The sequence below is a fragment of the Marinimicrobium sp. ARAG 43.8 genome (assembly GCF_050113635.1).
GTDB lineage: Bacteria > Pseudomonadota > Gammaproteobacteria > Pseudomonadales > Cellvibrionaceae > Marinimicrobium.
The window spans coordinates 1-230,686 of sequence record NZ_JBNJLT010000004.1; the positions used below are offsets into that span (position 1 = coordinate 1).

190 protein-coding genes (1 of these 190 cut by a window edge) are annotated in these 230,686 nt (G+C 55.9%); 123 read left to right on the top strand and 67 right to left on the bottom strand.

Annotated features, from left to right (window positions below):
• Window positions 1-31: 31 nt before the first annotated feature.
• The 3 genes from ACQCLF_RS09145 to leuA form a co-directional block, all read right to left on the bottom strand.
• Window positions 32-3,280: a TonB-dependent receptor gene (locus tag ACQCLF_RS09145; RefSeq protein WP_426986492.1), complete on the bottom strand. Its 3,249-nt coding sequence runs from the start codon at window positions 3,278-3,280 to the stop codon at window positions 32-34.
• 390 nt (window positions 3,281-3,670) lie between these two features.
• Window positions 3,671-3,925: a YidH family protein gene (locus ACQCLF_RS09150; RefSeq protein WP_426986494.1), complete on the bottom strand. Its 255-nt coding sequence runs from the start codon at window positions 3,923-3,925 to the stop codon at window positions 3,671-3,673.
• A 75-nt stretch (window positions 3,926-4,000) separates the two neighbouring features.
• Entirely contained in the window at window positions 4,001-5,665 is a 1,665-nt protein-coding gene (gene leuA, locus ACQCLF_RS09155; RefSeq protein WP_426986496.1) for a 2-isopropylmalate synthase, read from the bottom strand.
• A 281-nt stretch (window positions 5,666-5,946) separates the two neighbouring features.
• Here leuA and ACQCLF_RS09160 point away from each other — a divergent pair, with 281 nt between their 5' ends.
• Entirely contained in the window at window positions 5,947-6,417 is a 471-nt protein-coding gene (locus tag ACQCLF_RS09160; protein ID WP_426986498.1) for an Lrp/AsnC family transcriptional regulator, read from the top strand.
• Between the two features lie 3 nt (window positions 6,418-6,420).
• On the opposite strand, the gene ACQCLF_RS09165 is transcribed toward ACQCLF_RS09160, so the two are convergent.
• Window positions 6,421-8,430 carry a sialate O-acetylesterase gene (locus ACQCLF_RS09165; RefSeq protein ID WP_426986500.1) on the bottom strand — a complete coding sequence of 670 codons (2,010 nt, stop codon included), beginning with the start codon at window positions 8,428-8,430 and terminating at the stop codon, window positions 6,421-6,423.
• 223 nt (window positions 8,431-8,653) lie between these two features.
• Here ACQCLF_RS09165 and ACQCLF_RS09170 point away from each other — a divergent pair, with 223 nt between their 5' ends.
• The gene (locus ACQCLF_RS09170) at window positions 8,654-10,672 is read left to right on the top strand and encodes a hypothetical protein (protein ID WP_426986502.1); all 2,019 of its coding nucleotides are present in this window, start codon (window positions 8,654-8,656) and stop codon (window positions 10,670-10,672) included.
• Window positions 10,673-10,782: 110 nt separating this feature from the next.
• On the opposite strand, the gene gyrB is transcribed toward ACQCLF_RS09170, so the two are convergent.
• The 4 genes from gyrB to dnaA all read right to left on the bottom strand — a co-directional run bounded on the left by gyrB (window position 10,783) and on the right by dnaA (window position 17,073).
• On the bottom strand, window positions 10,783-13,203 hold the full coding sequence (gene gyrB / locus ACQCLF_RS09175; protein WP_426986504.1) for a DNA topoisomerase (ATP-hydrolyzing) subunit B: 2,421 nt from the start codon (window positions 13,201-13,203) through the stop codon (window positions 10,783-10,785).
• Between the two features lie 15 nt (window positions 13,204-13,218).
• Window positions 13,219-14,331: a DNA replication/repair protein RecF gene (gene recF / locus ACQCLF_RS09180; RefSeq protein ID WP_426986506.1), complete on the bottom strand. Its 1,113-nt coding sequence runs from the start codon at window positions 14,329-14,331 to the stop codon at window positions 13,219-13,221.
• Between the two features lie 22 nt (window positions 14,332-14,353).
• Window positions 14,354-15,457, bottom strand: a complete 1,104-nt coding sequence (dnaN, locus tag ACQCLF_RS09185; RefSeq protein WP_426986507.1) for a DNA polymerase III subunit beta — start codon at window positions 15,455-15,457, stop codon at window positions 14,354-14,356.
• Window positions 15,458-15,519: 62 nt separating this feature from the next.
• Window positions 15,520-17,073, bottom strand: coding sequence for a chromosomal replication initiator protein DnaA (dnaA, locus tag ACQCLF_RS09190; RefSeq protein ID WP_426986509.1), 1,554 nt, complete (start codon window positions 17,071-17,073; stop codon window positions 15,520-15,522).
• Between the two features lie 383 nt (window positions 17,074-17,456).
• Between dnaA and rpmH the strand changes: the two genes are divergently transcribed.
• From rpmH to ACQCLF_RS09220, 6 genes are all read left to right on the top strand, one after another.
• Window positions 17,457-17,591, top strand: coding sequence for a 50S ribosomal protein L34 (gene rpmH, locus ACQCLF_RS09195; protein WP_426986511.1), 135 nt, complete (start codon window positions 17,457-17,459; stop codon window positions 17,589-17,591).
• Window positions 17,592-17,632: 41 nt separating this feature from the next.
• On the top strand, window positions 17,633-18,010 hold the full coding sequence (gene rnpA, locus ACQCLF_RS09200; protein ID WP_426986513.1) for a ribonuclease P protein component: 378 nt from the start codon (window positions 17,633-17,635) through the stop codon (window positions 18,008-18,010).
• Between the two features lie 4 nt (window positions 18,011-18,014).
• A complete protein-coding gene (yidD, locus tag ACQCLF_RS09205; protein WP_426986515.1) occupies window positions 18,015-18,266 on the top strand; it encodes a membrane protein insertion efficiency factor YidD in 252 nt (83 codons plus the stop codon).
• Between the two features lie 2 nt (window positions 18,267-18,268).
• Window positions 18,269-19,954, top strand: a complete 1,686-nt coding sequence (gene yidC, locus ACQCLF_RS09210; protein ID WP_426986517.1) for a membrane protein insertase YidC — start codon at window positions 18,269-18,271, stop codon at window positions 19,952-19,954.
• 3 nt (window positions 19,955-19,957) lie between these two features.
• Entirely contained in the window at window positions 19,958-21,322 is a 1,365-nt protein-coding gene (gene mnmE / locus ACQCLF_RS09215; protein WP_426986519.1) for a tRNA uridine-5-carboxymethylaminomethyl(34) synthesis GTPase MnmE, read from the top strand.
• 183 nt (window positions 21,323-21,505) lie between these two features.
• Window positions 21,506-21,913: a DUF6165 family protein gene (locus ACQCLF_RS09220; RefSeq protein ID WP_426986521.1), complete on the top strand. Its 408-nt coding sequence runs from the start codon at window positions 21,506-21,508 to the stop codon at window positions 21,911-21,913.
• Window positions 21,914-21,949: 36 nt separating this feature from the next.
• Here ACQCLF_RS09220 and ACQCLF_RS09225 read toward each other — a convergent pair whose 3' ends face one another.
• Window positions 21,950-22,981 (bottom strand): glycosyltransferase family 9 protein, encoded by a 1,032-nt coding sequence (locus ACQCLF_RS09225; RefSeq protein ID WP_426986523.1) that lies wholly within the window; start codon window positions 22,979-22,981, stop codon window positions 21,950-21,952.
• Window positions 22,982-23,170: 189 nt separating this feature from the next.
• Between ACQCLF_RS09225 and ACQCLF_RS09230 the strand changes: the two genes are divergently transcribed.
• Together ACQCLF_RS09230 and ACQCLF_RS09235 are read left to right on the top strand one after the other, a co-directional pair.
• A complete protein-coding gene (locus ACQCLF_RS09230) occupies window positions 23,171-24,280 on the top strand; it encodes a glycosyltransferase family 4 protein (RefSeq protein ID WP_426986525.1) in 1,110 nt (369 codons plus the stop codon).
• A 23-nt stretch (window positions 24,281-24,303) separates the two neighbouring features.
• Window positions 24,304-25,404, top strand: a complete 1,101-nt coding sequence (locus ACQCLF_RS09235; RefSeq protein WP_426986526.1) for a UDP-N-acetylglucosamine 2-epimerase — start codon at window positions 24,304-24,306, stop codon at window positions 25,402-25,404.
• On the opposite strand, the gene ACQCLF_RS09240 is transcribed toward ACQCLF_RS09235, so the two are convergent.
• Complete coding sequence (locus ACQCLF_RS09240; RefSeq protein WP_426986528.1) at window positions 25,401-27,416, bottom strand: O-antigen ligase family protein; 2,016 nt, start codon at window positions 27,414-27,416, stop codon at window positions 25,401-25,403. The two genes, ACQCLF_RS09235 and ACQCLF_RS09240, sit on opposite strands and share 4 nt — an antisense overlap.
• 893 nt (window positions 27,417-28,309) lie before the next feature.
• On the opposite strand from ACQCLF_RS09240, the gene mnmG reads away from it, so the two are divergent.
• From mnmG to ACQCLF_RS09305, 13 genes are all read left to right on the top strand, one after another.
• Complete coding sequence (mnmG, locus tag ACQCLF_RS09245) at window positions 28,310-30,205, top strand: tRNA uridine-5-carboxymethylaminomethyl(34) synthesis enzyme MnmG (RefSeq protein WP_426986530.1); 1,896 nt, start codon at window positions 28,310-28,312, stop codon at window positions 30,203-30,205.
• Window positions 30,202-30,840: a 16S rRNA (guanine(527)-N(7))-methyltransferase RsmG gene (gene rsmG / locus ACQCLF_RS09250; RefSeq protein ID WP_426986532.1), complete on the top strand. Its 639-nt coding sequence runs from the start codon at window positions 30,202-30,204 to the stop codon at window positions 30,838-30,840. Before mnmG ends, rsmG begins: the two co-directional genes overlap by 4 nt.
• 235 nt (window positions 30,841-31,075) lie before the next feature.
• Window positions 31,076-31,876 carry a ParA family protein gene (locus ACQCLF_RS09255; protein ID WP_426986534.1) on the top strand — a complete coding sequence of 267 codons (801 nt, stop codon included), beginning with the start codon at window positions 31,076-31,078 and terminating at the stop codon, window positions 31,874-31,876.
• Window positions 31,877-31,919: 43 nt separating this feature from the next.
• Window positions 31,920-32,822 (top strand): ParB/RepB/Spo0J family partition protein, encoded by a 903-nt coding sequence (locus tag ACQCLF_RS09260; protein WP_426986536.1) that lies wholly within the window; start codon window positions 31,920-31,922, stop codon window positions 32,820-32,822.
• Window positions 32,823-33,058: 236 nt separating this feature from the next.
• Window positions 33,059-33,406: an ATP synthase subunit I gene (locus ACQCLF_RS09265; RefSeq protein WP_426986538.1), complete on the top strand. Its 348-nt coding sequence runs from the start codon at window positions 33,059-33,061 to the stop codon at window positions 33,404-33,406.
• A 27-nt stretch (window positions 33,407-33,433) separates the two neighbouring features.
• Complete coding sequence (gene atpB / locus ACQCLF_RS09270; protein ID WP_426986540.1) at window positions 33,434-34,366, top strand: F0F1 ATP synthase subunit A; 933 nt, start codon at window positions 33,434-33,436, stop codon at window positions 34,364-34,366.
• 51 nt (window positions 34,367-34,417) lie between these two features.
• On the top strand, window positions 34,418-34,654 hold the full coding sequence (atpE, locus tag ACQCLF_RS09275) for a F0F1 ATP synthase subunit C (RefSeq protein ID WP_027329770.1): 237 nt from the start codon (window positions 34,418-34,420) through the stop codon (window positions 34,652-34,654).
• Window positions 34,655-34,756: 102 nt separating this feature from the next.
• Window positions 34,757-35,227 (top strand): F0F1 ATP synthase subunit B, encoded by a 471-nt coding sequence (locus ACQCLF_RS09280; protein WP_426986543.1) that lies wholly within the window; start codon window positions 34,757-34,759, stop codon window positions 35,225-35,227.
• Between the two features lie 12 nt (window positions 35,228-35,239).
• A complete protein-coding gene (locus ACQCLF_RS09285) occupies window positions 35,240-35,776 on the top strand; it encodes a F0F1 ATP synthase subunit delta (protein ID WP_426986545.1) in 537 nt (178 codons plus the stop codon).
• Window positions 35,777-35,792: 16 nt separating this feature from the next.
• Window positions 35,793-37,337: a F0F1 ATP synthase subunit alpha gene (gene atpA / locus ACQCLF_RS09290; RefSeq protein WP_426986547.1), complete on the top strand. Its 1,545-nt coding sequence runs from the start codon at window positions 35,793-35,795 to the stop codon at window positions 37,335-37,337.
• A 52-nt stretch (window positions 37,338-37,389) separates the two neighbouring features.
• Window positions 37,390-38,256: a F0F1 ATP synthase subunit gamma gene (atpG, locus tag ACQCLF_RS09295; protein ID WP_426986549.1), complete on the top strand. Its 867-nt coding sequence runs from the start codon at window positions 37,390-37,392 to the stop codon at window positions 38,254-38,256.
• Window positions 38,257-38,359: 103 nt separating this feature from the next.
• Window positions 38,360-39,742, top strand: coding sequence for a F0F1 ATP synthase subunit beta (gene atpD, locus ACQCLF_RS09300; protein ID WP_426986551.1), 1,383 nt, complete (start codon window positions 38,360-38,362; stop codon window positions 39,740-39,742).
• 54 nt (window positions 39,743-39,796) lie between these two features.
• Entirely contained in the window at window positions 39,797-40,228 is a 432-nt protein-coding gene (locus tag ACQCLF_RS09305) for a F0F1 ATP synthase subunit epsilon (protein WP_426986553.1), read from the top strand.
• A gap of 73 nt (window positions 40,229-40,301) precedes the next feature.
• On the opposite strand, the gene ACQCLF_RS09310 is transcribed toward ACQCLF_RS09305, so the two are convergent.
• Complete coding sequence (locus ACQCLF_RS09310) at window positions 40,302-41,360, bottom strand: glycoside hydrolase family 43 protein (protein WP_426986555.1); 1,059 nt, start codon at window positions 41,358-41,360, stop codon at window positions 40,302-40,304.
• A gap of 111 nt (window positions 41,361-41,471) precedes the next feature.
• Between ACQCLF_RS09310 and glmU the strand changes: the two genes are divergently transcribed.
• Window positions 41,472-42,836 carry a bifunctional UDP-N-acetylglucosamine diphosphorylase/glucosamine-1-phosphate N-acetyltransferase GlmU gene (gene glmU / locus ACQCLF_RS09315; RefSeq protein WP_426986557.1) on the top strand — a complete coding sequence of 455 codons (1,365 nt, stop codon included), beginning with the start codon at window positions 41,472-41,474 and terminating at the stop codon, window positions 42,834-42,836.
• 26 nt (window positions 42,837-42,862) lie between these two features.
• Window positions 42,863-44,308, top strand: coding sequence for a phospholipase D-like domain-containing protein (locus ACQCLF_RS09320; protein WP_426986559.1), 1,446 nt, complete (start codon window positions 42,863-42,865; stop codon window positions 44,306-44,308).
• On the opposite strand, the gene ACQCLF_RS09325 is transcribed toward ACQCLF_RS09320, so the two are convergent.
• Window positions 44,305-45,471: a DUF418 domain-containing protein gene (locus tag ACQCLF_RS09325; RefSeq protein ID WP_426986561.1), complete on the bottom strand. Its 1,167-nt coding sequence runs from the start codon at window positions 45,469-45,471 to the stop codon at window positions 44,305-44,307. The genes ACQCLF_RS09320 and ACQCLF_RS09325 overlap by 4 nt on opposite strands.
• A gap of 149 nt (window positions 45,472-45,620) precedes the next feature.
• Here ACQCLF_RS09325 and ACQCLF_RS09330 point away from each other — a divergent pair, with 149 nt between their 5' ends.
• From ACQCLF_RS09330 to ACQCLF_RS09345, 4 genes are all read left to right on the top strand, one after another.
• A complete protein-coding gene (locus ACQCLF_RS09330) occupies window positions 45,621-46,655 on the top strand; it encodes a serine hydrolase (RefSeq protein WP_426986563.1) in 1,035 nt (344 codons plus the stop codon).
• Between the two features lie 83 nt (window positions 46,656-46,738).
• Window positions 46,739-48,769 carry a glycoside hydrolase family 9 protein gene (locus tag ACQCLF_RS09335; RefSeq protein ID WP_426986565.1) on the top strand — a complete coding sequence of 677 codons (2,031 nt, stop codon included), beginning with the start codon at window positions 46,739-46,741 and terminating at the stop codon, window positions 48,767-48,769.
• A gap of 149 nt (window positions 48,770-48,918) precedes the next feature.
• On the top strand, window positions 48,919-51,486 hold the full coding sequence (locus ACQCLF_RS09340; protein WP_426986567.1) for a family 20 glycosylhydrolase: 2,568 nt from the start codon (window positions 48,919-48,921) through the stop codon (window positions 51,484-51,486).
• A 179-nt stretch (window positions 51,487-51,665) separates the two neighbouring features.
• A complete protein-coding gene (locus tag ACQCLF_RS09345; RefSeq protein ID WP_426986569.1) occupies window positions 51,666-54,860 on the top strand; it encodes a TonB-dependent receptor in 3,195 nt (1,064 codons plus the stop codon).
• Between the two features lie 77 nt (window positions 54,861-54,937).
• Here ACQCLF_RS09345 and ACQCLF_RS09350 read toward each other — a convergent pair whose 3' ends face one another.
• Window positions 54,938-56,437, bottom strand: a complete 1,500-nt coding sequence (locus tag ACQCLF_RS09350; RefSeq protein ID WP_426986571.1) for a tryptophan halogenase family protein — start codon at window positions 56,435-56,437, stop codon at window positions 54,938-54,940.
• A gap of 203 nt (window positions 56,438-56,640) precedes the next feature.
• Between ACQCLF_RS09350 and ACQCLF_RS09355 the strand changes: the two genes are divergently transcribed.
• From ACQCLF_RS09355 to ACQCLF_RS09370, 4 genes are all read left to right on the top strand, one after another.
• The gene (locus tag ACQCLF_RS09355) at window positions 56,641-59,583 is read left to right on the top strand and encodes a TonB-dependent receptor (protein ID WP_426986573.1); all 2,943 of its coding nucleotides are present in this window, start codon (window positions 56,641-56,643) and stop codon (window positions 59,581-59,583) included.
• A 180-nt stretch (window positions 59,584-59,763) separates the two neighbouring features.
• Window positions 59,764-61,767 carry a glycoside hydrolase family 97 protein gene (locus ACQCLF_RS09360; RefSeq protein ID WP_426986575.1) on the top strand — a complete coding sequence of 668 codons (2,004 nt, stop codon included), beginning with the start codon at window positions 59,764-59,766 and terminating at the stop codon, window positions 61,765-61,767.
• 324 nt (window positions 61,768-62,091) lie between these two features.
• Complete coding sequence (locus ACQCLF_RS09365) at window positions 62,092-63,096, top strand: LacI family DNA-binding transcriptional regulator (protein WP_426986577.1); 1,005 nt, start codon at window positions 62,092-62,094, stop codon at window positions 63,094-63,096.
• A gap of 296 nt (window positions 63,097-63,392) precedes the next feature.
• Window positions 63,393-66,377, top strand: coding sequence for a discoidin domain-containing protein (locus ACQCLF_RS09370; protein ID WP_426986578.1), 2,985 nt, complete (start codon window positions 63,393-63,395; stop codon window positions 66,375-66,377).
• 42 nt (window positions 66,378-66,419) lie between these two features.
• On the opposite strand, the gene ACQCLF_RS09375 is transcribed toward ACQCLF_RS09370, so the two are convergent.
• The gene (locus ACQCLF_RS09375; RefSeq protein WP_426986580.1) at window positions 66,420-67,112 is read right to left on the bottom strand and encodes a response regulator transcription factor; all 693 of its coding nucleotides are present in this window, start codon (window positions 67,110-67,112) and stop codon (window positions 66,420-66,422) included.
• Here ACQCLF_RS09375 and ACQCLF_RS09380 point away from each other — a divergent pair.
• The 5 genes from ACQCLF_RS09380 to glmS all read left to right on the top strand — a co-directional run bounded on the left by ACQCLF_RS09380 (window position 67,111) and on the right by glmS (window position 77,717).
• Window positions 67,111-69,033: a sensor histidine kinase gene (locus tag ACQCLF_RS09380; protein WP_426986582.1), complete on the top strand. Its 1,923-nt coding sequence runs from the start codon at window positions 67,111-67,113 to the stop codon at window positions 69,031-69,033. The two genes, ACQCLF_RS09375 and ACQCLF_RS09380, sit on opposite strands and share 2 nt — an antisense overlap.
• Window positions 69,034-69,207: 174 nt before the next feature.
• Window positions 69,208-69,651, top strand: coding sequence for a hypothetical protein (locus ACQCLF_RS09385; RefSeq protein ID WP_426986584.1), 444 nt, complete (start codon window positions 69,208-69,210; stop codon window positions 69,649-69,651).
• A gap of 60 nt (window positions 69,652-69,711) precedes the next feature.
• Window positions 69,712-74,568, top strand: coding sequence for a putative Ig domain-containing protein (locus ACQCLF_RS09390; RefSeq protein ID WP_426986586.1), 4,857 nt, complete (start codon window positions 69,712-69,714; stop codon window positions 74,566-74,568).
• A 197-nt stretch (window positions 74,569-74,765) separates the two neighbouring features.
• On the top strand, window positions 74,766-75,530 hold the full coding sequence (locus ACQCLF_RS09395; protein ID WP_426986588.1) for a DeoR/GlpR family DNA-binding transcription regulator: 765 nt from the start codon (window positions 74,766-74,768) through the stop codon (window positions 75,528-75,530).
• 357 nt (window positions 75,531-75,887) lie between these two features.
• Window positions 75,888-77,717: a glutamine--fructose-6-phosphate transaminase (isomerizing) gene (glmS, locus tag ACQCLF_RS09400; RefSeq protein WP_426986590.1), complete on the top strand. Its 1,830-nt coding sequence runs from the start codon at window positions 75,888-75,890 to the stop codon at window positions 77,715-77,717.
• Window positions 77,718-77,728: 11 nt separating this feature from the next.
• On the opposite strand, the gene ACQCLF_RS09405 is transcribed toward glmS, so the two are convergent.
• Window positions 77,729-78,148, bottom strand: a complete 420-nt coding sequence (locus tag ACQCLF_RS09405) for a DUF3617 domain-containing protein (protein WP_426986592.1) — start codon at window positions 78,146-78,148, stop codon at window positions 77,729-77,731.
• Between the two features lie 227 nt (window positions 78,149-78,375).
• Between ACQCLF_RS09405 and ACQCLF_RS09410 the strand changes: the two genes are divergently transcribed.
• Complete coding sequence (locus ACQCLF_RS09410; RefSeq protein WP_426986594.1) at window positions 78,376-79,356, top strand: hypothetical protein; 981 nt, start codon at window positions 78,376-78,378, stop codon at window positions 79,354-79,356.
• A gap of 85 nt (window positions 79,357-79,441) precedes the next feature.
• Window positions 79,442-80,416, top strand: coding sequence for a hypothetical protein (locus ACQCLF_RS09415; RefSeq protein ID WP_426986596.1), 975 nt, complete (start codon window positions 79,442-79,444; stop codon window positions 80,414-80,416).
• A 69-nt stretch (window positions 80,417-80,485) separates the two neighbouring features.
• Here ACQCLF_RS09415 and ACQCLF_RS09420 read toward each other — a convergent pair whose 3' ends face one another.
• Window positions 80,486-81,655, bottom strand: a complete 1,170-nt coding sequence (locus tag ACQCLF_RS09420) for a glycoside hydrolase family 18 protein (protein ID WP_426986598.1) — start codon at window positions 81,653-81,655, stop codon at window positions 80,486-80,488.
• A 290-nt stretch (window positions 81,656-81,945) separates the two neighbouring features.
• On the opposite strand from ACQCLF_RS09420, the gene ACQCLF_RS09425 reads away from it, so the two are divergent.
• From ACQCLF_RS09425 to uvrD, 6 genes are all read left to right on the top strand, one after another.
• Window positions 81,946-82,965, top strand: a complete 1,020-nt coding sequence (locus ACQCLF_RS09425) for a metal-dependent hydrolase (protein ID WP_426986600.1) — start codon at window positions 81,946-81,948, stop codon at window positions 82,963-82,965.
• Entirely contained in the window at window positions 82,962-83,753 is a 792-nt protein-coding gene (locus ACQCLF_RS09430) for a TlyA family RNA methyltransferase (protein WP_426986602.1), read from the top strand. Before ACQCLF_RS09425 ends, ACQCLF_RS09430 begins: the two co-directional genes overlap by 4 nt.
• A 101-nt stretch (window positions 83,754-83,854) precedes the next feature.
• A complete protein-coding gene (locus tag ACQCLF_RS09435) occupies window positions 83,855-87,358 on the top strand; it encodes a HEAT repeat domain-containing protein (RefSeq protein WP_426986604.1) in 3,504 nt (1,167 codons plus the stop codon).
• An 89-nt stretch (window positions 87,359-87,447) separates the two neighbouring features.
• Window positions 87,448-88,467, top strand: coding sequence for a response regulator (locus ACQCLF_RS09440; RefSeq protein ID WP_426986606.1), 1,020 nt, complete (start codon window positions 87,448-87,450; stop codon window positions 88,465-88,467).
• Between the two features lie 2 nt (window positions 88,468-88,469).
• Window positions 88,470-89,423, top strand: coding sequence for a diguanylate cyclase (locus ACQCLF_RS09445; RefSeq protein ID WP_426987065.1), 954 nt, complete (start codon window positions 88,470-88,472; stop codon window positions 89,421-89,423).
• Between the two features lie 130 nt (window positions 89,424-89,553).
• Window positions 89,554-91,749 (top strand): DNA helicase II, encoded by a 2,196-nt coding sequence (gene uvrD, locus ACQCLF_RS09450; RefSeq protein ID WP_426986608.1) that lies wholly within the window; start codon window positions 89,554-89,556, stop codon window positions 91,747-91,749.
• Window positions 91,750-91,784: 35 nt separating this feature from the next.
• Here uvrD and ACQCLF_RS09455 read toward each other — a convergent pair whose 3' ends face one another.
• Together ACQCLF_RS09455 and ACQCLF_RS09460 are read right to left on the bottom strand one after the other, a co-directional pair.
• Window positions 91,785-93,548: a hypothetical protein gene (locus ACQCLF_RS09455; protein WP_426986610.1), complete on the bottom strand. Its 1,764-nt coding sequence runs from the start codon at window positions 93,546-93,548 to the stop codon at window positions 91,785-91,787.
• Window positions 93,545-94,828, bottom strand: a complete 1,284-nt coding sequence (locus ACQCLF_RS09460; RefSeq protein ID WP_426986612.1) for a hypothetical protein — start codon at window positions 94,826-94,828, stop codon at window positions 93,545-93,547. The genes ACQCLF_RS09455 and ACQCLF_RS09460 overlap by 4 nt, the downstream gene beginning before the upstream one ends.
• 256 nt (window positions 94,829-95,084) lie before the next feature.
• Between ACQCLF_RS09460 and ACQCLF_RS09465 the strand changes: the two genes are divergently transcribed.
• Window positions 95,085-96,260: a TRAP transporter substrate-binding protein gene (locus tag ACQCLF_RS09465; RefSeq protein WP_426986614.1), complete on the top strand. Its 1,176-nt coding sequence runs from the start codon at window positions 95,085-95,087 to the stop codon at window positions 96,258-96,260.
• Between the two features lie 30 nt (window positions 96,261-96,290).
• Window positions 96,291-97,100, top strand: coding sequence for a MipA/OmpV family protein (locus ACQCLF_RS09470; RefSeq protein WP_426986616.1), 810 nt, complete (start codon window positions 96,291-96,293; stop codon window positions 97,098-97,100).
• Here the strand turns inward: ACQCLF_RS09470 and ACQCLF_RS09475 are convergent.
• Complete coding sequence (locus ACQCLF_RS09475) at window positions 97,081-97,863, bottom strand: 4'-phosphopantetheinyl transferase family protein (RefSeq protein ID WP_426986618.1); 783 nt, start codon at window positions 97,861-97,863, stop codon at window positions 97,081-97,083. The genes ACQCLF_RS09470 and ACQCLF_RS09475 overlap by 20 nt on opposite strands.
• A gap of 1 nt (window position 97,864) precedes the next feature.
• Window positions 97,865-98,329 (bottom strand): hypothetical protein, encoded by a 465-nt coding sequence (locus ACQCLF_RS09480; protein WP_426986620.1) that lies wholly within the window; start codon window positions 98,327-98,329, stop codon window positions 97,865-97,867.
• A 37-nt stretch (window positions 98,330-98,366) separates the two neighbouring features.
• Here ACQCLF_RS09480 and ACQCLF_RS09485 point away from each other — a divergent pair, with 37 nt between their 5' ends.
• A complete protein-coding gene (locus ACQCLF_RS09485; RefSeq protein WP_426986622.1) occupies window positions 98,367-98,657 on the top strand; it encodes a hypothetical protein in 291 nt (96 codons plus the stop codon).
• Here ACQCLF_RS09485 and ACQCLF_RS09490 read toward each other — a convergent pair.
• Window positions 98,643-99,137, bottom strand: a complete 495-nt coding sequence (locus ACQCLF_RS09490; protein ID WP_426986624.1) for a DUF2141 domain-containing protein — start codon at window positions 99,135-99,137, stop codon at window positions 98,643-98,645. The two genes, ACQCLF_RS09485 and ACQCLF_RS09490, sit on opposite strands and share 15 nt — an antisense overlap.
• 141 nt (window positions 99,138-99,278) lie before the next feature.
• Between ACQCLF_RS09490 and ACQCLF_RS09495 the strand changes: the two genes are divergently transcribed.
• The 4 genes from ACQCLF_RS09495 to ACQCLF_RS09510 are packed head-to-tail and all read left to right on the top strand — an operon-like array spanning window position 99,279 to window position 102,847.
• Window positions 99,279-100,214 carry a dialkylrecorsinol condensing enzyme gene (locus ACQCLF_RS09495; RefSeq protein WP_426986625.1) on the top strand — a complete coding sequence of 312 codons (936 nt, stop codon included), beginning with the start codon at window positions 99,279-99,281 and terminating at the stop codon, window positions 100,212-100,214.
• A gap of 55 nt (window positions 100,215-100,269) precedes the next feature.
• A complete protein-coding gene (locus tag ACQCLF_RS09500; RefSeq protein ID WP_426986627.1) occupies window positions 100,270-101,421 on the top strand; it encodes a beta-ketoacyl-ACP synthase III in 1,152 nt (383 codons plus the stop codon).
• Between the two features lie 17 nt (window positions 101,422-101,438).
• Entirely contained in the window at window positions 101,439-101,837 is a 399-nt protein-coding gene (locus ACQCLF_RS09505; protein WP_426986629.1) for a hypothetical protein, read from the top strand.
• Window positions 101,838-101,839: 2 nt separating this feature from the next.
• The gene (locus ACQCLF_RS09510) at window positions 101,840-102,847 is read left to right on the top strand and encodes a BtrH N-terminal domain-containing protein (RefSeq protein ID WP_426986630.1); all 1,008 of its coding nucleotides are present in this window, start codon (window positions 101,840-101,842) and stop codon (window positions 102,845-102,847) included.
• On the opposite strand, the gene ACQCLF_RS09515 is transcribed toward ACQCLF_RS09510, so the two are convergent.
• Genes ACQCLF_RS09515 through ACQCLF_RS09535 form a run of 5 tightly spaced genes read right to left on the bottom strand, consistent with a single transcriptional unit; the run spans window position 102,837 to window position 107,304 of the window.
• The gene (locus ACQCLF_RS09515; protein WP_426986632.1) at window positions 102,837-103,766 is read right to left on the bottom strand and encodes a beta-ketoacyl synthase N-terminal-like domain-containing protein; all 930 of its coding nucleotides are present in this window, start codon (window positions 103,764-103,766) and stop codon (window positions 102,837-102,839) included. The genes ACQCLF_RS09510 and ACQCLF_RS09515 overlap by 11 nt on opposite strands.
• Window positions 103,763-104,935, bottom strand: coding sequence for a beta-ketoacyl synthase N-terminal-like domain-containing protein (locus ACQCLF_RS09520; RefSeq protein ID WP_426986634.1), 1,173 nt, complete (start codon window positions 104,933-104,935; stop codon window positions 103,763-103,765). Before ACQCLF_RS09520 ends, ACQCLF_RS09515 begins: the two co-directional genes overlap by 4 nt.
• Window positions 104,935-105,189 (bottom strand): phosphopantetheine-binding protein, encoded by a 255-nt coding sequence (locus ACQCLF_RS09525; RefSeq protein ID WP_426986636.1) that lies wholly within the window; start codon window positions 105,187-105,189, stop codon window positions 104,935-104,937. The genes ACQCLF_RS09520 and ACQCLF_RS09525 overlap by 1 nt, the downstream gene beginning before the upstream one ends.
• 4 nt (window positions 105,190-105,193) lie before the next feature.
• Window positions 105,194-106,390 (bottom strand): ABC transporter permease, encoded by a 1,197-nt coding sequence (locus ACQCLF_RS09530; protein WP_426986638.1) that lies wholly within the window; start codon window positions 106,388-106,390, stop codon window positions 105,194-105,196.
• Entirely contained in the window at window positions 106,387-107,304 is a 918-nt protein-coding gene (locus tag ACQCLF_RS09535) for an ABC transporter ATP-binding protein (protein WP_426986639.1), read from the bottom strand. The genes ACQCLF_RS09530 and ACQCLF_RS09535 overlap by 4 nt, the downstream gene beginning before the upstream one ends.
• A gap of 285 nt (window positions 107,305-107,589) precedes the next feature.
• Between ACQCLF_RS09535 and ACQCLF_RS09540 the strand changes: the two genes are divergently transcribed.
• From ACQCLF_RS09540 to ACQCLF_RS09635, 20 genes are all read left to right on the top strand, one after another.
• Window positions 107,590-108,324 (top strand): beta-ketoacyl synthase chain length factor, encoded by a 735-nt coding sequence (locus tag ACQCLF_RS09540; protein ID WP_426986641.1) that lies wholly within the window; start codon window positions 107,590-107,592, stop codon window positions 108,322-108,324.
• Window positions 108,308-109,096, top strand: coding sequence for a lysophospholipid acyltransferase family protein (locus ACQCLF_RS09545; protein WP_426986643.1), 789 nt, complete (start codon window positions 108,308-108,310; stop codon window positions 109,094-109,096). The genes ACQCLF_RS09540 and ACQCLF_RS09545 overlap by 17 nt, the downstream gene beginning before the upstream one ends.
• A complete protein-coding gene (locus ACQCLF_RS09550) occupies window positions 109,089-109,349 on the top strand; it encodes a phosphopantetheine-binding protein (RefSeq protein WP_426986645.1) in 261 nt (86 codons plus the stop codon). Before ACQCLF_RS09545 ends, ACQCLF_RS09550 begins: the two co-directional genes overlap by 8 nt.
• 12 nt (window positions 109,350-109,361) lie before the next feature.
• The gene (locus tag ACQCLF_RS09555) at window positions 109,362-109,604 is read left to right on the top strand and encodes an acyl carrier protein (protein WP_426986647.1); all 243 of its coding nucleotides are present in this window, start codon (window positions 109,362-109,364) and stop codon (window positions 109,602-109,604) included.
• An 8-nt stretch (window positions 109,605-109,612) separates the two neighbouring features.
• Entirely contained in the window at window positions 109,613-110,170 is a 558-nt protein-coding gene (locus ACQCLF_RS09560; RefSeq protein ID WP_426986649.1) for a hypothetical protein, read from the top strand.
• Window positions 110,171-110,177: 7 nt separating this feature from the next.
• Entirely contained in the window at window positions 110,178-111,536 is a 1,359-nt protein-coding gene (locus ACQCLF_RS09565; RefSeq protein ID WP_426986650.1) for an AMP-binding protein, read from the top strand.
• Window positions 111,536-111,910 (top strand): hypothetical protein, encoded by a 375-nt coding sequence (locus tag ACQCLF_RS09570; RefSeq protein WP_426986652.1) that lies wholly within the window; start codon window positions 111,536-111,538, stop codon window positions 111,908-111,910. The genes ACQCLF_RS09565 and ACQCLF_RS09570 overlap by 1 nt, the downstream gene beginning before the upstream one ends.
• Window positions 111,903-112,661, top strand: a complete 759-nt coding sequence (locus tag ACQCLF_RS09575) for a glycosyltransferase family 2 protein (RefSeq protein ID WP_426986654.1) — start codon at window positions 111,903-111,905, stop codon at window positions 112,659-112,661. The genes ACQCLF_RS09570 and ACQCLF_RS09575 overlap by 8 nt, the downstream gene beginning before the upstream one ends.
• The gene (locus ACQCLF_RS09580) at window positions 112,658-113,671 is read left to right on the top strand and encodes a hypothetical protein (protein ID WP_426986655.1); all 1,014 of its coding nucleotides are present in this window, start codon (window positions 112,658-112,660) and stop codon (window positions 113,669-113,671) included. The genes ACQCLF_RS09575 and ACQCLF_RS09580 overlap by 4 nt, the downstream gene beginning before the upstream one ends.
• Complete coding sequence (locus ACQCLF_RS09585) at window positions 113,671-115,227, top strand: HAL/PAL/TAL family ammonia-lyase (protein ID WP_426986657.1); 1,557 nt, start codon at window positions 113,671-113,673, stop codon at window positions 115,225-115,227. The genes ACQCLF_RS09580 and ACQCLF_RS09585 overlap by 1 nt, the downstream gene beginning before the upstream one ends.
• Window positions 115,220-115,669 (top strand): acyl-CoA thioesterase, encoded by a 450-nt coding sequence (locus tag ACQCLF_RS09590; protein ID WP_426986659.1) that lies wholly within the window; start codon window positions 115,220-115,222, stop codon window positions 115,667-115,669. Before ACQCLF_RS09585 ends, ACQCLF_RS09590 begins: the two co-directional genes overlap by 8 nt.
• Complete coding sequence (locus ACQCLF_RS09595) at window positions 115,666-116,340, top strand: outer membrane lipoprotein carrier protein LolA (protein ID WP_426986661.1); 675 nt, start codon at window positions 115,666-115,668, stop codon at window positions 116,338-116,340. Before ACQCLF_RS09590 ends, ACQCLF_RS09595 begins: the two co-directional genes overlap by 4 nt.
• Window positions 116,337-118,658, top strand: a complete 2,322-nt coding sequence (locus ACQCLF_RS09600; protein ID WP_426986663.1) for an MMPL family transporter — start codon at window positions 116,337-116,339, stop codon at window positions 118,656-118,658. The genes ACQCLF_RS09595 and ACQCLF_RS09600 overlap by 4 nt, the downstream gene beginning before the upstream one ends.
• A gap of 8 nt (window positions 118,659-118,666) precedes the next feature.
• Complete coding sequence (locus tag ACQCLF_RS09605) at window positions 118,667-119,917, top strand: NAD(P)/FAD-dependent oxidoreductase (RefSeq protein ID WP_426986665.1); 1,251 nt, start codon at window positions 118,667-118,669, stop codon at window positions 119,915-119,917.
• Window positions 119,917-120,426, top strand: coding sequence for a hypothetical protein (locus ACQCLF_RS09610; RefSeq protein WP_426986667.1), 510 nt, complete (start codon window positions 119,917-119,919; stop codon window positions 120,424-120,426). The genes ACQCLF_RS09605 and ACQCLF_RS09610 overlap by 1 nt, the downstream gene beginning before the upstream one ends.
• The gene (locus tag ACQCLF_RS09615; RefSeq protein WP_426986669.1) at window positions 120,423-121,610 is read left to right on the top strand and encodes a beta-ketoacyl-[acyl-carrier-protein] synthase family protein; all 1,188 of its coding nucleotides are present in this window, start codon (window positions 120,423-120,425) and stop codon (window positions 121,608-121,610) included. The genes ACQCLF_RS09610 and ACQCLF_RS09615 overlap by 4 nt, the downstream gene beginning before the upstream one ends.
• Window positions 121,607-122,086: a hypothetical protein gene (locus tag ACQCLF_RS09620; protein WP_426986671.1), complete on the top strand. Its 480-nt coding sequence runs from the start codon at window positions 121,607-121,609 to the stop codon at window positions 122,084-122,086. The genes ACQCLF_RS09615 and ACQCLF_RS09620 overlap by 4 nt, the downstream gene beginning before the upstream one ends.
• 5 nt (window positions 122,087-122,091) lie before the next feature.
• On the top strand, window positions 122,092-122,817 hold the full coding sequence (fabG, locus tag ACQCLF_RS09625) for a 3-oxoacyl-ACP reductase FabG (RefSeq protein WP_426986672.1): 726 nt from the start codon (window positions 122,092-122,094) through the stop codon (window positions 122,815-122,817).
• Complete coding sequence (locus ACQCLF_RS09630) at window positions 122,817-124,043, top strand: beta-ketoacyl-ACP synthase (protein ID WP_426986674.1); 1,227 nt, start codon at window positions 122,817-122,819, stop codon at window positions 124,041-124,043. Before fabG ends, ACQCLF_RS09630 begins: the two co-directional genes overlap by 1 nt.
• Before the next feature lie 132 nt (window positions 124,044-124,175).
• On the top strand, window positions 124,176-124,628 hold the full coding sequence (locus ACQCLF_RS09635; protein ID WP_426986676.1) for an excinuclease ATPase subunit: 453 nt from the start codon (window positions 124,176-124,178) through the stop codon (window positions 124,626-124,628).
• 95 nt (window positions 124,629-124,723) lie between these two features.
• Here the strand turns inward: ACQCLF_RS09635 and ACQCLF_RS09640 are convergent, their stop codons facing one another.
• From ACQCLF_RS09640 to ACQCLF_RS09665, 6 genes are all read right to left on the bottom strand, one after another.
• Window positions 124,724-125,299, bottom strand: coding sequence for a YceI family protein (locus ACQCLF_RS09640; protein ID WP_426986678.1), 576 nt, complete (start codon window positions 125,297-125,299; stop codon window positions 124,724-124,726).
• Between the two features lie 83 nt (window positions 125,300-125,382).
• Complete coding sequence (locus ACQCLF_RS09645) at window positions 125,383-125,952, bottom strand: cytochrome b (RefSeq protein ID WP_426986680.1); 570 nt, start codon at window positions 125,950-125,952, stop codon at window positions 125,383-125,385.
• Between the two features lie 131 nt (window positions 125,953-126,083).
• Window positions 126,084-126,485, bottom strand: a complete 402-nt coding sequence (locus ACQCLF_RS09650) for an acyl-CoA thioesterase (RefSeq protein ID WP_426987067.1) — start codon at window positions 126,483-126,485, stop codon at window positions 126,084-126,086.
• 69 nt (window positions 126,486-126,554) lie between these two features.
• Complete coding sequence (locus ACQCLF_RS09655; protein ID WP_426987069.1) at window positions 126,555-127,916, bottom strand: TRAP transporter large permease; 1,362 nt, start codon at window positions 127,914-127,916, stop codon at window positions 126,555-126,557.
• Between the two features lie 17 nt (window positions 127,917-127,933).
• Window positions 127,934-128,506 carry a TRAP transporter small permease subunit gene (locus ACQCLF_RS09660; protein ID WP_426986682.1) on the bottom strand — a complete coding sequence of 191 codons (573 nt, stop codon included), beginning with the start codon at window positions 128,504-128,506 and terminating at the stop codon, window positions 127,934-127,936.
• Between the two features lie 98 nt (window positions 128,507-128,604).
• Window positions 128,605-129,885: a M48 family metalloprotease gene (locus ACQCLF_RS09665; RefSeq protein WP_426986684.1), complete on the bottom strand. Its 1,281-nt coding sequence runs from the start codon at window positions 129,883-129,885 to the stop codon at window positions 128,605-128,607.
• 89 nt (window positions 129,886-129,974) lie between these two features.
• Between ACQCLF_RS09665 and ACQCLF_RS09670 the strand changes: the two genes are divergently transcribed.
• From ACQCLF_RS09670 to ACQCLF_RS09690, 5 genes are all read left to right on the top strand, one after another.
• Window positions 129,975-130,460 (top strand): DUF4265 domain-containing protein, encoded by a 486-nt coding sequence (locus tag ACQCLF_RS09670; protein ID WP_426986686.1) that lies wholly within the window; start codon window positions 129,975-129,977, stop codon window positions 130,458-130,460.
• Between the two features lie 177 nt (window positions 130,461-130,637).
• Entirely contained in the window at window positions 130,638-131,411 is a 774-nt protein-coding gene (gene yaaA, locus ACQCLF_RS09675; protein WP_426986688.1) for a peroxide stress protein YaaA, read from the top strand.
• Window positions 131,412-131,575: 164 nt separating this feature from the next.
• Complete coding sequence (locus ACQCLF_RS09680) at window positions 131,576-131,962, top strand: TfoX/Sxy family protein (RefSeq protein WP_426986690.1); 387 nt, start codon at window positions 131,576-131,578, stop codon at window positions 131,960-131,962.
• A 148-nt stretch (window positions 131,963-132,110) separates the two neighbouring features.
• Entirely contained in the window at window positions 132,111-132,938 is an 828-nt protein-coding gene (locus ACQCLF_RS09685) for a response regulator (protein ID WP_426986692.1), read from the top strand.
• A gap of 62 nt (window positions 132,939-133,000) precedes the next feature.
• Window positions 133,001-135,478, top strand: a complete 2,478-nt coding sequence (locus ACQCLF_RS09690; RefSeq protein WP_426986694.1) for a bifunctional diguanylate cyclase/phosphodiesterase — start codon at window positions 133,001-133,003, stop codon at window positions 135,476-135,478.
• A gap of 6 nt (window positions 135,479-135,484) precedes the next feature.
• On the opposite strand, the gene ACQCLF_RS09695 is transcribed toward ACQCLF_RS09690, so the two are convergent.
• From ACQCLF_RS09695 to ACQCLF_RS09745, 11 genes are all read right to left on the bottom strand, one after another.
• Window positions 135,485-136,327 (bottom strand): CPBP family intramembrane glutamic endopeptidase, encoded by an 843-nt coding sequence (locus tag ACQCLF_RS09695; RefSeq protein ID WP_426986696.1) that lies wholly within the window; start codon window positions 136,325-136,327, stop codon window positions 135,485-135,487.
• A gap of 110 nt (window positions 136,328-136,437) precedes the next feature.
• Window positions 136,438-137,574 carry a GNAT family N-acetyltransferase gene (locus ACQCLF_RS09700; protein ID WP_426986698.1) on the bottom strand — a complete coding sequence of 379 codons (1,137 nt, stop codon included), beginning with the start codon at window positions 137,572-137,574 and terminating at the stop codon, window positions 136,438-136,440.
• On the bottom strand, window positions 137,564-138,853 hold the full coding sequence (locus ACQCLF_RS09705) for a serine hydrolase domain-containing protein (RefSeq protein WP_426986700.1): 1,290 nt from the start codon (window positions 138,851-138,853) through the stop codon (window positions 137,564-137,566). Before ACQCLF_RS09705 ends, ACQCLF_RS09700 begins: the two co-directional genes overlap by 11 nt.
• 102 nt (window positions 138,854-138,955) lie before the next feature.
• Entirely contained in the window at window positions 138,956-140,218 is a 1,263-nt protein-coding gene (locus tag ACQCLF_RS09710; protein ID WP_426986702.1) for a heme biosynthesis HemY N-terminal domain-containing protein, read from the bottom strand.
• Complete coding sequence (locus ACQCLF_RS09715; protein WP_426986704.1) at window positions 140,215-141,480, bottom strand: uroporphyrinogen-III C-methyltransferase; 1,266 nt, start codon at window positions 141,478-141,480, stop codon at window positions 140,215-140,217. The genes ACQCLF_RS09710 and ACQCLF_RS09715 overlap by 4 nt, the downstream gene beginning before the upstream one ends.
• Window positions 141,473-142,315 (bottom strand): uroporphyrinogen-III synthase, encoded by an 843-nt coding sequence (locus ACQCLF_RS09720; protein ID WP_426986706.1) that lies wholly within the window; start codon window positions 142,313-142,315, stop codon window positions 141,473-141,475. The genes ACQCLF_RS09715 and ACQCLF_RS09720 overlap by 8 nt, the downstream gene beginning before the upstream one ends.
• Entirely contained in the window at window positions 142,312-143,250 is a 939-nt protein-coding gene (gene hemC / locus ACQCLF_RS09725; RefSeq protein ID WP_426986708.1) for a hydroxymethylbilane synthase, read from the bottom strand. The genes ACQCLF_RS09720 and hemC overlap by 4 nt, the downstream gene beginning before the upstream one ends.
• A gap of 118 nt (window positions 143,251-143,368) precedes the next feature.
• A complete protein-coding gene (locus tag ACQCLF_RS09730) occupies window positions 143,369-144,097 on the bottom strand; it encodes a LytR/AlgR family response regulator transcription factor (RefSeq protein ID WP_426986710.1) in 729 nt (242 codons plus the stop codon).
• A gap of 97 nt (window positions 144,098-144,194) precedes the next feature.
• Window positions 144,195-145,124, bottom strand: coding sequence for an NgoMIV family type II restriction endonuclease (locus ACQCLF_RS09735; RefSeq protein ID WP_426986712.1), 930 nt, complete (start codon window positions 145,122-145,124; stop codon window positions 144,195-144,197).
• The gene (locus ACQCLF_RS09740; protein WP_426986714.1) at window positions 145,121-146,296 is read right to left on the bottom strand and encodes a DNA cytosine methyltransferase; all 1,176 of its coding nucleotides are present in this window, start codon (window positions 146,294-146,296) and stop codon (window positions 145,121-145,123) included. The genes ACQCLF_RS09735 and ACQCLF_RS09740 overlap by 4 nt, the downstream gene beginning before the upstream one ends.
• A 136-nt stretch (window positions 146,297-146,432) precedes the next feature.
• Window positions 146,433-147,524 carry a sensor histidine kinase gene (locus ACQCLF_RS09745; protein WP_426986716.1) on the bottom strand — a complete coding sequence of 364 codons (1,092 nt, stop codon included), beginning with the start codon at window positions 147,522-147,524 and terminating at the stop codon, window positions 146,433-146,435.
• Window positions 147,525-147,790: 266 nt separating this feature from the next.
• On the opposite strand from ACQCLF_RS09745, the gene argH reads away from it, so the two are divergent.
• Together argH and ACQCLF_RS09755 are read left to right on the top strand one after the other, a co-directional pair.
• Window positions 147,791-149,203, top strand: coding sequence for an argininosuccinate lyase (gene argH, locus ACQCLF_RS09750; RefSeq protein WP_426986718.1), 1,413 nt, complete (start codon window positions 147,791-147,793; stop codon window positions 149,201-149,203).
• Window positions 149,204-149,494: 291 nt separating this feature from the next.
• Entirely contained in the window at window positions 149,495-149,698 is a 204-nt protein-coding gene (locus tag ACQCLF_RS09755) for a hypothetical protein (protein ID WP_426986720.1), read from the top strand.
• 78 nt (window positions 149,699-149,776) lie between these two features.
• On the opposite strand, the gene ACQCLF_RS09760 is transcribed toward ACQCLF_RS09755, so the two are convergent.
• Window positions 149,777-149,989 (bottom strand): hypothetical protein, encoded by a 213-nt coding sequence (locus tag ACQCLF_RS09760; protein WP_426987071.1) that lies wholly within the window; start codon window positions 149,987-149,989, stop codon window positions 149,777-149,779.
• Between the two features lie 143 nt (window positions 149,990-150,132).
• Here ACQCLF_RS09760 and ACQCLF_RS09765 point away from each other — a divergent pair, with 143 nt between their 5' ends.
• The 10 genes from ACQCLF_RS09765 to xerC all read left to right on the top strand — a co-directional run bounded on the left by ACQCLF_RS09765 (window position 150,133) and on the right by xerC (window position 163,593).
• Entirely contained in the window at window positions 150,133-152,601 is a 2,469-nt protein-coding gene (locus ACQCLF_RS09765; protein WP_426986722.1) for a hypothetical protein, read from the top strand.
• 242 nt (window positions 152,602-152,843) lie between these two features.
• A complete protein-coding gene (locus ACQCLF_RS09770) occupies window positions 152,844-154,607 on the top strand; it encodes a response regulator (RefSeq protein ID WP_426986724.1) in 1,764 nt (587 codons plus the stop codon).
• 4 nt (window positions 154,608-154,611) lie between these two features.
• Window positions 154,612-157,452 carry a class I adenylate cyclase gene (locus tag ACQCLF_RS09775; protein ID WP_426986726.1) on the top strand — a complete coding sequence of 947 codons (2,841 nt, stop codon included), beginning with the start codon at window positions 154,612-154,614 and terminating at the stop codon, window positions 157,450-157,452.
• A gap of 50 nt (window positions 157,453-157,502) precedes the next feature.
• Window positions 157,503-158,420 carry a hydroxypyruvate isomerase family protein gene (locus ACQCLF_RS09780; RefSeq protein WP_426986728.1) on the top strand — a complete coding sequence of 306 codons (918 nt, stop codon included), beginning with the start codon at window positions 157,503-157,505 and terminating at the stop codon, window positions 158,418-158,420.
• Between the two features lie 104 nt (window positions 158,421-158,524).
• On the top strand, window positions 158,525-159,523 hold the full coding sequence (locus ACQCLF_RS09785; RefSeq protein WP_426986730.1) for an alpha/beta fold hydrolase: 999 nt from the start codon (window positions 158,525-158,527) through the stop codon (window positions 159,521-159,523).
• 92 nt (window positions 159,524-159,615) lie between these two features.
• Window positions 159,616-159,780: an LPS translocon maturation chaperone LptM gene (lptM, locus tag ACQCLF_RS09790; protein WP_426986732.1), complete on the top strand. Its 165-nt coding sequence runs from the start codon at window positions 159,616-159,618 to the stop codon at window positions 159,778-159,780.
• 21 nt (window positions 159,781-159,801) lie between these two features.
• The gene (lysA, locus tag ACQCLF_RS09795) at window positions 159,802-161,055 is read left to right on the top strand and encodes a diaminopimelate decarboxylase (protein ID WP_426986734.1); all 1,254 of its coding nucleotides are present in this window, start codon (window positions 159,802-159,804) and stop codon (window positions 161,053-161,055) included.
• A gap of 46 nt (window positions 161,056-161,101) precedes the next feature.
• Complete coding sequence (dapF, locus tag ACQCLF_RS09800) at window positions 161,102-161,932, top strand: diaminopimelate epimerase (protein WP_426987073.1); 831 nt, start codon at window positions 161,102-161,104, stop codon at window positions 161,930-161,932.
• The gene (locus tag ACQCLF_RS09805; RefSeq protein ID WP_426986736.1) at window positions 161,933-162,634 is read left to right on the top strand and encodes a DUF484 family protein; all 702 of its coding nucleotides are present in this window, start codon (window positions 161,933-161,935) and stop codon (window positions 162,632-162,634) included.
• 56 nt (window positions 162,635-162,690) lie between these two features.
• Window positions 162,691-163,593, top strand: coding sequence for a tyrosine recombinase XerC (gene xerC / locus ACQCLF_RS09810; protein ID WP_426986738.1), 903 nt, complete (start codon window positions 162,691-162,693; stop codon window positions 163,591-163,593).
• Window positions 163,594-163,672: 79 nt separating this feature from the next.
• Here xerC and ACQCLF_RS09815 read toward each other — a convergent pair whose 3' ends face one another.
• The 10 genes from ACQCLF_RS09815 to ACQCLF_RS09860 form a co-directional block, all read right to left on the bottom strand.
• Window positions 163,673-164,944: an O-antigen ligase family protein gene (locus tag ACQCLF_RS09815; protein WP_426986740.1), complete on the bottom strand. Its 1,272-nt coding sequence runs from the start codon at window positions 164,942-164,944 to the stop codon at window positions 163,673-163,675.
• Window positions 164,937-165,947, bottom strand: coding sequence for a WavE lipopolysaccharide synthesis family protein (locus ACQCLF_RS09820; protein WP_426986742.1), 1,011 nt, complete (start codon window positions 165,945-165,947; stop codon window positions 164,937-164,939). Before ACQCLF_RS09820 ends, ACQCLF_RS09815 begins: the two co-directional genes overlap by 8 nt.
• A gap of 20 nt (window positions 165,948-165,967) precedes the next feature.
• Entirely contained in the window at window positions 165,968-167,044 is a 1,077-nt protein-coding gene (locus tag ACQCLF_RS09825; RefSeq protein WP_426986743.1) for a hypothetical protein, read from the bottom strand.
• A complete protein-coding gene (locus ACQCLF_RS09830) occupies window positions 167,045-167,908 on the bottom strand; it encodes a phosphotransferase (protein WP_426986745.1) in 864 nt (287 codons plus the stop codon).
• 334 nt (window positions 167,909-168,242) lie between these two features.
• Window positions 168,243-168,563, bottom strand: a complete 321-nt coding sequence (locus ACQCLF_RS09835) for an NADAR family protein (RefSeq protein WP_426986747.1) — start codon at window positions 168,561-168,563, stop codon at window positions 168,243-168,245.
• Between the two features lie 9 nt (window positions 168,564-168,572).
• Entirely contained in the window at window positions 168,573-168,707 is a 135-nt protein-coding gene (locus ACQCLF_RS09840) for a hypothetical protein (RefSeq protein WP_426986749.1), read from the bottom strand.
• Between the two features lie 65 nt (window positions 168,708-168,772).
• Complete coding sequence (locus ACQCLF_RS09845; RefSeq protein ID WP_426986751.1) at window positions 168,773-169,786, bottom strand: acyltransferase; 1,014 nt, start codon at window positions 169,784-169,786, stop codon at window positions 168,773-168,775.
• A 144-nt stretch (window positions 169,787-169,930) separates the two neighbouring features.
• On the bottom strand, window positions 169,931-170,530 hold the full coding sequence (locus ACQCLF_RS09850) for an exopolysaccharide biosynthesis protein (protein ID WP_426986753.1): 600 nt from the start codon (window positions 170,528-170,530) through the stop codon (window positions 169,931-169,933).
• Between the two features lie 507 nt (window positions 170,531-171,037).
• Window positions 171,038-171,946 (bottom strand): TraB/GumN family protein, encoded by a 909-nt coding sequence (locus tag ACQCLF_RS09855; RefSeq protein ID WP_426986754.1) that lies wholly within the window; start codon window positions 171,944-171,946, stop codon window positions 171,038-171,040.
• Window positions 171,947-172,179: 233 nt separating this feature from the next.
• Entirely contained in the window at window positions 172,180-174,510 is a 2,331-nt protein-coding gene (locus ACQCLF_RS09860) for a Tex family protein (protein WP_426986756.1), read from the bottom strand.
• Window positions 174,511-174,739: 229 nt separating this feature from the next.
• Between ACQCLF_RS09860 and ACQCLF_RS09865 the strand changes: the two genes are divergently transcribed.
• The 10 genes from ACQCLF_RS09865 (at window position 174,740) to ACQCLF_RS09910 (ending at window position 188,494) form a co-directional block, all read left to right on the top strand.
• Window positions 174,740-175,132 (top strand): GntR family transcriptional regulator, encoded by a 393-nt coding sequence (locus ACQCLF_RS09865; RefSeq protein ID WP_426986758.1) that lies wholly within the window; start codon window positions 174,740-174,742, stop codon window positions 175,130-175,132.
• Window positions 175,129-176,016 (top strand): ABC transporter ATP-binding protein, encoded by an 888-nt coding sequence (locus ACQCLF_RS09870; RefSeq protein ID WP_426986760.1) that lies wholly within the window; start codon window positions 175,129-175,131, stop codon window positions 176,014-176,016. Before ACQCLF_RS09865 ends, ACQCLF_RS09870 begins: the two co-directional genes overlap by 4 nt.
• A complete protein-coding gene (locus tag ACQCLF_RS09875; RefSeq protein ID WP_426986762.1) occupies window positions 176,013-176,981 on the top strand; it encodes a hypothetical protein in 969 nt (322 codons plus the stop codon). The genes ACQCLF_RS09870 and ACQCLF_RS09875 overlap by 4 nt, the downstream gene beginning before the upstream one ends.
• Before the next feature lie 57 nt (window positions 176,982-177,038).
• Window positions 177,039-178,292 (top strand): efflux RND transporter periplasmic adaptor subunit, encoded by a 1,254-nt coding sequence (locus ACQCLF_RS09880; protein ID WP_426986764.1) that lies wholly within the window; start codon window positions 177,039-177,041, stop codon window positions 178,290-178,292.
• Entirely contained in the window at window positions 178,289-181,456 is a 3,168-nt protein-coding gene (locus ACQCLF_RS09885; protein ID WP_426986766.1) for an efflux RND transporter permease subunit, read from the top strand. Before ACQCLF_RS09880 ends, ACQCLF_RS09885 begins: the two co-directional genes overlap by 4 nt.
• Complete coding sequence (locus ACQCLF_RS09890) at window positions 181,440-181,772, top strand: DUF3144 domain-containing protein (RefSeq protein ID WP_426986768.1); 333 nt, start codon at window positions 181,440-181,442, stop codon at window positions 181,770-181,772. Before ACQCLF_RS09885 ends, ACQCLF_RS09890 begins: the two co-directional genes overlap by 17 nt.
• A 190-nt stretch (window positions 181,773-181,962) precedes the next feature.
• Entirely contained in the window at window positions 181,963-182,949 is a 987-nt protein-coding gene (locus ACQCLF_RS09895; protein WP_426986770.1) for a lipid A deacylase LpxR family protein, read from the top strand.
• A gap of 111 nt (window positions 182,950-183,060) precedes the next feature.
• Window positions 183,061-184,323 (top strand): glycosyltransferase family 4 protein, encoded by a 1,263-nt coding sequence (locus ACQCLF_RS09900; protein ID WP_426986772.1) that lies wholly within the window; start codon window positions 183,061-183,063, stop codon window positions 184,321-184,323.
• A 270-nt stretch (window positions 184,324-184,593) separates the two neighbouring features.
• Window positions 184,594-186,141: a pectate lyase family protein gene (locus tag ACQCLF_RS09905; protein WP_426986774.1), complete on the top strand. Its 1,548-nt coding sequence runs from the start codon at window positions 184,594-184,596 to the stop codon at window positions 186,139-186,141.
• 295 nt (window positions 186,142-186,436) lie between these two features.
• The gene (locus ACQCLF_RS09910) at window positions 186,437-188,494 is read left to right on the top strand and encodes a pectate lyase (RefSeq protein WP_426986776.1); all 2,058 of its coding nucleotides are present in this window, start codon (window positions 186,437-186,439) and stop codon (window positions 188,492-188,494) included.
• Window positions 188,495-188,651: 157 nt separating this feature from the next.
• On the opposite strand, the gene ACQCLF_RS09915 is transcribed toward ACQCLF_RS09910, so the two are convergent.
• The 4 genes from ACQCLF_RS09915 to glyQ are packed head-to-tail and all read right to left on the bottom strand — an operon-like array spanning window position 188,652 to window position 193,104.
• On the bottom strand, window positions 188,652-189,413 hold the full coding sequence (locus ACQCLF_RS09915; RefSeq protein WP_426986778.1) for a lysophospholipid acyltransferase family protein: 762 nt from the start codon (window positions 189,411-189,413) through the stop codon (window positions 188,652-188,654).
• 6 nt (window positions 189,414-189,419) lie between these two features.
• On the bottom strand, window positions 189,420-189,995 hold the full coding sequence (gmhB, locus tag ACQCLF_RS09920; protein WP_426986780.1) for a D-glycero-beta-D-manno-heptose 1,7-bisphosphate 7-phosphatase: 576 nt from the start codon (window positions 189,993-189,995) through the stop codon (window positions 189,420-189,422).
• Between the two features lie 50 nt (window positions 189,996-190,045).
• Window positions 190,046-192,121 carry a glycine--tRNA ligase subunit beta gene (glyS, locus tag ACQCLF_RS09925; RefSeq protein ID WP_426986782.1) on the bottom strand — a complete coding sequence of 692 codons (2,076 nt, stop codon included), beginning with the start codon at window positions 192,119-192,121 and terminating at the stop codon, window positions 190,046-190,048.
• Window positions 192,118-193,104 carry a glycine--tRNA ligase subunit alpha gene (gene glyQ, locus ACQCLF_RS09930; protein ID WP_426987075.1) on the bottom strand — a complete coding sequence of 329 codons (987 nt, stop codon included), beginning with the start codon at window positions 193,102-193,104 and terminating at the stop codon, window positions 192,118-192,120. Before glyQ ends, glyS begins: the two co-directional genes overlap by 4 nt.
• 231 nt (window positions 193,105-193,335) lie before the next feature.
• On the opposite strand from glyQ, the gene ACQCLF_RS09935 reads away from it, so the two are divergent.
• From ACQCLF_RS09935 to ACQCLF_RS09955, 5 genes are all read left to right on the top strand, one after another.
• Window positions 193,336-194,217 (top strand): lysophospholipid acyltransferase family protein, encoded by an 882-nt coding sequence (locus tag ACQCLF_RS09935; protein ID WP_426986784.1) that lies wholly within the window; start codon window positions 193,336-193,338, stop codon window positions 194,215-194,217.
• 94 nt (window positions 194,218-194,311) lie between these two features.
• Entirely contained in the window at window positions 194,312-195,202 is an 891-nt protein-coding gene (locus ACQCLF_RS09940; protein ID WP_426986786.1) for an ATP-dependent zinc protease family protein, read from the top strand.
• Window positions 195,199-196,743, top strand: a complete 1,545-nt coding sequence (locus tag ACQCLF_RS09945; protein ID WP_426986788.1) for an inactive transglutaminase family protein — start codon at window positions 195,199-195,201, stop codon at window positions 196,741-196,743. The genes ACQCLF_RS09940 and ACQCLF_RS09945 overlap by 4 nt, the downstream gene beginning before the upstream one ends.
• On the top strand, window positions 196,740-197,744 hold the full coding sequence (locus ACQCLF_RS09950; RefSeq protein ID WP_426986790.1) for an alpha-L-glutamate ligase-like protein: 1,005 nt from the start codon (window positions 196,740-196,742) through the stop codon (window positions 197,742-197,744). Before ACQCLF_RS09945 ends, ACQCLF_RS09950 begins: the two co-directional genes overlap by 4 nt.
• Window positions 197,745-197,847: 103 nt before the next feature.
• Complete coding sequence (locus tag ACQCLF_RS09955) at window positions 197,848-198,744, top strand: chemotaxis protein (RefSeq protein ID WP_426986792.1); 897 nt, start codon at window positions 197,848-197,850, stop codon at window positions 198,742-198,744.
• Between the two features lie 20 nt (window positions 198,745-198,764).
• Here the strand turns inward: ACQCLF_RS09955 and ACQCLF_RS09960 are convergent, their stop codons facing one another.
• Complete coding sequence (locus ACQCLF_RS09960; protein WP_426986794.1) at window positions 198,765-199,043, bottom strand: hypothetical protein; 279 nt, start codon at window positions 199,041-199,043, stop codon at window positions 198,765-198,767.
• A gap of 164 nt (window positions 199,044-199,207) precedes the next feature.
• Between ACQCLF_RS09960 and ACQCLF_RS09965 the strand changes: the two genes are divergently transcribed.
• A complete protein-coding gene (locus tag ACQCLF_RS09965; RefSeq protein WP_426986796.1) occupies window positions 199,208-199,606 on the top strand; it encodes a helix-turn-helix domain-containing protein in 399 nt (132 codons plus the stop codon).
• Window positions 199,607-199,627: 21 nt separating this feature from the next.
• Here ACQCLF_RS09965 and ACQCLF_RS09970 read toward each other — a convergent pair whose 3' ends face one another.
• Complete coding sequence (locus ACQCLF_RS09970) at window positions 199,628-200,011, bottom strand: RidA family protein (RefSeq protein WP_426986798.1); 384 nt, start codon at window positions 200,009-200,011, stop codon at window positions 199,628-199,630.
• Between the two features lie 236 nt (window positions 200,012-200,247).
• Between ACQCLF_RS09970 and ACQCLF_RS09975 the strand changes: the two genes are divergently transcribed.
• Complete coding sequence (locus ACQCLF_RS09975; RefSeq protein ID WP_426986800.1) at window positions 200,248-201,447, top strand: MFS transporter; 1,200 nt, start codon at window positions 200,248-200,250, stop codon at window positions 201,445-201,447.
• Window positions 201,448-201,450: 3 nt separating this feature from the next.
• Here the strand turns inward: ACQCLF_RS09975 and spoT are convergent, their stop codons facing one another.
• The 3 genes from spoT to gmk form a co-directional block, all read right to left on the bottom strand.
• Entirely contained in the window at window positions 201,451-203,559 is a 2,109-nt protein-coding gene (gene spoT / locus ACQCLF_RS09980) for a bifunctional GTP diphosphokinase/guanosine-3',5'-bis pyrophosphate 3'-pyrophosphohydrolase (protein ID WP_426986802.1), read from the bottom strand.
• A 57-nt stretch (window positions 203,560-203,616) separates the two neighbouring features.
• Window positions 203,617-203,892: a DNA-directed RNA polymerase subunit omega gene (gene rpoZ / locus ACQCLF_RS09985; protein ID WP_426986804.1), complete on the bottom strand. Its 276-nt coding sequence runs from the start codon at window positions 203,890-203,892 to the stop codon at window positions 203,617-203,619.
• Between the two features lie 175 nt (window positions 203,893-204,067).
• Window positions 204,068-204,685 carry a guanylate kinase gene (gmk, locus tag ACQCLF_RS09990; protein ID WP_426986806.1) on the bottom strand — a complete coding sequence of 206 codons (618 nt, stop codon included), beginning with the start codon at window positions 204,683-204,685 and terminating at the stop codon, window positions 204,068-204,070.
• 163 nt (window positions 204,686-204,848) lie between these two features.
• On the opposite strand from gmk, the gene ACQCLF_RS09995 reads away from it, so the two are divergent.
• The 6 genes from ACQCLF_RS09995 to ACQCLF_RS10020 all read left to right on the top strand — a co-directional run bounded on the left by ACQCLF_RS09995 (window position 204,849) and on the right by ACQCLF_RS10020 (window position 213,100).
• Window positions 204,849-205,070, top strand: coding sequence for a helix-turn-helix domain-containing protein (locus ACQCLF_RS09995; protein WP_426986808.1), 222 nt, complete (start codon window positions 204,849-204,851; stop codon window positions 205,068-205,070).
• A gap of 500 nt (window positions 205,071-205,570) precedes the next feature.
• Complete coding sequence (locus ACQCLF_RS10000) at window positions 205,571-208,627, top strand: TonB-dependent receptor (RefSeq protein ID WP_426986810.1); 3,057 nt, start codon at window positions 205,571-205,573, stop codon at window positions 208,625-208,627.
• A gap of 110 nt (window positions 208,628-208,737) precedes the next feature.
• Window positions 208,738-209,505, top strand: coding sequence for a SapC family protein (locus ACQCLF_RS10005; protein WP_426986812.1), 768 nt, complete (start codon window positions 208,738-208,740; stop codon window positions 209,503-209,505).
• Window positions 209,506-209,507: 2 nt separating this feature from the next.
• Window positions 209,508-210,527, top strand: coding sequence for a cupin-like domain-containing protein (locus ACQCLF_RS10010; RefSeq protein ID WP_426987077.1), 1,020 nt, complete (start codon window positions 209,508-209,510; stop codon window positions 210,525-210,527).
• A 248-nt stretch (window positions 210,528-210,775) separates the two neighbouring features.
• Window positions 210,776-211,537, top strand: coding sequence for a DUF6445 family protein (locus ACQCLF_RS10015; RefSeq protein ID WP_426986814.1), 762 nt, complete (start codon window positions 210,776-210,778; stop codon window positions 211,535-211,537).
• An 81-nt stretch (window positions 211,538-211,618) separates the two neighbouring features.
• Complete coding sequence (locus tag ACQCLF_RS10020; RefSeq protein ID WP_426986815.1) at window positions 211,619-213,100, top strand: tryptophan halogenase family protein; 1,482 nt, start codon at window positions 211,619-211,621, stop codon at window positions 213,098-213,100.
• A gap of 692 nt (window positions 213,101-213,792) precedes the next feature.
• Here the strand turns inward: ACQCLF_RS10020 and ACQCLF_RS10025 are convergent.
• On the bottom strand, window positions 213,793-214,521 hold the full coding sequence (locus tag ACQCLF_RS10025; RefSeq protein WP_426986817.1) for a hypothetical protein: 729 nt from the start codon (window positions 214,519-214,521) through the stop codon (window positions 213,793-213,795).
• A 200-nt stretch (window positions 214,522-214,721) separates the two neighbouring features.
• Complete coding sequence (locus ACQCLF_RS10030) at window positions 214,722-214,910, bottom strand: hypothetical protein (RefSeq protein WP_426986819.1); 189 nt, start codon at window positions 214,908-214,910, stop codon at window positions 214,722-214,724.
• Window positions 214,911-215,432: 522 nt separating this feature from the next.
• On the opposite strand from ACQCLF_RS10030, the gene ACQCLF_RS10035 reads away from it, so the two are divergent.
• From ACQCLF_RS10035 to ACQCLF_RS10050, 4 genes are all read left to right on the top strand, one after another.
• Window positions 215,433-218,576, top strand: coding sequence for a TonB-dependent receptor (locus ACQCLF_RS10035; RefSeq protein ID WP_426986821.1), 3,144 nt, complete (start codon window positions 215,433-215,435; stop codon window positions 218,574-218,576).
• 280 nt (window positions 218,577-218,856) lie between these two features.
• Window positions 218,857-219,570, top strand: coding sequence for a hypothetical protein (locus ACQCLF_RS10040; protein WP_426986823.1), 714 nt, complete (start codon window positions 218,857-218,859; stop codon window positions 219,568-219,570).
• Between the two features lie 136 nt (window positions 219,571-219,706).
• On the top strand, window positions 219,707-220,237 hold the full coding sequence (locus tag ACQCLF_RS10045; RefSeq protein ID WP_426986825.1) for a hypothetical protein: 531 nt from the start codon (window positions 219,707-219,709) through the stop codon (window positions 220,235-220,237).
• 125 nt (window positions 220,238-220,362) lie between these two features.
• Window positions 220,363-220,527 carry a hypothetical protein gene (locus ACQCLF_RS10050; protein ID WP_426986827.1) on the top strand — a complete coding sequence of 55 codons (165 nt, stop codon included), beginning with the start codon at window positions 220,363-220,365 and terminating at the stop codon, window positions 220,525-220,527.
• Between the two features lie 12 nt (window positions 220,528-220,539).
• Here the strand turns inward: ACQCLF_RS10050 and ACQCLF_RS10055 are convergent, their stop codons facing one another.
• Together ACQCLF_RS10055 and ACQCLF_RS10060 are read right to left on the bottom strand one after the other, a co-directional pair.
• A complete protein-coding gene (locus ACQCLF_RS10055) occupies window positions 220,540-223,836 on the bottom strand; it encodes a family 20 glycosylhydrolase (RefSeq protein ID WP_426986829.1) in 3,297 nt (1,098 codons plus the stop codon).
• A 12-nt stretch (window positions 223,837-223,848) separates the two neighbouring features.
• Window positions 223,849-225,042 carry an amino acid deaminase gene (locus ACQCLF_RS10060; RefSeq protein ID WP_426986831.1) on the bottom strand — a complete coding sequence of 398 codons (1,194 nt, stop codon included), beginning with the start codon at window positions 225,040-225,042 and terminating at the stop codon, window positions 223,849-223,851.
• Between the two features lie 211 nt (window positions 225,043-225,253).
• On the opposite strand from ACQCLF_RS10060, the gene ACQCLF_RS10065 reads away from it, so the two are divergent.
• The 6 genes from ACQCLF_RS10065 to ACQCLF_RS10090 form a co-directional block, all read left to right on the top strand.
• Window positions 225,254-226,120: a MurR/RpiR family transcriptional regulator gene (locus tag ACQCLF_RS10065; protein WP_426986832.1), complete on the top strand. Its 867-nt coding sequence runs from the start codon at window positions 225,254-225,256 to the stop codon at window positions 226,118-226,120.
• 31 nt (window positions 226,121-226,151) lie between these two features.
• Window positions 226,152-227,588, top strand: coding sequence for an N-acyl-D-amino-acid deacylase family protein (locus ACQCLF_RS10070; protein ID WP_426986834.1), 1,437 nt, complete (start codon window positions 226,152-226,154; stop codon window positions 227,586-227,588).
• Between the two features lie 85 nt (window positions 227,589-227,673).
• A complete protein-coding gene (locus tag ACQCLF_RS10075) occupies window positions 227,674-228,066 on the top strand; it encodes a RidA family protein (protein ID WP_426986836.1) in 393 nt (130 codons plus the stop codon).
• A complete protein-coding gene (locus ACQCLF_RS10080) occupies window positions 228,063-229,508 on the top strand; it encodes a sodium:solute symporter family protein (protein WP_426986838.1) in 1,446 nt (481 codons plus the stop codon). The genes ACQCLF_RS10075 and ACQCLF_RS10080 overlap by 4 nt, the downstream gene beginning before the upstream one ends.
• 84 nt (window positions 229,509-229,592) lie before the next feature.
• Window positions 229,593-229,829: a hypothetical protein gene (locus ACQCLF_RS10085; protein WP_426986840.1), complete on the top strand. Its 237-nt coding sequence runs from the start codon at window positions 229,593-229,595 to the stop codon at window positions 229,827-229,829.
• Between the two features lie 228 nt (window positions 229,830-230,057).
• On the top strand, window positions 230,058-230,686 hold the beginning of the coding sequence (locus ACQCLF_RS10090; protein ID WP_426986842.1) for a methyl-accepting chemotaxis protein. The gene runs 967 nt beyond the window's last position; only the first 629 of its 1,596 coding nucleotides appear in the window; the start codon lies at window positions 230,058-230,060; its stop codon lies off the right edge, out of view.

The window sequence follows — 230,686 nt, forward strand, 5'->3', positions numbered from 1 at the left end:
AAATGTTAGCCAGACATAAATTGATAAGGGGCTAGGATGGAGCGATTTCCGGAAATCGTTTTTCTACAGCCTCGTTACCGTTGGAGAAAGTATCCCCGCGATAGAAGAACACATCTTCATGTTCGGTTACGTTCAGGACATCCAGATAGAATTTGACATCCGGCGTCAGGTTGTACGTCATTTTCAGGTCCAGTCCGGCCACATCGTCCTGGAAAACATCGGCCCAGCGCTGACAGTACTCATGATAGATGGTGCCGTCGCCAGAGGCGCCCGACAAGGCACCTTCGGCTCCGGCCATATTGACGCGAGCCCACTCGGTATCGCGATTAATATCCGCCTGGGAGCAGGTGCCAATCTGGGTGAGTATTTCACTGCGGAAATTACCGATCAGCCGTGCGGAGAAATATTCGTTCTCCCAGCCCAGGGTCAGGTTAGCGGTCAGGTCCGCCTGGTTGGGCATGGCGGTTTTTTCGGCGCGAACGGTGTCGCCCGCGTCGGCTTCGCTGTCCAGCAGTGTCAGGTTGGAGTTCAGGAAGAGACCATTCTCAAAGAACTTGGAATAACTCAGCTCCAGCCCGTAGACTTTCGCTTTGTCACCATTGATGGTGGTGTTGACGTTGTGGAACACAAAGTCGTCACCAATTTGAAAGAGATTTTGTGTGAAGTTGTCGTAGGTAGGCAGGCCTCCATCGGAAGAGTCAAGTTGGTTTAAGGCATTTTGTACATTCTGTGGCATTTGGTCGCTTGTCATGCTCAGGCCACGAACGTCCACCACGTAGTCGGAAATGTCCTTGTAGAACACGGCCGCTTCGAAGAAGTGACCATTTGGACCGTACCAGCTCAAGGACGCATCAAAGTTTGTCGCCTCCATGGCCACCAGATCGGTGTTGCCCAGATCAAGCGCATTGCCACCGGGTGCCAGCGATAGTTCCTCGGAAATCTGACGAACAAAACCATCATCACCCAGGACCGGTTGAATACCCAGTTCGCCTTTGATGTTGTCACTGCAGCGGTCACGCTCATTGCTGGTGCCCTCGTTCAGAGGCGTGGCCCGACACAATTTAACGCGATCACTGAACTCGGCACGCGCGGCCGCCTGACCAAAACTGGGGCGAGTGTAACTGGTCCAGATGGACGCACGCGCCAGCAGGTTATCGGTCACATCCCAGCGCAGGTGCGCACCTGGATAGATACCGTCGTATTCGTTGGTAACAAATTCACCACCGTTGGGATCGGTGAGCGGCATTACGATATCGCGAACAAAGCCCTCATCTTCCTGAAAACGATCATGCCGTAACGTCAGGTAACCGGTGGAACCGTATTCCGTGTTGACATAGCGGGCACCGGTAATCAGAGTGGCGTTATCGGTGATCTGAAATTCCGCCATCAGGTAGGCTTCCTGCGTGTCCTCGAACAACCGATAGTTCTGGCTGTTACTCGCCGCACCGGAGCGCAGCGGGTCCAGCCACTCGGGGATACGCCGTGTAGCCGCAATAACGGTTTCGGCTTGACCGACCGTGACAAAGTCGTGATCAAAACGATCATTGCGCGGCGTGTAGGTATCGAAATCCGCCAGGCCAATGCTGGTATTGGCCCAGTTCAAACAATCCCGATCGCCTTCACAGCCGTCTGGGTAGTCGGTCGGATTGACGTTGAGGGCAACACGTTCACGATTGCGGTCACGCTCTTTGAGCATGACACCACCCTTGATGTAATTGAGCCAGCCACCGAAGAACTCTTTCTCCAGATTCAACTCAACCTGTTGCAGCTCATCTTCCCTCAGGCCATCTTCAAGATACAGGTTGTCGTAGTCCATGCCCGGTTGGTAGCGATCACCGAGCACATAGGGGCGCTGGCCACTGTATCCATTGGTTCCAGGAATACCGGATTCCGGGTAAACGGTATCCTGGCTGTCGGCCAGGAAACCCAGCTGGCTGGAAGAAATAATCTGCGCAATGAGGTTTTCCTTGTCCAGCTGACCCACCATCGGAAGATAGCGTTGGCGGAACTGAATACGCCGGTCATCCGGGTTGGTACGCTCACTGTCGGAGGTGTGGAATTCGTAATCGACGTGCCAGGAGTCTGCGAAGGTGTGCTTACCGTTGAACGTAATCGTGGTATTTTTATCTTTCGCTTCCTGAATGTAGATGCGATGCTGCAAGTCGGCGTTGCCCACCGCAAACAGCCCCTCGTAAGGCAGTCCCACCGACGCATAGGGTTCGAAGTCGGGATTGACGTAGCTGATATAACGCTCATCCCCAGCACCAAAATTATAGTACTCGCGCAGGGTCAGCTCTTCATCGGTATAGTCGGTGTGGGCGACCCGCAAACTAAATTCATGGTCACTGCTGGGGCGCCAGCCCAGGTCCACCGTCGCCGCGTTGCGGGTACGGACACTTTCGTCCTGGCGAACTTCAAAATTATTGGGCGTTAGCATACGTGGCTGCTGCAAGTAAGGATCCGCACCCAGCGTATCTTCACCCTCGAAGTTGTAGAAATAATTATCCGCGTAATCTCGGGAGGAGTATTCGTTTCCGTCATAGTCGCTGCTCGGACCCACCCCAGGCCGAGCGGGACGAATGTAACGCAGACCATCTTCGTTGGTAATCTGGTTGACCTCTGTGCCCCGCTCTTCATGGGAAAGCGACACCGCAAGACCGATGGTGTCATCCGCAAACAGCTTGGTGCCAATCAGCGTGGCCTTCGGAGAGAACTCACCGCGCTGCTCGTGCATGGCGCCTTGCAACGTCAGTCGTAAACTGTCTTCTCCACGGGAAAAGGCGGTTACAGAATTCACGTTAACGCGACCGGCAATCGAGTTCAGGTCCATATCCGGTGTCAGCGACTTGAACACTTCGATGGATCCCATCAGGTCAGCAGGGATGGTGTTCAGGCCCACCGCCCGGCCGTCGCCACTGGCACTGGCCATTTCGGAGTTGTTCATACTCACCCCGACGAAGCCGGCTCCCATGCCGCGAATGTTAACGAATTCACCCTGGCCATCGTTTTTCTGGATGGTCACACCAGGCAGGCGCTGCAGAGCTTCAGCCACATTCTGGTCAGCGAAGTTGCCCGCATCATCCTGCGAAATCACCGAGCTGAAAACGTCTTTATTGCGCTCGATCTCTCTGGCGTTGAGTTCTGCGGCACGGACACCCTGAACCACAATCTCCTCTAACGGAGCATTGTCATTCGACTCATTCTGAGCCTGGGCAATAAGGGGGAAGGAACCACCAGCCACCAGCGACACCGCCAGTGACAGCATACGTTTATTAAACATTTTGTCTCCCTCGACGACTACTTTTTTATTTGGATTAAGTAATATTTATATTCTTTAGCAGTGTATAGCTACACGTTAATGCTTATGGAAAGTTAGTGTTATTGTGAAACCAAAAATGCCTGTCCGTGTTGGTTGATTAGGATAAGTATATGGCAGACTTTTCTTGGTTTGATAAGGATCTTTGCACAGCCTGTGGCACAATTCAAGACTAAGACAATGAGTTTATGGCCTAAATTTCAACGCCTGTAAAAGGCGAATTCTCACCTTTGAATCCCGTTATTATTTTCTGGCATCGGCATAAATCCTAGAAAATTAGGCTGAACTTCCTACAATATTTCATTTTCCTGGAATAGCCGTATTTTAATCGACCGGCGCTTTTTATGATTTTATTCAGCCACGCGCCCGAGGAATCTGGCTACGCACTTTGAAAAAACGGTAAGCACCGATCACCCCGATCAGGACACCGCCAAGGATGGCAAGCCATGCCAGCGCTGTCAGTACAGGGTGTTCGCGTAGAAACTGCAGGACCACGCCTGCACTGATAATCAGCGACAACGCTGTCCGAATGTAGGACAACAATGTACGCTCGTTTGAAAGGTGAGTGCGCTCAACCGCCAAATGGTCACGCAATTCGGTTTCGCTCAAGGGAAATCTCCCGCCAAAGAATAAAGCAGAGAATCCGGTCGGGATACGTCCCGGATTCTCTAGATTGAAGCTGTATCAACCTTGGGACAGGTCCCGATTCACGCCATTGATCAGCGCTTTGATGGCGGCCGCGACAATATTTTTGTCCTGGCCGACACCAAACACCGGTTTGCGCTCCCCCACTTTCACTTCCACGTAGCACACCGCTGCCACATCGGAACCGGCGCCCAAACCGTGTTCGTGGTAATCCACCACGGTAATGGTGGTGTCGGCATGCTCGCCCAACGCCTTGGCGGCCGCATCAATCGGTCCGTTGCCTTTGCCGTTCAACTCGACGTCACTACCCCGGTACTTGGCCAGGATCAACGTATCGACCGAGCCGGTTTCCGAGTCGCTGACCCGGCTGCTGGTGTAATGGTACGGGGCATCTACCTGCAGGTATTCCTGATCAAACAGTTTGTAGATGTTTTCGCTGTTGATCTCCTTGCCGGTGGAATCGCTGACCCGCTGCACCACACCGCTGAATTCAATTTGCAGACGACGCGGCAGTTCGTAGCCCGCCTGCTGCTGGAGCAGAAAGCTCACCCCGCCTTTGCCGGACTGACTGTTGACCCGTACCACCGCATCGTAGCTGCGGTTGAGGTCCGCCGGGTCCAAGGGCAGATACGGCACTTCCCAATAACCTTCCGGGTCCTGCACGGCAAAGCCTTTTTTGATGGCGTCCTGATGAGAACCCGAAAAGGCGGTGAACACCAGCTCGCCCGCGTAGGGGTGGCGCGGGTGGACCGGCAACTGGTTGCACTCTTCCACCAGCTGGCGCACCTGGTCGATGTCGGTGAAGTCCAGCCCGGGGTGAATGCCCTGGGAATAGAGGTTGAGCGCCAGGGTCACCAAATCCACGTTACCGGTGCGCTCGCCGTTGCCGAACAGACAGCCTTCCACGCGATCCGCCCCTGCCATAACGGCCAGTTCCGCCGCCGCGACTGCCGTGCCACGGTCATTGTGCGGGTGCACGCTGAGAATGATACTGTCGCGCCGGTTGAGGTTGCGGTGCATCCATTCGATCTGATCGGCGTAGGTGTTCGGTGTGGACATTTCCACGGTGGCCGGGAGGTTAAATATCATTTTGCGCTCGGGCGTAGGCTGCCAGATATCAGAAACTGCATCGCACACTTCTTTGGCGAACTCGACTTCCGCACTGGAGAACACTTCCGGCGAATACTGGTACACCCACTCGGTATCCGGCTGGGTCGCGGTCAGCTCTTTGACCCACTCGGTGCCCTGCTGGGCGATTTTCTTCACCCCGGCCTTATCGGTTTTGTACACGATGCGACGGAACGCCGGGGCAATCGGGTTGTACATGTGCAAAATGGCCCGACGGGCGCCTTTCAAAGATTCCACGGTGCGCTCGATCAATTCCCGACGTGCCTGGGTCAGCACTTCGATAGTGACATCTTCCGGGATATGGTCTTCTTCAATCAGCCGACGCACAAAGTTGAAGTCGGTGTCGGACGCCGAAGGGAAACCCACTTCGATTTCCTTGAAGCCAATCGCCACCAGCGCTTTGAAGAAACGCAGCTTGGTCTCGATATTCATCGGGTCGATCAGCGCCTGGTTGCCGTCACGCAGGTCGGTGCTCATCCAGATGGGTGGCTTTTCCAGCACGCGGTTCGGCCACTGACGGTCAGGCAACTCAAGGGGCTCGAAACGGCGATACTTGCGGGACGGATCGGTAATCATGATCAACTCCGTGAAAATGCTGTGCAGGTTGGCGATTGGGGATGGCCTGGGAAAAACGGCGGTGTTCCGGGCCTTTTGGGCCTGTGGAGGGAGGTCCGGCAGAGGCTTGTGACCTCAGGGAGCACTCCGGTGCGGGCGGGTAGCCCGCCGTTTTTCCGTTAACAGCCAATGAGTAACAGTATATGGCTTGCTGGCCGCTAATAAATTGCTAGTATATTACCTGAATAATAGTTTTTGGTGTTTAATGCCACAATATAAACATTAATTGGAATTTTGTGCTGATGAGCCACGATCTTGACCGTTTTGACCGCCTTATTCTGGAAACGCTGCAAACCCGGGGGCGCATTACCAATCAGGAGTTGGCCGAGGCCATTAACCTCTCGCCTTCCCCTTGTCTTCGCCGGGTCAAACAGTTGGAAGAAGCCGGGTTGATTGACGGTTATGTGGCGCTGCTCAACGCCCGCAAGCTGAACCTGAACCTGATGGCGTTTATCGATATCAGTATGGATAAGCACACACCGGAGCGCTTTGATGCGTTTGAGGAGACCATTGCGGGCTACCCGGAGGTGTTGGAGTGCCATCTGATTACGGGCCAGTCGGCGGACTACTTATTGAAAGTGATCGTGCGGGATATGGACGCGTTTCAGCAGTTTCTCTTGAAAAAGCTGCTGCGAATCGACGGGGTGAGCGGTGTGCACTCTTCGTTTGTGCTGAAGAGCCCGATCAAGAGTACCGCTCTCCCCGTAAGTTAGCACTTACATCGAAGGCCAGTCATCGGTGCGGAAAGGCGCGGCAGGCAAACCCTCGTGATTGCAGAGGTTCGCACTGTCGGGGTTATTGGCCCAGGCGTACCGCACCGCGACCGGGTGACGCACTGCATCGCTGCGGACCACCACGGTATCACCCTGAACACGGGCATCGGCCCACACAAAATGGCGATTGTCGCCCGCTACGGCAAATTCCGCCAATGGCTGACCGTCACAGCTGACCAAACCATCGCCGGTGTGATCAAACTGTATTGTTATCGCCTGGCCGTCACGTTTCATCGAACGGTACAACGGGCCGGAAAATACGAGTTTTTCGTCGTAGGCGACGGCGCGGGCTGACAGCGCCAGACGCTCGCCCACCGCCTCTTTGTTCAGTGGGTGAATGTCGTTCCACTCCCCCACATCAATGGCCACGGCCATACCGGTATGAGGCAGATTCAGCGCACTTTGCTGGGCTTCGCGCAACCTCGCCCATTCGCCCAGGTGTTCCCGATCACCCTGGGTGTCACCGGCAGTGTCTGGAGCAGGGGCGCTATCCACCGGGTAATCCACGGCTTCAAGGTAATTGGCCAGCTGCACAAACAGGAAAGCCTGCTCCGGTTGTTGCCACTGCTGGCGCCAATCCCGGATCATGGCGGCAAACAGTTCGCGGTATTCCGGTGCCCGCCCCACGTTTGACTCTCCTTGATACCAGATCACCCCTTTGACCGCGAACGGGGTCAGCGGCGCGATCATACCGTTGTACAACCCCAGGGGTTTCCAGCGAATAAAGGTCGGCCCGCCCAGCTCGTTCAATTGTACCCCCTGGCGAAGGCGCCACTCACCTGCCAGGCTTACACGTTGCTCATTCCAGCGCAGCTCATAAGGTTTGTCTTCCACAAACCCGGGGCGACCGCTCTGGCTGGTGAGCCGGACGACCACGGTGTTTTCCCCGGCATTGAGCAACCCTTCGGACAGGGGGTACCAGCGCGGCGGGTACTGGTAGCCGGTTTCGCCGACTTTCTCGCCGTTCACATACACCACATCCGCGTCTACCAGTCGTCCCAGCTCCATAAAGGCGGGTTTTCCGGCCCAGCTTTGTGGCACCTCGATCGTCTTGCGCAACCACCAGACGCCATTGGCATTGTCGGCGTCGCCCCAGAAGCCGGGTAACTCAATAGTGTCCCAATCACTGTCGTCCAGATCCGGGCGGGCCCATATGGCCTCGCCATCGCGGTAACCCGCGTCACGCTGGTCACGCTTGGCAAACCACTCGTTCTGACGTTTCCGGTCAGACGCTTCGGTTTCTACAATCAGCGTGTCGTCTCGCCACCGTTTGGCTTCCTGGAGGTGGCGGGGAAACGGCTTCAAGGCCTCCTCGCTCAACCAGGATTCCACAGGTGAACCACCCAAGGCGGCGTTGATAACACCGATGGGCACGTCCAGGGCCCGGTTGAGGTCACGGGCAAAAAAGTAGCTGACCGCTGAGACTGGCGGTAAAGTTTCTGGCGTAATGCTGACCCACTCGCCTGCGTCCAGATCCTCGGCGGGCGCTTTAAACGCATAGCGATCCGGTACTTCGAAGTAGCGAATGTCAGGATAATTGGCCTCGTTCATTTCCTCCTGGTAAAGCGGCGCCACTCGCCGCATGGGCAGCTCCATATTGGACTGGCCCGACGCCACCCAGACATCCCCCACGAGAATGTCGTTGATCTCCAAACGGTTATTGCCGGTAATGGTCATCGTATAGGGCCCGCCAGCGGGCATCTCCGGCAGCGTTATTTGCCAGCGCCCTTTCTCTCCAGCCTCCGTCCGAAGGGTTTTTTCTTGAAAGTGAACACTGACACTCTCGCCTTCCTCCGCCCAGCCCCAGACAGTAACCCGTGCATCGCGCTGGAGTACCATGCCGTCGTTAATCAGGCGAGGCAGGGTAATATCAGCATGCGCAGAACTTATGGCGGCGCACCATAGTGACGGAACTAATAGTAACGGCCCTAACCGGGTTTTGAACGGCTTCATAATTTACCTCTTGTTATGTCACGCCCGCTGCCTGCCGCAAAGTCGGGCTCTGGTTACCACCGGGAGTGGATCTGCCACCTTATGGTCTCACTGATTATATGGTAGACGACCACCACTCTGAACCCCCTCCAAACAAAAACTTTGAACCTTCTCATCATTGAGCACGACTTCCTCTACAAGCGCGCTGATCCAGTTCTTTGTATCGAATAACGAGGAAATCATCATGAATTCTCTAACGAAACGAGGCTCCGAAGCCTCTCTGAAATTATTAACTCTGGCCTGCCTGACGATCGGGCTGGTGGCCTGTGGTGGCAGTAACAACAACACGCCTTCGGCTTCCTCCAGCAGCCAGCACAGCAGTTCCACGCCCTCTGCGGAAACTGTGCAGGCCGACTTTATCGTCCAGTCTTTTGGCGGTGCCCTTTTGGCGGGTGCCACCGTTATGATTGACGATGTTATCGAGCAGAGCGACGACAGTGGCCGGGCCACCTTTACGCTCAATGCCGATGAAAGTTATGTGGTTCAGGCCCAGGCCGAGGGCTACGTCATGCAGGCACTGCCCTTCACAAGCGATCACGATGGCGTACAGACGTTACGCCTGACGCCCGTCAAGCACGACATCGCTGTCACGGATATCGAAGCTGCCCGTACCTTGAGTGGCCTGGATTTGAATACCCGTATCACCTTTCCCGCCAATGCCTTTGTCACGGAGGATGGTGAACCCGCCACGGGTGCCGCCAGCCTGCAAATTACCCCCTGGAATATCAACAGTGACGAATTGACCGCTATGCCCGGCAATGGTCAGGCGGTGGACGCCATGGGAGACGCGACTGAACTGATCAGTGCGGGCATGATCACCGTGGATATCTACAACACCAACGGTGACTATCTGCAACTGGCCGATGGTGTGACGGCTGAGCTGCAAATGGACTTGCCGTTCGACAGTATCAACGGCGAAGCCTTAAGTGTCGGCAGCACGATTCCCCTCTGGCATTTTGACGAGAGCCAGGGGCTTTGGGTCGAGGATGCTGAACGTGTGGGTGAAGTGATCGAATCGGCGACTTCGCCCACTGGTCTGGCGGTATACGCCGAAGTGGATCATTTCTCCACCTGGAACTGGGACTTCAAATTCGAGAGTGGCGGGAGCATCCATGTGGAGTGCCGGCTCCCGGACAACGACTCTGTCCCTTGCGCGGTCATCGCTGAGGTTACTCTGGATGACGGATCAGCGCTGACCAAAAGCACTCAATTACCGATCGGAGGCGCCACCATTATCAACATGCCCACCAGCGCCACGATCAATTGGACCGCCACCAGCGGCAGCGGCCTGATCGGCGACGTCCAGAGTGACCTGTCTGCGGACGTCGTGATTGAACTCGGCAACCCGGTTACCGAAAACTTTGTCCAGTGCCTGCTGCCGGACGACTCATCCACACCCTGCGAAGTCACTATGACAGACGGCAGCCACACATTGACCCAACATATCCCCGCACAGGGCGCTACCGTCATCACTGGCTGGAGCGATGTGGACCCACAAACGGCCACGCTCTCCTGGAGTGCGGAAACACCCACACCGGTCAGCTACAATCAGCAACAAGTGCTCGCCGAAGGCAACGCCACCTCCTCCGTCAACGGCAGTGTATCCATAGCCATGGCTGTCACTCCCATCGAGTCGGTGGATGTTCAGTGTTTCGCCCCCTCTGGTGGCAGCCTGCCCTGCATGGTCGATGTTAACTCGGCCCTTCCCTCCGGAACCGTGTTTTCCGAAAGCCATACTTTTCCTACTGAAGGCGGAACGCTTCTGATTCCTTCAGAAGCGGTGCTGATCGAGTGGACCGCTACCGCCGATGGCAATCACAGTCACAACGGCCAGTTTTTTGCGCTCTCCACCGAGGTTCAAACCGGATTGTTGCCCGCCGTGAATCTGATACTCGACACGGCGGTGCCGCAAGGACCTGCCGCGCAAAGTATCAACGTTGTGTGTGTTAACGGCTCGGCCAGTGCCAGCAGTTGTGATATCACCCTGGGCCGCGAAGGTTATGTGGTGGGATTTGCGGAGCTGGAGGATATTGAAGACAGCCCGATCGGCCAGGTTCATACACTGACATTCCCCAACGGCATGGGCGAGACGGAGTGGGTACTGATCAACGCCATGGGCGATGATAACTCCTACGCCAACGGGTCGGCGCCTTACAGTGACTTTGCCGACGGGGAGACCATAGAGCTGGAGCTTAGCCTCTAGTCTGTTGCCTGCTCTATTGAGCCGTATCCATGGCCAGCAGAAATGCTGGCCTTTTTAATCAGGCCGAAAAAAGAGCCGTTACAGTAACGAACCCCAACAGCATCACTGTATTAAATATCGAGGTTGGCCACCGCCAGTGCATTGGTTTCAATAAACTCCCGGCGCGGTTCAACATGGTCGCCCATCAAGGTGGTGAAGATCTGGTCGGCCGCGATAGCATCCTGCACACTGACCCGCAGCATCCGACGGGTTTCCGGATTCATCGTGGTTTCCCACAGCTGTTCCGGGTTCATCTCACCCAGCCCTTTGTAGCGTTGGATGTTGTAACCCTTGCGCGATTCTTTCATCAGCCAGGCCAATGCTTCGTCAAAACTCGAGACTTCCTGGGTTTTTTCGCCGCGCTTGATATAGGCACTCTCTTCGATCAGGGTCACAAGCTTTTCACCCAGTGCCAGAATAGATCTGTACTCACCCGACTCAAAAAATTCATGATTAAACGGGTATTGAGTCGAGAGCCCGTGGGCAATGATTTCCACTTGCGGCAGGAATAGATGTCGCTCGGTATCTTCCTTGGCCGTGATGCGATAACGCTGGCTGCCATCGCGGCTATCCAGACTCAGTCGCGCCAGGAGCTGATCGCACCATTGCTGCATATGCCCCTGATCCGCCAGATGCTCGGGCCGCAAGGAGGGAAGATAGATCATCTCTTCCAGGATTTCGCTCGGATAAAGACGGGACAAGCGATCGATGGTATCCATCACCCCCCGATACTCGTACACCAGCTTCTCCAGCGCTTCACCACTGATGCCGGGGGCGTCAGCGTGAACATGCAGGCTGGAGCCTTCCAGGGCAGACTGGGTCAGGAACGCCGTCAAAGCGCCCTCATCCTTCAAATACTGCTCGAATTTGCCTTTGCTGATCTTGTACAGCGGCGGCTGGGCGATGTAGACGTGACCGCGCTCGATCAGTTCGCGCATTTGACGGAAGAAGAACGTCAGTAGCAGTGTGCGAATGTGGGAGCCATCGACGTCGGCGTCCGTCATGATAATAATGCGGTGGTAACGCAATTTTTCAGGGTCGAATTCCTGCTTTCCAATACCACAACCCAGCGCGGTAATCAGGGTACCGACCTCGGCGCTGGAGAGCATTTTGTCAAAACGGGCTTTCTCAACGTTCAGAATCTTACCTTTCAGTGGCAAAATCGCCTGCGTTTTCCGGGCTCGCCCTTGCTTGGCAGAACCACCCGCCGAATCACCCTCCACCAGGTACACTTCTGACAGGGCCGGGTCTTTTTCCTGGCAATCTGCCAGTTTGCCAGGCAGACCAGCAATGTCCAAAGCGCCCTTGCGGCGGGTCATTTCCCGGGCTTTACGAGCCGCTTCACGAGCGCGAGCCGCGTCAATCATTTTGCTGACCACAGCTTTGGCTTCGTTGGGGTTTTCCAGCAGATATTCACCGAAGATCTGGCTCATTTCCTGCTCAACCGCCGTTTTCACCTCGGAAGACACCAACTTATCCTTGGTCTGAGAGGAAAACTTCGGATCTGGCACTTTCACTGAAATAATGGCAGTCAGGCCTTCCCGGGCATCATCACCGGTGGTGCTCACTTTGGCCTTGGAAGCCAGCCCTTCCCGTTCAATGTAGCTGTTCAGGGAGCGAGTCAAGGCAGCCCGGAAACCGGCCAGGTGCGTCCCACCGTCGCGCTGGGGAATGTTATTGGTGTAGCAGAAGATATTTTCCTGGAAGGAGTCGTTCCACTGCAGGGCAATTTCTACTCCAATCCCGTCTTCACGCACCTCGCTGGTGATATGCACGGTCTTGTTGATGGGCGTCTTATTAACATTCAAGTGCTCTACAAACGCTTTCAGGCCGCCTTCGTACTGGTAAACCTCTTCTTTGGCGGTCCGCTCATCCTTCAGCACAATGCGCACACCCGAATTCAGGAATGACAGTTCACGCAAGCGTTTAGCCAGCAAATCATATTGAAATTCGATGTTGTTGAAGGTCTCGGCAGACGGCTTGAAATGAACTTCTGTACCGCTGGAGCTGGTTTCGCCGACAACCGTCAAGGGTGCCTGAGGCACGCCGTGGTGATAGGTCTGTTCGTGCACTTTACCCTCACGTCGAATAGTGAGCTTCAGCTCTTCCGAAAGCGCGTTGACCACGGATACGCCCACCCCGTGAAGACCACCGGATACCTTGTAGGTGTTGTCATCAAATTTACCGCCGGCATGCAATACGGTCATGATGACCTCGGCAGCCGAAACGCCCTCTTCGTGCATTTCCGTGGGTATGCCGCGACCGTTATCGGATACAGAGACGGTTTCATCAGGATGAATGACCACGCGAATTTCAGAGCAGTGACCGGCGAGCGCCTCGTCGATGGAGTTATCAACGATTTCAAACACCATGTGGTGTAGACCGGAGCCATCGTCGGTATCACCGATATACATGCCGGGCCGTTTGCGAACCGCGTCCAGTCCTTTCAGCACTTTGATACTGGACGAGTCATAATTCTTTTGCTCTGCCATAAACTAGCTCCGATTTCACTGCGATGAGGCGGAAGTAGGCTCTTCAACTACCCGCCCCTGTTCCACGTGGAACACTTTAGTCACTGCCGCCGGTCTGTCTTTCCAGTCCGCGAGCAGCGGTTGCATCTCTACACCGGTGATAAATACCTGTGTTTCCAATGTGTCCAACCACTCCACCAGTTTGGCGCGATGGCTGATATCAAGCTCGGCGGGCAGGTCGTCCACCAAATAAATACAGCGCCCTTGGGTCTGCCGGTTGAACACCACGCCTTGAGCGATCTTAAGGGCACACACCACAAGCTTCTGCTGACCGCGAGACAGCACGTCTGCGGCGGGCTGACCCTGCACCTGAATACGCAAGTCAGCACGATGAGATCCGGATTGCGTATAACCAATCTGTCGATCTCGTTCAAAATTGTCGGCCAGCACTTGATCGTATGGCTTGTTCTTATCCCAACCGCGTTGGTAGGACAGGGTCACGTCCGGCAACTTTATAAAGTCGTCGAGCAGCGCTAGAAAAACCGGTTCAAAGAGTTCAACGCAGGTGGTTCTGTTTTCGTGAATGCGCTGGCTCAGCTGGCACAGCTCCCGGTCCCATAAACGTAACTCGTCGAAGTCTATTCTATCACGCCGCAACAGGCTATTGCGTTGTTTCAGGCAACGCTGAACACCTTTCCACGCCGGAAAGAAGGAGTGTTCCACGTGGAACACCAACCAATCCATAAACTGACGTCGAACCTTCGGGCTTCCTTCCAGCAACATAAAAGTGTGCGCATCAATAATCTGTAATGGCATCACGGAAGCCAACTCCGCCAGGGAGCTAACGGGCCGCCCATCCACCTTCAGGGCCACTTCGCCATTTCGAGCCCGTCTCAGACCGACGGGTACAGAGCGGTCGGCCATCTCTATTTCGGCAAAAACAACAAACTGATCTTTTTCCCATTGAATCAGGGGCTTATGTTTATGGCTGCGGAACGAGCGCCCCAGTGCGAGCGTATGCACGGCTTCCAGCACACTGGTTTTGCCTGACCCGTTTTCACCGTAGATCAGATTCGTTCGTGGAGAGGGTGAGAGCTTCACCCTCTCCAGATTGCGGAGGGATTGAATATCGAGGCGGGATAAGGTCATAAAGGGCGCCGAAACGCCTTAATCAAAGGCGCATCGGCATTACCACGTACAGCGAATCCCCCTCCTCGGGCTCTTCCAGCAGCGCACTACTGTTGGCATCCGAGAGCGTCATTTTGATATGGTCCGCCGAAATAACATTGGCCACATCCTGCAAATAACTGACGTTAAAGCCCATTTCCAGGGAGCTGCCTTCGTAATCTACCGCCACCTGCTCCTCGGCCTCTTCCTGCTCCGGGTTGTTAGCCACAATCGTCAACATGCCACTATCAAGCAACAGACGAACGCCACGGTATTTTTCATTGGAGAGAATGGCTGTGCGACCAAACGCCTGTTTCAGTTCGGTCCTCGGACCCAGCACGATCTTGTCGCCGCCACGGGGTAGAACGCGTTCGTAGTCGGGGAACTTGCCGTCCACCAGCTTGGAGGTGAAGGTGTAATCCCCGGTGGCTACCCGAATGTGGTTCGCACTCAGCGTGACATCCACGGTATCATCAATATCGTCCACCAGGCGAGACAGCTCCAGCACGCCTTTACGAGGCAAAATAGCCTGTACAGCGTCTCCCACAGACACCGGAACGGGACGAGTGCACATCGCCATGCGGTGGCCATCCGTCGCGACCGCCCGCAACTGCCCTTCGCGGACTTCCCATAACATACCGTTTAAGTAATACCGCACATCCTGTTGCGCCATAGCGAACGCCGTGCGCTCGATGAGGCGTTTCACTTCACGCTGCGGGCAAGCAAACTGCAAGTCGCTTGGACCATCCTCAACATTCGGAAAATCCCCGGCCGGCAAGGTAGACAATGTGAACCGGCTGCGGCCGCTTTTTACCACCATCCGCTGTTCATCCTGTGAGAACTCAATGGCGGCACCTTCGGGCAGCGAACGGCAAATGTCCACGAGTTTGCGGGCAGGCACCGTGACCTCTCCGGCCTCTGCTGGTTCTTCCAGCATCAATCTCGCCACAATCTCCACTTCCAAATCGGTCCCGGTGAGGGACAACTGATCCCCATCAATCGCCATCAGGACGTTGGACAGCACTGGCAGAGTCTGACGGCGTTCGACCACCCCCCCTACCAACTGAAGGGGTTTCAACAGGGCTTCTCGGGACACGACAAATTTCATGGGGTCTCTTCCTATTTTCCTGTAGGGGATTCCTGAAATCAGGAGGTCATCGGTAATGAATATCAGGTAGTCAGGGAGCGCAGCAGGTTCTTCATATCCTCGCGAATATCCGCGTCCTCTTCCTGCATCTGTTTAATCTTGCGACACGCATGCAATACCGTCGTATGGTCGCGTCCGCCAAAAGCCTCGCCGATCTCCGGCAGGCTGTGATTCGTCAACTCTTTTGCAAGTGCCATCGCCACCTGGCGCGGTCGAGCCACTGAGCGACTGCGACGTTTGGAGAGCAGATCATTGAGCTTGATCTTATAGTACTCCCCCACCACACGCTGGATATTATCTATGCCTACTTGCTTGTCCTGCAAGGCGAGTAAATCCTTCAATGCCTCCCTGACCAGGTCCACATCAATCAACCTGCCTGTGAACTGGGCATTGGCGACCACACGCTTGAGCGCGCCTTCCAATTCCCGAACATTGGAACGAATACGTTGGGCAATAAAAAACGCGGCCTCATGGGGTAGATCAACACCGACCTGATCCGCTTTTTTCATCAAAATGGCGACCCGGGTTTCCAGCTCTGGTGGCTCCACAGCGACGGTCAGCCCCCATCCAAAACGACTTTTCAGGCGCTCTTCCAAACCATTAATTTCTTTAGGATAACGGTCACACGTCAAAATAATCTGTTGTCCGCCTTCAAGCAGCGCATTAAAGGTATGAAAAAACTCCTCCTGAGAGCGCTCTTTCCCGGCGAAGAACTGTATATCGTCAATCAATAACGCATCCACAGACCGATAATAGCGTTTGAAATCGTTAATGGCGTTGAGCTGCAACGCCTTTACCATATCCGCCACAAAGCGTTCAGAATGCAAATAAATAACCCGGGCATTGGGGTTCTTGTCCACCAAGGCGTTGCCCACCGCCTGCATCAAGTGCGTTTTCCCCAAACCTACCCCACCGTATATAAAGAGCGGGTTGTAGGAACCGCCGGGGTTTTCCGCCACCTGGCGAGCCGCCGCCAAACCCAGCTGGTTGGATTTACCTTCGACAAAGCTCGCAAATGAAAACTGGCGATTCAGATTATTGTTGTGCTTGAGAGCACCTTCTGCTTCAACGGGGCCAGGGGAACTCGACATACTGGTGCCGACGCTGGGCTCGGGCGTCAATGGCGCGGATCGGCCAGCCCCCATTCCCTGATAGGGAGACGGGTTTATTCCAGAGGTATGTTTTACCCCTGGCTCAGAAGTCGTGCCGCGGCCATTGTGTCCGCCGGGCGCAGTCTCAACGGAGCGAGACGCTGCGCGAGGGGGAGAAGAGTGCTGGGCAGCGCCCGCACCAACGCCGACACCAACGCCGGCACCAAAGCCCGACCGCTGTCCGACGCCCACCTCTACACTCAATGGTTGCACATCACCCTGAAAGTCGGAAACGAGTTCCCGGATCCGGTGCAAGAACTTTTCATTCACCCAGTCACACACAAACCGATTGGGTGCCAACAGACGAAGCTGATCGGGGTCGGCGGCCTCATCGATCTGCAAAGGGCGAATCCAGGTATTGAACTGCTGTGACGGCAATTCATCCTGCAAGCTCGATGCGCAAAGTTTCCAGACGGCCTCCGGCAAAGCTACCTCCCCCCGGTGCGTTATTATTCACAAAAGATTCGTAGTGTACTCTCTGCCGCAGCGGTTATCCACAGTGGAAGAAACATTTTTTTGCTATAAGAATGACAACTAATGTTTGAGTTTCAATAGGTTAAGGAAATAACACCACTTTATTTACCCACAGATTCATCCCTCAAAACCGATCAAAAAACAACCTATTCCTGTGGACAACCTGTTATCAACCTTTTAGCAAGCTAAGCATAACTTCTCAATCGAACCAAAACCTCCAATAGTTGCCGTTCACGCTTCAAATCCGTTGCCTTTCAGTGGCATTTTCTATAAAATCGCGCCTCTTTTTCCCGCCCTTGCAGGGGCAACCGAATTCGAACGACAGGTTTATTCCCATGAAAAGAACATTTCAGCCCAGCGTCCTGAAACGCAAGCGCAACCACGGTTTCCGTGCCCGCATGGCCACCAAAAATGGTCGCGCCGTTCTGGCCCGTCGTCGCGCCAAAGGCCGCAAGGCGCTGGCCGTATAACACGCGCCCGCCTTTGCGCTGTGTTCAGTTGTCAGAGTTAAGTGGCTTCCCACGCTTTTCCCAAAGCACATCGGCTGCTTACCTCTGATGACTTTCAGTCGGTGTTTGCCGACGCCCCTTTCCGCGCCTCCCACAAGTACTTCCTGATTCTGGCTCGACCCAACCAGCGCGACTCTGCCCGCTTGGGGCTGGTAATTGCCAAAAAGCACATTCGCCTGGCTACCCAGCGAAACCGAATGAAACGCCTGATCCGGGAAACTTTTCGCCATCAGGCGCCGACCTTGGGCGGTATTGATGTTATTGTATTGGCGCGCCGAGGGATGGACAGCCTCGAGAACAGCGCACTGCACGATCAACTCGATCGACAGTGGCAACGAATTGCGCGCAAATCGGCCCCCAAACCCACTACGGCAGACTGATGACATGCGTTGGCTGGCACTGCGACTGATCTGGCTCTACCGCTACCTGTTAAGCCCCTGGATCGGCAATCAATGCCGCTTCTACCCCAGTTGCTCCCACTATGCCGAAGAAGCAATCGCCCGCCACGGTTTTTGCCGCGGCAGCTACCTAAGTGCTCGCCGCCTGCTGAAATGCCACCCATGGCACCCCGGAGGCGAGGACCCCGTACCGGGTCACCCGACATCCACTCACCCTACGACTGATGGCAGTAAATAAAGATGGATTGGCAAAAAACCCTGTTAATCACGGCGATGTGCGCCGTCGTCTTTACTCTGGTAATCCGCTATAACGATTTCCAGGAAGGCCAAACGGAACAAACCGAGCAATCCCGCACCGTGCAATCCAGTGCGGCTAATGCAGAGAGCGCCGTTAGTGAGTTACCCGAAGCGGGCTCCGACAATGAGCTTCCCAGCACGCCCGGTGACGGCCAGACCGCCCAGGCGAGCCCGCAAAGCGTCGGCAGCGAGCCAATCCGGGTCATCACCGACACCTTGGTGGTCGATATCGACCCCAGAGGGGGTGATCTGGTGTATTCCGCGCTGCGCAAACACTACGCCGAATTGAATACGCCTGAAGACCCGTTTGTTCTCCTGAACAGCTCCAACCTGCAAACCTATACCGCCCAAAGCGGGCTGGTCGGCCAGAATGCCACCGATACCAGCGAAGGGCGCCCGACCTTTCAGAGCGCTCAACGAGAATATCGTTTGGCAGACGGACAGGATGAGCTGCAAGTGGATCTAACCTTGCAACAGGGCGACGTCACGATCACCAAACGCTACACCTTCCACAGCAATGACTATCTGGTACAGCTCGACTACCTGATCGATAACCAGAGCAATGCCCCCTGGCAGGCCAACCTTTACGGTCAAATCAAGCGGGATAGCTCGGCGGCCGGCTCCGCGCCTGGAGGCATGTTCGCGATTCACCCGTTCCTGGGGGCTGCCCTCACCACCGACGACGAAAAATACAAAAAGCTGGATTTTGACGATCTGCGCGAACAGCCTTTCCGCACTCAGAAAGAAGGCGGTTGGGTGGCCATGGTGCAGCATTATTTTGTCAGCGCCTGGATCCCCGACGCTGAACAGACTCACAATTACACCTTGCGCCAACTCGGCAACCGCGATCTTTTCCTGATGGGTTTCACCAGTCCTTCCACTCAGGTGGCACCCGGTGAACAAGGCCAGATCAGTGCCCGCTTCTATACCGGCCCGAAAGACACTCAGAAACTGGAGGAAATTTCCCCCTATCTGGATCTGACCGTGGATTACGGCTGGCTCTGGTGGTTGGCCAAACCGCTCTTCTCGGTTCTGGACTGGCTGCACTCATTTTTGGGCAATTGGGGCCTGGCCATTATTGCTTTGACAATTATTATTAAAGCAGCATTCTTCAAGCTAAGCGCCACCAGCTACCGCTCTATGGCGAAGATGCGCAAACTCAGCCCCAAAATGCAGGAGTTGAAAGAGCGCTACGGGGATGACCGCCAGAAGATGTCCCAGGAGCTAATGAAGCTCTATAAAAAGGAAAAGGTAAACCCGCTGGGCGGTTGTCTGCCTATTCTTATCCAGATGCCGGTGTTCCTGTCACTGTACTGGGTCATTATGGAGAGTGTGGAGCTGCGCCACGCCCCCTTCTTCCTGTGGATTCAGGATCTCTCCGTGAAAGATCCTTACTTCGTGCTGCCCTTGCTAATGGGTCTGACCATGTTCGTTCAGTTTAAGCTGAACCCCACCCCGCCCGACCCGACTCAGGCGAAGATCATGCAGCTGATGCCGATCATTTTCACCTTCCTGTTCCTGTTCTTCCCGGCCGGGCTGGTACTGTACTGGGTAACCAACAATACCCTGTCCATTGCCCAGCAGTACTACATCACCCGCCAGATCGAACGGCAGGACGTCAAAAGCTAGGCCGTGAACCCGAACGTAACTGACACGATCGCCGCCATCGCTACCGCCACCGGGCGGGGCGGTGTCGGCATCGTGCGTTTATCGGGGCCGAACGCTCGAGCCATTGGCGAACAGATCACCCGCCAGGCTCTCAAGCCCCGCCACGCCCACTATTTACCGTTTCACGGCACCGAAGGCCAGGTTCTGGATCAGGGAATCGCGCTGTTTTTCCCCGGTCCCCACTCCTTTACCGGAGAGGACGTGGTTGAACTGCAGGGCCACGGTGGACCGGTCATTCTCGACTGGCTGCTACGAGCGGCCACTCAGCAAGGCGCTCGCCTCGCCAGACCAGGGGAGTTTTCCGAGCGCGCCTTTCTCAATGACAAGCTCGATCTTGTCCAGGCAGAGGCCATTGCCGATCTTATCGACGCCTCCAGCGACCAGGCCGCGCGAAGTGCCCTGCACTCTTTGCAAGGCGCGTTTTCACAGAGGGTCAACGAACTGGTTGAAGCGCTGATCGCACTGCGCATTTACGTTGAAGCCGCGATCGATTTTCCGGAAGAGGAAATCGACTTCCTCAGCGATGGAAAAGTCGCCGCCGATCTTCAAGGCATCACAGAGCGTCTGGAACAGGTATTTGCCGAGGCACGCCAGGGTGCCTTGCTGAGGGATGGCATGAATGTGGTGATTGCCGGTCGCCCCAATGCGGGCAAATCCAGCCTGCTCAATGCGCTCTCTGGTCGTGACAGTGCGATCGTCACTCCTATAGAAGGCACCACCCGCGACGTGCTGCGCGAACATATCCACATCGATGGCATGCCTTTGCATGTCATCGATACTGCCGGATTACGGGAAACTCCGGATGAGGTGGAAAAAATCGGGGTAGAGCGGGCCTGGAAGGAGATCCACACCGCCGACCGCATTTTACTGCTGGTGGACAGTCAAAGCACCGAAGCCACCAACCCTGCTGAGATATGGCCGGACTTTGTGCAACAACTGCCCGACCCGGGCAAACTGACCTTGATTCGAAACAAAATCGACCTGACCGGCGAAGTCGCTGGCGAGCGTCAAACCCTCCCCTTGTGCCTGGCGCTGAGTGCCACCACCGGAGACGGGATGGATGCTCTGAAAACACACCTGAAAAGCGTCATGGGTTACACCGACACGGGAGAGAGCCGTTTCACCGCACGACGTCGGCACCTGGACGCGCTCGAGCGCGCCAGATCGGCGCTGGCCAACGGGAGTCGGCAACTCCATGAACACGCTGCGGGCGAACTGCTGGCCGAGGACTTGCGCGATGCTCAGGAGTGCCTGAGCGAAATCACCGGGCAGTTCACCCCGGATGACCTCCTTGGGCGTATCTTTTCGTCGTTCTGTATCGGGAAATAACACCTCGCAGCGCTCCCATGTGACGCAAACATCACTTCTCAATCCCGAATAGGATACCCCTGCGCTTTCCTGCTAGAATTGCTCCCCATTCGCCAATCAATCCGAGGACGAAAACCCTCGGCACCGCTGTCAACTGACAGTGATACGGTGGGTATTGGGTTTACAACAAAATAGGACGAAACAATGGCAGACGTAATCAAAGTACCTGTGTCCTTTGGTGAGGTACTCGATAAGATCACCATCCTCGAAATCAAATCCGAGCGTATCAGTGATGAAGCGAAACTGAAGAACGTACGCTCCGAACTCACTGAGCTGAGCGCCACTTGGGACAATGCCATTAAAGGAAAAGCCAACGATATCGCCAGACTTCGCAGCGAACTTAAGGAAATTAACGAAAAACTGTGGGTAATCGAAGACGATATCAGAGACTGTGAACGCGACCGGAATTTCGGCGAGCGGTTTATCGAACTCGCCCGCTCTGTCTACATTACCAATGACAAACGTGCCGCTGTAAAAAAGGACATTAACCTGGCGCTGGGGTCAAAATTCGTCGAAGAAAAGTCCTATCAGGACTACCACGCAGCCAATTAATTCAATGCCCCCGCTTTAGCGCTTTGGGTAGCCCCGTCAACGATGAGCGGCTACCCATTCATCCATCCTGGACGTCACATCCTCCAGTGTTACCAGCTCCATGGCGCCTTCAAACTCGGCTTTCATCCCCCAGCGTGCCTCCTCTACAGTTTTTCCCACAAAGGTCTCAAGCGCCTGCGGATAGCGGTTCACACACCAGTTCAACGAGTTATAGGGACCGGACCGATAGGGATTACTGGCGGCGAACAGCCCGATTACGTCGGTTCCCACTGCACTGGCCATGTGCGCCGGACCCGTATCGGGCGCCACCACTAAATCAGCGTGGGTCATCAGTGCCGTTAATTGCTTCAATGTATCCTTGCCGCAAATATTTTGGGCCTGCTGGGTCATATTACGCTCAATACCCGCACAGAAATCAACCTCAAACACCGCGGGACTTCCGACCAACACCACATGCATTCCATATGTCTTGATGGCGTAGTCAGCCAGCTGCGCATACCTGTCAACCGGCCAGTTCCGGAGCTTATGGCTGGCACAGGGGCTGATAATCAGATTCACTCGATCACTGGACAGATAGCGACGGGCAAATGCGTGATCGGAATCCTCCAGTGGAATGTCCCAGCGCGGTGGCGCTGATTTCATCCCCAAAGGCTCCAGAAAGCTCGCCAGGCAATCGCGCACATGTTGCTCAGTTGCCGGTGCAATCCGCCGGTTGATCACTAGGCTGTGAAGGTCTTTGCTGCGCGCCTTGTCATACCCTACCCTCACCCTGGCGGGAATACAGGCCGCCACCAAGTTGGCCCGAAACGCGACCTGCATGTGCAACAGGGCATCAAACCGCCGGCCTTTCATTTGCCGGCGCAAGTCAGAGTAGGCGCCAAGCCCCCCCTTCTTGTCAAACACGATAAACTCAACACCGGGCAAATCACCGATCAATTTCGCTTCCAGCTTGCCGATCACCCAAGTGATTTTAACACCCGGCCGTTGTTCCTGGAGGCTGAGCACCACAGGAATCACGTGGGTGACATCACCGATGGCCGAGAGGCGCACAATACAGATAGACTTCAAACGATCATTTCCTACCGATGCGAGCCTGGGGAACATCACCCCGAGCCGCTAATCACTGGAGAGCATCCGGGGATCATTGATAGAATCCCCGCCTGGTTCATAGACACGTATTCTACGTCAAAACCCGGCCCGCCAACAAAATGCGGTCAGCCCCACAGTTTGGGCGTTCATTATCACGGATACCACAACATGACATCAGACAATCCCGACCGTCCACTGCGTGTGCTGTGCCTCACAGACTCCTGCGACCTCCCGGAATCGGAACTGTTTATCGGGCTGAAGCGTGCCGGCGTGGAACTGGATGTAATGTGCAACCCCAACGGCAAACACTACCCCCGCCTGGCGGAGGCCTCGGTTGTGGTGGGGGATATCGCGCTTAAAAACCGTTTCGACAAAGCCGGTACGGCGGCCATTCGCGCTCAACTTCAACAAAAGAATTATGACATTATCCATGCCTTCAACCCTCGGGCACTGGCGTGTGGATTGCGCGCCTCCCGCTCTATGTCGTTAAAAGTCGTCGCCTACCGGGGCATCATCGGCAATATCAGCTATCTCAACCCAGAGTCCTGGATGACGTTTCTTCACCCACGGGTCAGCAAGATCGTCTCCGTCGCCCATGCCATTGAAGACTATCTCGCCGGTCTGGCCTTCCTCGGCCTACGCATTGCTCCTGAAAAATTGACGACCATTTACAAGGGCCACGACCTCAACTGGTACCAAGATACACCCATCGAGCGCTCGACCCTTGAGGTCCCAAACGATGCGTTTATGGTGTGCTGTACTGGTCGCGATGTGCCGCGAAAAGGTTTTGATGTTTTGATCGAAGCCGTGGGACAATTACCGAAAGCACTCAACGTCCATTTGGTCCTTGTCGGCAAAGTCGATCAGAATGAAAAATTGAGGGCGCAAGTCGCCGCGCTGCCCCACCCGGAGCGCGTACACTTCACCGGTTTCAGAACCGATGCACCCTCCATTGCTGCCGCCAGCGATGTCTTTGTATTACCCTCCACAGAACGCGAGGGGCTGCCTCGGGCCGTCATTGAAGCCATGGCCTACGGTGTTCCCGCTATCGTCACCAATGTGGGTGGAATGCCAGAGCTGGTGCAAAACGGCATCAACGGCTATGTGGTCCCGCCGAAAGACAGCTCGGCCATCGCCAGTGCCATTGAAGCATTGGCAACTGATCGCAATCGACAACAAGCCATGGGACGCGCCGCACGCGCACGCATTGGCGAGGACTTCTCTTCGGAAAAAACCGTTTCCGAAACCCTCGCCCTTTACAAAACGTTGCAGTCTTAAAATATTGAAGGGCTCAAGAGACTATGAAGCGCTATCTATTCTTCGTTAACCAGGCCTATTCCTATTCCATACTGCGTCCACTGCAAGACGAAATATGGAAGCGCGGAGATGAGGTGGCCTGGTTTATTGCCGGATGCAGTGCCGAGCCCCTGACACCAAAAGAAACGCGGCTAATGGATTCCGAGGCGGTTTCTCGTTACCAACCCGACGCTGTTATGTCTCCCGGAGACTGGGTACCCCCCTGGTTTCCCGGACTCAAAGTCATGGTATTTCACGGTTTTGGCATTAACAAACGAGGCGAAAACACCGAAAAAATGTGTCACTACCGAATTCGCGGACTGTACGATCTGTATTGCACCATGGCTGATGAGGAAACCAAAATTTTCGAGTCACGCGCCCAGCAACATCCCCACTGTGTAGTGCGTAAAACCGGTTGGCCAAAGCTGGACCGAATCATTCATCCGCCAACCCAAAAAACCAGGGATTCCCTTTTTCCCAACCCGCAACTGCCGACGCTGTTTTACGCTTCCACCTTCAGTAAAAAGGTCACCTCAGCACCAATACTGGTGGACACGATAAAAGCGTTGAAAGCCTCCGGGCAATGGAACCTGATCGTCACACTGCACCCCAAAATGCCTTCCGAGACGGTTTCTCTTTATCGGGCACTTGCGGGTGACAACCTGGTGTTTCTGGAAAGCACGGAAGATTTTGTGCCCTATATGCACTTGGCTGACGTCATGCTGTGCGATACGTCTTCCATCATGTATGAATTTATGGCCCTGGATATTCCCGTCGTCACACTGCGCACCAACACGCCCGGGCCACAAGTTATCGATGTGCAATCGCCCGAAGACATCGAGTCGGCTCTGCAGCAAGCGTTAAAGCGCGAAGCAACACTGATGGACAGTATGCGCGCCTACTTCCGTTCGATTCATACCTTCAGCGATGGCGCCTCTTCACCCAGAGTCATTGATGCCATTGAGGAAGTTCTGGATAACCCGCCAGCACTCAAGCCTAAACCCAGAAACCTGTGGCGGAGTATTCGGTTACGCTCAAAGTTTCGGCGCGCAATGGAGAAACAGCATAAACTGGATCGAAACAATCAGGGTTACAACAACACCTAATGATCGTTGGGTGGGGAGCATCGCTGTTGTTTTTCCTGGCGGGTCAGTGTCCACAAGCCGGCGTACTTGTTAAATGACCCCTGTGCGTAGATAACCGCCATCAGAAAGCCTACCGCTCCGTCGAGAAACCCAAGTCGAATGACATAAACCTGGAGAAACGTCAGCAGCCCACGGAAGGTCGGGTAAAACAGCGTTCGGGTGCGTTTTCCCTTGCGAAACTTCTCCCGGGATCCCAACCAGGCGTAGGAAGCGCTTTTATCCAGAGAGTGTCCAAAATCACGATGCGTATAATGGGTCAGACGACCGCGCAGTGTTCTCACTGTTCGACCACTGGGAATCAGGATTTTCTCATGCACCATGGCGTCGGAAAAACGCACCCCTTCCCGACGAAACAACCGCAACGGCGCCCGACCACTGCGACCAAAATCCAAACGCTTGCCGTATAGCGTCACCGCCCACGGCAGTTTATAGGCGTCCGCATCCGGCGCGGACAGCGTATGATTGATTTCCCGGGCCAGCTCTTCGGTAATACGCTCGTCCGCATCAATCGACAACACCCAGTCTCCGGTGGCTTTTTCCAGGGCACGCTGCTTTTGCACACCAAAGCCGGGCCAATCCGTCACCTCCACCAGGTCCGCATACTGCCGTGCAATCTCGACGGTTCTGTCAGAGCTGCCACTGTCGAGCACGATAATTTCATCCGCGACTTGCCGGGCCGACCGCAGACAATCGGCAATATGATCCTCTTCATTTTTGGTAATAATCGTCGCTGAAACCTTCACCGACCGCTGCCGCTGATAGGAGGCACTCAACTCGTTAAACAGCGCCGCCGCTATGGCCGCGATACTGAACAAATAAAAGGTGATATACAAGCTCCGGTCAAAGGTCGACTCGGTCAGCCCAAACAGAAAATACGCCACGGGGATCAAAGAACCCGCCATGGCAAGCGCTGCTATGGCGGCGTCCGGGTTACGAACATAACGAATGAAGACCGCAAAGGGAACCACCAACAAGAACAACCAGCTCAATACCCCCACCCAGCCTTTGGTGGCCAAGGTATTAAAGACATCGCTGTGTGCATGATCAGAACAACACACCAGAAATACCGGGGATTCCTCCTGCGCCATAACCGCAGAATGATAACCACTCAATCCCGGACCCCAGGTGGGGCTGTCTTTGAAAACTTGCCAGGCTATATCCCAAGCCTGCAGCCGAAGCTGGATACTGCTATCCAGGGCGATAATGTCAAAGCCCTCTTCGAATAGCTCGAGAAACCGGTCGCTGCAAGCGACCGTGACGACCAGAAAAGCCACGGCGGTACCCACCGCCGGAAGCCGCCAGCGCCGGGGCACTAAAAACAAAAAGAACACCAACAAAATAGGCAGTGCCACCAGGTTACTGCGTGTCTGACTCATCATCGCCACCAGCACACCGGCGACGGCCAATACCAGAGCCACTACGGCTAATCCCGTTTGCCGGTGAGCCTGAAAATGAAAGACCGATACGCCACACAGAATTGCCGTCAGCAGCGCCAGATTGCCAAACATGATGGGGTTGATACCACCGCCAAAGCGCTGGGCCACCACATGAGCCCCCCCTTCCGGCATCGTCAGCATTGACACCAAAAACAGTAAGACCGTCACACCACTGGCAAACACCGCCGCAGCAAACACCGTCCGCCCCTTGATACCCGCTACCGTAAACGCCACCAGCAACGGCCAGAGCAAAATAAACCGAATATGGCCGCCCAGCGTTTTAAGACCGAAATAGGAAAATCCCTCGAGCGCCCAGCTAATCAGACTGGTCAGCAAAAAAAACCAGAAGGCAAAGTGAATCAGCCTGAATTCCCTGGGCGCCATCCAGCCCTGGGTTAGCAGTGTCTTCCTGGCGATGAACACGCCCCCAAAGATCACTGTCAGCAAAGCAGCACCGCCAAGAAAATTGGACGAGAACAGAGCACCGCCCATTCCTATGAGCAGAAGAGTGTGAATCAGGATGTCACGATTGGGCATATTCAGAAAACCTGAACCGGTGTTGTGGTGCGATTATCGTTATGCGAAAACGCGCCAGACTTTTTGGCCAGGAATTCTCGGTGAGCTGAAAAAAACAAAGGCTGAGGGAAAGAGCTCGATCCAACACCGTCTTCACCAAGGCAAATGTCGAAATCCAAGGCCCTGAAGGCAGGAAGGATCATGTACGTACTCCAAAGATTGATTGGTGCTTCGCGCATTCTCACAAGTAAAACGGGCGGTATGGTACCACGACTCCAGTCGGATCGGTTTACCTTTAAATGAAGTCTTCTATTTGTCCTGTGCCCTCACAACTCGTCCATCTAGATAGAACACATTATTCTTTTGGAATCCCACTCTGTGCACAATTACGCACACCTGTGGATCACACTTATCCACAGGTGTGCCTCCTAAGAATCGGCGAACTTACAGCAATTATCCACATTCGTTCACAGGTTTTTCCCATAACTTATTGATTCGCGGTTAATAAAATTTATTTTTGGGGATAACCCTGTTAATCAATGGGGGTAAAAGCTGACGATGAATTTGGGGATAAGTCGAACTTCAGAGAATCCTTGGATAAGTCACGGTTTCGTCACCAGCTTCCGGTCAGCTTGTCAGCCGGTTGCGCGCGCTTTCTCCCGCACGTTATTACCATTCCAAGCCATTGTTTTTAATACGATTTTTAGAGTTTTACACAGGAAAAGGCGTCACCATATATAACAACAGCATTAAATACTTATCTATATATACCTCTATTTATATATTCATTACTTATTCTTTGTATAACTTCAAAAATAGCGTTGTTTACAAACTGAACAACTTTTGTACAAATGCGTGGTATACCCCTATAATGCGTCCCCTTTTCACCGGCTGAGCGCTCAGAGGCCATTGATATGAACTACCCAGAGCACTTTGACGTCATCGTCATTGGCGGCGGTCATGCGGGCACTGAAGCCTGTTTGGCAGCGGCCCGCATGGGATGTAAAACCCTGCTGCTGACCCACAATGTCGACACGCTCGGCCAGATGTCCTGCAATCCGGCGATTGGCGGCATCGGCAAAAGCCATCTGGTGAAGGAAATTGACGCTCTGGGTGGTGCCATGGCTATGGCGACTGACCGGGCCGGCATCCAGTTTCGGGTATTAAACTCCCGCAAAGGCCCTGCCGTGCGAGCCACCCGGGCTCAGGCTGACCGTGCACTTTACAAGTCGGCGATTCGGGAAATTCTGGAAAACCAACCCAATCTCAGCATATTCCAGCAGGCCGCGGACGATCTGGTTGTTCGTGGGGATCGAGTTGAAGGTGTCGTGACCCAGATGGGGCTCACGTTCTTTGCGCCTACCGTGGTTCTGACGACGGGAACCTTTCTAGGCGGTAAAATCCATATCGGCTTACAGAGCCATGCGGGCGGCCGGGCCGGAGACCCGCCCGCCCAAGCCCTCGCCACCCGTCTGCGGGAGCTGAATCTAAGGGTTGATCGCCTGAAAACCGGTACGCCGCCCCGTATTGACGCCAACAGTGTCGATTTCTCTGAACTGCAGGAGCAGTGGGGCGACGAGCCGCGTCCGGTGATGTCCGCCCGCGGCTCTCGCGACTGGCACCCACAGCAACTGTGTTGCTGGATTACGCACACCAACGAGCGTACCCATGAGGTGATTCGCGGAGGGCTGGACCGCTCTCCCATGTATTCCGGCGTGATTGAGGGCATTGGACCGCGCTACTGCCCGTCCATCGAAGACAAAATTCACCGTTTTGCGGACAAGCCTTCCCACCAGGTGTTTATCGAGCCGGAAGGCCTCGGCACCCGGGAGCTCTACCCGAACGGTATCTCCACCAGCCTGCCTTTTGATGTGCAATTGGAGCTGGTGCGCTCCATCAAAGGCTTTGAAAACGCCCACATCACTCGCCCGGGCTACGCGATTGAGTACGATTTTTTCAATCCGCAGGACCTGCAATACAGCCTGGAAACAAAGGCCATTGCCGGGCTTTATTTCGCCGGCCAGATCAACGGCACTACCGGCTACGAAGAAGCCGGGGCTCAAGGTCTGCTGGCCGGGATCAACGCCGCCCGCCGCGTGAAAGCGCTTGACCCCTGGTGTCCGCGCCGCGACGAGGCGTACATCGGCGTACTGGTCGATGACCTGATTACGATGGGGACCCAGGAGCCCTACCGGATGTTCACCAGCCGGGCGGAGTATCGACTGCTGCTTCGAGAGGACAATGCCGACCTGCGTTTGACCGAGCAAGCCCGTGACATGGGGCTGATCGATGATGGCCACTGGGCACAGTTCAGCGAACAACGCGAGGTGATCGCGCGTGAGCAGCAGCGTTTGAAAGCCACCTGGGTTCAGTCGGGTTCCGCCGAGGCGACAGCGTTGGAGAACAAAATCGACGCTCCGCTCAACCGCGAATACAGTTTGTTTGAGCTGCTTAAGCGGCCACAGTTGGGTTATGCCGATGTGGCGGGCCTGAAAGGCGAGCCGGTTACCGATGAGCGCGTGGCGCAGCAGGTAGAAATCGATGCTAAATATTCCGGTTATATTGACCGGCAGCAGGAAGAAATCAATCGGCTTCGAGCGCACGAGCAGACTCTGATTCCCGACAATTTTGAGTTTGATCAGGTCGATGGTCTGTCCAACGAGGTGAAACAGAAACTGAGCGCGGCGCGCCCGGATACGCTGGCCCGTGCCTCGCGTGTGCCCGGCGTGACGCCAGCGGCGGTGTCGCTGTTGCTGATTCACCTTAAAAAACGCGGTTTGCTCAAGCGGGAGGCCAATCGAGCCTCATGACCGGTGTTTTGACCGCCCGGCTCGACGCCGGACTCGCTGCGTTGGCGCTCGAGTTGCCCGAGGCCCAAAAAGCGCAGTTGCTCAGCTACCTCACTGAATTTCATAAGTGGAATCGGGCCTACAACCTGTCAGCCATCCGCGATATCGATGCCATGCTTGATCGCCACCTGCTCGACAGCCTCAGTGTGTTGGCCGCTGTCCGTCGTCGCCGACCGCAACGCCTGATCGATGTGGGGACCGGCGGAGGGCTACCTGGCATTCCGCTGGCGATTGCCCTGCCCGATTGTGCCGTTACGTTGCTGGACAGTAATGGCAAGAAAACCCGTTTTCTGTTTCACGTTAAAACGCATCTTCGGTTAAGTAATGTGACGGTGGAAAACCGTCGGGTGGAGCAGTATCAGCCCGCGGAGCCGTTCGATATCGTCATCAGTCGTGCCTTTGCCAGTCTCTCGGATATGGTGACTGGGTGTGAGCACTTGCTTACCGGGAGTGGTCTGTTTATGGCGATGAAAGGGGTTTATCCGCAAGATGAACTGGATGAGGTGGCGGATCGGGTTGAGCTGCTCGACACCCAGCGGTTGCAGGTACCGCGGAACGAGGGCGAGCGGCATTTGCTGGAACTTGGGTTGCGGTAGGTGGCACTGAGGTGCAGAGAGTGGGTCGGCCCGCCCGGGACCGTGGAGCGGGGGACCCGCGATGCGAGCCCCCATGGATGGGTTCACGGCGTGTCCCGGGCGGGCCGACCCACTCTCTGCACCGGTCAACCTACGTTAGCTCCCTACAAGAATGCCCACTCTGCACTTGTCCCCAACCGCCGCTTGCCACACAATACCCAGCTTTGATTCTCTTTGATGGCCATAGGATAACGACTTGACTCGGATCTACGCGGTAGCCAACCAGAAAGGCGGGGTCGGCAAAACCACCACCTGCGTCAATCTGGCCGCCTCTCTGGTGGCCACCAAAAAGCGCGTTCTGCTGGTGGATCTTGACCCCCAAGGCAACGCCACCATGGGCAGCGGTGTGGACAAAAGCGATCTGGAGCTGACGGTCTACGACCTGCTAACCCGCCGAGCGGACGCCCGCGATTGCCTGCAGCCCTCAGAGGCTGGAGGCTTCCAGCTGCTTCCCGCCAATGGTGATCTCACTGCGGCCGAAGTCGAAATGCTGGCTCTCGATGGTAAGGAACGTCTGTTGTGGAATGGTTTGCAATCTCTCAAAGACGATTTTGACTACATCATCATCGATTGCCCGCCCTCGCTTAATATGCTCACCGTCAACGCCTTGACCGCGTGTGATGGCGTGATTATCCCCATGCAGTGTGAGTACTACGCACTCGAAGGGCTGTCGGCGTTGATGAACACGATTGGTCGGATTCAGGAGTTGCTCAACCCCAACCTGAAAATCGAAGGTCTCCTGCGCACCATGTACGACCCGCGCAACAGTCTGACCAACGATGTCTCCGCCCAGCTCTCCCAGCATTTTGGGGATCGGCTTTACCGAACCTGTATTCCGCGCAACGTGCGTTTGGCGGAAGCGCCCAGTTACGGTCAACCGGTGCTGAGCTATGACCGCCAATCCAAGGGCGCGATTGCGTACCTGGCGCTGGCGGGTGAAATGATTCGCCGCAATGAAAACGAACACAAGGCGTCGGCCCCCGCGGCCAGCGCCTGACAGGCACCACCACTGATATTGACGACGTTCACAGGGCACGCTAATGGCGGGAAAACGCAAAGGTTTGGGTAAGGGACTGGATGCATTGTTGGGCGCGGGAGTAACGCCCGGTACTTCGGACACCCCGACTCCCGATACCCCGGAAGCGGTCGAGCAAGCGCTGGCCGATGGCCGGCTGGCGCAGCTGCCTGTGGAAATGATCCAGCGCGGCCGCTATCAACCTCGGCGCGATATGCATCCCGAGGCCCTGGAAGAGCTGGCCGATTCCATCAAAGCCCAGGGTGTCATGCAGCCCATCGTGGTTCGTCTGGTGGGGCCGGAGAAATACGAAATTATTGCTGGCGAGCGTCGCTGGCGGGCTACCCAGCTGGCGGGGCTGGACAAGATTCCGGCGGTTATCCGGGATGTCCCGGACGAAGCCGCTATCGCCATGGCGCTGATCGAAAATATACAGCGTGAGGATCTCAACCCTATCGAAGAGGCGATGGCGCTCAAACGCTTGCAGGATGAGTTCGAACTCACCCAGAACGAGGTGGCCCAGGCTGTAGGCAAATCCCGAACTACAGTGACCAATCTGCTGCGGTTAATTGCGCTGAGCGACGAGGTTAAAACCCTTCTGGAGCGCGGCGACCTCGAAATGGGTCATGCCCGGGCGTTGCTGACCCTGGAGCCCGAGGAGCAACGCAGTGTGGCTCGCCAGGTGGTGGGCAAAGGGCTCTCGGTGCGCCAGACCGAGACGCTGGTGCGCAGTCTGCAAGAGCAACAGCATAAAAACACCGTCAGACCAGCGGCACCGTCGGCGGATATTCGCCGACTGGAGGAGCAACTGTCCGAAACGCTGGGGGCGGGTGTGGCGATTCAGCACACCGCTAAAGGCAAGGGCAAACTGGTCATTAATTACAATAATCTGGACGAGCTGGACGGCATTCTCGCCCATATCAAGTAGGTTTTGCGTCGTCTGACGTAGAGCATAATGGTCCGAATTATCGGACAATTCCGGTCAGGATTTCGTGCCGACGTCGGTTGAAGCCAGGGGGGTTTATCCCTATAATGCTGCGGCCCGAGCGGTATGTCGCTCGGACGGGACTCACTGGCCGATTTGACGAGCTTTTGATAAACGCTACGCCGCCATCACGACAGCGCCGCACTATAACGATCGCCCGGCCACCGGTTCTATCGCGCTTGTTGCTGTTCTGGTCGCTGCTGGTTCTAGTGGCGTTTTCGGTGTGGATGTTTGATACCCGGCTGGGCCTGTCCCTGCTCTGGGGTATCGCCGTGAGCGCACTACCAGGTGCCTGTTTTGCCTGGTACAGCTTTCGGCGGCATGGAGGCGCGCGTCAGTCGGGTGCTGTGGTTCGCGCCATTTATCGGGCGGAAACCCTGAAGTTTTTTCTCACGGCGGTAGTATTTGCCGCCGTGTTTAGCCGGGTGAGCGATATTCACCTGGTGGTGTTTTTCATCGCATTTATCGGGACACACATAGGGTCCAGTTTAGTGTCGGCGCGCGTAATCGCACGATTCAGGCACTGAGCAGGGTCAAACAGAGAGACTATTTGGATGGCAGCGGAAGAGTACACTCCCACAACCACAGAGTATATTCAGCACCACTTGACCAACTGGACCTACGGCAAATTGCCGGCCGGCTCCTATTGCGACGGTAATCAGGTTCAGGAAAGCACGGGCTGGACCGTGGCCTACTGCCCCGAAGCCATGAGCGCCATGGGCTTCAATGCCATCCACCTCGATTCCATGGCCTGGTCCATTGGCCTCGGCCTGCTGTTTGTGATGGTGTTCCGCTGGGCCGCCAAAAAAGCCCACGCTGGCGTTCCCACCGGATTGCTCAACTTTGTTGAAATCATCGTCGAGTTTATCGACAAAACCGTTAAAGACGGTTTTCAGCATAAAAATGCCATGATCGCCCCCCTCGCCCTGACCATTTTTGTCTGGGTATTTTTGATGAACCTCATGGACCTGGTGCCAGTAGACTGGATTCCCTCTCTGGCCATGTGGATTGCCGGTGACTCACACTTCTATTTCAAGATCGTGCCGACTACCGATCCCAACATCACCTTGTCCATGGGCTTTACCGTATTTTTGTTGATGATCGGCTTCAGCATCGCCAAAAAGGGTTTTATGGGGTTTGTCAAAGAGTTGACCCTGCACCCTTTCCACACCAATAACCTGTTTGTGAATATTCTGCTGATTCCGATCAACTTTGCGCTGGAGACGATTGCCCTGATCGCCAAGCCGATTTCTCTGGGCCTGCGACTGTTCGGGAACCTCTACGCCGGGGAAATGATTTTCATCCTGATTGCCACTATGTACTCCGCGGGGCTGCTCATCGGCATCTTCGGTGGGTTCCTGCAGTGGGGTTGGGCCGTTTTCCACATTCTGGTGATTACGCTGCAGGCGTTCGTGTTCATGGTGCTGACCATCGTGTACATGGCCATGGCGCACCACGTGGACGAAGAAGACCAGTTTATACATTGATTTTTAAACACTCACTTTGACTTTTATCTTTAAAAACTGAGGAGAACTATCATGGGTTTAGCGTTGATTGCTGTTGCACTGCTGATTGGTCTGGGCGCACTGGGTACTGCCATTGGCTTCGCCCTGTTGGGTGGCAAATTGCTGGAAGGTTCTGCCCGTCAGCCCGAACTGGCGCCGATGCTACAAGGCAAAATGTTCCTGATCGCCGGTCTGCTTGACGCCGTTCCGATGATCGGTGTTGGTATCGCCATGTACATCCTGTTCGTAACTGTACCAGGCCTGGCGTAAGACCTCGATACACCAGAAACTCCGATCTGTGCCCGCCAACGGTTATGCCGGTCGGTGGGTGCAGTTGACACCTAAAGCGTTACTGGAACAGAGGTTATCGGCGTGAACATTAATTTGACCCTCATCGGACAGTCCATCGCGTTTATTTTCTTCGTGCTGTTTTGCATGAAATACGTGTGGCCGTTCATTACCGACGCAATGGCCGAGCGCCAGAAGCGCATTGCTGACGGCCTTGCCGCCGCCGATCGCGCCGACAAGGATCTTGAGCTGGCTCGCGAAAAAGCGGCCAAGACCCTGGGCGAAGCCAAGAAAGAAGCGGCCGGTATCGTAGAGTCCGCCAACAAGCGCGCCGCCAAAATTGTCGAAGAAGCCAAAGATCAGGCTCGAGTGGAAGCTGAACGCATTCGCTCTGCCGCCGAGGCTGAAGTGGAACAGGAAGTGAATCGTGCCAAAGAGAAGCTGCGTGCCCAAGTGGCGCAACTCGCTTTGGCCGGTGCGCAGAAAGTGCTGGAAGCGGAAATTGACGCAACCAAGCACCAATCCATGGTCGACAAACTGGCTGCCAATCTTTAAGTGAGGTGAACCGTGGCTGAACTGACTACCCTCGCCCGTCCTTACGCCAAAGCTGCGTTTCAATACGCACTGGAGGCGGAAGCACTCGGCGAATGGGCCAAGCAACTGGCCACTCTAGCCGGCGCCAGCCAGTACGGTGCTATGGCAGAGCTGATCGCAACACCTTCCCTGTCGGCCTCTGAACAGGCCGACGCATTGATTGATGCTTGTGGCGATGAACTGAGTGAGCCGGTACGCAAGTACGTTCAGTTACTGGCTCAAAACAAACGTTTGGTCCTGCTGCCGCAAATCGCCGAGCTCTTTGAAGCGTTTAAACACGCGCACGAGCACGCGGTGGACGTTGAACTGACAACCGCTTTCGAGCTGACCGATGCCGACCAGGAAACACTGGCCAAGGCGCTCGAACAGAAGCTCAAGCGGAAGATCAACGTGCGCGCGCAGATTGACCAGAAGCTCATGGCGGGCGTGGTAGTAAAAGCCGGTGACTTAGTCATCGACGGCTCCATGCGCGGCCGGCTGGAAAAACTCGCCAGAGCAATCAATTCGTAGGATTGAGGAATAAAGCATGCAGCAGCTGAATCCATCCGAGATTAGCGACATTATCAAGCAGCGCATCGACCAGCTCGATGTGTCCTCCGAAGCCCGCAATCAGGGCACGGTGGTTTCCGTATCCGACGGCATCGTGCGTATTCACGGCCTTCAGGATGTTATGTACGGTGAAATGATCGAGTTTGAAGGCGGTCGTTTCGGTATGGCCTTGAATCTGGAGCGTGACTCCGTGGGTGCCGTTATCCTGGGCGATTACCTGAGTATTGCCGAAGGCCAGACCTGTAAGTGCACCGGTCGTATCCTGGAAGTACCGGTGGGCCCCGAGCTGGAAGGCCGGGTCGTCGACGCCCTGGGGATTCCCATTGACGGTAAGGGTCCGATTGACGCCAAGCAAACCGACGCCATTGAGAAAGTGGCCCCGGGCGTCATCTGGCGTCAGTCGGTGGATCAGCCGGTTCAGATCGGTTTGAAAGCGGTGGACTCCATGGTGCCGATTGGTCGCGGTCAGCGCGAGCTGATCATTGGTGACCGCCAGATTGGTAAAACCGCCATCGCGGTGGATGCCATCATCAACCAGAAAGACTCCGGTATTAAGTGTATCTACGTGGCGATTGGCCAGAAAGCTTCGTCAATTGCCGGTGTGGTACGCAAGCTCGAAGAGCACGGTGCCATGGATCACACCGTTGTGGTCGCAGCAACCGCCTCTGACCCGGCGTCCATGCAATACCTGGCGGCTTTCGCGGGTTGTACCATCGGTGAGTATTACCGCGATCGCGGTGAAGACGCCCTCATTATTTACGACGACCTGACCAAGCAGGCCTGGGCCTACCGTCAGATCTCCCTCCTGCTGCGTCGCCCACCGGGCCGTGAAGCCTACCCGGGTGACGTGTTCTATTTGCACTCCCGTTTGCTCGAGCGTGCGGCGCGCGTTAATGCCGACTACGTTGAAAAGCAGACCAATGGTGAAGTGAAAGGCAAAACCGGTTCGTTGACCGCGCTGCCGATCATTGAAACTCAGGCGGGTGACGTGTCAGCGTTCGTACCCACGAACGTGATCTCCATTACCGATGGTCAGATCTTCCTGGAAACCTCCATGTTCAACTCCGGTATTCGTCCGGCAATGAACGCGGGTATTTCCGTATCGCGTGTGGGTGGTTCAGCGCAGACCAAAGTCATCAAGAAACTGTCCGGTGGTATTCGTACCGCTCTGGCACAGTACCGTGAATTGGCGGCGTTCTCCCAGTTTGCTTCGGATCTGGATGAAGCCACCAAGGCCCAATTGCAGCACGGTGAGCGTGTTACCGAGCTGATGAAACAAAATCAGTACTCGCCCATGAGCATTGCTCAGATGGCGCTGGTTCTGTTTTGCGCTAACGAAGGCTATCTGGAAGACGTGGAAGTCAATAAGGTCCTGGACTTTGAGGATGCCCTGCTCTCTTACGCCGACAGTGAAGGTGCCGACTTGTTGAAAGAAATCAACGACACCGGCAACTGGAACGACGAGCTGCAAGGCAAGATGAAAGCCCTGGTGGAAAAGTTTAAATCCACTCAGACCTGGTAAGACTGGCGGTGTCGGAAGACACCGCGTCATTCACGCTTGAGGGCCTTTGAGTATGGCAGGCGCAAAAGAGATTCGGACGCAGATTTCGAGCATTAAAAGCACGCAGAAAATTACCAGTGCGATGGAAATGGTCGCCGCGAGTAAGATGCGTAAAGCTCAAGAGCGTATGGAGCGGGGCAAGCCCTATGCCCAGCGCATGCGTGCCGTGGTCGGTCACCTGGCCAATGCCAATCCCGAATACAAAAACCGTTTTATGGAAGAGCGCGACGTCAAGCGCGTGGGCTACATCATTGTTTCCAGTGATCGCGGTCTGTGTGGTGGCTTGAACGTCAATGTGTTCAAAGCAGCGTTGAAATCCATGAAGCCCTGGTCTGATCAGGGCGTGGCCGTGGATTTGTGCCTGCTGGGCGCAAAAGCCGCCGCGTTCTTCAACAGTCACGGTGGCAACGTGATTGCCAGCACCCGGGATTTGGGAGAAGCGCCAACCGTATCTGACCTCATTGGCAGTGTTAAGGTCATGTTGGACGCTTTTAGCGAAGGCAAGATCGACAAGCTATATCTGGTCAGCAATGAATTTGTAAACACCATGACTCAGCAGCCGGAGGTTCAGCAATTGCTGCCTTTGGTCGCGGAAGAAGACGAAAAAATGCAGCACCACTGGGATTACCTGTACGAGCCGGACGCCGAGCAACTGCTCGATGGCTTGCTGGTACGGTACATTGAATCCCAGGTGTATCAAGCGGTGGTAGAAAACAGCGCCTGTGAAATGGCCGCCCGGATGGTAGCGATGAAGAGCGCTACCGATAATGCTGGCGACCTAATTACGGACTTGCAGTTGGTTTACAACAAAGCCCGTCAGGCGGCTATCACCCAGGAGCTGTCAGAAATCGTCGGCGGTGCTGCCGCCGTGGCCTCTTAGGCCCGTAACTGAGTCACCCTTTTTTGAGTTAAAACCTTCAGTCTCAGGCTGCCCTCGTCATTCAATGACAGCCGGCCGGATCTGAAACCAAGAGGAACCGGAAATGAGTAGCGGACGTATCGTACAAATTATCGGTGCCGTGATCGACGTGGAATTTCCGCGCGACGCCGTGCCGCAAATCTATGATGCACTGACGGTCACCGAACAGAATCTGACCTTGGAAGTGCAGCAGCAATTGGGCGACGGTGTGGTTCGTACCATTGCCTTGGGCTCCTCTGAAGGTCTGCGCCGTGGTTTGGACGTAGCCAACACCAAAGAGCCGATCAAGGTGCCAGTGGGGAACAAAACCCTCGGCCGTATCATGAACGTGCTGGGCGACCCGATTGATGAAGCCGGACCGATTGGCGAAGAAGAGCGGATGCAAATTCACCGCGAAGCGCCGGCGTACGAGGAACTGGCCGCATCCAACGAATTGCTGGAAACCGGTATTAAGGTAATCGATCTGGTATGTCCATTTGCCAAAGGCGGTAAAGTCGGTCTGTTCGGTGGTGCCGGTGTGGGCAAAACCGTGAACATGATGGAGCTGATCAACAACATCGCCAAAGAACACTCCGGTCTGTCCGTGTTCGCCGGTGTAGGTGAGCGTACCCGTGAAGGTAATGACTTCTACCACGAAATGACCGACTCCAAAGTGGTCGACAAAGTGGCGATGGTCTACGGCCAGATGAACGAGCCACCGGGTAACCGCCTGCGTGTCGCGTTGACGGGCCTGACCATGGCGGAAAAATTCCGCGACGAAGGCAAAGACGTCCTGTTGTTTATCGACAACATTTACCGTTATACCCTGGCCGGTACCGAAGTATCCGCCCTGCTCGGTCGTATGCCGTCCGCGGTAGGTTACCAGCCGACGCTGGCCGAAGAGATGGGTGTACTGCAGGAGCGTATTACCTCCACCAAAACCGGTTCAATTACCTCCGTTCAGGCGGTTTACGTACCGGCGGATGACCTGACTGACCCCTCGCCAGCCACCACATTTGCGCACTTGGATTCCACGGTCGTACTGAGCCGCGATATTGCCTCTAAAGGTATTTATCCCGCGATTGACCCACTGGACTCCACCTCTCGTCAGTTGGACCCACTGGTGATTGGTCAGGAACACTACGAAACCGCTCGCGGTGTGCAGACCGTTCTGCAGCGCTACAAGGAGCTGAAAGACATTATCGCCATTCTGGGTATGGATGAGCTGTCGGAAGAAGATAAGCTGACGGTATCCCGCGCGAGGAAGATTGAGCGTTTCCTTTCTCAGCCGTTCCATGTGGCCGAAGTCTTTACCGGTTCCCCCGGTGTTTACGTGTCCCTGAAAGACACCATCCGCAGCTTCAAAGGTATCCTTGCCGGCGAGTATGATCACCTGCCAGAGCAGGCGTTCTACATGGTTGGCACCATTGAAGAAGCGGTGGAGAAGGCCAACAAGGGCAAGAAGTAACCCGCTGACCCGGCGGCGACGCCGGGTTCCTGACCCTGAATTAGAGGCAGATATATGGCTATGACAGTTCACTGTGACATTGTCAGTGCAGAGCGGGAAATCTTCTCCGGACTGGTGAAGATGATCGTGGCCACCGGGTCCCTGGGGGATCTGGGTGTCACCTACGGACATGCGCCGCTGTTGACCGGCCTCGAGCCGGGCCCTGTGCGCGTGGTCAAGGACAATGGCGACGAAGAAATCTACTACGTTTCCGGGGGATATCTGGAGGTGCAGCCCTACCATGTGACCGTACTGGCCGACACGGCATTGCGGGCGGATGATATGGATGAGGCTGCTGCTCAACAGGCCAAAGACGCCGCCCAGAAACAATTGACCAACCAGAGTGGTGAAATCGACTACTCCAAGGCGGCTATTGAGCTGGCTGAAGCGGCGGCACAGTTGCGTACGCTGCAGTCCATTCGCAAGCGTGTAGGCCGCAACAAGTAGGCGCTTTCAGCTGATGCACTGACAAAAAAGGCGGCTGTTTAAGGCCGCCTTTTTTGTTATGGCGATTGCAAAACTACGGCAACGTGACCGGGCTTATCCCTTCGTCCGTCATGATCACGGGCTTGATGGTTCCATCTTCATTAAAGATCATACGGTCAATGGCCAGGACCCGGTGATTGCCGTCATCACTGTGCAGAGGACGGCGGTGATAAACGATGTACCAATCGTCCGTATCCGGGATATTGACCACAGAGTGATGCCCTGCGCCCCTGGCGATCTTGTTGTCCTGCTGAAGAATTTTCCCTTTGTTCTCGAAAGGTCCGACTGGAGAATGGGAGGTCGCGTACGCCACGCTGTAATCCGGACCGGTCCACTCCCCTTCTGACCACATCAAATAGTAAATCCCTTTGCGCTTCACCATGAACGAACCCTCCACATAATCCTTGCTCGGGGTGATTTCCTTAAAAAATTCACCGTTATCGAACGGCTCCAGACTAAGAAGGTCATCGCTGAGTCTGGCGACGTTACTGTGCTGCCAACCGCCGTAGTACAGATAGAACTGACCGTCGTCGTCGCGGAAGACCATCTGATCAATAGGCTGGGCGCCGTTATGAATTTCCCCGATCAACGGCTTCCCGAGGGCATCGCGATACGGACCTTCAGGGTCATCACTCACGGCCACCCCAATACCGCCCAACTGCTCGTTGTCCTTAATGTCGTTGGCACCGAAAAACAGGTAATAGCGGTCGTTGGCCTGGATGGCCGAAGGTGCCCACAGCGCGTAAGCCGCCCAGGATATATTGGCAACCTCCAGCACACGCGGATGACGCGTCCAATTCACCAGGTCGGGCGAGGAGAAGGCATCCATAAAGGTCTGTTTCAGAAAGGGCGACCAGATGTCCGGGTTTTCTCTCATCTCTCGTTGCTGCTCGGAGAGCACAACCGGTTGGTCCGGTGTGGTTTCACTGGCGGAATAGGTGGGGAAAATCCAGAAGCGATGGTCGAAAATCCGTATTTCAGGATCGGCATACTGGCCCGGAACAATCGGATTATCCGCCACGGCCGCTGTCGCGCACAAGGCAGTGATCGCCGTGCCAATAACAAGAAATAACGGTTTTGACCAGTCGATCATACGGCAGCTCCAGTTTGGTTTGTTTGTGGCCAGTCTCGGCATTCAGCGGCATAAACCGGTAGAATAAAGCCCTTATTATTAGACCACTCGTTCATCGCGAAAGGAACCTACATGCTTGATATCGTCGTTCTCGCCGCAGGCAAAGGCACCCGCATGCGCTCGGATTTGCCCAAAGTGTTGCACCCGGTAGGGGGCCGATCTTTAGTTCAGCACGTGATTGATAGCGCCCGCGCTCTGGGCAGTGATCGCATCCTGTTGGTGGTGGGACACGGGGCTGATCAGGTGGAAGCGCAGGTGGCCGCCGATGACATTCGCTGCGTTGCCCAAACCGAACAGCTGGGTACGGGACACGCTGTGCTCCAGGCTCTGCCCCATTTCCGGGACGATGCCACTGTGTTGGTTCTTTACGGTGACGTACCGCTGACCCGCCCGGAAACGTTACAGCAACTGGTGGAAGCGGTCAGCGACGATACGATGGGGTTGTTGACGGTGGACCTTCCAAAACCGGATGGTTACGGCCGTATTGTGCGAGATAGCGACGGGCAGGTGGAGGCTATTGTGGAACACAAGGACGCCACCGACGAGCAGCGCCGCATCACTGAAATCAACACGGGCATTCTCGCCGCAAAAGCCGGGCATTTGCAGAAGTGGCTGCCGTCACTGAGCAATGACAATGCCCAGGGCGAGTATTACCTGACCGATATCATCGCCATGGCCCGGCGCGATGGTTTATCCATTCACGTCGCCCAGCCCGCTGCGCCTCAGGAGGTGGAGGGCATTAATAACCGCCAGCAGCAAGCCGCATTGGAGCGTTATTATCAGCGTTGCCAGGCCGATGCCCTGATGGTGGAAGGGGTGACACTGCTGGACCCGGCACGTTTCGATTGCCGGGGCCGTCTCACGGCGGGCCGCGACGTGGTGATTGATGTGAATTGCCTGTTTGAGGGTGAAGTCATGCTTGAAGACGGCGTGACGCTCGAGCCAAACTGCTATCTGAAAGATTGCGTGATTGGCGCAGGCACAGTGATCAAAGCCAACTCGGTGATTGAAGGCGCCCAAGTAGCGAGCCGTTGCGCCATTGGTCCCTTCGCTCGCCTGCGCCCCGGCACCCAGCTGGCTGATGGCGCCAGGGTGGGCAACTTTGTGGAAATCAAAAAGGCCTGTATTGGCGAAGGCAGCAAGGTGAATCATCTTAGCTATATTGGCGATAGCAAAGTTGGCAAACAAGTGAACGTTGGCGCGGGCACCATTACCTGCAATTACGATGGCGTGAACAAATTTGTTACCGAAATCGGTGACAACGTTTTTGTTGGTTCTAACACCGCTTTGGTGGCGCCGGTCAAACTCGGCCAAAATGTAACGGTGGGTGCCGGTTCGGTCATTACTCGTGATATCGCAGACGATGAACTTGCGGTTGGCCGCGGTCGTCAACGCAATATCCAGGGCTGGCAAAGGCCGGTCAAAAAAGCGCCGTGAGTCGCGCTGGGAATGGATGGCGCCTGATGCGATATCGATGCTTTGCTTTCTTTAAAATCACGCTGTTAGCGCTACTGTTGCTGCTGGTCGGCGTGGGGGTCTACCACACCTGGAAACCTCTGCCTGAAGGGATCAATTTCACCGGACCCGCGAGGTCGGTGGCCAGCCCGGTTTTTCTGGCGGACCGCACCTATGTGGAAGCCGACGGAACCCGCCATTCCGAGCAGGTGATTTTTGACGAAATCAAAAACATGATTGCCCGGGCCGAACGTTTTGTTCTGGTCGATATGTTTTTGTTCAATGAGTATCAAGGTGCGATGGACACGACGCACCGGGCTCTTGCCTCTGAACTGACCCAGGCACTGATACAGCAGAAACAGCGGCATCCGGCTATGCAGGTGCTGGTGGTCTCCGATCCGCTGAATACGGTCTATGGTGGCCTGGCTTCCCCGCACTTTGCGGCACTGGAAGAAGCCAATATTCCGGTGACACTGACTCGCTTGCCGCGTTTGCGCGACAGCAATCCGCTCTACTCCTCCCTGTGGCGGCCTTTTATTCAACCCTGGGGAAACAGCGAAGGCAAAGCCCTTCCGAACCCCTTTGGCGAGGGTCGGGTCTCGGTGCGCAGCTATCTCGCCCTGCTGAACTTCAAAGCCAACCACCGCAAGCTGGCGATCACGGATGACGGAGACCAGTTGGTGGCGCTGGTGACGTCCGCCAACCCGCACGATGGCAGCAGTGCCCACGGCAATGTGGCGCTGCGTTTTGGGGGCGCGGCCGCCTGGGATCTACTCGATAGTGAAACGGCAGTCCTGGCTTTTTCCAACGGCCCGACGCCGGTGCCGGGAATCCAACGTGCTCGCACGACGTCTGACCGGCAAAATCCTGCGACCTTGCGCATCGTGACCGAGCGCGCCGTGGAGCGTGCGGTGCTGGACATGCTCCAGCAGGCACAGCCGGGCGACCGGGTGGATATGGCCATGTTTTACGTATCGGATCGACACATCGTTCATGAGCTCAGGAAAGCGGCTGAGAGAGGTGTAGTGCTGCGCTTGTTACTCGATCCCAATAAGGACGCCTTTGGCCGCGAAAAAAACGGTGTGCCCAATCGACCGGTTGCTCATGAACTGGTGCAGGCCGGAGTGTCGGTGCGTTGGTGTGATACGCACGGCGAGCAGTGTCACGCCAAATGGTTGATGCACCGCAGCCAAAATGGCAAGGCGCAAATGCTGCTGGGCTCGACCAATTTCACCCGCCGCAACCTGCATAACCTTAATCTGGAAACCAGTGTATTGCTGAGTGGGGAGACACCCCAGGCTCCGTTTCGTGAAGCGGCAGACTGGTTTGATGACCGCTGGTCGAACCGCGATGATCGCCAGTACAGTGTCGCCTACGAGGCGTATGCCGATGAGCGTCTATGGCCTCGCCTTCTCTATCGAATAATGGAGACGACGGGGTTGAGTACCTTCTAAGCCGTGGTTTTCAACAAGGGAGATCGTTTCCCTTGCGTCTGCCAGCGCCACAGCCATTCCACAGGCCCCTGCCGAAACAGGGCCAGCCATAAAGCGCTGAACAGCACTTGGGCGATAAAAAGTATGGCACTGAACAGCATCAGATTAGCCAGCGAGTACTCAGCGAAATAACCACCGCCAAAACCATAGAACAGGCAAACGCCAATGGCGGATTGAGCCAGGTAATTGGTCAAAGCCATTCGCCCAATCGGAGCGAAAGGCGTGCGCAGGAGGCGTCCCAATATGCCGGTATTATTCCACAGCCACATCAACAATGAGCCGTAAACCATCGCCATAGCGGGTCCCGCCAGTGTTTCATTCACGATAAACAGAGCGCTGGTGGTATCGCCCTGCTCGACTAACCATTGCTCTCCAATGGCGCAGGCCAGACCGATTGGCCAGGCCACGATGGCGATCAATACCAGCGCTCGTGCTTTCTTTGGTTCGGGTTTCGCCAGCCCCCACCGCGCCGCTGCCGCGCCCAGAAGAAACAGCACCATGACCCGGGCGGGACGCAGATCGGCCAGCCGATCCAGGATATTGGCGGGCAGCAACGCTTGATTGGCCTGGCGCACTTCACCGTAAGCGCCGGCGGCGAACACGGGCACTTGTTCGGCGAGTGCGCTCAACCAGTCCTGGTGCCAGGTGATGGTTTTTGCGGCGTCCATCAGTAAAAAGCGACCCGCCCCGACCGCCATCAACAAGATGCCGGCCGCGCTGAGCAATGTCTTGGGTCCGCAACGCAGGAACGGTGTCAGCATGACGCCAATGACCGCATACATCAGTAAAATATCCCAGGGCCAAAGCAGCAGGGCGTGGGCCAGTCCGATCAGCGCGAGTCCAAACATGCGTTTGAGGTGGAAAAAGGCGCCTTTGCTGGCGGCGACCAAAACGAAACTATACCCGAACAGCAAAGAAAACAGACTGTAGAATTTATCGTGGGCAAATACTTTGAGCCAAAACAGCAGGCTATGGTCGTATTCCGAGCGGGACAGCGGCTCGCGCCCTTCCGGACCGAGAAAGCCCCAACCGGAAAATACCTGAATGTTGACCACCAGAATACCCAGCAGCGCAAACCCGCGCAGGGCGTCCAGGGCGTCAATGCGTCCGTATCCACTGGGCATGGCACTGTTCCTCAGGAGTTGGGTAGAGTTACCGTAAAGCAATCCGCGTCGCCGCGCCAGTTTGGTAATAGGGGAGGTGCGAGAACACGGAACAGCCTGAGAGGTACGCAGTCCCAATGCTTGAACGATCACTGACAGAGGAGTTGCTTATGCCACTATCGGTTCGAAGACAGCAGGGCTTGTTATTGCTGATTTTATTCATTGGCTCGGTCTTTGGCCGGGTAGAGGCAGGATCGTTATCGGAGCGCATGGCGGCCATTGAAGAGGAAGAGGATCTCAGGCTGGGTGTTTACCTTAAGCGAATGGATTCGGGAGAGACGGTGTCTCACCGGGGAGGCAGGCCGTGGTATCTCGCCTCTACCATCAAGATTCCGCTGGCCGTGGCGATACTGCAAAAAGTGGATGATGGAGCGCTCTCGCTCACCCAGGAGCTTACCCTGAAGGAAAGTGATTACGTCGATGGCTCCGGTGACTTGCAAAACGCAGCGCCTGGCAGCCAATACACGGTTGATGACCTGAATTTCCGTTCAGTGGCACACAGTGACAGTACGGCGACGGATATGCTGATTCGACTACTGGGTGAGGAGGCACTCAACCGGCAAATTACCGAGCGGATGGTTGCCGAGGGTTTTGGTCCGATTACCACGATTTTACAAGTGCGCTATGAAGCCTACGGGGAGATCCACCCTCGTGCGAGCGAGTTGAGCAACCTGGACTTTATCGACCTGAAAAACGCCGGTGCCTTACCCAATCGTTTCACCGGCTTTCTGGAAAAACTGAAGCTGGACGCTGACGATGTGCGGGCAAACAGCGTTGCCGAGGCATTTGAGCGCTATTACCAGACCGACCTGAATGCCGGTTCTCTCAGTGCCATGGGGCTTTTGTTGGAGAGAATTGCAAAGGGTGAGTTGCTGAGCGATCAGAACAATGAACGACTACTCAACTATATGCGTGCCGTTAATACCGGAGACCATCGAATTAAAGCCGGGTTGCCCGAGAATGTGGATTTCGCCCACAAAACCGGGACGCAGATTGGTCGATCCTGCAACGTCGGTATCATTAACCCCCAACCAGCGAGCGAGGCGATTGTCATTGCGGTGTGCGCTGAGGGTTACACGTCCTTGATGAACGCCGAACGCGCTTTTTCCAAAGTAGGGAAAGCGGTGAGTGAACACTGGCTTTAATCACGCAGGCCGTTTACCAATGGTTGGAAATACTTTAGGCTAAGTTATTCAATCAGACCATAACAATAAACTGAGGCAATGCGATGTTCCGTCACGTTATCCTGATCAGGAAAAGCCTTGTTGTCACGCTGTTCGTCTTTTGGGGGGCGCTCTCCCTGGTTGCCTGCGGCGGTTCCGGTGGAGGCGGCTCAGCCGATCCGGCACCCTCCCCGGGTTCCTCCAGTGAGTCCATGGTCTGTGGCCAGACCGTGCCCGACAGCGCTTCCGCCGCCACCGTACAGAGCACGGTGCCCGTGGCGGACTGCCTGGTCGTTGACCAGTTCGGCTATTTGCCCGAAAGTCGCAAGGTAGCTGTGCTGCGGGACCCGCGCGAAGGGCATGATGCGAACCTGAGTTTCACCCCTGGTTCGGATTATGCCTTGGTGAATGTCGACACGGGCGAGGTTGCCTACGAAGGCGAGCCGAGTGTGTGGAACAGCGGCCAGGTGAGTGCCACCAGCGGGGATGCCGTGTGGTGGTTTGATTTCAGCGACGTGTCCACACCCGGTCGTTATTTGGTGTGGGATCGCTCGCGCAACGTGCGCTCTCCAGAGTTTTCCATTGGTGAAGCGGTCTACCAGCCCGTATTGAAAGATGCCGTGCGCACCCTGTTCTACCAGCGGGCCGGTTATCCCAAGGAATCTCTCTATGCAGAGAGCGGCTGGACGGATGGCACCAGCCACCTGGGCTCTGGTCAGGACACAGCGGCACGCCGTTACGGTGCGACGGGTGATGCCAGCACGGAACGGGATCTGCGCGGCGGCTGGTACGACGCCGGGGACTATAACAAATACACCAACTGGCACGCTGACTATCTGGTGGTTCTTCTGCACAGCTACCGCGAGAATCCCGCTGTCTGGGGTGACGATTACAACCTGCCCGATTCCGGTGACGGTATCCCGGATCTGTTGAACGAAGTGCACTGGGGCATGGAGTGGCTGGTGCGCATGCAGGAAGACAATGGATCCGTGCTGTCGGTGATGGGGCTGGACCACGCCAGCCCGCCGTCCTCGGCCACCGGTCCCAGCATTTACGGGCCTGCTACCACCTCGGCCAGCTTGACCAGCGCCCAGGCGTTTGCGTTGGGCAGTCTGGTGTTCTCGACACTGGGAACAGATGAATGGAGCGACTATGCCGCCGAATTACGACAACGTGCCCTGGATGCCTGGACCTGGGCACAAAGCCATCCAGAGATCACCTTTGCGAATACCGGCAAGGTGGCCGCCGGCGAACAGGAAGTCGACGAGAATGGCCGTGCCGCTAAAAGGCGCGCTGCCGCTATCTATCTGTACGCGCTGACCGGCGATGAGGAATACCGGACACTGGTAGAGGACTATTATCAGTCCCATCCCATCGACTGGGTTGGCCCCTGGAATGAGCCGGAATTAATGCACCTTCTGTACTTCGCATCGTTGGACGGTGTCACCGAAGAAATAGCCGATAACATTCGGGACGATTATCGCTCCGCGATGAACAGCAACTGGGGGCAGGTTGAGAATGAGCTGGATGCCTATCGCGCCTATCTGGGTGCCAGCGATTTCACCTGGGGCAGCAATCGCACCATGGCGCGCCAAGGGCTGACCTTTCAACAACTGGATGTCTACCATCTTGACCCGGCTCGGGAACACGCCATCGCCGAAGCATCGGAAGGCTATCTTCACTACCTGCACGGCACCAACCCACAGGGGCTGGTGTATTTGTCCAATATGTATCACCTGGGCGTTTATCGCTCTGTGGACACCTTCTACCACAGCTGGTTCAGCGACGGCAGCCCCAATTGGGATTCGGCACAGGATTCCAGTTACGGTCCGGCACCGGGATTTTTGGTCGGCGGGCCCAATCCCGGTTATAACTGGGATAGCTGTTGCCCCGATAGCTGCGGCGGTGCGGAGAACAATGCGCGATGTGGCAGCGCGCCTCTATCCCCTCCGTTTGGGCAGCCACCGGCCAAATCCTACCGGCAGTTCAACGACAGCTGGCCGCTGAACTCCTGGGAAGTGACGGAAAACCATAACGACTACCAGGTGGCGTATATTCGTTTGTTGTCCAAATTTGTGCCCCCGATTGCACCGTAATGTTACGAATTGTGACCGTTGATAAGGTTTGATGCCCTATTGTCGGTCACTTTTTTCCACACCTTGTAAAATTTTGAAACTCGATTAGACAACGTTGTCCGTTATGGTCTATGCTCCCCGATATCCTGAATTCCCGTGGGAGACCAATAATGAGAACGCTTGCCGCCCTTATCGTATGTTTGTGCAGCCTGGTAAGCCACGCCGAGCCATTGAGTGAAGCGCAGTTGCAGTCGTTTGCCAGTCAGGCGGAATGGCGTTTCGGCATCGTCGATAACACCGATGCAGAAGGTCCTCTGGTTCGTCTTTCCCTGAATAATCGTTCCGATGTCGTTTTGCCTGAGGGTGAGAGCGATTGGGAAATTTATTTCCATTCGGTGCGCAAAATCGCCAATACTGACTCGGGCGGTTTGCAATTGCAGCATATTCAGGGCGACCTCCACCGGCTGACGCCCACCGAGGATTTCACCGGGCTGGCCTCTGGCGGTGAATTCACCCTTCCCTACCGGGTTTCCGCCGCCATGGTGGCCTATACGGACTTTATGCCCCGCGCCTTCATTCATTGGCCCGGCGTGGGTTCGGCGGTGTTTGCCAATACTGATACCGAGGATGTCCATGCGTTTGTTGATGTGATCGAACGGCCGGAGCAATGGCGGCGGTCCACCAACGATGAAGTCCCCCGGGCGACGGCGAGCACGCGTTACGACGCCAACCGGGTGTTTGATGGTTTGCGCCTGTCGGAGAGTGAGCTGCGGCAGCGGATCATCCCCACGCCGCTCAGTGTGAATGCGCACTGGGGCGATGTCACATTGACCACCGATTGGGCCATCCACTACGAGGGGCGTCTCTCTTCCGAGGCGACCTATCTGGCCGAACGCCTTGAAGCGGTTATGGGGAAGGCCCCTGCTCGTGTGTTATCCACGGACGCCCTGGATGGCCCCCGCATTGAGCTGAAGGTCGATCCGGGATTAAGCGATCTCCCCGAGGGACCCGAGAGTTACCGGCTGGTGGTAGAGCGTGAACTTATTGAAATCATTGGTCGTGATAACGCCGGGGCCTTCTATGGCTTGCAAAGCCTCCTGAACCTGTTGCCCGCCCGAGCCGAGCAAGGCCGCTTTACCTTGCCGCGCCTGACCGTGCTCGATGCACCGCGTGCGGGCTGGCGCGGCATGCATTACGACATGGGCCGCAACTTTCACGGCCAAGCAGTGACGCTTCGGCTCATTGAACAGATGGGGCGTTACAAGCTCAATAAACTGCACCTGCACCTGACTGAAGACGAAGGCTGGCGCCTGGAAATTCCCGGCTTGCCGGAACTGACAGACGTCGGGGCGTACCGCTGTTTTGATCCGGACGAGAACGACTGCCTGCTGACGCAGCTGGGCACCGGTCCTCATAAAGATGGCAGTGGTAATGGTTTCTACAGCCGGGAAAACTTTGTGGAAATTCTGAAATACGCCGCCGCGCGTCATATTGAAGTAATTCCGGAAGTGGATATGCCCGGTCACGCCCGTGCCGCCATTAAAGCCATGGAAGCGCGGCACTACCGCCTCACCGAAGCAGGTCAGCCGGAAGCGGCCCGTCAGTACCTGCTGTCTGACCCTGACGACACCTCGGATTACATCACCGTTCAGAACTATACCGACAACTCGATTAATGTCTGCCTGGAGTCCACCTATGCGTTTGTGGACAAGGTCATGTACGAGCTGCAGCAAATGTACCGCGAGGCGGGCCTGAAGCTGAACATTTTCCACATGGGCGGCGACGAAGTTGGCAAAGGTTCATGGAGCGGCTCTCCAGCCTGCCAGACGTTGTTCACTGAACGTCAAGGCGTAGCCGGTGTGGCGGATCTGAAACCCTACTTTGTCAGTCGCGTTGCCGCCATGGCCAAGCAGCGCGGCCTGGCGGTGGCCGGCTGGGAAGATGGCTTGATGTACGACGCCCAGAATACGTTCAACCGGGACCAGTTCGACAACACGCGCGTGATTGCCAACGCCTGGGACAATATTTGGGAATGGGGTGTGGGCGATCGTGCCCATCGCCTGGCCAATGCCGGTTTTGAAGTCGTGTTATCGCATGGCACACATCTTTATTTCGATCATCCCTACGAGGCGCACCCGGACGAGCGCGGTTACTACTGGGCAACCCGCTACACCGACACCCGCAAAGTGTTTGGCTATATGCCGAGCCATTTGTACGCGAATGCCACTACAACCCGTGAAGGCGCCGCCATCGACAATTTGGAAGCGTTGGTGGGCCGTGCCATGCCGCCACTGGAGAAGCCAGAAAATATTCTGGGTATTCAAGGCCAGGTGTGGACCGAGACTATTCGGACGGCTCAGCAGTTGGAAACCATGATTTATCCGCGCCTTCTGCCTTTGGCCGAGCGCGCGTGGCACCGGGCTTCATGGGAAAGCGACGAGCCCGATGTGAAGGCCCGGCGTAAAGACTTTGCCGAATTTGCGGCGGTGTTGGCGCAGCGTGAGCTGCCCAAGCTGGCGGCAGCCGATGTGGCGTTTCACCTCAGTCCGCCAGGCGCTCGGTGGGAAAAGGGTCGCTTACAAGTCAATACGGAATTCCCGGGGATGGTCGTCGAGGTTAAAACATCCGCCAACGGCGAATGGCAGAGCAACCTCGGCGGGATTTCCCGCGAAGAAAGCCCCGTTTGGGTACGTGGTCGCGTGGGCGATGTGAAAAGCTGTGCCACCCGTCTTGAATAACGGGTGGTACTCAGTCACAGAGTTAATAAAACCATTTGACAACGTTGTCCAGTCGGGCGTAGAAAATACCGGTGTTAAGGAAAAATAAAGCTGGCACAGTGCTGATACAAGCACACATAACAAGGGCGGTAACTACAACAATCATCACTACAACAAATAGCACTCGTTAGGAGGTAGTCATGGAAACTCGCACACAGGGTTTCAAGAAAACACTGCTCGCAACCAGCATTTCATCGGTGCTTCTGGCTCCGGCTTTTGCCCAGGCCCAGAGTGAACCCATGCTGGAAGAAATCGTCGTCACTGGTGTGTACGCGTCACAGCTGAACGCTGTCAGTACCAAGCGGGATGCCGCATCCGTGGTTGACGCTATTTCCGCTGAGGACATCGGTAAACTCCCCGACGTCACGATCGCCGATTCACTGCAACGTATTCCGGGTATTCAGGTTGAACGCACCGCTGGTGAAGGTGGTCCGGTTCAGATTCGCGGTTTGGCCAACGTTGCCACTTCAATGAATGGTGAAACCTTCCTGAGCGCCACCACCATCGACACCTCCGGGGCCGACTTTGGTGATCTGCCCTCTCAACTGTTCTCGGGTGCCGATGTGTATAAGTCGCCGCTGGCGACACTGAATACGTTGGGAATTTCCGGCACCGTGGATCTGCAAACCCGTCGCCCGTTTGATCTCGATCAGGGGTGGACCGCCTCTATTTCCGCCGAGGCTGACCGGGGTTCGATCAGCAAGGAAACCGATCCCACCCTTAGTGGTTTGATTGGCTGGAACAACGACAAGGTCGGTCTTTTGATCAGTGCCGTTACCACTGAAAAAAATCTGGCAACGGATTACAACGGCTACTTTGATACGTCTGAAAATGGCGGTATTGGTGCCGCGAACAACAACTATACCTGGGTTGCGCCCGAGTACGATGAAGAGGCTGGCGATTGGGCGCCGGAGGTTTACGACCGCGTATATCATGTGGTGCCCCAAGGCTTTGCGGCGTTTCACAAAGAGGAAGAGCGTCAGCGCGATGGCCTTAACGTCTCTTTTCAAGCCGAACTGGCCGATGGCGTCGAGTTAGTCGTTGACCACTTCTACAGCAAACAGGAGCGCTGGAACCGCCGTGCGGGTATGTCCCACAATAACCGGTGGCAGTCTTTTGCGGATTACGCCTATCCGCAGGAAGGCGCGTTAAGTGACACGCGTTTTCAGTATCCGGTGATGCAATCAGTTGAACTGGAATCTGAGGAAGTCATTCAAGTTGAAGAAATTCAAAACTGGGCGGCTGTCAATGCGTTTGATGCGTTGCCCTGGCGCCTGCAATCTTTTACCCAGGTCAACTACAACAACGAGGAGTCTAACAACTCCAACGTTGAATTGAATTTTGATCTGGATGGTCCGCTGACCGGTCAGGTTCGCCTGACGCGCGCCTCGGCTGACGCCTCCATGCGCCATTCCTATATCGAAGGCGATCTGATGAGCATTGATCAGGCGTATGGTGCTGACGGTCAGCTTCTGCCCGCAGGCCAGCAACCTACTCGAGTCACTGGTCCAGGTGGATTGTTGACAGCGGAGCAGTGTCAAAGCTTTGATGCTATCGAGGGTAGCCCAGAAGGTGAATTTGGCGGTTGCTTCGCTCAGTATTCCCCTGATTCAATCACCAGCCGTGACTTCATGATTGGTTACGACGCTTCGGGTAAACATCCGGTATTCACCGGTTTTGATCAGCCCGTGGACGGAGGGCTCGGCGCAGGAGCTACGGTAGCGGATTATATGGCTAACGCCAGTTCCTACCATGTCGGCGCCATGTCGTCGGAGAACAACTACGACAATTCCGCCACGATGAACACTTTCAGCACACGCTGGAACTATGAGTTTGAAGACACGCCCTTCATTACCAGCGTTGATTTCGGCTTGCGTCAAAGCGAACGAAAAGTGGATCGTGAGGAATTTTCTTACTTCGCGCGCAATGCGATAACCGGTTGTGAAGCGCAGTGGAAAGCGGTCGATCAGTTTGGTGGAAATGAATCCTGTGATCCAGATGCTCGTCAGGGTGAGTTGCTGTTTGACTCTAACGGCGACCCGGTTTTGAACATGGATCCGGAGTCCGACGATTTTGGTGAGCAGCTCACGGCGAACTATACATTCCTGCCGCCGATGAATTTGGGTACGGGATTCGAGACGATTACCATTGATGATTACGGTCCGGTTTCCGGTATTCCTGGCGTTATCGCGGTTGATCCGCGCTCGATGGATGACGCACTGGCGTTCCAAACCCGTTACACCGGGGAACAGGTTCGCTACTCTCAGCCGGGTTCCAGCTACAGCGTAGGGCTGGATGAGTTCAGTTATTTTGTGCAAGCCAACTTTGAACTGGCCGATGTCATCACCGGTAATCTGGGCGTTAAAGTCATTGAAACCGATCTGACTGTGGTGCAAAACGTCGTCGGTGGTCAACGTCCCAGTTCCGGTGTCAGTTATGACCAAGGTGACCAGGTTAGTCAGCGCAGCTATACCGATGTGCTGCCCAGTTTGAACGTGGCCTGGGAAGCTACTGATAACCTGATATTCCGTCTGGGGTACGGTGAGACCATGCAACCGCTGGACTTGTTGACCTGGGGCGGTGCCAAGAGTGTCGGTCGTGTGTTCAATGAAGAATGTCAGTGTATGCGGGTCGCCAACGGTACCTTGAACGGTAATCCGGATCTGGACCCGACGCGTGCCAAAAACTACGATCTGAGTGGTGAATGGTACATGGGCAACGCATCGGTGCTGAGCGCCGCGCTGTTCCGTATCGAAATTGATAGCTTCATCCAAACCGATACGCTGATGATTAACGAGCCGGATGCGGATGGCATTTTCCGCGGTCCCCATCCGTTCAGTGCGCCGGTTCAGGGCAGTGGTGGCGAGGTACAGGGTGTCGAACTGGCGGCGAAGGTGGCGTTCAGTGATTTGACCGACGGGTTCCTCTCCAACTTTGGTTTCGATGTTAACTATACCCTGTCCGACAGTTCACAGGATCGTGTGGGTATCGAGGGAAGAGAACTGCCGTTCCCCAACAACTCCGAAGACACCTACAACGTCGTGGGCTGGTTTGAGAATGAGTTCCTGTCAGCAAGGCTTGCTTACAACTGGCGCTCTGCTCGCCTGATGTCCGTGGGTGGCAGTGCCATCGGTCTGCAAAACCTTTACCAGGATGATTATGGTCAGCTGGATTTGAATGTGACATGGGATGTGACGGACGAACTGGCGTTGTACCTCAATGGCGCCAACATCACGGAAGAGTTCCAGCAAACCTACCTGGAGTTCTCGGATCAGAAAGCGTTCCAGAATATCTATGAGGCTCGCTGGTCAGTCGGTGCTCGTTACACCTTCTGATGAAATGTTTGAAGGATTTTTCACCGGCAAGGATGCCATACGAGAAAAACCGCCCTGGCATTGCCAAGGGCGGTTTTCTATGCGTCGCGCTCCATGGCGCAATGTTTATCAATAAAATCCCGGTGTGACATTGGCTGCGCGGAAGCCTGCGCAATGACACGCCGCATTTTTTCCAGCTCCTGTTGTAGCTGTTCGGCGGGTATCTTGTCCGCACGAATGTCGTAATGAGCGGGTCGCTTTCCCATTCCCCAATAAACCGACAGCCAGCTATCCGGCTCAAATGCCTCGGGTTCGTGCTGGAGAATGTGCCCACGGTGTTCAAACAGGGCCATCTTGTGTGCCAATGAATCCGGTACGGGCATGGCCTGGCAATAACGCCAGAACTCGGTGTCGTCCCGTTCGGTCGCCTTATAATGAAGAACCAGAAAATCCCGGATGCGTTCGAACTCGTGGTGGTGCAGCCGGTTAACTTCATCGCGGTCGTGTTCGTTAAAGCCCGATTCGGGAAAGAACGACAGCAGCTTACTGATGCCGGTCTGGATAAGGGAAATGCTGGTGCTTTCCAGCGGTTCCAGAAACCCAGAGGCAAGCCCCAGCGCAAAGCAGTTTTTTATCCAGATTTTTCGACGAGGCCCTGCGGTAAACCGAAAATGACGCGGTTCATTAAGCGGTGACGGTACGCGCTCCATCAAAGTTGAGCGAGCCTGTTCATCATGGCAGAAGGCCTGGCTGTAAACGTATCCGTTGCCGGTGCGCGATTGCAGCGGGATACGCCATTGCCAGCCGCAGTCCAGCGCGGTACAGCGGGTATAGGGGGTGGGTTCGTCCATGCCCGCGGCCTGAACCGCTACGGCGCTGTCGCAAGGCAACCAACGACGCCAATCGTCGTGACCGGCCTTCAATGTTTGTTCAATCAGTAACCCTCGAAACCCGGAGCAATCGATAAACAGTTGGCCTCCAACGCGTTGGCCGCTTTCCAGGCGCAACGCCTCGATATCGCCGGTATCCCGGTTCTGGACGACCTCGTCAACCTGGCCTTCTATGCGACGGACGCCGCGTTGTTCGGCGTACTGGCGCAGATAGTCGGCGTAGCGCGCCGCATCGAAGTGGTAGGCATAACCGTAGGCGGCCAGCGGCGTCGGCGGTTCGCTGTGGGGTTGGGCAAATCGGCCTTTCAACGCCAGTTGAGTGACGAAACTGAAGTCTTCCAGCGCACTATTTTGCAACCGGCTTAAATAGTGATGAAACGGTACGCCGTTGAGAGGTTGGCCGAAATCGGCAAAAGGATGAAAAAAGCGGGTGCCTTTACGGCGCCAATCAACAAAATCGATCCCGAGCTTAAAGGTCGCCCCGGTGGCGCGAATAAACGCCAATTCGTCGATACCGAGCGAGGCATTGAAGTTTCGGATGCTGGGGATGGTGGCTTCCCCCACTCCGACGGTCCCAATGCTTTCCGATTCCACCAGCGTAATGGTGGCGTCGCGTCCTTCAAAATAACGGGCCAGGCTGGCAGCGGCCATCCAGCCTGCCGTGCCACCACCGAGTATGACCACCTCATTGATTGCTGCTGTGTGCATAACGCTCGTTCCGGCTGTCGCTTTGTGTTGTCGTCATTCTACCGGATTGAGTGCTATCTGGCAGAAAACGTTTTCAGGGATTGGAAAACGTTTTCACGTGCGTGACGCCCCCTTGCCCGTAGACGTGCGGGTGAAGGAGGCATAGCATCCGTTCGAGTCGGTACAACCACAATAAGTTTATAAATCAATAATCGGAGAACCCCATGAACACCAAGCGATGCTTCAAGAAAAACTTGCTGGTAAGCGCCATCGCTTCTTGCGCGGCAGTCGGTCTGAATACCCAGGCACAGGCACAAAATGAAGTAGATGCACTGGAAGAAATTGTAGTAACGGGCGTCAGAGGCGCTCTGGTTTCGGCGATGGACACCAAACGCGATGCTTCCGGCATTGTGGATGTCATCAATGCGCAGGACATTGGTAAATTTCCGGATACCAACCTGGCGGAATCCCTACAGCGCATCCCGGGTGTGTCCATTGACCGTGAGGGTGGCGAAGGCAAGTTTGTCACCGTGCGCGGTTTTGGTCCCCGTTTTAACGTCACCACCCTGAATGGCCGTCAGCTGACCTCAGAAAACATCAATCGCGATTTCGAATTCGACACACTAAGCTCGGAAATGATCAATGCCATCGTCGTGAACAAAAGTGGCTCTGCACTGACGGATTCAGGTGGCATCGGTTCTGTGATTGATCTTCAAACGCCACGCCCTTTTGACATCGGCAATAAAGTGGCCGGGACAGTGAAAGTCAACTACGAAAGCATCGCCGAAGAGGAAAGTCCGCAGGCGTCCGTGTTGTACAGTGGCACCTTTGCCGACGAGACGTTTGGTGTGTTGTTCGCCTACAATCATTTTGAGCGTGATTCGCGAGTCAACCGCGTCAATAACGTGAGCTGGGCAAGGGTAGAGGCCAACTCGGGGTCCAATTTGTATCCGGATGAATCAGAGCTTACCGCCAACGCCAACCCGGAAGGCCGCCTATACCTGCCTCAAAACCATTTCATACAGGTTCAGCGCGACCAGCGTACGCGGGACAATGCCAACCTGGTACTGCAGTTTGCACCCTCTGACGACATTACCATAACGGCGGATGCGCTTTACTCGGATTACGAGCTTCTGCGTGACCAGAATATGCTGGTGCACTGGTTTGGCAGCCGCCCGGACTGGCGGGATGTGGTCGCCGATGAGAATGGCACCGTGACGCACTTCATCGCCGATCGGAGAGAAGGGGAAGGGGTTGTACAGGCAACCGAGTTTAATGCAATTAAGGAAAACCGAAAATCCGACACATTAATGGCCGGATTGAACGTTGAGTGGGACGTGACCGATACGCTCACGTTGACAGCCGATGCATACCGTTCGGAATCGGAGTATGACGACCCTATGGGTTACGGTAACTCCCAGGTGACGATGGGTTATCGCAACCGTCTTACCTGGGATATGGTGGATGGCTTTATACCCGCGATTTCCGGGTTTGAGTCCGGCACGGGTACGACACCGTATCAGCCGGATGAGAACGGCGATCTGACGATACCCAACAGCGATTATCTGGACCCGGATAACCTGCGTCCCGGTTTCACCATTCGTAATGGTCGAGTTGTGAACGACACCATTGACCAGTTTAAGCTTGCCGGTGCATTCAATGCCCGCGAGTCGAGCGGTCTGGTGAAAGCCGACTTTGGCCTGTCGTATAAAAGTCGCACCAAGGCGCGTGAACAGTTTACAACGGGCCGGGGTTTGACCGAAGCCGAGGCGGAGACCGTTGCGGAAAACGAACCGCGCGCCTTTGTTGGACCCGGTGCCACGTTGAACTGTATGTTCTGTGGCGGGGAGTACTTTTGGACGGAGATTGCCCCACCGCAGGTTACTGTCCTGGATGCGGGCTCCGATTTTCTTGATGGCGTGAGCGGAAGCGGCAATACGCAAACCCAGTGGCTTCGGTTTGACCACGACGAATTCCGCGAGATATACGAAGGCCACGTCGGTGTGCCGTTCACCACGCAGCCGGTACCTTCCGAGTCTTACGATATTGAGGAGGATATCCTCTCGCTCTATACCCAGTTGCAGTTTGAGGGAGAGATTGGCGGTTATCCCTATGGCCTGGTTACAGGATTGCGATACGAGCGAACGGACCTGGCGATCATGGGCAACCTGTCTTCTATTTTGCGTGTGGAAGCCGAAGGTGCGGAGGTGTTAAATGAAGTGCTGACGCCGGTGACGCCGACGAAACTGGAGTCTGACTACTCCATGTTCCTGCCCAACGTAAACTTCCGAATCAACATTACTGACGATTTGCTGGCGCGGGCCGCCTACTCCAAAACCATCACCCGGCCATCCATGGAAGAACTGCGTCCCAATCTGGAGTTCCGGGACCTCAAGCAAAATGGGCCCTACCCGGTGACAGCCGGTAACCCGGACCTTAAACCACTCGAATCCGACAATATCGATCTGTCTTTAGAGTGGTACTACGGCGAAGGCAGCTATGCATCAGTGGGCGTGTTCTACAAGCAGGTGGACAATTTTATTGTAAACGCCACCAGCAGTCAGACCTTTATCGGCGAGAACGGTCAGCCTATCACCGACCCGGCCACGGGTGATGTGACGCTGATTCCGCCCGGTGGTTCTCCCTCGGATATCGTCGACCCCAATGACGAAGTCATTGAGTTCTCGGTAACCCAGCCGTCCAACGTGGAGACCGCGGATGTCAACGGCTATGAATTGGCCGTACAGCATATGTTTGGTAACACTGGTTTTGGGGTTTTAGCGAACGCGACCTTTGTGAATACCAATGCCGAATATGACCTCAACACATTCGACAATGGATTTGCATTGGTGGGGCTGAGTGACTCCTATAACTTGGTGGGCTTCTACGAAAATGAGCGCTTTGATGTTCGTCTTGCCTACAACTACCGGGATGGATTTCTGCAGTCCCTGGATCAGGGCGGGGTCGCGGAGCCTACCTTTGTGGACGACTACGGCCAGTTTGACTTGAGCGCCAGCTACAACCTGTCGGATAACGTGTCGCTGTTCTTTGAAGGCATCAACCTGACCGGGGAAGAAACCCGCTGGCACGGCCGCTTCTCCAACCACTTCCTGTTGGCGGAGGAAAGTGGTCCGCGCTATACATTGGGTGTGCGTGCCTCTTTCTAGCTTTAGAACCAGCGCCCGGCTCGGGTGAGTGATGGCCTGCTTTGATGGGCGCGATGTTTGTCATCGCAGGCGATCACTTGCTCTCAAAGGCTGGGGCTTTGCTTGTGTTTGCCACCTATTCTTTTACTGTGAAAAACCCCTGCCATTATGAAAAAACTCTGCCTGACCGGACTATTAATATTGTTGCTACCTACCCTCGCCTGCTCCACGGGCGGGATTGAAGAGCCGCAATCCGTCACTGCTTCGTCGCCTTCGGGTGCACTGTCACTATCGCTGTTCTTCTCTGAAAATGGCGAACCTCGCTATCAGTTGAGCTACCGGGATCACGACCTGGTTGCGCCTTCCGCTTTGGGCCTGGTTTTCAAAAACCAATCGGCGTTAAGGGATAATCTTGAAATACAAAAGGTGCAGCGTCGAACAGTGGACGATACCTGGGAACAACCCTGGGGAGAGGAGCACTTTATACGGAATCATTTCAAGGAAGTATCCGTGACGCTGCGTGAACGCACGGACAAGCGCCGTACCTTCACGGTGGTTTTCCGGTTATTTGACGATGGTTTTGGGTTTCGTTACGAACTGCCGAAGTGGGCCGGCACGACATCGGTCGAGATTGTGGACGAGCTCACTGAAATAGCGCTCACCGGCAATCACCAGGCGTGGTGGACGCCGGCCCAGGCTGGCAATCAATACGAGTACCTATATCAAAAGACGTCAGTGGATCAGGCACCCTTGGTGCACACGCCGCTGACTCTGGAAACAGAAGATGGCCTCTTTCTCAGTATTCACGAAGCGGCCTTGCGTGATTACAGCACCATGAACCTGCAGCCGGTGGGCAATCACCGGCTTAAAGCGGAACTGGTTCCGCTCACACCTCATACATCGGTCAAGGCCAAAGTCGATTTGCCCTTCCATAGTCCCTGGCGAACAATGCTGGTGGAAGAGCGAGCCGGTGATTTAATGACAAATTATCTGACACTTAATTTGAACGAGCCCAATAGCCTCGGGGATGTGTCCTGGATCAAACCCGGAAAGTTCGTGGGTATTTGGTGGGAACTGCATCTGGAGCACAGCACCTGGGCTTCTGGTCCAAAACACGGTGCGACTACCGAGAACACAAAAAAATACATTGATTTTGCGGCGCAAAATGGCTTTGACGGTGTTCTTGTGGAGGGCTGGAATATCGGTTGGGACAGTGAATGGTATAACCACGGCGGCGCGGCTTTCAGTTTTACCGAGCCCCACCCGGACTATGATGTGGAAACCGTGGTGCAGTACGCGAAAGAAAAAGGCGTCTACATCATTGGTCATCATGAAACCGGTGCAGCGGTCACCAATTACGAAAGCCAGCTGGAAGAGGCTTATCAATTCCTGGAAGATCATGGCATGAAAGCGGTTAAGACTGGCTATGTGGAAACTGGTGAGCGCCTGACCAACGGTTACTATCATCAAGGCCAGTATTTTGTGAATCATGCCGAGCGTGTGATTAAAACGGCGGCCCGACACCACGTCATGGTAGTGGCGCACGAAACGGTAAAAGATACCGGGGAGCGTCGCACCTATCCCAATATCGTTTCCCGTGAAGTAGCTCGTGGCCAGGAGTACGACGCCTGGGGTGAGAATGGTGGCAATCCTCCCAATCACACCACGATTTTTCCTTTCACCCGCATGCTGTCCGGGCCAATGGATTTTACACCGGGTGCCTTCGAGTTAACGCTCCCTACCCGACCAAAAAATCAGGTGAATACCACCTTGGCTAAACAGCTGGCGCTGTATGTGGTGATCTATTCACCTGTGCAGATGGTATCAGACCTTCCCGAGAACTATGAGAAACACCCGGATGCTTTTGCCTTTATCCAGCAGGTGCCTGTGGACTGGGAAACTACCCGCGTACTGTCCGGAGAGATCGGAGAGAGTGTTGCCATTGCAAGGCAGGAGCGAGGGGGTGATGACTGGTACATCGGCGCCATTACCAATGAACAGTCCCGGGATGTCACTTTGGTGCTGGACTTTCTGGAAGCAGACACACGCTATCGAGCGACCATTTATCGGGACGCTGATAGCGCGCATTACCGCGATAACCCGGGGGCTTATACCATTGAGACTCTACCGGCGAAAAAAGGCGACAAAATCAATCTGTCCCTGGCGGCGGGTGGCGGAGCCGCTATCCGTGTAGAGCGGCTTTAGTCACAGTTTTCTCTCCCTGATAAGGGGGTTGAAAAGGCGCTGACCGGGAGGATGGCGCTTTCATTCAAGTCAGGGATGACGGCACAGGCGGCGTATTGTTCGGCTGTGTACGGAGTCTCCTTTCATACTGACCATGGAACAGGTTTGGCAGACTGGAGGCAGCTCATTGCCTCAAGGCGGGAAGGTAAGGGTGAAACACTCTCTTCCCGCCCCTTTTTACTCGGCCCCGGGCCCCTGCGTTTACCTACCTGCCACGATTCGCTATGATGAATCGTCTACCACGAACCGTAAGCCAACGACAACATCACAATAAGGAGTCAGGCTGTGACGTGCATCCGGGAAATTGCGCTTGAAGCCAATGTCTCACCCGCCACCGTATCCCGGGTACTCCGCAATCCAGAACGGGTTTCCGAGGCCAAGCGGGAGAAGGTGCTGGCAGTCATTGCCCGTACCGGCTATACCCCGAACAGCCTGGGCGTCAGCTTGCGCACAGCCAAAACCAACCGGTTGGTGGCGATTATCCCCGATGCAATCAGCGCGTTTAACTACCCGGTGATTCGCGCCATGGAAAGCATCGCGCTGGAGCATGGATATTCCCTCTTGCTGGGGGATACCCAGGAGATGGAAAGTCGCGAGCGATCCTTTGCGGCGATGGCGCGTTCAAGGCAAGCTGACGGTATCTTATTGTTTTGTCCGCGACTGCCGTTTGACGTAGACCCCTCAACCCCTTTATCCGAGCAACTGCCACCGATGGTTAATGCCTGCGAGCTGGTTCCCATCAACGGATTGGCCCAGGTGGATATCGACAATGCGGCAGCGGCCGAGGAAGGCGTGGCGTACTTGATATCTCTCGGGCACCGACGCATTGGCGCGATCATTGGTAACCGAAGCTCTCCCAGTACCCAGGGGCGGCTGGAAGGTTATCGGCGTGCGTTGGAAAAGGCGGGTTTGTCCTACGATGAGGCTCTAGTGGAAAGCGGTGATTACGGGCTCGCCAAAGCGGAACAGGCGACTTTGAAATTGGCGACAATGAAACAGCGTCCCACAGCGGTTTTCGCGTTCAGCGACGAGATGGCGATGGGTTGTTTGGCGGGTCTTTTTAAACTGGGCATGAGCGTTCCCGGTGATATGTCGGTCATGGGGTTCGATAATATTTCGTACGCCAACTATTGCTGTCCGCCCCTGACGACCGTTGCTCAGCCCATGGCTGAAATCGGTCGTGCCTGTATGGAGTTACTACTGCCCCAGCTTAATGGCGAACCGATGCCGTCGGTCAAGCGAGTGCTTGAGCACAGACTGATTGTGCGGGAAAGCACCGGACCGATTTAGATACCGCCTTGCCCACGTCAAGCGGCTGTCACGACCCCGCCTTTTTAGACGTCCTCTATTAATGGTTCTTTGGACCATTGTTATCGACACCAAACATTTTGGCTGGAATCTGATAACGATTTCATGGCCTGAGAACGATTTCAGGCGTCCAATCCCACTGAGCGTCATAGACGTGCTCGCTCACCTGTACTAGTTTTCCCAGCATCGGAAAAAAGGACAAGGATAATAAACCTTCACCGATGCTTCCGGCACACAGCCAGCACTCGCCTCACAACGATAAAACGAGGTTGAATATTATGAAAAACCTTTCTACTCAGCGGCTGACATCGTTAAGCAAAGTCGCTTTAATCGGTGGTATTCTGGCAACGACCGCGTTGGCGTGGTCACCGGCCTATGGCCAGCAAAATCTCGCCGAGGGAAAAAGTATCACGGCCAGTAGCGCCGTGAGCGGCTTTGCAGCTCACCTGGCCAACGATGGCGATCAGAGCAGTTACTGGGAGAGCCAGAACAGCGCTTTCCCGCAATCGCTCACTTTGGACCTCGGCTCGGTAGCCAGTGTCGAGGCATTGTCCCTGGCACTGCCCAGTGGCTGGGAAAGCCGTACCCAAACTTTTTCGATTCAAAGCAGCATCGACGGCAGTGACTATGCGCCACTGATGAGCAGCACTGGTTATGTATTCGAGCCGTCGTCTTCGAATATCGTCACCATTGATGTGCCCGATACCGATGCGCGCTTTGTTCGCCTGGTTTTTAGCGCTAATACCACCTGGCCGGCGGCGCAGGTATCGGAACTGGAAGTGCTGGGTGAAGCGGGAAGTTCCCCTAATCCAAACCCCAACCCCCCGGCGGGTGACAACGTGGCCGAAGGTCAACCGGTCACGGCCTCCAGCAGCCAGGGGTTCCACACGCAGGAAAATGCAGTGGATGGTGACCGCACCACATATTGGGAAAGCACGGGGACGTTACCGCAGCATTTGACTGTGGATCTCGGAGCAGATTACCTGGTGGACCAAGTGACGCTGATGCTGCCGGATGATCCTGCCTGGCAAACCCGCACGCAAACCGTTGCCGTGCTCGGCAGTGAGGACGGCAGTCAGTTCAGTACCCTGGCCAACGCTACTGAACTGACTTTCGATCCCGCCACAGGCAACTTTGCCACGGTGGGCGTTACGGAAACGGCGGCCCGGTATATACGCATTGAAGTATCGTCCAACAGTGGCTGGAGCGCTGCGCAAATTGCCGAGTTGCACATCAGTGGGGCTATTGATCCGGTGCCACCGGCAACACCGGATAATCTCCGTGTGACCGGTGAATCGGATACGACGATTTATCTTGCCTGGGATGCAGTGGCGCACGCCGATGGCTATGAATTGCTGCGCGATGGCAACGTGGTGGCGGATGTGACAGCCACCAGTTATCAGGATAGCGAGCTGGCACCGGAAACCAGTTATGGTTACCGCGTGCGTGCCTACAACGAGTTTGGGACCTCTTCCAACAGCGGTGCCATTTTTGCCACGACGCTGGAAGAAGGCGGCGGCGATCCCGGTGGCCATCCAGAGCCCAATGATGAGCATGGCGCGAACATGCCCTACGATCGCTACGATACTCAGGACGCCGATTATGGCGGTGGTGCGGTGCTGCGTTCGGCTCCAGATTTCGATCAGTCGCTGACTGCCTCGGAAGCCTCTGGACAGGCGTATGTCGCTCTGCCTGCAAACGGCGCTTATGCAGAATGGACCATTCGCAGTGATCAGGGGGGTGCGGGCGTCACCATGCGCTTTACCATGCCCGATGCCTCCGACGGCATGGGTCTGAGCGGTTCGCTGGATGTGTTTGTCAACGGCACCAAAGCACAGACCGTTCCGCTGACGTCTTACTACAACTACCAGTACTTTACCCCTGGTGGTGGTCATCCATCGGACACGCCCGCCGGAGGCGATCCGCTCTTCCGCTTTGATGAAGTTCACTGGACACTGGCCTCTCCACTGCAACCGGGCGATGTGATCCGAATTGAAAAAACCAACGGAGATAGTCTTGAATACGGCGTGGACTTCCTTGAGATTGAAACCGTGCCCGTCGCCATTGGTCGACCAGCCAACTCAGTATCCGTCACTGACTTCGGAGCGGTTGCCGACGATGGCCAGGACGATCTGACCGCGTTCAACCAGGCAGTCGATGCAGCGGTGGCCAACGGCCAGAGCCTTTACATTCCGCCGGGCACCTTCCATCTGGACAATATGTGGGTGATCGGTGAGGTGGGCGATGAAATCAATGATATCACCATCATGGGCGCCGGCATCTGGCATACCAATATCCAGTTCACCAATCCAAACGCGGCCTCGGGTGGAATCTCTTTCCGTGTTGTGGGGCAACTGGATTTCAGTCATGTGTATATGAACTCGATGTTACGGTCCCGCTATAACCAGAATGCGATCTACAAGGCGTTCATGGACAACTTCGGTGTGAACTCCCGCGTGCACAATGTATGGGTTGAGCATTTTGAATGTGGCTTTTGGGTGGGGGATTACGCGCATACCCCGGCGATTATCGCGGACAATCTGTTGATTGAGCACAGCCGGGTGCGCAATAACCTGGCGGATGGTATTAACTTTGCGCAAGGTACCAGCAATTCCACGGTGCGCAACAGCAGCATTCGCAACAATGGTGATGATGGCCTGGCGGTTTGGACCGGCAACGTCAATGGTGCCCCGGAGGGTGTCAACAACACCTTTACCCACAACACTATTGAATTCAACTGGCGCGCCGCCGGCATTGCTTTCTTTGGAGGCAGTGGACACCAGGCCACTTACAATCTGATCGTGGATGGCGTGGGCAGTTCAGGGTTCCGCATGAACACAGTCTTTCCCGGCTATCACTTCCAGAACAATACCGGTATTGAGTTTTCCGACAGCACGATCATTCGCAGCGGAACCAGTCTGGATACCTGGGGTGGTGAACGCGGTGCGATTGATCTGGAAGCCTCCACTGACCCGATCCGCAATGTCACGATTTCGAATATCGACATCTATGACACTCAGCGCAGTGCCGTTCAAATGGGCTACAACGGTGGATTTCAAAATGTCGTGTTCAACGACATTGTGATTGACGGGACGGGATTGGACGGCGTGACTACCTCGCGTTTTTCCGGACCACACCCCGGGGCAGCCATTTATACCTATACCAACAATGGGTCCGCTATATTCAATAATCTAGTAACGGACAATATTGCTCATCCGGACACGAATTTTGTGCAACCGGGATTCAATCTGACCATTCAATAAAATAGAAGATCACAGTCGCTCAGTGAAGTGGCTGTGATCTATCTACTGTGAATCAATCGCAAACGAGTAGCCTTTGTTACGAAGGGTATGGACGGGAAGGTTCACGCCGGCTTCTTTTTTGGTCTTGCTTCGCAAGCGGCTTAAAATGCTGTCCAGCCGCCGGGTGTCATCCAGTCGGCCGGGAGGCAGGCATTCGCACAGCGTATCGCGGGTAACGGGGTCACCACGTTTCTCCAACAGCTTTTTCAATAGCAGGGATTCGGTAACGGTCAGCGACACGCGTTCCGTGTTGGGGCAAATTAATTCCAGAGATTGTTCATCCACTTTCCAGGAGAGCGCGGTAGCGCTTGCGGTGGGTTCTTGCAGACGCAAGCTCAAGTGGTCAATGGTAACCTTGAGTTCTGTCAAATTGATGGGTTTGACCAGGTAAGCGTCCGCCCCGGCACTGATGCCTTGTATGCGATCCTCCACCTGACCGCGTGCGGTCACCATGATAATGCCCATTTTCAGGCCGTAGAGTTCGCGTAGCATTCGGGCGGCGGTCAGACCATCGCCATCCGCCAGCGTTAAATCCAGCAGCAGGATGTTCCAGTACCCATTGGCCAATGCCTCGTGCATTTGCTCAATACCGTCAGCGCTAGCTACCGTATAATGGCAAAAAGTCAGGTAGTCGACGATCTCAATGCGTAAATCGGGGTTATCTTCCACAACAAGAATTCGTGGTATAGCTGTCATGCGGGAAAGCCTTGATGTTCGCTGGGTACTGTTTCGAGTACTCTTTTTGGTGCCGCTTTCCTGCGCTGGTGCTCAGGCAATGTTACCGCCTCCACCACTTGGTGAAGACATTGCCAGTCTTGATTTGCGTCCGTTTACAGAATATTGGGTGGAGGATCCTGCCAATAAGGGCGTAAGTCTAGAGGAGTTACGCGCTCTAGACCAGTCCTCGGGGGGTATTTTTTCCGCATCCCCGGGGGAAGACTTTTCCTTCGGTTATACCGGCCAGACCTACTGGTTCCGTTGGCAGCTGCCAGTGGCCCCGTCCGGAGAGGCGGAGTGGTGGCTTCAGATTGCCCCAACGTTTCTGGATCACGCCGACCTATATGTTCCCTCAGAGCGGGGTCAGTATCGGCAGGTGCGGCTTGGTGACCATGTTGCTCTGGCTGAGCGTCCCGTGCGCTCGCGTCATTTTTTGGTGCCCCTGGAGCTGACCCGCGAAAATGCCGGGGTTTACTATCTTAGAGTACAAAGCACCAGCACGATCACGCTGGGACTGACCCTGTGGCAACCGGAACGCTACATCAACGCTTTAGCGGTGGAAAATTCGCTCTATGGATTATTGTTCGGTCTGATCCTGGCGGCCGTGGTGATCAGTTTGATCAGTGGCTTCTGGATTCGAAAGCCTTTTTATTTTGTCATGGCGTCTTTTCTGGTCTTCAACGGCCTGATGCATCTGACACTCAACGGCTACGACCAGATTTTGTTTAACCTGGGAGGTGACTGGCCGGATCGACTGATGGGCGTCAGCGTTAATGCCGCCGGAGCGCTTGGCGTGGCATTGTGTATGGTTTATTTGAACCCTTCAGACCTTTTCCCACGGTTATCCCGCTATATGTGGGGTGTAGCCGTTCTGAGTGGTCTGGGGGCTCTCGTCAGCTTGCTGGGCTCGCCCAGCCCGAGGGCGACCGCCGTCGGCGGAGTGATTCTGATGCTATCCATTTCGGCATTGATCATCGTCATGTTGCGGCGACGTTTTGTGCCCTCATTACTCATGTTTATTCTGTTTGTGCCCGGGGTTTTGGCGTTGTTGAGTCAGCTGGCCCGAAATTTCTCACTCTTGCCGCTGAACTTCTGGACCACGCACATCTGGTCGATGTTAACGATTCTTCAAGTGCCTTATATTGCCGTGGTGGTCATGCTGCACGTGCGCGTTCAGGAACGTGAATTCCTCAGCGCACAGCAAAAGGCTCGTTTGCACCGCGATCTCTTTAGCATGGTGGCACACGAGTTACGGACACCCCTGGCGGTGGTCGGGTCGGCCGTGGCTAATATCGAACTACAGACGCGCGAGGCTCAACCGGAGTTGGCCCCCCGTTTTCAACGGGCAAACCTTGGCCTCGCCAGGCTGAATTCATTGATTGACAATGCCCTCGCTGAAGATCGGCTTCTGGGTGAATCCATGCAATTGCAGTGTGCCGCATTGACACTGGCTCAACTGGTAGAGCGGGTTTGTGAGCTGAGGCCGGTTGAGCCTCCCCATGAGCGGGTGCTCGTCATTCAAGATGGCGATACGCCGCTCTTTATCGATGCCCACTGGCTGGGTCTGGCGATTCTTAACCTTGTGGATAACGCTATCAAATATTCTCCAGAGGGGGGCGCTATTCGCATACACACCAGTCGCCAGGAACCGTTTGCTACGGTCGAAGTGGTAGATCACGGGATCGGTATTCCCGCGGAAGCGGTGGATAAAATATTTGAGAAGTTCTTTCGGGCGGACAATGCACAAAATATGCGGGGCAGCAGCGGCCTGGGCCTCGGGCTGTTTCTGGTGCATACGGTGGTGACCCTGCATGGGGGTACTCTGGCTTACCGCGCGAATCCTGCCGGTGGATCAATCTTTACTCTGTCCCTTCCTTTATATTCCGCTGCGTCAATCTAACCCTCTCTGGGGTGCTCTGCAAGAAAACGCAACAATTCGCAACAAAACGCAATGGTGCCTCTATTTATACTGGCGCCAAATACTGTTTTTATACCAAGTGAGCTAGAGCGTCCTCTAAAGCGTTGTCTACTGCTCTACTTACAGTGTCTGAATAATCTGAGTCTGGTATCAATCATGAGTTCCCATTTTATTTATAAAACTTTTAAAAATTCTGTTGCGCTCACCCGTCGGCCACTCGCGGTCCGCTCAGGACTGATCGCCGTCGCCTTCATAGGTGGGTTTGCACTGTCGCCATCGGGCGTGGCGTCGGATGAGGAGTGGACAAAAGAAACGTTCACTATGGTGGGTGTAAAAAACTACTTCTGGGAAATCTGTCGGGAGTTTACCGCTGGAGATGTCGTTTCCTACCGATCCAATTCGGCGTATCCGATTGATTTCAATATCCATTATCACCCCGGAAAAGAAACGAAGTTCAAGCTGAAAAAAGAAGGCGTTTCAGAGGTATCCGGCTCCTTTACCCCGGCTGACAACCAGCATTATTGCTTCACTTGGACAAGCACTGAAGAGCGTGGCGAAAACTGGTTGATTACTCTGGAGTATCAGGCCGTTTCCAATTAGCCGATACACCTTGATATCACGCTTACGGTCACAGATTGACTTTATTGGGAGTTAACGATCTTGAAGACTCATTTTATTCGGAAAGCCTGCTCAGCGTTGATGGCGGGGGTGCTGCTTTTCGCGGTTCTGGCACCCGCCTCCGCCTGGGCCTCGCACTTTCGTGGCGGTTCTATTACATGGCAAAGTAAAGACATTGATGGTAATGGTGGCCGCAACGATGTGGTGATTACCGTTAACACCGCCTGGGGCGGTTTTGACAGTTCCGTTTCTTTCATGACGACGCCATCGTTGAGTACCACTCAAATAGGCAGCAGCGAATATGTCTATGTTAATGGTACCGGGTTCGGCGACGCCGACTATACCTTAAGGACTGACCGGTTTGAGGCGCTTAACCTGGATGAAAACACCGCTTACCTTGTGGTCTTCCAGGGCAGTGCGAGGATCAGCAATCTTCGGAATAATTCGAATGGTGCCTGGCGAATCCAAACCCGCATTAACCTTCGTGATGGTAACCTGGCGCCGAAGATTGATATGCCCATCATTCTCGAGGTGCCCAAACTTCAGTCGGATGAAGTCACGCCTCTGGACAGCTGGACCTACAACCTAAAATCAACCGATCCCAACGCGGACAAGCTGCGTTATCGTCTCGCCAATCTGGATGAACTCGGTGGCGGAAGTTCCACCAACCCTCCCGGATTGTCGATCAACCCGAATACGGGGGTTATTACCTGGGTTGACTCCGGTTCGGTCAACGGCAGCGGAAACCCAGTGCTGCAGCCAGGCCTGTACAGCGCCGGTATCGTCGCTGAAGATGTGGACGAAAGCGGCAATGTAAAATCCAAAACCCATGTGGACCTGATTCTAAGCCTTGAAGATAAGGCGCAAGTGGAGTTTGATCATTCAGCGGCTATTCCGGAAACCCGCAATGTTATTGTAGAGAAAGGGGACAGTTTCTCCTTTAACATAAGCGGCACCGCCATTGATACCCAGAGCTTGGGAACCGTCCAGGGTGCCTTGACGGAAGATAGTCCGGATAACTACACGTTCGATCCGGGCCCGATGGGCACGGGCCTTGATCCTGGCAGCTACCCCATTACCTTCGAAGTGCGCGACCAGTCGGATTCATTGGTCAATAACTATCTGGGTGTTACTTTTATCGTTCCTGACCCGAATGCGCCGAGAGTGCATAACCTCGAAGCGGATAAAGTGACCTACTCCGGTACCGATGCGGTTCGAGTGGACGATAACCAGGATGCAATCGTTACCGATGCCAATACAACGGAATTCCAGGGTGGCTTTCTCAAATCCAATGTCACCTTTACCGACGGACAACTCGAAGTACTGGGTATCGATAGCGAGGGGGATGGTCCTGGACAGATTCGCCGGGGCGGGGACACGCTATTTTTTGAAGGCAATGCGTTCGGTACCATCCACCCTTCCCTGAATGGTGAAGGGCGGGCGTTGAGGATTGACTTTACCGGTCCCACCAGCCTTGATGCCTTGCAAGCCCTGGTGCGTAGCCTCAGTTACCGGGATACTTTCGTCTTGCGTGCCGAGGGCGATCGTTCGCTGTCGCTTTATATTCGCGATCCAGAGGGTTTGAGCACCTCCAATGATTTCTTCGTGCATGTTGAACCTCACCCGCAGTCCGGCGATTTCTCAGGCCCCCCGCTCGAAGCGGCGAATACCATAACGTTGGTAGAAGGCGATGCGCTTGCGTTGAGTAATGAAAATATCAGTTATGCGGACCCTGAAGGCGACGCCATTACCTTTGAGGTAGTCAGTATAAGCCATGGGCATTTCGCACTGGTGAGTAATCAGTCGACCCCCATTACGACGTTTACGCAAGATGATATCAACCTGGGCCGCATTGCGTTTGTACACGATGGCGGAGAAGAGGCACCTACCTATGAGATAACGGCGACCGACGGTGTGAATACCACAGAACCCAGCGCCGGACAGGTGAACTTCACGAACGTTAGTGATAACGCCCCGGCATTTTCCAACTCGCCTGACACCTCAGCGACAGAGGGCCAAGTGTACAGCTACGTGCCCACCGTAGATGATGACGATCTTGGAGATACTCATACATTCAGTATCACCCATAAACCGGACTGGGCTACCTTCGACAGCGAAACCGGCACTCTCTCCGGAACGCCTGGACCAGCGGATATCGGGACCAATACCGATATCGGCATGCGGGTAACAGACAGCGGAGGACTTTCAGATGATCTGGAGCTTTTCGATATTACGGTCTCTGCCGCTGAAGACAGTGATGGCGATGGCGTTCCGGACTATGTAGAAGACGAAGAAGGCACCGACCCCGGCGACGACAAAGACTTCCCGGATACCGATGGCGACGGCGTACCCGACTATGTCGAAGAAAATATTGACGGCACCGACCCCGAAGATCCTGAGGATTTCAAAGACACCGATGGTGATGGGGTGCCCGATTACGTTGAAGAGAACATTGATGACACGGATCCGGAAGACCCTCAGGATTATCGCGATACGGATGGCGATGGTGTCCCTGACTATCTGGAAAATGACCATGACAATGATGGTATTTCCGATGATGAAGAAGGTCGCTCGGAAAATCGTGACAGCGACGGTGATGGCATCCCAGACTATCTGGACCTCGATAGCGATAACGATGGCATTCCGGATGTGTTGGAAGGCACGGTGGATACCGATGGTGATGGACTGCCGGACTACATCGACAACGACAGCGATAACGACGGCATTCCCGACTATATCGAAGCGCCGCTGGCTGTGGTGCTGACCGGGCAGGACAGTGATTACGATGGTATTGATGATGCACTGGATGTGGATTTCACGGGTGGTCAGGATCTGAATGGCAACGGTATTGATGATGCGTTTGAACCGCGTGATACCGATGGTGACGGTGTACCGGACTTCCGTGACCCGGACAGTGATGGCGATGGAATCCCGGATCGCATTGAGGCCGATATGATCCCGTTGAGTGGCATCGACAGCGATGGCGATGGCATTGATGACTTCCTGGATGTTGATCAGACTGGAGGACGGGATCTCAACGGTGATGGTATCGATGACGATTACATGCCGGTGGATAGCGATGGTGACGGCGTTCCGGATTACCGAGACCCGGACAGTGACAACGACGGATTATCAGATCGGGCAGAAAGTGGTGCGTCCGGCTTCGACAGCGATGGCGATGGCATTGACGATACCTATGATGTCGATCAAACCGGCGGCGTGGATGCTAACGGAGATGGCGTTGATGACGATGTTCGTCCTTTGGACAGTGACGGTGATGGCATTCCCGATTACCGCGATCTGGACAGTGACAATGATGGTATCAATGACGTTCTGGAAGCGGGTCTGAAAGACGACAACCGCGACGGTATGGTCGATGATGGCGAGATCACGGATAACCCGAGAGACTCTGACGGCGATGGTATTCCCGATTATCGTGATCTGGACAGCAATGGTGATGGCGTCAACGATGTGGTCGACGCCGGTTATGAGCACCTTGATGAAGATGGCGATGGCCGAATCGACAACGATGAAGATGTGGATGGTGACGGCATCCCGGACGTTGTAGATAACGAAATCGGCAGTTTCGGTGGCACCCTGGACAGCGACGGAGACGGTGTGCCCGATGCCATCGACCTGGACAGTGACAATGATGGCATTCCCGACGTACAGGAAGGTCGTGCCGAGGGTCGCGACACCGATGGTGACGGCATTCCCGATTACCTGGACCTGGACAGTGACAATGACGGCATTCCGGATATCCTCGAAAGTGGACTGGGCTTCCTCACGGACGATGATGGTGATGGACGAATCGATAACTTCGTCGACGCCAATGGGGACGGCCTTCACGATACGGTGGATGTCAACATGATCCCCCGGGATACCGATGGTGATGGCCAGCCGGATTACATCGATCTGGATAGCGATGGCGATGGCATCTGGGACTTGATCGAAAGCGGCACCGATCCGTCCCTGGATGCTGACAACGATGGGCGTATCGATGTATTTGTGGATCGTGATCGTGATGGTATTGCCGACAGTGTGGATGGTGTCGTGCTCGGTGGGTCCGCTGGAACTCCACCGACATTACGCGATACCGATGGTGATGGACTGCCGGACTACATCGACACTGACAGCGACAATGATGGGTTTACCGACGACCTGGAGAATGGTGACTTTGACGGTGATGGTATTCCCGACAGCCAGCAAGATTCCGGTGAGTTGCAAACCGCTGTGAAAGGCTCGGGTGCGGTCGGTTTCTGGTGGCTCGCCATGCTGGCACTGCTGGCTCCGGTTCGCCGACTTGGTCGTTGCGCACTGGCACTGGTCATGGTCACGGGCGGCGTGGTCGCCCTACCGGCCCAGGCGGATGATTGCGGCGCGAATGGCTATGAGTGGAAACGATGCTGGTATGTCGGTGTGGGTGTCGGCGCATCGCACCTGGACCCGGAAGGCCGTGTGAATGGCTGGGGCCGGGAAGACTCAAGCAGCGTCGGATACGAGGTACACCTCGGTCAGTACGTTCGCTCCAACGTTTTTTGGGAGCTGAAATACACCGATGCTGGCGAGGCCGGTCTGAGCAATCTGAATCCGGCACTGACAGCGGCTGTGCCCAATGCCGCCATTGAGTACAAAGTGCCCTCCCTGATGGTCGGCTATGTGGTGTGGAGCGAGTTTGGTGCGGAAGTATTTGCCAAAGCCGGTTTCTCCGGCATTCGCACCAGCGCCAACGATGCCCGTATCGGCCAGCGAGCCAAGACGTCTACCCAATTGGCGCTGGGTGCCGGGGTTAACTATCGGCTGCCGCAGTTGCCATGGCAGCTCACCTTGTCGCTGGACAGTTACGATCGCGATGCACGCATGATTACCCTGGGTGTATCGCGTCGATTTGACTGGTGACACGTTGTTATTAAGGGTTTCATCACCAGACAGGGCCTCTCGGGGCCCTGTTTTGCGTTAAAGGCATAACCCTGACGGCACAGACCGCCGTTTGCCGTCCCTGTGCCACCTTTATCTCGTCTTCTCACAGGGCTTTCTTTTGCCCTTTCGAAACGATAGAATAAGTTTCGTTTCAAAACTTATTCGCCATCATTCCTATGAACAAGCGCAACACCCAGCAGCGACGCCGGGCCATTATCGACATGCTCGCCGAGGCGGGAGAAGTCAGTGTCGAGCACCTGGCCCACCATTTTGGTACCTCTGAGGTCACGGTTCGCAAGGACTTGGCGGCGCTTGAAAACAATGGATTGCTATTGCGTCGATATGGCGGGGCCGTCCCCCTGCCGCAGGAAATGATCATTGACCCCGGTACGGAAAAAATTTCAGAACGAAAGCAGGCCATGGCGAAAGCGGCGGCCGAACTGATTCTGGACCACAACCGGGTCATCATCGATAGCGGTACCACCACCGCGGCCCTGCTTCCCGAACTGTCGCGCAAGCAAGGGCTCGTGGTAATGACCAATTCCCTGAACATTGCCAACGCCCTGCGCGAGCTGGAGAACGAGCCCACGCTGCTGATGACCGGCGGCACCTGGGACCCACAATCCGAGGGCTTTCAAGGCAAATTGGCCGAACAGGTATTGCGATCCTATAACTTCGATCAGTTGTTTATCGGTGCGGACGGGCTGGATTTGGCGCGGGGCACGACCACGTTTAACGAGCTGTACAGCCTCAGCCAGGTGATGGCGGATGTGGCCCGTGAGGTGGTGGTGATGGCGGAGTCGGATAAGTTGGGTCGCAAGATTCACAACCTTGAATTGCCCTGGGAGCGAATTGCGTATCTGGTGACGGATGCGGATTTTCCGGAATCAGTCCGGCGGGAACTTGTTGCAAAGGGTGTTAAGGTGATTTTAGCGGCTTAGGGTGGGTTTGGGGAAGTGAGGGGCCGGGTGTTGTCCTCAGAGACACGCCGTCAATACGTCCTTGTAGGCTCGATTGCCGCATCCCTGCGGCAAACGGTCTCTAAGGACAACACCCGGCCCCTCACTCAGCACCTCAGGTGCCAGCGAATTGTAAAACCCCAACGCGAGCCGTTCTGTGATTGTGAGATGAAACGTAAAACATGAAGGGAGTTGGGCCAGGGGCTCGTGGACCGTTTGCCGCAGGGATGCGGCAATCGAGCCTACAGGGAGGTATTCACGGCGAGTCCACGAGCCCCAGGCCCAACTCCCACCCCAAAACTTGCTGGAGCTTCATAGAGCTCCAAAAGGAGTAACAGTATGTGTGGCATTGTCGGCGCTGTAGCGCAGCGGGATGTGGTCGATATTTTGGTCGAAGGGTTGCGGCGCCTGGAATATCGGGGCTATGACTCCGCCGGTGTCGCTGTGGTGAACAACGGAGAGCTAAAACGCTTGCGCCGATTGGGAAAAGTCAAAGCGCTCTCCGACGCCGTGGCAGAAAGCCCCACACCTGGTGGCACTGGCATCGCTCACACACGCTGGGCCACCCACGGAGAACCCAGCGAACGCAACGCCCACCCTCATGTTTCCAGTGAGCAACTGGCGGTGGTGCACAACGGCATTATTGAAAACCACGTCGCACTGCGAACCGAGCTACAACGGGCCGGCTACGTTTTTGATTCGCAAACCGATACCGAAGTGATCGCGCACCTCGTGCATCAAACCCGGCAGGAAACCGGTGATCTGTTGAGCGCCGTCCAACAGGCCGTCAAACAACTGGACGGTGCTTACGGTACGGTGCTTATGGACGCCAACGATAGTGAGCGTCTTGTAGTGGCGCGTTCAGGCAGCCCGTTGGTGATCGGGCTTGGCATCGGAGAGAATTTCATTGCCTCCGATCAGTTGGCGTTGTTGCCGGTGACGCGCCGCTTTATCTTTCTGGAAGAAGGCGATGTGGCGGAAATCACTCGGACCAGCGTGCGCATTTTTGACAAGGACGGCAATGCCGTGGAGCGCGAAGCACACGAGTCCACCGTCAGTTATGACGCGGGTGATAAAGGCCAGTACCGGCACTTTATGCTCAAGGAAATTTACGAACAACCGTACGCCATCAGCAATACACTGGAAGGTCGTCTGGGCCAGGCAACGGTGCTCGATGAAACCTTTGGCAACGGCGCTGCCGAACTGCTCAAAAAAGTAAAACACGTACAGATTGTCGCGTGTGGTACCAGCTATCACTCCGCCATGGTGGCCCGATACTGGATGGAGTCGCTGGCAAACGTGTCCTGTAATGTGGAAATTGCCAGTGAATTTCGCTACCGGAAATCCGTGGTGCAGCCGGACAGCCTGGTGGTCACCATCAGTCAGTCCGGCGAAACCGCCGACACGCTGGCAGCGTTGCGCCTTGCCAAAGAGCTGGGCTATCTCGGCAGTTTGACGATTTGTAACGTGGCCGGCTCTTCTCTGGTGCGTGAATCGGACTTGGCGTTTATGACCCGGGCCGGTGCGGAAATCGGGGTCGCTTCTACCAAAGCGTTCACCACACAGTTGGTCGGCCTGGCGATGCTGGTGTTGGCACTGGGCAAGCATAACGGATTGAGCGAAGCCGAACAGGCGGACAAAGTGCAGGCGCTGAAAAGTTTACCGGCCAAGCTGGAGGAAACCCTTTCGTTGGCCGCCGATATTGAAGCGTTGGCGGAAGAGTTTGCCGATAAGCACCACTCGCTGTTCCTTGGCCGTGGCGATCAATATCCGATTGCGATGGAAGGCGCATTAAAACTCAAGGAGATTTCCTACATTCACGCCGAAGCCTATGCTGCGGGTGAACTGAAACATGGCCCGTTGGCGCTGATTGATGCGCAAATGCCCATCATCGTGGTCGCGCCCAATAATGAGTTGCTGGAAAAACTGAAATCCAACGTGGAAGAAGTACGCGCTCGCGGCGGCATTCTCTATGTATTTGCCGACGTGGAGGCGCACTTCGCGTCGGATGACACCATGCGGGTCATCAATGTCCCGCACACCCATCCCTGGGTGGCACCTATTGTGTATACCCTGCCCTTACAACTGCTCAGCTATTACGTGGCTATTATCAAGGGGACCGACGTGGATCAACCGCGCAATCTGGCTAAAAGCGTGACGGTGGAATAACCGCTTTGTGATTATTCAGTGCAAACGCCGGTCCACTCGGCCGTTGTTTGCACTATTAAATCCATGCCACCTGTATTGCTGATTATCTCAGAAGTGTAATGCTCCTGATCTACCAGCGTCATATGCCCACTACTGTTAAAGGAACCGTCGTTGCAAATGGCGCTCCAGCGGACAGTGTCGCCATCTCTGTCGACTTCAATATTAGTGCAGCCATTGTCTGTCCAGGTCTCGTACATGGCTTTTTCGACATCTGCGGTTTGGTCTACGCTGAGGCATTCTGTATGGGTTTTTTGCTGTGCCATGCCTGGCGGCAGATTCTCGCCCTCCATGGAGACCGTGGACTCCCACTCTCCCGGTTTGAGATCTGCAGCAAACAGCGGGGCGTGAATACTGCATAAAGTAATAAAGGCTACCCAGACGTATGGTTTCATAGCGTTTATCCCTAGACGTATTGTGTGAGAGGGTTGCTGCTGAAGCAGCGTTTTCTGAAGACAGCCTGAGGCAAAGGCGGCTGACTTGGGAGTTTAGCATTTCATTGTCAGTATTTTGAGGCATGGTTGGCAATTTTAGATGGCGATCTAATGACCTGGTCAGTCGTTACTGTCGTTCTGTTTGCCTGATCCGTTAAGCTGACGGTTTGGTAAGACAGGAGGTAACAGTGACTTATCGGTTGTTGATTGCAGGGTTGACTGGATTGGCATTAATGGGGTGTGACACTTCTGAACCTGCCGCATCTGATGTGGGTGCGGCTGCGGAACCTTCAGGAGTGGCGAGGTTCGAGGGCACCTTTGAACGGGTGGCGCCATGTCCGCCTTATAGTGCTTTGCAAGTGGACATTGTCCCTCGTGATCGAGCCCACAATAAAGTGGCGCTTGTGCGGGCCGAGGGAGAGAAGGCAGTGTATGGGGTGATTGACCACCTGGAACTGCCGCCGCGTCGTTCCGGCAATGAGTGGGCGCCACAAACAAACGACAAGGGTTGGCCCATGTACGATTGGCGAACCTACCTTACAAAGAACCCCGGAGTGTTACAGACATCGGAAGGTGATCATCTGCTGCCGGAAGAAGCGGTATTGTCTTACGATGTGGCCTCCGAGGGTTTTGTCCTTGAGGGGGATAAGTGGGTATGCGCCAGCGGTGTTGATAACGGACGGGCTGGCGAGAAAGTTGGTCAATTTCGCAAACGCGATGATCGTCTTGTGTTGCGCAAGCTGAATGAAGCCATGGTGCCCGGGCGTGCGGTTTTGTACCAGGCGTCGGATCGGAACTACAGAAAAGTGCGACGGGAGTATCTGGGTGGTTCGGGCGAGAACGGCGTGACGCCAGGGCATAAAGACAGGAATCGTCACTTGCAGGCTGTGGCGGTATTGATGCAGGAAGATGCCCGGGGAAAAGTGGCTGGACTGGCCCGTTTAGTGGAGGATCACAGGCCGAGTGATGCCGGGGCAAGACAGCGGTATGATCGGGAGCTTCCCATGTATCTCGATGCGCTTGCCCGTGCCCATGTGGCTTGGTACGTAGACTCCGCAGACATCAGGCTTGACTGGTTCCACGGCAACTATCCCGAAGGAGAGGCTGACATTATGGAGGGTATTCAAGCGCTGGAAGAAGCCTACTCAGCCCTGGCTTCAGAGCAATAAAGCCCACTTTACGTATCCAGTACCAGCTTGGCAGAGCGGCTGTGGGTATTCAGGCGTTAGAGGAGTATCGACAATGATCCGGAAAATGACAAAAACTCTGTTGACCCTGATGCTCGTGCTGGGCGTCATTGTGGTGGGGCTTTGGTTTTACGCTACTTGGATGCTGGACCAAAGGCTGGCCGTTGCCTCAGAAACCCTGCGAAGCATGGGGGGTGATATGCGTTACGGGAACAGCCGGCTAACGCTGGATGGCGAGATGCAGGTGGAGCAGGTGCAGTTGCGTTGGCCGGACCAGGCCGAGCCCTATCGCATCGCACAACTGAATCTGGCTTCCGACGGATGGCTCGGGCTGGCGCGTGCGGCACTGGCGGCGCGTCAGCGCCAGTTACCCGAGGCGCTGCGTTTGCGGATTCAAGGTCTCGAAGTACCCCCTGATTCGGGTTGGACGCTCCCTGGGACCGGTGAGTTTGCCTCCGCTGGCTGCGCGGAACGCTTGATGTTGAACGCAAATGATCGGCGCCAAATGGGGTATGCGCCGCCGGAGTTGGACGGAACCCTGCTGTACCGGTTTGTCGGTGCGGGTGAGCGTTTAAAACTTGCACTTGAGCTGGAGTGGCGGCAAGGCTATGAACTGCACTGGGAACTGGAAACCACACTTTCTTCCGCGGTTCGTAACCCCTATGCCCTGCCCGGTGCCCTAATGAGCGCGACGCTGGATGAAACGCGCCTGGTGTATCAGGATCGCGGTTTGACTGAACGGCGCCTGGCTTTTTGTGCCGAGGCGACGGGGCGCTCACGGGAGGACTATCGGCAACACCACGGCCAGGCATGGCAAGCGGTGTGGGAAAGTGATGGCTTTCACGTCGGTCCGAACCTGAGAGAGGCGTATCAACGGTTTTTGATGGATCCGCGAACGGTGGAGCTGACGATGCGCCCTTCCCGGCCCTTTTATATGAGTCAGCTGGTGGGGACACCGACCAGCGCCTGGTTGCAGGCGCTGGAACCAAAGCTGTGGGTCAATCGAGCGCCAGTGGAATGGCAACTGACCGTGCAGGATTGATCGCACTGCGTGGTTAAAAACGGTGGTATAACATCGCATTAGCCGAGCGATATTAACGAAGTGACTCGGTTATTCAGCAATGGCACGAATCAGCTCACCGTCGGTGGTGTCGCCACTGAGCTCCCAGAAAAAGGTGCCGCCCAACTTTTGCTGGCGTACATAATCCATTTTATGGGCGATGGTAGCGGGCGTGTCATAGCTCCACCACTGGTCGCCGCAGTGGGCGTAGGCTACGCCGCCGACGGTGCCGGTGGCTGGGCAGTTGTCTTTCAGCAGCCGGTAGTCAGACAGCGCTTCCGACGCCACGCCAGTGGCTTTCCCTCCGGGGGCACTTTGGTTCACGCCGGTCCAGCCTCGGCCGTAAAAACCCAGGCCGAGCAGTATTTTGTCATCCGGCACGCCGAGGTTTTTCAGCTGCTGGACACTGGCGTCTCCATAGCGGCCTTCCAGAGGCAGTGCGTCAAAATCAAACAGCGCCGAGTGAGGTGCCGTGGGGCCGTGTTCCGCCCAGCCGCCAAAATAGTCGTAGGTCATCAGCATATAGAAGTCCACATACTCGGCCGCACCGCCGTAGTCGGCCGCTTCCAGTGTCTGGCTCCCTGCGCCAATGGCGGCAGTCACCAGATCCTGGCCGAATTCCGCTCGCAAGGCCTGCATCATTTCCCGATACGCATCGAAGCCGCTCTCATCACAGCTCAGGCCACAGGCATTGGGGTATTCCCAGTCGATATCGATACCGTCGAACACATCCACCCAGCGCGGGTCGGTAACCAGTTCGTGGCAGGAGCGGGCAAACCGCTCCGGGTTTTCGGCCGCTTCGCCAAAACCGCCCGAGCCCGTCCAGCCGCCGAATGACCAGAGTATTTTGAGGTGGGGGTACAGGGCTTTCAGCTTTCGGAACTGGCCGAAATGACCGTGCAGCGCCTCTTCGCTCGTGTCCGCCACACCGTCCACGCTTTGGTCAGCGCTGTAGAGGCGCCGGTAATCATCGTCGGGGTTGCCGGCGATGCATTCGCCGTTTTGAACATCGCCAAAGGCATAAACAATATGGGTCAGGTGTTTGGCCGAACCACTGGTGTGAATCTGCTTGACGCGATAATCGCCCCACTGCGTAAAGTAACCAATAATCCGTGAGGCGGAGTCTTCATTGGAAGCCATTGGTGTTGGGGTGGTCGGTGAGGAGCAGGCAGCGGCTATGAAGAGCGCAGCCAGCGCCCATAGAGAGGTCCAGAGTTTCATGGTAGTGAAGGCTCCCGGTTATGTTATGGGTGTTTGGACGTCGCGGAACATAGGGGGAGTGTCCTGCGGATTGGACAACGTTGTCAAATAAAAGTGGCAGCTTTCCTGGTGGGCCTGTTCGAAAGACGGTGCAGCACTCCGGTGTGAACGGCTGGGACACTAAGCAGTGAGGACAACAAAAGGACCGCTTTGGTACCATGCGGCTCTTTTGTGCGCCCCGCTTTGCGTTTCTCGTGGTCGGAGCGGCTGAGGCATACTGTGTACCACCTACCCTGCGGGAATGAAGCTCCATGGATTCACTGACCCAAATGGCCCTTGGCTCCGCCGTCGGCGTGGCGGTGATGCGTCGCCGGGTGCCGGTGTGGCGCGCTGCCCTGGCGGGCGCGGTATTTGGCACTCTGCCCGATCTGGATTCGTTCGCGGATTATGGCGATCCAATCAGTAACGTCACCTACCATCGCGGCACCAGTCACGCGCTGTTTTACCTCTCGCTCCTGTCACCCCTGCTGGCCTGGCTGGTGACGCGTTGGGCGCCGCCCGGCGGATTTCGTCGCTGGTGGCTTGCCATCTGGTTGATTTTGATGACCCATGTGCTGATCGACACCATGACGGTGTACGGCACACAGCTTGGCCACCCGTTTACCGATTATCCATTCGGTGTGGCGAGCATGTTCATTATCGATCCACTCTATACGCTGCCTCTCTTGCTGGGACTGGTGTGGGCTTTTCGCGGTCACCGCAGAGCGAACGACGTAGCGCTGGCGCTGACGTCGGCCTACTTGCTGTGGAGCGTGCTGGCTCAGGCGTGGGTCACGCACAAGGTGGAACGGCAGATAGCGTTCCTTGAATCGTCACCGGAGCAGGTTCTAGTGACCCCAACGGCGTTCAACACCCTGCTGTGGCGAGTGTTGGTGGTTGGGCCGGAGGATTACTGGGAAGGTTTTTACGCCCTGGCCGATGGTGACCGACCGATTCATTTTGATCGGTTTGATCGGGGTATGGAGCACTTCCCGGCCGTGTCCGGGGAGTGGGGCGTGCAACGGGTGGCCTGGTTCAGTAAAGGGTTGTTCAAGCTGCAAGTGGTGGATGATCGTTTGCGGGTGACCGACCTGCGGATGGGCCAGGAACCTTTCTACAGCTTCAATTTTGTGGTGGCCGAGCGCAATGACACCGGCACCTGGCAAACCGTGCCCGCCGAGCTGGAGATAGAGCGACCGGATATTGCGGCGGGGCTGAGCTGGATTGCCGAGCGGGCGCTGGGCGGACCTCTTCCGCCACCACGGGGTGAGCTGACGGAGCCTGCGCCGTGAGTGCTGCGGAGCTGGAACGTCTGGATAAGCTGCTGGTGGCACGCGGGCTGGCGGATACTCGCACCCGCGCGCAACGGTTAATCGAGGCCGGCCGGGTACGGGTTCAACTGGCCGGGCGGTGGCAGGTGCAACACAAGCCTGGCGTAAAACTGCCAATGGATGTGGCACTGGAAGTGGAGCCAGCGGCAGAGGATGAGTTTGTATCGCGGGGCGGGATCAAGTTGCGCGGTGCGCTGGAAGGGGCCGCCCTCGATGTGGCGGGCTGGACGGCGTTGGACATCGGCCAGTCCACAGGCGGGTTTACCGACTGTTTACTCCGTCAGGGCGCCGCCCGGGTCGTGGGGGTGGATGTCGGGCGGGATCAACTGGCCCCGGCGTTGCGGAAACACCCAAAGGTGGTTTGCCATGAAGGCATCAACGCTCGCCAATTGCCGACAGACCGGCTGCTGGCAGAGGCTCCCGACGGGTTTGATCTGGCGGTGATGGACGTGTCCTTTATCTCGCAAACCTTGATTTTGCCCGGTATAGCGCCGCTGCTCCGGTCGGGAGGTTGGCTGGTCAGCCTGGTGAAGCCCCAGTTCGAAGTGGGTCGCGACGGAATCGGTAAAGGGGGAATTGTGCGCGACGCTCGTCTTTACAAGGAGGTGGAGGCGCAGATTTGTCACTGCTGTCGGGAGTCAGGTCTTGAAGTAAATGCTTACTTCGGCAGTCCAATCACCGGTGGTGATGGCAACCGGGAGTTTTTTGTGGTGGCGCGTAAAACCGGTGAACCGGCGGCAAAGGCGTAGGAATCTGCGCCCAACTCCCCTATACTCGCTCGTGGTCGATACAACCAAGAGGTTGCGGTCGAAGTACTGAGAACCCTATATATAAAAGATGTGAGAAGGCAATGAAACAACCAGAGTCCCTAATCGGTCGACCGCTATTGGCGGTCTCACTGTCCGTGTTGCTTGCAGCCTGTGCACCGGACGACAACGCCTCTGCTCCCGCTGATACCTCCGCGAAAACTAATGCGTCTTCTACCAGTGCGGGTGCAGAGTCGGTGGCGTCTTTGAGTGACGCCGACGCGGCGGTTACCACCTTGAGTGATGCGGACGTTGAGTCGGCGCACGGGAAAGTCCTGAGCCAAATGAATCTGCAAACCCCGGACGGGCTGACGGTGGACCTGTGGGCGTCCGAAAAACTGCTGGCGGACCCGGTGGCCATCAGTGTCGATTATCAAGGGCGTGTGTGGGCGGCGGTCACTCGCCGTAGTAATAACTCAGAGTTTGATATTCGTCGCTATCCCACCTGGGAAGATCCTTCCATGACGTTCGACAGCGTGGAGGACCGGCGAGCCTTCCTGCACGAGGAGCTGGCCCCGGAAAAGAGCGACCAGAACACTTGGATGCCGGACCGCAACGACGACGGTTCCCACGACTGGCGTGACCTGGCCGTTGTGAAAGAAGAAGTTGTGCTGCTGGAAGATACCACAGGTAACGGTAAGGCTAACCAGAGCCGCACCTTCCTGAAGGACTTCAACAGCGAAGTGACGGATGTGCTCGGCGGCATCTATTACCACAATGAGTTGAACGACCTGTTTCTCGCAGTGGCGCCGAATGCCTGGCGTGTGAAAGACACTGACGGGGACCTCAAGGCCGATACCAAGCAAGCGATTTCCGACGGTTTTGCCATCCACATCGGGTTCAGTGGTCACGGTATGTCCGGTGTCACACTGGGGCCAGACGGCCGAATTTACTACGGGATTGGCGACGTTAGCGCCAATATCGCCGATGTTGACGGTAATGAGCACTACTATCCCAACCAGGGCGTTATTGTGCGCAGCGAACCGGATGGCAGCAACTTTGAAATTTTCGCCCACGGTGTACGCAACACTCACGAATTCACGTTCGACCAGTACGGTAATTTGATTACCGTTGATAACGACGGGGATCATGAGGGTGAATACGAGCGCGTTCTCTACGTTATCGATGGTTCCGATACCGGTTGGCGCACCAACTGGCAATTGGGTAAATACAACGATCCGAAAAACAACACCTATAAAGTGTGGATGGACGAAGATTACTTCACACCGCGCTTCGGCGAGCAGTCCGCCCATATTTTACCGCCGATTGCGCCCTACCACGCCGGCCCTACCGGCATGGTCTTCAACCCCGGTACCGCCCTGGGCGAAGAGTGGCAAAACCACTTCCTGGTGGCGGAGTTCGTCGGCTCGGCGGCCCGCTCCGGGGTGAACGCTTTTACGTTGGAACCCAAAGGCGCTTCCTTTGAGCTGTCGAGTGACGAGAATATTTTCCGTGGTGCCCAGGTGACCGGCCTGGATTTCGGACCGGACGGTGCGCTGTATATGGCGGACTGGATTGAGGGCTGGGGCATCAACGGCAAGGGCCGCGTCTGGAAGCTCGATGTGACTGAGCCGAACCAGGACCAGCGAGCGGCCACTCAGGGATTGCTGGAAAGCGACTTCAGCGAACTTGACACCGCCGCACTGCGCGAGCACCTGAGCCATGCCGATATGCGTGTCCGCCAGCGGGCGCAGTTGACGCTGGCCGCTCGCGAGGATGAAGAGACCCTGCTGTCCGTGGCGACCGAGAGTGACCACCAACTGGCCCGGATACACGCCATTTGGGGCCTCGGCCAACTGACGCGGCAGGACGAGAGCCGCTCCGCCGTGCTGTTGCCACTGCTGAGCGACGCCGACGCCGAAATCCGCGCCCAGGTGGCCGAGGTGCTGGGTGACGTGGCCTATGCGGGCGCGCGCGAACAGTTGTTGCCGCTGCTGGGGGATGATAACGCCCGGGTGCGCTTCTTTGCCGCTCAGGCGCTGGGTCGGATTGGCAATACCGATGACCAGCCCGCTCTGGTCGACATGTTGGCCGCCAACGATGATGACGATGTTTACCTGCGCCAGGTCGGCGCGATTGCCCTCGCGCGTTTGGGTGACGAACAGGCGTTGGCCGCGCTGGAAAGCCATGACTCTGAGGCGGTTCGCGTGGCGGCTGTCGTTGCGTTAAAGCGCCTTGAGAGCCCGGAACTCGCTCGTTTTCTCGATGATGACAGCGAGTATGTGGTCACCAACGCCGCGCGCGGCATCGGTGACGACACGCAAATAACAGAAGCGCTGCCGGCTCTGGCCGAGCTGCTTGGCACCACTGAATTCACCAACGAACCGCTGTTGCGCCGCGTTATCAATGCCAACGTCTATGTGGGCGGTGACGCTTCTGTGGAACGGCTGCTGAACTTCGCGCAACGCGAGGCCGCCGATGGCGCTTTGCGGGCCGAAGCCATTGATGCCCTGGCCGTATGGGCAGACGGCTCCGTTTATGACCGGGTGACCGGCCGCTACCGTGGCCCCATCAGCCATCCGCAAGACGAAGCTGCAGAACCACTGGCCGAGCGCTCGGCAGCATTGCTAAAAGACGGTAATCCCGACGTGCGGGCCGCGGCCGCCAACGCTTTGGCCACGCTGGAGATTGAGGCCGCCACCGAGGCGCTGGTTTCCGCTTTGGAAGACGACGCCAGCCCCATCGTGCGCGCTGCAGCGCTGCAGGCGTTGTTCGATCTGGGTTATACCGACATGGGTAAAGCCGCGTTGACCGCCACCAATGATGCCGACACCGATGTGCGCATGGCCGCTTTGGCCCTGTTGCCAGAGCTGGACATTCCCACCGAACAGGTGGTGGAACTGCACCGGCTGCTATTGGAGAACGGTTCGCTGCCGGAACAGCAAGCGGCTTACCGCTCGCTGGCCAACGTGGATCACGCCAGTGCCCATGCCCTGCTGGGTGAATCTCTGGCCGCGCTGCGTGAAGACGCACTGCCTGCCGGCGTTCAGCTGGATGTGATTGAGGCGGTAGAGGCAAGCGGCAACGCTGAACTGAAAGCGGAGCTGGACGCCTACGAGGCGGCCAAAGATCAAAGCGATCCGTTGACTGTTTACCGTGAAGCGCTGGAGGGCGGCAATGCCACCAATGGCATGAACCTCTTCCGCTACAGCAACAGTGCTCAGTGCATTCGCTGCCATATGATTGGCCATCGAGGTGCCCACGTGGGTCCGGAGCTGACCCATATCGGGGATGTTCTCACTCGCGAGCAGCTGCTTGAAGCACTGGTAGATCCGGGTGCCCGGGTGCCGGCGGGTTTTGGCCGCATTTCCGTCACTCTCGACAACGGCCAGACGGTCAGCGGCTTTTTTGAAGCGGAGACCGACGATACCCTGACCATTGTGGACGGTGACACCACCTCTGAAGTGGCTAAGGCGGATGTGGTGGAAACCGAGTATTCCGGCTCTGGCATGCCACCGATGGGTTATATGCTGGATCGTGGGCAGATTCGTGACATTGTCGCTTATTTGGCGACTTTGCCGGCTGAAGAGGAAAATGAAGGCCATTAGTCGGTTTTACGGCCCCCGCCAGCGCGCGGGGGCCGTTATCTACTGATATACTCAGGCCGTAGACCGTTCCGGGACTCAGTAAGGACTCTATGGCCACACCCCTCCTGATCTGCGACGACTCGCTGGTCGCGCGTAAGCAAATGCTTCGAGCACTACCGCCAGACTGGGATGTCGTGGTGAGCTTTGCCAGTGATGGTGAAGAGTGCCTGCATCGCCTTGAGCAAGGCGATGGCGATATCCTGATTCTGGATCTTAATATGCCGAATTTGGACGGCTACGCCGTTCTGCAGGCGATTAAAGAACGGCAAGCTTCCACGATTGTGATAGTCGTCTCCGGGGACATCCAGCCAGAAGCCGAGCGGCGGGTTCTGGCACTGGGCGCCATGCGCATGATGACCAAACCGGTGGATCCTGCCGCTTTGCGTCTGATGTTGATGGAGTTCGGCCTCTACCACCCCTCCGAAACCAACCGACTCACCCTCAATGCCCGCGATATCATCCCCGGCACCACTTGGCAGGAAGTGCTGCAGGAGCAGTCCAACATCGCCATGGGGCAGGCAGGTGACTTGCTGGCACGGTTGCTGGGCGTCTTCGTGGAGTTATCCGTACCCCGGGTCGACGAACTCAGTGCCGGTGAGTTGAGCATGGCGCTGGCCGCCGGAAGTCAGGAGCATACCTGGTCCGGAGTGTGCCAGGGGTTTATCGGTGGGGGGCTGGCCGGCGAAGTGCTGTTGCTGTTTGCCGATAGCAGCATTGATGACATGAGCCGTCTGCTGGGCTACACCAACGAAGAGACCGACCACAGAGAGCTGGAAGTCCTGATGGACCTGTCCGGCATTCTGGCCGGCGCCTTCCTCAAGGGGCTGGGCGAACAGCTCAATCTGTCGCCACGCATTACCACCCCCGTTGTGTTGGGAACGCACGTCACGGCGGACAATCTGATGCAACGCAGCCATACCCGGGGGCCAACCCTCACCATTGAGGTCTCTTTTGCCATCGAGGGGTACAGCATTGTGGGCAACCTGTTGTTGCTGTTTACCGAAGACTCACTGCCCCGCCTTAAGGAAATTCTGGAATACCTTCGTCCCGAAGTAGAGGAGGCGGTTTGAGCGTGTCGAGTGGTTCCTTAAAAGATGTGCATTGGCTGATTGATCTGTTGCAAACCATCGAAGTGGGTATTGTGGTACTGGATGCGGACAATTGCGTCCGCCTGTGGAACGGCTTTATGGAGAACCACAGTGGCATCGCCGCCGAACAAGCCGTAGGGCAGGATCTGTTCGCCTTGTTTGATGACCTCCCCCGCGCCTGGCTCGAACGCAAGCTCAGTGCGGTGCGGCTGCTTCATACCCGCAGTTTCAGCGTGTGGGAGCAACGTCCCTATTTGTTTCGCTTTCGCAACCGCCGCCCGATTACCGGCTCGGAACCGCTGATGTTCCAGAACATCACCTTTTTCCCGGTCACCAATCATCACGTCGAGGTCGATTCAGTGGGTCTGTTGGTCTACGACGTCACAGAAACCGCCAGTGACCGACGCCAGCTCGAACGCACCAATGCTCAATTGCGCCGGTTAAGCCAAATCGATGGATTGACCGGACTGTACAACCGGGTGACCTGGGAGTCCTTTCTCAGCACTGAGTTCGAACGCCACCGACGCTACCGCACCGAAGCGGCGCTGGTCATGCTCGATATCGACCACTTCAAACCCATCAATGACACCTATGGCCATCCAGCGGGCGATGAAGTGATTCGCCAGATAGCCAGCCTGATCAAGTTCAATTTGCGTCAACCGGATATCGCCGGACGCTATGGCGGCGAAGAGTTTGCAGTCATCCTCCCCGAAACCGATCTTGACGGCGCGCGCATTTTTGCCGAACGCATGCGTGAGGTGGTGGAACAGCAGATCATTCAGTGGGCTGATGTGCCTCTGCAGATTACCGTGAGTCTGGGAGTCGCACCGCTGAGCGAAACCTATCATCGATCGGACCATTGGCTAAAAGCGGCCGACGAAGCGCTCTATCGGGCCAAAGGCAGCGGCCGCAACCAGGTCGTGGTAGCGGGCGAATAGGCGGGCCCGGACTTGACGGTATTGAATCCAACCTGTACGTTTATCCAGATAATGGGCGCGCCGGACTGAAACCGGGGACAAAACAGAGTACACTGTCGCGCCCGACACTCACTGACACCGCGACCCGCTGATGGATGTATCCACCCTGCTCAACGATCTGAATGACGCACAGCGTGAAGCTGTGTCGGCGCCACCCGGCAATCAGCTGATTCTGGCCGGCGCTGGCAGCGGCAAAACCCGGGTGCTGGTGCATCGTATTGCCTGGCTGATTCAGGTAGAGCACGTCTCGCCCTACTCCATCATGGCCGTGACGTTTACCAACAAAGCGGCGCGGGAAATGCGCGCCCGTCTCGAACAGGTATTATCCGAGACAGGGCAGCCGGTCAACACCCGCAGTATGTGGGTGGGTACCTTTCACGGTTTGGCCCATCGGCTGCTCAAGGCCCATTGGCAAGACGCCGGTTTACCGCAAAATTTTCAAATTCTCGACAGCGATGACCAACTGCGGTTGATCAAACGCGTCTACCAGCGCCTGGAGCTGGACGAGGCCAAATGGCCCTTTCGTCAGGCGCAATGGTTTATCAACGGCCAAAAAGACGAAGGTTTGCGGCCCCAGCATATTGTCGATAATGGCGATCCGTTTATCCGTACCATGCTAATGATTTACCGGAGGTACGAGGAAGACTGCCAGCGCAGCGGTCTGGTGGATTTTGCCGAGCTGCTCCTGCGGGCACACGAGCTGTGGCTCACCAAGCCGCATATCTTGGAGCACTATCAGAACCGTTTCCCCTTTGTGCTGGTGGACGAATTTCAGGACACCAACGCGATTCAATACGCCTGGCTGCGTGTGCTGGCCGGGCACCGTGCCAGCGTGACAGCGGTCGGTGATGACGACCAGTCTATTTACGGCTGGCGCGGTGCGCGCATTGAAAATATTCAGCGCTTCACGGATGATTTTCCCAATACCCATACCATCCGCCTGGAGCAAAACTATCGCTCTACGGCCACCATTTTGAAAGCCGCCAACTCCGTGATTTCCCACAACTTTGGCCGACTGGGCAAAGAGTTGTGGACCGACGGTGTCGAGGGCGACCCGATTGCCTTGTACGCCGGTTTCAATGAACAGGATGAAGCCCGTTTTATTGTGGAGCGCATTCAGGAATGGGTGAAAGCGGGCAACACCTACTCCAGCACCGCTATTCTCTACCGATCCAACGCCCAGTCGCGGGTGCTGGAAGAAGCCTTGTTGCGCGAGGGCATTGCCTACCGAATCTACGGTGGACAACGCTTCTACGAACGCCTGGAAATCAAGAATGCGCTGGCCTACATGCGTTTGATTGCCAACCCGGATGACGACACCGGTTTTGAACGTGTTATCAATACTCCCACGCGCGGTATCGGTGGTAAAACCGTGGACGCGATTCGCGAATGCGCCCGCGAGCAAGGGCTATCGTTGTGGCAGGCGTCGGCCCAGATCGTGGCTAATAACGCCCTGCCCGCTCGCGCTGGCAACGCTCTGCGAGCGTTTATGCAGCTCGTTGATTCATTGACCGATCACGCTGGGGAAAAACCGCTGGATGAGGTGGCGCAACGGGTTCTGGATGAAACCGGGTTGCTGGAATTTCATCGCAAAGAAAAAGGCGAAAAAGGTCAGGCCCGAGAGGAAAACCTTCAGGAACTGGTCAGCGCCTGCCGAGCCTTTGATGCGGACGAGGGCGACGAACTGTCAGCGTTACAACAGTTTCTGGATACCGCTGCGCTGGATGCGGGAGAAACCCAGGCTGACGAGTTTGAAGACGCCGTACAGTTGATGACGCTGCATTCGGCCAAGGGGCTCGAGTTTCCGCTGGTGTTTCTGGCTGGTGTGGAGGAAAACCTGTTCCCCCACAAAATGTCCATGGAAGACCCGGACCGGCTCGAAGAAGAGCGCCGGCTTTGTTATGTGGGCATCACCCGCGCCATGGAAAAGTTGTACATCACCTACGCTGAAACCCGCCGCCTATACGGCAATGAAACCTTCAATGCACTGTCTCGGTTTGTGCGAGAGATTCCGGCGGAACTGATACAGGAAGTGCGCCTGAAAACCGCCGTCAGCCGACCACTGAGTTATGGCAACGGGCGGCGCGATAACGCCTCTGTTAGCCTAACGGATTCGGGTGAAAACACCGGCTTCCATCTAGGTCAACGAGTCAACCACGGCGTGTTTGGCGAAGGTGTGATTTTGCATTTTGAAGGTCAAGGCGCGAATGCCCGGGTGCAAGTCAATTTCGACGATGACGGCTCGAAATGGCTGGTCCTGCAGTATGCCAAACTGAGCCCAATGTAAATCGTTTATCAGCCTCGTGATTAAGCACCCAGTGATTAAGACTCTGACGCTCCGAGGAACGCACGCAATAATGCGATTTTCCCCGGCGATAGCGAACGAGTTAACGGCATGTACAGCGTCGTATCGCGATAGACCGCCGAGGTTCTTTTGAGAATCTCCTTACCGACGGCGCGAATGGTGCTCTCATCATTTAATGGAATCCGCTTGGACATGGCCGGAAAGAGCACATAGTAAAAGCGCAGACACTCCTCGTACACCAGTGACCAGGGGACATCGCCGGTTTGAATCACGCTGCTGTAGTCATGGTTCGGGTAGAGACGGAACGAAATCCAGGTACCTGCCGACTGGTCGGCGTCCAGGGTCAGTTGGGTAAAGCCGTCTTTGCCAGTGGCCACTTCCACCGGCAATGGCACAGTGCGGGTGCCCTGCTTAACCGTCAGCGTCTTTGGATAGGTCAAAAAATCAGCGTCGGGCAGTGTGCCGGATGACTGGGTACCTAACTGGAGCGTCCAGTCGTGCGGTACGGGCTGGCCCAGATACTCCACGATCAGCTCAATACTCGGCGCGGACGCACCGGGATCGAGGTAGATATTGCGCTGGTCACAGGTAATGCGTAACGGCGTCTCATTGATCTGCAAATTATTCTTGCTGCTGCCTAACGTTAGAGGATGCGTTTTCAGAGTCTGAATCGCCGCTGCCGAAACGGGCACATCGTAAATGCCGCCATACAAATAATAGTCGTTGGGCAGCGAGGGGGTTTGCGCGATGGTGTTGTTTCCGGCATTGACCAACAGATTCCCATAATCCACGTTGGGCTCCGGGGCCGAGGTGTTCTGGTGTCCATCCTGACGAATGGCGCTGCCTTCCAGCGCACTCACCAAATCGAGAGTTAAGAGATTGGTCGACTCGTTGAGATACGCCAGCCCCTGCGCACCGCCTAAGTCGGCGTTGGTTAGTTGGCGCCCTGGCGGCTCGGTGGCCAGTTCGCCTTCGTACCAGGGGCCGATGCTGCCGATGATTCGCCCGAGCGATGGGTTGGCGTCGTTCTGGTTGCTCTCATAGTTCGCTTTCATGTGTTGGGCGGAGTAGCCCGGGTAAAACTGGAACATGCTAAAACGAATGATGACGCCTTGGCTGGCCGGACTCTCGATCATGGCTTTGAGCAGCGGATGCTGCTGGTCGTAGCTGACGATATCCGATTTTGCGAACGCGAACTGGAAAATGGCACTGGCGTACGCCGACCCGGGGGTGTTGTAAGGCGGTGAGGTTTTTTGCGAGTTGTAGCGCAAACCGATCATGCGTGAGTGGCCAATGGTATTGCCGCGAATCAACAGGACCGGCTCGTTCGGGTTTCCGACGATCAAACCGCCGGCGTAAATCTGTGTGGTGGTCCCACTGCTGGGGTCGAGATCGACCATGACAGGGCCGCCGTAGGGACCGTCGCCGCTTTCGGGGTCAACCCCGCCCAGCAGATAAACGGGCATCCCCACCAGATCAGAGCGAGTGCTGACTTCGCCGGGATAGCCACTGGAGGAAACGGTGGCGTTCATCAGTTTTAACTGATGATCACCGTAGTAGTTCCAGCCACCTTTGGCGTAGGTGGGATTTCCACTCGAGTCAGTGGAAGTCTGACGCAGCTCATTAATTACGGCCTCATCGCTCATGTCAGGGGTAACGGAAGCGTCTGACAAGTTGATTAAAGCGCTACCGCTCTCATCGTATTGCTCGTTATTGGCGGTATCTACATTGGTGCTGCCACCGCCCCAGAAATTGATACGAGGTCCATTCAGGTGACTCATGGTTGTGCTCCTTCACGTGAAGTGTCCCGGCTCTGGCCGGAAGACGGTTGGGCAAACAGAAAGGTAAAGCTGTAGTCGGATTTTACCCGGCCACCCGGTACGCGGGCGGTGCTGTGGCAGTCCATACAACTGCTGGTGGGCTGGATATAACTTTCCATCACGGTATTGGCCACGGTCCCGGGAGTGGGTGTGCCTTGGGGATCGCCGGGGTCTTGCGGGTCGCTCGGCCACTGGGGCGCAATCAGTCGATAGTATTGGAAAGGAGTGCCCGACAGCTTGCTCCGCCAGCGGGTGTTGACGGTGGACACTGCGGGCACCACGGGAGTGACCCGATTGATCTGGTTAGGCGATGTAAAGGGCTGGCCTGTTTTTTCGGGCGAGATATTGGGCGTGCAATACGGGCCCTGGCAATGTTCGTTGTAATAGGACGCTTTGCCGTGCGCATTCGGTTCGGTATTGTCCACTTGCTCAAAGGTGGCCCAGACCCATTGTGGAAAGCCTGGCGCTTTGTAGACAATGTGCAGTCCCACCAAGCCGACCTGCGCAGGTTTTGTTTGTCCGGTAGATTCGCCTTGATCATCGTAAACCGTAACCTGGGCCTGAATCTTGTGGAACCGGCTTGGATCATCCTGATCGGTCAGTATCCGCCAAGCGGCTTTAATTTCCATTGCGTAATCGGGAAAGCGAATAGAGCTTGCCTGAGACACCACATTGGCATTGTAAAAGTGGTGACCGACAATGTACTCGTAGGAGACTTGATTGACCGATATCGAGTAGTAAGTCGGGTTACCCTGTTGGTCGATCAGCCAGCCACCGACCGCTTGCCGGATAGACTCCTCCACCGGGAGGGAGGGGTCGGCTTTGGCGCGGTGATCCAGCGTGAACTCGGTTAAAGGTCCGCTTTGCCAAGGGCCTGGATCAGCGGCGCCGGGCAGGAACAATTGATCCGTGGTTTTGAAGGTTTCCCACACCGTCGGGCCGGAGGCGCCGATGGAGCGCTGACAATCCGGCTTGCCACGCTGGGCGCTGGCGGGCCAGTTCAAGGCGACGAACTGTTGCCAGGCGAACTGTGAGAATTCGCTGGTAGAGGCGGTGGGTGGAGGCGCTTGCAAAGGCAATTCACATCCACGGTTTTCTGGATAGGCAGCCGAGAGGTTATTGACCGGCGCTGTGGTTGAGGCGCTATCCGGCGCTGATTCGCAAGCGTGAAGCAGCAATGCGCTCATCGAGACAGCGGCGGCATAGAGGGCGTAACGCAGGGGGGGCAATGACAGTTCCATAAAGTCCTTCCATTGGGGTGGCCATGAACAGAGAGTGGGCCACGGGGTCGATAATTCCTATACACCCAATCTGGGGTGTGACATCCGGTTCAATGGTGGCATCGGCGCAGCCATAAGCTTCATCGAGCCTTTGAAGCGTAGTCAGCGCTTCGGGATAAGTCAATTTGAACGACGGGGTGAGTTTATTCGGCCGGGGTTCGATGTCATAATCGCGCCCAGCGTGCCGTTTCGTAACCACTGAGAATAACAGGTCGTCATGCCCCACCATCGTTCAATCACTGTTTATCCGCTGATCATTCTCGCGTTGGTCGCTTTGCTGGTGCTGGTGTTCAGCCTGCTGGTAAAGGAAAAGTCCACCGATCATGTGACGATGTTGAGCGGCGATGGTGTTCGCGAACAGCGTGTTTATCACTGGCGTATGGTCACTACCTGGCCTCGGGATTTTCCAGGGCTGGGCACCTCTGCCCAGAAGTTCGCCGATATGGTGGAAGAAATGAGCGCGGGGCGTTTGCAGATTCGGGTTTACGGTGCCGGGGAAATCGTGCCAGCCATGGGGGTGTTTGACGCGGTGTCCGAGGGCAGCGCCGAAATGGGGCACGGCGGTAGTTACTACTGGCGCGGCAAAGCCCCAGCGGCCCAATTTTTTACCACGATTCCTTTTGGTATGAACGCCCAGGAGATGAACGCCTGGCTGCATTACGGCGGCGGACTGGAGCTGTGGCGAGAGGTTTACAAGCCATTTAATTTGATCCCCTTCCCCGGGGGCAACACAGGTATCCAAATGGCCGGCTGGTTCAATCGGGAAATCAACAGCATTGACGATTGGCGCGGCTTGAAAATGCGCATTCCCGGCCTGGCGGGCGATGTGTTCAACCGGGCTGGGGGAAGCTCGGTCAATATTCCCGGCGGCGAGCTGTACACCTCGCTGCAAACTGGAGTGATTGACGCCGCCGAATGGGTCGGTCCCTCTAACGATCAGGCGTTTGGTTTCGACCGGATTGCTCGTTATTACTACTACCCGGGCTGGCAGGAACCGGGTTCCAATTTAGAGCTGTTGGTGAATCGACCGGCGTTTCAGTCGCTGCCCGAGGATCTTCAAGCCATTATCACCTATGCCTCGCGAGCCATCAGCCAGGATATGCTCGACCAGTACACAGCGCGCAACCCGGTGGCACTGAACGAAATGGTGGCGAAAGACGGCACCGAGCTACGCCGCATGCCCGATGATGTTTTACAGCGTCTCTACGAAATGTCGCAGGCGATTTATCGTGAACAGGCCGCACGCGATCCTATGTTTCGTAAAGTATGGCACTCTTACCGCGAGTTCCTGGGGACAGTGACTGACTACCATAAAATTACGGAACACACTTATTACGATATTCGGGAGCGTGTGCGAGAACGTGCGATAACCTTGGATGAGGAACAGGAGTAAGATGTGTCACGAGCAGAGAAAGGTAGGTGCATGAGTGGACGACATTATTATTGGATGACTGCGTTACTCTGCTTGTATACGGCAATTCCATCGGTTGCTGATGCTTCTTCCGACACTGTAGAAAGTCGGCTGGAAGCCGGGCTTGGGGTTGGCGCTTTGATAACGCCGGACTATCGCGGTTCAAAAACCTACCGCAGTTATGTGGCACCTGTACCCTACGTAATTTACCGGGGGAAAATTATCCGTTCCGACCGCGAGGGTGTGCGCAGTGATCTGTTCAGCAGCGATCAGATGGAATTCACGCTCAGTCTGGCGGCTTCGATTCTCCTGGACGGTGATAAAAACGAACGGCGCATCGGTATGCCGAAACTGGGCTCAACCCTTGAGCTGGGGCCGGCCTTGAACATCAATGTGACGGGCGACACCCTGCATGATAAATGGATGTTGTCACTGCCGGTGAGGGCTGTGTTCACCCTGGGGCGGGGGTCGCCGGAGCATATCGGCTGGTTGGCCGAGCCGCAATTGTCTTATCGCCTGCGGCGTAACTCCTGGAACTGGACTTTCCGTATGGGCCCCTCGTTCGCCAGCGAATCGTATCATGAGTACTACTATGGTGTGGGGCCAGAATATGCTCGGCCCGACCGGGCTCAGTACCGTGCCCGGGGTGGCTACAGCGGTTTTAACTCCCAGTTGGCGCTGAGTCGCCGGGCTGGCAATCTCTGGTATGCGTTTTTTGTCCGCTACTATAATCTGAACGGTGCTGACTTTATGGACAGCTCTCTGGTGGAAACCGATCAGGGAGGCAGCGGGGGCCTTGCAATCAGTTGGGTTTTGTTTTGATCTTTCGGTCAGTTTCCGCCGCTGGCAGTGTGCGCCAGAGAGTGGGGACGGAAGTCTGTGGTGTATTGATGACCAGCGACAGAAACCAGGGCCGCTTATCCTGTACCGGGCTGTTCCAATAAAAGCCCTGCCAGATGCCTGATGCCGTGCCGGAGCATTCAGGGTCGGGGAAGCTAAAAGGTGCATGGCTTTTTGCCGAGCGCAGCCATGGCGCAAAGTTCACTCTGCCCAGCTCCTGGGTGATGCCGTTTCCCCGGGCTTTTAGATAAGCTTCCTTGTGGGTCCAGAGACGATAAAACATGCTTTGCTGGACGGCATCGGGAAATGACATCAGCAGTCGGGTTTCTTCGGGGTGAAGAAATTGCTCCGCAATGGCGGCTACCGGGCGGCTCCGATGTGGGTGTTCCAGATCGACGCCAATCAGTGCCCGGTGGGCGATTGCCACCGCTACCCACTCCCCGCTGTGGCTGAGGTTAAAAGTAACCGATGCCGGGAGGGACTGGGCCGGCGGTTGGACTAGGCAGGGTTTGTCCTGGGGCGACCTTGCCAGGACCACCTTCTCCGGCGAGGTCGAGAGTCGATTTGCCAACTGCCAGCGCAGCAGGGCCCGAGCCAGCAGAAAACGTTGTCGCTGGCCGGGTGCGTGCATATGTGCGTATCGGTCGAGTTCTTCTGGCGATAGCCAGCTTAGATACTGGCGGACCAGGGAGGGACGCTGTTCCAGATCGGCTGTGCGGCTTAAATAGAGACAGGGTCGCTCCACGTCAATTGCCTGGAACAGAGGGCTCAACCACGGCGGTGAGCTGACCTTCCAGCAGGCAGTGCCCTTCTGATTCCAGCCGGAACTGGTACATGGAGCTGCCAGTATTCTGTGCCAGAGCCCGGGCGGTAATTCGCAGCGGCGCCCGATAGTGATCCAAAGTATCGACACTGGCCTTGAGCCTGGAAGCCACCGCCAGAAAACCTTTGCCGGGTGGTTCTCCAGAAGGTTGGGAAAGACGGGCGTGCGCCGCCATGGCCTGGGCTGCGTATTCCACCCCGGTAAAAACCGATAGGCGCCCCCGGTCGCGCAGCGGATTGCTCTCGTACAGGTGAGAGTGGGCGGAGCACTGTATACTGTCGCAATCCCACTGATCGATGGTATCAATGAGTACCATGGGAGGGCTGTGGGGTAAAAGGCTTGCGGGTAAGGGTGCGCAGGTATCCGGAGGCATAGGCAGGTTATCCATCGGGGCCACTGGTCATATGAGGAGCGTAGTTTAGCCGATGCAAGATGAATTTTCCGTGCCTGAAGCGGCTCCCTGTGTACAGGGACATTTCCCGGGCGCACCGGTGGTTCCCGGTGCCTGGTTGTTGGCGCGTGCGGACGCCGTTTTGCGACAGGCCTACCCGGGGTGGCGAGTGTCGAGCTTCACCAAGGTCAAATTTCTGGCGCCGCTCAGGCCCGATGAATGTGCCAGGATTGAGAGGGATGACCGGGACTGGCCGCGCGTCACCCTGCGGATTATCGGCCCGTCGGGTCCGGTGCTGGGCGCGTTGGCCTCACTGGTTCGCTGAAGTTTCGAGGCTTTTGAGAGTTTCGCGGCTTTTGAGAGTTTCGAGCGCCTTTTTCGGATAGCGCAGGGTAAGAGAGATTTGCTGGCCCGCTTCATCCAAAGTGAACACCGAGCGCTGAAAGTTGTGAGAGCCGCGCTTCCGGTTATCCCCAGCGCTGTGCGCAAAGGGCTCTATGGGACGTTCGCGCCGACTGGTATCCAGTCGTGTATTGTGATTCAGGTCGATAAAAGCGCGGATAGCGTAGCGCGCAGAGGGCAGACTCATGGGCAGCGTAAACTGTTCTGCCTCGGGCAGGATGACTTTTTTCCGGGCGACGGGTTCAGCCAGCCATTGGTCTCCGGTTTCGGCATAAACCGCCAGGTAGAGAGGAAAGCCGGGGAGCCGGTTGTCCTCAACGACAAGCAGCAGGGGTTCAGCCAGGGTGTTTACGGCCAGCAATAAAAGTGTGCCAAGTGCGACGATACTCGAGGATATTTTCATTGCAGAACCAGTAGGTTATGATAAGCCGCGTGCCAGTGTAGCACCGGTCACACGGATCGGAAATGCTTGAAGGCTTGGGGTTTTTTGAAGCTCACAAGCGAGTGCTGCCTGGGAAGAATGACAAAACACAGGACTTTATTCTTGGATAAACCAGCACCCACAGCGCGTGTTCTCGTGGTGCATTACTCGCAGACAGGGCAGTTGGATCGGGCCTTGGAATCCATGCTCCGGCCCCTTGAAGAAGACCCTGCCTGTGTGGTGGATTACCTCAGGCTCACCCCGGTTGACCCCTACCCTTTCCCCTGGCCGCTGGTTCGCTTTATCAATGCGTTTCCGGAATCCATTCACGATTGTGGCTGTCCGCTGGTTCCGGACGAAAACCCGCGGCATGATCGCTATGATCTGGTGGTGCTCGGTTATCAGGTCTGGTTTCTCTCGCCCTCCATTCCGGTGACGGCTTTTCTACAGAGCGATATGGCCAGGCAGCTGTTGGCCGATACGCCGGTAGTGACGCTGGTGGCTTGTCGCAATATGTGGCTGCAGGCTCAGGAAAAGGTCAAAGCGCATCTTCGGCGTCTGGGTGCTTCACTGGTGGGACATGCGGCGCTGGTGGATGAATCCGGCAGCGCTGCCAGTTTCCTGTCGACCCCATTGTGGGTGTTAAGCGGTCACAAAGGGCCTTTCTGGTTTGGCATTCCCCGCGCCGGTGTTTCGCAGTCGGACATTGCCCGGGCCGACCGTTTTGGCGTTGCATTGCGTGAGCGGCTGCGAGGCGATCAGCTGCTGGACACCGGAGTCTGGCAGGGGCTTGGTGCCGTGCACATTAATGACAAACTGATTGCCAGTGAGAAAATTGCCACCCGCAGCTTTTATGTATGGGGTAAGTTATTTCTGGCCTGTGGTGGACCGGATGCCTGGCTGCGCAAGCCCCTGGCACTCATTTACGCGGTGTTTCTGATTACCATGATTCTTACCGTAGTCCCTGCCAGCGCTCTGCTAAAAAAACTGTTCGCGCCGTTACTGCGACGCCGTACCGCCCGGCAGCGAGCCTATTACTCCTGGCCCTCCGGGGAATAAACCTCCAGGGAATAAAATCTAGGCGATTTCCCAATCTATCGAAGAACGGCTTTTTATGAATGATTTCTCGGCTTACATCACGGGGTCCAGCCAGTTTTTGCCCAACGACCCGGTGGACAATGACACCATGGAAGCTCGGCTCGGCTATGTGAACGGACGGCCTTCACGGGCCCGCAAACTGGTGCTGCGCAACAATGGTATTCGCACCCGCTATTATGCGATTGACCCGGTTACCGGTCGGCCTAACTATACCAATGCCCAGCTTTGCGCCAGGGCTGTCGCCGGTCTTGTCGATGATCACCATGCACTGGAAAATATCGAGTGCCTGGTGGCTGCGACCAGCCTGCCGGATCAACTGATGCCCGGACATGCTTCTATGGTACACGGCGATCTGGGCTGTCCTCCCTGCGAGGTGGCCAGTACCGCCGGTGTTTGTGTCAGTGGTATGGCGGCGCTCAAGTACGCCTACCTGAATGTGCTCTCCGGGAGCTGTAATACGGCTGTGGCCGCGGCCTCTGAAGCCGCTTCAAGGGTGATGCGCGGCGAATGTTTTGAGCCGGAAATTGCCCACAAAGTCGAACAGCTGGAACACAAGCCGGAGCTGGCCTTTGAAAAAGATTTTTTGCGCTGGATGCTCTCTGACGGAGCCGGTGCGCTGCTGGTACAGCGACAGCCGGTGCCTGGCCGCACCGCATTGAAGATTCACTGGCTCGATATCTATTCCTATGCCAATGAAATGAGTGCCTGTATGTACGCCGGGGCACGCAAAGAAGCGGATGGCCATCTTACTGGCTGGGCAGAGGTGAATGGTGATACCCGGGACAGGGAGGGCTTTTTGTCGGTTAAACAAGATGTGAAGCAGCTGAATGAACATATCACCGAGTACACGGCAACTCGCGCCCTGACCTGGTTACAGCAGCGCCGGGGATTGCGCCCAGGGGAAGTGGAACACTTTCTGCCGCACTTCTCTTCCCACTATTTCCGTGATCGCCTTCACGAGTCCATGAAACGGGCCGATTTTGATATTCCGCAGGAGCGCTGGTTTACCAACTTGTCTGAGAAGGGTAATACCGGCTCGGCCTCCATCTATATCATGCTCGACGATTTGCTGCGTTCCGGTCGCTTGCGCGCGGGTGAAAAAATACTCTGCTACGTTCCTGAAAGCGGCCGCTTTTCGGTTGCGTATATGTTATTGGAAGTGGCCTGATCAGCCGGAGGTCAGCGGTGGACATTGATGAGGTTCCGCAGGACAAGAGCAGCACCTATGCCGGCCACAAAAAAGTCCTTTATGCCCGGGATCGTGATGGACGCTACACATCGGTGTCATCATCGGGCTGGGAGGTTGAAGCCCGGGCGACCCTCGATGCGGTGGAGCAATACCGTGATCTGGCCCGGCAAGCACTGGAAGCAGTGCGGGCCGGGCGCCGCTCACCACTGTATTACCACCTGTATAGCGCCCGAATGGAACCGGCCCTGCTGGCGAGCATGGCAGGTGTTGGCCGGTTGCGCCTGTGGTGGCACTTGAAGCCGGGGCCCTTCGAGCGTTTGTCCGAGATTCAGCGCAAGCGTTATGCCGAGGTGTTGAACCTTTCCGTTGAGCAATTGAGTCAGGTGCCGGAGTAAGCATGACCGATTTTCATCACCAGCAGGCTGCGCATTGTGAAAGCGGCGTCGCTGCGGCGTTGTTTACCCGGGCGGGTTTGCCCTTGTCCGAGCCAATGGCACTGGGCCTGGCCAATGCCCTGGCCTTTGCCTATATCCCGTTGGTAAAACTGGCGGGCCAGCCACTGGTTGCCTACCGGTTGCCGCCGAAGTTTATCATCAAAGGGCTGTGCAAGCGCCTGGGGGCAAAAGTGTGCTTCCGCTCTTTTCGGGACCCTTTGGCGGGCGCTCAGGCTCTGGATGATGCTCTGGCGGCGGGTTCCCTGGTCGGTTTGCAGACCTCTGTCTACTATCTGCCTTACTTTCCTGAAGAAATGCGTTTTCATTTCAATGCCCACAATCTGCTGGTTTATGGTCGTGACGGGAATGATTATCGGGTCAGTGACCCGGTGTTCGAAGAGCCGGTCACCGTCTCGGGCCGGGCGCTGAACAAAGCGCGCTTTGTCCGTGGACCCCTGGCACCAAAGGGGCTGATGTACCATATTGAATCGATACCGAAGCAGATGGATTATCGGGTATTGGTTCCAGAGGCGATTGCGCGCAATGTTCGGGTGATGCTGAGTGCGCCCCTGCCGGTGATTGGTATTCGCGGTATCCGGTTTCTGGCGCGCCGAATTGAGCGGCTCAAAGGCTCGGTTCGGGAACAACGGTTGTTCCTGGGGCATATTGTTCGCATGCAGGAGGAAATTGGTACCGGGGGTGCCGGATTCCGCTTTATGTATGCCTCGTTTTTGCAGGAAGCAGCCGAACGGCTGGAAGAGGAAAATCTGGAGCAGGCATCGCGGGCAATGACGGCGGTGGGTGATCTCTGGAGGGAGTTTGCGCTTGCGCTGGTCAAAGAGTGTCGGAATCCAGAGACGCTGGATCGAGCCACTCTGGCCGATGCCTTGCGGTGCTGCGCCGCTGCCGAGGAACAAGTTTGGCAGGATCTACGCTACTGGTCGCGTCGGGGCAGATCCTCTAAAAACTGATGGGAATAGCGGCGTAAGGAGGTTGGTCGCTCCGCGCAATGTGCACCCTTAGTCCCATACCCGTTTGCTCTTTAGTCCCCGATCCCTTGCCGGCATTGGCGGTCGTGCCCAGTGCCGTTAAGGTGTCTCCAACGAGCGATGTGAGCGCAGCTCCAGAAAAAGTTCCATGAGGACAACCGCCTTCGGGCGCAAAGCTCTGGCAGACAAGGCCGAGGGCATTGAACAGAGCCCGTTCAATGGTATCCGGTATGAAACTGGTCTGAACCCGGGCACTGGCTGGCAAAACAGAAAGCCAGCGGTGCAGTTCCTCCAGAGTGGAAAACCATTGTGGCTGCTCCAGATCAAGACCGTCGTCAGACTGGGGTTCAAGCAGTAACCAGTGGCTGCCCTCATACAGGGCGAGACAAGGTTCCCTAACCTCCAACCGCTCAAGGTGCTGAGTGGTAGGGGGCACCACTTCATCAAACCCACCCACCAGCGCGGTGCTGATTCTCCCCAGCTTTAGATCGAGCCAAGCGTGCAGTACGGCGGCTTCAAATGATAGCTGCTCCTGGGAAACTACCAATGCTCCGCCGTTGATGCCCAGTAATTGGGTCAGATAATAACCGGCGGAGTTACCCAGAGTGTTGACAAAGTGCATGGGCTTAGGTGGAAGCCCAAGCGCTTCGGTGTGCCTCATACTCGTGGCTGTGGTGCTTACAGCACCGCTTCGGGTGGCGATGTAGACCCCGGTTTCGACCGGCAGGGTCCGGTCTTCCACACAGCCCAATGCGCCGGCGAGGCAAAGTTGGATGTAGCGGTCGATACGTCGCACACGCTGGCCGCACCAATGGGTAATCAGTGGATTGAGGTCGGGCAGTTCGGGAGCTGGCTGGTTGGCTACCCGATGCAACAGGGAGTAGTGAGCAACCAGCTTCAAGGCCCATGCCCTCCTGGTGGCTGGCGGTGGTCAACAATCAAGGCGTTATTGTTTCCCCCAAATGCGAAACAGTTGAACAGGTAGGGTCCCTCGGGGGCTGCACAGCCGGTCTCGGCGAGAGGCATGGCCAACTCCGGGTCGGGTGTGATGTCCGGGCGGGCCGGGCACCCTTGCCGTTCCAGGCAGCCCAGCGTCAGGGCCAGCTCCAAGGCACCACAGGCGCCGAGGGTATGGCCCACCCAGGGCTTGAGCGCAAAGGCCGCCGGGCAGTGCTCGCCCAGTAGGTGCCGCACAGCAGCGGCTTCGGAGGCGTCATTCTTTAGCGAGGCGGTGCCATGGAGCTTGATGCCCACCAAGGCATCGACTTCAATGTGGCTGTTTGCCAGTGCCTCGGAAATCACGCGTGCCAGTTGTCGCCCATCGGTATGGGCAGCGGTCAGACTGTGGTTGTCGGTACCGGAAGCGCCTCCAAGGAGCTGCCACTGGGGCCGGTGCGGTTCGAGGGGCTCGCGGCTAAGCACGACGGCACCGAGTCCTTCTCCGAGAATTAGTCCGTCGCGCGCTCTGGCAAACGGTCGCATGGCCTGTGAGGGTGAAATCAGCCCGAGGCTGTAAAAACCCAAAAGGCTAGTGTTATTGAAACATTCCAATCCAAGCACTAGCGCATGATCCACAAGCCCGGCCTGAATCATCCGGTGTCCATACAAAAGGGCATTGGAGGAGGAGGTGCAAGCTGTGCTGTAGGTTTGGGACAATGGTGATAAACCAAAGTGCTCCCTTAGCCGTTGGGTGAGCTTGCCGTAGCCGATAATCGGCATGGGCAACGCCTGCTCGCTCCGTTGGGCAAGGTCACTCCGGTAACGCTGCTCGGATACGCCGACATCAAAGGAGGAAGAACCGATGAGCAACGCAGTGCGTTGGCGCGCCCCGGCCTGTTTGAGTGGGCGAGATTGCAGAAGATGCTCACAGCGCTGTTCCAGATAATGATAAAGCCCATCACTGATCGGGGAGCCAGACATTGAAAAATAGGGGAGACACAGCGGTTCGCACAGCCACTCAAGTGGCACGGATGACAGGGCATTCCTGCCTGCCAGCAGGGCATCCACCCCGGTATTCAGGTCTGGGCCCAGTGCGCAGTGGGCGTCGAGGTTGTGAATGTAGGTGGGCATTAATCACGCGCCTGGACAATCGTCTGTGCCAGCGTATTGATGGACTTCAGTGCCCGCCGGGCTGCTGCGGAGCCTTCAATGCGAACGCCGTATTGTTGCTTGATGGCCATGCAGATTTGTAGCACATCAAGGGAGTCCAGATCGAACCGTTCACTGAGCAGCGGCGCATCGTCGGAAATGTCGTGGGCCTCCCAGTCTTTATCGCACTCTTCAATAATCAGAATTTTCAGAGCATGTTTCAAATTGTCAGTCATGGCTTCAGTCATTGTGGTTGCCTCGTTTCATCAGGCTGACAGCCGTCAGCCCCATTAGCCCCGAGGCGATTAGCATGAGAGCGCTGTTCGGCAGGGTGTCAGTCAGGCCACCGCCGCGAACCAATACCTCGAGAAAGCCATCGAGTGACCAAGCCAGAGGCGATAGCAGAGACAAGGTTTGCATGGGTGGAGGCATGACAAACGCAGGCACCATGATACCGCCGAGAGCGGCGGCGAGAATATTAAAGGCCCCGCTGGCCACGGTGGCCTGCTCAACGGAGCGTGCCAGAGCGGCGATCAGGCTGGCCAGGGACAGCGCCGTCAAACTGGTGCACAGCCCTATAATGGCCAGTGCCGACACGGAGACACCCTGCCAGGATAGACCTTGGGCGCCGAGAAGGGGCAGCAGCCAGGTGCCGATGGCCAGCATCGCTGTTAGCTGGAGGAGATTGACCGCCAGGTAAGGCAACAGCTTTGCGCCACAGAAATGCCAGGGGGATACCCCCAGGGCGTGCAGACGCATCAGGGTCCGGTTCTGTCGCTCCTGCACCACGGTAGTGGAAATCGGGATGGCGATAAAGAACATGGCGAAAATCAGCCAGGCGGAGACGCTCTGTTGTACGGCACTGGGTTGTGCTTGACTGGACTGTGCCTGGGTTTGCGGGCTGGCGATTCGAATAAAGTGCTCTCGCAACAACTCGTGTTTGGCGTAGTCGCGTCCGTAACCCAGGTCTTCGGCAATGATCAGTGTATTGAAGTAACCAAAGGCTTCACGTATGCCAGCGGCAATCAGCCATTGATGGCGGGGTGGCAGTTCTGGAGCAAAGCGCACTTCTACCCCGGCGCTCAGGGTGCTGTTCTCCACGACAGCATCTTCCAGAGCAGAGTCGAAGGTAGCCAGAACTTTAACCTCAAACAGATCGTCCCGGGTACTGAGTGGGGGCTGGCTCTCACTCAGCCTTGTCTTTAGCTGTGGGTGGCGCTGCAACTCTTCGATAAAGCGCTGCGCATTGGGTGACTCGGTCTCCAGAACAATTCGCCCGCCAAGCGGGCTGTCTCCCCGATGGTCAAAGTGTTCCTGCAACGCCAGAGACATGATCAGGATAAAGAGCGTGGGCATGGCGAACAGCAACAGGAGCGCGTGCCAGTCTCTGAGCAACAGGCTCAGCTCTTTGCGCAAGGACGCGAGAAAGCCGCTCATTGTTTCACTCCGGCGGTGCCGCTAGTGTCGTTGGCAACCCGGGTCGCATCGAAGAATACAGACTCAAGCGAGCGTCCGCCGTAGCGGATTTGCAGAGGTTTGCAATCGGCATTCTCCAGAGTCCTGAGCAGTTGGGACAGCGGTTTGCCGTTCTCGGGCAATGCGAAAGCCCACCAATTGTCGTTTTCGTTCCGAGCCAATTCGCGCAGTGAATCCGGAGGCGGCGATGGCAGTTGAAGGCGAATGCTGTGCCGCGCCTCTTCGCGTAACTCGTGCATCTGTTTGTGCAGCACAATGATGCCTCCGTGCATGACGGCGACTGAGTGACACAGGGATTCCACCTCAGACAGCAGATGTGATGTGTAGAGAATGGTGAGGCCCTGCTGGTTAAGAACACGGAGAGTGGTCAGTAGTTGCTGTCGGGCTGAAGGGTCCATTCCGGCGGTGGGTTCGTCCAGGATCAGCAGGCGAGGGCGTTGCAGCAAGGCGATAGCTAGGTTCAGGCGGCGTTTCATACCCCCGGAGTAGGTTTGGGCGCGCCTGGATTGGACACCATCCAGGTCGCAGGTAGATAGCACCTCTTCGATTCGCGCTTGTGCCTGACGGCCCTTGAGTCCAACGATGCCCGCGAAAAAGGCCAGGTTCTCACGGCCGCTGAGACGTGGGTAAAAAGCGTACTCCTGAGGCACCAGTGCCAGGTCCTCCCGGCCGGGGCGCGCCGGATCGCCATCGACCAGGATACTCCCGGACTGGGGATTACGCAGCCCGGCGATCAGAGAAACCAGAGTGGTTTTTCCGGCACCATTAGAACCCAGAAGGCCCACGATATCCCCTCCCCCAATGGACAGGTTGATATCGCTGAGTACCCACTGCGAGGAAGTGTAACCGAACTTGACACCGGATAAATTCAACAAAAACTGTTTGCTCATTCCGCAGATTGACAAAACCCGGCACTATACGCTTTTTGACGCGCTTTTCCGAGTTGCTCCCGGCCTGGACGCCGCTGCGGTTGCGGCGGCAGCGCCATTTTTCGCCTCTGCCCTATCCGAGCCGCAACGGTGTCTAAAGTGACACGGATGCTGTAAAATGCCGCCTTTTAAGGTGGTTTGAGCCTTGCGGGGCTTTTTGCATTGCGTAATGAGAAGGATTTGGGGATCCAGAACAAACTCGTGGAAGCTAGAACAATAAAGGAGTCACCAGTGGATCTGTTTGTATCCCGCCTGGCGGCCTGGGCACCGGGCCTTACTCGTGAGCAGGAGTGGCGTGCCTGGGCAGCGGCGCCGACCGCGGTTCTGGGGGATGACAAGCCAAAGCCTGCAGCGGTGCCCGCCATGCTGCGGAGGCGGCTGACCCGCTGGAGCCGTATGGCGCTGGAAGTTGCTACGAGTGTGGATGAGTGGATAACAGCGGACACTCCGGTCATCTTCAGCTCCCGGCATGGAGATACCCACTGCACCGAAGCGCTGCTCAGAAGCCTGGCTGATGGTGAGGCGCTGTCGCCCACCGCTTTCAGTCTGTCTGTACACAATGCGGCGGTCGGCGTGTACACTATCGTGCGGAAAATCACCGCCCCTTCTCTGGCTATCGCTGCAGGTCGTGCAACTTTGCCCCAGGCCTGGCTGGAGGCGCAAAGCTGGTTGCTCACAGGCACACCGGAAGTACTTCTTGTGCATGTGGACGAACCCCTGTCTGCTTTTTATCAGCCCTATGAGGATGAGTCGGAAATGCCGGCTGCCGTGGCGATGGTGCTTCAGGCCCGCCCCTCAGAGAATGCCATGCGCACGAGCCTTCGAGTGGTGCCCCCTCAGGGGCGGTGCACCGAGCGTTCGGTCATGATGCAGTTTCTGGCCTGGTGGTATGGCCCTCATCGCTCACTGGCGTTAGATACGGGCCAGCAGGGCTGGATTTGGGAGCGTGATGTTGAACTGGATTAAAAACAAGCTGGATCGTCTATGGCGAGTTGCAGCAACCGGGTTCTGTTTTGCGTTCTTTTTTCTGGGCGGGTTGTTTCAGAGTATAGCGATTTTCCCTCTGCTGCGGCTGGGAGCGGGAACTGCCTGGGAAAAGAGTGCGCGTGTCAGGGCCGCTCAGCGGGCGACTTTCCGTTTTTTTGTGGCCATGATGGAAGCGTTCGGCCTGATTCGGGTACGCATCCACAACCTGGATCGGCTGCGGCAAACGGGCGGGACCATTGTCATCGCGAATCACCCGACCTTGATTGATGTGGTGATCCTGCTGGCCTGGTTGCCGCGCGCTAATTGCGTGGTAAAAGGAGAGTTGTGGCGCAGCCGTTTTCTCGGGGGAGTCATGCGTGCGGCGGGCTTCATCAATAATGAAAGTGGTGATCAGCTTTTGAGAGGTTGTCGGGAAGTTCTGGATCACAATGAGGCGGTGCTGATTTTTCCGGAAGGGTCGCGAACGGTGCCGGGTGAGCCGTTGCACTTCAAGCGCGGTACGGCACAGTTGGCTGTTCGCACCAACGCGCCGATTACCACGGTGTTTATTACCTGTGAACCGGCAACCCTTATCAAGGGACAACCCTGGTATCGGATTCCCCCACGCAGAGCCGATATCAACCTGTATGTGGAAGAGGTATTGACGCCCGAGGCGTTGATAGAATGTTATGACGATAAACCGGCAGCAGCACGTCTGCTGACGCGGTACCTACAAAATTATTATGAACAAGGGCTGAGGCGGTATGGCTGACCTGACACAGCAGATCAAACAACTGATTATTGATGAACTGGAGCTTGAAGATTTGTCTTCGGACGATATCGAAACAGATGCACCGCTGTTTGGTGAGGGCTTGGGGCTGGATTCAATTGATGCTCTGGAGCTGGGTCTTGCCTTGCAGAAATATTTCAATGTAAAGATTGACGCCAATTCCGAGAATAACACGGCACACTTTCACTCCGTGGCATCGCTGCGGGATTTTGTGCAGGCTCAAATGGCGAAGTGAATGGAAACGGTTATGACAAAAGATGAAATTTACGCTGAGCTGAAGAGGGTATTGGTATCTTCATTCATGCTTGAGGAAGAGGATCTCGTTCCCGAGGCGAATTTGTACACGGATCTCGATTTCGACAGCATTGATGCCATCGATCTGGCCGCCAAGATTCACAGTGTCACCGGCCGTCAAATGAAACCGGAACAGTTTAAGGATGTGCGCACCATTGAAGATGCGGTGAATGTGATCCACAAACTGCTCAACTGACCTCCATCGTGAAGTGGCTAACCAGCGGTTTGTTGCTCCTTTACCCGGTGCTGGTATTGCTGGGGGTGAGCCAGTGGTCCCCTCGGCTGGTGGGCCTGGTAGTGATCGCTGTGTACCTCATACATGCCTGGGGGAAATGCCGCTGCTTCTGGCAACAGCTGCTGTTGCTGGCCATTGCGTCAACGGCTGCGGGCGTACTGTGGTGGGCCAATGATGCGCTGGTATTGCAACTGGTTCCCTCGGGCATCAGCCTGGCCATGGCGGGCTACTTTGCCCATGGGATCCTGGTGCCGCCGAGCCTGCCAGGTCGTATGGCGGCCATGCAGCATCGTATGCCCTACTCCGCCCTGGACCCCCGTATCCAGCGTTACACCCAAAGTGTGACGGGCGTGTGGTGCCTGTTTCTGCTGGCCAATGCCGGGGTTGCCGCCGCACTGGCCGTTTATGCCAGCCCGGTATGGTGGGCGCTCTATACAGGGTTGCTGGCGTACCTGGCGATCGCGTTGCTGTTTGCTATCGAGTACGCATATCGCCGCCTGGTTTTTTACCGGCAACATGGGTTGTGAAGTCATAATGAACTTGCGGCGGATAGTCGTGGCAGGCGGTGATCGGCGAGTTGCCGATACCATGACCGCCAATGAACTGCGCGAGCGGGTGTTTGCACTGTCAGCCGGTCTGTCCGGGCGCAGCGAGCAGCTCTGGGGGATCTGGTATGGGAATGCCGCCGATTTTCTGTGTGGCTTTCTCGCCCTGGCGCTGGCGGGCAAGCACATTGTCTTGCCGCAGAATATCCAGCCGGGAAATGAGGCAAAGCTGTCTCGCCAATTTGATGCCCTGTTGATAGACAACATGGATTCCGAGCTTCATCTGCCCCAGTTTACGCCGGATAGTCTGGTTATGCCGAACCGCTTAAGTCGCAGTTTTGATGAGTGGGCGAATTACGATACGCCGGTGTCTTTGACCCTGTACACCTCCGGCTCCACGGGTGAACCCAGTGCCGTGCACAAAACTCTGGCATCGCTGGAGAAAGAAGTGACGCTGCTGCAACAATGCTTCGGGGAAACACTCGGAGTTTCACCAGTGCTTTCCACCGTATCCCATCAGCATATCTATGGTCTGCTTCACTATGTCCTTTGGCCGTTTATGCGTGGTGCTCCCTTCGACGGGGTGCGGCACCAGTACCCTGAGTCGCTGGCCGACGCCATGGGGCAAGAGGAGGCTGTCGTGCTGGTTTCCAGCCCTACGCATCTGTCGCGCTTGCCCGGGGCTCCGGTTTTCGCCGCCCGGGCAGACCGGCTGGTGGATATAATCAGCTCCGGTGGCCCGCTGGCTAAAGAAGATGCACTGGCGTTGACCTCCCTGTGCGGACGCGCGCCTCTGGAGGTGCTGGGCAGCACCGAAACCGGCGGTGTGGCGACCCGCCGAAGACATCAAACCGATCACTGGCAAAGCCTGCCTGGTGTGCAGCTATCGCTCTCCGATAAAGGCTGCCTGATGGTCCAGGGCGAGCATATGAGTCTGGTTGAACCTTTTGAGATGGGAGATCGCGCGCATATCCTTGACCGGGGTCGGTTTGAACTGTTGGGCCGTGCTGACCGGGTGGTCAAGGTTGAGGGCAAGCGTTTGTCTCTGACGGAAATGGAAGCGTGTCTGAGTGATCACCCGGATGTTATCGAAGCACGGCTGCTGGTAATAACCGGGCGGCGCGAGGAAGTGGCCGCCGTAGTCTGCCTGAGTGCACCTGGCCAGGAGAGGCTTGAGCAGGGCGCAAAGCGACATATCAACCGCTCCCTGCGTACCCACCTCAGTGCCTGTTTCGAGGCGCCATTGCTGCCGCGCCGTTGGCGCTATGTGGCCGCTTTGCCCTACAACGCCCAGGGCAAAGTGCCGCTGGCAGCGCTGCGTAAACTGTTCGACCCGGAGCCTGACTGATGGAACTGCCTCCGTACCAGCTGCAAGAACAAACCCGGGACCAGGTGGTCCTGAGGTTGACCTTGGATGAACAACTGCCCTGTTTTCGAGGCCACTTTGACGGGTTACCGGTGCTGGCGGGTGTTACCCAGATTGGCTGGGCCCTGGCCCTGGCTCAGCGTTACTTTGGCCGGTCTTTGCACTTTCGGGCTATGCGTTCGACCAAATTCCAGCAACTGGTGCGCCCGCCCTGCTCCTTGAGCCTGACCCTGCAACTGTCCAGTGACGGTGAACGGCTGCGGTTTCGCTATACCGGTGTTCGCGGAACCTGCTCCTCTGGCAACGTGCTGGTAAAAAACGTGTTGGTAAAAACGGTGAGTGAAAGCCATGACTGACACGGAGCGCCGCTTTGTTCCCTGTGCGATTATTCCAGTGTATCGTCACGCCCATTTGCTGGAGCACTTCCTGCCGAGAATCCGGGCGTTTGGGCTGCCCTGCATTGTGGTGGATGATGGCAACGAGAAAGAGCAGGCTGATATTCTGAAGCGGCTATGTGCGGAGACCAGAAGCGAGCGGCTGCGACTGGCGGTGAATGCTGGCAAGGGAGCGGCTGTACTGCAAGGTATGCGTCATGCCCTGGCCCTGGGATATAGCCATGGCATACAGGTAGATGCCGATGGCCAGCATAACATTGACGATATTCCGCGCCTGCTGGAGTGGGCCGGGCGCGAGCCGGATGCGGTGATTACCGGGGTACCGCAGTACGATGATTCCATTCCACGCCACCGGCTGTACAGTCGCTACATTACCCATTTCTGGGTCTGGGTAGAAACCCTGTCGATGGAGATTCGCGATTCAATGTGTGGTTTTCGCGCCTATCCTCTGGGGGCGACTCTGGCCATGGCGGATCGGGTCAGTCTGGGCCGGCGAATGGATTTTGATACCGAGGTACTGGTTCGTTTGTCCTGGCGGGGCGTACCGATTCGCTCCATGCCCACCCGGGTCATCTATCCCGACAATGGGGTGTCCAACTTTGACCTGTGGAGGGACAATATAGCCATCAGCTGGATGCACACCCGCCTGTGCCTGGGCATGCTCCTGCGCTTGCCCCGGCTGTTGTGGCGGCGGTGGATATCAAAGCGATGAGTCGGCTGTTGGTGGAGCGAGCAATGAATGATCCCGGGCAGAGACACTGGACAGAGACCAAAGAGCGTGGGAACTATTGGGCCATGCGCATACTGGTGGCGGTATATCGCGTGGGTGGCCGTCTGCTGTTAAAACCCCTGGTGACCCTGGTTGTACTGTATTTTTTCATTACCCGTCCTTCTGTTCGCCGTCACTCGGCGGCGTATTTAAGGCGTGTACTTGGGCGACCGCCGCGCTGGCGTGACCTGTGGCGACACCAACTGAGCTTTGGACTGGCGCTGGTGGACAGGCTCGGTGCCTGGATGGGTCGCATCCGGCGAACCGATGTGGCGTTTGATGGGCACCAGACCATGCTGGACTTGCAGGCCCGCAGTACGGGGGCTGTGCTGTTGGGTGCTCATCTGGGTAACCTGGAAATGTGCCGGGCCGTTGTGACCAATGATGGCTCCATGAAGCTGAACGTGATTCTGCACAACCGCAATACCGAGAACTTCAATCGCCTGATACAAAATGTCAGTGGTCAATCCGGGATTCGGCTGATTCAAGTTGACGACATCACGCCGGTAACGGCGATGCAGCTGCGTGCAAAGCTGGACCAGGGGGAGTTCCTGATACTGCTGGCCGACCGGTTGCCACCGGGCAATACCGGGCGCTTTATCCGTCACCCGGTGCTGGGGGATGATGTACGACTCCCGATGGGGCCTTTCTGGTTGTCCCTGATGCTGGGGGCTCCGGTGTATTTCATGGCCGGCTTTGCGACCAACCGGGGTCACCGGGCCGTCCTGGAACCACTGTATGACGGTGGCAAGGTCGCGCGCCGTGATCGGGACCGGGTGAGTCGAGAACTGGTATCCAGCTACGTGCATTATCTGGAGCGCTATTGCCGCCGCTACCCTTTTCAGTGGTTCAACTTTTACGATTACTGGGAGGATGATCTGCCCTTGGCTCCAGCGTCGACGGATAGGTTTTCCACCAACCCACTACACCAAAAACGGAGTTCAGACGAGTAATGAGCAGATCCCTTTCCCGGGCCGGGATAACCTTCGGTTGCCCGGCGGTGCGTATCGAGGATATTGTCGAAGTGGCCCGCGGCCAGCAGGTTGCACTGACCGATGATCCGCGAGTACGCCAACGGATTGAGGCGAGCGCCCGTTTTGTTCGGGACCTTTGGCGCGAAGAGGGCGTTATTTACGGGGTCACCACCGGTTATGGAGACTCTTGTACGGTCAAGATTCCCCCGTACCTGGTGGAAGAGTTGCCCGTTCATCTGACCCGATTTCACGGCTGCGGCCTGGGCGCGTATTTTGACCATCGCCACGGCCGGGCCATTCTGGCCGCACGCCTGGCCTCGTTGTGCCAGGGATACTCTGGAGTGCGTTCCGAGCTGTTGCAGCGACTGGTGGATTACCTCAATCTCGATATTGTTCCGGTCGTGCCGGAGGAAGGGTCGGTGGGTGCCAGTGGTGACTTAACGCCCCTGTCCTATGTGGCCGCCACCCTGCTGGGTGAAAGGGAAGTCTACTATGAAGGCGGCGTTCGATCCGCAGCGCAGGTGCTGCAAGCCAATGGCCTCGAACCCTTGTGCCTGCACCCGAAGGAAGGGCTGGCGATTATGAACGGCACTGCGGTGATGACCGCGCTTGCCTGCCTGACCTACGACCGGGCCCGCTACCTGGCCAAGCTGGCCTCCCGCCTGACCGCTATGGTCAGCGTGGCCCTCAAGGGCAATGTCCATCATTTTGATGAGCACCTCTTTTCGGTTAAGCCTCACCCGGGCCAGAATCGCGTGGCCGCCCGTATCCGGGCGGACTTGCAAATGGGTGGTCTGGGGCGCAATCCAGACCGGTTGCAGGACCGCTATTCGGTGCGCTGCGCCCCGCATATTATCGGTGTGCTTGAGGACTCTCTGGGCTGGATGCGGCAGTTCATTGAAACGGAACTGAACAGTGCCAACGACAACCCGATCATCGATGGAGAAGGCGAGCACATATTGCACGGTGGCCACTTTTACGGTGGCCACATCGCGTTTGTCATGGATGGGCTAAAAATCGCCGTGGCGAATATTGCCGATCTGATTGATCGGCAGATGGCCCTGCTGATGGACACTAAGTTCAGCAACGGGCTGCCTCCTAACTTGTCTGCCGCTTCGCCGGAGCGTGCCATGATCAATCACGGTTTCAAGGCCGTGCAGATTGGCGTGTCCGCCTGGACGGCCGAAGCGTTGAAGCACACTATGCCTGCCAGTGTCTTTTCCCGCTCCACCGAGTGTCACAATCAGGACAAAGTCAGTATGGGCACTATTGCTGCGCGGGACTGCGAACGGGTGCTGACACTCACCGAGCAAGTGGCTGCCGCAGGCGTACTGGCCGGTACCCAGGCGTTACACCTGCGCCAGAGGGACCCGTCTTTTGATGGTGGGGCCATTACGCCAGGGCTGAGTGGTTTTTGCGATCAGGTGCGCGAGTATTTTGACATTGTCGACGAGGATCGGCCTCTTGAATCGGTACTGAGGGAGACCGTCGATTACATACAGCAACAACACTGGGAGCTGTACCCCGATGACTGATATGTGTCTGCCGGAAGCCGTGCTGGATATTCAGATTCCCTTTTACGATGTGGACAGCATGGACATCGTCTGGCACGGCCATTATCTCAAGTACTTTGAAGACGCACGCTGTCGACTGCTCGATGCCATCGGCTATAACTACATTGCCATGCGTGAATCCGGCTATGGATGGCCCGTGGTGGATGTACGTTTGAAATATGTGGATTCAGCGCGCTTCAATCGCCGTGTGCGTGTAGTGGCGACGCTGGTGGAGTGGCAAATTCGCCTGAAAATACAATATCGCATCATTGATCTGGAGACTGACCGCCTGCTGACCAAGGGGTACACGGTGCAAGTGGCGGTGTCACGGGCCACGGGTGAAATGTGCTATGCCACTCCACCTATCCTGGAGCAGAAACTGAGGGCCTATGATCAACAGCGTACCCGGGAGGAAAGGGTGTGAGAGCGCTGTGTTGGTACGGGCTTTTGTTGATTGGGCTTCTCCCGGGAGTATCCGGTTGGGCCGCCGAGCGGGCAGAATCGGTGTTTTCCCACCCGGTAGCGGGCAGTGAACCACGTCAGTCCCGGCTCCAGGCCCTGGCTGATAGTGTTCGCAGCCAGGGTGAGATTCGCGGCAGGTTTGTGCAGTACAAGCATCTGTCGGTGCTGTCTCGCCCCATCGAGTCTGAAGGGCGTTTTGTCCTGGATGAACAGGGGCGCTTTCGGTGGGATATTCAGGCGCCGTTTCCGGTGGCCTATCGGTTTGATGGCGAGGAACTGACCAGGGTCCAGAAGGGACAGAGTAACGTTGTTCATGCGGCGGACGACCCCTCTCTGTATGGATTTTTTGCCTTTATCAGCAGCTTGTTTCAGCAGACCGATGGTGAGCTGGAGGAACATTTTGAGCGCTTCTACAAGGAAAGTGGCGAGGGCTGGACCCTGGGTTTGCGGCCCAGGAATGATCGATTGCGCCGGGCGTTGAGCCAACTGGTCGTGACCGGCCAGGGCGGTGAGATCGAACAGGTGGTATTGACAGAGCCCGGTGGTGATTATACCCGGCTGCAATTTTTCTACCCGGAGTCAGAAGCTGTGGAAGATTCGGGTGCTGTGGAAATGGACCCGGCAGTGCCATGATGCGTCGACAGAACCATTTGGCTCTGGTGCTCCTGGTTGTCATTGCTGCGCTGGTGGCGTCCCACTTGCCCAGATTGACGTTTGATAATGACTTGCTGGCACTGTTTCCGGCCTCGGGTGAGTATGACGGACAAGCCCGGGCGGATGAGTGGCGGGCGGAATCTGTCACTGGCAAGGTGTTGCTGCTGCTTGGCAGTGAACGAATGAGTATCACACGGGAAGCTGCCCGGAGTGTTGCCCATACACTGTCGCGTTGCGACTGCTTTACCCGGGTAATAACCCGTATCGATACGGACACTCACACCGAACTGTCCCGGCATTACCAGCAGTATCTGCCCAACCTGTTGACGCCGGCCCACCGGGAAAGCATGGTCGATGGTGCGGCATCAATGGTGCAGGACGGGTTGCAACGGCTGATGACGCATCCCGGCCCCGGCGCAGCCCGCACATTGCAACAGGACCCGCTGGGTACCGTGGATGCTTACCTGCAGTGGTTGCGAGGTCCTGCTCCAGAGGGGCGGCTCGATGAGTCCGGCCTGTTGGCAGTGACGCTTGAGGGGCAGTCTTATTTATTACTGGAAGCCGAACTGAGTGGCTCCCCGTACAGCCTCTCCATGCAAAATGCCGCAGGACGGGCCCTGGACGATGCACTGACACCCTTTATGGGCCAGCCCGGTGCCCGGGTTTTAAAAACCGGCACTTTGTTTTATGCCATGGCTGGCAGCGCCCAGGCGCGTTCAGAAATGTCCACCGTGGGCCTGGGGTCAGTGCTGGGTATCTGTTGCATACTGTTGCTGATTTTTCGCTCCCCCGGTTTACTGGCGCTGGGCTTTGTGCCCATTGCCATGGGTGTGGCGGCGGGTGCCGTGGCCACCCACTGGCTGTTTGGTTCGATTCATGTCATGGCCCTGGTATTCGGCGGCAGCCTGGTGGGCGTGGCTGTTGATTACAGTATGCACTGTTTTGCCCGGCGCCAGTTTGCGGGCAATGGCTGGCGAGTCTGGCAAGACATGGAGAAACTGTTCGTACCGCTTACCCTGGGGCTGATCACCAGTAGCCTAGCCTACCTGAGTCTTATTCTTGCAGGCTTTCCCGGGTTCAGGCAAATAGCCGTGTTTTCCGCCGCAGGGCTGGTGACTGCTTATCTGGCGGTTGTGGCGGTATTTCCCTATGCGCTGGCCAAACCACCACGGAGTCCCCTGTTGCCAAGCGTGGCCAGGGGTGTGTCCCGTTGGCGCCGATACCACAAAGGCATTGGCACCGTTCCTGCCTGGGCCTGGGTGGTCACGGGTGCGGTATCCCTGATGGTACTGGTCGCCACGGTATCGGTGAATGACGATATTCGCCAAATGCAAAAGCCGGACGCAGTTTTGAAGCAGCAGGAACAGCAATTTCGGCAAGCGTTCGGAGCTGATACCTCTCTGCCCTATATTCTGGTCAGTGCCGGGAATCGCCCCGCACTGCTTGAACGGCTCGAAGCCCTGGCACCGGTTCTGGACCAGGCGGTGGCAGATGGCCAGCTCTCAACTTACCGGTCCGTTGCCCATTTTATCCCCTCTCCCTCCCGTCAGATGGAACATCGCCGGTTATGGCAGGCACGGGTGGAGTCGGGTGATTTGCAGCCCCTGCTTGAACTGCTGCTGCCGCCAGTGCAGGACGCCGTGAGCAAGCGACTGACATCCGGTGAGCCCCTGCCCTGGACGGAAACCTGGTCGAGGGTAAAAGCCCTGCCTGATCCGCCCGTCTATTTTGAGCAGGATGACCGGTATTATGCTGCTGTAACCCTGCAAGGGTTGGCCTCTGGTCACGATCTGGACCGGCGCCTGGCCAGTGTTCCACACGCAGACTGGGTGGACCCAGTGGCTCGCACCAATCACCTTCTGAAGAGCTATCGGGTGACAGCGGGAGAACTGCTGCTACTGGCCTATGCCGTGGTGTCATTGTGCTTGATGTTGCGCTATGGCTGGCGCGGTGCACTGGCCTGTGTCTCACCCCCGGCACTGGCGTCTCTTCTGTCTCTGGCTACCCAGAGTGCGTTGGGCCAGAGCATCAGCGTATTCCACCTGATGGCTTTGTTGCTGGTTCTGGGGATTGGAATTGATTACACTTTATTCATGCGTGAGAGCGGCGATGGCCCCAAGGATACTTTCCTGGCCATTGGCTTGTCGACGCTGACCACTATGTTGTCGTTTGGGTTTTTATCACTGAGTGGCACGGTTGCCATCGCCAGTTTTGGACTGACGGTGTTGATTGGCATTGCCTTGAGCTTTCTATTGGCACCCATAGCTTTACCCAGGGATGACCCGTTACCAGATTAGGAAATACCATGGCTGAAATTCTCTCTGATGTCGATGTGGTCGTGATCGGTGCGGGTCCATCCGGTGCTATCGCCTCGGCACTGCTTCACCGTAAAGGTTATCGTGTGCTAGTGATGGAGCGGGAAGTGTTTCCGCGCTTCTCCATCGGTGAAAGTCTGTTGCCGCAGTGCATGGTGTACCTGGAAGAAGCCGGTATGCTCGATGCGGTTCGCGCCCACGGTTTCCAGTTAAAAAATGGAGCGGCGTTCGGCTGGGGCGAGCGTCGGGCCCACTACAATTTTGAGGAAAAATTTTCCGAGGGACCCGGCACCACCTTTCAAGTGGAGCGTGCTGCTTTTGATAAACTGCTGGCGGATGAAGCGGCGGCGCAGGGTGTTGCCATCCATTACGGATACAGCATTACAGAGCTGGACCTGGAAGGTGAGCGGGCCAGGGTTGAATACGTTGATCCCGAGGGACAAAAGGGTCGGGTAAACGCCCGCTTTGTTCTGGATGCCAGTGGTTTTGGGCGAGTTGCCGCCCGCTTGCTCAATCTGGAGACCCCGTCGGACTTTCCCGTGCGCCAGGCGGCGTTTACACACATTGACGATCATATCGACGACCCGGCTTTTGACCGCCATAAAATACTGATCACCGTCCACCCCGAAGACCGGGATATCTGGTTCTGGTTGATTCCTTTTAGTAACGGGAAGAGTTCGCTGGGGGTGGTGGCGAGCGAATCCCAGCTGGCGCGCCGCAACGCTGGCTCCCCCCTGGAATTGCTGCAACAGTGTGTGGCCGAAGCGCCGAGCTTCGCCCGGCTGCTGGCCAATGCCAGCTACGCTTACCCGGGACGCCAGATTACGGGTTATGCCAGCAACGTTTCACACATGGCCGGGGATAAATTTGCGCTTTTGGGGAATGCGGGGGAGTTCCTGGACCCGGTGTTTTCCTCGGGTGTCACTATCGCCATGCGTTCGGCCAGCATGGCCGCGCAGATGCTTGATCGACAACTCTCGGGGCACAGTGTCGACTGGCAGCGGGATTACGAAGAACCCCTGCGCCGAGGTGTCGATACCTTTCGAGTGTACGTTGAGCACTGGTATAGCGGTGAATTCCAGGATGTGATTTTCTTCCCGGACCAGACCGACAGCGTGCGCCGTATGATCAGCTCGATCCTGGCAGGCTATGCCTGGGATACCGGTAACCCGATGGTATCCCAACCGCAGAGGCGTCTTCATGCACTGGCCAGATACTGTGTGGCTGAGGACTCCGACTGATGCGCGTCGGCCTGCCAGTAGCCGCCGCCATCCTGCTGTCGGCCTGTGCCCAGCTGCCGTCGCTGCCGGAGCCGGAAAGCTGTGCATCGCTGGCACCGTTGACGGCCATGCTGCACATAACCCGGCCCGGGAGCGATGCCCAGTCGTTACGGGTACAGGGTGCCCTGGAGCCGGCTGGCTATACCTGGGTGGTAATGAATGAGGTCGGAGTGCCCGGGTTTATCGCGGTGTGGGAGAACAGTGATCTGAAGATCGAGACAAGGCCCACCTACCGCGGCCCGCAGCCCGAATGGCTTTTATGGGGGCTGCACGGGTGGCAGCGGGCAATGTCGGGAGCGGAATGTGAGCCGACTCCCGGCTATGAGATCGAGTCGATACCCGGGGGTCGCCAGATCTGGCGGGGAGAGTCCCTGGCCTGGCAATGGAAAGAAGGTCGACCCAACCGTTTCACCCTGCCGATACCAGAGATTGACGTAACGGTACGCCAGTGGAATGGAGGTGATGAATGAACTGTTACTTGAGCGATCTCGGGCTGGTTAATGCTCTGGGCGCTTCGCCTGAGGAAGTCTGGGCCCGGCTGATAGCTGGCGAGACAGGACTGACTCCCTGTGACTGGATTCCCGGGCGCACCACCTATACCGCGCCAGTTACCGCTGTCTTGCGGGAACTGCCGGAGTCGCTATCACGTTTCCAAAGCCGCAACGCTCGCCTGGCACTGACGGCAGTTGCGCCACTTGAGGGTCGAGTCGCCGAGCTGGTGGGGCGTTATGGGCAACAGCGTATCGCCGTGGTTGCTGGCACCAGCACCTCGGGTATTGCCCGTGGGGAGGACGCCGTGCGCCAGGCCAGGAACGAAGGCACAGCGCCCGGCCACTACCACTACTCCCAGCAGGAAATAGGCAACCTGGCGGAGTGCCTGGCGCATTATCTCAGCCTCTCCGGCCCCGCCTACACATTGTCTACCGCCTGCTCCTCAAGCGCCCACGCACTTGGCTCAGCGCGCCGCTTGCTTGCCAGCGGTCAGGCGGATGCGGTCATTGCAGGTGGGGCTGACAGTCTGTGCCGACTGACCCTCAATGGCTTTTCCGCACTGGAATCCGTGGACGCCAAGCCCTGTACACCTTTCAGTGGCAACCGGGCGGGCATCAATATTGGAGAGGCATCGGCGTTCTTTATCGTTACCAAGGAAGCTGTGGCAGGCGGTGAGCCGATCGGGCTGCTGGGGGTGGGTGCATCCTCTGATGCCTACCATATCTCCGCGCCAGAACCTGATGGCCGCGGGGCGGAATCGGCCATTCGCCAAGCCCTGACCCAGGCTTCCTTGGGGCCGGGCGATGTCGATTATATCAACCTTCACGGGACCGCAACCCGGCTCAACGATCAGATGGAATCCCGGGTGGTGGCCAGGGTGTTTGGTGATCGGGTGCCGTGCAGCAGCAGCAAGGGACAGCTCGGGCACACTCTGGGAGCGGCGGGCGCCACCGAAGCGGCGCTGTGCTGGCTGGCGCTGAGCCGATACAACAACACCGGTCAGCTGCCCCCGCACGTTTGGGACGGTCAGTACGACCCGGAACTGGCTTCCCTGAACCTGGTGACAGAAGGCCGCTCAACGGCCGAAAGCCGCTACTGCCTGAGCAACTCCTTTGCGTTTGGGGGGAATAATGCCGCCGTACTACTGGGAACTATTCAGTGAAGCCGATCGAACATTACATACCCCATCAACCGCCCATGCGTCTGGTGGAACAGGTGGTGATGGTCTCTGCGGAGCAGGCCATCACAGAATCAACGGTGGCCGATGACAACATTTTCTACGATGCAGACCTGAAGGGGCTGCCAGCCTGGGTGGGCCTGGAGTATCTGGCACAAACCGCCGCCGTCTGGCTGGGAGCGGAATGCGAGCGCCGTGGAAATCCGATCAAGCCGGCATTTTTGCTCAGCACCCGGGAATACACCGCCGAGCAGCCGGTGTGGCCTTCTGGAGAGAGGCTGCGGGTTCAGGTCCGGCCGGAATGGTTCGATCTTCCTTTGGTATCATTCGTCGGAGAGGTGCTCAATTATCAGGGTGAACCATTGGTCAAGGCGGTATTTTCAGCTTACCAGCCGGAAGATTTCGAACAATATTTATCGGCCAGCGAGCCGGATCGTGCGACTTACAATAAACAGGAGTAATGGAAATGGGATCAAGTGTCCTGGTCACAGGTTCAAGCCGAGGAATTGGAAAAGCCATTGCATTGAGGCTGGCGCGGGAGGGGTATGATGTGGCCGTTCACTGTCGTGGCAATCGGGAGGCAGCTGAAATTGTCGCCAGGGATATTCGGGCCATGGGGCAACGTAGCTGGGTTCTGCAGTTTGATGTCAGTGATCGGGCCGCAGCACACAGTATTCTCACCAGCCACATAGAAAGCGAAGGTGCGTTTTATGGGGTGGTGTGCAGTGCCGGTATTACCCGGGACAATGCCTTTCCCGCCATGACCGGAGAAGATTGGGACAGTGTTATCCACACCAACCTCGACGGCTTCTACAATGTGGTTCAGCCGCTGGTTATGCCCATGGTCAGTGCCCGCCAGGGCGGGCGGGTCGTGGCGCTGTCTTCCGTTGCGGGGCTGGCGGGCAACAGGGGCCAGGTTAATTACAGCGCGACCAAGGCGGGCTTGATCGGTGCGACCAAAGCATTAGCCATTGAACTGGGCAAGCGCGGCATTACCGTCAACTGTGTCGCACCAGGTATCATTGAGACCGACATGATTGAAGGTACGTTTGCTGACGAGGCGAAGAAACTGATTCCCCTGCGCCGGTTTGGACGGGCCGAGGAAGTGGCCGGGATGATAGCCTACCTGTTCAGGGACGAGGCAGGCTATGTGACCCGGCAAGTGATTTCCGTCAACGGTGGGATGCTTTGATGCGTAGAGTTGTCATTACAGGAATCGGTGCGGTCAGCGCACTCGGCAACGAGTGGAGCAGTGTTGAAGCGGCATTGAGAGCCGGACGTAACCGGGTGCGGCGAATTGATGAGTGGGATTCGGTAGACGGCCTGAATACCCGCCTGGGTGCTCCGGTGACCGACTTCGAGGTACCGGAGTACTATCCACGGAAAAAGCTGCGCAGTATGGGACGGGTATCGACCATGGCGGTAAGCGCCAGCGAGCGAGCCCTGGAGCAGGCCGGGTTGCTGGAGCATCCGAGTTTGACCAATGGCTCGACGGGAGTGTCCTATGGTTCCTGTATGGGTACCCCCCATGATGTCTTGCCGCTGGCGCGTGTGCTGACCGACAACACCACTTTGGGACTCACCGGGTCGACGTATCTGCGATCAATGACTCATACCGCAACCGTCAATATCGGTCTGTTCTTCAATATAACCGGGCGTATGGTGACCACCACCTCGGCGTGCACCTCCGGTAGCCAGGGGCTTGGTTATGCCTATGAGGCGATCAAGTATGGTATGCAGGATGCTATGGTCGCGGGGGGTGCCGAAGAGTTCTGTGTAACGCCGGTTGCCGTGTTCGATACGTTGTTTGCCACGAGCACTGCCAACGATAATCCCGAGAGTACGCCAAAACCATTTGACCGGGATCGGGATGGCCTGGTACTGGGCGAAGGTGCCTGCAGTTTCGTGTTGGAAGAGCTTGAACATGCGCGCGAGCGAGGGGCAGTCATTCTTGGCGAGATCGTCGGGTTTGGGACCAACTCGGACGGTACTCACGTTACAGAGCCGAATGCCAATACCATGGCGCTGGCTATGACCGGAGCGCTTCGGGACGCCGGTGTGCACCCGGACCAGATTGGGTACGTCAATGCGCACGGTACGGCCACGGCCAAAGGTGATGTGGCAGAAACCCGGGCTACCGAAAAAGTCCTGGGCCGGGGGAAACCTGTCAGTTCTCTCAAAAGCTATATTGGCCATACGCTCGGAGCCTGCGGTGCCCTGGAAGCCTGGATGACTCTGGAGATGATGCGAACCGGGTGGTTCGCACCTACCATCAACCTGGACAATGTCGATCCTGATTGCGGAAAACTGGACTATATTACCGGAGCGGGCCGAACGCTGGATTGTGATTATGTCATGACCAACAACTTTGCCTTTGGGGGTATTAATACCTCCCTGGTTCTAAAACGTTGGAATTAAAGGAAGCATCGACCCGCAGCGTACAGGCTGCTTGATGCATGTATTACCCTGGCCGCCTGTGAACGGAAGGTGCGGCCCGGATAATTTGTCAGGCGTTGTAGTAAATTTTCCATCCACAAAGGAATCAATAAGATGAAGAAACTGCACTTTGCTTTACCGGTGAAAACGATACTGTTGGTTGTCCTGGGTTTATTGACTGCGGTTGGGGCCCAGGCGCGGGATGATAAGTATATGCTTCCAATCGAGGATGTACTGACCGAGTATGAAGATCGCCTGGATAGCAACATCTCCCTGTATTTCGGCGAACAGGCACACTCGCCCGTTACGAAAAAACACGGTGAGTTCCCCACCAACAAAAAGACCAACGCTTTTGGTAAATCCGATGAAAAAGCGTGTCGTTGGGTTATGCTGTCTGCGCTGCTTGCTTTACAAGAACGCGCCAAACTTGAGGGCGGGAATGCGGTCGTTAATATTCGCAGTTACTACAAGAAAAATATTGTGAGTAGCGAGAGCGACTATGAATGTCATGCAGGCGCTATTATGGCGGGTGTAGCCCTGATCGGCGAAGTCGTTACGCTGGATTGAGTTGAGAATACCCTGTTCCGGTAGACTTATCGCAACAGGGTTAACGAAATAGGGCGCCATACCACAGCGCCCTATTTCGGGAAAGCTCGCAGTGTTTATTGCCGCACACCTTCCACATGCAAATCCAGGTACACCTTCTCAGAAGCCGGACCCAGGTTGTAGTCGATGCCGAAGTCTTTCAGACGCAGCTCAGTCTCGCCTTTGAAACCGACACGGTAGCCACCCCAGGGGTCTTCACCTTCGCCGACTTTTTCCACTTCGATGGTAATTTCGCGGGTGACACCGTGCAGGGTCAGGTCACCCACCACATCAAAGTCTTTGCCATCGTCGTCGATGTCGGTGATACGCTTGCTGACAAACGTGGCTTCGCCGAACTTGGACGTATTCAGGAAGTCATCGCTGCGCAGGTGCTTGTCGCGCTCGGCGTGATTGCTGTCCACACTGCTGGTGTCGATGGTGACGTTGATCTTGCTGGCAGCTACATCATCGGTGTCGTAGCTGAAAGAGCCTTCAAAATCGTTGAAGCGACCGACCAGCCAGCTGTACCCCAAATGTTGAATCTTGAAGTTGATGGAGGCGTGGGCGCCTTCGCTATCGATTTTGTAGTCGGCGGCCATGGCAGGAACGGCCATCAGGCTGCCCAGGGTCAGTGCAAAAAGGGTCTTTTTCATGGTTTAGCTCCTTAAACGTTGGAGAGGCGAAACAGCGTTATCATCAGTGTATACACAAAATCGTTGCGACAAAGTGACCGGCGTCACCGGTTGTCGGTTTCCGGTGGACCTGGTCGCAGCATACGCTTTAACGTGCGGTCGCGGATCACACCGTGATGCCAGAAAGCCGCACCCGCATGCGCCGCCGCCAATACGATAATGGCCCAACCCGCCAGGCGGTGAATATCGCCTGCCAGATCCACACCATCGGCGCCGAGCTGCCAGGTGGAGGGAATACTGAACCACTCGAACACCCACGCCGGATCCCCTTTCGCGGTGTGGATCAGGTAACCGGTGGCAATCATCAGAAAAATCAGTGCGTACAGGGCATATTTCATGGTACTGGCCGCGAAGCGCACCAGAGTACCGTGATTGGGCAAGGCGCGGGGGTTGCCGCGCTGGGCAATCCGCCACAGGACCCTTAGTGCCATCAGTCCGCCAAACAGAAGACCGATGCTGACGTGCAGTCGGGGGAGTTCGTGGTAGCCCTTGTCGTAGTAGGTCAGATCCACCATATAAATTCCCAGGCCGAACAGCCCAATGACGGTAATTGCACTGATCCAGTGCAAGCTAATCGTCACCCAGCCGTAGCGGGAGTGGTCGTCAGAGAGCATGATAAATTCCTTGAGCGAATACCCGGTGGCTTATCCTGTATGGGCCAAAAATTAGCAGAATTGTGTAAAGGAGGGCGTTAAGATTTGTTAGCCCGGCTCAGCGGGTGAGCCGGGTGAATCCGGGGTTGCTGTCAGCGTTGAGCGGTGGGAACCGGGCGGGTACGACCATTGTCGTCAATGGCGACATACACGAACTCGCCCTCGGTGACCTTGGTGGTCTCTTTTTGCCCGCAGTCTCTGATCCAGACTTCGATCAGGATGCGGATGGACGTCCGGCCCACATCCAGCGTGCTGGCATAAACACTGACGGTGGCGCCCACGGGGACGGGTCGCAAAAACACCATGCTGCCCACGGCCACCGTGGTGACCCGGCCTTTGGCAATCTCCTGGGCGTGAATAGCGCCGCCGAGATCCATCTGGGTCATCAGCCAGCCACCGAAAATGTCACCATACGGGTTCGTGTCCGTCGGCATGGATAATGTCTGCAGCGTCAGCTCCCCGTGCGGGGTGGGGTCATCATCGATGCCTTGCATGGCCATCAGGGCGTTACCTCTTATTTACAACGGGTTATTTAAAACGGGTTCTTTAAAACAGGTCGGAATTTACAGCTGGCTCGGCAGCCAGGTGGCCAACGGTGGCCACAGAGCGAGCATACAGAGTACCAGTAATTGGATCACAATAAAGGGGATCACGCCACGATAGATAGCGCCGGTGGGTACGCTTGGGGGTGTGACACCGCGCAGATAGAAAAGTGCGAAGCCAAATGGCGGCGTCAGAAACGAGGTTTGCAGATTAATGGCGATCATAATGCCCAGCCATATCGGGTCCAGCCCCATCGCCAGCAGCACGGGACCGACGATCGGGACGACCACGAAGGTGATCTCAATGAAATCCAGAATGAAACCCAGCAAAAAGATCACCAGCATGACAATCAGCATAGCGGTGAAAACACCGCCGGGCAGCTGGTGAAAAAAGCCTTCCACCAGTTCCTCGCCGCCAAAACCCCGAAAGACCAGGGAAAAGAGAGAGGCCCCGATCAGGATGGTAAAAATCATCGCGCTGGTGAGGGTGGTCGCCCGCCCGACCTCTTTCAGCCGCTGCCAGTCCAGACGGCCCTTGGCCCAGGCTAAGAGCGCGGCACCTAGCGCCCCGACGCCAGCCGCTTCGGTGGGTGTGGCAACGCCGAGCAAAATGGAGCCAAGTACCAACACAATGAGCGCGGAAATGGGCAACAGGCTTAACCACAGACGCCAAGTGGAGAGTGGGCCGGGCTCGCGGTCTACCGGCGCGTAGGACGGCCGCCATCGCGCCACCGCCAGCATATACATCAAGTACAGGCCCACGAGCAGCAAACCGGGTACCAGCGCCCCCATAAACAAGTCGCCCACCGACAGCGTATCCGGGCTGTGTACACCCTGGGAAAGCTGTGCCCGCTGATAGGCGTTGGACAGGACATCCCCCAGCAATACCAGCGCAATGGATGGGGGAATAATTTGCCCCAGCGTTCCGGTGGCGCACAGCGTCCCGGTGGCCAGCGAGGGGTGGTAACCCTGGCGCAGCATGCTCGGCAGGGAAATCAAACCCATGGTAACGACGGTTGCCCCCACAATTCCCGTGCTGGCCGCCAGTAACGCACCGACGATGATCACGGAGATCCCCAGCCCGCCGGGCAAGCCGCGACAGGCCCGGCTCATATTGCCCAACAGTTCTTCGGCCAGCCGCGACTTTTCCAGCAGGGTGCCCATAAATACGAACAGAGGCACCGCCACCAGTGTGTAATTGGCCATAATGCCGTAGATGCGGCTGGGGAAGGTGCGCAGCAAGTTGGGTTCGAACACGCCGGTGACAATACCCAGGCCAGCGGCAATCAGCGCAATACCCGCCAGAGTAAAAGCCACGGGATAGCCCAGCATCAGCACCAGGCAAACAGCGGCGAACATGAGCAGCGGTACAATGTTCAGTATCACGATCGGGTCCAATATCACAACCGGTCCTCCGGAGAGGTCACTCGGTAGCCCATCAGCGCGAGTAAATGGCGCAGCGTCTCGGCCAGCACCTGAACCAGCAGGCTCAGCGCAAACGCCGGAATAAGGGTCTTGAGCAGATACACCCAGGCGAGGCCCCCGGCATCGGCAGACTGTTCGCGAATGCGCCAGGCGCTCAGCACGAAATCCTTACTGATCCAGCCCGTGAAAACGGCCAGCGGCAGCAGGAACACCAGCCCGCCCAGGGCATCGACCCAGTGTCGGCCGACCGGCGAAAAACGACGATAGAAGATATCCACACGCACATGGTGTTGGTGCTTGAGGGCGTAACCCGCGCCCAGTAAAAAAAGCGCGGCGTGCATGTAAGTGACCGATTCCTGCAGCGCTACCGAACCCTGGCCCAGGGCGTAACGCAGCACCACGACAGCGCAGGTGGCCAACACCATTAAGGGAGCGAGCCAGGAGGTGCACCGCCCGGTTATTTCGGTCACGGCTTCCAGGCCGCGAATCAGAAAATGCACCGGTCGGGGAGGCAACGGCGATTCAGAGCAAGAGGGTTTGTCAGACATTTATAATTATCAGGCGGTGCTCAATGAGTGCGCCGCAGTATACCGAAAACTGGGGCGTCTGTAGACGCCCCCAACCGATCTCGACCGTTCGCAGCCCCTTAGCTGGCTCCCAACTGACTTAACTTGGCCTGAGCGGCCTGTCCCAGCTCGCCGCCACCGGAAGCCGCTTCCTGATAGTAGCTTACCGCCGCGCTGCGATCACCGCGCTGCTGGGCCAGTTCTCCCAGATGGTAGCTCGCCAGCTGTGTGGGTAACAGGTTGCGGCTGGCCTCAAGATCAGCGCGTGCTTTCTCGGCGTCACCTTCCTGCTTGTGCAACAGGCCCCGATACACCAGCGGGCGGAAGAATTCCGGATTGGCGGAGATCGACCGGTTAAACGCCGTGATCGCCTGATCCGGTTTCTTCTGCTGCATCAATAACTGCCCTTTCAGTTCCCAGAACAGATTTTCCTTCGGCTGCTGATCAATGGCTTGTTGCACCAGGGTCAGGGCGCGGTCATAGTCTTTGTCAGAGGCCGCTTTTTGCGCCTCCTGATACTTCTCATAAGCGGGCTGGTCTTTACGAAGTTGGCGCATAGCCCGATCAAACGCCGCTTTGTTACGCACGCCGCCGCTGTATTGCCGGGCCAGCTCGCGGTTGGCCTCCACCCGAGCCTGTGACGGCGGGTGACTGGCGAACAGCCCATCTACCCAACCGCTTTCGCGCCCTTCGGAGAGGCGGACAAACGTCTCCTGCAGCTCCACGGCGGCCTGCGGGTCGTAGCCCGCCTCGGCCATGTACTGGATGCCGTAGTGATCCGACTCCAGTTCGTGGCTGCGGCTGTATTTGGCCTGCCAGGCCATGGCGCCCACGCCCACAGCGCCGACGGCCAGCCCGGCGTAATCGGAGTCAGACTGAGATGCGGCCAGCCCCGCGGCCAGCACACCGGCCTGAAGAATCATATTTCGGGTTTGCTGAGAAGCGCCATGCCGGGCTGCGGCGTGCACAATCTCGTGTCCGAGCACGGCCGCCATTTGCGCTTCGTCTTCCAATTCCACCAGCAGGCCACGATTGATCGCCATCTTGCCACCGGGCAGCGCCCAGGCATTGGGAACACCGCTGTTCAATACCACGATCTCATAAGGCAGGCCGGGTCGGTCACTCACCGCCGCCAGCTTTTGCGTGACCTCGCTCACATAAAGGCCCAGTTCCGGGTCCACGACATAACGTCCGCCCTGCGACTGCTGGCTGGGTTGGTAATTTTCGGCGCCTACCGCCAGTTCCTGTTCCGGCGACATGAACGAGAGCTGACGCTCGCCCGTGACGGGGTTGACCGAACAAGCCCCCAACCCCAGCGTCAGGCTGACGCAGGCCAGCGCTCCCAGGCAACGTTTGATCATGACGGTTCTCCTTTCAGTGAATGGCCTCCGCAAGGGAGAGTGAAGCTTCATGTGTATAATGGTAGCCCTTTATAAACAGGGGGAGAAGCATGAAAAAAGCGTTGCGCACCGTTGAACTGTTCGCGGGCACACGGCCCGATGGCCAACCCATCGTCGAGCAACTCCCCGTCCGCGAACTGGACAGCGGTGAATTGCAATTGGTTCGCTCCCCCGCCTTCGCGCAAGGTCTGGCCAGCGGCGATCGAATCCGCCTGCACCCCGACACCCGCGACCTTGAACTGGTCCAGCGCAGCGGCAATCTCAGTATACGTGTATTCACCAAAGGCGAGATGACCCCCCTCGCCGATGCCCTCGTGCCAGCGTTGGAAAAACTCGGCGGCGAACTCGACCTGCACAACGACCGCATGCTGGTGTTCACCATCCACGCCAGCTGTGGCTTCGACACCATCGAAAACATTATGAACCAGACCCTGGGTCAGAATCCGGACAGCGCCTGGACCTACGGCAACGTCTACGACCCAAGAGATGGCACCACCCCCCTGAACTGGTGGCAGGACCTACTAAAGCCGGAATGACCTCAAGGAGGTTCTCTGGAAGGGTGACACCGGTTCGAGACCGTCGTCGGCAGGACGCCGACGCAGAGCTACAGGGAAGTATTCATGCGTGTCCGAACCGGTGTCACCCTTCCAGAGAACCGGATTTGCTACAGCGCTGCCCGCCACAAAACCGAGACGATTGAAAGAGCCTGACCTATGTTGATGCTGATCTCCCCCGCCAAAACCCTGGACTTCGACACCCCTCCGGTCACCGAAAAAGCCAGCCAGCCGGACTTCCTCGACCAGTCCCGCGAACTGCTCACCGTTCTGCGCGATCTCGCCCCCCAGGACCTATCCGCCCTGATGGGCATCAGCGACAAACTCGGCCAGCTTAACTACGACCGCTTCCAGCAGTGGCACACCCCGTTCACCCCAGATAACGCCAAGCAAGCCGCGCTCGCGTTCAAAGGGGATGTCTACACGGGCCTGGAGGCCGAACAGTTCAACGCCAAAGACTTTGATTTCGCCCAAAAGCACCTGCGCATTCTCTCCGGGCTGTACGGCATCTTGCGCCCTCTCGACCTTATCCAGCCCTATCGGCTGGAAATGGGGACCAAACTGACCAACCCGAGAGGTGACAACCTCTATCAGTTCTGGGGTGAACGCCTTACCCATGCCCTCAATAGCGAACTGGCCGACATGAAAAACCCAGTCGTGATCAACCTGGCATCGAATGAATACTTTAAATCGGTGCAGCCGAAAGGATTACAGGCCCCCTTGATTACCCCCGTCTTCAAGGACTGGAAAAACGGTCAGTACAAAATTATCAGCTTCTACGCCAAAAAAGCCCGGGGGTTGATGGCCGCTTACGCGATTCGCCATCGCCTTCAGCGCGCTGAGGATCTCAAAGCGTTTGATAGTGACGGCTATGTTTACAACTCGACGCTATCGTCGGACAAACAATGGGTATTTACCCGCAATAACGCATAAAAAGCGTTTGTGAAACAACTAAACAGTCTTAGCCGCCACTTTCATACCGCGCTATGGCGCGTAAAATTAAGGGCTTGGATAACATCGTCTTCCCTGCCTTTGGCGTGCCTGGCTGTACCGTCGCATCGCCGATTTTTGGCTCCCTAATTCAAAGGAAATGTGACTTGTCGGTCAGTTACCAGGCACTCAACCGGGTTTTGCACCACCTCTCGCAGGTGGCCCCGGTCCGATATCGCCGGATTTTTTCCGGCGTGGGTCTGTATCATGAAGAGTATTTGTTCGGAGTGATGACCGGCCACCGCCTCTATTTTCGGGTGGATGACATTTCGCGGACTCCCTATATCGAGCGATGCATGCCGGCGCTGCACCCCCCTTCGGCGTTTTCCAACAGTAGCCATTTTTATCAATTGCCGGATGCGGTGCTCGAGTCACCGGGTGAGCTTCGCTATTGGATGCGCGCCGCCGTCGAGGCGACCCAGGGCTCTGATCAGGGCGTCACCGCGGGTGTTTTGACCGAGGCTCCCCTGCAATTTCTCTTCTCTGCCGGCTAAATTGTGCGTTAAGTGCCTGGAGCCGGTGCCCAAAACGATCAATTTCGTCTACTCTTAGGGTTTGAGTCTTTCGTTGTTTTTGGTGCCAGGTCTTCCCTGACCCGCGCCAATGGGGCATGAAAGCGAAAAATCGGTCAGAGAGAGGCGCATGACAATTCGAATTCTGGTGGTGGATGACGCCAGCTTTATCCGTGACATGGTCAAAAAACAACTGAGGGAACGCCTGCCGGGCGTCGAAGTGATTGAAGCCGTGGACGGGAATCGCGCGCTGGCCGCCCTGCGGCAGAAAACCGTGGACTTGATCCTGTCGGATTGGGAAATGCCCAACATGGGTGGCGAAGAGCTGTTGCAGGAAGTGCGTGAACAGGAAAAAGCCACCGATGGCGAGACCCGCGTGCCGTTCGTGATGGTGACGAGCCGGGGGGACCGCAAATTCGTGGTTCAGGCGGTGGAGTCTGGCGTTGATGATTATCTGGCCAAGCCCTTTTCCGCTGAAGAGCTTTGGCGCAAAGTGCGCAAACAGCTTGAGCGTACCGGCAAGCTGAGTAAAAACCACTCGGCGGCCAGCCAGCACCCGGCGGCACAAGGGTTTGCCGCCCACTCGGTGAGTGTGCTTACCGGTGGACGTCCGTCAACGAAGGCGGACAAAAGCAGTGGGCGCTCTTTCAAAGGAAAGGCGCAGCTGCGCCTCGATAACCGGGGGCAATCGGTTCGTTGCGTGGTGCGTGAACTGGGAGCCGAACGTCTCGTGGGGCTGATCCAGCGCACCGATACCCTTCCACAACTGTTTGATTCGGTGGTCGTCGACCTTGAGTCCCAGCAAGCGGAAGCGCCTCCGCAACTGAACGGCTATATTCATAGTGTACAGGCTGCGGAACTGAACCCAAGCACGCAGGTGATTCGTCTGGTAGTATGCTTCGTTGACCAAGACGCCAATAAGCAGGCAGAGTTGACCCGGTTTCTCAATGCACAATAACCGGTTTGAGGGCTCCGCTCTGGAAGCGTTAATGGATAAAACAATACGCAACGAGTTGATGTATGTTTTGGCGGTTTGAGCCTCATCCTCCCGATACAATGCCCATTATGGCCCATCATTTGTGGGGCCTGATCGTGCTCGCTGCCTTGCTGGCTGTTCTGGCGGCCTCAACCCTGCTGCCGGTGTTGGAACGCTATCGCTCTGCCCGCTCTCACGCCAGTGCTTCGGGCTGGGTGGTAGCCGGTTCGGTCGCGATGGGCTGCGGAGTCTGGGCGATGCACTTCACTGCAATGCTGGCCCACCAACTACCCGTACCCGTCAGCTATTCTCCGGGGCTGACCCTGCTGTCCATTTTGCCGGTCACGCTGGGCGCGGCCGGTATGCTGATTTGCCTGCGGTTGCGGCGTCCCCGCTCCCACCAGCTGTTATTAGCGGCGCTCTCTTTGGGCGGCGGTGTGGGCGCGATGCACTATCTGGGTATGGAAGCGATTATCGCCTCAGTGGGCATGACCTACGATCCCTGGCTCTTTGGTTTGTCCATTATTGTGGCGGTCGGGGTGGCCTGGCTTGGTTTGTTCAGTAATCTTTACCTGGTACGGCACAGCCACCGCTGGTTGGCCTACGTCGTCGGGTCAGTCGTGCTTGGGCTGTCGGTAACGGCCATGCACTACGTGGCTATGTCGGCCACTAGCTTCTACCCTGGCGGTGATGTGCATTTTGAGGGAATGCGCATGGATTATCAGGTGGTCTGTATACTGGTGGCGGCGGCGGTCATTATCATTGTCACCCTGCTGTTTCTCGCCGTCATGGTGGACCGGCGCTTCAGCCTGATCAGCGCGTCGCTCAGCAGCAGTGAAATGCGCTTCGAGCTGTTGGCTGAAACCAGTGAGAGCGGCATTTTTACGTGTGACCAGTCATTCGACTACATCAATCCCGCCATGAGCACCATCACGGGCTACAGTGAAGGCGAGCTGTACCAGATGCCGGTGGTGGATCTGTTCGGTTTCGATCCGTCGCTGGAACTGAGCAGCGGCCACTCCGGCGAACACTTTTATCGAGAAACCTTTATTGCGACCAAAGACGGGGATCACCGCTGGCTGTATGTGACGCTGGGGCGGCTGCATGGTACCGCGAGCGGTCGGTATCTGGGCAGTGCGTTTGACATTACAGAGCGCAAACAAATGGAACAGGAGTTGCGCTATCTGGCCTTTAACGATCCGCTGACGGACCTTCCCAACCGCAAGTTCTTTATGAATCGTCTGAACGCCCTCTTGCGGGAGGCCGAGCGTGCGGATGTGTCGAATACCACTCAGTTGCCGGCGGCTTTCGCCGTGATGTTTGTGGATGTTAATCGTTTTAAACTGATCAATGATAATTTCGGAATGAGCAAAGGGGATCAACTGCTCAAGGTGATTGCCCGTCGCATCAAATCCGCCCTGCCCCGCGCGGTGCTGGTCTCCCGGGTAGGGGGCGATGAGTTTGCGCTTCTGTTCGAGGGATTAAGCCTGTCCGAGAACACCATTGAGCAGGAAGGTGAACGTCTCCACCAGGCGTTTAGTCAGCCGTTCCGGTTGGGTGAACAGGAATTTTTCCTCTCGCTGAGTGTGGGCATCGCCCATTACCACTTGCGCCACACCGACGCCGAGCAGCTGTATCGGGATGCCACGCTCGCCAAGGATGTGGCCAAACGGGATGGTCAGGGCCGCAGTTGCGTATTTGATGGCGGCATGTACCGCGATGCCCAGCGCCGGCTGGGAATGGAAAGTGATCTGCGCCAGGCGCTACGGGATGAATCCTTCGAGTTACTGTACCAGCCCATCGTGGCGTTGCCTGGTGGCGAGCTGCGGGGCTTTGAGGCATTGATTCGCTGGCGCCAGCCGGATGGGTCACTGATTTTCCCCGGTGATTTTATTGCGCTGGCGGAGGAAACCGGCCTGATCAACCCTCTGGGCGACTGGGTATTGCAGGAAGCCTGTCGGCAAATCGGTGCCTGGCAGGCGCTCGGTGGCGACAATTTTTACGTCAGCGTCAATCTGTCCAGTATTCAGTTTTTCCAGACCGGTCTGATAGAAACCGTGCGCAATGCCATGAGCCGCCACGGTGTTCGCGCCGGCCAGCTCAAACTGGAGTTGACCGAAGGCATACTGGTGGATGACAACCCGCAAGTGATTGAGCGCATGCGGCAACTGCGCAGCATGGGCTGTGGCATCATGGTGGATGACTTTGGCACTGGCTACTCGTCACTGAGTTACTTGCAGCGCTTTCCTCTGGACGTGCTGAAAATCGATCAGAGTTTTACCGCCAAGATGGGCGATAGCACCGGCTTACACCTGGTGCGTGCGATTATCTCCATGGCGCATGCGCTGGAGCTGGGGGTGATTGCCGAAGGCATTGAACACGAATCAGTGGTGGCCCAGCTGGCCGAGCTGGGGTGCGGGTTGGGCCAGGGTTATTATTTTGCCCGACCACTGTCCGTTGCCCAGGCAGAGGAGAGATTCCGGGAAAAGCCGATCAATCGCTCTCAGGGGGCGCTGTTTTAAGGGGCGTCATAAGGGCCACCAGACAGCAGGAAGCTGGCCCTTTTGAATTAACGCCGCGGTGTCCATGCTCAGCGCTACCCCGGCATGCACCAGCACCCCTCCCCAGATGGAGCGCGAGCGCAACGCCAGCACGCCCAGGAAAAGCCCGAATAAAATAGCGCCAGTGGCTTCCAGCCACAGTTTTGGGAAATGGATCATCAGGTAGGGAACACACATTACCCAAATGGCGTTGGCCCCCAGCGCTGGCCGCAGCGCGCGCAGCATGTATCCGCGAAAGAAAAATTCCAGCACGACAAACTGCGTCATGTAAAGCAGCTCCCAGGCCAGAAAGTCGGCCCAGCTGCGTCCCGCATGCGTGTAGAACGGGTAGTGATTGACGAAGTCCTCACCCTGGCTCACGATTACCACAAAGACGAGAATAGGGCTGAGCAGTAACAGATAGCCTCGCCAGTGCTGGCTTGTCTCGTTCCAGCGCCAACCAAAATCCGCCAGCGATTCCCTACGCCAAAAACACCGTATGACCGTCCAGGGAATGAGTAAAAAGCAGACAATATGCCAGCCCGTCCACCAGGCGTAGCCAATCAAATGTCGCCACTCGGACTGCTGTATTGCGCGGGTGTAGCTATCGCTGGCCTTCCCCTGCCACTGAGCCAGCATTTGCAGCAACTCGTAGAGTAAATAGGAGTTCTTGGCGTAGTGCAGGATCAGCAGGCACACGCTGACGCTGGCCAGTGTGACGAACACACGGCGCAGGGCCGCAGGACGATCCAGGGTGTAGGACTCCGGTGCCCGATCAATGTCGTCGAGGGCTTGTAACAGGCGACCGGGATGGAGAAGGGAGCGGGTCATGGTATGTCCAGGGCAGTCGAAGTCGTTGTGGCGAGTCGTGTCGACAAGAGGCGCCCTATTTAACCCGATTTATTGGCGTGGTGCGACCCTTGGAATATCGGCACCCGATGCTAGTCGTCCTGTCGATAGGGCAAGTGGGCTCGCGCGTCTTCGCGATAGGCCAGAATGTCCACTCGTTCGCGGTCGACGAAATGCTGTACCGCTTTCTGAAACGCGGGCTCGGCGAGCCAGTGAAAGGAGTGCGTCAATTGTGGCTCGAAACCCCGGGCGAGTTTGTGCTCGCCCTGGGCGCCACCATCGAAGTGTGTCAGCCCCCGCTCGATGGCGAAATCCAGACCCTGGTAGTAGCAGGTTTCAAAGTGCAGGAATTCGAATTCGGCACGACAGCCCCAGTAGCGACCATAGAGAGTGGTTTGATCGTACAGAAACAGAGCGGCGGCGATGACGTTACCGTTCAGCCGCGCCTGAACCATCAGGGTCTGCTCGGGCAATTGTTCGCCCAGTGCTCGGAAAAAATCACTCGTGAGATAGCCGCCGTGCCCGCTGCGCTTGAGGTAGGTTAACTGGTAGAGGCCGTAGAACAGGGTCCAGTCGTCCTCGGTGATGTCGTGCCCGGTTTTGTGCGTGAAACGAAAACCCTGCTCGCTGACCTGGCGACGTTCCTTGCGCAACGTTTTACGTTTGCGTGAATTCAACTGCGCCAGAAAATGGTCGAAATCCCGGTAGCCCCGGTTATGCCAGTGGAACTGGCAGCCCAGGCGCTCCGTAACGCCGCAATCGCGCAACGCGTCGCTCTGTCCGGCATCGGGAAACAGCCCGTGCCAACCCGAGGCTCCTGAAGTTTCGGTTTCGTTAGTCAATGCCGCCACTAGCTCGGGCATCAATTCCGACGCTTTGCCCGCAGCTAGCAGGCGCGGCCCCGTGCAGGGGGTGAACGGAATAGCGCACAGCAGCTTTGGGTAATAGGCCAGCCCGTGCTCCTCGTAAGCCTGGGCCCAACCCCAGTCGAATACATATTCACCGTAAGAGTGCTGTTTGCGGTACACCGGTGCAGCGCCACAGAGGGTTCCCGCCGCGTCGCGCAGCAATAGGTGATGAGGCTGCCAGCCGCGATCCACGCCCACACTGCCGCTGTCTTCCAGAGCGGCCAGAAAACAGTGGCGGGTGAAGGGGTAGTCACTCGTGCTCAGGGCATCCCATTCGTTGGCGGATACACGGTGGATACTGTCGACAAACTCAGGAGTCATGCTTGAGGGTCATTGGGGGCGAATGTGGCAAATGCCTTGCTTTCTGCAACAGGTACGGGGCTTCGACCTCGCGGTAGTATTCAGTATAGAGCTCCAGAAAACGGTAGACCACTTCGCGCGCATAGCGATTTTCAGAGTTGGAGAGGAAAACCAACCCCAGCTGCAACTTCCGGTTGAATAGCACTTCTGTGCGGGTGCCCTGCACCCAGCCGCCGTGATGGACGAAGTGGCGATGCTCGCCAAAATCGAACATTCGCCAGCCCAGTCCATAATAAATATTGCTGAGCTCGGGGTGCGCCCGGTAGTGGGCCTGGCGGTAACTCGTAGCGACCTGAGGGCCTTGAATCGTATCGAGCACATCTTCGCTTAATACGTCTGGATAGCGTCCCAGTTGAGCCTGAACCCACCGCGCCATATCAGTGATGCTCGCGTTCGCCCCGGCAGCCGGTGCCACGTGATAATAATTGGAAGAGGGGTTCACCGGAGCCCATTGCCCTCGTCGCCGGATATGGGGTGTGGCGTGATTGGGGTTGTCCATGAATGCCTGCAGGCCAAAGGAGGCATCGTTCATGCCCAGCGGCTGGAACAGGCGGCGTTCGGTGAAGGTTTCATACGACTCTCCCGTGGCGGCCATCACCATATCACCCACCAGGCTGAAGGCGACATTCTGATAGCTGTAGCAGGAGGAGGGCGGGCAGATGAAGTTCACTTCGTTGAGTCGCTCAATCACCGTATCGTAAGGGATATTGGCTTCGATCAGATTGGTGTAGGCCTGGGGCATCAGACCTGTGGTGTGGGACAGAATATTGGTGAGCGTAATCTGCTGGCCGTACTCCGGGTTCTTCAGATCAAGGGACAGATAATCGGTCAGCGGTGTGTTCCAGGTGAACCAGCCATCGTGCACCGCCGCACCAGCTGCCGTACCAGCGATGGTTTTGGAAACCGATGCGAGCCGGAAAATGGTATGGCGGTCGATCGCTGTGGGTTCACCGCGAGTGCGCACCCCGTAGCCCTCCAGCAGCTCAATCTGGCCGTTGACAATAATGGCCAGAGCGGCGCCGGGGATTTCCGGCATGATGTGTTCGACGACGTATTGCTCGGTGGCCTGCACAAAATCGACCGGGCGATGCGCCATGTCACCGGCTTCGGTGGACGCATGGGCGAACTGAGCCCACATAGTGCAGAAGCAGAGCGTCCACAGCGTCCAGGCAATGACGCGCGACCCGTGCGGTTTTTGAGCAACGTGCGGGGCAAGGGCCTGAGGACGGGGTACAACCATGGTAAACGCGAAGTCCGGCTTGTTCTATTTCGAGGGTGGCGGCGTCCGTGGGTTCGTGCCAGGGACGGCCCGACGAGACCCTTCCTTGGTGTGTTTTTTGCGTTAATGGTTCCCCGGTGCGTGCCGCTCCTGTTCCCGAGGCTGGGGCAAATCCGGCAGTCGGTCGGTGGTGAGCAACAGGCCCTGTTGATAGTATTCCGTACTCTGTTTGTGCTCTCCTAAATGCGCCAGCAGGCGCGCCAGTTCGGCGCAGGTTTCGGGGTTTTGCTGCAACTTCAGGCTGTGTTGAAAGTACTCCCGCGCTTTGCCCCACAGCTGATTGCGCAGGCTCAGGCGGCCCAGGGTCAGCATCAGCATGGCATCGGCGGGTCGTTTTTTCAGCCAGCTTTCGGCCGCGATGAGTTGTTGCTGGGTATCGCTGGTCCGAAGGATGCCGTACAGCCTGACCAGCTCCGCCGACCACTGTTTCTCCAGGGTTTTTTGAATCAGAAGACCGGCGTCATCGTGAAGTTGGTTGGCCTCCAGCTGGCGCGCGTACAAAACGGCGGTTTCCGGCTGCTTGCGCAGATGGCTGGGCACTTCTTTCCAAGTTTGCGACAGGATGTCCCGGGCGCGTTCGCGCGATAGCTGACCGGCGCGCTGGCCGGCCTGCTCCAGCAGCGCGCGGTGCAGCTGCCCGGCCAGCTCATCCAGGGCGCTCTCGCTCAGGTTGCCATAGGCACGCAAGCTGGGCATCAGTGCTTTGAGCGCGTCCCAGTCTTGCAAGGCAATGTACACCTGTCGCAACAGGTCCAGCACCACAGGGTGCTGAGGGGCTTTGCGTTTGACCCGCTCCAGCGTGGCCAGACATTGCTCATAGCGACGACTCATCAGCTGCATACGGGCCTGGGTGAGGGCCACGGCCAGTTCATTCTGCGGGCTGCTTTGTTCGGCCTTGTGCAGTAGCTCCAGAGCCGTGTTGTTGTCCCCCTGCTCATAGGCGCAACGGGCTGCGGCCAGATAATTGATCAGCGGTGTTCCGGATTTTGGCGCCGAGCGCACCAGCTTGCGCTGGGACTGTTTCCAGTTGCCTTCGATAAACGCCACCAGGCCACTGGCCGTGCGGCGCTGAGCGCGGGCACTGGTGCCCGAAAAGAGCTGCCGGGAAACGCGGCGGCCCGCTCGCACCCCGCCGCGCAATAACCGGGTGACCAGCCAGAGAATGCCGAGCGTACCGAACAGTAACAGCACGGCCATCCAGAAACTCATTTCCACACTGGTGTTGCCCAGCGCGATCAATACATAGCCGCTGTCGGCCTGAATGGCGCTCAATGTCAGCGCACCGAGCAACATCGCGATAAAGAGGATAATCAGCGTCCGCTTCATGCGTCAGACTCCTCGTCGTTTTCCGGCGAGGATTGCCCGTCGCCTTCCGGCGAAGATTGAAAGCGCGGTGACAACCGGTTGCGTTCTTCGCTGTAGCCTTCTATCTGATTGAGCGCTTCGTCCAGATCGGGCAGTTCGGGCGCGATGTCCAGGGCGGCCAGCGCCCGTAAGTCGTTCAGGGCGGACTCGGCCTGGGGGTTCAGCGCGTAGTGCGTTTCCAGCCAGTTGATGGCGTTGTTCAGGCTGCGCTGGTAGAGGTCGGTCTGTTCACGCAGCAGGGCCGCCTGTGCCTGGGAAATCAGCAGTTGCAGCTGTTGGCGAACAATAAACTGCTCCCGGGGGTCCGCCAGTGCCTGGATCGACTCGTTGTGGCGACGGATGCGGATGTGGTTGCTCAACCGCTGAACCAGTTGCCCGAAGCTGCGTTTCACCGTTTGCCACACGCCCTGCCCCGTCGACTGTGCCGCTCCAGTGTCGGTTGTAGGGTCGCTCTCTGCCAAGAACATGGGTTCCACCATGGGCAGTTCCGGCAGTTGTTCGCCCAGAGCCTGTAACCGTAAATAAATGCCCTCGCGGTCTACCTGGTCGGCGAGTTTCAGTGCTTGAATGTCGCTGGCCAGAGTGCGGCGCACGGGAAGCAGGTCGCTTTGGCCGAGTTCCCGCAGGATATTGTCGGCGGTTTCGGCAAGCGCCAGTGCATTGCGGCTGTCTCTCTCCAGCACCAGGCGCTGGTTGGCCAGGCGCAACAGATACTCGGCCTCGGCCAGCTTCCAGTCATCGCGGTCGGTACTGGCAATCCGGCTCAGGCGTTGCTCCAGGCGATCCATGCGCTGCTCGACGCCGCTGACCATGGCTTGCTGTTGTTGCCGCGCTTGTTGGGTATCGCGGCTCAGTTGCTGCCGCAAGGAATCGGGCAATTGATTTAACGTGCCGGACTGCTGGCGCAGCTGGCGTGTCTGCTCGCTCATCCGTTCTTCGAGCGATTGCAATTGCTGGCGTTGCTGCGTCATGTCTTCCCAGACCCACCAGGCACCGTAACCAGCAGCGATGGGTAAGCCGATAATCATCAGAACCAGCAGCCACAGCGCCAATCGGCCCCAGGATCGATTGGGTTTGGCGCCGCGACGGTGGGCGCCAGGCTTTGCGCCGGTTTGTGTCCCTGTCTTCTGGGAGTCGGCCCCTTTTTGAGAAGCACCCAATGGGTTCGGTTGAGCCTCGGTGTTCGACGTAGTCGGGCTGTTGGGAGTGTCGTTGTCAGTCACGGGTTTGGATTCCGTTGGTCTGGAAAAGGGCCGGATCGAGGCGTGCCTGCGAGAGGGCGGCGCGCATACCGGAGTCAGTGGCGTTTACCGCCACAATCAGGCGAGTATAGCCGAGTGCACGAGCCTGGTCGGCTACCCGTTCGCCGGGTACCAGCAGCGGTGCCTGTGCCAGCCGCTGGCGAGCGGAACTGTGCGCAGGCAGCTGCTGCCACGTGTGGTGATAATTGTCCAGAGTCTCACCGCTGTGTAAAGCCACGATCAATGGCTCTTTCGTCGCTTTGCCCACAGCCGCTTGCAGTGCATCGCGGGCATCGGCGGGAAGGCGGCGTTCATACAGCTCGCAAAACTCTACCTGGGCTCCGCGCTGGCGCAGGGTCTCTGCCATCAGGCCACGACCGCCCACGCCGCGAAAAATCACAATGCGCTGTTCGTTGACCTGATGCAACTCCGGCGCGTCGAGCAGCGCTTCACTGTTCATGGCGCCCTCGGATTGCAGCGCGGTTACCGCCACACCTTGCGCCGCCAACGCCTGCGCCGTGCGTTCGCCCACGCCAAAGTATTCTACGCCCATGGGCAGTTGCGGCCAGTAGCGATCCAGCCAGTCAAAGGCGTGAGCCACCGCATTCTGGCTGACGAAAATGGCCTTTTGGTAGCGATCAAATTCCAGAATGGAAGCTTTGATGGCGTTCATTCCGTCGGTACCGTCCACTGGGTGGAGCGTCATCATGGGGGCGATCAACGGATGTGCGCCCTCGTCAGCCAGCCGCCGAGCCCAGCGGCTGGCGGCGGGTTCGGGCCGGGTAATGACGATCTGCAGGCCGGAGAGTGCACTCACCGCGAGACATCTCTTCCGTAAACCTCGGCGAGCACACGATCAGCACCGGCGGCCAGTAGTCGCTCCGCAAGGGTGATACCCATGGTCTCTCCTTCGGCCACCGGACCGCGAATTTCGTCGTACAGCATGGTTTTGCCATCGGGTGAGCCTACCAGTCCGCGCAGCCACAAACCCTCTTCGCTGGGTAGGGCGTAACAGGCAATGGGCACCTGACAGCCGCCTTCCAGGCGACGGTTCATCGCCCGCTCGGCGAGCACCAGTTCAGCCGTGGCCGAGTCGTGGAGCGGCGCAATCAGGTCCACGATGCGTTGATCGGTGGTGCGACACTCAATGCCCACCGCGCCCTGCCCGCCGGCGGGCAAGGATTGCTCGGGCGCGATGCGGCTGCGAATTCGATCTTCCAGTTCCAGGCGCACCAGCCCGGCGGTGGCCAGGACAATGGCGTCGTACTCGCCATCGTCGAGCTTGCGCAGCCGGGTCTGCACATTGCCGCGCAGGAACTTCACTTCCAGATCGGGCCGAGCGGACAGAATCTGGCACTGACGACGCAGACTGGAGGTGCCCACGACCGCTCCGGTTGGCATGTCGCTCAATTCGGCGTAATGGTTGGAGACAAACGCATCGCGAGGGTCTTCTCGCGGACAGATCACCGGCAGGCCGAGCCCTTCGGGAAATTCCATGGGGACGTCTTTCATGGAATGCACGGCGATATCGGCCTCGTTATTGAGCAGTGCGTTTTCCAGCTCTTTGACGAACAGCCCCTTGCCGCCGACTTTGGCCAGCGGTACATCCAGAATCTTGTCGCCACGGCTGGTTAACGGCACCAGCTCTACGTGCAGACCGGGGTGGTGCCGCTCGAGTTCCGCCTTGACGTATTCAGCCTGCCAAAGGGCCAGCAGGGATTTGCGGGTAGCAATGCGCAGGGTCTCGGACATAATTCATCCCGTAGCCATGTAGTCAATACATGTAGTGAAGCGGTAAACCCTTGATGATAACAGACCGGGGGCTGGGAGGTGGGAGCTGGGAGGTGGCAGGCACCTCCGGGCCTGTGACTTACAGTCGGTGCAGCAGCGCTTTAAGGGTGGCCGCGTGACGGCGACTCACCGGAGGGCGATGGCTGGTGTCCTCCAGGCGCACTTCGTACTGGCCCTCGCTGTTGCGTTCCATGGCCTGAATATGGGGAATAGAGACCAGCGCGCTGCGGTGGGTGCGTAAAAAGCGATCACTGAACGCCTCTTCCAACTCCTTGAGGGTATCGTCCAGCAGGTGTTCGCCTCCCGTGTGATAAACGGTCACGTATTTCTGGTCTGCCAAAAAATAGCGAATATCGTCGAGCGGAATCAGCGTGACGCCGCGTGGCGTTTTGGCGCTGATGTGTTGCCGCCCCTGGCTGGTCGTCGCCGATGATGTGCGCTTTTGCAGCTTGTTTGGCGTCCGGGCTTTGTTTAGCACCGTTTCGAGCTGCTCCGCACGCACCGGTTTCAGCAGATAGCCCACCGCATGGGTGGCGAAGGCATCCAGAGCATATTCGTCGTAGGCGGTGCAGAAAATCACGGCGGGCGGGTCGTCCATCTGGCTAATGGTCTGGGCCGCACTCACGCCATCGTTGCCGGGCATGCGCACATCCAGCAACACCACGTCGGGGTCGAAGCGTTCGATGGCGGTCAGGGCGTCGTCGGCACTGTCGGCCTCGGCGATCACGCGGGTATCGTCCAGTTGGGCCACCATGCGGGTCAAGCGCTCGCGGGCCAGCGGTTCGTCATCGACGATCAATACGTCCATGGATTACTCCGTGGGATAAGCAGCGAACAGGATAAACCTACTGCTATGGATCGACAAGTGATTATAAACGGTAAGCCCAGTGCTCCGGGAGAGCTTCCTAAACTGCCAAATCTAGAGGTAAATCACTAATATCCTTTAGCCTGTGGCCGTCAATCATTATGTTCAGGCTTTGTAACGCATCCTCGTAGTCATCATTAGACTTCAACACTTGGATGAGCTCGTATAACGCAAAGTGGTACACGCAGTCGATATCACCAGTACCTAATGCAAGTGAGCCCAAACGGCTCGGAGTAGGTTCGGTAGTGACAGCTACTATATGTGGTGAGCGGCCTTTTCGATTTCTGATTAAGTTTAATGCTTCGGTGCGAGTGTTTTGGGCACGGTCAGAGCGCATCGTAAATTTGCAAGAAATGCTGGCATGGAGGAATGGCTTTATGTCTGCTTCAGGGTGGTTTTCCTGCCGTAACATTGCTCTTTTGGCTGAGTTGCTGTCCACTAAGTAGGAGTGTTGATTAATGCAGGCATCCGGTTCAGGAAATCTCGCAATTACAAGATCTGGTGCAATGGTATATCCGTTGCCAAGAAAGGTCGCTAGGTCATCGTATCTTTCAGCTAGTTTTTTTAAGTCATGAAGGTGTGCATATTGAGCGAACCGAGCGATTATGGATTCGTTTCTAGTGTTAACTTTCTCAACCAGCCATCGCCCTGGACGCAAGTGAGATAGCTCGAGGAAGCTATCTCTGACAAAGTTGCAGCATATATCTTCGAACTCATTTCCCAACCGCTGCCCGTCTTGCTTCTTAGGAATTTTGGGAGCGAGAGTGTTAACATTCTTTGCAATTTTTTCAGCTAAAAGCTGAGAGATAGTTGCACTGAAAGTTTGGCCGCTGTCTCCGTTGCTTGCAATAAAGCCGAATTTTGACTTGGAGCTGCTGCTTAGCGTTAACACCTGCCTCTCGAAAAGCTCACGGTGAAAGTTTGCTCGCAGTGTTGTAATAAAGGACGTTTCTGTCTCGCAGGGTGTCATGCGGCCTCTTTTTTGCCAGCTTTCGTGGCTTTTTTTGACAAAGATGATCTGTATTCTTCGATTACTTTTTTTATCCGCTCTCCTAGTTTCTCAGCGACAGGGGGAGGGAAGGCATTACCAACCTGCCGATAAGCGTGTGTCTTTGTGCCCGAAAACTCCCAATAATCTGGGAACCCTTGGATTCGAGCAACCATTCTTACGGTAAGCAAAGGGAGGTGTTCAAAGCCAGGGCGTACTTCGCCCGTGCGCAGTAAAACACCTTCAAAAGTACGCTCTGGTATTTCGTGGTCTGCACCCACCCTGTGAGCGTTCACTCCCAAACTGTGCCATTTGTGTTTTGCTCGTGTTGGTCCTAAATCCGGTCCACCGTGCTTATGAGAGCCTCCAACTACAGTTGGTGCAATATCGTTGGCTCGATTACGCCACTTGATCGCTCCTTTCCAGCCTTTAGACGACATTAAATCAAATAGTGTTTCTCCCACAGTGGGCGGTGGCTCACTTGAAGGTTTGGGCCATTCAAAATGTTTTAAAAGACCCTTGCGGAAAGCTATGAGAATGGCTCTAGGACGCAATTGAGGAACGCCAAAATCCGAGGCTTGTATAAGCCGCCACTCACCTTCGTACCCCAAGGCAAGCAATTTGGCGATAATGGAATCCCGGTAGCTTTTAAATTTCGTTTCAAGTAATCCAGGAACGTTTTCCAAGAGGATGGCAGTAGGTCTTACACGCTCGACCACCTCAAGAGCCGCAGGAAAGAGGTCTCTTTCATCATTGTTTCCGAGTTGCTTACCCGCTTTGGAGAACGGCGGGCAAGGTACACCGCCAGCAACTAGATCTACAGAGTTCCTATAGCGATGCGCCTCGGTTGAGGCAAATTTTCGGAGATCTTGTTCTAATATTGGTCCCCAACCGAGCTGAAGGGCGTCATTGTTTTTGCGCAGAGTAGCGCACGCATGGGGATCTAGTTCCACTAAGGCGGTGTGAGTCGCTCCTGCCAAGTGTAAACCTATTGCTTGGCCCCCGGCGCCGGCGCATAATTCAATGGTTCGCATGGTGGTATTGGGTGGTGTCCTGGCTGGAGGCCGACTTTGGATTGAGTAAAAAGAACCTAGGCTACCCAGCTCAAAGTTCTTCAACGGCAAATCAAGCTGATGTTGGAGTTTAGTGCTCATTCTTAGTCCAGTCAATCCTGAGTTTCTGTATTTATATACAGTTATAGCTTGTGGCTGCCGTGCTTGCAAGGAGAGTGATATGCCACATATTCTCTAGTACTGAAACCGGGATCAGGATGTTAAGGAGCATTTCATGTCATGATGGCCACTTCGCAGGATAAACAATCAACAGGGTAAACCTACCGTCATCGCGCCGGGTGGACAAGCGGGCGGTCGGGCCGAAGTGGGCGTGGAGGCGATGACGGATGTTGTCCAACGCCATGCGGTTGTGTCGGCCTGGCTCGGGCGGAGTGGTGTTCGGCAGCGGGTTGCTGATTCGCACCGCGACCTGCGACCCGGAGCGAGCCACCTGAATATCGATGGTGCCACCCCCCGGTAGCGGCTCGATGCCATGCAATACGGCGTTCTCCAGCAGTGGCTGCATCAGCAGCGCCGGCATGGGGGTGTCCTCCGGCAGTTCATCCAGGTGCCACTCCACCTGGAGACGCTTGCCCAGGCGCAACTGTTCCAGGGCGAGGTAATCCCGGCACAGATCGATTTCGCGCGCGGCGGGGATCAATGCCGGTTCGGCCAGACTGGCCCGGAACAGGCTGGCCAGATCCTCGACGGCGCGTTCGGCCTTCTCGGGGGCGATCGGAATGAGGCTGGCGATGCTGTTCAGGCTGTTGAACAGAAAATGTGGTCGTATGCGCGATTGCAGCGCCTGAATCCGGGCATCCAATTCGGCGCGCTGTTGGTTGCGCAGCTGTTGTTGCAGGTAGAGATAACGCAGGCCGATGCCGGCGAGAATCGCGGCGGTCAACAGGTTTTCCGCCAGTTGCCACAAGTGGCGTTGCCAGTGTTCGAGGGGTGAACCGGACGTACCTGAAAAACCGCTGAGCAGCCATTGGCCGAGCAGGGAAAACACCAGGGTAACCATCAGCACCAGCCCGTAGCTCAGCGCCCCGGCCCGCACCGGGTGCAGGCGGTTCAGGCAGGGTTTCAGCCGGCACAACAACACCGCGCTCACCAATACCACCCACTGCAGCTGAAAGGAGTACAGGGCAATAGCGTCCCAGGTGAGCGCCGCCAGGCCATGGTGAACGATGGCCAGCAGCAGCGCGAGCAATTCAGCCACCAGCACCAGTACCAATACCGCCTGGGGCGCGCACAGGTCTGGCAGGAAGTGAACCGTGTCGGCGCGAGGCCTGGCATCACCTTGGGTTGTGGAGGCGTATTGCTCGGTCAAATCGATGGCCTGTTGGTTTATACTGTGCGCCTTTTGTTGTGCGGACTTTCAAATACGCAAACGCCAAATACGCAAACGCGCCGCCCAAGCAGCAAGCCAGTTTCAACCAGCGGCGTTTGCCGAGCGCGTTTCTGCCAATACGTGTTTCTGAATGGCACAGCGGCTATCCTACGCGGTTTTGGCGCCATTGGGCACGGTTGCCTGTGGCGGTTTGAAGGTTTTGCCAGCGTTTTGTTACCCACGTCAACTTTACAGCGAGTGTCTTCATGAGTCAGAGCGATCAGAAAACGGAGCAGACCAACCAGTCCTGGGGCGGCCGCTTCTCCGAGCCCGTCGACGCCTTTGTCGAGCGCTTCACAGCCTCGGTGGGTTTTGACTATCGCCTCTACCGACACGACATTCAGGGCTCCCTGGCCCACGCGGCGATGCTGGCCAAAGTGGGGGTGCTCAGCAGCGAGGAACACGAGCGCATTGTCGAGGGCCTGGAAGCCGTGCGTGCCGACATTGAGTCCGGTCAGTTTGAATGGTCCGTGGCGCTGGAAGATGTGCATATGAACGTGGAGGCGGCGCTGACCCAGCGGATTGGCATCGCTGGCAAAAAGCTGCACACCGGCCGGTCGCGCAACGACCAGGTGGCCACCGATATCCGTCTGTATCTGCGCGATGAGATTGACGCCATTAGCGCCGAACTGAACCGCTTGCAACAGGGACTGCTGGATCTGGCTGAGCGTGAAGCCGACACCATCATGCCGGGTTTCACCCATTTGCAGACTGCTCAACCGGTGACCTTTGGTCACCACCTGCTGGCGTGGTTTGAAATGCTGCAACGCGATCACGGCCGCCTGCTCGACTGTCGGACGCGGATGAACCAGTCGCCGCTGGGTGCGGCCGCCCTGGCGGGCACCACCTACCCCATTGACCGTGCCATGACCGCGCAAGCGCTCGGGTTCGACAAGCCGACGGAAAACTCCCTGGACTCGGTCAGCGACCGGGACTTTGCCATCGAATTTTGCGGCTTTGCCAGCATCCTGATGACGCACCTGTCGCGCGCGAGCGAGGAGCTGGTGTTGTGGACCTCGGCGCAGTTTGGTTTTATCGATTTGCCCGACCGCTTCTGCACCGGCTCTTCCATTATGCCGCAGAAGAAAAACCCCGATGTGCCGGAACTGGTGCGCGGTAAAACCGGGCGGGTAAACGGCCATTTGATCAGCCTGCTGACGCTGATGAAATCCCAGCCGCTGGCGTACAACAAAGACAACCAGGAAGACAAAGAGCCGCTGTTCGATGCGGTGGATACCGTTAAAGATTGTCTGCGTGCCTTCGCCGATATGGTGCCGGCGATCCAGTCCCGCAAAGACAACATGTACGAAGCGGCCAAGCGCGGATTTTCCACCGCTACGGACCTGGCGGATTATCTGGTGCGCAAGGGCACACCGTTTCGCGATGCGCACGAAGTGGTGGGCAAATCCGTGGCCTACGGCATCGAAACCGGCAAGGACCTGTCCGAAATGTCGCTCGAAGAGCTTCAGCAGTTTTCCGAGACCATCGGCCAGGATGTGTTTGAGGTGCTGACGCTCGAAGGATCAGTGGCGGCCCGCAATCACACCGGTGGCACGGCGCCCGACCAAGTGCGCGCTGCGGTTAAACGTGCGCGGCAAACCCTGCAGCAAACCCCGTAAGGGTAAGTCCTTCACAGACAGCCTGTTGGGGTTTGATCGGTTCATTGCCATCGACACATTGAGCGCTGCTTGAGCGGCCAGCGCGTTTTTTCTCTTTGGCTAAGGCTGTCTTTGTTGTACACCGCCAACCGCACCGGCTGGACCCCCAGCGACGCTCACACGGCCGAAACCTGCTATGCTGTATGGCAAAAGGGGTATCCAGGCGTAACACTCGAGCAGTTTGCGTCTGACTTTAATATCCCGCCGGGCAGTGAGATATTAAAGTTCACTTAACTTACGAGGATACTAACCATGGAACTTCCCTCTATCCTGTACGGCGTTGCAGGCTTTCTGTTTGTTATGGCGGTCACTTACTGGGGCCACAAACACGAAGCCAAAGATGGCAGAAAAAGACGTTTGTCTCGCAGCGATCACAACTCAGGACCAGCGGCAGACATTGCCCGGACCGGTGGCCGGATGTACGGCGTTGGTTACTCCGCCAGGTCGCGCCGCTAATGAAGCGACGCCTTATTTCTGATCACCAATTTATACATGTAAAAACCAGCCCACCGGAAAGGTGGAGAAATCCCTTGCTCAAACGTCCATCTGTAACTGGCTCTTCTCCCGGAAATAGAACCAAATCTTGTGGACGGCTCGGCCTTTGCGCTCCGTACGATAATGCACGTCGTAGTTGCTCTTGACGTTCAACTCCTTAATGGCGGGCTCAATAATCCAGCGCTTGAGATCGGCGGACCGAGGGTACTTGTCCTCCAGGTCAAACTTGTGCCGCAGCTGCTCGATGGTAATCCACCGCTCCCCAACACTTAAATACTGACGTTACCTTCCCCTTTTCTGTACACCTCTTCATCATAAATCCAGCGGGTGCGCTATCATGGGGTTTGAAAACCACGAACCCCATAACTACAAACCCCATAGAGGGAGAGAGAGAAATGAAGTACCGTTGTACCCCCCTGCTGGGCTGGGTCGTGTTGGCTATGGGCGTCGCCCTGATCGGTTGCCAGCATGTTCCCCCCGTGGCACCCGGGCTGGATGGCCAGCCGCTGACGCTGAATGAGCACACCCTGTACGTGGATGGCCAACTGAAGCGCGACTGGCCAAAGCAGCATATTTTCCACAGCTTGCACACGGCAATCGCGGCGGCGCCTGTCGGAACCGAGCAACGCCCCACCACAATCTATCTTGCGCCGAATGTCTACTGGATGCACGGCACGGAGACGGACCGGGGCCTCTATATTCATCAGGACTGGATACGGCTGGTCGGATTGAGCGACGATCCCCGGGATGTGGTGCTGGGCGATAACCGTGGCCACACCATTGGTGCGCACAGCACCTCCGGCTCCTCTCCAGCGGAAACCCTGTTCGTGACAGGCACAGGGTTCAGCGCGGAAAACCTGACCATTGGCAACTATTGCAATGTCGATCTGGTGTACCCGCGCGATCCGTCGAAAAACCGGACCAAGCGTTCCGATACCATTACCCAGGCGTATGTGATTGGCGCCTCCAGCGAGGAGAAAACCCTCGATAAGTTTGTGTTTCGCAACGTGCGCTTTATCAGCATGTTGGACACTCTCGCCTTGGGCGCTGTCGAGCGTGCGTATTTCGACGGTGTGTATGTGCAGGGCACCGACGATTACATCGGCGGCGGTGATGTGCACGTGTTTGAACATTCCGTGCTGCACAGCTACACCAGCAAGCCGCTGTATACCGCCGGGCGACATGGTACGGCCTTTATTGACAGCCGCTGGGAGGTCAGCTTTTCCGATCCACAGGATCTATGGCTGTCGAAAAACGCCTCTACGCTCTTTTTGATGAACGTGGATTTTGTGGATCGCACCGGTCAGTTGGGAGACGTGCACTGGTCCCCCTACCCCAAAGCGTCGGTGAACAGTTACCAGTACGGCGTGACCGTCAAGGGCGAGCCGTACCGGATACTTCCGACGAACAATGGCCGGGTGCTGAATGCGGAGCAGAAGCCGGCGTACAGTGCCGCCCACCTGCTGGCTGGAGATGATGGCTGGAATCCGACCGGTAAGCCGTTGGATCCGAATCGTGCGCACGAACCGCTGGATATTCGCCTGAGTGGCCCCACCGAAGTGCGTTCCGGTGAAGAGGCCATCGAGTGGAATGCCGCTGTGTTTCCGGAGCAGGCGACCGGGGCACTGAGCTGGTCCACTGATAATGAGGTGTTAGCGGTTTCCGAACTGGACCATCAGAGGGTGCAGCTCACCGGAGAGTACGATGGGGAATCGCCCATCCAGGTCAGTGTGTCGGTCCGTGCCGATAATGGTTTGGAGAATCATCGTGACGTGACGGTGTATCCCCGGTTGTTACCCGCGCCAGACTTCGATCAGAAGCCGAAAGTGCATATAACGAGTGAGGGGGAAGCCCGCGTTGAGTATGCCCTGAATCTGGACTGGGAAGGTGGTGAGCGCCCGGATCGTTCACAAATTCGCTGGTATCGATTGAACGACCCGGACGATGATAGCCCCGTGCCGGTAGCGGTGGGCCGTAGCGAGCAGCCGCTGAGTCGCTATCCATTGACGCGCAGTGATGTGGGGCATTACCTCATGGCGATGGTCGCTCCGCAGCACAATCGCAGTCAGGCGGGAGCCGTCCGGAAAGTCATTACCGAGCGCGCCGTGCGCTCGGCGGATCTGGCACCGGGCGTATTGTCGTCGGTGAACCTGTCCGCGAGCACACTTCAAAGCTTTCCGGTTGCAAGGCAGTCCCGGCCGATGAATGAGGGGTGGATTCGGGACACCTTTTATCCCGACGACCAACGCGTTGGCTGGACCGCGCGCCCAGTGGACGGTTGGCGCTACGGCGTCGGCGTCAATGGGGCAGATGGTCGTGTCGGGCTGATGCCAGCTGCGCAGGGAGCCCGTCTGCTGTACACCCGTGACGATTTCAATGGCGAGATGAGCGTGGAAGTTGCGCTGGATACCGAGAAAACCGCAGGTCAGGGTTTTGGCAGCCCCAATGGACAGTATCTTGAGGTTTACATCCGGTACGACACTCGCACTCAAAGTGGCTATGCGCTGCGTATCGAGCGCACCGCCCGGTATGGCTTCGCCACGGATTTTACGCTCTATCGCTACGAGAACGGCACTGGCACACCGATCAGCGAATCGGTCTCCTCGACCGCCTTCAATCCAGGCAGTCATATTCATTTAGCCGTTCATGATGACCGACTGGTCGCCCGGGTCACCAGTGACACGCTCCAGTCGAGCGACCAAAAAGCGGCTGGCTTGCCCGCAGAGGTCAAACTCGAGGCCAGCCTGGGGTCATCCGTCGCGTCCGGAGGGTTCGGGTTGCAGCACACCGGCACCGTGGGTCCGGGGGGCCGATTCGTTCTGCATCAGTTGACGGCGCACTACCGCGACGACGGATCGTTATGAATGGTGTAGGGGCGCACCGGAGTCAGTGCGCCCTTACCGGATAATGAGCTTATCGGTAACAGTGTTTTAGCCGCCAGGTGCAGGGTCTCGGTGATCCCAATCTGGGCAAAGATCATTGATGTGAGGCGCTTTGGAAGCACTGTCATTATTTTTTCCTTTGGCAAATGGCACCAAATGCACTAGCCTTTAGAGCTGTGGTTTGATTCTAACAATTTTTCCTAAACGGCCGTGGTGCTCTGGCAATGGCGACAGACGATCCTTCCCTGCATCAGCGCATCCGGCAGTTGGAGCGGGAGCTGGCCGACCTTAAAGCGCAAGCGGAGCGGCCTCCGACCACTGGCGATGGTGCCTTCCTGAGCGTTCGCGACGCTCTGATCGCCGCCAAGACTGAAGCCGATCTTGCCAATCGCACCAAAAGTGAGTTTCTGGCGCGCATGAGCCACGAGATTCGCACCCCCATGAATGCCATTATTGGCCTGGGGCATTTGCTGGGCGATACGGAGCTGGATAAACAGCAGCTCAGCTACCTCAACAGCATGAATGCGGCGGCTGACTCCCTGCTGCACATCATCAATCAGGTGCTCGATTTCTCCAAAATTGAAACCGGAAGGATCGTGCTGGAAAACGCCCATTTCGATCTGGAACAGGTGTTTGAAAAGCTCGCCCGCCTGTTTGAAGTCAGTGCCGTACACCGGCATGTGGATATTACCTACGACCTGCACCCCGACGTGCCGCGCTTTTTGCGCGGCGACACCGCGCGGCTGGGCCAGGTGCTGAGCCATCTGGTCAACAATGCGCTGCAATACTCCTCCAGCCGTCAGGTACTGGTGAGCGTCGCCCGCGAGCGGGAAACGACTGAGGAGGTGGCGCTGCGGTTTTGCATTACCGATTTTGGCGTGGGCATGTCGGCGCAGCAGATTGAGCACCTGCAGGCCAGCTTCGACGCGCTGGCCGAGGGGAAAAACCTGCCGATCGCGCCCGGCGATGGACGTGCCGGTGTGTTAAGCAACACCGGCTTCACGATTTGCTATCACCTGATTCGGCTCATGAGAGGCCGCCTCGACATCGAGAGTCAGCCGGGCGAAGGCTGCAAGATCCGTTTTACCGCCTGTTTTGAGCACAGCCAGATTGGCGCGAAAACCCTTAAAGAACACCCCCACCGCTTCGAGAACCTGCGTGCGCTGATCGTCGACGACAACAGCCTGGCCCGGGATATTATTGGCCGCACCCTGCAAAGCATGCATCTGCGCGCGGACTGCGCCGACTCGGGGCGCGGGGCGTTGGAGCTGTTGCGGGCGGCGGATCGGGCGGGAAAACCCTACGATCTGGTGCTGATGGATTATCAGATGCCGGGTATGAACGGCCTGGAAACCACCGCGCAGCTTAAAACCCATTGCCGGTTGCAGCAGGCACCCCAGGTGCTGCTGATTTCCTCCTACCATCGGGATGAAATCTTCCACGACGATATCAACGCGGAGCTGGTAGATGGCTTCCTCAACAAGCCGGTGAGCGAGTCGCGCCTGTTTGATGCGCTGACCCAGTTGTTTAGCGGCGAACTGGCGGCCCGCCTGGAATCCCCTTTGGTGGAAGACAGCCATCCGCTCAAAGGGCTGCGGGTACTGCTCGCCGAGGACAACCGGGTTAACCAGCAAGTGGCCCGAGGTATCCTCGCCAAACGGGGCGTAGAAGTAACGTTGGCGAGCGATGGCCGGCAGGCGCTGGAGCGTTTTTATCTGGATGTGGACGCTTACGATCTGATTTTAATGGACCTGGAAATGCCGGAAGTGGATGGCTACGAAGCCACCCGGATCATTCGGGCCGGCAGCCAGCGTCCTGACATTCCCATCGTGGCGTTAACGGCTCAGGCGATGCGCGGCGACCGGGAGCGATGCCTGGCCGAAGGCATGAATGATTACATCAGCAAACCCATCAAACCCGCGTTGCTGTACGACACGCTGGTTCAGGTGCTGAACCGCGTTTCAGCGACCCTCAACGATCTTAAGTAAACCGATGTCGACGGGATCAATTGCGCTGGACGACATTGAGTCGGGCCTGGATCGGCAACAGTTGACCCGTGTGCAAGAGCGCTTTCTCGGCCTCAACCGCGAGCGTCATCGGCGCATGCTGGCCGGTTTGACAGATCGACAGAGCGATGTCGTAAGCTTGCTGCCATTGCTGTTCCACGTTAATCACCCGGTCCTGCCCGGCTATGTCAGCCGGGAGGCCCCTTCGGGTCTGAGCCGGTACGAGCCCGACCCGGCGGATATCCGCCTCGCCCGCACTCTCGCACTGAGTTTTCGCTATCGCGCCGAGGTGCGCCGCTCCCAGCCCGCTGTCGAAGCGCTGTTTGTCATGGGCAGCGTGGGTACGGTGGCGCAGAGTGACCGTAGCGACCTGGATGTGTGGGTGTGCCATCGTGGTGATTTGTCGGCGGCCGGGCGTGAGCAATTGCGCCTGAAGTGCGAACGGCTCACCGCCTGGGCCATGGAAAACACACGGTTGGACATCCATTTTTTCCTGATGGAGCCCGGGTATTTCCGCAGCGGCCAATTGGGCCAGCTCAGTGAAGAAGGCAGCGGATCGGCCCAGCGCTACCTGTTGCTGGATGAGTTCTACCGGACGGCGGTCTGGCTCGCCGGGCGCCTGCCACTGTGGTGGTTGGTGCCTGCTGGATGTGAGACCCGCTATAGCGAATACGCCCATACCTTGTTGTCCCGACGCTTTATTAACCCCGATACCGTCATCGATTTTGGAGGCTTGCCCGGTATTCCCGAAGAGGAATTTGTCGGTGCGGGTATCTGGCAGCTCTACAAAGGGATTGATTCGCCCTACAAGTCCGTCCTGAAGCTGATGCTGATGGAGGCGTACTGTCGCGGTCGGGCACGCCGCCCGTTGGCGCTGGATTTCAAATCGGCCGTCTACGCCTCTACCCCTCGACCCGATGCGCTGGACCCTTACGTCATGGTCTATCGCGCGCTGGAAACTTACCTCACGGCTATCGACGCGTCCGACCGACTGGATCTGGCCCGGCGCTGTCTCTATTTCAAATGCGACAAGCCATTGACCCGGACGGCCCGCTCCGGCGAAGCGGACTCGCAGCGTCGCATTCTGGAGCAGTTGGTCTCCGAGTGGGGGTGGGACCGGGAAACCTTGCGCCAACTGGATGAGCGCCGCCGCTGGAAAGCACCGCAGGTGATGCAGGAGCGCCAGCAATTGGTGGCGGAACTCAGCACCAGCTACCGGTTGATTCACTCACTGGGTCAGGGAAAGGCTGAAGCGCATATCCGGAACGATGAGCTCACTCTTTTAGGGCGCAAACTGCACGCGGCTTTCGAGCGCAAAGCTGGAAAAGTCGAGCGGCTCAACCCCGGCATCTCCCGGGATATGGCGGAAAGCGAAGTACAGTTCGTCAAAGAATCAGAAGGAGAGGCGTCCGCGTTAACGGAGCCGGTGTGGGTGCTGTACCGTGCCCGGCAAGGCCGGATTGAGCCGCCCGCGTTCAAGCGTTCACGCCATTTACTGGAGCTGCTGGTGTGGAGTCAGAGCAATGGCGTGTTGACGCAGGCCACGGCTTTTGAAGTTCGCAACGGACCACTCCAGTGGAGCGCCCCGCAATGCCAGCAGCTCGTCTACCGGTTGCAGCAGTGGCTGCCGACGTCGGCCGTGCCCCACAAGGCGTTCCAGCAGCCGGCCAGAGTGGAGCGCATGCTGTGGCTTATTGATATGGATGCGGGAATGGCGGCGCCGGGCGACGTCCGCTCGTCGGCGGACTATCAGGCAGGCGCGCAGGCGCTGACCATGCATTCGCTGGATATCGTGCAGTGCAATAGCTGGGGCGAAGTGATTTGCCGGCGCCTGGAGGGTGATCTGCTCCAGGAAGGGTTGCAGTACCTGCTGCGCGGATTACCTCCGGGTGATCGCCCGCCCGCCGTTGAGGTGAGTTTTGTCTCGTTTGCGCGCCAGGGGAACGTGTTGACACAGTATCTCGATCAGCTTTGGCGGGATTTGCAAATCGGCTTTTGCGCCGAACCACGGTCGTCGCAACGCCGGTACCTGGTGGAGGCGTCCCAGGGGTATTTGTTGGTTCACTGGGTGCAGCAGCAACCCAGTGTGACCCGTTGCGAAGACTACGCCTCGTTACTGGAAAGGCTGGGGCAGCGGCAACCCGGGTACAGCCCGCTGGTAGTGGATCGGCACGCGTTGAAAAACCGACCACTTAGACTGATGGCGCAGGCGGCCCGCGAACCTGGGGTTTATGTATTTTACCGAGTGCTCGCGGCGCAGGCTGAGGTCAGCCTGTGGGATGAGCGAGGCTCATTGCTGACGGTGGTGATGCCCTTTTACAGTCATGCCACCTTGCTTCGGCCGCTGGCGCATTTCCTGCGTGCCGCCCAGGCGAGGCTGGCGGCTGAAGAGGGTCGCTTCGCCGTTAGAGACACGGGCATTCGCTTTTTTGAAATGCTGGGCCGGGTCGAACAGGGGCAGGGCTATCTGGAAGAGCGTACCGGCGGTGGTGAGCTGGACGGGCTGAATATGACGGATGTGCAAGTGATTGCGGAGGCGGAAGCGTCGGGCGAGCTGCGGTATACGGTGTTTTGCAACGGGCGGGAATTCTCCGAGCTGGATTATCCAAGCAATCGGCTAGACAGCGAGGCATTGTTTGTCGCCGTGGTGCAGGATATCCTCGCCAGCCGTCCTTCCGGTGTGCGCTATCCGTGTTATATCACCGATCTGGACATCAGCCAGTGCCGGGATTGGCTGGCCCCCCAGACCGGCTTGCAACTGAGCGATTACCTGCGGCTGAAAGCGCAGTTGGAGCAGCGGCTGAATAGTGCGCTACACAAGGCGTAGCCAAACGTGCAAAATCTGTAGACCAACATGAACCATAACAGGAAACCACTATGAGCAGTACAGTCAATCGTCGCGCCCTGCTGCGCGGAGCGGTGGCCAGCGCGCTCGGCTTAACCAGCCTTGGCGCGCTTGCCAGTTCAGGTACCGTAGGAAGCCTCAAAACAGCGGCGGATCGACGCGGCTCCGAGCTTGAACTCAAAGGTAACATCCGGCACTCGGTCGCCCGTTGGACCTACGATTTCCTGTCTGTGGAAGAGCTCTGCGGATTGGTTAAGCGCATCGGATTTTCCGCGATTGATCTGGTCGGCCCAAACGAGTGGCACATTCTGAAAGAACACGGTATTGATTCATCCATGTGTAACGGTGCCGAACCCAGCCTCGAGGAAGGCTGGGGTAACGCCGAGCATCACAGCGGCCTGATCGAGAGCTACCGCAAGCACATTGATCTGGTCAGTGAAGCGGGCTACACCAACCTGATCTGTTTCAGTGGTAACGCCCGGGGCCTGGACCCGGAGGATGGACTGAAAGCGGCGGTCAAGGGTTTGAAACAAGTCATCGGGCAGGCGGAAAAACGCGGCGTGGTGCTGCAGATGGAACTGTTCAACAGCAAAGTGAATCACCCGGACTACCTGTGCGATAGCTCCGCCTGGGGCATTGAGCTGTGCAAGCGCCTCGGCTCCCCGAACTTCAAACTGCTGTATGACATCTACCACATGCAAATCATGGAAGGCGATATCATTCGCACCATCCGGGACAGCCATCAGTATTTTGGTCATTACCACACCGCCGGTGTGCCCGGTCGGCATGAAATTGATGACAGCCAGGAGCTGTACTACCCGGCGATCATGAAGGCGATTACCGAGATTGATTTCGATGGCTACGTGGCCCAGGAGTTTATGCCCGACCGCGCCACCGATGAAGAAAAAATCGCCTCACTGCGTCAGGCCATTCAAATCTGCGACGTATAGTGAGCCCTCGCAATGGTTCCGTGGTGCACGGAACCATTGCGAGCCTTCCCCGATCTCTATAGGGTGATTGGCTGTACCAGCCAGTGCTTACCGGGGAATGTCTTATGATTAATCGGATCGCTTTTTTCATCCTTCTGCTGGGCGCTGCCCTGCCGACCTGGGCGGATACCGCCGCAGACGATACACCCGCCTACGATGCCCGATTAAGCCAGTACCCCTACCCGTTTGACGTTCACACCTTCGCGTTTGACAGCCAGAGCCAGCCACTCGAAATGGCGTACATGCACCTGCCGGCGGAAGACGGGCAGCCCACGGTCGTGTTGATGCACGGGAAGAACTTCGCAGCGGATTACTGGGAAGGCACCGCACGGGTTTTGCACGACAAAGGCTATGGCGTGCTGATGCCGGACCAGATCGGGTTCGGAAAATCCAGCAAACCGGCGCATTACCAGTTTTCCTTTGAAGCGCTGGCCGCCAACACCCGGGCGCTGGTGGATGAGCTGGGGCTTGCGCGTGTCATCGTCATGGGCCATTCCATGGGCGGTATGCTGGCCACGCGCTACGCGCTGCAATACCCCGATCAGGTGGCCGAGCTGGTATTGATGAACCCCGTCGGGCTCGAGGATTACCTGCGCTACGTGCAGTACAAAGACCCGGCTTTTTTCTTCGCCAATGAACAACAGCAAACCCTGGAAAAAGTGCGTGCCTACCAGCGCAAAAACTATTACGACGGCGACTGGAAACCCGAGTACGAAGCGCTGATCCGTATCCACGAAGGCTGGTTGAACGGACCGGACTGGGAGCGTATCGCCTGGAACAACGCACTCACCTACGACATGATTTTCACGGGCCCGGTCGCGAATGAGTTTCAGCGCCTGAGCGTACCCACACACCTGATTATCGGCACCCGCGACACCACTGGGCCGGGGCGTGGCTGGAAGAAAGACGGTGTCGACTATCAACTCGGGCGATACGACCAACTGGGGAAAACCGTCGCGAGGCAAATTCCCGAGGCGACCCTGCATGAGCTGGAAGACGTCGGGCACATGCCGCATATCGAGGCCCCCAAACGTTACCGCGCCGTGCTTGACGACATATTCTGAGCGGGGTCCGTTTTGTTGAGCCGCCGACACCCCGGCGGTATACTGCCCGCCGATTATTATCTGACGTTGACCGGACCCCGGGAGAAGCCGCCATGACCCTTCGTGCTGCCATCGCCAGCGCCGCATTGGCGGCCACGCTGCTGCTGACCGGCTGTGGCCAGAAAGGCCCCCTGTACCTGCCTGAGGATGCCGACACCACACCCGAGGCGGCCGTGGCCGAACCGGCCCCGGAACCGGAAGCCTCTCCGGTCAATTAATCGCCTGTTTTGAGACTGACTATGTCCGTATTTGAACGCCGTGATGGCGAACTGTTTGTGGAAAATGTGCCCCTCGCGCGAGTGGCCGAACAGTATGGTACTCCCACCTACGTCTACAGCCGGGCCGCGTTTACCCGGCATTATCTGGCCTACGCCGAGGCGCTGGGGGAGCACCCGGGCATGGTGTGCTACGCGGTCAAAGCCAACTCCAACCTCGCCGTGCTCGACCTGCTGGCCCGCCTGGGTGCCGGTTTTGATATCGTCTCCGGGGGAGAACTGGAGCGAGTGCTGCGCGCGGGCGGTGATCCGGCGCGAGTGGTGTTCTCCGGCGTGGGCAAAACCCGCGAGGAAATGGCGCGCGCACTGGACGTGGGTATTTTTTGCTTCAACGTCGAATCCGAGGCCGAGCTGGAACAGCTCTCCGACGTCGCTACCAAACAGGGCCGGACCGCACGCATCTCGCTGCGCGTGAACCCGGATGTGGACGCCCAGACGCACCCCTATATTTCCACCGGCCTGAAGGAAAACAAATTCGGGATTGATATCGCCCGGGCGCCAGAGGTGTATCGCCGCGCCCGCGAACTGCCCGGCTTGTCCGTGCAGGGGCTCGATTGCCACATCGGCTCCCAGCTCACGCAAATTGACCCGTTTATGGACGCGCTGGACCGGCTGCTGGCCCTGGTAGATGAACTGGCCGAAGTGGGCATCGAGATCCAGCACCTGGATCTGGGCGGCGGCCTGGGGGTGACCTACCGCGATGAAGTGCCGCCACCGGTCAGCGATTACATGATGGCCATCAAACGCAAGTTGTGCGGGCGTAACCTGGCGCTGATGTTCGAACCCGGCCGTTCCATTGCCGCCAATGCCGGTGCCCTGCTCACCCGTGTGCTGTACCTCAAGCCCACCGAGCACAAGAACTTTGCGATTATCGATGGCGCGATGAACGACAATATCCGCCCCGCGCTGTATCAGGCCTGGCAGGAGATCGTTTCTGTTAGTGTTGGCCGTGCTGGCTCGGCGGCACCAAAAACCTGGGATCTGGTGGGCCCGGTGTGCGAAACTGGAGACTTTCTAGGCAAAGACCGGGAACTCGCACTGGCCCCCGGCGATCTGTTGGCCATGCTCTCCGCCGGGGCCTACGGGTTTGGCATGAGTTCCAACTACAATACCCGGGGCCGACCGGCGGAAGTGCTGGTCGATGGTGACCAGATCCACCTGGTCCGCGCCCGGGAGACCATTGAGGATCAGTTGCGGGGTGAGCAAACGCTTCCCTAACGCTCACACAGTAACGCCCACACAGTATTGGGGAATTGACGGACACATGCGCCTGCGCTTCAGTAAAATGCACGGTCTGGGGAATGACTTTGTGGTGATCGATGGCATCACCCAGAAAGTCCGCCTCAACGCCGACCGAATTCGCGCTCTGGCCGACCGGCATTTTGGTGTCGGTTGCGATCAGGTATTGCTGGTGGAAACTCCCAGCCGTCCGGATGTCGATTTTCGCTACCGTATTTTTAACGCCGATGGCGGCGAAGTGGAAAACTGCGGCAACGGTGCGCGGTGTTTCGCCCGCTTCGTGCGTGACCGTAAACTCACCGGAAAACGTGAGATTCGCGTGGAAACCGCCGGCGGTGACATTCTCCTGCGAGTGGACGACAATGATCAGGTGGAAGTGAACATGGGCGTGCCCCATCTAACGCCCGACGACATTCCATTCCAGGCCGATGCGCAGGCGGTCAGTTACCCGTTGACGGTTGACGGTGAACAGTACGACATTTCGGCGGTCTCCATGGGCAACCCGCACGCGGTGCTGCTGGTGGATGATGTGAAAATCGCACCGGTGGAAACCCTGGGGCCGAAAATCGAACGTCATCCGCGTTTTCCACGTCGGGTCAACGCTGGCTTTATGCACGTGGTCTCGCCGGACGAAATTAATTTACGCGTGTACGAACGCGGTGCCGGTGAAACCCTCGCCTGCGGCACGGGCGCTTGTGCCGCCGTGGTGGCGGGCCGTCTGCGCCACCTGCTCAATGAATCCGTCACCGTTAATTTACCCGGCGGAAGCCTGAAAATTCGCTGGGCCGGACCCGGCGAGCCGGTGATCAAAACCGGTCCGGCAACCACGGTATTTCACGGACAGGTCAAAATCTAAATGAGCGAACAGAACTCTGAAGACAGCACCAAGCCATCCGCGCTGAGCGATGATCAGGTCGTTGAGTACCTGAAAACCCACGCGGATTTTTTTGTGCACCACCGCAAGTTGCTCGCGGACTTGGAGTTACCGCACGAAAGTGGTTCCGCCGTCTCCCTGGTGGAGCGTCAGGTCTCCGTATTGCGTGATCGCAACATGGACATGCGCCACCGCTTGAGCAAACTGCTCGATAATGCCCGCGAGAATGACAAGCTGTTTGATCAAACCAAGCGGCTGGTGCTGGCCCTGATCGAAGGGCGAGACCTGGGGGACATTGTGGATGCCCTCTTCTACAGCTTTGATCAGGAGTTCGATATTCACTACACCAGCTTGTTGTTGTTCGGCCATGTCAATCGGGTTCCCAGCAGTCAGGCCCGCGTGGTGTCCCTGGATGAAGCGCGCCGCCACATTGCTCCCCTGCTCAAAAACAACCGCGCCATGTGCGGCACGCTCGGCGAAGGTGAATTGTCCTTTCTGTTTGGCGATCACGCCAGCCAGATTGGCTCCGTGGCTACCGTGCCATTAGTGCACGGCAACGCTTTTGGCCTGCTCGCCATCGGCAACCGCGATCCGCACTACTACCGTTCCAGCATGGGCACCCTGTTCCTGGGTTACATCGCCGAAGTGCTGAACCGCTTGTTACCCGACCACCTTCCGCGCTAACCTAAGCACCATCAACCTAATGGCTGAATGCCCTTGGTGCTGCGCGGACCCCACACATGCCACACCCTTTCCAATCCGAGCGAACCGCTTTCCTCATCTACCTGCGCACCGAGAAACAACTCTCGCCGCGCACCGAAGACGCCTACGCCCGCGATCTGGACAAATTTCTCGCCTACTGCGCAAGCCGTGAACTGAGCGACCTGAACACCATCACCGTCCATCACGTGCGCGAAAGTCTCGCCAGCCTGCATCGCAAAGGCCTGACGGGGAAAAGCCTGCGCCGCTGGCTGTCGTCCCTTCGCGCCTTCTTCCGCTTTGGTATTCGAAGAGGTTGGCTCAAAACCAACCCCGCCGATGGTTTACAGGCACCGCGCGTTGAAAAAAAACTGCCCAAAGTCTTGGACGTCGACCAAGCCGGGCAATTTGTAGAAGTAAAGGATGATAGCCCGCTGGGCAAGCGCGATCATGCCCTGCTGGAACTGATTTATTCCTCCGGCTTGCGTTTGGCGGAAACCATTGGCCTGAATGTCAGTGATCTCGATCTGAGTGACGGTGCGGTGATCGTCACCGGTAAAGGCAATAAAACCCGACAACTGCCGGTTGGAAAACCCGCACGCGCCGCGCTCAAAGCCTGGTTGCAAGAGCGCCAACACATCGCCCCCGCCGATGAGCCCGCCCTGTTTATCAGCCAACGCGGCAAACGACTCAGCCACCGCGCCGTGCAACTGCGGCTGCAACAACTGAGCCTCAAGCAAGGCATGGACGAACCCGTCCACCCGCACATGCTGCGCCACTCCTTCGCCAGCCACATGCTCGAATCCAGCAGCGATCTCCGTCTGGTACAGGAACTGCTCGGCCACGCCAACATCTCCACCACACAGGTGTATACCCATTTGGATTTTCAGCATTTGGCGAAAGTGTATGATCAGGCGCATCCGAGGGCGCAGAAAAAGAAATAGCTGACAATTTTAACATGGAGTATCCCACGATACTGAGGACACTTCGACTAATTTTGTGTGTGTGGACTTAAAATAGTGTCTACTTTTGGTGGGGAAGATCAGTTTTAGTAATAAGTGCCCAAAAGATAGTAACTGCGAAAGCGTATACGGTTGCACCACTGTTATGCTCGAAAAATGCTTGGGTCAAGCTGAAGCATATATAAGAAGCGCATATAATTATGCCCGCAAGTGCTAAAGATTTTTCTTCTGACCGGATTATCAAAAATTTTCTAATAAACATGATCAAAGGTATACCGTATAACAATGTGAAAACAATAAGACCAAAAGCTCCTCGTTTTTGCCAATTGTCCAGGAAGTCATTATGGGCATGACTAAACTTAAGAATGTAGGGATCTAGCCCTTCTTCTTTAACAAGCCGTTTTTTCTGATCTTCTACTTCTTTTTCTCCCCAGCCTATAATGGGACGTCTACTCCCCAATATGATTGCAGCTTTCCACATCTCTAGTCGCGCGCCAGTTGATGTGTTTGCCTGTCCTGTTGACAAGTAATCCCGCACTTCAGTTACTGCTTGTTGAGAACGATGAGCCACCCCAGTTCCTTTTATAACTAGCAATGCGGTTATGATTAAGCCAATTGCAGCAATCACTACTAGAATTTGTGCTTTGGTTAAGCTTGGGGCCAGGAAATAAAGGCAGATAAAGGTCATTATTGGAAAGCTTACCCATCCGCCCCGGCTGCCAGAAAGTATCGAAGCGGCTATTCCTCCGATTACCCCTAGGATACTTAATATTTTCAACACCTGAAAATTTTTCCTTTGGCGTATTGCCCAGAAGAAGCCTGCCAAGTTTAAAAATCCAAGAAGAATAGCAATATTGCCAAACTGGATTATATGAGTATTGCCGTGTGCCCGGCTTATACCGTCGATAAGGACCTGTTTGCTTGCCCATAGACCAGCAAGAATCGCTCCTACGGCCATGCCCGACCATAGAAAGCTGGGGCGTGGCGGATACTGCACCAAAATTGGAAAAACTAAAATGGCAAAAAGAAATCTGCTCGGTCGATCAAGCGTTCTCAGATCTAGATCGTGGATAAAAATATTGCATAGGGCTAGCAAGAAGAACAAGGCAAAAGCTACCGCGATTGGTATGTAATCCTTTCTGAAATCAATAGGGCAACGGGATTTGGCATAGCCAATTATAGACAAAGCTAACAGAAGAGCTGGGCCCCAGGAATATCCTGATGGTGCAATCAGTGTCAGGCTTCCGAAAAGAAAAACTGCCGTGGATACCGCTAGAGATAATACAGCTCTGCTTAAGGGTGGAATACGGGGCACTTCCGAAGATTCAACCATTATGCGATTCTCGAAATTTCCGGGCTCGCTTTGATACTTTAATTTGGGTTTCTAGGCGTGTGGGTAGAACGTGCCATGCTCGATGCAGCCATAGTTTTATCAAATCTGGATGAAGAGAGAGCTTAGAATAATTTGCGGCGCAGTGTTTTTTGTAAGAATTAATCCATTCAATGTGCTGCCACTGAGCACACTGGCCTTTGGTTCTTGATATTCGGGCTTTTCCTAGGAACTTCTTACATAGACCTAACCCCAGTTGTTCCGGTGATGCGATTACAAAGTTGTTGGCGAAGCAGATATCCGAATCTCCAAGAGCACCATTTGATGTATCCAGGAGTCCCCCAAGGGAGATCGATGGGTTAAACTTCTGCAATGCGGATATCCAAAACATCTGTGTGCAATCTATGGGAAAACCGCTCTTTTCTGAGAACTCGCTCTGTTGCTTGGGATCGGTGGCATCATCGTAAAGTGGCAAATCCCATATCGACAGAATATCTTGGGTGAGTCCAAAATAGAAGAAATCACTCAAGTGGTAGGCAACAGGATACCCCTTGGCATATCTTCTTGTGAAAATATTACTGACAACAACTCGCTCTTGTAAATACTTGTGTTCTGAAGACCTCAATCTATATTCTTTTTGTAGTTCTACGAACCGATTCCCAGTGAGATAGTTATCACTACGTAGTTTAACTGCATATAAAGTTTTAACCCTTCTTAGGCCCCCTCGGCTTGTTACGATTTGTCTGTTATTGTTGAAATAACGGGGAGTTCCATCTAGCTTAAAGTAACGAATGTTAGGCCCCGGATCATCATTGATGACCAATTCATCAAAATCAAGACCTTTAAGGTTTTGATCTCCCCATGTAGATAGTATGAGAGTGCTTCCGGGGAGGTGCTCTCGCACAGACTCTAGGCATTTCTGGGTTATTCCCGAATCTTGCTTCCGATTCTCAAAAGTTTGAACGGGGCCCTGAACAACAACGCTTATATCTTTAAAATCTATCATTGTTTCTATTCCTGTGTATGTCAGATCCCTATGTCAAACCCGATGGACTCTTCTAACATCTCTTTAAGGTCGTCACTGTTGCGTTTAATATTGATTGCATCACAACTTTTGTAAGGGTTGGTTCTTGCGTAATCGTTGATAACAATTCTCCGGCCATGAACGAGACCAAAGATGATATTGTCGTAGGGAATGTTGAGGCTTTCTAGCTGCTGTATGGTTGCTTCCCGAAATTTCTCCTTTCTCGATGTTGTTATAATGATTTGTACTTTTCCTGACTTATGTAGTTCGTTGAGGGCCTGTATATTTTTTTCGATGCCACCGGTTTCTCCCCAATACGGTGAACTATACTGGCCAGAGTTCTTGACGAGGGTTCCATCAAGATCAACAAAAAGCGTTGAGTATAGTGCCTTGTACTGATTCCATTCTCGGAGGGTGCCCCAGTCATAGTAGTTGGCTGCATGCTGGGACCTAATGATATGACCATCAAGAAGCAGTTGATAGATTAGGTCGGAGATGTAAAGGTTTGGGGATCCCTCGTCAACCTGTTCGAAAACCTCACTGAAAATCTCGGCCGATTCAAAGCCGTAACCTCCGACACAGAACGTTGAGCTTACGATCTTTTTCTCTACAATATTGTGAATGTAACCGTGCTCGTTAATTTCTATATAGCTCTTGTTTTTTGCATTAACACTGTCAAGTTCGTGAAGGTCAAGATAACACACGTAGTTACCCTCACTAACTGGGATTGAGAACTGGTTGTCGGAGTCTTTGATAAAGATGGGTCCACTGATTCCAGCTTTCTGAATTCCGCGATAAACCGTTTCTGGCTGGTTCTGGGTGCGTTCGTCTAGCATGATGAATGAGAGCTTATCCCTGTGACCAATCTCTTCAAATTGGGTTTCGATGGCAGTCTTAACAGAATACTTTTCGTTGTGCTCTTTTAAACAAATTAGATTAATAGATTTAAACTTATCGAGTTCAAGGTTCTTAATTGCCTCGATAATCATCATATGTCCCCTAGGATGTGTAAGCAGCCATTTTGGTTTCATATCTGGAAAGCGGGACGAACTTCCCGCCACAGGAAGAATCAGGTGCATTCAGGCCTCCAATATATTGAGGGATCTTTGGATGAAGCTCAGAGTTAAAGCATCGTTTGCGTATGGCAGGATCCTCAATATATTCACTGCCTGTAACACGTTATAGTCCTCTTTGGATACATCTAACTCAGAGAGCTTTCTCTCCGCAAAGAGATCCATTTGGTTAAGCCCCTGGTGGATGCGGATACGAGAGGAAGGTTTTCGGGTTTTGATAAAAGACCAGCCCAGTTGTGTGTCTTGTCGCAGTTTCACAAGATCAATAGCCGGAGAATCTATGTAGCTATCCAGAAAATCAAAAAGCCCTATATTCTCTCCACTGGTTGTGAATACCATGTTCGAGAGTGTGAAGTCCCCGTGACACTCTCCGTTGGGTAAGAATATGTCTTTGTTTAACAGGATATTTCTGAGCTGCCTGGCTGAATGTTGAATTATTTGAATCTTGTCCTTGTCAGTAGTGACTTTTTGCTCAATTTCATAAAGTTTTGCAAGGGCTGCGAGGTTGATCTTGCTAGTCGAGCTGCGAGTATTTTCGTCTATAAACGCTTCTATCGTGTCAATGCTTTTGAATAATGCAGGCACAGAGCATGTTCCAAAAAAATCAATAAAGTCAAGGTATGGTAGAAACTCCATGACGGCGCAGTAATGATTTATGCTCTCCGACTCCCAATACAGTTCCGGGATACTTATGGCAACGCTTGAGGTGAATGCTCTGAAGGTGTTTTGTTTTTCAATCTGCGCTTTCAGCCGAGGGATATACGAAGCTTGGCTGCAGGATTTTTCGACGGCTAACTGATAACCCTTCTTAATTAAGCGAACTGAGCAGCCAGAATTTCCAGATATATCCATGGAAGGGGCTTGAAGCATCAGACAAAGTCACCCTGTATTATGAACGATAGTTTTCGTTAGAAAGGTAAAGACGATTGAGTAGAGCTAGCACAAGCTTGATACTTGTTCGAAGCAGTTTGTTTTCGGATTGCAGGAGATTAGGCTATTAACATAGATTTAACTCCCCAAGAATAGGAAGTTCTCCCAACCTTGTTGGTTCCATATCTCTCTTTGCCTATCATTGGTAATGATACACCGGGAGGAGAAGAGGGGCAAGCTGAGCTCTTTCTCAAGAGCCATGTTCAGACGAAAAATGATGCTCGGCCGAAAAAGAGAAAACCTAGCCAGGAATGACATGCTCGGAGGTTGTGGCCTAACTGTCGCTAATCTTATCCCGCACGGCCATCAACACTTTCCCGTACTGATTCTGCCCACGCAGATCTCGCCCAAGCCCCCAGAAATAATCGTAAAGCGACACTTCCAGAATGTCCTCTTCCCCGGTGGCCAGCAGGGCCTCGGCGAAGTCAGGGTGTACTTGGCACTGCGTGTAGATAGCGCGGGTCATGGCGACGGTGCGTATCTTTTCCCAATCCTTGCGCGGGCGCTTGAGCCAGCCGCGGCCTATTTTCCGGGCCTGCTCAGCGGTAGCGGCGTTGCGGATGGCATCGGCTCGCGGGCGCCCTGGGTATTTCATGGCCTGATACTAGTGCTCGGCGGTGGGCCATTCAAAGCCGTCGAGTTCGAAGGGCCGAACAACCGTGCAGCCCAGAAGGTCGTCCGGTTGCAGGCGCGCCACCTTGATGGCGTTTTCCTGAGAGGATGGCTGAAACAGGCTCATGTGGATTGAAGTCTCTCGAATACAGGTTGACCGCAGCAGTGTAACAGAGACGGTCCACGTAGGCCCTAGGGTAAGAGCCAGCGGGTTTTGGCGGAGCGGGACAGCTGCCAGCTCAGCGCCAGTGCCCCACCCCCACTGAGCAGAACCCACAAGGGAATGACCCAGGCGGGGTGGCCGCCGTGCCAGCCGAATGTTTTCATGGGCCACAGGAAAATCGGATGAAGAATGTAGATGCCCAGGCTGTATCGGCTGATGAACTGAACGACCCGGTAGGCGCGTTCGGACAGCTTATCGGCCAGTGCACGGCACAGCACGAAGATCATGCTGGCGGCGAAGATAACGTTCAGGGTTTTGTAGGACAGCCAGCGTTTAAAGCTGTAGTCGCCGCTATCGAGGCAGAGCAGCGTGACGGCGGCGACGGTGGTCACCAGAGCGGCGATGCCAGCCAGGGTAAACAGCCCGACACTCCAGGCATTGATTGGCACCTTTTTGTAGAGCACGTAGCCGAGCGGCAGGTATCCGCTGAACAGCCACAGGTTGAACTCCCAGGGGCCGTCAACGTAGAACAAATACAGCGCGGAGGTGGTCAGCCACAGCGCCAGGTAGATATACAGCACCGGGTCGTAGTCGTTCCTGGCCAGCCATTGGAACAGAGGTGCAATGAAGTACAGCGGAATGAAGTAGTAGAAAAATCCCAAATGGTAGTAAGTGGCATGGTGGGGACTGTCCATCAGGGCATGTTTGGCGGATTCGGCGTCGTACCCCATGGCGGTCCAACCCGAAAACCAAGCGTAAAACAGTGACCAGACGATGAACGGTAACAGCACTTTTGCCAACCGTCGCTTCACATAGTATTGCGGGTTGAACGGCCTCGGGTCGCTGACCAGCAGCGCGCCGGTGACCAGAATAAACACCGGCACGGCCCATCGGCTGATGCCATTGATGGTGGTGGCTGTGAGCCACTCGGAAAACGGAATGCTGCCCAGCAAGTCGCGATAGGGAGCGAGTACGTGGATGGCGATAACGGCAACGGCGGCCAGACAGCGCAGCAGGTCGAAAAAACGCACCCGTTCGGTCATGGTGTAGTTCTCTTACGGTCTCGGTCCATCAGGCCATAAGAGCGACGCGCGGGCCTGATACTGCATTGCCCCGTCAGTGGGGCAATATTCATGTTGATGGCTTTACGTTGTGCGGCGGATTAGAGATCAGGCGACGAAAATGGTTCAACCAAAAACGGCGTACACGACGGCTGTGACGCTGGCACCGGTAAAGCTAAACGCCAAAAAAGCGAGTAAACCGTCCCGCCCAATTAATGCCAGACCAAAGAGCGTCAGCACGGCGCCGGCGAGGTTGGCGCTGAACGGAATAAATTCCATGGCCGGTATCAGCAATGCGACCGCTAAACTGGCGAGCGCCACAAAGCGGGTGGGCAAGTAGCCACGAATCAGGAAGGTCAGGCGCGGTCGTACCAGTCGGTCAACAAAGCGTGCCGGTTTACGCGAGAGGTTTAATGCCTTGAACAGCGTTTGTGTCCGGATGGAACGGCAGAGTATCCACTGCGGCAGCCAGAAATGTTCCCGATGCAGCAATAACTGCACGGAGATAAGCAGCACCATGAGCGCACACAGGCTGGGGACGCCGGGGATGTCACCAATGAGAGGCGCGAGAATAATCAGCCCCATCAATAGCAGAACAGGGCCGAACGAGCGCTGCCCGATAGCATCCATGATCTGGTCAATGGAAATGCGTTCATGCTCCCGCGCTACGTTACCCACCCGGTCCAGAACCTCTTCCAGGGTGGCTACATGCTCGTGATCGCTCAAACAGTGTTCTCCTTGCAATGATAACGGGTCGGCCATCATAACGTTTATGGCGATTATAGCGTCGCGATACAAGGCGAAAGTGTGAAGTGTGTTTCAGGACCGAAACAATGCGGCAGGGGAAGTCAGCCCGCTGTCCTTGCGGGCTTGTTCCGACATGCATCGTCCTTGAAGTGGGTATTCCTCCTTGGGTTATTCGTCGTCCTTGGCGAGCGCCCCTGCGCCAGGCCTTCCTGGGCCAATCGTCTCAGACCGTCAAGCGGTGACCGAGAAAAGCCTGTGCCGCGTATACCTTCCTTGAGCACGAGCAAGCAGGCGGTAACTGAGCGACTGCAGGGTAAAACGTACTCAGGCGATGTTTGGATCACCCGGTGCGTTAATTCTTTCATAAGCAGGCACCATGCCATGCGAAGCAAGTCGTTGTTTGCCAAGGTATTCATTGAGAGCCGTGGTGTGGTGTGGTCGCCGTTTGTAAAACCCCTCGACTCTGTTGATGCTCGATTTTGTTGACTAATGAGTGGTGGTCGGTCCCTGATAAGGACGCACCTGATAACCGCGTTTTTTCAACGCGGCAAGCAGGCTGTGTTCTCCGGCCAGATGCAATGAGCCGACCAGCACCAGTTCCACCGCTTCATCGTTGAACAGCCGTTCAATTTCCGGCAGCCATTCGGCGTTGCGTTTCACCATCAGGATGTCATACATCTCGGGCGCTTCTCGCCGCATGGGTGCGCCCAGCTCCTGGTCCAGAGCGTCCAGATCGCCTCGTCTCCACGCGTCGACAGTGCTGGTCATCAGCTCGTCGAAACGTTTCAGATCCGCCAACGTGGCCTCGATAATGTCGTCACCATTCTGCCCCGAGAGGGCTTCCATGTAGCTCAATACCGCGTCGGAGTCTTCCAGGTAACCGGTGGGCAGGCCGTCGCGGTGGGCGCGATTTAAATAATAGGCATCCACGCCATCGCTGATGCCTTTTTGCTGCGCCGCCATGACGGTCATCACCATGCTGACAAAGGCCGGATCAAATCCCAGGAAGTTCTGCACCGGGAACCCGTTGGTTTCAGAATAGGCCTTGAGGCGCTCCCACACGGTGGGGCTGAGTTCGGTGTTCAGAGATTTGCCAGGCGGGTACAGCATGGCCTGCATCAGGCGCTGGGCGAATTCAGGCTTCTGGACCGCCACCAGATCGGCCTCCAGATATAGCGCGTCCGCCTCGTCATACGCGGCATCAAACGCGTCGGGCAACGGAAATTCATCCGGGTGCAAGAGATGGATGGTGCCACCGAGCAGTACCCGATGATCGCCTTTACTGACTTCGTAAAGCGTGGTCCCCGCCAGCGCCGATGACAGGGGCATCAGCGCGAATACCGCGAGCAGGCATTGCAGTAGGCGGGAAAGCGCTGTGAACCGGTGGTTAAGCATGACCTTCTCCTTCGTTGAGCGGCCTTCATTATAATCGACGGGCAAGCGGACGGACACACGCCGATTTTGATGACTGCCGCCTGTCGAATTAGCCCACTCTCTACCTACCGCTGATCGATTCGTTGACTCTCAAAGGCGGGAATGTTGCGGCGGTTAATTGCGACGGTACTCCCGTGGCCGCCTACAGTCCCAATCCCCGTTGTATGGCGGGTGCGACGCCTTAATCAGAGGGGCTACTTTTTCTTCAGAGCCTCTTGCAGCAGCGCGCCCATGCTTCCCATTGAGGGCTGTTGGCCGCCCTGCCCTCTCGGGTTACCGCCGCCCTTGCCTTTCGGCGCGCGACGTGAGCCACCGCCTTTGGCACCCTCGGTTTTTTCGCCCGGCTGGTCGTCCATCCGCATGGACAGGCCGATACGGTTGCGCGGTACGTCCACCTCCATCACTTTGACTTTCACCACGTCACCGGCTTTCACCACATCGCGCGGGTCTTTGACGAAGGTATTGGACAGCGCGGAAATGTGGACCAGGCCGTCCTGGTGAACACCGATATCCACAAAGGCACCGAAGTTGGTCACGTTGGTGACGGAGCCTTCCAGAATCATTCCCGGCTCCAGGTCCTTGATGGTATCCACGCCGTCCTGGAACTGGGCGGTCTTGAACTCCGGGCGCGGGTCGCGGCCGGGCTTATCCAGCTCGCTGATGATGTCGGTCACCGTCGGCACACCAAAGGTCTCGCTGGTGTAGTCCGCCGCTTTGAGCGTTCTCAGGAAGGCTGAGTCACCAATCAGCCCTTTGAGCTGACGCTGGTTTTTCTCGGCGATCACTTCCACCACGCGATAGGCTTCCGGGTGAACGCCAGAGGCATCCAGCGGGTTGTCGCCATTGGCGATGCGCAAAAAACCAGCGGCCTGCTCGAACGTTTTCTCGCCCAGGCGTGGGACTTTTTTCAAATCATTGCGCGAGCGAATCACACCATTGGCATTGCGAAATTCCACAATGTTGTTGGCCAGGGTCTGGTTCAGGCCGGACACCCGGGCCAGCAGTGGCGCGGAAGCGGTGTTCACCTCGACACCGACAGCGTTTACACAGTCCTCTACGACCGCGTCCAGTTCACGCGCCAGCTGGGTTTGTGACACGTCGTGCTGATACTGACCCACGCCGATGGATTTGGGATCAATCTTCACCAGCTCCGCCAGTGGGTCCTGCAATCGGCGGGCAATGGAAATGGCGCCGCGAATGGTGACGTCCAGATCCGGGAACTCCTTGGCGGCAAATTCCGAAGCCGAGTACACCGAGGCGCCGGATTCGTTCACCATCACACTTTTGGCGTTCAGGTCGCTGTGTTTTTTCAGTACTTCCTGCACAAATTTCTCGGTTTCCCGCGAGGCGGTTCCGTTGCCAATGGCGATCAGCTCCACGTTGTGTTTCTTGCACAACGCTACGATGACTTTTTCCGCTTCCGCGATCTTGAACTGAGGCGCGGTGGGGAAAATGGCGCCGTGATCGAGCACTTTGCCGGTGGCGTCCACCACGGCGACTTTCACGCCGGTGCGCAGTCCGGGGTCCAGGCCGATGGTGGCTTTTTGCCCGGCGGGAGCCGCCAGCAGCAGATCTTTGAGGTTGGCGGCGAACACTTTGATGGCCGCTTCCTCGGCCTGCTCGCGCAGCTCGCCCAGCAAGTCGGTTTCCAGGTGTGTCAGCAGCTTGACCCGCCAGGTCCAGCGCACCACTTCTTTCAGCCAGGTGTCCGCCGCCCGGCCCTGGTCGCGAATCTCCCAGTGCTCGGCGACCATGCCCTCACAGGGATGGGCCGCGCTGCGGTCTTCTTCGTCGCCCAGCGTCAGGGCCAGCGTTAGTACGCCTTCGTTGCGACCACGGAACATGGCCAGCGCACGGTGGGAGGGAACGCTTTTGAGCGGTTCGCTGTGCTCAAAATAATCGCGGAATTTTTGCACATCCTGGGATTGATCGGACTCCTTGCCGGGTGAAACCTTGGCGGTCAGGTTGGATTCCTGCTTAAGAAAGTGGCGCAGCTTGCCCAGTAGCTCCGCGTCTTCGCTGAAACGCTCCATGAGGATGTACTTAGCGCCGTCCAGGGCGGCCTTGGCATCGTCGATTTTGTGCTCGGGATTCAAGTACTTGGCCGCTTCGCTGTCCGGGTTGAGTGTCGGATCGGCCTGCAGTGCGTCGGCCAGCGGTTCCAGGCCCGCCTCAATGGCGATTTGACCTTTGGTGCGGCGCTTGGGTTTGTAGGGTAAATAGAGGTCTTCCAGGCGGGTTTTGGTATCGGCGGCTTTGATGTCGCGTTCCAGCTCCGGGGTCAGCTTTTCCTGCTCGGAGATGCTTTTGAGAATGGCCTCGCGGCGATCTTCCAGCTCCCGCAGGTAGCGCAACCGCTCTTCCAGCGTCCGCATCTGGGTATCGTCCAGCCCGCCGGTGACTTCTTTCCGGTAGCGGGAAATAAACGGCACGGTAGCGCCTTCGTCGAGCAGGGCCACGGCGGCGGCCACCTGTTGCTCCTGACACTTCAGTTCTTCGGCAATTCTCTGGGAGATGCGGATCATAAACAGCACCTGAATCCTGCGGTCGGTTAATAGACAAGGCGCTCATTATCCGCAATTGCGGCGGTCAGACCAGTCTTGTTTTTGACGGGATTTTGTGAGAGCGGGTATTGAGCGAATAAGGATTTCCATGGCCGTCGCAGGCGCGACCCCTCATTTTCATACAATGACTTGTCAGCCTCCAATTTGGTGATATAGTTATGTATATCACCGTCTCACCAAAGGAACCCTTTTGACCATTATCTGGACTGACAATCAGCCGATTTATCGCCAGCTTTACGAGCGCATCGTGCTGTTGATTCTGCGTGGGGAAGTGGCGGAAGGCGAACCGTTGCCATCGGTGCGCCAGCTGGCCGCGGACTACCAGATCAACCACTTGACGGTCGCCAAGGCTTATCAGCTTCTGGTGGATGAGGCGGTCGTGGAAAAACGGCGCGGGCTGGGGATGTTTGTGCTGGACGGCGCCCGCGAGCGCCTTCTGGGCCGAGAGCGGGCGGATTTACTGGATCGGGAATTACCGGATCTGGTGACGCGCGCGCGCGCGCTGGGAATACGCCCGGCCGCTCTAAAAGATGCGTTGGCCACGCTGTGTGGCGAAGACTCTGGAAAGGAGGAACGTGAATGACAGCCGTTATTGAAGCGCGTGGTCTGCGCAAGGCTTATGGCGGGAAAGCGGTGCTGAAAGGGGTGGATTTGACGCTGCAGCCGGGTCGGATTATGGGGCTGATCGGCCCCAACGGCGCTGGCAAAACCACGCTACTCAAAGGCATTCTTGGTCTGGCGGAGATGGAGGGTCATCTGGAAGTGCTGGGCCTGAACCCCCGAAAGCAGCGCACACGCTTAATGGAAAGCGTGTCCTTTATCGCGGACACGGCGATTTTGCCGCGCTGGCTTAAGGTCAGCGAGGCGCTGGCCTACCTGGAGGGGGTTCATCCCAGGTTTGACCGCACTCGCGCCGAGGGTTTTCTGGCCAATACGAACATCTCGCGCCAGAGCCGGGTGGGAGAACTCTCCAAGGGCATGATGACGCAGCTGCACCTGGCGTTGATCATGGCCATTGACAGCCGCTTGCTGGTGCTCGATGAACCGACACTGGGGTTGGATATTCTTTACCGCAAGCGTTTTTACACCAGTTTGCTGAACGATTATTTCGATGAGGACAAAACCATTCTGATTACGACGCATCAGGTGGAGGAGATTGAGCACTTGCTCACGGATGTGATGTTTATCGGTGACGGCGAGATTCGGCTCAACCGTTCGATGGCGGATATTGAGCAGAGTTTCGTTGAGCTCAGCGTGGGGCGTGAACGATTGGACGAGGCGCTGGCCTTGGGTCCCATGCACCGACGTGCCCGGCTCGGTGGAGAAATTCTGCTGTATAAAGGCGTCGCAGCGGAGCGTTTAGCGCCTTTGGGTGAGGTGGGTACACCTTCCTTGACCGATCTGTTTGTCGCGCACCTGGACGATACAGCGGCGAAACCGTTGGCGGATGGGAGGGGAGCGCCATGAGTCGGTTGAATAATCATTCCTGGTTCAATGCACTGTGTCGGCGCTCGCTGGTGACCCAGTATCGGCGGGAATTCTGGGAAGCTCGCGGCAGTTTTCTGAAAACACCGCTATGGATCGCTGTGGTGGTGGCTGCCCTGTTGATTATGGCCATAGCGAGTTCCGGGCTGGAGTTGAACCGGGCACTGGACCAGTTGCGAGCTACACCCGAGGAGCTTCAACAGCTTGAGGGTGGTGCTGATTTGATGCGTGCGCTGGTGCGCGGCGACTTGTTCGGCAGTCACCCAAAACTGTTGCGAACCGCGCTGCTGGGGATTGGAGTGCCCTTCGTTCTGGTATTGTTGCTGGTCAGCCAGACCTATTTGTTGAGCTGCCTGAACCAGGATCGGCGTGATCGCAGCATTCTGTTCTGGAAATCCCTGCCGGTGTCAGAGACCAGTGTGGTGCTGACCAAACTCGGTTTCGGGGTGTTGGTGGGACCGGCGGTGTTCATTGCCGCTTCATTGGTGGTCGGTTTGCTGCATCTGCTGATGCTGGTGGGCTATGTGAGCTGGCAGTTGGGGGTGGACCTGCCTAACCTGGGTGTGCTGCTGGTTACTTTTTTGGGGCACGGCGCGGGATTGGTGTCGGGTTGGCTGCTGTTCTCACTGTGGTTTCTGCCGTTGTCCGCCTGGTTGCTGTTAGCGTCGGCGTGGTCGCGTAAATCGCCTTTCCTGATGGCGGCGCTGCTTCCGTTGTGCCTGGTGGTGGTCGAGCTGTGGCTGCTGCACAGTGGGCACTTCTGGGGCGCGATTAGCCGCGCCGGGCACCGTGCCATGGATGTTCTGGTTCGTTCCCAGATTCAGCCGGATCAATGGGTAACGCTGTGGGCGGATACTCTGACAGACCCTGCGCTGTGGTTGGGTCTTCTGGTTTCCGGAATCCTGACGGGCCTTGCTGTGTGGCGTAGAAATAATCATTATGAATGAAGGCTTGCGGTGGCAAGCCTTACTGGCGTCTTGACTCAATAATAAGGAGACTGTTCGTTGAAACCATTGAACGCGTTGCGGCGTATTCCACTGGCCGTGGTGATCGTGATTATCGGTGTAGTGGGCTTTGTGGCGTTAATGACACTCAAGCCTCGCCCGGAACCCCATCCGGAAACGGAGCCCCCTAAACCCACGGTGAACGTGGTGCCAGTGGAACTGGAGGATCGTGCGCTGAGCGTGGTGACGCAGGGAACGGTGGAACCTCGTCGGCAAATCCAGCTGGTAAGCCAGGTAGCGGGCCAGATCGTGGAGACAGCCTCGGACTTCGCAGATGGGGGGCGTTTTGCGCAGGGTGACTGGCTTGTGCGTCTGGACCCCAGGGATTATCGCCACGCGTTGGCCAGTGCGAATGCCCAGCTTCGGGAGGCCGAGCGCGTACTGGCCGAAGAACGCGGGCGAGCACGCCAGGCCGAGCGGGAGTGGCGAGATTTGGAGAATGAAGCGGCTAACGATCTGTTTCTGCGGCGCCCTCAAATTGCCTCTGCCGAGGCTTCCCTCGCGGCCGCTCGCGCTGAGCGTGACCAGAGGCAATTGGACCTTGAGCGTTCGGAAATCCGTGCGCCGTTTGATGGCCGGATCCGCGAAACCCTTGCGGATCTTGGTCAGTATGTGGCGCCGGGGACCGCCGTGGCCGAGCTATACGACGACGCCGTGGCTCAGATCCGTCTGCCGCTGACCGACGATCAATCCGCGCTGCTGGATCTGCCGCTGGGTCGTAAGATTGCCCCCGACGATCAGCCGGTGGTGACGTTCACCGGACACACCTTGGGTGAAACTTACGAGTGGCGCGGTCGGCTCGTGCGCACTGAAGCCAGCCTCGACCCCCAGTCCCGGGTATTGCACGCCATTGCCGAAATCCCCGAGCCTTTTAATGCAAAGCGCCATCCGGCCCCTCTGCTGATGGGTACTTTCGTCAGTGCGGAGATTGAAGGCCGCTCGTTGCAGCGTATTGCGGCGCTGCCCTTAACGGCGGTTTTTCAGCGCGATCATCTGTACGCGCTGGATGACGAGCAACAGGTCGTGGAAAAGCGAGTGCGCGTGCTCAAAGTGGACGGTGATCGAATCTGGGTGCGCGGCGATTTGCGCGACGGGGAGCGGGTCATCATTGATCGCCAGGGCTATGTGAGCCCGGGCGTCGCGGTCGCGCTGGCAACAGACGCCGAGGAAGCACCGGCGGCGGAGGGCGGTGCCGATGCGCCCGCCGAACCGGCCTCCAGCGAAGAGGCAGACGACCTTGAGGCTGCGCCATGAACCGCTGGATTCAATGGTTCGTCGAGAACCGCGTAGCGGCCAACCTGTTGATGGTGATGATCTTTTTGGGAGCGCTGGTAAGCACCGGCAAGCTCGACAAGGAGGTGTTCCCGACCGTCTCCCTCGACATGATCGAAGTATCCATGAGCTACCCTGGAGCCGGCCCCTCGGAGGTGGAAGAGCAGGTGGCCATCCGGATTGAGGAGGCCATTGCCGACATCGATGGGATCGAGGAAATCACCTCGCAGTCCAATCAGGGCTACGGCACGGTGACCGCTGAGGTGGTGGAGGGATACGACGCGCAGCGAGTGCTGAATGATATCAAGACCCGCGTAGATGCCATCAACACCTTCCCCGGTGATGTGGAGCGACCCGTAGTGCGCCAGATCGTGGGTCGCAGCTACTTGGCGGCGCTGGCTCTCTATGGCGATGTCAGCGAAGGCGTTCTGAAAGAAACCGGCTGGCGGGTGCGCAATGAGCTGACCTTACTCGACGGGGTCACCTATGCCGAGTTGAACGGGACGCGTCCTTACGAAATGGGCATTGAAGTCTCGGAAGTGGATATGCGTCGCTACGGTCTGAGTTTTGGGCAGGTGGCCCAGGCGATAGCCTCGTCTTCCCTGAATGTACCGGCCGGTACCATCCGGGCTCACGGCGGCGATATTCAGATTCAAACCCGCAACCAGGCTTACACGGCAACGGACTTCGGAAGCATTCCGGTGATTACCAGTGCCGATGGCACGCGCGTACTGCTGAAAGATGTGGCCACCATTAGGGACGGCTTTGAGGACTGGAGCGTATTCGCCCAGTACAACGGCAAGCCCGCCGTCTTTATGGATTTGTACATCACCGAGAACCCGGACATCGTCGCTTCGGCGGAGCAGGTCGAGGCCTACATCGAGCGTACCCAGAAGCTGTTGCCCCCCGGCCTGACACTGGAAGTGTGGCGGGATATGTCCTCGCTGTACGAAAGCCGTCTGAACCTGCTGATGGAAAACGCGTTTACCGGTCTGTTACTGGTCTTTGTGGTGCTGATGTTGTTCCTTCGACCGGTGCTGGCCGCCTGGGTATGCGTGGGTATTGCCACCGCCTTTGCCGGTGCCATTTGGCTGCTGCCGTACACAGGCGTCAGCGTCAACATGATCTCGCTGTTCGCGTTCCTGTTGGTTCTGGGCATTGTAGTTGATGACGCCATTATTGTGGGGGAGAGTATTTACACGCGCCATCAACAGGGACTCAAAGGCATGGCGGGTGCTGCCAGTGGCACAAAGCTGGTGGCCGTGCCGGTCTTTCTGGCTGTTATCAGCACCATGATCTTTTTCGCGCCCATGTTGTCCATTCCCGGACCCATGGGGACCGTCACGTTCGCCATTCCGGTGGTGGTAATCCTGTGTTTGCTGTTCTCTCTGGTTGAAAGCCTGCTGATTCTGCCCACCCACCTTTCCCACCTGAAACCGGAACGCGAAAGTCGTAATCCGATGCTCCGTCGGCTGACGCGCGCCCGACAATCGGTGGCCGACAGCCTGGACTGGTTTGCTGATCGGATCTATCTGCGGGCGCTCAATCGCCTGCTGACGCACAAGGTGGCGACGCTTGCGGGCTTTTCCGTGGCGTTTTTTCTCTCGCTGGCGGTGTTTGTTGGCGGCTGGCTGGTGGTCAGTTTTATGCCCATGGTGCCGTCGGATTATTTGGAAGCGCGGGTGACGCTGCCCGAGGGAACGCCCTTTCATGAAACGCGGCGCATCATGCGGCAAGTGGAGTCAGCGGCACTGCAACTGGAAACCGATGAACGCCTGACAGCGGAAGGCGACCAGGATTTTATCGATGGTATCCAAACCTGGGCCTGGAACAACAATATCTACATCGCCGTGGGACTGTCGGACGCTGAAAACCGTGAAATCGGCAGTCCAGCGGTGAGTCAGCGGTGGCGAGAACTCATAGGTGATATCCCCGAAGCCAAGGAGTATCGGCTGGACTTCACGATTAATGCAGCGGGCGATGACATTAACCTGAACCTGAGCATTTCGGATAACGATCTGGACGCTCAGCGCCGGGCGGCAGAAACCGTCAGCCGGGCACTGGCGAGCTTTGCCGGTGTGTATGACGTGGAGAACACCATTGAAGATGCACGTCCTGAGATCAACATCCGCCTCAAGCCGCAGGCCGATTCTTTGGGAGTGACGCTCGGTCAAGTAGCCGAGCAGGTCCGGCAGGCGTTTTATGGCGCCGAAGTGCAGCGTATTCCCAGAGGGATTGAAGATGTCCGGGTGCTGGTTCGATATCCGCAAAGTGAGCGCCGCCATGTGTCCCAGCTGGATCGTATGCGCATCCGGCTGCCGGACGGCACTCAGGTCCCTCTGCAGGAAGTGGCGGAAATCGACTTCACGCCCGGTTACACCTCCATTCAGAGACGCGATCGCAAACGGACTATTGGTATCCGGGCGAGCGTTGACGAAGGGGAAGACGCCAACGCTATTGTGGGGGAGCTGTTGCGTCGCAACCTGCCCGACTGGCAAAGGCAGTTCCCCGGCTTGACGTTGGCGCCGGATGGCAATATGCAGGATCAGGCCGACTTTATGGCCTCGCTCAGCAAGAACTTCTTATTAGCGGTATTGCTGATTTACGGATTGATGGCCGTTAACTTCCGCTCCTATTGGCAGCCTATCGTGATTCTGACCGCCATTCCTTTCGGGTTCATGGGGGCGATTGTCGGTCATCTGGTGATGGGGCGGGAGATCAGCATGCTCTCCATGCTCGGCTTTATTGCCTGTGCCGGTGTGGTGGTCAATGACAACCTGGTATTGCTTGACCGTATCAACACCCTTCGACAACAAGGACTTGCGGTATTGGATGCTGTCATTCAGGCGGGTCGGGACCGTTTCCGGGCCATTGTTCTGACCTCGGTGACGACCTTTATCGGCCTGATGCCGATTATGGCTGAGCAAAGTGTGCAGGCGCGGTTTCTGATCCCTATGGTCATCTCTCTGGCGTTTGGGGTACTCTTTGCCACCGCTGTGACTCTCATTCTGGTGCCTACGCTGTACTTGACGGCGGATCGCTTCGGTCACCGTTGGAAAGCATGGCGGACCTGGCGCCGTCGGGCTCGTTCCCGTTCACATTCCCGTTCGGACCCTACTGGAGACGTACATGACCCAATCGCGTGATGAAGAAGCCTTCTGGGCGCTGGTGGATCACTTTATCGAACAGGCGAATGAAGCCGTTGGAGAGGCGCAAGATCCCGCCCTGGTGTCCGCCGCTCTGCTCCAGGCCAGCGCTCGTTTCAATGCCTTTGTGGTGGCAGCGTCCTCGATTGACCGCAAGGAGTACACGGAAGAAATGGCTCCGGCGCTGGACTTTCTGTCCAATCAATTTCGGGAACAGTTGGCTTCTGACTTGGAAGATTACCGAGAGCATTACAAGGTCTATATCACCAAGGAGCGTCCCGGTGATGAAGACCTTGATAGTGATCTGCTTCATTGAAACGGTCGAATAACCAAGGACAATCCCTGAGACTCTGCCCGGGAAATTTCCTGAGACTGTGATAGTCTGGCCACCTCCCTTCGAGGTGGTGGCCGCCCATCTGTGGCCCCGGTACGGGGAGCCCCTTCCATAAACCCCGTCTATTCTCACCGGTGTGTTCGGTGTTATGCGACGATGTTGGAGCTGTCGAATGCGCGTCTGTCTGTTTGCCTTTTCCGCCGCCTTGCTGGTGAGTGTATCTTCTGCCCGGGCCGGGGATATTGACTGGTTTACGGGGGTTTGGCACAACGATTTATTTGCCGGCTCCGACGGGGGCGGCTACACCAACGGTCTGTATCTATCCTGGTTCGACCTGTCGGATACCCACCCGGATCATTACGGAACGCCCTGGTTGACACGCCCGTTCGAAAGCTGGCTAATGCCTGAAGCCGAAGGCAATCTTGAAGTCAGTGCTTACACACTCGGCCAGGCAATGATGACGCCAAAGGATATTGAGAAAGTGGTGCCGGATGAAGATGATGCCCCCTACGCGGGCCTGTTGCAGCTTCGCTCCGCGTATACCGTGGTGGGCAAGGATGTCGCCGATACCCTGTCGGTGACGGTGGGTATTGTAGGGCCGTCGTCGGGTGCGGAAGAGGTGCAGCGTGCGGTTCACCGTATGGTGGGCGCCACGGAACCGCGGGGCTGGGATTACCAGATCAAAGACGAGCCCGTCGGGCAAATTGAGCGAATTCGTGTGTGGCGCTTTGGTCCGGCGCCCACCGAAGAGCCGCACTTGGACTTGTTGCTCATCGGCAGTGGTTCACTCGGTAACCTTGAGAGTTCAGCGGGCTCAGCGATGCTGGTGCGGTTCGGGACACGGCTTGATCGCAGCTTTGGCACGGCTTCGCAGCTGGTGGGCCGCGTGAGCAATCCGATGGCGATTGACGGTGGCTGGAACGTGTATCTTGGGGCCAGTGCGACCTATGTATACAACCAGATATTCATCAGCGGTGGCGGTCTGCGCTCCGGTCAGAGTGCTGATCTTCGGCACGATCAGTACGCGACCTACGCCGGATTCTCATACTCCTGGAGCCGTTTAAGCGTGTCATTCAGCTTCGTGGCCAATACCAATCTGGATAAAAACGCCAGTGCCAGGCAGAAGTTTGGCACCTTGCAGCTGGGCTGGAAATTTTAACCCGTTTTCATGCAGCACCCCTCCCCCTTGCGGCACCTCATCGTAATCGGCAGTGTTTGGCCGGAGCCCGCCTCTTCCGCGGCGGGTTCCCGGCTGTGCCAGCTGCTGGCGATGTTCCAGATAATGCGCTGGCGCATTACCTTTGCCAGTGCCGCGCAATACTCAGAGCACGGCGTGGACTTGGCGGCCATGGGGGTGGCGCAGGCGCGCATCGCACTCAACGATTCAAGCTTTGATGACTGGCTGGCCCAACAGGCGCCTGACGCGGTGATGTTCGATCGCTTTATGACCGAGGAGCAATTTGGCTGGCGGGTGGAACGCACCTGTCCGGAGGCGATGCGATTGCTGGATACCGAAGACTTGCACAGTCTTCGTGCGATCCGCGGGGAACGGTTAAGAAAACACCAGCAAGCCTATACGGGTATCGTGGAGCGACACCGTGTGGGACCCGTGCTGGAAGCACCGGATGCGCTGTTTGACGAAATGATGCAAAGCGATATCGCTCAGCGTGAACTGGCGTCGATCTATCGCAGCGACCTCAGCTTGATGATCTCTCCATTTGAAATGAGGTTGCTTCAACAGTGGTTCGGAGTGCCCGCCTCGCTGCTGTGTTATTTGCCGTTACTGGCCGAGCCGCCAGACGCTGCGGACGAGGACCGTCCAGCGAGCCTGCTACCGGATTTTGAGGAACGGCGTCACTTTATCAGTATGGGTAATTTTCGCCATGCGCCCAATTGGGACGCGGTGCTGTGGTTGAAACATCAATTGTGGCCCGCGATTCGTGCCCGACTTCCGGCGGCCGAACTGCATGTCTACGGCGCTTATCCGCCGCCCAAAGCCACGGCATTGAATCAGCCCAAACAGGGTTTTTTGGTGAAGGGCTGGGCGCCAGACGCGCTGGCCGTTATGCGATCTTCGCGCGTGTGCCTGGCACCATTGCGGTTTGGTGCCGGGCAGAAAGGCAAACTGCTTGACGCCATGATGACGGGCACACCGAGTGTGACCACCTCGCTTGGGGCGGAGGGGATGGGAGAAGCCCCGACCTGGCCGGGTATTGTGGCAGACAATGCCGACGCGTTGGTCGAGGCAGCGGTTACCCTGTATGAGGACGTCGAGCTATGGTCGGCGTCTCAGGCCCGTGCCGCGACAATGCTTCGCGAGCGGTTTGCCGCCCCACCTCATCGTGCGAATCTCGCCTCCTGCGTCGCCGCCGTCATGGCCGATTTAGAGAAACATCGCCGCCACAATGTGGTGGGCACGTTGCTTCGTCACCAGCAACACCGAAGCACTCAGTATATGAGTCAGTGGATTGAAGTGAAAAACCGCCACCAGCAACTAAAAAATCGTTACCGGCACTTGGACAACCCCTCCTGATTACCGCCGCGCGCCGGCTTGAGAGTCGCGCTCGGCGTTTCCGTTTCTTAATAGCATGTCGCCGTCATATTGCAAATCCATCTAAACAACAATGAAAAATGCGTCCCTATTGGGATCGGTGCGGTTGACTGTTGATTTTTGAGAGCTGTGTCGCAAGTCGCCTTAAAATTCTTGTGCTTGAATGAAGTGGGTCGTGAGAGACAGGAGCTATACGTAGGGAAACACACAGCCTGAACCAAAAAATCATAATGTTAATGAAAGGTTATCACCATGAAGATCATCAACCCCAACCGGCATTTGCGCCGGATTCTTGCTATTGCCGTGTGCAGTACCCTATGTTCCTTCCACTCCCTGGCTCATGCTGATCTGGGCAGCAATCTTGCGCTCAGCGGTGGCGCCGATGGTTCCAGCAAAGGCGGTGGCACCAGTTATGGCAATGTTGTCGATGGTGACTTGTCCAGTTACTGGCAGCCCAACGGGACCAGCGGTGAGCGGATCGGCGTGAAGAATTTCTACGGAACCTTCAACACCGTGATCATTCGGGAATTGAATGCGGTCACCACCAGCTGGCGACTGGAAAATCACGACACTGGCGAAGTGTTGGCCTCCGGATCGTCGCTTGGCTCGGAGCGCGTGATCAGCGGTTTTGGCGATCAGCAAATGTACAAAGTGAATCTGGTTATTGAAAGCGCCAACAGCGCACCGCAAATCGCGGAATTTGAAATCTACAATGACAGCGGCTCGGGAAGCTCCTCTTCCAGCAGCTCTTCGTCGTCCAGCAACTCGTCGTCGTCCAGCTCTTCCTTCTCTTCATCGAGCTCTTCCTCCAGTAGCTCTTCCACACCGGGTACGCCGGGCATGGTGCTTTCCTGTCAGGAGGCGAATACGGTGCGCGGCTTTGCCTCCATGGGTGGTGGCACCACTGGCGGCGCCGGAGGTGATGTCGTTACCGTGTCCACCGGCACACAGCTGGAAGATGCCTTGAGTAATAAAGGCAGCAATCCGCTGACGATTTATGTGAACGGCACGATCACGCCTGGAAACTCCAGCGGCAGTAAATTTGATATCAAGGATATGGATGATGTTTCCATCATCGGCGTTGGCAATAACGCGCTGTTCGATGGCATTGGTATTAAAATCTGGCGTGCCAACAATGTGATTGTGCGCAACGTTACTATGCGTTATGTCCGCATCGGTGATAAGGATCACATCACCATCGATGGGCCGTCCAGCAATGTCTGGATCGATCACAATACCTTCTACAATTCTCTGGATGTGGATAAGGACTACTACGACGAGCTGGTCAGCGGTAAAAACAATATCGACAACATCACCATCAGTTACAACATACTGCGCGATAGCTGGAAAACCTCGCTGTGGGGCAGTAGCGATGGCGATGATTCCCATCGGCGTGTGACGTTCTGGGGCAACCATTGGGAGAATGCCAACTCGCGCTTGCCGCTGTTCCGGTTTGGGGAAGGTCACGTAGTGAATAATTTTTACGACGGTGTGCTGAGCACCGGTATTAATTCCCGTATGGGCGCGACCATTCGCATTGAAGGCAATGTGTTCGAGAATGCCCAGAACCCAATTGTGTCGTTCTACAGCAGTGATATTGGTTACTGGGATGTTCAGGACAACATATTCAATAATGTGACGTGGCAGAGTGGCGACGGCGTGACGGCCGGACCCAATGTGCAATCCACGGTTAGTTATACCCCACCCTATGGTTACAATCGCCTGCCGGCCTCGGACGCCAAGGCGCATGTACTGGCCAATGCCGGTGCTGATGTAATCAGCAACTGCGTAGCGCCTTAACACTTCGGCTATCCATTAAGAACGGTTCAGGTTGAATCCCGCTGGCATTATTGTCAGCGGGATTTTTTATAGCGGTTGCAGCAACTCGCTATGAGAAAAGCGCCGGCCCCCTACATTAGAAAACCTGATAATAAAGGCATCTGCCATTTCAAATCGCTCTAGCACGGCCCCTCAAATGAGATGAAATTCACTTTTTAGGCGTGGAATGTGTGATTGAATCAGCTCGCTGAGAGATGGGGAGTCGTTCGGAAAGGATACCTAAAAAATCATAAACATTGACAATAAGGTAAGTCTAATGAAGATCATCAACCCTCCTGGACGTATCACCCGATACGTCTCTACGCTGTTTTGTGCTTCTCTGTTCAGTGCCGGTGTGGCCTACGCCGATCTCGGTCCCAATTTGGCTTTGGGGGCTGGCGCGGATGGCTCCAGTAAAGGCGGTGGCTCCAGTTACGGTAACGTCATTGACGGCAACTTATCGAGCTATTGGCAGCCGAGCGGCACTAACAATGAACGCATTGGCGTCAAGAATATCGGGGCCAGTTTCAACACTGTGATCATTCGTGAACTCAATGGCACGACGACCAGTTGGAGACTGGAGGACCACGATACTGGAACGGTATTCGCCTCTGGCTCATCCCTTGGAAGCGAGCGAATTATTTCCGGCTTCGGCGACCAAAACGTGTACAAGGTTAACCTGGTTATCGAGAGCGCTTCCAGTGCGCCACAAATCAGTGAGTTCGAGGTGTACTACGAGACCGGCGGTGGCAGCTCCAGCAGTGAATCCTCCAGCAGCGAAAGCAGCTCATCACAAAGCTCATCCCAGAGCAGCAGTGAAAGCAGCTCGGAAAGCTCTTCATCCAGCAGCGATTCTTCACAGAGCAATTCGTCTTCCAGTAGCAGCTCCAGCAGCGTTGGATTCCCGGATTACTCCGGTCCGATCAGTAATGACTGCGTAGACCTTGCTACAGACCCGACGGTCAACTGGTACGATACCTCGTTGCAAACAGACCAGGAAATTGTTGAATGTCTGGCGCAAACGCTGGGCCGGGCTGTCGGTTATGGCGAGAATGCGCTTGGGGGATATGATCCAAATGGCAACAGCCAGTTAACGGTCATCACCAAAAGCGACAGTACCTCGGTGGAACAGCAGATTCTGGATGCCATCAGTGATGATGATCATAACTGGATTGTTTTCGACAAGAATGACTTTGCCAGCGATTCCGAAATTGGCATGTATCGCTTGCAATGCAGCGAACCGGATGTGTTAAGTGCGATTGGCGGTACCGAGGCAGAGTGTATCGATTACCGCCAGTGGTGCGACAACAACGGATACAGCGATGATATTCAGTGCCTGGAAGAATTCTTCAATGATCGTCTGGATGACAAAGACTTGCCAATCCGTAACCCGGTCATCGGTTCCAACACAACGCTCGATGGTCGAATGAGCAACGCCTATTTCCGCTTCAGCGGTTTTGCGATTGGCAAAGACAGCTCCGGGCAGGCCACGCAAACAGCGAACAGTGTTATCTTGACTCATCTGGATTTCCGGGGCGCTGGCCACACGGAAGACCATGGGTTGGACCCGGATATGATTCGCTCTACCGGTGAATCCCACGATATCTGGATTCACAAGAATACCTTCGACCTCACGGGTGATTCCGCGTTTGATGTGAAAGTTGGCGCATACGATATCACCATGTCATTCAACCGGGTGGTGGATGTAAAGCGGTCTACTCTTCACGGTTCCAGTGACAGCCGTACCATTAACGAAAGCATCACGACAACCATGCACCACAATGCCTTCGTGACCCGCGATGATCTCTACTTTGAGTTCGGTAATACGGCGCGGCGTGTACCGCTGTTGCGTCGTGGTACATCGCATATGTTCAACAACGTTTTCGTGAACTATCGCAAAGACATCTTCAGCGTGCGAGTCGGTGGTACGTTATTGTGGGAAGACAACGCCATTGTCGTGAACGAAGCCTTCCAGGAAAAAGACGATATCAACGATGCCTTGGCCGAATTGCAGGGTAACCTGACCCGCGATATTCGCAGCAACAGTAATTATCGCGGTGATGGCGTCTACCTGTGGTTCGGCAATTCGGCCTGTGATGTGAATGCAGCGACGCAAACCCAACTCACCGATGCCGGTGGCAGTGTCGCTGATCTATCGCAGCAATACACCGCGGATTCTCGCTCCACCATCAACGAATTCCGTCTGAACGCCGGGCAGGACCTGATTGATTACGTGAGCGCCACAGCGGGCAAGTACGGACAGCTGCCCTTCAACTCGCCACTAGCAGGTGATATTTACTACGTATTGAGTCTGGGCAAGGTGCCCTGTCAGTAAGACACGCTATTGGCACGAACCGCATAAGACGGGGATACCATTATGAGGCCGTTACCCGCCTGGATGGCGGGTAACCCGAGCCCCCATGGATGGGTTCACGGCGTGCCTCATAATGGTATCCCCGTCTTATGCACTCCCAGTGTGGCAGTGAAGGTCGCTACTCTTTCAACCAGGGACGTTGACCGTCCCTGCGGCCCGCGGGTAATTGGGCGGCGGTGGTTTCAATCCATTCCTTGACCTCTTCGGTCAGCTGCTTGCGGTCCTTGCCGTCGCTGTCGATCGGTTCGCCGATCACAATGGTGATCGTGCCGGGATATTTCAGGAATTGTTTGTGAGGCCAGCACTCGGCGGCGTTGTGGGCGACGGGAATCACTGGTCGACCAGCGGCGCAAGCAATGTCGGCCCCGCTACGCGCATAGTTTACGACTTCGCCCGGCAGTGTTCGGGTGCCTTCCGGAAAAATCAGTACGCTGTTGCCGTTATTTAACGCCTGCACACCTTTGGTTTTGACCTCTCGCAAGGCCTTGGTTTTATTGCGCCGGTCAATGGCAATAGGCTTCAACGCTGCGAGGCCCCAGCCAAAGAAAGGAATGCGCAGCAATTCTTTTTTCAGGATAGTCGACATCGGCTGAAACAACAGCTGCAAATACAGGGTTTCCCAGACGCACTGGTGTTTGGACATGATCACATAAGGCTGTCGCTCTTTATGTACATGACCACGCATTTCAATGCGAACGCCGCAGCACAGGCGCAGCCATAGCATTACAAAGCGATTCCACTGGTTAATCAGCCGGTAACGCTGCGGATAAGGCAGCAGTGGCCAGATCAGAGAGCTCAGCGTGCCGAAAATAACACCCGAGCCAAAGTAGCCGATGTTAAACAGGGCGGCCCGGATGTAGAGAAAACAACAATACAACACAGTGCGTTATCCCAGGTCAGAGGCGTCAGCGTTACTCAGCAAGGCATCCGCCGCTGAGGCGAGGTCATCAAACCGTAACAGATCGGCCAATGTATGTTCGTCAAAGTGATCGGCCAGGGTGGCCTCGGTAGTGGCGCCCCGCCCGGTTCGCACGAGGCAGGGGCGACAGCCTTTGGCAAGCGCTGCCTGAAGATCCTTGAGGTTGTCCCCAATAAACCAGGTGCCCTGCACTGAAGTATTGAACTCCGCTTCCATAGCGTCGAGCATGCCGGTACGCGGTTTACGGCATTTACAGTCGTCGTCCGGGTGATGAGGGCAGTAGAAAATAGCTTCTAGCTTGCCGCCATGCTCCTCTACCAGAGCCGATAGTTTGGCATGCATCGCCTCCAGATCATCCAGATCAAAGAGGCCGCGTGCGAGGCCGGACTGGTTGGTGGCCACCACGGGCGTGAAGCCGGCGCGACTGAGCCGGGCGATGGCTTCGATGCTGCCGGGGATAGGCTGACACTCGTCGGCAGACCGGATGTAGTCACCGGCGTCTTCATTGATCACGCCATCCCGGTCCAGAATGATCAGTTTCATGGCGGTGCTCCCTTATTGGGTACGACAGCAAATGGGTACGACAATAAACGTTAGCTTTTACTGGGCGCCAACAGTGAAACATCAGCGACGGCCAGGAACAGATCACCCAGTTGGCGCAGTAACGCCAGGCGGTTATTGCGCAACGGTTCGTTGTCAGCGTTGACCATGACCTGATCAAAAAAGCGGTCCACGGGTTCCTGCAAATCAGCCAGCTGGGTCAACGCTTCAGTGTAGGTGCGCTGCTTGAACAGTGGCGTGACCTGTTGAGTTTTGGTGGCCACGGCTTCGGCCAGTGCCTGTTCTGCGGCTTCTTGCAGTAACTGGGGATCGACCGATGCGGCACCGCCATCCGACTTGCTCAGAATGTTGGCTACCCGTTTATTGGCGGCGGCCAATGCCTGTGCCTGGGGCAACTGGTAGAACTCGTGAACGGCTTTGACGCGTCGGTCAATATCCAGCGGATTGGTCACCTGACGGGCACTGACGGCGAGAAACACCTCGACGGGAATGCCCAGGTCCTCATACCAGGCACGGAAGCGCTCCAGCATGTAATCCAGAATGCGATCCACCAGACCGTCGGTATCGGTCAGGCCGGTGTGTTGCATGACGGCACTTTCCAGAAGCTGGCGTAAATCCAGATCCAGGCCTTTATCCACCAGCAAACGCAGTACACCAAGGCTGGCGCGACGCAGGGCAAAGGGATCTTTTGAACCGGTGGGCTGCTGGCCGATACCGAAAATGCCGGTAATGGTATCCAGGCGGTCCGCCAGCGCGATGATGGCGCCCGTGGTGGAGGTGGGCAGTGCATCGCCGGCAAAGCGCGGCTGGTACTGTTCCTGCATCGCGAGGGCGACGTCATTGGGCTCGCCATCATTGCGGGCGTAATAGTAGCCCGCAATACCCTGCATGTTGTCGAACTCCAGCACCATTTCGGTGACCAGGTCGGATTTGCACAGCTGTCCGGCGCGCTCGGCCAGTGCTGTATCGACACCGAGTTCGGCGGCAATGTGTTTGGCCAGGGCAGCAATGCGCTCGGTTTTCTCGAAAAGACTGCCCAGTTGCTTTTGAAACACAATGGACTTGAGCGCGTCGCGGCGACTTTCCAGGCTGTGCTTCAGGTCGGTTTCGAAAAAGAAAGCGGCGTCCGACAAGCGCGGGCGGATCACCCGCTCGTTCCCGTCGATCACCTGAGCCGGGTCTTCGCTTTCGAGGTTGGCCACGGTGATGAAGTGCGGCATCAACTGGCCGTTGCTATCCACCACATGAAAATATTTCTGATGCTCTTTCATCGAGGCGATCAGCGCTTCGGCGGGCACGGAAAGGAACCGCTCTTCAAAGTTACCCAGCAACGCCACCGGCCACTCTACCAGCGCGGTCACTTCATCGAGCAATTCGTTATCAATAACAGCGGTGCCGTTGACGGCTTTCGCCTCGGCCTCTACCTGTTCGCGAATCAATTGGCGGCGCGCGTCCCTGTCGGCCAGCACGTAACCGGTGGACGCCAGCGTTTCCAGGTAGTCGTGCGGGCTGAACAGCTCGATATCACGGTTGTAGTGGAAACGGTGGCCGCGTGTCTGACGACCGGCTTGCAGGCCGAGTACGCTTGCGTCTACCACTTGCTCCCCATAAAGCATGACCAGCCAGTGAACCGGGCGGACAAACTCGGTGCGGCTTGCGCCCCAGCGCATGCGCTTGGCGATAGGCAGCTTGCCCAAGGCGTCGTTGACAATGCCGCCGAGCAATTCGGTCACGGACTGACCGCCGGCGCGAGTACGGGCCACCAGCTTGTCAGCCTTGCCGTCGTTCTCAGTGGCCAGCTCACTGACGCTGAGGCCGTTTTTGGCGGCGAAGGCTTCGGCGGCCTTGGTTGGCTGGCCCTCTGCGTCAAAGGCGATTTTGGCGGGTGGACCCCAGGTGAGCACTTCGCGCACGGGGGTTTGCTCGGCCAACTCTCTGACCAGTATCGCCAGGCGGCGCGGACTGGCGTAGGCATGCAGAGAGTCGTAGGCAAGATCCTGTGACGCCAGGCCTTGGGCAACGCCATCGCGCAGCGCGTTCATCAGGGTTTTCAGAGCTTTGGGGGGCAGTTCTTCGGTGCCCAGTTCAAACAAAAAATCGGCGCTCATGACTTGTCTCCCTCGGCGGCGGCGAGAAGTTCGTTGCGTAATGCGTCGGGGGCCAGCGGGAAGCCGAGCGATTTGCGCGTATCGAAATAGGCTTGCGCCACGGCTCTTGCCAGGGTGCGCACGCGAAGAATGAAGCGCTGGCGCTCGGTCACGGAAATGGCGTGGCGGGCGTCCAGCAGGTTGAAAGCGTGTGACGCTTTCATGACCATTTCATACGCGGGCAGCGGCAGGCCCTGTTCAATCAGGCGGGTGCTCTCGCGTTCGTAAACATCAAAACTGTGGAACAGAAACTCGGTGTCGGCCTGCTCGAAATTATAGTGAGACATTTCCACTTCATTTTGATGAAACACATCCCCGTACGTGACCTTGTCGCCCGCCGGGTTAATGGTCCACACCAGATCGAAGATGGAGTCCACGCCCTGCAGATACATGGCGATTCGCTCCAGGCCATACGTGATCTCCCCGGTGACCGGGTAACACTCCAGGCCGCCAGCCTGTTGGAAATAGGTAAACTGGGTGACTTCCATGCCGTTCAGCCACACTTCCCAGCCCAGGCCCCAGGCGCCGAGTGTCGGAGACTCCCAGTTGTCTTCCACAAAGCGGATGTCATGCACCGCCGGATCAATGCCCAGTTCCCTCAGGGAGCCCAGATACAGTTCCTGAATATCCGTGGGAGAGGGTTTCATGACCACTTGGAACTGATAATAGTGCTGCAAGCGGTTGGGGTTTTCACCGTAGCGTCCATCGGTGGGGCGGCGGCACGGTTGCACATAGGCCGCGTTCCAGGTTTCCGGGCCAATCGCGCGCAGGAACGTGGACGGGTGAAAGGTGCCAGCGCCAACTTCCATATCCAGAGGCTGCAGAATCACACAACCCTGGCGGGCCCAGTACGACTGCAGGGCGAGAATCAGCCCCTGAAAGGTTCCTATATCGGGGCGTTCGGCGGTTTGGCTGTCGGTCACGAGGATGTTGCCTCCCAGCATGGGGTCGAAAAATTGATTGGGCACCGGCAGTGCACAAAACCGGCGATTATACCGGTAGAAGGGGGTGGATTGGTACGGCTGGCGTTCAGTCCGGACGCATTTTCCCGTAAACTGCTCCAGAAGTTGACGTCTCCTTCGGTTTCTGGAGAAGCCGTGGTGGATTTTTGCCGTTGGGGCTCACTCTGAACAGCCTTGGAGCTGTGTGACGAGAGGGCTGGGAGGACAGCAGGATTGAAAGAAACACTGGCGCTTGGGCTGCTGAAATTGATCGGTGCGTTGCCGTTGGGTGTGGGGCGCGCTATGGGTGCCACTGTGGGCTGGATGACTTGGCTCTCCAGTGGGCGTTCAGCGCGTATTACCCGGCAGAATCTGGCGCACTGCCAGCCGCACATCACGGGGCGGGCCCGCGAGCGACTGGTGCGCCAAAGCCTGACAGAAACGGGCAAAACGGCCGCGGAAGCAGCCGCCGTGTGGCGGCATTCCTGGCCTTGGCTTCAACGCCGTATTCGGGGTGTGGAAGGTGATGAAGCACTAAAAGCGGCACTGGCAGAGGGCCGGGGTGTGTTGGTGTTGGCGCCGCACCTGGGCAACTGGGAGGTGGTGGCCCCGTTTCTGGCCAGCTATGCCCGCCTGACGGCGCTCTATCAGCCTCCTCGCCAGCCGGGTCTGGACAAATTGGTGCTGGTCGGGCGCAGTAAACCCAACATTGATATGGCACCAACCAATCGTCGTGGTGTCAGTCAGTTACTGAAGGCGTTGCAACGCGGTGAGATCGTGGGCATTTTGCCCGATCAAGTGCCTGAGGTTGGCAATGGTGCCGAGGTGGCTCCCTTTTTTCGCCAGCCGGCGCTAACCATGACGCTGGTGCACAGTTTGATTCAGCGCACGGGTTGTCGAGTGGTCAGTGTATTTGCGCAACGCGTGCCGAAAGGCTTTAAAATGGTCGTTTTGCCAGCCGATGAACGTATATACGATGACGACGTGGTGACATCAGTGACCGGTCTGAATCGAAGTGTTGAGGATTGTGTGCTGCGTGCGCCAGTACAGTACCAGTGGGAATACAAGCGGTTTCGCCGCTTGCCCGATGGCTACCAGGATCCTTATCAACAATAGGTTTACATTTATTGACGGAAGTTCTTTGGGCCGCTTTGCCCAGGCGTTTCCGGTGTAAGTTACACTAGCTGACTGACAAATTTTGGAAGGAAATATGGTGAGTTGCCCCCTGAATACCTCCTGGATGAACCTCATTCGTAGAATTCGCGTGAAAGCGGTGTTTAGAAAATCCGTTTGGGTCGTTGCCGCGGCGACTGTGCTTTCCGCTTGCAGCAGTGGCCATGTTCTGGTGAAAAAGTCGGATATGGAGGCGGCCAATCAGTGCCTGCTCTCTCAGCAAAAGCGTGATGAAAGCCTTGTTCGTCAACAGGAGCAGATGGCGGAAACCCTCTCGCTGTTACAAAAAACCGTAGAAATGCAACAACAGGGCGATACCGCTCTGCGCGATTTTATCCAGGTGGCCCGCCAGGGGCTGGATGATGAGCCAGGGCAGCTGCGCTGCCCGCCCGCCAGCACTGGCCAGGGTGTGAGCGGTAACCAGAATGTCCTGGATAAAAAAATTGTGGGTGCTACCGAGCGTGTGCTGTTGACCGATCTGGGGATTGTGCTGCAATCCCGGGTGGACACTGGGGCAACCACTTCGTCACTGGATGCGCGCGATATTGAGATTTTCGAGCGCAACGGCGAGGAATGGGTCCGCTTTAAAATTCAGGACCCGGATATGGAGGAGCTGGTGGAACTGGAGCGTCCGCGCTCTCGCAAGGTACGCATCGTTCAGGCCAACAGTGAAGAGACGGAAAGTCGGCCTGTAGTGGAAATGCGCATTACCATGGGCTCTTTAACCCAGATGGCGGAGTTCACGCTCTCGGATCGCAGCCACATGGAGTACCCCATGTTGATTGGCCGCAATATTTTGCGGGACCTGATGCTGGTGGATGTCGCTCAGGATAATGTCACTGAGCCACAATCGCCCACGTCGGCCACCAGCCGTAATAGCAGCAGTAGCCGCAACGACAACCCGGCTGACGAGAGCGACTCAGAATGACTCAGTCGCGCGCGCCTTTTTACCTGATTGTTATCGGCCTGGTGGTTGCCGGTCTGTTGACGGCCTGGGCGCGGCACCATGAAATGGAGCTGCCCTTTCTTCCAGGAGAACAGCGGCCGGTATGGCTGGTGGAGGCGAGGGTCGATTTCGAGGCGGCGGAAGGTCAGGTGCTGGTCAGTCTCGACCTGCCGGACCGTCCGCCGGGCTTCCGGCTATATACCGAGCACGCCACGTCGCCGGGATACGGATTTTCCATCATCGAGCAAAGCGGTGATCGCCGGGGTGAATGGTCCAAGCGCAGTGCGGCCGGGGAGCAAACGCTCTATTACAAAGCGCAGTTTATTGCGGGGGTTCCCGAGCGCGAACCGTTGCTTGACGATCGGGAAGAAGAGGCGCCGAGGGCCCGGTCTTTATACTGGGAAGAACCGCAGGATACGGCGGCGGACCAACTGCTCTCCCAGGCATTGGAGACCTCCAGCAGCACGGAGAGCTTGACCCGGGAACTGATTAAGCGTCTGAACAATCCCTCCAGTGACCAGAATGCCGCTTTGCTGATCGAGGAAGTCGGCAGCCCTTCCCTGCTGTTAGAGCGCTTGCTGAATGAAGCCGATATCCCCGCCAGGCAGGTGATGGGCTTGCGCCTTGAAGATGCCCGACGGCGTCAGGTGTTGGCACCGATGGTGGAAGCCTACAACGGAGAGGAGTGGGTTCTGTTCGACCCGGCCACGGGTGAGCAGGGCGTACCGGATAATCTGTTGCTCTGGCATCGCGGTGGCGAATCATTACTCGATGTGAGTGGTGGCAGTAATTCTGGAGTGACCTTTTCCATGATCCGCCAGACGGTGCCCGCCGAACAGCTGGCGGCGGCACAGTTCAGTGACAGCCCCTTTGCCCTGCTCGGTGTGCAGCAACTGCCCATCGAGGAGCAGAGCATGTTTAAAATGCTCTTCCTGCTGCCGCTGGGTGCGCTGGTGGTGGTATTTATGCGCATTATCGTGGGGTTGAAAACGTCTGGTACGTTTATGCCGGTACTGATTTCACTGGCCTTCTTGCAAACCTCACTGGTGCCGGGTCTCATTAGTTTCGTGGTGGTGGTGGCCCTGGGCCTGATGCTGCGAACCTATCTGTCGTATTTGAATCTGCTGCTGGTTTCGCGAATAGCGACGCTGGTGGTGCTGGTGGTTTTCATGATCTCCATGCTGAGCCTGCTCGGGTATCAGTTGGGCTTTAGCGCTGGGATGACCATCACCTTCTTCCCGATGATTATTATCGCCTGGACCATCGAAAGGATGTCGATTCTGTGGGAAGAGGAAGGGCCGCGTGAGGTCGTGGTGCAGGGCGGTGGCAGTTTGCTGGTGGCGGTGCTCGCTTATTTGATGATGAAGCTGCCGGTGGCCAATCACTTGAGCTTTAATTTCCCGGAGCTGAATCTGGTGATCCTCGCGTTGATCATGTTGATGGGTCAATACACGGGTTACAAACTGTCCGAGTTGCGCCGTTTCCGTTCGATGGAAGCGGTAATGGAGGATAAGCAGCCGTGAAATGGGTGACTCCGTGGGCGCTTAAGCGTATGGGCATTCTGGGAATGAACGCTCGCAACCACGACTTTATTGGTCGTTACAATGCACGGCACCTCTACCCTCTGGTGGATGACAAGCTGAAAACCAAGCTGCTTACCGAAGAGTATGGCCTCGCCACGCCTGCCCTGCGGTTTGTGGTTTCACAGCAGCATGCCATCAACCATATTGAACAGCAGTTATTTGATCTGGATGGCTTTGCGATCAAACCCGCAAAAGGCTCGGGCGGCAAGGGTATTCTGGTGATTGTTGGTCGCCACGGTGATAAGTTCATCAAACCCTCGGGAGCGGAAATCGGTATTGAGGAAATCCGTCGTCATATGTCCAATACGCTGGCGGGTTTGTATTCTCTCGGCGGCAAACCGGATGTGGTGATCGTCGAGGACCTGATCGAGTTTGACGATATCTTCGATGGTTATTCCCACGAAGGGGTGCCGGATATCCGCGTGGTGGTGTTCAAAGGTTACCCGGTGATGGCCATGCTGCGCCTGGCCACACACGCGTCGGACGGCAAAGCGAACCTGCACCAGGGCGCGGTGGGCGTAGGGCTGGACATTGCCAGTGGCCGCTGCCGTAAAGCCGTGCAGTTCGGGGCTCCCATTATCCTGCACCCGGATACGCACCGCCCACTCCATGAAATCAAAGTGCCGGACTGGCGTGAAATGCTGGTGTTGGCGTCCCGTTGCTATGAAATGACGGAGCTGGGTTATATCGGGACCGATATCGTGCTGGATAAAACCCGCGGGCCGCAACTGCTGGAATTGAACGCCCGACCCGGGTTGGCGATCCAGATGGCCAACGGGCTGGGTTTGCTGCCGCGCCTGCGCCATATTGAGACACTTAAGCCGCGGCAGCACAAATCTCCTGAAACCCGCGTAGATTACGTGATGAAGGCGTTTGCTGACACCCGTCTGCAGGCGCAGCATACGGACGGTGGTGAGCCTGCGGTGGGGAACATCGCCTGACGGGCCTCGGCGGCAAAAAATTGTGTTTTGCCCCTTTGGTTTTTGCAGGGTTGGCCGATAACGGTTAACAAATACCCCGACGACCAGACATCGATCCCCGACTATGAACGGTACCGCTCAGCACGTTCAAAAACTTCTCTTATTCCAGTTGACGCCCACGCAGTCTTTCGCGATGGGTACCCTCAAAGTGCGCGAAATCATTCCTTTCACCCGTTTTAATCGGGTAATGAAGGACCACCCGGCCGTGCTGGGCGTGACGACGGTGCGCGGCACCACGCTTCCGGTGATCGATCTGGCTTGTGCCGTTGGCTATCGCCCTCTGACGGAAGAGGAGATGCATAAAGGGTCGATCATCATTACCGACTGCCAGCGTCGGCATATTGGCTTTTTGGTGCGTGGCATCAATCGTATTATGGATGCGGACTGGAAGGCGGTTAAGCCACCGCCGGAAATGCTGGGCACCGGCGCGTTTGTGACCGGGTTATTCATGCATGAAGACCGGGCCGTGCAGTTAATCGACTTGGAGTTGTTGTTCTCACAAATTTATCCCGATCCACCGCGCAGCCGTTATGCAACGCTTACGGATGTGCAGCGTGAATTGTTACGGCCCTTGAACATATTGCTGGTGGATGACTCGCATGTGGCGCGAAAGCAATTGCAGGATGCATTGGACAGCATCAACATTCCTTACCATGTGGTAACGACCGGCGATCAGGCCTTGCAATGGATGCGCGACAGCGCGCAAGCCGGTAATCCCGTGGATATCCTGGTCAGCGACATTGAAATGCCCGGCCTCGATGGTTACGAGCTGGCTTTTCAGGTACGTGATGACAAAACGTTAACCCACAGCTACATTATCCTGCACACCTCGTTGAACAGCGAGATGAGTGTCAGTTATGCGCATCAGGTCGGTGCGAACGAAGCGCTGACCAAATTCGATGCCGAAGAGCTGGTGGTGGCTATGCTGCGAGGCGCAGAGGCACTCGCCAGCCGACAATAATGTGCTCTTGAACATTCCGGTCAGTGCGGACCGACGTGCTTCAGGTCGACGGGTATTTGCGTACGTACACGCTGCAGTCGTTCCCGGAGCTGTTCGATGTACCCTTTAATGGTATCTGAGTAGGCGTGGATGCCGCCCAGGGTGGAGGGATCAATGCAGTCGTCGGTTTTTAACAGCGCAATGACTGCATCGCACAGAAAGGCGCATCGGTCGCCCAGTTCGGCCAGGTCGTCATCCAGGTTGAGCAGATCCAGAGAAGGGTCCTGGGGTACAGGTTGAGGGCTCTTGGCATCCGGCACAGCAGTCCTCCATAGTGCATGGCATAGCGTTTGGTTGCTCCGGCAACGTTGTACCGAGCGGCCAATTACATTATTTATGTTGCTGAAGGCAGCATAGCGGTCGGATAGTATACCCGTCAAGCGCGTATATACGTTTATTTAACCTGTTGAGGGTTTTGATTGTCATGTCCAAACCATTGGTCAATGAATTTGATCGTTATCTTGGAGCCCGTCTACGGAAGCTGCGCCAGCAACAGGGCATTAGCGCGGCCGTACTGGCAGAGGCGGTTGGCTCCACTCAGCAGCAGATATCCCGCTATGAAAATGGTGAAAATAAATTGAGCGCTGTGCAGCTGTATCGCACCGCTCAGTGTTTGAATATGCCGGTGGGCTGGTTTTTCCAGGGGGCGGAGGAGATTGAAAGCACCCCGGCCATCCGCGATGCGGCGGCAGACTACACGTTACCGAAGGATGCGGAGCCTTTGCGGGAAGAGTTGGCGATTTTGCAGCGGGTGTGGCCGCAACTGCCATCGGCGCGGCGGGCAGCAATCCTGCAGCTGATTGACTCGCTGCTGGAGCGCTGACCGCCCGTCGAGGCGGGGTTGTCACAGCACCATGACGCCTTCCGCCTCCACCAAAGCGCCTTTGGGCAACTGGCTGATGCCCACGGCGGCACGCGCCGGGAACGGCTCGCGAAAATACCGCCCCATCACTTCGTTCAAGACCGCGAAATTATCGAGGTCGGTCAGGTACAGGTTCAGTTTGACGATGTGATTCAGGCTGCCGTTGGCGGCCTCACAGACGGCGGCCAGGTTTTTAAACACCTGCTCTGCCTGAGCTTCGAAACCTCCCTCCACCAGGGTCATGGTGCCCGGATCCAGCGGGATCTGGCCGGAGAGGTAAACCGTGTTGTCCACCTTGACGGCCTGGGAATACGTGCCGATGGCTTCGGGCGCATTTTTGGTGTGAATTACGGCGCGATTGGTCATGAATGTACGTCCTTACTCGGCTCGAAAAACCACCAAGTATAGTGGAAGCCTGCCCCTCGGGGCCAGAGAGTGACGGAGCGTCTCGCGCGAAAATCCTGTATACTGCGCCGCAGCTGTGGATTCACACCCCAAATAACCTCTTTCTCCCCACAATCACAATTGACCGACAGCCCGGACCCGGTGCCCTCTGTGGTGACTGTGCCTGTGCTGTTGGCTAAAGGCAATGGTATACCGTTATGACGCCCAGTGCGCCCAAACTGACAAAAGCCCAGATTTGGCTGATTGAAATTGCGCTCGCCGTGGGAGGCTTTGCCATCGGCACCGGTGAGTTTGCGACCATGGGCCTTATGCCCGGCATCGCGGCGGGCATGGGGGTCAGTGAGCCCCAGGTCGGGTATGTGATCAGCGCTTATGCGGCGGGCGTGGTGGTGGGCGCTCCGTTGTTGGCGGTGTTTGGTGCAAGATTGTATCGTCGTCATTTGCTGATTGGTTTGATGGCCTTTTATGCGGTGGCGAACGTGATCAGCGCGCTGGCGCCTAATTACAGTTCACTGATGGTGGCCCGTTTTGTGGCCGGGTTGCCGCACGGGACGTATTTCGGTGTGGCGGCGCTTGTGGTGGCGGATCTGGCCGCTCCCGGGGATCGTGGCAAGGCGGTGAGCCGGGTCATGATTGGCCTGACGTTGGCGGTTCTGGTAGGGAACCCGCTCGCCACCTGGCTGGGGCAGTGGTTCAGCTGGCGTTATGCGTTCGGGCTGGTGGGAGTGATTGCCGTGCTGACGGTCGCCTTGATTGTGATTTACCTTCCGCTTGATCGCAGCCAGCCGAGAAATCGTCCCTCTGCGGAGCTGCGGGCTTTTCACCGCCCAGAGGTGTGGTTGGCACTGATGATTGGCGCGACGGGCTTCGCGGGCGTTTTTTGCGTATTTGCGTACCTGGCGCCGACTCTGTTGCATGTGACCGGGGTGAATCAGGGCTGGATTCCCGTCGCCATGGCGATTTTTGGCGCCGGTGGTTTTTTAGGCAACATTATCGGCGGCTGGCTGTTTGACCGCTTTCAGTTTCGGGCCGTGGGCGGGGCCTTGTTGTGGAGCCTCGTGATATTTCTGCTCTTCCCGTCCTCAACCGGGGAGTTGTGGAGCATTTTAATTATGACCTTTCTGGTCGGTACGGTGGCAATGATGTCTCCGCCGCTGCAAACCCACTTGATGGATGTGGCCGTGGGTGCGCAGACGTTGGCCGCCGCCTCTCATCACGCGGCGTTCAATACCGCCAACGCCATTGGACCCATGCTCGGCGGAATGGCCATTTCCATGGGCTTTGGACGCAGTGTGACGGGTTACGTGGGGGCGGTGACGGCGGTGATTGGGCTGATGTTCTTCGTCTGGGCCTGGCGCCAGGGGCAGGCTCGGTGGACTGGGGCGGAGCACCGCTAATCGTTAGTTTTTGGCGCGATTGATGCGCAATACGAAGTTCAGGTTGCGCAGGCGCCGCATAATCGTGGCCAGGTGAACGCGGTTGTGGACACCGATGCACAGATTGATCACGCTGTTATGAGCGTCCCGCTCGTTGACCTTGATGTGTTCAATACTGCCGCCCTGCTCCGTTATGCGCGTGGCCAGCGTGGCAATGATGCCGCGCTCGGACTCCACCTCAACACGGATATCCACCAGAAACTCCCCCGAAACGGTAGGCGCCCAGTTCACGTAGCTGATCTTCTCGGGCTTGTGCCGCAGCTCGGTGATATTGTGGCAAGTGTCCTGATGCACGACCAGGCCTTTTCCCGAGCTGATGTGACCGATGATGGGATCACCTGGGATGGGTCGGCAGCAGCGCGCAAACGTAATCATCATCCCTTCAGAAGAATCGATCGTCAGCGGTGAATAGATGCTGCCGCTGGGCGGGTTGATTTCCGCATCTGGTTGCAGCAGCTTGGCAACCGCCTGTGCGACCCGATTTCCCAGCCCAATATCCTCCAGTAGATCCTCCATGGACTTCATTTGGGTGGCGGCGAGCAGTTGTGCGGTTTGCTCTTCGGTGAGCTGGTCGAGTTCCAGGTCGGCTTCGGTCAGGGCGCGGCTCAGCAAGCGCTTGCCGAGGGCGACTGACTGGTGGTGCCGCTGGTGTTTGAGGAAGTGGCGGATGGCGCTGCGCGCCTTGCCGGAGACGGCAAAGTTCAGCCAATTCGGGTTTGGCTGGGCGCCCTGGGAGGTGATGATGTTCACCTTTTGTCCGCTTTGCAGCGGCTGGGAAAGGGGCGCCAGGCGGCCATTAACGCGGCAGGCGACACAGTTGTGGCCGATGTCGGTGTGTACTGCGTAGGCAAAGTCGATGGGGGTGGCCCCTTGGGGCAGTTCTACAATTCGGCCTTTGGGGGTGAATATGTAGACTTCGTCCGGAAACAGGTCGATCTTGACGTTCTCGATGAACTCCAGAGAATCCCCCGCTCGGCGCTGCATTTCCAGCAGGCCCTGGACCCATTGCCGGGCGCGGTTGTGACTGATGCTTTCGTCGCCGTCGTTCTTGTAGAGAAAATGCGCGGCAATCCCGTTATTGGCCATCTCGTCCATTTCCTTGGTGCGGATCTGAACTTCAATAGGGACACCGTGCATGCCGAGCAGGACGGTGTGAAGCGACTGATAGCCGTTGGCCTTGGGGATGGCGATATAGTCTTTGAACTCGCCGGCTACCGGCTTATAAAGGTTGTGAATCACACCCAGTACGCGGTAGCAGGTGTCCACGCTGTCCACAATAATGCGGAAGGCGTAGACGTCCATGATCTCCTTGAAGTACTTCTTTTTCTGCCGCATCTTTTCGTAGATGCTGTACAGGTGCTTTTCCCGGCCAATGACCAGGGAGGTCAGGTTTTCGCGGGACAGGCGTTTCTCGATGGCCGTCTGGATTTGCTCCACCAGTTCCTTGCGGTTGCCCCGGGCTGTTTTCAAGGCGGCTTGCAAGCGGCTGGCTCGGAGCGGGTACATCGCGTAAAAGCCGCGATCCTCGAACTCCAGGCGCATATCATTCATGCCCAGCCGGTGGGCGATGGGCGCGTAGATCTCCAGGGTTTCCTTGGCGATGCGGCGCTTCTTCTCGGGGGGCATGGCACCGAGCGTGCGCATGTTGTGCAGTCTGTCGGCGAGCTTGACCAGAATCACCCGCAGGTCGTTGGCCATGGCCAGCGCCATTTTCTGGAAATTCTCGGCCTGCTTCTCAGCGTGGGATTCGAACTCGATCTGGGTGAGCTTGCTGACCCCGTCAACCAGTTCGGCCACGGTTTCGCCAAATTGCCTGGCAATGGCCTTCTTGCTGATGGCGGTATCTTCAATGACATCGTGCAACATGGCAGCCATCAGGCTTTGATGGTCCATGTGCATGCTGGCGAGAATGTCGGCGACGGCGAGCGGATGGGTAATGTAGGCTTCGCCGCTGCGCCGATTCTGGCCGTCGTGGGCTTGTTCCGCGTAAAAGTACGCCCGCTTCACCAAATTGATTTGGCTGTAGTCGAGGTAGGATGAAAGCCTGTGACTTAAGGCTTCAATAGTTTGCAAAGCCGTCCTCCAACGTAAGCCGGGCGTGATTCCCGGCCATGACTGCGGGCAATGCGATTACTCGTTGCCGGGCTGGGCCTCGGTCTCCTGGATGTGCTCTTCGCTCGGTCCTTCCGGACGCATCGGTTCGTCCGCTTCCAGCAGGATGCTGGCATCTACAAACCCTTCTTCAATTTCGCGCAGGGCAATCACGGTGGGTTTGTCGTTTTCCTCGGCAACCAGAGGGTCTTTGCCGCCCACCGCCAGTTGACGGGCGCGTTTGGCGCTGACCATCACCAGTTCAAAACGGTTGTCGACATGATCCAGGCAATCTTCAACGGTAATACGGGCCATAGCGTTTCATTCTCACAGGTTATTGGTGGCGACGGCGGCCCCTGACTTCAAGGGGCGCCGGGGCGGCTTCTGGGCTCGCCGGGCTGCCGTTGCCGGAAATTCGGGAATCAGGCCGATTATTGTACACAAATCGGGGGGTGTGCGTCAGCCTGGTGTTTCTGCCGAAACGGTGCCGTTACCCTAACAACTCTTGCAGCATAGCGGCGTGCAGTTGCTCTTGTCGCTCGCGTCTCAGGTGCTGGCTGCTAATGAGCGCCTGAAAGTGAGCCAGTGCCGTGGTAAAGTCGTCATTAACGATCAGGTAATCGGCCTCCCGATAGTGGCTGATCTCATTAATGGCCTCATTCATTCTGGCCTCAATGACCTCGGCGTCGTCCTGTCCTCGGCCAGTGAGACGTTGCCGCAGCGCGGCCAGCGATGGCGGTAAAATGAACAGGCTGACGGTGTTGGGCAGCAACTGGCGTACTTGATAGGCACCTTGCCAGTCGATTTCCAGAATGACATCCATGCCTTGCGCCAGTGTTTGCTCCACCCAGTGACGGGATGTCCCATAAAGATTGCCAAAGACCTGAGCGTGCTCAAGGAAAGCGCCCTCTTCCAGCATTTGTTCGAACAGGGGGAGATCCACAAAGTGGTAGTTGACCCCATCTTCCTCGCCGGGCCGCTTTGGCCGGGTGGTGTGTGAGACGGATACACAGACTTCCGGGCTGGACTTTACTAAAGCGTTGACCAGGCTGGTTTTACCCGCCCCGGAAGGCGCGGAAACGGTATAGAGGATGCCTCTGCTGCTCATCGACGTCTCGACTTTGGTAGGGGTTGGCTCCCGCGTTAGCGGAAAGTTTCAGGCAATAGGCCAAGCAGGCCGCATTATGACACAGCTCGATCAGACCTTCATGAGGGTCGAACCTCTCTAAAGGGTCTAACCAGTCTAAATTGATTCAGTGCCAGAGGTACATGTGCAGAACCATCTATCTGTTGAAGAGACCGCAACACGTCTTGGTGTCAGCGAGTCATTCGTCGAACGTATGGTCGTTAAAGGACGTCTACAACCGACGCCGGATGGCCATTTCAGACGAGAACAGGTGGATGCCCTGGCAAGTCTGCTTGAGCGCCTTAAAGGCAATGGGGTAGGAACATTGCTCGGCCTGCTGGAGCAGGAACTGGGTGAGAGGAAGTAATAAATTACCCGATATATTTTATATATAAAATAACTTTCAAAAAGTTAGTTTGGCTCTGCCTGATGCCTGATTATGTTTGCGCATCATCCAAGCGCGGTCTATGTTTATAGAGCGTCTTTTCACTCGGAATTAATCCCCTTTCAATAAAGCTGATTAATTGTTGACAACCTATGGGTGCGAGTGTAATAGTCTGCAAGACTAATATTTATAGTCATAATAACTTTTATGTCGATTTGGGCGGCACGCCCGCCTCTAAATTGCCGTTAAGGTTTGAGTCTCATGCACTGTAGAAATCCATGATATTGATGTGTGGGAGCGTCTAAGCTGGTAGGTAGGAAAAAATAGTGACGCAAAGGAGCGATGCGGTCAGTGTTCAAAGACAACAGTCGACCAAACCCAGTACAACAGCTATTAGAAAAATTGTTGATTCAAAGATTTGCGGTGCATAGGTACTACATAGGCACCGACGATAATAACCTGGTCTCAGTAAGGAGAGTTCCATGAATTCCAATAAGAAGTACTTTCAAAAGCGCTTGATGGCTACTGTAGTGGCCTCAACGGCCTTGGCTGGTTTTAGCAGCGGTGCGCTAGCTCAACAAGGTGAGCCAGTGCTGGAAGAGGTAGTGGTTACCGGTATTCGGGCGTCGCTTGAGCGGTCAATGGATATCAAGCGTGATAGTGCCGGTGTGGTTGATGCCATTTCCGCCGAGGATATCGGTAAATTCCCGGACACCAACCTGGCTGAATCACTGCAGCGCATCACTGGTGTTTCAATCAATCGTACTAACGGTGAAGGCTCGCAAATAACCGTTCGCGGGTTCGGTCCTGACTTCAATATGGTTACCCTGAATGGAAGAACCCTTCCAACGGGTAGTGCTTACGGTGGTAGCTCAGGTGCGGACTCCACGACACGAGGCGGTAACTCACGTGCATTTGACTTCGCTAACCTGTCTTCTGATGCCGTTTCTGGCGTAGAAGTATACAAAACCAGTAAAGCTAATATCGCGACGGGTGGCATTGGTGCAACTGTAAACGTTAAAACGGCCAGACCGTTGGATAACCCAGGTCTCAAGGTTAGCGTCGGTGGTAAAGCGATAGCGGATACCACTAATCGCACTGGCGATGACGTCACTCCTGAAGTTTCTGGTATATTCAGCTGGTCTGATGACGATGGTGTGTTTGGTGTGTCTTTGAGCGCAAGCTATTCAGAGCGTGACTCAGGCTTCATTGGCGCCACCGTTAACGACTGGACTGTTGCAGAATGGGAAGGCGGCGACAACCAAACCATTTATGACAACCCGGCGAACAGCGCAATATTCGAGAATGCGCCAGATGTTGGTCAGCTTTATTCGCGCCCCAACGATGTTCGTTATACTTTCTCTGACCGTCAACGTGAACGTACTAATGCGCAGCTTACCCTCCAATACAGGCCTATTGAGAACCTGACGGCCACCCTGGATCATACCTTCGCGGAAAATTCTCGGACTGAGCATCGCGGTGAGTCAACTACTTGGATTCAAAATGGTAGTAACGTCACAAGCGTTGAATTTGATGATTCAACTATTAAAACGCCAAAGTTTATCACCGAGGACTATGGCGTTGATCGGTATGATTATGGTGTCGAGCAGCAATATCGTGCACAGGACGACACTCTGGAATCTACAGGTCTGAATTTGGATTGGGCTGTTAACGATCAATTTTCCGTAAGGCTGGATGCGCACCACTCAACTATGGAGAGCCTGCCTGCCGGCCCAGGCCATGCAGGTTCACTTGCTGTAGGTGTTGGTTCCAGCATCAAAAGTGGTGCAAGCTGGCAGTTCAGTGGTGGCGAGATCCCTACTTTTAACCACACTATCGACGACAGTATGGGCACCCTGGAGGAGAATCTCAGCTCTTCAGTAATGCGTGTATGGTCAGCTGAGCAGCGCTCTGAAGTAAACCAGATAAAGCTGGATGCCACATGGGAGTTTGATGACGGCAGCTATTTTGACTTTGGTATTGAGCGCCGCGAAATGGAATCAGACACCATAACCTACAATGGTAATAACGCTCAGATATTGGGTGGCTGGGGTGCTTCAGCGCCTGGCGAGTTCCCTGATGGCCTCTTTGAACCTTTCGACGTGACCGGCGAGTTTGACGATCCGAGTACTGGCAACTCGCCTAACATCGGCTTCCGCGCGGACGCACGCGACCTAGCTAATTTTCTGGTAGACGAATACAGCGATCAAAACGCCTATATTGGCGTGATGAATGATGAGAACCCAGACGGGATTCGCAACAGTAGAGGTAATAACAAAATTCAGGAAGATACCGATGCTGTTTACTTCCAGCTTGGCACTAAAGGCCAAGTGGGCGGTTTTGATGTTGAAATACTCGCAGGTTTGCGCTATGAAACTACCGACCAAACCTCATCTTCAGATACCCCTCCGTTGGCTTACTATATATGGTCGTCGGATAACGACTTTACTCCTGTAAGTGCGCCAGCGGGCACCGCAACTGTTGACGGGCAGAGTTATGACGCGTTGTTGCCAAGCCTGGATCTTTCCATCCACCTATCGGATGACTTAATAGGTAGAATGTCCTTCAGCAAAACCATCGCTCGTCCTGGTTTAGCAAGTTTGGGGTCAGTCGTTTCGTATGGTGCACCAAACGGCTCTACGCTGAATGCTGGTACCACTGTTCAAGCAACCGGACAAAACCCACAGCTGAAACCGCTTACATCAAATAATGTTGATTTGTCCCTCGAGTGGTACTTCGATGACGCAAGCTACGTATCTGCCGGGGTGTTTGAAAAACGCGTTCAGAATTTCACGGGAACAGAAACAATAGAGCGAACGTTTGGTGTTCGAGACCAAACCGCTGGCCCGAGAGCGCAAGCAGCTGTAGCAGCACTGGAAAGTATCGGTGAAAACGTTGATAACGCTGGCATTTATGCAATGATGCAAGTCCTTGCTAACCCGGACGATTATCCTGGTGGCGCTGATGACTATAATGGTACAGTGAGACAGGACTTTAATGATCAGAGCGGGTATGAGTTCATCACTCCGAATGACGACGATCCACTGATGAGCTACCAGTTCAGTAGTACCGTTAACAACCGTGAAGCGAAGCTTTATGGTGCTGAGTTTGCAGGGCAACACTTCTTTGGTGATACGGGTTTTGGTGTTCAGGCCAACTACACCATCGTAAGGGGTGATGTAAAATTCGACAATTTGGATATTACGGAAAACCAATTTGCATTGTTAGGTCTTAGTGATACTGCAAACTTGGTGTTGATGTATGAAAACTATGGGTTCGAAGCCCGGCTTGCTTACAACTGGCGCGATAAATTCCTGAACAGAACTGGTTGGGGGTCTAACAACCCTGGATACGTTGAAGATCGTTCACAAGTCGATTTGAATGTGACTTATCACGTCACGGACAATTTAGCTGTATTTTTCGAAGGTATAAATATCACCGGAGAAGATCGTCGTGAGCATGCCCGCAATTCAGACATGTTGATAGAGTACTCTGATTTGGGGGCTCGCTACCAACTGGGTGCTCGTTACAACTTCTAAGTTTATACTTAAAAGTTGCTTGACAACAGAAGAACCGCCTGCTGGGCGGTTCTTCTGTTAATTCATCTCATAAAATTCGTTATAATGTGTAAGTAATTTGGTTACTTTAAATGCAAAAAATAGAATCATTAAATAATATTACTCATGAAAAATTGAGAGTTAATGCAAGTTTTTCAACTGAACTCGGTGACAACTTAGCTAGCACCATTACATTTTTTACTGAACTCCGCGAGATCGAAAAAGAGTATCCAATACTGTGCCGTAAAGACCCAGAAACGGGTGAGCATCAGGCTGTTGTGTTTTTTGGATTGCAAAAAGATGAAAATTTGTTCTTGACAGAAGCTGATCCGGCACAGCAACGGCATGTTGGGTGGCGCGCTGAATATGTACCAGCCGCTGTGGCAAGAGGTCCTTTTTCAATAGGAGTTCAACGTGAAGCGGATAGTGGCTCAGAGCAGCGGGAACCTGTTGTCCACATTGATTTGAAGCACCCCAAGGCATGCTGTGATGAAGGCGAGGCGTTGTTTTTAGAGAATGGCGGGCGCAGTCCATATCTCAATTATATTACAACGATTTTGGACACAATTAATGATGGTATGCACCTTACTAAAATAATGTTTGAAGCGTTCAATAAGCATGAGCTACTAGAGCCTGTCACTTTGGATATACAGCTTGTAAATCAAGATAAGTTAAAGTTCAATGGATTTGAAACAATCAATGTTGAAAAATTATCCCAACTAAGCGGTGAAGAACTTGAGAAACTTAATAAGTCTGGTTTTCTTCAGGCAGCTTATTTTCTTGCTAATTCCATGTCCAACTTTGAAAAACTGATTGATTGGAAAAATCGTAAACTTTTGGCAAGTGGACACACTAATTGACTGTGAAAGAAATTAATATACTGAATGGAATTAATTCACATAACATTCCAAAAGATGTGATTGATTCTGCAAAGCCAGTTATTTTTAAAAAAATTGTTGATGACTGGCCTCTAGTTCAGCAAGGGCGGATTTCTGATAGGTCATCAGTTGATTACCTGAAATCTTTTTACAACGGTATCCCTTCTATCGTATGTAAAATCCCCCCCCAAAACAAAGGAAAAATGTTTTATAACGAAAACTGCACGGAGCTCAATTATAAAAGTTTTAAAGGATACATTGATGAGATCCTGGATACTATCTTGGAAGAAGCTGATGAATTGGATGCCCCGGCGTACTATATTGCATCCAATATAATCAGTACGCATTTTCCAGGTTTTAATGATAGAAATAACTTGGTAGTTCCTAGGGATAAACACCCTGAAGCATTGGATGAAAGAGTTAGTATTTGGATCGGTGGAGCAGCCACGGCTACCTGTCATTTTGATGCTTTAGATAATATAGCATGTTGTGTTGCTGGTAGGCGAAGATTTACGCTTTTCCCTCCTGATCAAATAGGCAATCTTTATCCTGGGCCGCTCGATCCGACACCGGGAGGGCAGGTTATTAGTTTGGTCGATTTCAAAAATCCCGACTTTGAAAAGTTTCCTCGTTTTAAAGATGCACTTTCAACGGCTCTAGTCGTTGACTTGGAACCTGGTGATGCCTTGTTTATACCGGCTATGTGGTGGCACCATGTAGAGAGCTTGGCGCGCTACAATATTCTGGTAAATTACTGGTGGGATGACGCGCCGGCCTTTTTAACCTCTGGTATGAATGCACTCCATTTTGCCATGCTCGGAATTCGAGACAAATCTGATCATGAGAGAGCAGCCTGGAAGCACATTTTTGAGTATTATATTTTTAATGGACCGGAGAACGCTAATTCCCACCTTCCGTTAGAGGCGAGAGGTTTTCTGAACACTCTGGATAGGCTTGGCGCTAGAAAACTAAGGGCTTTGCTTAGTAATAAATTAAACCGCTGATGCCAATAGAAGTGGGAAGCCTAGGGCTGAAGAAGTAGCGGCCAAAGCAGCTACATTAACTTGTCAGCACAGGTGATGGTTTATACGGCACATTCAATTAGTGATGGTCTGGTCCCAAAGTTGCTCCGAAAGGCGCTAGGTTATAGAGCACAGAACAAAGTTTTATGGCGTAATCAGGGAACTTACTGGCCGAATGATCGTTTGCACTTATTACTTAAATCCAGGTGATAGGAAATAAACCTGAAAATATGCATTTTCCTGATGTGTCGATAAAAGTTCTCTTGGATAATGAAGACGCCACGCTGAGGCAAAAAATGCAACTATCGTTAAATTCCAATATGATCACTAATATTCATCAGCTGGGCGAAGAAAAATCGCCCCTATTGGTGGTCGATAACTTTTTGCAGGACGCTGAGCTATTGGTAGAGCATGCTTGTCAACAACGTTTTGTCCAGAATTCACCGTTTTATCCAGGTGTGCGAGCGGCAGTCCCGATTAGTTTCAAGTCGTTACTATTAAGCTCGTTAAAACAGCAACTAAAGGAAGTATTTCAGCTAACAGGAACAAAGCTTGGATTGTCTTTGTGCCAGTACTCAATTGTAACGACGCCTGTGGATCAGTTAGTGCTCTTACAGCGAATTCCTCACTTTGATTCGACAAAGCGTGATGCGTTGGCGGCTGTATTTTATTTGTTTAAAGAAAACCTGGGAGGGACGTCCTTTTATCGTCATAAGAAAACGGGTTTCGAAACTATCGATGATGAGAGGCGGATTCCCTATTTCAAATCACTAGAAAATGAGAATGGTGGTGACAACATTCCGCAGAAAGGGTATATCAATGGTGACACGACATTGTTTGAACGGATTAGAAACCAAAAAGGTATCTTCAATCGGCTTATTGTGTATCGTCGACAAAGTTTACACAGCGCTTCAATTAGCCCCAACTTTGTACCCGAAGCCGACCCCCGTAAAGGACGATTGACAATTAGTATTTTCATTGACTGTGTATGATTAGACCCAAGAGTCTAGCACCAATGTCGTCTCCTACAGTTACCATAGAGTTACGTTTTTCGTTCAAGTACCGGAGCCCTCATGTCTCAACAAGTAAAAAAAGTGGTTATTGCTGGCGGCGGTACTTCAGGTTGGTGCATGGCTGTGGCGCTATCGCGGCAGTTGGGCACATTGCTGGACATCACACTCATTGAATCCTCGGAAATAGGGACAGTTGGGGTAGGAGAGGCTACCATTCCGACAATATGTGCTTTTCATAAAATGCATGGTATCAATGAAAAGGAATTTTTAAGCGCCACCGCTGGCACTATCAAGCTGGGGATATCCTTCGAGAATTGGACTCGCATAAATCACCGCTATATTCACTCGTTCGGTGATTTTGGGAAATCCCCCTGGATCGGTGATTTCTACCACTATTGGCTGGCCGCAAAAACCTATGGTTATCAGAGCGAACTAGACGATTTTTGCTTCGAATTACAGGCAGCGAAATATCACAAGTTTTCCATCATAGAGAAACCCAAGCTCAACTATGCCTATCATTTTGATGCAAGCCTTTACGCACGCTATTTACGTCGTATCAGCGAGAAGAATGGTGTTAAAAGAATTGAGGGTAAGGTCGTCGATATCAAGCAGGATACTGATACCGGCTTTATCGAAACGGTAGTTCTGGAATCTGGTGAGCGCATCGACGGCGATTTTTTTATCGACTGCACGGGCTTTCGTGGCGTTCTGATCGAGCAGACATTGAAAGCTGGCTATGAAGACTGGGGGCATTGGCTGCGTAATGACAGCGCGGTGGCGTTACAGACAGACTTCTCTGGTGATATTCCGCCTTATACACGCGCTATTGCTCATGAAGGTGGCTGGCAATGGAAAACTCCGCTGCAGCATCGTCAGGGTACTGGATATGTTTATTCAAGCGCTTATATCTCTGATGAAAATGCCCGAAAAACCTTACTGGACAATCTTGACGGAAGTGTTCGTTCGGAACCGCGCCTGCTCAAATTTAAAACAGGCCGCCGCAAGAAAGCGTGGGTTAAAAACTGTGTTGCTATAGGTTTGTCGGGTGGTTTTGTAGAACCACTCGAATCGACCAGCATTCACTTGATTCAAATCGGAGTGACGAGATTATTGCAACTGTTCCCGTTCGGCGGTTGCAGCGATGCTTTGACCGATCACTACAACGAGCTACTGAGAACCGAATACGAGCGAGTTCGCGATTTTATTGTACTGCACTACAAAGCTACCGGGCGGAACGATACACCCTATTGGCGCGATTGCCGTGATATGGAGATTCCGGATTCACTCGCGTCTAGGATGGAGCTGTTCAGGGAATCGGGCGTGGTATCTCCGTATAACAGCGATATTTTCCGGTCAGCCAATTGGCTGCAAGTGATGTTGAACCAAGGAATTGAGCCACGTAACTACCACCACTTCCCGCATGTAATGGATAAAGATCAGATAATCAATAATCTCGATAAGCTAAAAAACAGTATTGCAAGAACTGTCGAGAAAATACCGTCACATGAAAACTTCCTAAAAAGCTACTGCCCCATGCGATAAGAGATATCAGATATTATTTAATGGATTGCTACAACTGGTGGCGAGCCCATCAATTCAACGACGGGGTGCCATTACATCTTCACTAAGCGATGATTCAGCTGTGGAGTTATACCGGAAGAATTATTTTGAGTATATCTACATGATTATTTCCTCGCTAAGTCAAATGAAAAACTTAATTGATCTGAAAAATAGTTGCTTTGCTAAAAAGTAGCTTTGTCGAATAGTACAGGGCTCTGCTAGAGCCCTGTACTTCTGATCAGTCCGTTAAATAAACTCTCCAGTTTTCACAGTTGCCCTCGGCGAAATAACCATCTTCTTGAGGGTAGAATGTGCATGTAGGGCTGTAGTAAGGCTGGCTGGGGTTCTGAGTACGTACGCCAACTACATAAGTGCCATAGGAAGGGCAGGTAATTGTGTATTCGTCATAGCGATACCCTGGCCCTCCCGCCCCATACGTTTTATTGAATTCACAATCGTTGTAGTCATTGCCAATGATTGGATCCCCGTACTCCGCCACCTTGACATACGCGTGTGCGGCCATTGAAAAAAGCATTACAAAAAACCTAAAATTAAGCTTTTCCTCATCATTCTATCTCCTTAAAGCATTAGTCATTGAATGCCTGGCGTCCTGCCTCGTCCCTTATGGTGAAAGGATGACCAGCCTAGGCAAGGCTTGTCACGATACTCCTCCGTTACTGGTTAGCTGATGGAAGGTTAAAAAGAGAAGAGTCACCTTCCTCGGATAAATATATGACCAACTCTCCCCTGTTGTGGTCGTAAAAGTAGGTGGATAAAAATGAAGAGTCTGATTCACTGTAAATACTTTCTGCAGATTTTGTGAAATCATCGAATAGCTTATTATTAGATCCATCGCCATTATCCGCCACAACAATTTGGCAGTTTTTCGATCTACAATTAACATTAAGTGGCGTCACGTTGGATAACGAATTTTCTGCTCCCTCGATTATTCCCATAATCATTGTTCTTTGCTCCTGAGCCCAATCGTAATCAATAGGCTCTTTTTGATACTGGTCGCTAACGATCTCGGAAGGTGATTGATGCTTGGAATTTTCTAAAAATTCTCTGAATATAGAGATCTTTTTCTCTTGATATTTCCATATTTCTCTTTGTGAAAATTCCTGAAAGGATCTGATTTCTGGATATTCTCTAGCCTGGATGTTTGTTGATTTTTCTTTGTTGTGATTTTCTTTTCCTCTCCTGTATTTTTCTAGCTCCTGTTGATAAACGCCGTAGTCATTCGTTGCTGAACTGCTTGGTGGTGATATGGCAGAACACTCTCTAGAAAATCTCTCATGACCTTTCAGAGTAGGGGTTGGTGAAAAACTGTCGACTTCGTAGCCAACTAGAGCCCCTAGCGAGGCTGAGAGTATTACTGCCAACAATGTTCCTCTGTTGTCCATGTAACACCTTCTAAATCTTCGGTTATTTGTTTTTATGTTAAGGTCGACTTGAATATAACAACAAAATGGACGCCTCGCTATAATACGAAGCGCCACTAGTAAATCGTTTTTGAATTAGAGGGAGAATGGTTATGACAGGAGAGCCCACGATGTAGATGTTATGTGGGGAACCAGTGGCGGACTGTGCAGCTGAATTTGACTTAAAGTGACACTGCCTTCCTCACCCCGCAGCGCTCACACTCATAACTGGTGACCAGCTTCCCTTGTTTTACATCAAACTTCCGCTCCGTGATGACCTTCCATTTATGGAAGCCACTACGGCAGAGGGTTTTGCCTTTGTGCTTTTCTTTGGCGCTGGGGCGCTTGAACGGAACGATATTATCCTTCATAGGGGCTACTCCAGGTTGGCGACGGGTTTCATTGTAAGAGCTCGGAACCCGTTAAATCTATAAATATTGGAGGCCAGGCGGGTCTTAGCGGCATCTTCGAGGATCCTGGTCTACAATAACGTTAACGGCCAGTGGATGAGCGGCCCAATGCGACTCAAATCGCGGAAATGAGTGTTTTTGAAGTGAAAACGTTTGCAAAAACATTAAATTTTGAGAATTTTTTGAAATATATAAGTTATTTTTAACTTCAAATAAGAATAAAAAGCATGCCTTTTACCCCCCATTTGGATAATTGCGGGGAAAATGATTCTTACGCCTATGAAAATAGATATCACAAAAATAAAATTTAATTGATATTTTATTTCACGGTTGCTATGTTCGAAACTGTGCACTCGCCTTGTGTGGGGTACATACCCACTGGAAGGGTGCTGTGTGGATGTTTCTGACAAGGTTGTCAGGAGATTTCGCCGGACAGAACACTATAACTACCGAACAGATATTGCCATTAGGGGATTTAACATCATGCAAACCGTGTTCAATAGAAAGCTGCTCAGCCTGGCTGTGTGCGGTGTAATGACGGCTGCTGTTCAGCCTGCCCTCTCGCAAGAAGAGCCAGTTTTAATGGAAGAAATAGTCGTACGTGGAATGCGTTCGAGTGTCCAAACCGCTCAAGATATTAAGAGAGATGCTGACACCGTTATGGATGCCATCTCTGCGACTGATATCGGTGCTTTGCCTGATAAAAGCGTGACAGAAGCTCTGCAGCGTGTGCCGGGCGTGACCATTGAGCGATTTGCTGCCTCCGATGACCCTAACCATTATGCAGATGAGGGCACTGGGGTTTTGGTGCGAGGCTTAGACCGTGTGCGTAGTGAAATCAATGGTCGTGACTCATTTAGTGCCAACCCTAATGGTGGATTGAATTTTGAAGATATTTCACCAGAGCTTTTGGGTTCCGTGGAAGTGATCAAGAACCAGACGGCAGATATGGTTTCTGGAGGGATCGCGGGTACCGTCAACTTAGTGACACGTAAACCGTTTGATACAGACGGACGTATGATCGGGGGCACCCTCAAGGGTAACTACGGAGATTTCCGTGAAGAGTGGAGCCCTTCAGTTTCGGGTCTTTTCAGTGATGTCTGGGAAACAGATGTTGGTGATTTTGGGTTTTTGATTTCCGCCTCTCACTCTGATCTCCGCACTCGTGGCGATGGTATTGGTGTCGCCAACTTTTATTCTCGGAGTGATGAACATATTCATGTCGGAGCCGCTTGGGATCCTAATGCGATTGCAGGTACAGCGCCGGAGTCTCCTGTTGAGGGCCCTGCAGTTTTCACAGGCCAACCTTCTGGAGTTAGGTACTATACACCAGGGCAATATTCCCTTAGGACAGCGGAAAATGACCGCGAGCGTAGCGGTTTCGCGACATCATTCCAATGGCGTAGCCCGGATGACAGTATAGAGACTACTTTGGAGTATGTACGCTCTGATGCATCGCTGGAGTGGCGTGAAAACGTCATCGGCCCCCAGGCGCAGGGTTTTGCTTGGGAACAATGGACAAACTCGTCAGTGTTGACTGCTGACGAAGCTCCGGAGGGGATGGGTCCGACCTGGGATGACAATAATATGTTCACCAGTGGCGTGCTTCGTTTTGGGGCGGAGATGCCCATGCACTTATCCACCCGATATAACGAGACTGAAACAACTGTTGAAGACCTTTCATTTAACGTTTCGTGGCAAGCTACTGATCGTTTGACAGTAGATTTTGATGTGCAACGGGTTGAGTCTACTGAGACTATGGCGAACAATGGTATTAACGCCCGAGCTCAGCCCTCTGTATCCGATGTTTATCTTGACCTCCGAGGTAGCACACCGTACATCGAATTCTTGAATGATCGTCTTTTTGAGCCGGATTATACCCCTAACTGGGATGGGCCTCGCCCAGATGTTTTTCTCGGAACCGCTTTGGATACTGCCATTGACTCCGACGCTTCTATGGATGCTGTGAAGTTGGACTTCTCCTACGATTTGGAGGGCAACTGGGCAAGATCTCTGAAGTTCGGTGTGTACCACTCTGAGAAAGATCTGACAGTTCGAGACACTGAATATTCAAACTGGGGTGCTGTCAATACGCCATGGTCTACAGAGCTTTCCATAAATGGCGACTACAATGCTATTCCGGACGAATTTGAACGGCAATCATGGGATGATTTTTATCAAAGTAAAGGTGCGCTTGGTGGCCGTGACGACTTCTTGTTTATTAACATGAGCGCGGCGGAGAATTTTGCTGATTTTATGCGCCGTGCGTGTGATGAAGGATTTAATACCGCTCCCTATGGTGAGACCAACCCTGGCGGCGCATCCGATGTAGGTCAAAGTAATCCTAACTGCTACCAGGCGATGGAGGATATGGGAGGGCGAGTTGCGCCGGGAAGCCCGTTTGCCCCACATGATATTACTTCGACTAACGAACAGCGTGCTGAAGCCTATGTTCGTTTTGATTTTGGCGACGATACGTTGAGCATGCCGTACCGTGGCAACATTGGCTTGCGCTATGTCAATTACCAGCTGGAATCTACTGGTTATACAGTAATGCCGAATGTTGGAGGCGACGTAGCAGAGTTCTTGAGCCAGGACTTGGTTGATTTTGCGGACGGTCTTGGAGAAGTCACTACTGTGGATGGAACAGATTATAGTACGGTACTCCCGAGCCTGAACCTAGCTTTGAATGTAACAGATGATGTAATCGTTCGGTTTGGTGCGTCGAAAAGCTTGTACTATCCGAATCTTCGAGATACGCGTAATTCTCGAATCGTTAACCTGAACTACAGCATTATTGAAGATGATGATACAGGGGATAGGGAGCTTGTACCGGGAAGCCTGGGGATCAACGGTACCGCTCGCAATCCTTTCCTTGAGCCAGAAGAAGCAATCAATCTCGACCTTAGTACAGAGTGGTACTTTTCTGATGCGGGGTCCTTATCCTTAGCTTTGTTCTACAAAGATATTGATAATTTGTTCCGTGAGCGCCCATTTATTGCTGAAGTGACAAATCCTCGCAGCAACGTGACGCAAGAGGTGTCGTTCAACGGTCCCGCCAATGATGGGTCGGGATCTATCCGTGGCTTCGAAGTTTCGTATAATCAGTTTTTTGATATGTTGCCCGGAGCCTGGAGTGGTTTAGGTGTTCAGCTAAACTATACTTATATTGATCAAAACGACCTTAACGATCCAATGAGTGATGATCAATTTGGTTCTGTGCGTTTCGATACAAACGGTGATCCAATCAACGATAACAGAAACAGTTTCAGAGCGTTTACGGACCTTCCGTTGCCCGGTTATTCGGATGAAAACTACAACGTTGTTGGGATGTACGAGTATGGTCGTATTAGTGCTCGATTAGCTTATACCTGGCGCTCGGACTATCTTGTAACACGTCGGGATTCTAATGAGTTTGCACCTGTTTATGCGAAAGCCAATGGCTTTATGGATGGGTCGATCTACTTTAATATAACCGACAACGTTAAAGTTGGTTTTGAAGCAAGTAACATTCTTAATAGCACTACGGAGACGCAGGTGCAGTTTGACCAAGCAGGAACGCGTACGGATGCTCTTAATTTCCGGACAGACCGTCGTTATGCATTAAGTCTTCGAGCTAGCTTCTAGGAAAATTGTATTTATCTTTTAAAAGCGTACCACTGTACAGTGGTACGCAATTTTTATTCACTCCGGATTTAGTTAAGGGTTTAAGTTATTCCGAACAAGCATTAAGTATGCTGGTCGACTTGTCTATAAAGACACCTATAAGAAAATTAATATCTTGTTATATAAAATAACGTTTCAGAAACCTGAATAGTAGAAATTTCAACTGTAAAGTCTCATTAGATAGAACCAATTTTCAGTGCAGAATCCTCTTCACTATCGTTTGATGGAAGGATCCAATAATATGAAAAACATTGTATTTTTACTCTCGGTTTCAATTGCTGCCGTTGGTGGCTATTGGGTTGGTAAGAGTAGCCATAATGGCTCGCCCAGAACCGAAGCTCGTCAGGTGATAGTTGACGAACTATCTAGTGCCCCTGACTCTGCTAGCCCCTCTCATCCTGTTGCTAAGAAATTCATAAACCAAGCGTCTGATATTAAAAACACCTACGGGAATTGTAAGGCCTCTGGCGATGAACTTTGTTCTCATGAGCGGGTTGATGTGGCCGTTTCCTCAGAGCAGTCAACGCAAGAGAAAATTGATGCTATTAAAGAAGATTACGAATTCAGGCGGCGTTCTGATTTATTCACTAGCTGGGTTCTTGAAGAAACCAAGAATAACTTTCAATTTGACATTGGTCATGAAGTTAACGAACGATTTTCCGTGGAAGAGATTGACTATGACTGGGCATACGATGCGGAAGGGTCTCTGCAATCAATGTTTACACAAGAACAAGATCTGTCAGGCGTTGCTATGAAGTCTACGGTATGTAAATCAACTGCGTGCCAAATAGTTATTGGCGTAGTAGATGTTGACCACGCTAGCGATAGCGCCGATTTAGTTATCAAAACGTTGAGTGAGACTGGGTTTTCACACATTGTTGTCGATAACCAGATTGATAAGGGAGAAACAACTTTTTATGTATCAAGAAGCGAGAAGGGATTTGAGTTAAATTGATGTTTCCTATGCGATTAACTCAAGTATCTGATTGTACAATCAGATTACATCGATGGGGTGTAAGAGTGACATCATGGATATCGCTCAAGTGCCTCACATAATAATGTTGTTGATTAAATGAAAGGAGCGTTATGTTATGAAAATACAAAAAATTCTAAGCATTATTATTTTAGGATTTATTGCCTTTGTGGGTGTTCATGTGAATGCGGAGGCGGTGCCGGTTTCTTGCAGTTGGTCCGTTATCAGTTCATATGGCCCACCTGACAATTCGTGGCGAGATATTGTACGCGAATGCAAGGAAACCGATGGAACTTTGGTCGCCACTCAAACTTTTCGCGGGTACTCGAATGGCAATGTAGAAAATTGTTCGATATTGCCAGAAGACGGCATTACATACACAGGAGCTTGTATGACCGCCGAGTTTTTTAGAGAGGAGTTGAATGGCGGCGGGAATGGCGGCGGGAATAGTAGCCAATGTACAACACCTGGAATGCGGGTGCAGGGAGGGTGTGCAAATAGCTATGATTCAAGTATGTTGACCGACCCCGTTATTCTTGGTCGTTGTGGTTCTGGTTGCAGCCTGAGATTTGAAACATTAGGCTGGACCGAGGCATGTCCGTTTGTAGGCCATAATCGCAGTCCGGAGTATGGGCTTTTTTGTAAGTAGCGCTTAAGTCTACGCCTGAATTTCGGTAGTGGACCATTACCGCGAGCGAGGTGGTGCACACTGAAAGCGCTGCCTCGTTCTCTGATTTCTGGAAGCCTGGCTGACAAAGAATAATCTAGCTCCCCTTGGCAGAGGAACTGCTGGCCGGTTACGGCGTGTTCCCGCCGTTGCGTCCGAACGAAGCGAAAGTCAAGGGCAGCTCTCAAGCCGATCTTTACCAGCTATCGGAATTTATTCGCCGGTGTGGACTAAACTTTAAAAAGCATGAAGAGCTGCTGGCTTCGTTATAGCGGTTACAGGCGCTATTGCGCTATCGTTTTGCTCAATTCAAAGACTTCTACGGCACCGCGCTGCTGTAATGTGACGTAGGCGCTCGCGTTGTCTCCTGAGAAATCCAATGCAATATTGGTCGGGTATCGTCCTGTTAGTGGTATTTGTTCAACCATACGTCCCGCTGGAGACAGCACCGCGATCACTCCCGCCCCATAGCGGGCAATGTACAGATTGCCTTCTGGATCTACCGCCATACCGTCCATCCCGAAATCATCAAAGCGGTAGAACAGTCGCTTGTTGCTGATGTCGCCGTTGTCCGCGACGTCATAGGCCCAGACGTTACGCTGCACGCTTTCGTTGACGTACAACACGGTTTCATCGGGGCTCAGCTCAATGCCGTTGGTGGTGCCCATATCCGCTTCAAGCAATGTGAAGGCACCTTCCGGGTTCAGGCGCCAGAGCTGGCCTGTGCTGTCAGCCCAGTTTGGGTCACTGGCGAACACGGTACCGTCGCTGCGTAATACGATGTCGTTGGGCTGATGCATGTCGCTGTTGTGATGAGTGGCGATAACCTCGCCGCTGGCCTGGTCTAGCTGAAGTACATTGTGGCCGGTGTAATCCGCGATCCACAGGTTGCCTTGTTGGTCAAAGCGAATGCTGTTGCCGATGCTGCCTTCTGGCAACTCGGTAAATACGGTTCCGCTATCCTGGGCGGTGACTTTGCCGATGGTGCCCTGGCGTTGGAAGTTGACCGCGTAGAGGGCGCCGTTTGGCCCCATCGCCGGTCCTTCAATGCCGGTGGTGAAGCTGTCGTCGGGCATCCAGTCAGTTGTGATGGCGGGAGCGGGAACGGCGTTCAGCAGGCGCTCGACTGGGTAGGCAATGGCCACCACCATCTCATCCTGAATGTGCTGCGCGTTACGCAGAGCACTGTGCGCAGCACGACGCAGGGACGGGCTCAAGCCACGGTGTTGTTGCCAGTGCTCGGCCAGCACCAGGCCCCACTCGGCGGTGGTGAGCACTCGCTGAGTATTGGCTTTCAGGTTGGCCGGGTCCGTTCCGTCGTTGAGTTGTGTCAGCAGCTGTTTGGTCGCTTGCCGCCAGTGCTCCAAAGATTCCCGGATGGTTTGGGCCACGGCCTGATCGCCAGGGTTCGCGATCCACTGGTCCATGCGACGGGAGAAATCCCGTGCGGCCATACTTTCGGCGGGCAGGGTGTCCACAAAGCGGTTTAATGGGTCGCGGCGGGAGTAGGTTTCGTTGGCCGACTTTTCGTGATGGCGATGGTAGTACTGCGCTTGCTCCAGAGTGTCTGCAAGAACCTCCGCGAGTGGTTGTTGTGCCTCGGGCAACAGCTTTTCACGGGCGGCGTCGGCCTGGGTAAAGTGCTGTAGCCCGACGGACTCGGCGGCCCATTGGGAAACGGCGGGCAGTCGCTGGTAAAGGTTGTCGGTATCGCGGCGCTCATCCGGCAACCACAGCCGCTCTGCTACCACAAAGCCCCGAGGCCATAACCGTGTATCGAGGCTTTGTTCGTCGATCAGTTCGGCCCAAAGGGCGATTTCTCCCCCCAGGATGTGGGATTTGGCTTTGTCGCTTAATGTAGGCCGTGTGCGTTGCTCGGTCGGCAAGGCGCTGTTATTACCGCTGCGTGCGGTCAGTTCCCCGTGCGTGGTGTAGGGCGCGTTGCCGACGATCATGTCGCCCGTTAAGGTCTCGTCGCGTCGCACTAAACGAGCCTCAACGGGGCCCATCCAGGTATCCAGCGTAAAGCGAATACGGTCGCCCGTCAGCGCAAGGTCGTGCAGCTTTTGGCGCGATTTCCCGGCGAAGTCCATAAATCCACGGCGCTGGTTACCGGGGCTTTCGATCAGAGTAAAGGTGCCTTTGATGGCACTGCCACGCTTGCGCGGCATTTCAAAGGCCCAGGTTTGCCATGTTTCCCCGTCGGCGATATTTGTATCGAAATCCAACGGCTCGGGAACAATGCGATTGCGGTAGTGGTAGCCGGCCGGTTGAGGCTGGTCCAGGTAAAAGCCGGTGGACAGAATGGCTGGATGGCCGGCGTCGGCGGCTTCGCCGAGGGCGTCCGGCCCTTGCCAGGATTGTACCGCTGTTGAGGTGGGCAACGCCGGGTGCAACACTTCATCCCAACCCATCATTTTGCGATCTAATGAGGTGAGAATGGCCGACAGGCGCTGGTTGAAATAGGCGTGTAAATCGTGAGCATCGGCCAGCTTCATGCGTTCCATGAAGGCCTGAATGTCCGGGTTGGTTTCCCAGTGCTGAGGGTCTACCTCGTCGCCGCCGATGTGAATGTAGTCGAACGGGAACAGGTCGGCGACTTCTTTTAAAATGGCGTGGGCAAAACGGTAAACCTCATCGTTGGCCGGGTTAAGCAGGGGGTTGTGCACGCCCCAGCGGTCTTCCGGTTCGTAGGGACCGGGCGCGGACATCAACTCCGGATAGGCCACGGCGATGGCGCTGCTGTGGCCGGGCATGTCGATTTCGGGCATCACCTGGATGCCCCGATCAGCGGCGTAGTTCACGATCTCGCGGACCTGCTCCCAAGTGTAATATTGGCCCCCCGAGGCGTCCTCGTGCAGTTTCGGGTAAGCGCGGGACTCCAAACGCCAGCCCTGATCGTCCGTCAGGTGCCAGTGGAAAATATTGAGCTTGGCGGCGGCCATGCCGTCTAATTGCCGCTTAATAGTGTCCACCGAGAAAAAGTGCCGCACGGTATCCAGCATTAATCCACGCCAGCCAAAGCGGGGTTGATCGTCGACACACATAACCGACAGCGTGATTTCGCCGGAGTCGTTCAGCCCGAGCAGTTGCAGCAAGGTTTCCAGGGCGTGACCGGCGCCTAACTGGGTGGTCGCCTGAATGTGAATGCTGTCGTCCAGCACGTGTATCTGATAACCGTCGGTATAAGGTTGAAGGTTGTCGGATTGCCGGAACCGGGGAACAGAGTCTTCAATGTGAATCAACAGCGGCGTAGCCTGCCCGGAGTGCTCCATGGAGTGCCCCGTAGAGTGATGGTGGTGCTCTGTGTCTGCCGGTGCTTTCCGGGTCACGTTCATGCCGGTTTGCTGTTTCAGGCGCTGCTCGAAACGTGTTAGTACCGCCTCGGGTAACGCCTCCGCGCCGGAGCCTGCCAGGCTCAACGCAAAGCCGGACTGAATGACCAGCTCCCCTTCACTCTGGTCCACGGAAGCGGGATAAGGCATAAGCGGCAGGTCGTAGACTTCGACGGCCTGGGCGGGACCGCCAGCGAGCAGCCCCAGAAATAGTGCGCTGATAAGAGTCTTTTTATTCGGCAACATGGTAGAGGCTCGCTAGAAGTGAGTGTCGACGCGGCGCAGTAACTGGTAATGATCATTGATCACCAACAATTGGCGCCACTTATCAAAGGTAAGGCAGGGGTGGGACGTTGACAGCGCAATGATATCGCCCACTTGCAGATCCGCATCAGGCCGGGTACGAAGCCGACTGTGGTGGTCCATGATGTGGTCGACCTCCCAATCATTCGGGGCGGGCTGGGGCTGAGCGCTGCCGGATTCCGTGGAATCGGTTGGACGGTAGTGCAATACCGGCTGCGGCAGACCGGCATCGAATGCGACTTCCCGCTTGCCAATAGTCAGGATTGCCATGCCCGGCTCGGGAATCGACTGTACATAGGCCCACACCTCCAGGCTGGATTGCAGATTACCGCCGGGCTGACAGTCTCGCGGCAGACGCGTCATGATGTCGCTTTGTGCCTCCCAGTAGATCCCTTTGTCGTGGATCAGGTAGCAGCCGGGCCGCAGCACCGGCAACAGCCCCTGGTCGCGCACAGGGCCAAACTCTTCCATCACCACGTCGTACCAGGCGGAACCGGCACCGGTCAGAATGGGCGTTTCGACCGCAAACTGACCGCTTTGGTGAAGCTCCAGCGTCAGTGCCCGGACGCTTTGCAAATGAGCGCGTATGGCGGCCTCGGGGTCGCTGCCATGAATGACCCCTTCATAGGTTTCCACCCCACTCAGCTGCAGTGCGGGCGCGTCTTTCAGAGCGGCCAGAACTGTGTCTATCTGGTGCCGCGTGCGGCAGCCGCAGCGTCCACCCGGTACACCGACTTCCAGTAACACGGGTAAGGTTTGACCGCGCTCCCCGAAGAACCTGTTCAGTGCCCGAATATTGTCAGGGTTGTCCACCAGGCAATAATACTGGAGCCCCTGCGCTAGCAAATCGCTGACGATATCCATATTTGCTCGACCGACGAGCTGGTTGGCCATCAAAATTCGTGGCACACCGGCGTCGGCGGCGGCTTTCACCTGGGGCACGGTCGCCAGTGTCAGACCCCAGGCCCCTGCATCGATCTGGCGGCGAAAAAAATCCGGCGTCATGGTGGTTTTGCCGTGGGGGCAGAGCTGCACCTGATTGTGTTCGGCAAAACGCTGCATCCAGTGCAGGTTATTGTCGAGCCGGGACTGGTAGATCACTGCGGCGGGGAGTGGCAGGCTTTCGTCGAGAAGATTGGGTGTGCTCATAGGAATGTCTTTATACAGAGGGTGGCCCGGTCCCATTGGAGACCGTCTTGAGAGGGATGATAGAAATTACCAATAAATAAAGTCAAGTGTTGAAAATAACAAACACGGTAACTATACTGCCCTGAAGTTCCGTATGATCGTAGCAGGTGCCTTCCCTGCCCGCTCAGCCAGCATGGAAGGTGATCGGTCTCAAAACCTTAGGAAACCGCCTGTGAGTCACGAGCCAGACATTATTTCTCGAATTAACGCCCTGTACAGCCATTTGCGTGATGCGGAACAGAAAATAGCCCGGCTGGTGCTGGATGATATGAATTTTGCGGCCCGGGCCAGTATTAGTGAACTGGCCGATCGGGCCGGGGTGAGCGAAGCCACGGTCACCCGCTTTGCCAAGGCGATTGAATGTCGCAACGTGCGGGACCTGAAAATGCGTCTGGCACAGGCGGAAGCTGTAGGCCAGCGCTTCTACACCGAAGTCCGGCCAGAGCCCGGTGGGCTGTACAGCGTTTATGAAACCATCAAATCCACCCTCGACCACAATGCCCAGCTGGTCACCGAAGCGGTGATCCGGCCTGCGGTGGAGTGGTTGTCCAAGTCCCGGCAGGTGCTGGTCTTCGGCGTTGGAGGTGGCTCAACGGTGATGGCACAGGAGTGCCAACATCGGCTGTTTCGTCTGGGCTTCCCCGCCACCGCCTACTGCGACCCGATGTTAATGCGCATGGCAGCTTCGGCCATAGAGTCCAATGATGTCGTGGTCGCCTTGTCGTTGGGTGGCTACAGCCCGGATGTTCAGGACGCCGTGGAGATTGCGAAAGAGTACGGCGCGCGCACGATTGGTATCACCGTCGCGGATTCCCCGCTGGGTAAAACGGTGGATCAGTTGATTCCGATGCAACCGCTCGAAACCGATTATATCTTTAAGCCAAGTGCGTCCCGTTACGTGATGCTCGCGGCCATTGATGTACTGGCCATGGAGTTGGCCGCTAAGCACAAGCGCAAGAGTCGCGAGGCCCTGCGTCGCATAAAACACACGCTGGACAGCCACAAGTGCGGGCAGGATCGCTTGCCGCTGGGGGACTGAGCCGGCTTTGATGAGATGAAGTGGGTTCCTGATGAAGTATCACACGCTGATCCGCGCAGCGCGGGTTGTGGATGGCACGGGTAGCGCCGAGTATCGGGCCGATGTGGCCATTCAAGACAATCGCGTGGTGCGTATCGCACCGTCTATAGAAGAACCCGCTGAGCACGAAGTGGATGCGGAAGGCCTGGTCCTGGCACCGGGCTTTATTGATGTGCATACCCACGATGATCTGGAGGTAATTCATAATCCCCAGATGACGGCCAAACTCAGTCAGGGAGTGACCAGTGTCATTGTCGGCAACTGCGGTATCAGCGCCAGCCCAGTCCGACTGGACGGCCCTCCCCCTGACCCACTGAATCTGCTGGGTGAGCAGAACGACTTTCAGTTTGCGACCTTCGAAGCCTACGCGCGCGCCGTGACGGCAGCCAGCCCGGCCGTGAACGTCGGCGCGCTCATCGGCCATACCAGCCTGCGTATCAATCACATGAGCGACCTGCAACGCAGCGCTACGGTGGCGGAACAGGAAGGCATGCGCGCGCAGCTGCGGGAAGCCCTCTCTCAAGGTGCGCTCGGCATGAGTTCAGGGCTGGCCTACCATAATGCCAAGCAGTCAGATACCGCCGAAGTCATGGCCATGGTGAAAGAGCTCACACGCTTTGGCGCGTTGTACACCACGCACATGCGCACCGAGTTTGATGCGATCGTCGAGGCTATGAACGAAGCGCTGGATACCGCCCGTGAAGGCAAGGTTCCTCTGGTGATCTCCCACCTCAAATGCGCTGGCAAGGGCAACTGGGGGCGCAGCGGCGAAGTGCTCGGCCATTTGGAGGCCGCTTCTCAGCATCAGAAAGTCGCGTGTGACTGTTACCCCTACTCGGCCAGCTCAAGTACGCTGGATCTCGCTCAGGTCACACCGGACAGCGATATCTTTATCACCTGGTCAAGCGCCTTTCCCGATCAGGGCGGGCGACGTCTGGAAGATATTGCCCATGACTGGAACCTGTCTCTGTTGGACGCGGCGAAGCGTTTACAGCCCGCAGGCGCTGTCTATCACTGCATGGATCCGGACGATGTCGAGCGTATTCTCAGCCACCCACTGACCATGGTGGGTTCCGATGGCTTGCCGAAAGACCCGCATCCCCACCCGCGCTTATGGGGTGCCTTCCCTCGTGTACTGGCGCACTACTGCCGCGAGCGGAAACTGTTCGATCTGTCAACCGCCATTCATAAAATGACCGGCCGCTCCGCGTCAGAGTTTGGTTTGAAAGACCGGGGCGTGATCGCGGAAGGCGCCTACGCCGATCTGGTATTACTGGATTTCGAAAACCTCAAATCCACGGCGACCTACGAACAGCCGGTGCAAGTGGCGACGGGTATTCACAGCGTATGGGTTAATGGCGCGCTTAGCTATCGACCAGGCGAGACTGGGTTAACGCGCAAAGGTCAGTTCCTGTTCCGTTCCGCCTGATTCGCCTTTTTAGAGTTGCAGCGCTGTCATCGGCAGCGCTGCAATGTATGTTTGAAATCATCCATTTTGAAAAGAGGAAGTAGCAGTGACAATTCAACGTTTCGGTGCCGAAGGTGGAGTGGGAACCGGTGGACAGGCCTTGCCGTTTGCCCGGGCAACGCAGGCAGCCGGCTGGCTGTATGTGTCCGGTCAGACACCGATGCTCGAAGGCGAAGTGGTTGAGGGCGGAATTGTCGAGCAATCACAGCTCGCCATCGACAATTGTTTTGCCATTATGCGCGAAGCGGGCTACGGCCCCGAAGATGTTATGCATGTGACAGTCATCCTGACCGACTCCCGTTATTTCCAGTCCTTCAACAAAGTCTTCAAAGCCAATTTTGGTGATAACCCGCCTGCGCGTATTTGTTCTGTGTGTGATCTGGTGGTGGACTGTAAAGTCGAAGTCGGCGTCGTGTGCTACAAAGCGGACAAGGCATGAGCACCAGCCTGTTTCTCGGCGCTTTCGGCGCTTACATTGCGTTTCTGATTGTACTTAGCTGGTGGGTCTCTCGCCGTCATGACAGCGGCGAGGACTTTTTGCTCGCGGGCCGCAGCCTGCCCATTTTCCTGATCGTTGGCACCACCGTCGCCACGATGGTGGGAACGGGTTCCTCCATGGGCGCGGTGGGTTTTGGGTACGCCAATGGCTGGGCCGGCGCCCTGTATGGCATCGGCGGTGCCATCGGCATTTTGCTGTTGGCCTGGTGGTTTGCGCCGGTGCGACAGTGGCGCTTTATGACCATGAGCGAGGAGCTTTCCTTTTACGTGGGCGCCAGCCGTTTGGTGAAAAATCTGGTAGCGGTGTTAATACTGCTGGCCTGTATCGGTTGGCTCGGCGCGCATATTCTTGGCGGCGGATTGTATCTCTCCTGGATGGCGGGCATTGATTTACACTGGGCGCGGGCCATTATTGCCCTGGGCTTTGCCATCTACGTTATCGTCGGTGGTTATCGCGCTGTGGTGTGGACCGATACCCTGCAGGCAATTGTGCTGTTTTTCGGGTTTATCCTGATGGCGCTGTTGGTGCTTAATGCCGTCGGTGGCTGGGAAGCGCTGATGGCGGCGCAACCGGAGGCCAACCTGACCTTCAGTGGTGAGGGCGCCATTGGCAGCTTGCCGGCGCTTTCGCTGGTACTGGTGATTGCCGTGGGGGTGCTGGCCACACCGTCGTACCGCCAGCGTATTTATTCGGCCCGCACGGTGGGGTCAGTGCGCCGGTCCTTCCTGATTTCAGGAACGCTGTACCTGTTTTTCTCCTTTGTGCCGGCCATTATCGGCATGGGCGCTTACGCGCTGGATCCTTCTCTGGAGAACCGCAATTTCGCGTTTCCGTTTTTGGCCGAAGAAGTGCTGCCGCTATGGATTGGGCTTGTCGTGCTGATTGCCGGCCTATCGGCGACCATGTCCAGCGCCAGCTCTGATGCCATGGCGGGTGTGGCGGTATTGATGCGGGATATCTACGTGATGGTTACCGGACGGATGCCCCCCAGGGAAAACGTCATTCGCGACTCCCGGGTGGGGTTGGCCGCCGTGATTGGTCTGGCGTGGGTGATGGCCTCCCTGTCCGATGACCTGATTGGCTACATCACCAATATGATCGCCACGATTATGGCCGGTATGTTCGTCTGTGGGCTGCTCGGTCGTTTTTGGCCGCGTTACAACTGGCAGGGTGCGCTGGCCTCACTGATCGGGGGCGCCTTGATGTCCGTCTGGGTATTGCTCTACAGCAAGGAATTCTGGGGCAACCCGATTATCCCGGCGTTGGCCGCAGCCCTGGCCGCGGGCATTGTGGCGTCTCTGCTGACCCCGAAACAGTCTCTCACGCCCGAACAAGCCCTGGAGCAACTGGACCGGGAGCGTGATCAAATGGAAAGCGTGTGAGGCGAACGGAGGCGTCCCTGTCATTCGCTCTGAGAGAATCACTTCGGTATCATTCCGTCGAATCGTTATAACCGAGGTGAAACCATGAGTTCCACAGCTTTGAAGGCTCTTGAGCTCGCTCGCTCAGGGGATTGGGAGGGCGCCCATACACTGGTGCAGGATGGCAGTGACAGCCTGTCGGCGTTGATTCACGGCTACCTGCACCGTGAAGAGGGTGATCTTAGCAACGCCGCCTATTGGTATCGACGCGCCGGAGAGACATTACCGGATAACACCCTGACGGAAGAATGGCAGCGGCTCTATCAACGAGCGCAAGCTTGAGCCCTCCCTCTTATTGTGCGTGCGCTCCGTTGTGGACTCTCTTGTGCGCTATTGTGGGGCGTTTTTCAAGGTCAGCACGGCTATAAAAGACCATCCTTGCACTGACTTTGCGCGCCCCGCGAGCGTTTGCCCCTCATCTTGGGGCGTTAAACCGTTCTGCATTTCCGCTTGGTATCAAACTTGCTCCGCTTCGAGTTAAACAACAGCGTTTAAGCCGAGGGGGTCACCTTGCTGGAAAAATTCTCCGTGGGGCAGAAAATTCTGCTGCTGGCCGTTTTGTTTATCATTACGCTGCTTGCCAGCGGTGTGACGGCCTGGCAGTTTGCCGAGCGGCAGCGTGCGGTCAATGATTTTGTGCAACAAAGCGGTACGCTGAGTGAGCGGCTGCGATATCTGGACGAAGTGCTGACCATGTCGGCCCGCATGGCGGCATTGACGGGCGATACGCAATGGCTGGATCGCTACAACGCGAATGCCGACGACATCAATCAAGTGATCGACAACCTATTGGCACTGGCGCCAGCATCGGTGGCCGAGGAGTTTGATCGCTCTACCGCCGCCGCCAACGAGGCGTTGTTTGCCGAGGAAGATGAAGCGTTCGCCGCGATAGAACAAGGAAACAATGAAGAGGCGATCGAGCGTCTGCTCGGTGCAGATTACAACCGCTACAAAGCCACACTGGACCAGGGCACCGGTCAGTTCCTCTCGCAGGTGGCGAACGAGGCCGACCAACGCATGGTCGCGCTGGCGAGTTTCGGACGAACGATTGTCATCACCACGTTGGCGGCGCTGGCGATCATTGTTCTGCTCAGCCTGGGCGTGATTCGTTCCATCACTCGTCCGTTGAGTGAAGCAGT

What these genes read in the sequence shown, in the direction of transcription:
- ACQCLF_RS09145 (WP_426986492.1), bottom strand. Translation starts at nt 3,280, where the DNA reads ATGTTTAATAAACGTATGCTGTCACTGGCGGTGTCGCTGGTGGCTGGT.
- leuA (WP_426986496.1), bottom strand. Translation starts at nt 5,665, where the DNA reads ATGATTACCGATCCGTCCCGCAAGTATCGCCGTTTCGAGCCCCTTGAG.
- ACQCLF_RS09160 (WP_426986498.1), top strand. Translation starts at nt 5,947, where the DNA reads ATGAGCCACGATCTTGACCGTTTTGACCGCCTTATTCTGGAAACGCTG.
- ACQCLF_RS09165 (WP_426986500.1), bottom strand. Translation starts at nt 8,430, where the DNA reads ATGAAGCCGTTCAAAACCCGGTTAGGGCCGTTACTATTAGTTCCGTCA.
- ACQCLF_RS09170 (WP_426986502.1), top strand. Translation starts at nt 8,654, where the DNA reads ATGAATTCTCTAACGAAACGAGGCTCCGAAGCCTCTCTGAAATTATTA.
- gyrB (WP_426986504.1), bottom strand. Translation starts at nt 13,203, where the DNA reads ATGGCAGAGCAAAAGAATTATGACTCGTCCAGTATCAAAGTGCTGAAA.
- recF (WP_426986506.1), bottom strand. Translation starts at nt 14,331, where the DNA reads ATGACCTTATCCCGCCTCGATATTCAATCCCTCCGCAATCTGGAGAGG.
- dnaN (WP_426986507.1), bottom strand. Translation starts at nt 15,457, where the DNA reads ATGAAATTTGTCGTGTCCCGAGAAGCCCTGTTGAAACCCCTTCAGTTG.
- rpmH (WP_426986511.1), top strand. Translation starts at nt 17,457, where the DNA reads ATGAAAAGAACATTTCAGCCCAGCGTCCTGAAACGCAAGCGCAACCAC.
- yidD (WP_426986515.1), top strand. Translation starts at nt 18,015, where the DNA reads ATGCGTTGGCTGGCACTGCGACTGATCTGGCTCTACCGCTACCTGTTA.
- yidC (WP_426986517.1), top strand. Translation starts at nt 18,269, where the DNA reads ATGGATTGGCAAAAAACCCTGTTAATCACGGCGATGTGCGCCGTCGTC.
- ACQCLF_RS09220 (WP_426986521.1), top strand. Translation starts at nt 21,506, where the DNA reads ATGGCAGACGTAATCAAAGTACCTGTGTCCTTTGGTGAGGTACTCGAT.
- ACQCLF_RS09230 (WP_426986525.1), top strand. Translation starts at nt 23,171, where the DNA reads ATGACATCAGACAATCCCGACCGTCCACTGCGTGTGCTGTGCCTCACA.
- ACQCLF_RS09235 (WP_426986526.1), top strand. Translation starts at nt 24,304, where the DNA reads ATGAAGCGCTATCTATTCTTCGTTAACCAGGCCTATTCCTATTCCATA.
- ACQCLF_RS09240 (WP_426986528.1), bottom strand. Translation starts at nt 27,416, where the DNA reads ATGCCCAATCGTGACATCCTGATTCACACTCTTCTGCTCATAGGAATG.
- mnmG (WP_426986530.1), top strand. Translation starts at nt 28,310, where the DNA reads ATGAACTACCCAGAGCACTTTGACGTCATCGTCATTGGCGGCGGTCAT.
- rsmG (WP_426986532.1), top strand. Translation starts at nt 30,202, where the DNA reads ATGACCGGTGTTTTGACCGCCCGGCTCGACGCCGGACTCGCTGCGTTG.
- ACQCLF_RS09260 (WP_426986536.1), top strand. Translation starts at nt 31,920, where the DNA reads ATGGCGGGAAAACGCAAAGGTTTGGGTAAGGGACTGGATGCATTGTTG.
- atpB (WP_426986540.1), top strand. Translation starts at nt 33,434, where the DNA reads ATGGCAGCGGAAGAGTACACTCCCACAACCACAGAGTATATTCAGCAC.
- atpE (WP_027329770.1), top strand. Translation starts at nt 34,418, where the DNA reads ATGGGTTTAGCGTTGATTGCTGTTGCACTGCTGATTGGTCTGGGCGCA.
- atpA (WP_426986547.1), top strand. Translation starts at nt 35,793, where the DNA reads ATGCAGCAGCTGAATCCATCCGAGATTAGCGACATTATCAAGCAGCGC.
- atpG (WP_426986549.1), top strand. Translation starts at nt 37,390, where the DNA reads ATGGCAGGCGCAAAAGAGATTCGGACGCAGATTTCGAGCATTAAAAGC.
- atpD (WP_426986551.1), top strand. Translation starts at nt 38,360, where the DNA reads ATGAGTAGCGGACGTATCGTACAAATTATCGGTGCCGTGATCGACGTG.
- ACQCLF_RS09305 (WP_426986553.1), top strand. Translation starts at nt 39,797, where the DNA reads ATGGCTATGACAGTTCACTGTGACATTGTCAGTGCAGAGCGGGAAATC.
- ACQCLF_RS09310 (WP_426986555.1), bottom strand. Translation starts at nt 41,360, where the DNA reads ATGATCGACTGGTCAAAACCGTTATTTCTTGTTATTGGCACGGCGATC.
- glmU (WP_426986557.1), top strand. Translation starts at nt 41,472, where the DNA reads ATGCTTGATATCGTCGTTCTCGCCGCAGGCAAAGGCACCCGCATGCGC.
- ACQCLF_RS09320 (WP_426986559.1), top strand. Translation starts at nt 42,863, where the DNA reads ATGCGATATCGATGCTTTGCTTTCTTTAAAATCACGCTGTTAGCGCTA.
- ACQCLF_RS09325 (WP_426986561.1), bottom strand. Translation starts at nt 45,471, where the DNA reads ATGCCCAGTGGATACGGACGCATTGACGCCCTGGACGCCCTGCGCGGG.
- ACQCLF_RS09330 (WP_426986563.1), top strand. Translation starts at nt 45,621, where the DNA reads ATGCCACTATCGGTTCGAAGACAGCAGGGCTTGTTATTGCTGATTTTA.
- ACQCLF_RS09335 (WP_426986565.1), top strand. Translation starts at nt 46,739, where the DNA reads ATGTTCCGTCACGTTATCCTGATCAGGAAAAGCCTTGTTGTCACGCTG.
- ACQCLF_RS09340 (WP_426986567.1), top strand. Translation starts at nt 48,919, where the DNA reads ATGAGAACGCTTGCCGCCCTTATCGTATGTTTGTGCAGCCTGGTAAGC.
- ACQCLF_RS09345 (WP_426986569.1), top strand. Translation starts at nt 51,666, where the DNA reads ATGGAAACTCGCACACAGGGTTTCAAGAAAACACTGCTCGCAACCAGC.
- ACQCLF_RS09350 (WP_426986571.1), bottom strand. Translation starts at nt 56,437, where the DNA reads ATGCACACAGCAGCAATCAATGAGGTGGTCATACTCGGTGGTGGCACG.
- ACQCLF_RS09355 (WP_426986573.1), top strand. Translation starts at nt 56,641, where the DNA reads ATGAACACCAAGCGATGCTTCAAGAAAAACTTGCTGGTAAGCGCCATC.
- ACQCLF_RS09370 (WP_426986578.1), top strand. Translation starts at nt 63,393, where the DNA reads ATGAAAAACCTTTCTACTCAGCGGCTGACATCGTTAAGCAAAGTCGCT.
- ACQCLF_RS09380 (WP_426986582.1), top strand. Translation starts at nt 67,111, where the DNA reads ATGCGGGAAAGCCTTGATGTTCGCTGGGTACTGTTTCGAGTACTCTTT.
- ACQCLF_RS09375 (WP_426986580.1), bottom strand. Translation starts at nt 67,112, where the DNA reads ATGACAGCTATACCACGAATTCTTGTTGTGGAAGATAACCCCGATTTA.
- ACQCLF_RS09385 (WP_426986584.1), top strand. Translation starts at nt 69,208, where the DNA reads ATGAGTTCCCATTTTATTTATAAAACTTTTAAAAATTCTGTTGCGCTC.
- ACQCLF_RS09395 (WP_426986588.1), top strand. Translation starts at nt 74,766, where the DNA reads ATGAACAAGCGCAACACCCAGCAGCGACGCCGGGCCATTATCGACATG.
- glmS (WP_426986590.1), top strand. Translation starts at nt 75,888, where the DNA reads ATGTGTGGCATTGTCGGCGCTGTAGCGCAGCGGGATGTGGTCGATATT.
- ACQCLF_RS09405 (WP_426986592.1), bottom strand. Translation starts at nt 78,148, where the DNA reads ATGAAACCATACGTCTGGGTAGCCTTTATTACTTTATGCAGTATTCAC.
- ACQCLF_RS09415 (WP_426986596.1), top strand. Translation starts at nt 79,442, where the DNA reads ATGACAAAAACTCTGTTGACCCTGATGCTCGTGCTGGGCGTCATTGTG.
- ACQCLF_RS09420 (WP_426986598.1), bottom strand. Translation starts at nt 81,655, where the DNA reads ATGAAACTCTGGACCTCTCTATGGGCGCTGGCTGCGCTCTTCATAGCC.
- ACQCLF_RS09425 (WP_426986600.1), top strand. Translation starts at nt 81,946, where the DNA reads ATGGATTCACTGACCCAAATGGCCCTTGGCTCCGCCGTCGGCGTGGCG.
- ACQCLF_RS09435 (WP_426986604.1), top strand. Translation starts at nt 83,855, where the DNA reads ATGAAACAACCAGAGTCCCTAATCGGTCGACCGCTATTGGCGGTCTCA.
- ACQCLF_RS09440 (WP_426986606.1), top strand. Translation starts at nt 87,448, where the DNA reads ATGGCCACACCCCTCCTGATCTGCGACGACTCGCTGGTCGCGCGTAAG.
- uvrD (WP_426986608.1), top strand. Translation starts at nt 89,554, where the DNA reads ATGGATGTATCCACCCTGCTCAACGATCTGAATGACGCACAGCGTGAA.
- ACQCLF_RS09455 (WP_426986610.1), bottom strand. Translation starts at nt 93,548, where the DNA reads ATGAGTCACCTGAATGGACCTCGTATCAATTTCTGGGGCGGTGGCAGC.
- ACQCLF_RS09460 (WP_426986612.1), bottom strand. Translation starts at nt 94,828, where the DNA reads ATGGAACTGTCATTGCCCCCCCTGCGTTACGCCCTCTATGCCGCCGCT.
- ACQCLF_RS09465 (WP_426986614.1), top strand. Translation starts at nt 95,085, where the DNA reads ATGCCCCACCATCGTTCAATCACTGTTTATCCGCTGATCATTCTCGCG.
- ACQCLF_RS09470 (WP_426986616.1), top strand. Translation starts at nt 96,291, where the DNA reads ATGAGTGGACGACATTATTATTGGATGACTGCGTTACTCTGCTTGTAT.
- ACQCLF_RS09480 (WP_426986620.1), bottom strand. Translation starts at nt 98,329, where the DNA reads ATGGATAACCTGCCTATGCCTCCGGATACCTGCGCACCCTTACCCGCA.
- ACQCLF_RS09485 (WP_426986622.1), top strand. Translation starts at nt 98,367, where the DNA reads ATGCAAGATGAATTTTCCGTGCCTGAAGCGGCTCCCTGTGTACAGGGA.
- ACQCLF_RS09490 (WP_426986624.1), bottom strand. Translation starts at nt 99,137, where the DNA reads ATGAAAATATCCTCGAGTATCGTCGCACTTGGCACACTTTTATTGCTG.
- ACQCLF_RS09500 (WP_426986627.1), top strand. Translation starts at nt 100,270, where the DNA reads ATGAATGATTTCTCGGCTTACATCACGGGGTCCAGCCAGTTTTTGCCC.
- ACQCLF_RS09510 (WP_426986630.1), top strand. Translation starts at nt 101,840, where the DNA reads ATGACCGATTTTCATCACCAGCAGGCTGCGCATTGTGAAAGCGGCGTC.
- ACQCLF_RS09520 (WP_426986634.1), bottom strand. Translation starts at nt 104,935, where the DNA reads ATGCCCACCTACATTCACAACCTCGACGCCCACTGCGCACTGGGCCCA.
- ACQCLF_RS09525 (WP_426986636.1), bottom strand. Translation starts at nt 105,189, where the DNA reads ATGACTGACAATTTGAAACATGCTCTGAAAATTCTGATTATTGAAGAG.
- ACQCLF_RS09530 (WP_426986638.1), bottom strand. Translation starts at nt 106,390, where the DNA reads ATGAGCGGCTTTCTCGCGTCCTTGCGCAAAGAGCTGAGCCTGTTGCTC.
- ACQCLF_RS09545 (WP_426986643.1), top strand. Translation starts at nt 108,308, where the DNA reads ATGTTGAACTGGATTAAAAACAAGCTGGATCGTCTATGGCGAGTTGCA.
- ACQCLF_RS09550 (WP_426986645.1), top strand. Translation starts at nt 109,089, where the DNA reads ATGGCTGACCTGACACAGCAGATCAAACAACTGATTATTGATGAACTG.
- ACQCLF_RS09555 (WP_426986647.1), top strand. Translation starts at nt 109,362, where the DNA reads ATGACAAAAGATGAAATTTACGCTGAGCTGAAGAGGGTATTGGTATCT.
- ACQCLF_RS09565 (WP_426986650.1), top strand. Translation starts at nt 110,178, where the DNA reads ATGAACTTGCGGCGGATAGTCGTGGCAGGCGGTGATCGGCGAGTTGCC.
- ACQCLF_RS09570 (WP_426986652.1), top strand. Translation starts at nt 111,536, where the DNA reads ATGGAACTGCCTCCGTACCAGCTGCAAGAACAAACCCGGGACCAGGTG.
- ACQCLF_RS09575 (WP_426986654.1), top strand. Translation starts at nt 111,903, where the DNA reads ATGACTGACACGGAGCGCCGCTTTGTTCCCTGTGCGATTATTCCAGTG.
- ACQCLF_RS09580 (WP_426986655.1), top strand. Translation starts at nt 112,658, where the DNA reads ATGAGTCGGCTGTTGGTGGAGCGAGCAATGAATGATCCCGGGCAGAGA.
- ACQCLF_RS09585 (WP_426986657.1), top strand. Translation starts at nt 113,671, where the DNA reads ATGAGCAGATCCCTTTCCCGGGCCGGGATAACCTTCGGTTGCCCGGCG.
- ACQCLF_RS09590 (WP_426986659.1), top strand. Translation starts at nt 115,220, where the DNA reads ATGACTGATATGTGTCTGCCGGAAGCCGTGCTGGATATTCAGATTCCC.
- ACQCLF_RS09600 (WP_426986663.1), top strand. Translation starts at nt 116,337, where the DNA reads ATGATGCGTCGACAGAACCATTTGGCTCTGGTGCTCCTGGTTGTCATT.
- ACQCLF_RS09605 (WP_426986665.1), top strand. Translation starts at nt 118,667, where the DNA reads ATGGCTGAAATTCTCTCTGATGTCGATGTGGTCGTGATCGGTGCGGGT.
- ACQCLF_RS09610 (WP_426986667.1), top strand. Translation starts at nt 119,917, where the DNA reads ATGCGCGTCGGCCTGCCAGTAGCCGCCGCCATCCTGCTGTCGGCCTGT.
- ACQCLF_RS09615 (WP_426986669.1), top strand. Translation starts at nt 120,423, where the DNA reads ATGAACTGTTACTTGAGCGATCTCGGGCTGGTTAATGCTCTGGGCGCT.
- fabG (WP_426986672.1), top strand. Translation starts at nt 122,092, where the DNA reads ATGGGATCAAGTGTCCTGGTCACAGGTTCAAGCCGAGGAATTGGAAAA.
- ACQCLF_RS09630 (WP_426986674.1), top strand. Translation starts at nt 122,817, where the DNA reads ATGCGTAGAGTTGTCATTACAGGAATCGGTGCGGTCAGCGCACTCGGC.
- ACQCLF_RS09635 (WP_426986676.1), top strand. Translation starts at nt 124,176, where the DNA reads ATGAAGAAACTGCACTTTGCTTTACCGGTGAAAACGATACTGTTGGTT.
- ACQCLF_RS09640 (WP_426986678.1), bottom strand. Translation starts at nt 125,299, where the DNA reads ATGAAAAAGACCCTTTTTGCACTGACCCTGGGCAGCCTGATGGCCGTT.
- ACQCLF_RS09645 (WP_426986680.1), bottom strand. Translation starts at nt 125,952, where the DNA reads ATGCTCTCTGACGACCACTCCCGCTACGGCTGGGTGACGATTAGCTTG.
- ACQCLF_RS09650 (WP_426987067.1), bottom strand. Translation starts at nt 126,485, where the DNA reads ATGCAAGGCATCGATGATGACCCCACCCCGCACGGGGAGCTGACGCTG.
- ACQCLF_RS09660 (WP_426986682.1), bottom strand. Translation starts at nt 128,506, where the DNA reads ATGTCTGACAAACCCTCTTGCTCTGAATCGCCGTTGCCTCCCCGACCG.
- ACQCLF_RS09665 (WP_426986684.1), bottom strand. Translation starts at nt 129,885, where the DNA reads ATGATCAAACGTTGCCTGGGAGCGCTGGCCTGCGTCAGCCTGACGCTG.
- ACQCLF_RS09670 (WP_426986686.1), top strand. Translation starts at nt 129,975, where the DNA reads ATGAAAAAAGCGTTGCGCACCGTTGAACTGTTCGCGGGCACACGGCCC.
- yaaA (WP_426986688.1), top strand. Translation starts at nt 130,638, where the DNA reads ATGTTGATGCTGATCTCCCCCGCCAAAACCCTGGACTTCGACACCCCT.
- ACQCLF_RS09685 (WP_426986692.1), top strand. Translation starts at nt 132,111, where the DNA reads ATGACAATTCGAATTCTGGTGGTGGATGACGCCAGCTTTATCCGTGAC.
- ACQCLF_RS09690 (WP_426986694.1), top strand. Translation starts at nt 133,001, where the DNA reads ATGTTTTGGCGGTTTGAGCCTCATCCTCCCGATACAATGCCCATTATG.
- ACQCLF_RS09695 (WP_426986696.1), bottom strand. Translation starts at nt 136,327, where the DNA reads ATGACCCGCTCCCTTCTCCATCCCGGTCGCCTGTTACAAGCCCTCGAC.
- ACQCLF_RS09700 (WP_426986698.1), bottom strand. Translation starts at nt 137,574, where the DNA reads ATGACTCCTGAGTTTGTCGACAGTATCCACCGTGTATCCGCCAACGAA.
- ACQCLF_RS09705 (WP_426986700.1), bottom strand. Translation starts at nt 138,853, where the DNA reads ATGGTTGTACCCCGTCCTCAGGCCCTTGCCCCGCACGTTGCTCAAAAA.
- ACQCLF_RS09710 (WP_426986702.1), bottom strand. Translation starts at nt 140,218, where the DNA reads ATGAAGCGGACGCTGATTATCCTCTTTATCGCGATGTTGCTCGGTGCG.
- hemC (WP_426986708.1), bottom strand. Translation starts at nt 143,250, where the DNA reads ATGTCCGAGACCCTGCGCATTGCTACCCGCAAATCCCTGCTGGCCCTT.
- ACQCLF_RS09730 (WP_426986710.1), bottom strand. Translation starts at nt 144,097, where the DNA reads ATGGACGTATTGATCGTCGATGACGAACCGCTGGCCCGCGAGCGCTTG.
- ACQCLF_RS09735 (WP_426986712.1), bottom strand. Translation starts at nt 145,124, where the DNA reads ATGACACCCTGCGAGACAGAAACGTCCTTTATTACAACACTGCGAGCA.
- ACQCLF_RS09740 (WP_426986714.1), bottom strand. Translation starts at nt 146,296, where the DNA reads ATGAGCACTAAACTCCAACATCAGCTTGATTTGCCGTTGAAGAACTTT.
- argH (WP_426986718.1), top strand. Translation starts at nt 147,791, where the DNA reads ATGAGTCAGAGCGATCAGAAAACGGAGCAGACCAACCAGTCCTGGGGC.
- ACQCLF_RS09755 (WP_426986720.1), top strand. Translation starts at nt 149,495, where the DNA reads ATGGAACTTCCCTCTATCCTGTACGGCGTTGCAGGCTTTCTGTTTGTT.
- ACQCLF_RS09765 (WP_426986722.1), top strand. Translation starts at nt 150,133, where the DNA reads ATGAAGTACCGTTGTACCCCCCTGCTGGGCTGGGTCGTGTTGGCTATG.
- ACQCLF_RS09770 (WP_426986724.1), top strand. Translation starts at nt 152,844, where the DNA reads ATGGCGACAGACGATCCTTCCCTGCATCAGCGCATCCGGCAGTTGGAG.
- ACQCLF_RS09775 (WP_426986726.1), top strand. Translation starts at nt 154,612, where the DNA reads ATGTCGACGGGATCAATTGCGCTGGACGACATTGAGTCGGGCCTGGAT.
- ACQCLF_RS09780 (WP_426986728.1), top strand. Translation starts at nt 157,503, where the DNA reads ATGAGCAGTACAGTCAATCGTCGCGCCCTGCTGCGCGGAGCGGTGGCC.
- ACQCLF_RS09785 (WP_426986730.1), top strand. Translation starts at nt 158,525, where the DNA reads ATGATTAATCGGATCGCTTTTTTCATCCTTCTGCTGGGCGCTGCCCTG.
- lptM (WP_426986732.1), top strand. Translation starts at nt 159,616, where the DNA reads ATGACCCTTCGTGCTGCCATCGCCAGCGCCGCATTGGCGGCCACGCTG.
- lysA (WP_426986734.1), top strand. Translation starts at nt 159,802, where the DNA reads ATGTCCGTATTTGAACGCCGTGATGGCGAACTGTTTGTGGAAAATGTG.
- dapF (WP_426987073.1), top strand. Translation starts at nt 161,102, where the DNA reads ATGCGCCTGCGCTTCAGTAAAATGCACGGTCTGGGGAATGACTTTGTG.
- ACQCLF_RS09805 (WP_426986736.1), top strand. Translation starts at nt 161,933, where the DNA reads ATGAGCGAACAGAACTCTGAAGACAGCACCAAGCCATCCGCGCTGAGC.
- xerC (WP_426986738.1), top strand. Translation starts at nt 162,691, where the DNA reads ATGCCACACCCTTTCCAATCCGAGCGAACCGCTTTCCTCATCTACCTG.
- ACQCLF_RS09815 (WP_426986740.1), bottom strand. Translation starts at nt 164,944, where the DNA reads ATGGTTGAATCTTCGGAAGTGCCCCGTATTCCACCCTTAAGCAGAGCT.
- ACQCLF_RS09820 (WP_426986742.1), bottom strand. Translation starts at nt 165,947, where the DNA reads ATGATAGATTTTAAAGATATAAGCGTTGTTGTTCAGGGCCCCGTTCAA.
- ACQCLF_RS09825 (WP_426986743.1), bottom strand. Translation starts at nt 167,044, where the DNA reads ATGCACCTGATTCTTCCTGTGGCGGGAAGTTCGTCCCGCTTTCCAGAT.
- ACQCLF_RS09830 (WP_426986745.1), bottom strand. Translation starts at nt 167,908, where the DNA reads ATGCTTCAAGCCCCTTCCATGGATATATCTGGAAATTCTGGCTGCTCA.
- ACQCLF_RS09835 (WP_426986747.1), bottom strand. Translation starts at nt 168,563, where the DNA reads ATGAAATACCCAGGGCGCCCGCGAGCCGATGCCATCCGCAACGCCGCT.
- ACQCLF_RS09840 (WP_426986749.1), bottom strand. Translation starts at nt 168,707, where the DNA reads ATGAGCCTGTTTCAGCCATCCTCTCAGGAAAACGCCATCAAGGTGGCG.
- ACQCLF_RS09845 (WP_426986751.1), bottom strand. Translation starts at nt 169,786, where the DNA reads ATGACCGAACGGGTGCGTTTTTTCGACCTGCTGCGCTGTCTGGCCGCC.
- ACQCLF_RS09855 (WP_426986754.1), bottom strand. Translation starts at nt 171,946, where the DNA reads ATGCTTAACCACCGGTTCACAGCGCTTTCCCGCCTACTGCAATGCCTG.
- ACQCLF_RS09860 (WP_426986756.1), bottom strand. Translation starts at nt 174,510, where the DNA reads ATGATCCGCATCTCCCAGAGAATTGCCGAAGAACTGAAGTGTCAGGAG.
- ACQCLF_RS09870 (WP_426986760.1), top strand. Translation starts at nt 175,129, where the DNA reads ATGACAGCCGTTATTGAAGCGCGTGGTCTGCGCAAGGCTTATGGCGGG.
- ACQCLF_RS09875 (WP_426986762.1), top strand. Translation starts at nt 176,013, where the DNA reads ATGAGTCGGTTGAATAATCATTCCTGGTTCAATGCACTGTGTCGGCGC.
- ACQCLF_RS09885 (WP_426986766.1), top strand. Translation starts at nt 178,289, where the DNA reads ATGAACCGCTGGATTCAATGGTTCGTCGAGAACCGCGTAGCGGCCAAC.
- ACQCLF_RS09890 (WP_426986768.1), top strand. Translation starts at nt 181,440, where the DNA reads ATGACCCAATCGCGTGATGAAGAAGCCTTCTGGGCGCTGGTGGATCAC.
- ACQCLF_RS09895 (WP_426986770.1), top strand. Translation starts at nt 181,963, where the DNA reads ATGCGCGTCTGTCTGTTTGCCTTTTCCGCCGCCTTGCTGGTGAGTGTA.
- ACQCLF_RS09900 (WP_426986772.1), top strand. Translation starts at nt 183,061, where the DNA reads ATGTTCCAGATAATGCGCTGGCGCATTACCTTTGCCAGTGCCGCGCAA.
- ACQCLF_RS09905 (WP_426986774.1), top strand. Translation starts at nt 184,594, where the DNA reads ATGAAGATCATCAACCCCAACCGGCATTTGCGCCGGATTCTTGCTATT.
- ACQCLF_RS09910 (WP_426986776.1), top strand. Translation starts at nt 186,437, where the DNA reads ATGAAGATCATCAACCCTCCTGGACGTATCACCCGATACGTCTCTACG.
- gmhB (WP_426986780.1), bottom strand. Translation starts at nt 189,995, where the DNA reads ATGAAACTGATCATTCTGGACCGGGATGGCGTGATCAATGAAGACGCC.
- glyS (WP_426986782.1), bottom strand. Translation starts at nt 192,121, where the DNA reads ATGAGCGCCGATTTTTTGTTTGAACTGGGCACCGAAGAACTGCCCCCC.
- glyQ (WP_426987075.1), bottom strand. Translation starts at nt 193,104, where the DNA reads ATGCTGGGAGGCAACATCCTCGTGACCGACAGCCAAACCGCCGAACGC.
- ACQCLF_RS09940 (WP_426986786.1), top strand. Translation starts at nt 194,312, where the DNA reads ATGGTGAGTTGCCCCCTGAATACCTCCTGGATGAACCTCATTCGTAGA.
- ACQCLF_RS09945 (WP_426986788.1), top strand. Translation starts at nt 195,199, where the DNA reads ATGACTCAGTCGCGCGCGCCTTTTTACCTGATTGTTATCGGCCTGGTG.
- ACQCLF_RS09955 (WP_426986792.1), top strand. Translation starts at nt 197,848, where the DNA reads ATGAACGGTACCGCTCAGCACGTTCAAAAACTTCTCTTATTCCAGTTG.
- ACQCLF_RS09965 (WP_426986796.1), top strand. Translation starts at nt 199,208, where the DNA reads ATGTCCAAACCATTGGTCAATGAATTTGATCGTTATCTTGGAGCCCGT.
- ACQCLF_RS09970 (WP_426986798.1), bottom strand. Translation starts at nt 200,011, where the DNA reads ATGACCAATCGCGCCGTAATTCACACCAAAAATGCGCCCGAAGCCATC.
- ACQCLF_RS09975 (WP_426986800.1), top strand. Translation starts at nt 200,248, where the DNA reads ATGACGCCCAGTGCGCCCAAACTGACAAAAGCCCAGATTTGGCTGATT.
- rpoZ (WP_426986804.1), bottom strand. Translation starts at nt 203,892, where the DNA reads ATGGCCCGTATTACCGTTGAAGATTGCCTGGATCATGTCGACAACCGT.
- gmk (WP_426986806.1), bottom strand. Translation starts at nt 204,685, where the DNA reads ATGAGCAGCAGAGGCATCCTCTATACCGTTTCCGCGCCTTCCGGGGCG.
- ACQCLF_RS10000 (WP_426986810.1), top strand. Translation starts at nt 205,571, where the DNA reads ATGAATTCCAATAAGAAGTACTTTCAAAAGCGCTTGATGGCTACTGTA.
- ACQCLF_RS10005 (WP_426986812.1), top strand. Translation starts at nt 208,738, where the DNA reads ATGCAAAAAATAGAATCATTAAATAATATTACTCATGAAAAATTGAGA.
- ACQCLF_RS10015 (WP_426986814.1), top strand. Translation starts at nt 210,776, where the DNA reads ATGCATTTTCCTGATGTGTCGATAAAAGTTCTCTTGGATAATGAAGAC.
- ACQCLF_RS10020 (WP_426986815.1), top strand. Translation starts at nt 211,619, where the DNA reads ATGTCTCAACAAGTAAAAAAAGTGGTTATTGCTGGCGGCGGTACTTCA.
- ACQCLF_RS10025 (WP_426986817.1), bottom strand. Translation starts at nt 214,521, where the DNA reads ATGGACAACAGAGGAACATTGTTGGCAGTAATACTCTCAGCCTCGCTA.
- ACQCLF_RS10030 (WP_426986819.1), bottom strand. Translation starts at nt 214,910, where the DNA reads ATGAAGGATAATATCGTTCCGTTCAAGCGCCCCAGCGCCAAAGAAAAG.
- ACQCLF_RS10035 (WP_426986821.1), top strand. Translation starts at nt 215,433, where the DNA reads ATGCAAACCGTGTTCAATAGAAAGCTGCTCAGCCTGGCTGTGTGCGGT.
- ACQCLF_RS10040 (WP_426986823.1), top strand. Translation starts at nt 218,857, where the DNA reads ATGAAAAACATTGTATTTTTACTCTCGGTTTCAATTGCTGCCGTTGGT.
- ACQCLF_RS10045 (WP_426986825.1), top strand. Translation starts at nt 219,707, where the DNA reads ATGAAAATACAAAAAATTCTAAGCATTATTATTTTAGGATTTATTGCC.
- ACQCLF_RS10055 (WP_426986829.1), bottom strand. Translation starts at nt 223,836, where the DNA reads ATGTTGCCGAATAAAAAGACTCTTATCAGCGCACTATTTCTGGGGCTG.
- ACQCLF_RS10060 (WP_426986831.1), bottom strand. Translation starts at nt 225,042, where the DNA reads ATGAGCACACCCAATCTTCTCGACGAAAGCCTGCCACTCCCCGCCGCA.
- ACQCLF_RS10070 (WP_426986834.1), top strand. Translation starts at nt 226,152, where the DNA reads ATGAAGTATCACACGCTGATCCGCGCAGCGCGGGTTGTGGATGGCACG.
- ACQCLF_RS10080 (WP_426986838.1), top strand. Translation starts at nt 228,063, where the DNA reads ATGAGCACCAGCCTGTTTCTCGGCGCTTTCGGCGCTTACATTGCGTTT.
- ACQCLF_RS10085 (WP_426986840.1), top strand. Translation starts at nt 229,593, where the DNA reads ATGAGTTCCACAGCTTTGAAGGCTCTTGAGCTCGCTCGCTCAGGGGAT.